The sequence below is a fragment of the Enterobacter sp. Taxon_2 genome (genome assembly GCF_058355295.1).
On record NZ_CM178024.1, the window covers coordinates 3,607,055 to 3,835,790 of the forward strand.

The 228,736-nt window shown below is 57.2% G+C and carries 210 protein-coding genes, 6 tRNA genes, 3 rRNA genes, 1 other RNA gene and 1 other annotated feature (2 of these 221 cut by a window edge); of the genes, 91 read left to right on the top strand and 129 right to left on the bottom strand.

Going from position 1 to position 228,736, the window contains the following annotated elements; all coding sequences use genetic code 11:
- The 3 genes in view from xseA to AC4IC4_RS17075 are tightly spaced (at most 58 nt apart) and all read left to right on the top strand, a layout consistent with a single transcriptional unit that may run on beyond the window.
- Positions 1–988 carry the 3' portion of an exodeoxyribonuclease VII large subunit gene (gene xseA / locus AC4IC4_RS17065; RefSeq protein ID WP_491471571.1) on the top strand. Its footprint begins 386 nt before the window's first position, so only the last 988 of its 1,374 coding nucleotides appear in the window; the start codon falls outside the window, past its left edge; the stop codon is at positions 986–988.
- A 58-nt stretch (positions 989–1,046) separates the two neighbouring features.
- Positions 1,047–2,066 carry a M4 family metallopeptidase gene (locus AC4IC4_RS17070; protein ID WP_491471572.1) on the top strand — a complete coding sequence of 340 codons (1,020 nt, stop codon included), beginning with the start codon at positions 1,047–1,049 and terminating at the stop codon, positions 2,064–2,066.
- Positions 2,067–2,417 (top strand): protealysin inhibitor emfourin, encoded by a 351-nt coding sequence (locus tag AC4IC4_RS17075; RefSeq protein WP_021241848.1) that lies wholly within the window; start codon positions 2,067–2,069, stop codon positions 2,415–2,417. It abuts the gene before it with no gap.
- On the opposite strand, the gene AC4IC4_RS17080 is transcribed toward AC4IC4_RS17075, so the two are convergent.
- The 13 genes from AC4IC4_RS17080 to AC4IC4_RS17140 all read right to left on the bottom strand — a co-directional run bounded on the left by AC4IC4_RS17080 (position 2,414) and on the right by AC4IC4_RS17140 (position 22,044).
- A complete protein-coding gene (locus tag AC4IC4_RS17080; RefSeq protein ID WP_491471573.1) occupies positions 2,414–2,635 on the bottom strand; it encodes a zinc ribbon domain-containing protein in 222 nt (73 codons plus the stop codon). The two genes, AC4IC4_RS17075 and AC4IC4_RS17080, sit on opposite strands and share 4 nt — an antisense overlap.
- A gap of 50 nt (positions 2,636–2,685) precedes the next feature.
- Positions 2,686–3,720 carry a Gfo/Idh/MocA family oxidoreductase gene (locus tag AC4IC4_RS17085; RefSeq protein WP_491471574.1) on the bottom strand — a complete coding sequence of 345 codons (1,035 nt, stop codon included), beginning with the start codon at positions 3,718–3,720 and terminating at the stop codon, positions 2,686–2,688.
- 58 nt (positions 3,721–3,778) lie between these two features.
- Positions 3,779–5,323 carry a peptide MFS transporter gene (locus AC4IC4_RS17090; protein WP_024908656.1) on the bottom strand — a complete coding sequence of 515 codons (1,545 nt, stop codon included), beginning with the start codon at positions 5,321–5,323 and terminating at the stop codon, positions 3,779–3,781.
- A 300-nt stretch (positions 5,324–5,623) separates the two neighbouring features.
- Positions 5,624–7,099, bottom strand: coding sequence for a ribosome biogenesis GTPase Der (gene der, locus AC4IC4_RS17095; RefSeq protein WP_024908655.1), 1,476 nt, complete (start codon positions 7,097–7,099; stop codon positions 5,624–5,626).
- Positions 7,100–7,211: 112 nt separating this feature from the next.
- Positions 7,212–8,390: an outer membrane protein assembly factor BamB gene (bamB, locus tag AC4IC4_RS17100; RefSeq protein ID WP_491471575.1), complete on the bottom strand. Its 1,179-nt coding sequence runs from the start codon at positions 8,388–8,390 to the stop codon at positions 7,212–7,214.
- A 10-nt stretch (positions 8,391–8,400) separates the two neighbouring features.
- Entirely contained in the window at positions 8,401–9,021 is a 621-nt protein-coding gene (locus AC4IC4_RS17105; protein ID WP_024908653.1) for a YfgM family protein, read from the bottom strand.
- A 13-nt stretch (positions 9,022–9,034) separates the two neighbouring features.
- Positions 9,035–10,309: a histidine--tRNA ligase gene (gene hisS / locus AC4IC4_RS17110; protein WP_179367089.1), complete on the bottom strand. Its 1,275-nt coding sequence runs from the start codon at positions 10,307–10,309 to the stop codon at positions 9,035–9,037.
- A gap of 80 nt (positions 10,310–10,389) precedes the next feature.
- Complete coding sequence (ispG, locus tag AC4IC4_RS17115; protein WP_023308814.1) at positions 10,390–11,508, bottom strand: flavodoxin-dependent (E)-4-hydroxy-3-methylbut-2-enyl-diphosphate synthase; 1,119 nt, start codon at positions 11,506–11,508, stop codon at positions 10,390–10,392.
- A 26-nt stretch (positions 11,509–11,534) separates the two neighbouring features.
- A complete protein-coding gene (gene rodZ / locus AC4IC4_RS17120) occupies positions 11,535–12,548 on the bottom strand; it encodes a cytoskeleton protein RodZ (protein ID WP_024908652.1) in 1,014 nt (337 codons plus the stop codon).
- 293 nt (positions 12,549–12,841) lie between these two features.
- Positions 12,842–14,008 (bottom strand): dual-specificity RNA methyltransferase RlmN, encoded by a 1,167-nt coding sequence (gene rlmN / locus AC4IC4_RS17125; RefSeq protein ID WP_014171168.1) that lies wholly within the window; start codon positions 14,006–14,008, stop codon positions 12,842–12,844.
- A gap of 169 nt (positions 14,009–14,177) precedes the next feature.
- Positions 14,178–14,609 carry a nucleoside-diphosphate kinase gene (gene ndk, locus AC4IC4_RS17130; RefSeq protein WP_003860625.1) on the bottom strand — a complete coding sequence of 144 codons (432 nt, stop codon included), beginning with the start codon at positions 14,607–14,609 and terminating at the stop codon, positions 14,178–14,180.
- Positions 14,610–14,765: 156 nt separating this feature from the next.
- Positions 14,766–17,090 carry a peptidoglycan glycosyltransferase PbpC gene (gene pbpC, locus AC4IC4_RS17135; RefSeq protein ID WP_248165381.1) on the bottom strand — a complete coding sequence of 775 codons (2,325 nt, stop codon included), beginning with the start codon at positions 17,088–17,090 and terminating at the stop codon, positions 14,766–14,768.
- Between the two features lies 1 nt (position 17,091).
- Complete coding sequence (locus AC4IC4_RS17140) at positions 17,092–22,044, bottom strand: alpha-2-macroglobulin family protein (RefSeq protein ID WP_491471576.1); 4,953 nt, start codon at positions 22,042–22,044, stop codon at positions 17,092–17,094.
- 286 nt (positions 22,045–22,330) lie between these two features.
- Between AC4IC4_RS17140 and AC4IC4_RS17145 the strand changes: the two genes are divergently transcribed.
- The 4 genes from AC4IC4_RS17145 (at position 22,331) to AC4IC4_RS17160 (ending at position 26,961) form a co-directional block, all read left to right on the top strand.
- Positions 22,331–23,875, top strand: a complete 1,545-nt coding sequence (locus AC4IC4_RS17145; protein ID WP_491471577.1) for a PTS transporter subunit EIIC — start codon at positions 22,331–22,333, stop codon at positions 23,873–23,875.
- Between the two features lie 12 nt (positions 23,876–23,887).
- On the top strand, positions 23,888–25,255 hold the full coding sequence (locus tag AC4IC4_RS17150) for a 6-phospho-alpha-glucosidase (protein ID WP_491471578.1): 1,368 nt from the start codon (positions 23,888–23,890) through the stop codon (positions 25,253–25,255).
- A 90-nt stretch (positions 25,256–25,345) separates the two neighbouring features.
- Positions 25,346–26,191, top strand: coding sequence for a 3-mercaptopyruvate sulfurtransferase (gene sseA / locus AC4IC4_RS17155; protein WP_208763167.1), 846 nt, complete (start codon positions 25,346–25,348; stop codon positions 26,189–26,191).
- A complete protein-coding gene (locus tag AC4IC4_RS17160) occupies positions 26,191–26,961 on the top strand; it encodes a MurR/RpiR family transcriptional regulator (protein ID WP_491471579.1) in 771 nt (256 codons plus the stop codon). Before sseA ends, AC4IC4_RS17160 begins: the two co-directional genes overlap by 1 nt.
- A gap of 17 nt (positions 26,962–26,978) precedes the next feature.
- On the opposite strand, the gene sseB is transcribed toward AC4IC4_RS17160, so the two are convergent.
- The 11 genes from sseB to trmJ form a co-directional block, all read right to left on the bottom strand.
- A complete protein-coding gene (gene sseB, locus AC4IC4_RS17165) occupies positions 26,979–27,755 on the bottom strand; it encodes an enhanced serine sensitivity protein SseB (protein WP_032648693.1) in 777 nt (258 codons plus the stop codon).
- A 141-nt stretch (positions 27,756–27,896) separates the two neighbouring features.
- Positions 27,897–29,183, bottom strand: coding sequence for an aminopeptidase PepB (pepB, locus tag AC4IC4_RS17170; RefSeq protein WP_491471580.1), 1,287 nt, complete (start codon positions 29,181–29,183; stop codon positions 27,897–27,899).
- A 60-nt stretch (positions 29,184–29,243) separates the two neighbouring features.
- The gene (gene iscX / locus AC4IC4_RS17175) at positions 29,244–29,444 is read right to left on the bottom strand and encodes a Fe-S cluster assembly protein IscX (protein WP_003860650.1); all 201 of its coding nucleotides are present in this window, start codon (positions 29,442–29,444) and stop codon (positions 29,244–29,246) included.
- 1 nt (position 29,445) lies between these two features.
- Positions 29,446–29,781 (bottom strand): ISC system 2Fe-2S type ferredoxin, encoded by a 336-nt coding sequence (fdx, locus tag AC4IC4_RS17180; RefSeq protein ID WP_003860652.1) that lies wholly within the window; start codon positions 29,779–29,781, stop codon positions 29,446–29,448.
- A 1-nt stretch (position 29,782) separates the two neighbouring features.
- Complete coding sequence (hscA, locus tag AC4IC4_RS17185; RefSeq protein WP_024908643.1) at positions 29,783–31,633, bottom strand: Fe-S protein assembly chaperone HscA; 1,851 nt, start codon at positions 31,631–31,633, stop codon at positions 29,783–29,785.
- A 14-nt stretch (positions 31,634–31,647) separates the two neighbouring features.
- The gene (hscB, locus tag AC4IC4_RS17190; protein ID WP_491471581.1) at positions 31,648–32,163 is read right to left on the bottom strand and encodes a co-chaperone HscB; all 516 of its coding nucleotides are present in this window, start codon (positions 32,161–32,163) and stop codon (positions 31,648–31,650) included.
- 79 nt (positions 32,164–32,242) lie between these two features.
- Positions 32,243–32,566, bottom strand: coding sequence for an iron-sulfur cluster assembly protein IscA (gene iscA / locus AC4IC4_RS17195; protein ID WP_003860659.1), 324 nt, complete (start codon positions 32,564–32,566; stop codon positions 32,243–32,245).
- Positions 32,567–32,579: 13 nt separating this feature from the next.
- Entirely contained in the window at positions 32,580–32,966 is a 387-nt protein-coding gene (gene iscU / locus AC4IC4_RS17200; protein ID WP_003860661.1) for a Fe-S cluster assembly scaffold IscU, read from the bottom strand.
- Positions 32,967–32,990: 24 nt separating this feature from the next.
- Positions 32,991–34,205, bottom strand: a complete 1,215-nt coding sequence (gene iscS / locus AC4IC4_RS17205; RefSeq protein ID WP_008502157.1) for a cysteine desulfurase — start codon at positions 34,203–34,205, stop codon at positions 32,991–32,993.
- A 119-nt stretch (positions 34,206–34,324) separates the two neighbouring features.
- Entirely contained in the window at positions 34,325–34,816 is a 492-nt protein-coding gene (gene iscR, locus AC4IC4_RS17210; protein ID WP_024908641.1) for a Fe-S cluster assembly transcriptional regulator IscR, read from the bottom strand.
- Positions 34,817–35,036: 220 nt separating this feature from the next.
- Positions 35,037–35,762 (bottom strand): tRNA (cytosine(32)/uridine(32)-2'-O)-methyltransferase TrmJ, encoded by a 726-nt coding sequence (trmJ, locus tag AC4IC4_RS17215; RefSeq protein ID WP_267215169.1) that lies wholly within the window; start codon positions 35,760–35,762, stop codon positions 35,037–35,039.
- Between the two features lie 131 nt (positions 35,763–35,893).
- Here trmJ and suhB point away from each other — a divergent pair, with 131 nt between their 5' ends.
- Positions 35,894–36,697 (top strand): inositol-1-monophosphatase, encoded by an 804-nt coding sequence (suhB, locus tag AC4IC4_RS17220; protein WP_024908639.1) that lies wholly within the window; start codon positions 35,894–35,896, stop codon positions 36,695–36,697.
- Positions 36,698–36,737: 40 nt separating this feature from the next.
- On the opposite strand, the gene AC4IC4_RS17225 is transcribed toward suhB, so the two are convergent.
- Positions 36,738–37,718, bottom strand: coding sequence for a nickel/cobalt transporter (locus AC4IC4_RS17225; RefSeq protein ID WP_032648684.1), 981 nt, complete (start codon positions 37,716–37,718; stop codon positions 36,738–36,740).
- Entirely contained in the window at positions 37,709–38,347 is a 639-nt protein-coding gene (locus AC4IC4_RS17230; RefSeq protein ID WP_491471582.1) for a DUF1007 family protein, read from the bottom strand. Before AC4IC4_RS17230 ends, AC4IC4_RS17225 begins: the two co-directional genes overlap by 10 nt.
- A 125-nt stretch (positions 38,348–38,472) precedes the next feature.
- Here AC4IC4_RS17230 and csiE point away from each other — a divergent pair, with 125 nt between their 5' ends.
- On the top strand, positions 38,473–39,750 hold the full coding sequence (gene csiE, locus AC4IC4_RS17235) for a stationary phase inducible protein CsiE (protein WP_024908636.1): 1,278 nt from the start codon (positions 38,473–38,475) through the stop codon (positions 39,748–39,750).
- Here csiE and AC4IC4_RS17240 read toward each other — a convergent pair.
- A complete protein-coding gene (locus AC4IC4_RS17240; protein WP_008502163.1) occupies positions 39,745–40,890 on the bottom strand; it encodes a 3-phenylpropionate MFS transporter in 1,146 nt (381 codons plus the stop codon). The genes csiE and AC4IC4_RS17240 overlap by 6 nt on opposite strands.
- Positions 40,891–41,062: 172 nt before the next feature.
- Here AC4IC4_RS17240 and AC4IC4_RS17245 point away from each other — a divergent pair, with 172 nt between their 5' ends.
- Positions 41,063–41,485 (top strand): DoxX family protein, encoded by a 423-nt coding sequence (locus AC4IC4_RS17245; protein ID WP_024908634.1) that lies wholly within the window; start codon positions 41,063–41,065, stop codon positions 41,483–41,485.
- Between the two features lie 54 nt (positions 41,486–41,539).
- Here the strand turns inward: AC4IC4_RS17245 and glyA are convergent, their stop codons facing one another.
- Complete coding sequence (glyA, locus tag AC4IC4_RS17250; protein ID WP_008502165.1) at positions 41,540–42,793, bottom strand: serine hydroxymethyltransferase; 1,254 nt, start codon at positions 42,791–42,793, stop codon at positions 41,540–41,542.
- Positions 42,794–43,097: 304 nt separating this feature from the next.
- Here glyA and hmpA point away from each other — a divergent pair, with 304 nt between their 5' ends.
- Complete coding sequence (hmpA, locus tag AC4IC4_RS17255) at positions 43,098–44,288, top strand: NO-inducible flavohemoprotein (RefSeq protein WP_491471583.1); 1,191 nt, start codon at positions 43,098–43,100, stop codon at positions 44,286–44,288.
- A 79-nt stretch (positions 44,289–44,367) separates the two neighbouring features.
- Here hmpA and glnB read toward each other — a convergent pair whose 3' ends face one another.
- From glnB to purL, 5 genes are all read right to left on the bottom strand, one after another.
- Positions 44,368–44,706 carry a nitrogen regulatory protein P-II gene (gene glnB / locus AC4IC4_RS17260; protein ID WP_003860685.1) on the bottom strand — a complete coding sequence of 113 codons (339 nt, stop codon included), beginning with the start codon at positions 44,704–44,706 and terminating at the stop codon, positions 44,368–44,370.
- Between the two features lie 65 nt (positions 44,707–44,771).
- Entirely contained in the window at positions 44,772–46,109 is a 1,338-nt protein-coding gene (gene glrR, locus AC4IC4_RS17265) for a two-component system response regulator GlrR (RefSeq protein ID WP_045908542.1), read from the bottom strand.
- Complete coding sequence (gene qseG, locus AC4IC4_RS17270; protein WP_491471584.1) at positions 46,096–46,833, bottom strand: two-component system QseEF-associated lipoprotein QseG; 738 nt, start codon at positions 46,831–46,833, stop codon at positions 46,096–46,098. The genes glrR and qseG overlap by 14 nt, the downstream gene beginning before the upstream one ends.
- 1 nt (position 46,834) lies before the next feature.
- Complete coding sequence (gene qseE, locus AC4IC4_RS17275; protein ID WP_024908630.1) at positions 46,835–48,262, bottom strand: two component system sensor histidine kinase QseE/GlrK; 1,428 nt, start codon at positions 48,260–48,262, stop codon at positions 46,835–46,837.
- A gap of 531 nt (positions 48,263–48,793) precedes the next feature.
- A complete protein-coding gene (gene purL / locus AC4IC4_RS17280) occupies positions 48,794–52,681 on the bottom strand; it encodes a phosphoribosylformylglycinamidine synthase (protein WP_491471585.1) in 3,888 nt (1,295 codons plus the stop codon).
- Between the two features lie 267 nt (positions 52,682–52,948).
- Here purL and mltF point away from each other — a divergent pair, with 267 nt between their 5' ends.
- A complete protein-coding gene (gene mltF / locus AC4IC4_RS17285; protein ID WP_032648672.1) occupies positions 52,949–54,499 on the top strand; it encodes a membrane-bound lytic murein transglycosylase MltF in 1,551 nt (516 codons plus the stop codon).
- On the opposite strand, the gene tadA is transcribed toward mltF, so the two are convergent.
- Genes tadA through murQ form a run of 4 tightly spaced genes read right to left on the bottom strand, consistent with a single transcriptional unit; the run spans position 54,387 to position 57,856 of the window.
- Positions 54,387–54,926: a tRNA adenosine(34) deaminase TadA gene (gene tadA / locus AC4IC4_RS17290; protein ID WP_032645359.1), complete on the bottom strand. Its 540-nt coding sequence runs from the start codon at positions 54,924–54,926 to the stop codon at positions 54,387–54,389. The two genes, mltF and tadA, sit on opposite strands and share 113 nt — an antisense overlap.
- Before the next feature lie 24 nt (positions 54,927–54,950).
- The gene (gene yfhb / locus AC4IC4_RS17295; RefSeq protein WP_024908626.1) at positions 54,951–55,586 is read right to left on the bottom strand and encodes a phosphatidylglycerophosphatase C; all 636 of its coding nucleotides are present in this window, start codon (positions 55,584–55,586) and stop codon (positions 54,951–54,953) included.
- A 3-nt stretch (positions 55,587–55,589) separates the two neighbouring features.
- Entirely contained in the window at positions 55,590–56,951 is a 1,362-nt protein-coding gene (locus AC4IC4_RS17300) for a PTS transporter subunit EIIC (protein WP_491471586.1), read from the bottom strand.
- 11 nt (positions 56,952–56,962) lie between these two features.
- The gene (murQ, locus tag AC4IC4_RS17305) at positions 56,963–57,856 is read right to left on the bottom strand and encodes an N-acetylmuramic acid 6-phosphate etherase (RefSeq protein ID WP_267217594.1); all 894 of its coding nucleotides are present in this window, start codon (positions 57,854–57,856) and stop codon (positions 56,963–56,965) included.
- Positions 57,857–57,973: 117 nt separating this feature from the next.
- Here murQ and AC4IC4_RS17310 point away from each other — a divergent pair, with 117 nt between their 5' ends.
- Both AC4IC4_RS17310 and AC4IC4_RS17315 read left to right on the top strand, forming a co-directional pair.
- Positions 57,974–58,822 carry a MurR/RpiR family transcriptional regulator gene (locus tag AC4IC4_RS17310; protein WP_023333056.1) on the top strand — a complete coding sequence of 283 codons (849 nt, stop codon included), beginning with the start codon at positions 57,974–57,976 and terminating at the stop codon, positions 58,820–58,822.
- A 46-nt stretch (positions 58,823–58,868) separates the two neighbouring features.
- Positions 58,869–59,129: a YfhL family 4Fe-4S dicluster ferredoxin gene (locus tag AC4IC4_RS17315; RefSeq protein WP_008502177.1), complete on the top strand. Its 261-nt coding sequence runs from the start codon at positions 58,869–58,871 to the stop codon at positions 59,127–59,129.
- Here AC4IC4_RS17315 and acpS read toward each other — a convergent pair.
- The 12 genes from acpS to rseD form a co-directional block, all read right to left on the bottom strand.
- Positions 59,126–59,506: a holo-ACP synthase gene (acpS, locus tag AC4IC4_RS17320; protein ID WP_008502178.1), complete on the bottom strand. Its 381-nt coding sequence runs from the start codon at positions 59,504–59,506 to the stop codon at positions 59,126–59,128. The genes AC4IC4_RS17315 and acpS overlap by 4 nt on opposite strands.
- Entirely contained in the window at positions 59,506–60,237 is a 732-nt protein-coding gene (pdxJ, locus tag AC4IC4_RS17325; RefSeq protein WP_420278592.1) for a pyridoxine 5'-phosphate synthase, read from the bottom strand. The genes acpS and pdxJ overlap by 1 nt, the downstream gene beginning before the upstream one ends.
- Positions 60,238–60,270: 33 nt before the next feature.
- A complete protein-coding gene (recO, locus tag AC4IC4_RS17330; protein ID WP_024908622.1) occupies positions 60,271–60,978 on the bottom strand; it encodes a DNA repair protein RecO in 708 nt (235 codons plus the stop codon).
- A gap of 17 nt (positions 60,979–60,995) precedes the next feature.
- A complete protein-coding gene (gene era, locus AC4IC4_RS17335; RefSeq protein ID WP_006176722.1) occupies positions 60,996–61,901 on the bottom strand; it encodes a GTPase Era in 906 nt (301 codons plus the stop codon).
- Positions 61,898–62,578 (bottom strand): ribonuclease III, encoded by a 681-nt coding sequence (rnc, locus tag AC4IC4_RS17340; protein WP_003860711.1) that lies wholly within the window; start codon positions 62,576–62,578, stop codon positions 61,898–61,900. The genes era and rnc overlap by 4 nt, the downstream gene beginning before the upstream one ends.
- 222 nt (positions 62,579–62,800) lie before the next feature.
- The gene (lepB, locus tag AC4IC4_RS17345) at positions 62,801–63,775 is read right to left on the bottom strand and encodes a signal peptidase I (protein ID WP_023308848.1); all 975 of its coding nucleotides are present in this window, start codon (positions 63,773–63,775) and stop codon (positions 62,801–62,803) included.
- 15 nt (positions 63,776–63,790) lie between these two features.
- Positions 63,791–65,590 (bottom strand): translation elongation factor 4, encoded by a 1,800-nt coding sequence (lepA, locus tag AC4IC4_RS17350; protein WP_024908619.1) that lies wholly within the window; start codon positions 65,588–65,590, stop codon positions 63,791–63,793.
- Positions 65,591–65,775: 185 nt separating this feature from the next.
- Complete coding sequence (rseC, locus tag AC4IC4_RS17355) at positions 65,776–66,252, bottom strand: SoxR-reducing system protein RseC (RefSeq protein ID WP_032653064.1); 477 nt, start codon at positions 66,250–66,252, stop codon at positions 65,776–65,778.
- Positions 66,249–67,202, bottom strand: coding sequence for a sigma-E factor regulatory protein RseB (gene rseB / locus AC4IC4_RS17360; RefSeq protein WP_023308851.1), 954 nt, complete (start codon positions 67,200–67,202; stop codon positions 66,249–66,251). Before rseB ends, rseC begins: the two co-directional genes overlap by 4 nt.
- Positions 67,202–67,852 (bottom strand): anti-sigma-E factor RseA, encoded by a 651-nt coding sequence (gene rseA / locus AC4IC4_RS17365; RefSeq protein ID WP_008502186.1) that lies wholly within the window; start codon positions 67,850–67,852, stop codon positions 67,202–67,204. Before rseA ends, rseB begins: the two co-directional genes overlap by 1 nt.
- 31 nt (positions 67,853–67,883) lie before the next feature.
- A complete protein-coding gene (gene rpoE / locus AC4IC4_RS17370) occupies positions 67,884–68,459 on the bottom strand; it encodes an RNA polymerase sigma factor RpoE (RefSeq protein ID WP_006176728.1) in 576 nt (191 codons plus the stop codon).
- Positions 68,456–68,539, bottom strand: coding sequence for a rpoE leader peptide RseD (rseD, locus tag AC4IC4_RS17375; protein ID WP_223605340.1), 84 nt, complete (start codon positions 68,537–68,539; stop codon positions 68,456–68,458). Before rseD ends, rpoE begins: the two co-directional genes overlap by 4 nt.
- A 343-nt stretch (positions 68,540–68,882) precedes the next feature.
- Here rseD and nadB point away from each other — a divergent pair, with 343 nt between their 5' ends.
- Positions 68,883–70,502 (top strand): L-aspartate oxidase, encoded by a 1,620-nt coding sequence (gene nadB / locus AC4IC4_RS17380; protein ID WP_491471587.1) that lies wholly within the window; start codon positions 68,883–68,885, stop codon positions 70,500–70,502.
- Here nadB and trmN read toward each other — a convergent pair.
- Positions 70,487–71,224 (bottom strand): tRNA(1)(Val) (adenine(37)-N(6))-methyltransferase TrmN, encoded by a 738-nt coding sequence (trmN, locus tag AC4IC4_RS17385; protein ID WP_023344703.1) that lies wholly within the window; start codon positions 71,222–71,224, stop codon positions 70,487–70,489. The two genes, nadB and trmN, sit on opposite strands and share 16 nt — an antisense overlap.
- A gap of 132 nt (positions 71,225–71,356) precedes the next feature.
- On the opposite strand from trmN, the gene srmB reads away from it, so the two are divergent.
- On the top strand, positions 71,357–72,685 hold the full coding sequence (gene srmB, locus AC4IC4_RS17390) for an ATP-dependent RNA helicase SrmB (RefSeq protein ID WP_023344704.1): 1,329 nt from the start codon (positions 71,357–71,359) through the stop codon (positions 72,683–72,685).
- A gap of 49 nt (positions 72,686–72,734) precedes the next feature.
- Here srmB and grcA read toward each other — a convergent pair whose 3' ends face one another.
- Positions 72,735–73,118 (bottom strand): autonomous glycyl radical cofactor GrcA, encoded by a 384-nt coding sequence (gene grcA / locus AC4IC4_RS17395; protein ID WP_491471588.1) that lies wholly within the window; start codon positions 73,116–73,118, stop codon positions 72,735–72,737.
- Positions 73,119–73,431: 313 nt separating this feature from the next.
- Here grcA and ung point away from each other — a divergent pair, with 313 nt between their 5' ends.
- A complete protein-coding gene (gene ung / locus AC4IC4_RS17400) occupies positions 73,432–74,121 on the top strand; it encodes a uracil-DNA glycosylase (RefSeq protein ID WP_491471589.1) in 690 nt (229 codons plus the stop codon).
- Between the two features lie 40 nt (positions 74,122–74,161).
- Here ung and AC4IC4_RS17405 read toward each other — a convergent pair whose 3' ends face one another.
- Positions 74,162–75,292: a tRNA/rRNA methyltransferase gene (locus tag AC4IC4_RS17405; RefSeq protein ID WP_024908615.1), complete on the bottom strand. Its 1,131-nt coding sequence runs from the start codon at positions 75,290–75,292 to the stop codon at positions 74,162–74,164.
- A 204-nt stretch (positions 75,293–75,496) separates the two neighbouring features.
- Here AC4IC4_RS17405 and trxC point away from each other — a divergent pair, with 204 nt between their 5' ends.
- The 5 genes from trxC (at position 75,497) to AC4IC4_RS17430 (ending at position 81,218) form a co-directional block, all read left to right on the top strand.
- Complete coding sequence (gene trxC, locus AC4IC4_RS17410; RefSeq protein ID WP_024908614.1) at positions 75,497–75,916, top strand: thioredoxin TrxC; 420 nt, start codon at positions 75,497–75,499, stop codon at positions 75,914–75,916.
- A gap of 69 nt (positions 75,917–75,985) precedes the next feature.
- Positions 75,986–76,684: a tRNA-uridine aminocarboxypropyltransferase gene (locus tag AC4IC4_RS17415; protein WP_024908613.1), complete on the top strand. Its 699-nt coding sequence runs from the start codon at positions 75,986–75,988 to the stop codon at positions 76,682–76,684.
- Between the two features lie 35 nt (positions 76,685–76,719).
- Positions 76,720–79,383, top strand: coding sequence for a bifunctional acetate--CoA ligase family protein/GNAT family N-acetyltransferase (locus AC4IC4_RS17420; protein ID WP_491471590.1), 2,664 nt, complete (start codon positions 76,720–76,722; stop codon positions 79,381–79,383).
- 110 nt (positions 79,384–79,493) lie between these two features.
- Positions 79,494–80,849, top strand: a complete 1,356-nt coding sequence (gene pssA, locus AC4IC4_RS17425; protein ID WP_491472838.1) for a CDP-diacylglycerol--serine O-phosphatidyltransferase — start codon at positions 79,494–79,496, stop codon at positions 80,847–80,849.
- A gap of 45 nt (positions 80,850–80,894) precedes the next feature.
- Positions 80,895–81,218: a YfiM family lipoprotein gene (locus AC4IC4_RS17430; protein WP_024908611.1), complete on the top strand. Its 324-nt coding sequence runs from the start codon at positions 80,895–80,897 to the stop codon at positions 81,216–81,218.
- Here AC4IC4_RS17430 and AC4IC4_RS17435 read toward each other — a convergent pair.
- From AC4IC4_RS17435 to rluD, 8 genes are all read right to left on the bottom strand, one after another.
- Positions 81,215–82,510, bottom strand: coding sequence for an MFS transporter (locus tag AC4IC4_RS17435; protein WP_024908610.1), 1,296 nt, complete (start codon positions 82,508–82,510; stop codon positions 81,215–81,217). The two genes, AC4IC4_RS17430 and AC4IC4_RS17435, sit on opposite strands and share 4 nt — an antisense overlap.
- Before the next feature lie 210 nt (positions 82,511–82,720).
- Positions 82,721–82,836 (bottom strand): 5S ribosomal RNA (gene rrf, locus AC4IC4_RS17440).
- Between the two features lie 69 nt (positions 82,837–82,905).
- Positions 82,906–85,810, bottom strand: a 23S ribosomal RNA gene (locus AC4IC4_RS17445).
- Between the two features lie 184 nt (positions 85,811–85,994).
- A tRNA-Glu gene (locus AC4IC4_RS17450) sits at positions 85,995–86,070 on the bottom strand.
- An 85-nt stretch (positions 86,071–86,155) separates the two neighbouring features.
- A 16S ribosomal RNA gene (locus AC4IC4_RS17455) occupies positions 86,156–87,695 on the bottom strand.
- The 16S, 23S and 5S rRNA genes sit together here with 1 tRNA gene alongside, the layout of an rRNA operon.
- 428 nt (positions 87,696–88,123) lie before the next feature.
- Positions 88,124–90,697, bottom strand: a complete 2,574-nt coding sequence (gene clpB, locus AC4IC4_RS17460) for an ATP-dependent chaperone ClpB (protein ID WP_491471591.1) — start codon at positions 90,695–90,697, stop codon at positions 88,124–88,126.
- 129 nt (positions 90,698–90,826) lie between these two features.
- Complete coding sequence (yfiH, locus tag AC4IC4_RS17465) at positions 90,827–91,558, bottom strand: purine nucleoside phosphorylase YfiH (RefSeq protein WP_491471592.1); 732 nt, start codon at positions 91,556–91,558, stop codon at positions 90,827–90,829.
- A complete protein-coding gene (gene rluD / locus AC4IC4_RS17470) occupies positions 91,555–92,535 on the bottom strand; it encodes a 23S rRNA pseudouridine(1911/1915/1917) synthase RluD (RefSeq protein WP_023308866.1) in 981 nt (326 codons plus the stop codon). The genes yfiH and rluD overlap by 4 nt, the downstream gene beginning before the upstream one ends.
- Positions 92,536–92,666: 131 nt before the next feature.
- Here rluD and bamD point away from each other — a divergent pair, with 131 nt between their 5' ends.
- The 4 genes from bamD (at position 92,667) to pheA (ending at position 95,441) form a co-directional block, all read left to right on the top strand.
- Positions 92,667–93,404, top strand: coding sequence for an outer membrane protein assembly factor BamD (gene bamD, locus AC4IC4_RS17475; RefSeq protein ID WP_023308867.1), 738 nt, complete (start codon positions 92,667–92,669; stop codon positions 93,402–93,404).
- A gap of 268 nt (positions 93,405–93,672) precedes the next feature.
- A complete protein-coding gene (raiA, locus tag AC4IC4_RS17480) occupies positions 93,673–94,014 on the top strand; it encodes a ribosome-associated translation inhibitor RaiA (RefSeq protein ID WP_003863162.1) in 342 nt (113 codons plus the stop codon).
- Between the two features lie 110 nt (positions 94,015–94,124).
- Positions 94,125–94,250 (top strand) — a sequence feature (Phe leader region).
- Positions 94,126–94,173 carry a pheA operon leader peptide PheL gene (gene pheL, locus AC4IC4_RS17485; RefSeq protein WP_100249759.1) on the top strand — a complete coding sequence of 16 codons (48 nt, stop codon included), beginning with the start codon at positions 94,126–94,128 and terminating at the stop codon, positions 94,171–94,173. It overlaps the preceding feature by 48 nt.
- Positions 94,251–94,280: 30 nt before the next feature.
- On the top strand, positions 94,281–95,441 hold the full coding sequence (gene pheA, locus AC4IC4_RS17490) for a bifunctional chorismate mutase/prephenate dehydratase (protein ID WP_032646893.1): 1,161 nt from the start codon (positions 94,281–94,283) through the stop codon (positions 95,439–95,441).
- On the opposite strand, the gene AC4IC4_RS17495 is transcribed toward pheA, so the two are convergent.
- The 3 genes from AC4IC4_RS17495 to aroF are packed head-to-tail and all read right to left on the bottom strand — an operon-like array spanning position 95,438 to position 98,573.
- On the bottom strand, positions 95,438–96,310 hold the full coding sequence (locus tag AC4IC4_RS17495) for an SMP-30/gluconolactonase/LRE family protein (RefSeq protein ID WP_491471593.1): 873 nt from the start codon (positions 96,308–96,310) through the stop codon (positions 95,438–95,440). The two genes, pheA and AC4IC4_RS17495, sit on opposite strands and share 4 nt — an antisense overlap.
- Positions 96,311–96,370: 60 nt before the next feature.
- Complete coding sequence (gene tyrA / locus AC4IC4_RS17500; RefSeq protein ID WP_024908344.1) at positions 96,371–97,492, bottom strand: bifunctional chorismate mutase/prephenate dehydrogenase; 1,122 nt, start codon at positions 97,490–97,492, stop codon at positions 96,371–96,373.
- 10 nt (positions 97,493–97,502) lie between these two features.
- The gene (aroF, locus tag AC4IC4_RS17505) at positions 97,503–98,573 is read right to left on the bottom strand and encodes a 3-deoxy-7-phosphoheptulonate synthase AroF (protein ID WP_491471594.1); all 1,071 of its coding nucleotides are present in this window, start codon (positions 98,571–98,573) and stop codon (positions 97,503–97,505) included.
- Positions 98,574–98,787: 214 nt separating this feature from the next.
- On the opposite strand from aroF, the gene AC4IC4_RS17510 reads away from it, so the two are divergent.
- From AC4IC4_RS17510 to AC4IC4_RS17525, 4 genes are all read left to right on the top strand, one after another.
- Positions 98,788–99,162: a DUF2799 domain-containing protein gene (locus tag AC4IC4_RS17510; protein WP_491471595.1), complete on the top strand. Its 375-nt coding sequence runs from the start codon at positions 98,788–98,790 to the stop codon at positions 99,160–99,162.
- Positions 99,163–99,300: 138 nt separating this feature from the next.
- Positions 99,301–99,852, top strand: a complete 552-nt coding sequence (yfiR, locus tag AC4IC4_RS17515) for a regulatory sequestration protein YfiR (RefSeq protein WP_193745674.1) — start codon at positions 99,301–99,303, stop codon at positions 99,850–99,852.
- On the top strand, positions 99,845–101,065 hold the full coding sequence (dgcN, locus tag AC4IC4_RS17520) for a diguanylate cyclase DgcN/YfiN (RefSeq protein WP_491471596.1): 1,221 nt from the start codon (positions 99,845–99,847) through the stop codon (positions 101,063–101,065). Before yfiR ends, dgcN begins: the two co-directional genes overlap by 8 nt.
- A gap of 12 nt (positions 101,066–101,077) precedes the next feature.
- Positions 101,078–101,563, top strand: coding sequence for an OmpA family protein (locus tag AC4IC4_RS17525; RefSeq protein ID WP_491471597.1), 486 nt, complete (start codon positions 101,078–101,080; stop codon positions 101,561–101,563).
- A 2-nt stretch (positions 101,564–101,565) separates the two neighbouring features.
- On the opposite strand, the gene AC4IC4_RS17530 is transcribed toward AC4IC4_RS17525, so the two are convergent.
- The 7 genes from AC4IC4_RS17530 to ffh all read right to left on the bottom strand — a co-directional run bounded on the left by AC4IC4_RS17530 (position 101,566) and on the right by ffh (position 106,984).
- Entirely contained in the window at positions 101,566–102,936 is a 1,371-nt protein-coding gene (locus tag AC4IC4_RS17530; protein WP_491471598.1) for a PepSY-associated TM helix domain-containing protein, read from the bottom strand.
- A 39-nt stretch (positions 102,937–102,975) separates the two neighbouring features.
- A complete protein-coding gene (locus AC4IC4_RS17535) occupies positions 102,976–103,380 on the bottom strand; it encodes a DUF2946 domain-containing protein (protein WP_024908337.1) in 405 nt (134 codons plus the stop codon).
- Positions 103,381–103,512: 132 nt separating this feature from the next.
- Positions 103,513–103,860: a 50S ribosomal protein L19 gene (gene rplS / locus AC4IC4_RS17540; RefSeq protein ID WP_002914145.1), complete on the bottom strand. Its 348-nt coding sequence runs from the start codon at positions 103,858–103,860 to the stop codon at positions 103,513–103,515.
- A 43-nt stretch (positions 103,861–103,903) separates the two neighbouring features.
- Entirely contained in the window at positions 103,904–104,671 is a 768-nt protein-coding gene (gene trmD, locus AC4IC4_RS17545) for a tRNA (guanosine(37)-N1)-methyltransferase TrmD (protein ID WP_014832949.1), read from the bottom strand.
- Between the two features lie 31 nt (positions 104,672–104,702).
- A complete protein-coding gene (gene rimM / locus AC4IC4_RS17550) occupies positions 104,703–105,242 on the bottom strand; it encodes a ribosome maturation factor RimM (protein ID WP_032645319.1) in 540 nt (179 codons plus the stop codon).
- 15 nt (positions 105,243–105,257) lie between these two features.
- Positions 105,258–105,506, bottom strand: a complete 249-nt coding sequence (rpsP, locus tag AC4IC4_RS17555; RefSeq protein WP_003863133.1) for a 30S ribosomal protein S16 — start codon at positions 105,504–105,506, stop codon at positions 105,258–105,260.
- A gap of 116 nt (positions 105,507–105,622) precedes the next feature.
- Positions 105,623–106,984 carry a signal recognition particle protein gene (ffh, locus tag AC4IC4_RS17560; protein WP_014884878.1) on the bottom strand — a complete coding sequence of 454 codons (1,362 nt, stop codon included), beginning with the start codon at positions 106,982–106,984 and terminating at the stop codon, positions 105,623–105,625.
- Positions 106,985–107,150: 166 nt separating this feature from the next.
- Between ffh and AC4IC4_RS17565 the strand changes: the two genes are divergently transcribed.
- A complete protein-coding gene (locus AC4IC4_RS17565) occupies positions 107,151–107,942 on the top strand; it encodes a cytochrome C assembly family protein (protein ID WP_032623031.1) in 792 nt (263 codons plus the stop codon).
- An 18-nt stretch (positions 107,943–107,960) separates the two neighbouring features.
- The gene (locus tag AC4IC4_RS17570) at positions 107,961–109,247 is read left to right on the top strand and encodes an HlyC/CorC family transporter (RefSeq protein ID WP_032646908.1); all 1,287 of its coding nucleotides are present in this window, start codon (positions 107,961–107,963) and stop codon (positions 109,245–109,247) included.
- A gap of 52 nt (positions 109,248–109,299) precedes the next feature.
- On the opposite strand, the gene grpE is transcribed toward AC4IC4_RS17570, so the two are convergent.
- Positions 109,300–109,893 carry a nucleotide exchange factor GrpE gene (gene grpE, locus AC4IC4_RS17575; protein ID WP_491471599.1) on the bottom strand — a complete coding sequence of 198 codons (594 nt, stop codon included), beginning with the start codon at positions 109,891–109,893 and terminating at the stop codon, positions 109,300–109,302.
- A 122-nt stretch (positions 109,894–110,015) separates the two neighbouring features.
- Here grpE and nadK point away from each other — a divergent pair, with 122 nt between their 5' ends.
- The 3 genes from nadK (at position 110,016) to bamE (ending at position 113,118) form a co-directional block, all read left to right on the top strand.
- Positions 110,016–110,894, top strand: coding sequence for an NAD(+) kinase (gene nadK / locus AC4IC4_RS17580; protein ID WP_008502500.1), 879 nt, complete (start codon positions 110,016–110,018; stop codon positions 110,892–110,894).
- 85 nt (positions 110,895–110,979) lie between these two features.
- Positions 110,980–112,641 (top strand): DNA repair protein RecN, encoded by a 1,662-nt coding sequence (recN, locus tag AC4IC4_RS17585; protein WP_491471600.1) that lies wholly within the window; start codon positions 110,980–110,982, stop codon positions 112,639–112,641.
- Positions 112,642–112,779: 138 nt separating this feature from the next.
- Positions 112,780–113,118 (top strand): outer membrane protein assembly factor BamE, encoded by a 339-nt coding sequence (bamE, locus tag AC4IC4_RS17590; RefSeq protein WP_023308883.1) that lies wholly within the window; start codon positions 112,780–112,782, stop codon positions 113,116–113,118.
- Positions 113,119–113,221: 103 nt separating this feature from the next.
- Here the strand turns inward: bamE and AC4IC4_RS17595 are convergent, their stop codons facing one another.
- Positions 113,222–113,509: an RnfH family protein gene (locus AC4IC4_RS17595; RefSeq protein WP_023308884.1), complete on the bottom strand. Its 288-nt coding sequence runs from the start codon at positions 113,507–113,509 to the stop codon at positions 113,222–113,224.
- Complete coding sequence (locus tag AC4IC4_RS17600; RefSeq protein ID WP_024908332.1) at positions 113,499–113,936, bottom strand: type II toxin-antitoxin system RatA family toxin; 438 nt, start codon at positions 113,934–113,936, stop codon at positions 113,499–113,501. The genes AC4IC4_RS17595 and AC4IC4_RS17600 overlap by 11 nt, the downstream gene beginning before the upstream one ends.
- A gap of 156 nt (positions 113,937–114,092) precedes the next feature.
- On the opposite strand from AC4IC4_RS17600, the gene smpB reads away from it, so the two are divergent.
- Together smpB and ssrA are read left to right on the top strand one after the other, a co-directional pair.
- Positions 114,093–114,575 (top strand): SsrA-binding protein SmpB, encoded by a 483-nt coding sequence (gene smpB, locus AC4IC4_RS17605; protein WP_024908331.1) that lies wholly within the window; start codon positions 114,093–114,095, stop codon positions 114,573–114,575.
- 89 nt (positions 114,576–114,664) lie between these two features.
- Positions 114,665–115,028: a transfer-messenger RNA gene (gene ssrA, locus AC4IC4_RS17610) on the top strand.
- Between the two features lie 141 nt (positions 115,029–115,169).
- On the opposite strand, the gene AC4IC4_RS17615 is transcribed toward ssrA, so the two are convergent.
- From AC4IC4_RS17615 to AC4IC4_RS17625, 3 genes are all read right to left on the bottom strand, one after another.
- Positions 115,170–116,216 (bottom strand): bifunctional transcriptional activator/DNA repair enzyme AdaA, encoded by a 1,047-nt coding sequence (locus AC4IC4_RS17615; protein WP_491471601.1) that lies wholly within the window; start codon positions 116,214–116,216, stop codon positions 115,170–115,172.
- Positions 116,200–116,976 (bottom strand): isocitrate lyase/PEP mutase family protein, encoded by a 777-nt coding sequence (locus tag AC4IC4_RS17620; RefSeq protein WP_491471602.1) that lies wholly within the window; start codon positions 116,974–116,976, stop codon positions 116,200–116,202. Before AC4IC4_RS17620 ends, AC4IC4_RS17615 begins: the two co-directional genes overlap by 17 nt.
- A 127-nt stretch (positions 116,977–117,103) precedes the next feature.
- Positions 117,104–117,901, bottom strand: a complete 798-nt coding sequence (locus tag AC4IC4_RS17625; RefSeq protein ID WP_491471603.1) for a nucleotidyltransferase domain-containing protein — start codon at positions 117,899–117,901, stop codon at positions 117,104–117,106.
- 469 nt (positions 117,902–118,370) lie between these two features.
- On the opposite strand from AC4IC4_RS17625, the gene AC4IC4_RS17630 reads away from it, so the two are divergent.
- The 3 genes from AC4IC4_RS17630 to AC4IC4_RS17640 all read left to right on the top strand — a co-directional run bounded on the left by AC4IC4_RS17630 (position 118,371) and on the right by AC4IC4_RS17640 (position 119,785).
- Positions 118,371–118,727 (top strand): hypothetical protein, encoded by a 357-nt coding sequence (locus AC4IC4_RS17630; RefSeq protein WP_008502540.1) that lies wholly within the window; start codon positions 118,371–118,373, stop codon positions 118,725–118,727.
- A gap of 87 nt (positions 118,728–118,814) precedes the next feature.
- Positions 118,815–119,159, top strand: a complete 345-nt coding sequence (locus AC4IC4_RS17635; protein ID WP_491471604.1) for a cupin domain-containing protein — start codon at positions 118,815–118,817, stop codon at positions 119,157–119,159.
- A 68-nt stretch (positions 119,160–119,227) separates the two neighbouring features.
- The gene (locus AC4IC4_RS17640) at positions 119,228–119,785 is read left to right on the top strand and encodes a YceI family protein (protein ID WP_032645317.1); all 558 of its coding nucleotides are present in this window, start codon (positions 119,228–119,230) and stop codon (positions 119,783–119,785) included.
- Here AC4IC4_RS17640 and AC4IC4_RS17645 read toward each other — a convergent pair.
- Genes AC4IC4_RS17645 through AC4IC4_RS17655 form a run of 3 tightly spaced genes read right to left on the bottom strand, consistent with a single transcriptional unit; the run spans position 119,777 to position 121,630 of the window.
- A complete protein-coding gene (locus AC4IC4_RS17645; RefSeq protein WP_473713273.1) occupies positions 119,777–120,568 on the bottom strand; it encodes an anti-sigma factor family protein in 792 nt (263 codons plus the stop codon). The two genes, AC4IC4_RS17640 and AC4IC4_RS17645, sit on opposite strands and share 9 nt — an antisense overlap.
- Entirely contained in the window at positions 120,565–121,095 is a 531-nt protein-coding gene (locus AC4IC4_RS17650; RefSeq protein WP_491471605.1) for an RNA polymerase sigma factor, read from the bottom strand. Before AC4IC4_RS17650 ends, AC4IC4_RS17645 begins: the two co-directional genes overlap by 4 nt.
- A 7-nt stretch (positions 121,096–121,102) precedes the next feature.
- Positions 121,103–121,630, bottom strand: coding sequence for a tetratricopeptide repeat protein (locus AC4IC4_RS17655; protein WP_024908319.1), 528 nt, complete (start codon positions 121,628–121,630; stop codon positions 121,103–121,105).
- 755 nt (positions 121,631–122,385) lie between these two features.
- Between AC4IC4_RS17655 and AC4IC4_RS17660 the strand changes: the two genes are divergently transcribed.
- The 4 genes from AC4IC4_RS17660 (at position 122,386) to AC4IC4_RS17675 (ending at position 137,342) form a co-directional block, all read left to right on the top strand.
- A complete protein-coding gene (locus AC4IC4_RS17660; protein WP_491471606.1) occupies positions 122,386–132,486 on the top strand; it encodes a BapA/Bap/LapF family large adhesin in 10,101 nt (3,366 codons plus the stop codon).
- An 80-nt stretch (positions 132,487–132,566) separates the two neighbouring features.
- Positions 132,567–133,970, top strand: a complete 1,404-nt coding sequence (locus AC4IC4_RS17665; protein ID WP_032647949.1) for a TolC family outer membrane protein — start codon at positions 132,567–132,569, stop codon at positions 133,968–133,970.
- Positions 133,967–136,162 carry a type I secretion system permease/ATPase gene (locus tag AC4IC4_RS17670; RefSeq protein WP_024908316.1) on the top strand — a complete coding sequence of 732 codons (2,196 nt, stop codon included), beginning with the start codon at positions 133,967–133,969 and terminating at the stop codon, positions 136,160–136,162. The genes AC4IC4_RS17665 and AC4IC4_RS17670 overlap by 4 nt, the downstream gene beginning before the upstream one ends.
- Before the next feature lie 10 nt (positions 136,163–136,172).
- Entirely contained in the window at positions 136,173–137,342 is a 1,170-nt protein-coding gene (locus tag AC4IC4_RS17675) for a beta-barrel domain-containing protein (RefSeq protein ID WP_152540067.1), read from the top strand.
- Positions 137,343–137,390: 48 nt separating this feature from the next.
- Here AC4IC4_RS17675 and AC4IC4_RS17680 read toward each other — a convergent pair whose 3' ends face one another.
- Positions 137,391–138,128 (bottom strand): AraC family transcriptional regulator, encoded by a 738-nt coding sequence (locus AC4IC4_RS17680; RefSeq protein WP_491471607.1) that lies wholly within the window; start codon positions 138,126–138,128, stop codon positions 137,391–137,393.
- Positions 138,129–138,225: 97 nt separating this feature from the next.
- On the opposite strand from AC4IC4_RS17680, the gene AC4IC4_RS17685 reads away from it, so the two are divergent.
- Entirely contained in the window at positions 138,226–138,645 is a 420-nt protein-coding gene (locus AC4IC4_RS17685; protein ID WP_491471608.1) for a nuclear transport factor 2 family protein, read from the top strand.
- Positions 138,646–138,647: 2 nt separating this feature from the next.
- Here the strand turns inward: AC4IC4_RS17685 and AC4IC4_RS17690 are convergent, their stop codons facing one another.
- Positions 138,648–139,166, bottom strand: coding sequence for a DUF6622 family protein (locus tag AC4IC4_RS17690; protein WP_491471609.1), 519 nt, complete (start codon positions 139,164–139,166; stop codon positions 138,648–138,650).
- 85 nt (positions 139,167–139,251) lie between these two features.
- Entirely contained in the window at positions 139,252–140,433 is a 1,182-nt protein-coding gene (locus AC4IC4_RS17695) for an aminotransferase-like domain-containing protein (protein ID WP_491471610.1), read from the bottom strand.
- 129 nt (positions 140,434–140,562) lie between these two features.
- Here AC4IC4_RS17695 and AC4IC4_RS17700 point away from each other — a divergent pair, with 129 nt between their 5' ends.
- Positions 140,563–140,919: a hypothetical protein gene (locus AC4IC4_RS17700; RefSeq protein ID WP_032647964.1), complete on the top strand. Its 357-nt coding sequence runs from the start codon at positions 140,563–140,565 to the stop codon at positions 140,917–140,919.
- On the opposite strand, the gene AC4IC4_RS17705 is transcribed toward AC4IC4_RS17700, so the two are convergent.
- Positions 140,912–141,805 carry a LysR substrate-binding domain-containing protein gene (locus AC4IC4_RS17705; protein ID WP_491471611.1) on the bottom strand — a complete coding sequence of 298 codons (894 nt, stop codon included), beginning with the start codon at positions 141,803–141,805 and terminating at the stop codon, positions 140,912–140,914. The genes AC4IC4_RS17700 and AC4IC4_RS17705 overlap by 8 nt on opposite strands.
- Positions 141,806–141,902: 97 nt before the next feature.
- Between AC4IC4_RS17705 and AC4IC4_RS17710 the strand changes: the two genes are divergently transcribed.
- Positions 141,903–142,505 (top strand): short chain dehydrogenase, encoded by a 603-nt coding sequence (locus AC4IC4_RS17710; protein WP_491471612.1) that lies wholly within the window; start codon positions 141,903–141,905, stop codon positions 142,503–142,505.
- On the opposite strand, the gene AC4IC4_RS17715 is transcribed toward AC4IC4_RS17710, so the two are convergent.
- The 7 genes from AC4IC4_RS17715 to AC4IC4_RS17745 all read right to left on the bottom strand — a co-directional run bounded on the left by AC4IC4_RS17715 (position 142,499) and on the right by AC4IC4_RS17745 (position 150,883).
- Positions 142,499–143,233, bottom strand: coding sequence for a class I SAM-dependent methyltransferase (locus tag AC4IC4_RS17715; RefSeq protein ID WP_491471613.1), 735 nt, complete (start codon positions 143,231–143,233; stop codon positions 142,499–142,501). The genes AC4IC4_RS17710 and AC4IC4_RS17715 overlap by 7 nt on opposite strands.
- A 55-nt stretch (positions 143,234–143,288) precedes the next feature.
- Complete coding sequence (locus tag AC4IC4_RS17720; protein ID WP_491471614.1) at positions 143,289–144,668, bottom strand: amidohydrolase family protein; 1,380 nt, start codon at positions 144,666–144,668, stop codon at positions 143,289–143,291.
- A gap of 1 nt (position 144,669) precedes the next feature.
- A complete protein-coding gene (locus AC4IC4_RS17725; protein ID WP_491471615.1) occupies positions 144,670–145,626 on the bottom strand; it encodes a carbamate kinase family protein in 957 nt (318 codons plus the stop codon).
- Entirely contained in the window at positions 145,623–147,203 is a 1,581-nt protein-coding gene (locus tag AC4IC4_RS17730; RefSeq protein ID WP_024907672.1) for a hypothetical protein, read from the bottom strand. The genes AC4IC4_RS17725 and AC4IC4_RS17730 overlap by 4 nt, the downstream gene beginning before the upstream one ends.
- Before the next feature lie 11 nt (positions 147,204–147,214).
- Positions 147,215–148,630 (bottom strand): YlbE family protein, encoded by a 1,416-nt coding sequence (locus AC4IC4_RS17735; protein ID WP_491471616.1) that lies wholly within the window; start codon positions 148,628–148,630, stop codon positions 147,215–147,217.
- A complete protein-coding gene (gene fdrA / locus AC4IC4_RS17740; RefSeq protein ID WP_491471617.1) occupies positions 148,630–150,171 on the bottom strand; it encodes an acyl-CoA synthetase FdrA in 1,542 nt (513 codons plus the stop codon). The genes AC4IC4_RS17735 and fdrA overlap by 1 nt, the downstream gene beginning before the upstream one ends.
- A gap of 106 nt (positions 150,172–150,277) precedes the next feature.
- Positions 150,278–150,883: an ankyrin repeat domain-containing protein gene (locus AC4IC4_RS17745; protein WP_491471618.1), complete on the bottom strand. Its 606-nt coding sequence runs from the start codon at positions 150,881–150,883 to the stop codon at positions 150,278–150,280.
- A 320-nt stretch (positions 150,884–151,203) separates the two neighbouring features.
- On the opposite strand from AC4IC4_RS17745, the gene AC4IC4_RS17750 reads away from it, so the two are divergent.
- The gene (locus AC4IC4_RS17750; RefSeq protein WP_025759721.1) at positions 151,204–152,133 is read left to right on the top strand and encodes a LysR substrate-binding domain-containing protein; all 930 of its coding nucleotides are present in this window, start codon (positions 151,204–151,206) and stop codon (positions 152,131–152,133) included.
- Here the strand turns inward: AC4IC4_RS17750 and AC4IC4_RS17755 are convergent.
- Positions 152,130–152,288: a YqaE/Pmp3 family membrane protein gene (locus tag AC4IC4_RS17755; protein ID WP_032645235.1), complete on the bottom strand. Its 159-nt coding sequence runs from the start codon at positions 152,286–152,288 to the stop codon at positions 152,130–152,132. The genes AC4IC4_RS17750 and AC4IC4_RS17755 overlap by 4 nt on opposite strands.
- A 181-nt stretch (positions 152,289–152,469) precedes the next feature.
- Here AC4IC4_RS17755 and AC4IC4_RS17760 point away from each other — a divergent pair, with 181 nt between their 5' ends.
- From AC4IC4_RS17760 to AC4IC4_RS17770, 3 genes are all read left to right on the top strand, one after another.
- Positions 152,470–152,769 carry an ArsR/SmtB family transcription factor gene (locus tag AC4IC4_RS17760; RefSeq protein ID WP_032647983.1) on the top strand — a complete coding sequence of 100 codons (300 nt, stop codon included), beginning with the start codon at positions 152,470–152,472 and terminating at the stop codon, positions 152,767–152,769.
- A 9-nt stretch (positions 152,770–152,778) separates the two neighbouring features.
- Positions 152,779–153,300, top strand: coding sequence for a rhodanese family protein (locus AC4IC4_RS17765; protein ID WP_491471619.1), 522 nt, complete (start codon positions 152,779–152,781; stop codon positions 153,298–153,300).
- A gap of 79 nt (positions 153,301–153,379) precedes the next feature.
- Positions 153,380–153,559: a YodC family protein gene (locus AC4IC4_RS17770; protein WP_023308920.1), complete on the top strand. Its 180-nt coding sequence runs from the start codon at positions 153,380–153,382 to the stop codon at positions 153,557–153,559.
- A 38-nt stretch (positions 153,560–153,597) separates the two neighbouring features.
- On the opposite strand, the gene stpA is transcribed toward AC4IC4_RS17770, so the two are convergent.
- Entirely contained in the window at positions 153,598–154,002 is a 405-nt protein-coding gene (gene stpA / locus AC4IC4_RS17775; protein ID WP_024907680.1) for a DNA-binding protein StpA, read from the bottom strand.
- A 494-nt stretch (positions 154,003–154,496) separates the two neighbouring features.
- On the opposite strand from stpA, the gene alaE reads away from it, so the two are divergent.
- Positions 154,497–154,946, top strand: coding sequence for an L-alanine exporter AlaE (gene alaE, locus AC4IC4_RS17780; protein ID WP_008502567.1), 450 nt, complete (start codon positions 154,497–154,499; stop codon positions 154,944–154,946).
- Between the two features lie 32 nt (positions 154,947–154,978).
- On the opposite strand, the gene AC4IC4_RS17785 is transcribed toward alaE, so the two are convergent.
- Complete coding sequence (locus AC4IC4_RS17785; RefSeq protein ID WP_024907681.1) at positions 154,979–155,323, bottom strand: DUF2002 family protein; 345 nt, start codon at positions 155,321–155,323, stop codon at positions 154,979–154,981.
- A 160-nt stretch (positions 155,324–155,483) separates the two neighbouring features.
- On the opposite strand from AC4IC4_RS17785, the gene AC4IC4_RS17790 reads away from it, so the two are divergent.
- From AC4IC4_RS17790 to leuA, 13 genes are all read left to right on the top strand, one after another.
- Positions 155,484–155,810 (top strand): ElaB/YgaM/YqjD family protein, encoded by a 327-nt coding sequence (locus tag AC4IC4_RS17790; protein WP_008502569.1) that lies wholly within the window; start codon positions 155,484–155,486, stop codon positions 155,808–155,810.
- A gap of 252 nt (positions 155,811–156,062) precedes the next feature.
- The gene (gene nrdH / locus AC4IC4_RS17795; protein WP_008502570.1) at positions 156,063–156,302 is read left to right on the top strand and encodes a glutaredoxin-like protein NrdH; all 240 of its coding nucleotides are present in this window, start codon (positions 156,063–156,065) and stop codon (positions 156,300–156,302) included.
- Positions 156,299–156,709, top strand: a complete 411-nt coding sequence (nrdI, locus tag AC4IC4_RS17800; protein ID WP_032647987.1) for a class Ib ribonucleoside-diphosphate reductase assembly flavoprotein NrdI — start codon at positions 156,299–156,301, stop codon at positions 156,707–156,709. Before nrdH ends, nrdI begins: the two co-directional genes overlap by 4 nt.
- Positions 156,682–158,826, top strand: a complete 2,145-nt coding sequence (nrdE, locus tag AC4IC4_RS17805; protein ID WP_491471620.1) for a class 1b ribonucleoside-diphosphate reductase subunit alpha — start codon at positions 156,682–156,684, stop codon at positions 158,824–158,826. Before nrdI ends, nrdE begins: the two co-directional genes overlap by 28 nt.
- A gap of 9 nt (positions 158,827–158,835) precedes the next feature.
- A complete protein-coding gene (nrdF, locus tag AC4IC4_RS17810) occupies positions 158,836–159,795 on the top strand; it encodes a class 1b ribonucleoside-diphosphate reductase subunit beta (protein WP_491471621.1) in 960 nt (319 codons plus the stop codon).
- Between the two features lie 331 nt (positions 159,796–160,126).
- The gene (gene proV, locus AC4IC4_RS17815; protein ID WP_024907685.1) at positions 160,127–161,329 is read left to right on the top strand and encodes a glycine betaine/L-proline ABC transporter ATP-binding protein ProV; all 1,203 of its coding nucleotides are present in this window, start codon (positions 160,127–160,129) and stop codon (positions 161,327–161,329) included.
- Complete coding sequence (proW, locus tag AC4IC4_RS17820; protein WP_491471622.1) at positions 161,322–162,392, top strand: glycine betaine/L-proline ABC transporter permease ProW; 1,071 nt, start codon at positions 161,322–161,324, stop codon at positions 162,390–162,392. The genes proV and proW overlap by 8 nt, the downstream gene beginning before the upstream one ends.
- Before the next feature lie 9 nt (positions 162,393–162,401).
- On the top strand, positions 162,402–163,397 hold the full coding sequence (gene proX / locus AC4IC4_RS17825) for a glycine betaine/L-proline ABC transporter substrate-binding protein ProX (RefSeq protein WP_024907687.1): 996 nt from the start codon (positions 162,402–162,404) through the stop codon (positions 163,395–163,397).
- A gap of 186 nt (positions 163,398–163,583) precedes the next feature.
- Positions 163,584–164,768 carry an MFS transporter gene (locus tag AC4IC4_RS17830; protein WP_024907688.1) on the top strand — a complete coding sequence of 395 codons (1,185 nt, stop codon included), beginning with the start codon at positions 163,584–163,586 and terminating at the stop codon, positions 164,766–164,768.
- Between the two features lie 313 nt (positions 164,769–165,081).
- Positions 165,082–165,612: a transcriptional repressor MprA gene (gene mprA, locus AC4IC4_RS17835; RefSeq protein ID WP_023333174.1), complete on the top strand. Its 531-nt coding sequence runs from the start codon at positions 165,082–165,084 to the stop codon at positions 165,610–165,612.
- A 126-nt stretch (positions 165,613–165,738) separates the two neighbouring features.
- Positions 165,739–166,911 (top strand): multidrug efflux MFS transporter periplasmic adaptor subunit EmrA, encoded by a 1,173-nt coding sequence (gene emrA / locus AC4IC4_RS17840; protein WP_029742047.1) that lies wholly within the window; start codon positions 165,739–165,741, stop codon positions 166,909–166,911.
- A 16-nt stretch (positions 166,912–166,927) separates the two neighbouring features.
- Positions 166,928–168,475 (top strand): multidrug efflux MFS transporter permease subunit EmrB, encoded by a 1,548-nt coding sequence (gene emrB, locus AC4IC4_RS17845; protein ID WP_491471623.1) that lies wholly within the window; start codon positions 166,928–166,930, stop codon positions 168,473–168,475.
- Between the two features lie 199 nt (positions 168,476–168,674).
- Entirely contained in the window at positions 168,675–170,330 is a 1,656-nt protein-coding gene (gene leuA, locus AC4IC4_RS17850) for a 2-isopropylmalate synthase (protein ID WP_491471624.1), read from the top strand.
- On the opposite strand, the gene AC4IC4_RS17855 is transcribed toward leuA, so the two are convergent.
- The 19 genes from AC4IC4_RS17855 to mltB form a co-directional block, all read right to left on the bottom strand.
- Positions 170,317–171,081 carry an AraC family transcriptional regulator gene (locus tag AC4IC4_RS17855; protein WP_491471625.1) on the bottom strand — a complete coding sequence of 255 codons (765 nt, stop codon included), beginning with the start codon at positions 171,079–171,081 and terminating at the stop codon, positions 170,317–170,319. The genes leuA and AC4IC4_RS17855 overlap by 14 nt on opposite strands.
- Before the next feature lie 64 nt (positions 171,082–171,145).
- Positions 171,146–171,661: an S-ribosylhomocysteine lyase gene (luxS, locus tag AC4IC4_RS17860; protein ID WP_024907693.1), complete on the bottom strand. Its 516-nt coding sequence runs from the start codon at positions 171,659–171,661 to the stop codon at positions 171,146–171,148.
- 153 nt (positions 171,662–171,814) lie between these two features.
- The gene (gene gshA / locus AC4IC4_RS17865) at positions 171,815–173,359 is read right to left on the bottom strand and encodes a glutamate--cysteine ligase (RefSeq protein WP_491471626.1); all 1,545 of its coding nucleotides are present in this window, start codon (positions 173,357–173,359) and stop codon (positions 171,815–171,817) included.
- 83 nt (positions 173,360–173,442) lie between these two features.
- A complete protein-coding gene (locus AC4IC4_RS17870; RefSeq protein WP_008499541.1) occupies positions 173,443–173,871 on the bottom strand; it encodes a YqaA family protein in 429 nt (142 codons plus the stop codon).
- Positions 173,868–174,434, bottom strand: a complete 567-nt coding sequence (yqaB, locus tag AC4IC4_RS17875) for a fructose-1-phosphate/6-phosphogluconate phosphatase (protein WP_473713289.1) — start codon at positions 174,432–174,434, stop codon at positions 173,868–173,870. Before yqaB ends, AC4IC4_RS17870 begins: the two co-directional genes overlap by 4 nt.
- Before the next feature lie 250 nt (positions 174,435–174,684).
- Positions 174,685–174,761 (bottom strand) — tRNA-Arg (locus tag AC4IC4_RS17880).
- A 28-nt stretch (positions 174,762–174,789) separates the two neighbouring features.
- Positions 174,790–174,866: transfer RNA gene (locus tag AC4IC4_RS17885), tRNA-Arg, on the bottom strand.
- Between the two features lie 29 nt (positions 174,867–174,895).
- Positions 174,896–174,972, bottom strand: a tRNA-Arg gene (locus tag AC4IC4_RS17890).
- A 64-nt stretch (positions 174,973–175,036) separates the two neighbouring features.
- Positions 175,037–175,113: transfer RNA gene (locus tag AC4IC4_RS17895), tRNA-Arg, on the bottom strand.
- Between the two features lie 4 nt (positions 175,114–175,117).
- Positions 175,118–175,210: transfer RNA gene (locus AC4IC4_RS17900), tRNA-Ser, on the bottom strand.
- Between the two features lie 342 nt (positions 175,211–175,552).
- Positions 175,553–175,738 carry a carbon storage regulator CsrA gene (gene csrA / locus AC4IC4_RS17905; RefSeq protein ID WP_000906486.1) on the bottom strand — a complete coding sequence of 62 codons (186 nt, stop codon included), beginning with the start codon at positions 175,736–175,738 and terminating at the stop codon, positions 175,553–175,555.
- Positions 175,739–175,979: 241 nt separating this feature from the next.
- Positions 175,980–178,607, bottom strand: a complete 2,628-nt coding sequence (gene alaS, locus AC4IC4_RS17910) for an alanine--tRNA ligase (RefSeq protein ID WP_473713290.1) — start codon at positions 178,605–178,607, stop codon at positions 175,980–175,982.
- Between the two features lie 131 nt (positions 178,608–178,738).
- On the bottom strand, positions 178,739–179,239 hold the full coding sequence (recX, locus tag AC4IC4_RS17915; RefSeq protein ID WP_032640869.1) for a recombination regulator RecX: 501 nt from the start codon (positions 179,237–179,239) through the stop codon (positions 178,739–178,741).
- Between the two features lie 68 nt (positions 179,240–179,307).
- Entirely contained in the window at positions 179,308–180,366 is a 1,059-nt protein-coding gene (gene recA, locus AC4IC4_RS17920) for a recombinase RecA (RefSeq protein WP_024907698.1), read from the bottom strand.
- An 89-nt stretch (positions 180,367–180,455) separates the two neighbouring features.
- Complete coding sequence (gene pncC, locus AC4IC4_RS17925) at positions 180,456–180,953, bottom strand: nicotinamide-nucleotide amidase (protein ID WP_024907699.1); 498 nt, start codon at positions 180,951–180,953, stop codon at positions 180,456–180,458.
- A gap of 129 nt (positions 180,954–181,082) precedes the next feature.
- Complete coding sequence (locus tag AC4IC4_RS17930) at positions 181,083–181,961, bottom strand: metal ABC transporter substrate-binding protein (protein ID WP_491471627.1); 879 nt, start codon at positions 181,959–181,961, stop codon at positions 181,083–181,085.
- 14 nt (positions 181,962–181,975) lie between these two features.
- Positions 181,976–182,836, bottom strand: a complete 861-nt coding sequence (locus tag AC4IC4_RS17935; RefSeq protein ID WP_024907701.1) for a metal ABC transporter permease — start codon at positions 182,834–182,836, stop codon at positions 181,976–181,978.
- Positions 182,833–183,486 carry a metal ABC transporter ATP-binding protein gene (locus AC4IC4_RS17940; protein WP_491471628.1) on the bottom strand — a complete coding sequence of 218 codons (654 nt, stop codon included), beginning with the start codon at positions 183,484–183,486 and terminating at the stop codon, positions 182,833–182,835. Before AC4IC4_RS17940 ends, AC4IC4_RS17935 begins: the two co-directional genes overlap by 4 nt.
- A gap of 313 nt (positions 183,487–183,799) precedes the next feature.
- The gene (gene mltB, locus AC4IC4_RS17945) at positions 183,800–184,900 is read right to left on the bottom strand and encodes a lytic murein transglycosylase B (RefSeq protein ID WP_491471629.1); all 1,101 of its coding nucleotides are present in this window, start codon (positions 184,898–184,900) and stop codon (positions 183,800–183,802) included.
- 251 nt (positions 184,901–185,151) lie between these two features.
- Between mltB and srlA the strand changes: the two genes are divergently transcribed.
- The 7 genes from srlA to gutQ all read left to right on the top strand — a co-directional run bounded on the left by srlA (position 185,152) and on the right by gutQ (position 190,088).
- Entirely contained in the window at positions 185,152–185,715 is a 564-nt protein-coding gene (gene srlA / locus AC4IC4_RS17950; protein ID WP_003862164.1) for a PTS glucitol/sorbitol transporter subunit IIC, read from the top strand.
- Positions 185,712–186,671 carry a PTS glucitol/sorbitol transporter subunit IIB gene (srlE, locus tag AC4IC4_RS17955; RefSeq protein ID WP_491471630.1) on the top strand — a complete coding sequence of 320 codons (960 nt, stop codon included), beginning with the start codon at positions 185,712–185,714 and terminating at the stop codon, positions 186,669–186,671. The genes srlA and srlE overlap by 4 nt, the downstream gene beginning before the upstream one ends.
- 12 nt (positions 186,672–186,683) lie before the next feature.
- Positions 186,684–187,046 (top strand): PTS glucitol/sorbitol transporter subunit IIA, encoded by a 363-nt coding sequence (srlB, locus tag AC4IC4_RS17960; RefSeq protein WP_095452131.1) that lies wholly within the window; start codon positions 186,684–186,686, stop codon positions 187,044–187,046.
- Between the two features lie 14 nt (positions 187,047–187,060).
- A complete protein-coding gene (gene srlD / locus AC4IC4_RS17965) occupies positions 187,061–187,840 on the top strand; it encodes a sorbitol-6-phosphate dehydrogenase (RefSeq protein WP_491471631.1) in 780 nt (259 codons plus the stop codon).
- A 93-nt stretch (positions 187,841–187,933) separates the two neighbouring features.
- Positions 187,934–188,293: a transcriptional regulator GutM gene (gene gutM / locus AC4IC4_RS17970; RefSeq protein ID WP_048029241.1), complete on the top strand. Its 360-nt coding sequence runs from the start codon at positions 187,934–187,936 to the stop codon at positions 188,291–188,293.
- A 63-nt stretch (positions 188,294–188,356) separates the two neighbouring features.
- Complete coding sequence (gene srlR / locus AC4IC4_RS17975) at positions 188,357–189,130, top strand: glucitol operon DNA-binding transcriptional repressor SrlR (RefSeq protein WP_024907708.1); 774 nt, start codon at positions 188,357–188,359, stop codon at positions 189,128–189,130.
- The gene (gene gutQ, locus AC4IC4_RS17980; protein ID WP_491471632.1) at positions 189,123–190,088 is read left to right on the top strand and encodes an arabinose-5-phosphate isomerase GutQ; all 966 of its coding nucleotides are present in this window, start codon (positions 189,123–189,125) and stop codon (positions 190,086–190,088) included. Before srlR ends, gutQ begins: the two co-directional genes overlap by 8 nt.
- Here gutQ and norR read toward each other — a convergent pair.
- Positions 190,085–191,599, bottom strand: coding sequence for a nitric oxide reductase transcriptional regulator NorR (gene norR / locus AC4IC4_RS17985; RefSeq protein ID WP_491471633.1), 1,515 nt, complete (start codon positions 191,597–191,599; stop codon positions 190,085–190,087). The two genes, gutQ and norR, sit on opposite strands and share 4 nt — an antisense overlap.
- A 186-nt stretch (positions 191,600–191,785) precedes the next feature.
- Here norR and norV point away from each other — a divergent pair, with 186 nt between their 5' ends.
- The 5 genes from norV to AC4IC4_RS18010 all read left to right on the top strand — a co-directional run bounded on the left by norV (position 191,786) and on the right by AC4IC4_RS18010 (position 198,246).
- Complete coding sequence (gene norV / locus AC4IC4_RS17990) at positions 191,786–193,234, top strand: anaerobic nitric oxide reductase flavorubredoxin (RefSeq protein ID WP_463727266.1); 1,449 nt, start codon at positions 191,786–191,788, stop codon at positions 193,232–193,234.
- Positions 193,231–194,364 (top strand): NADH:flavorubredoxin reductase NorW, encoded by a 1,134-nt coding sequence (gene norW / locus AC4IC4_RS17995; RefSeq protein WP_491471634.1) that lies wholly within the window; start codon positions 193,231–193,233, stop codon positions 194,362–194,364. The genes norV and norW overlap by 4 nt, the downstream gene beginning before the upstream one ends.
- A gap of 245 nt (positions 194,365–194,609) precedes the next feature.
- Positions 194,610–194,768 carry a hypothetical protein gene (locus AC4IC4_RS18000; protein WP_162837374.1) on the top strand — a complete coding sequence of 53 codons (159 nt, stop codon included), beginning with the start codon at positions 194,610–194,612 and terminating at the stop codon, positions 194,766–194,768.
- Positions 194,769–194,955: 187 nt separating this feature from the next.
- Positions 194,956–196,446 (top strand): N-acetylglucosamine-specific PTS transporter subunit IIBC, encoded by a 1,491-nt coding sequence (gene nagE / locus AC4IC4_RS18005; RefSeq protein ID WP_491471635.1) that lies wholly within the window; start codon positions 194,956–194,958, stop codon positions 196,444–196,446.
- 132 nt (positions 196,447–196,578) lie between these two features.
- Positions 196,579–198,246, top strand: coding sequence for an SgrR family transcriptional regulator (locus tag AC4IC4_RS18010; RefSeq protein ID WP_491471636.1), 1,668 nt, complete (start codon positions 196,579–196,581; stop codon positions 198,244–198,246).
- Here AC4IC4_RS18010 and AC4IC4_RS18015 read toward each other — a convergent pair.
- The 4 genes from AC4IC4_RS18015 to AC4IC4_RS18030 all read right to left on the bottom strand — a co-directional run bounded on the left by AC4IC4_RS18015 (position 198,219) and on the right by AC4IC4_RS18030 (position 203,158).
- Positions 198,219–199,241 carry a HoxN/HupN/NixA family nickel/cobalt transporter gene (locus tag AC4IC4_RS18015; RefSeq protein ID WP_248165739.1) on the bottom strand — a complete coding sequence of 341 codons (1,023 nt, stop codon included), beginning with the start codon at positions 199,239–199,241 and terminating at the stop codon, positions 198,219–198,221. The genes AC4IC4_RS18010 and AC4IC4_RS18015 overlap by 28 nt on opposite strands.
- On the bottom strand, positions 199,219–201,459 hold the full coding sequence (gene hypF, locus AC4IC4_RS18020) for a carbamoyltransferase HypF (protein ID WP_491471637.1): 2,241 nt from the start codon (positions 201,457–201,459) through the stop codon (positions 199,219–199,221). The genes AC4IC4_RS18015 and hypF overlap by 23 nt, the downstream gene beginning before the upstream one ends.
- A gap of 5 nt (positions 201,460–201,464) precedes the next feature.
- Entirely contained in the window at positions 201,465–202,010 is a 546-nt protein-coding gene (hydN, locus tag AC4IC4_RS18025; protein WP_029739520.1) for an electron transport protein HydN, read from the bottom strand.
- Positions 202,011–202,144: 134 nt separating this feature from the next.
- A complete protein-coding gene (locus tag AC4IC4_RS18030) occupies positions 202,145–203,158 on the bottom strand; it encodes a LacI family DNA-binding transcriptional regulator (protein ID WP_032648032.1) in 1,014 nt (337 codons plus the stop codon).
- A gap of 214 nt (positions 203,159–203,372) precedes the next feature.
- Between AC4IC4_RS18030 and ascF the strand changes: the two genes are divergently transcribed.
- Together ascF and AC4IC4_RS18040 are read left to right on the top strand one after the other, a co-directional pair.
- Entirely contained in the window at positions 203,373–204,824 is a 1,452-nt protein-coding gene (ascF, locus tag AC4IC4_RS18035) for a PTS cellobiose/arbutin/salicin transporter subunit IIBC (protein ID WP_061714559.1), read from the top strand.
- Between the two features lie 18 nt (positions 204,825–204,842).
- On the top strand, positions 204,843–206,267 hold the full coding sequence (locus AC4IC4_RS18040; protein ID WP_032648036.1) for a 6-phospho-beta-glucosidase: 1,425 nt from the start codon (positions 204,843–204,845) through the stop codon (positions 206,265–206,267).
- Positions 206,268–206,355: 88 nt separating this feature from the next.
- On the opposite strand, the gene hycI is transcribed toward AC4IC4_RS18040, so the two are convergent.
- From hycI to hycA, 9 genes are all read right to left on the bottom strand, one after another.
- The gene (gene hycI / locus AC4IC4_RS18045) at positions 206,356–206,811 is read right to left on the bottom strand and encodes a hydrogenase maturation peptidase HycI (protein WP_491471638.1); all 456 of its coding nucleotides are present in this window, start codon (positions 206,809–206,811) and stop codon (positions 206,356–206,358) included.
- Positions 206,804–207,214: a formate hydrogenlyase maturation HycH family protein gene (locus tag AC4IC4_RS18050; protein ID WP_048993001.1), complete on the bottom strand. Its 411-nt coding sequence runs from the start codon at positions 207,212–207,214 to the stop codon at positions 206,804–206,806. Before AC4IC4_RS18050 ends, hycI begins: the two co-directional genes overlap by 8 nt.
- Complete coding sequence (hycG, locus tag AC4IC4_RS18055) at positions 207,211–207,978, bottom strand: formate hydrogenlyase subunit HycG (RefSeq protein ID WP_032648040.1); 768 nt, start codon at positions 207,976–207,978, stop codon at positions 207,211–207,213. Before hycG ends, AC4IC4_RS18050 begins: the two co-directional genes overlap by 4 nt.
- A complete protein-coding gene (locus tag AC4IC4_RS18060) occupies positions 207,978–208,520 on the bottom strand; it encodes a formate hydrogenlyase complex iron-sulfur subunit (RefSeq protein WP_048993003.1) in 543 nt (180 codons plus the stop codon). Before AC4IC4_RS18060 ends, hycG begins: the two co-directional genes overlap by 1 nt.
- Positions 208,521–208,529: 9 nt before the next feature.
- Entirely contained in the window at positions 208,530–210,239 is a 1,710-nt protein-coding gene (gene hycE, locus AC4IC4_RS18065; protein WP_048993005.1) for a formate hydrogenlyase subunit HycE, read from the bottom strand.
- A 15-nt stretch (positions 210,240–210,254) separates the two neighbouring features.
- A complete protein-coding gene (locus AC4IC4_RS18070) occupies positions 210,255–211,178 on the bottom strand; it encodes a respiratory chain complex I subunit 1 family protein (protein WP_491471639.1) in 924 nt (307 codons plus the stop codon).
- A 1-nt stretch (position 211,179) separates the two neighbouring features.
- Positions 211,180–212,994 carry a formate hydrogenlyase subunit 3 gene (gene hycC, locus AC4IC4_RS18075; protein WP_491471640.1) on the bottom strand — a complete coding sequence of 605 codons (1,815 nt, stop codon included), beginning with the start codon at positions 212,992–212,994 and terminating at the stop codon, positions 211,180–211,182.
- On the bottom strand, positions 212,991–213,599 hold the full coding sequence (locus tag AC4IC4_RS18080) for a 4Fe-4S dicluster domain-containing protein (RefSeq protein WP_023308971.1): 609 nt from the start codon (positions 213,597–213,599) through the stop codon (positions 212,991–212,993). Before AC4IC4_RS18080 ends, hycC begins: the two co-directional genes overlap by 4 nt.
- A 70-nt stretch (positions 213,600–213,669) precedes the next feature.
- A complete protein-coding gene (hycA, locus tag AC4IC4_RS18085; protein WP_032648183.1) occupies positions 213,670–214,134 on the bottom strand; it encodes a formate hydrogenlyase regulator HycA in 465 nt (154 codons plus the stop codon).
- A 211-nt stretch (positions 214,135–214,345) separates the two neighbouring features.
- Here hycA and hypA point away from each other — a divergent pair, with 211 nt between their 5' ends.
- The 10 genes from hypA (at position 214,346) to AC4IC4_RS18135 (ending at position 224,273) form a co-directional block, all read left to right on the top strand.
- On the top strand, positions 214,346–214,696 hold the full coding sequence (gene hypA / locus AC4IC4_RS18090) for a hydrogenase maturation nickel metallochaperone HypA (RefSeq protein ID WP_047059961.1): 351 nt from the start codon (positions 214,346–214,348) through the stop codon (positions 214,694–214,696).
- Between the two features lie 3 nt (positions 214,697–214,699).
- Positions 214,700–215,563 (top strand): hydrogenase nickel incorporation protein HypB, encoded by an 864-nt coding sequence (hypB, locus tag AC4IC4_RS18095; RefSeq protein ID WP_491471641.1) that lies wholly within the window; start codon positions 214,700–214,702, stop codon positions 215,561–215,563.
- Entirely contained in the window at positions 215,554–215,826 is a 273-nt protein-coding gene (locus AC4IC4_RS18100; RefSeq protein ID WP_491471642.1) for a HypC/HybG/HupF family hydrogenase formation chaperone, read from the top strand. The genes hypB and AC4IC4_RS18100 overlap by 10 nt, the downstream gene beginning before the upstream one ends.
- A gap of 2 nt (positions 215,827–215,828) precedes the next feature.
- Positions 215,829–216,950, top strand: a complete 1,122-nt coding sequence (gene hypD, locus AC4IC4_RS18105; protein WP_491471643.1) for a hydrogenase formation protein HypD — start codon at positions 215,829–215,831, stop codon at positions 216,948–216,950.
- Positions 216,947–217,957, top strand: coding sequence for a hydrogenase expression/formation protein HypE (hypE, locus tag AC4IC4_RS18110; RefSeq protein WP_491471644.1), 1,011 nt, complete (start codon positions 216,947–216,949; stop codon positions 217,955–217,957). The genes hypD and hypE overlap by 4 nt, the downstream gene beginning before the upstream one ends.
- A 57-nt stretch (positions 217,958–218,014) precedes the next feature.
- Complete coding sequence (gene flhA / locus AC4IC4_RS18115) at positions 218,015–220,087, top strand: formate hydrogenlyase transcriptional activator FlhA (RefSeq protein WP_491471645.1); 2,073 nt, start codon at positions 218,015–218,017, stop codon at positions 220,085–220,087.
- A gap of 152 nt (positions 220,088–220,239) precedes the next feature.
- Entirely contained in the window at positions 220,240–221,238 is a 999-nt protein-coding gene (gene eitA / locus AC4IC4_RS18120) for a siderophore ABC transporter substrate-binding protein EitA (protein WP_032648061.1), read from the top strand.
- Positions 221,238–222,275, top strand: coding sequence for a FecCD family ABC transporter permease (locus tag AC4IC4_RS18125; RefSeq protein ID WP_491471646.1), 1,038 nt, complete (start codon positions 221,238–221,240; stop codon positions 222,273–222,275). The genes eitA and AC4IC4_RS18125 overlap by 1 nt, the downstream gene beginning before the upstream one ends.
- Complete coding sequence (gene eitC / locus AC4IC4_RS18130) at positions 222,275–223,036, top strand: siderophore ABC transporter ATP-binding protein EitC (protein ID WP_491471647.1); 762 nt, start codon at positions 222,275–222,277, stop codon at positions 223,034–223,036. The genes AC4IC4_RS18125 and eitC overlap by 1 nt, the downstream gene beginning before the upstream one ends.
- A gap of 16 nt (positions 223,037–223,052) precedes the next feature.
- Entirely contained in the window at positions 223,053–224,273 is a 1,221-nt protein-coding gene (locus AC4IC4_RS18135) for an MDR family MFS transporter (RefSeq protein ID WP_032648066.1), read from the top strand.
- Between the two features lie 5 nt (positions 224,274–224,278).
- Here the strand turns inward: AC4IC4_RS18135 and AC4IC4_RS18140 are convergent, their stop codons facing one another.
- Positions 224,279–224,623, bottom strand: a complete 345-nt coding sequence (locus AC4IC4_RS18140) for a nitrous oxide-stimulated promoter family protein (RefSeq protein ID WP_024909244.1) — start codon at positions 224,621–224,623, stop codon at positions 224,279–224,281.
- Between the two features lie 175 nt (positions 224,624–224,798).
- Here AC4IC4_RS18140 and AC4IC4_RS18145 point away from each other — a divergent pair, with 175 nt between their 5' ends.
- Positions 224,799–225,029, top strand: coding sequence for a SymE family type I addiction module toxin (locus AC4IC4_RS18145; RefSeq protein ID WP_463727273.1), 231 nt, complete (start codon positions 224,799–224,801; stop codon positions 225,027–225,029).
- A gap of 113 nt (positions 225,030–225,142) precedes the next feature.
- Complete coding sequence (mutS, locus tag AC4IC4_RS18150; protein ID WP_061714546.1) at positions 225,143–227,704, top strand: DNA mismatch repair protein MutS; 2,562 nt, start codon at positions 225,143–225,145, stop codon at positions 227,702–227,704.
- Between the two features lie 139 nt (positions 227,705–227,843).
- Here mutS and AC4IC4_RS18155 read toward each other — a convergent pair whose 3' ends face one another.
- Positions 227,844–228,065: a non-oxidative hydroxyarylic acid decarboxylases subunit D gene (locus tag AC4IC4_RS18155; RefSeq protein ID WP_003862116.1), complete on the bottom strand. Its 222-nt coding sequence runs from the start codon at positions 228,063–228,065 to the stop codon at positions 227,844–227,846.
- Positions 228,066–228,075: 10 nt separating this feature from the next.
- Positions 228,076–228,736: the 3' portion of a non-oxidative hydroxyarylic acid decarboxylases subunit C gene (locus AC4IC4_RS18160; protein ID WP_491471648.1), read on the bottom strand. It continues 767 nt past the right edge of the window; the window shows 661 of its 1,428 coding nt (coding positions 768–1,428); its start codon lies beyond the right edge, outside the window; its stop codon occupies positions 228,076–228,078.

Here is a 228,736-nt window from a genome sequence, read left to right on the forward strand (position 1 = left end):
GCAGTACAAAAAGACGCTGCCCTCGCCTGCCCACTGCGTAGGTGTCATCACCTCGAAAACCGGTGCAGCACTGCACGATATTTTGCACGTACTCAAGCGTCGCGACCCTTCCCTGCCCATCATCATTTACCCGACCGCCGTGCAGGGTGACGATGCGCCGGGCCAGATTGTGCGCGCCATTGAGCTGGCGAACGCCCGTCAGGAGTGCGACGTATTAATCGTCGGGCGCGGTGGTGGCTCGCTGGAAGACCTGTGGAGCTTTAACGACGAGCGCGTGGCGCGGGCAATCTTTGCCAGCCTTATCCCCGTGGTGAGCGCCGTCGGCCACGAAACGGACGTGACGATAGCCGATTTTGTCGCGGATCTGCGCGCGCCTACGCCGTCCGCGGCGGCGGAAGTGGTCAGCCGAAACCAGCTGGAGCTGCTGCGTCAGATTCAGAACGGCCAGCAGCGTCTTGAGATGGCGATGGACTACTTCCTTGCCAACCGTACCCGCCGCTTTACCCAGCTTCATCACCGTCTTCAGCAGCAGCACCCGCAGCTGCGTCTGGCGCGTCAGCAGACCGTGCTGGAGCGCCTGCGCCAGCGCATGAACGTGGCGGTGGACGCGCAGCTTAAGCGCGCGGTGTCGCGCCAGCAGCGCGTGACGCAGCGCCTGAACCAGCAGAACCCGCAGCCGAAAATTTATCGCGCGCAAACGCGGATCCAGCAGCTGGAGTATCGTCTGGCAGAGACTCTCCGCGCCCGACTGAGCACCACCCGCGAACGTTTTGGCAATGCGGTGACCCACCTTGAAGCGGTCAGCCCCCTCTCCACGCTGGCGCGCGGCTATAGCGTGACGACGGCGACGGACGGCAAGGTGCTCAAGCAGACCAAACAGGTAAATACCGGCGATGTGCTGACGACGCGTCTTTCCGACGGCTGGGTAGAAAGCGAAGTTAAATCAATTAAACCGGCGAAAAAGACGCGTCAGCGTAAAACCGGATAATTCTTCGCCAGTTACTTACTATACTGCTGCTATTCCCTTTTTTAATAAGGAGAGCAGCATGCCCCATCTTTATAGCGTTATTCCCCCTTATATTCTTCGTCGTATTATCGAAAGCGGTTCCGAGCCGCAGCAGCGCTGTGCCCGCCAGACCTTAACCCACGTCCAGACGCTGATGGCCCATATGCCGGGCAAACCCGCCGCGCCGCACGTGAATAAAGCCGGACAGCTGGAGCGCGATATTTACGACGCGAAGCAGACCCAGGAGCTGCCGGGTACGCAGGTGCGTTACGAAGGCCAGCCGTCGAACGGCGATGTAGCGGTGGATGAAGCTTACGATTATTTGGGTATTACCCATGATTTCTTCTGGAAAGAGTATCAGCGCAATTCGCTCGATAACAAAGGGCTTATTTTAACCGGCACCGTTCACTACGGTCGGGAATATCAGAATGCCTTCTGGAACGGTCAGCAGATGGTATTTGGCGACGGCGACGGGGAAATATTTAACCGCTTTACCATCGCCATCGACGTGGTGGCGCACGAGCTGAGCCACGGCGTGACCGAGACCGAAGCCGGGCTTATCTACTTTGAGCAGTCCGGCGCGCTGAACGAGTCGCTGTCGGACGTGTTTGGCTCCCTGGTGAAGCAGTACCATCTGAAGCAAACCGCCGATAAAGCTGACTGGCTGATTGGTGAAGGGCTGCTGGCGAAAGGGATCAACGGTAAAGGGCTGCGCTCAATGTCTGAACCCGGCACCGCCTACAACGATCCGCTGCTCGGCAAAGACCCGCAGCCTGCGCACATGAAAGATTTCATTAAAACGCGCGAGGATAACGGCGGCGTTCATCTGAACTCCGGCATCCCCAACCGGGCATTTTATCTGGCCGCGACGGCGATCGGCGGCTACGCCTGGAAAAAAGCGGGTTATGCCTGGTACGACACGGTTTGCGATCGCAATCTGGCGCAGGATGCGGATTTTGAGGCCTTCGCAAAACTGACGATCGCGCATGGAGAGAAACGCTCCGGCGGCGACGTTGGGGCGGCCATTAAACAAGCCTGGGAACAGGTGGGAGTGTTGTAAATGCAGGTTCCGGAACTGACGGATGACGCCGTGGTTGAGCTGGCCCGGGAAGGCGGCGTCGCTTATATTCCTAAGCTGAGCGGCCAGCGCACAATCGCGCTCTCCTCGCTCAATGAGGCCCAGCGCCAGCGTCTGGTGAGCATCCTGGAGCAGGCCTTTCCGCGCGGTCAGCCGCCAGGACAGGCCTCGTCACCCGGCAGCGGCGACCAGCGCTATTTCCGCATCCAGATTATCTGGACCGGGCAAAATCAGGCGCACTACGCCGATATCATCGTGCTGGTGCCGGAGCAGGAAGCGCCCGAGTCGCTGGTCGAGCTGTGGAAGAAAGGCGAAGGCTGCGTGTGCGATTAACCTTCGGCCCGAACAAACTCCACGCGTTTTTTGGAGATAAGACCGTGGCCGTTCTGGCAGAAATAATCCACCGCCCCGCAGGCTTTTAAGACCTGGAGTGGCTGATGGCACTCCGGGCAGCGGGCTTCAAGCGCAATATCCTTATTACAGCTCTCGCAGTGTGCCACCCCGTTCACGGGCTCAAGCGGTGCCTGGCAATGCGGGCAGGTAATCGTCATGGTGACTCCTTCAAAGCGTTGAGGTCTGCGATAATTTTACCACGTCGCGGTCAGTGCGAGCCACGCAGCTGTTGCTGCAAGGTCAGCAGCAGCTCAACTTCCTCGATTCGGCGGCGCGTCGTGCGGCTCACTTCGTGCGGATCCCGTTCAAACAGGCTGTTGGCGCCCAGGATCTGCTCTGCAAGACAGTGCTCGTAGATCGAGCCGGGAATTGTCCAGCATTGGCGCGTGTCGCCATCGATCATCTCCAGTACATCTTCAGCGCCGCGCCGGTCGTAACTGATGGTCCGCCCGTCACGCAACCAGAGCCGTAAGCCTTTTTGCCCGCCAGCGGGTCCCGCATATTTATTAAGCCAGATATCCACCGGCACGCCGCTGATGCGGCCCTGCAGATGCGCCTCGCCCTCCGCCGTGGTCAGGTCGCCTTTTGCGATATCGCGGCCCAGTCGGTCTTTAGCCGTCACCACCTGTAACGTCATCTCATCATTCCCGCCCAGATAACGCACCGTTTCGCGCAGCATCGCCAGCACGTGCGTGCCGATATCCAGAATCACGCCGTCCGGGTGGCGAAGCGTTCGGGTGTCCGGCTCGCCGGTGGCAAAGTTAAGCGCGATGGGTTCCCCTACGGCGTTAACTCCGCTCGGCTCCTGCAAATAGCCGTCGATTTTGACGATATCAGAGACATTGCCAACCAGCGACCGCTTCACCGTTTCGATGCGCGCCATCCAGTGATCGAGCGCCAGCACGCGGGATGCGACGTCGGGGTTTGCCAGCAGCGCGTTGAGCTTTTCGATTTGGGCAAGCGTGGCGACAATCGGTTTTTCAACCACGATGCGGGAGACCGATGAGGCGAGAGCGTGTTCAAGCACCTCAAGATGGTGCAGCGACGCCGTGGTAATAAACAGGGTATCAAGCGGCTGGGAGAGGAGTTCAGCCAGTGTGGCACAACGCGTTACCCCCTCCGGCTGTTTTACGGGCTGGATATCAAAGCCTAAACAGTGAGAGAGATTATCAAAGCATTTTCGTATTGCGGGCAGGTAAGCTGTTTCAACGACTGCGCCAAGACCCACAAACCCTAACAGCATATTCTTACCTCGTTGAGTAAATTGCCGGGGCATAACGCCGCCCCGGCAAGCTCGAGGTTTATGAGGCGTTAGCTGCCGGTTTAGTCTGCGCATTTTCCAGCATGCGGCGTACCGGAACAATGAGGACGATCAGTACCGCGGCACAAATCAGCAGCGCGACGGAGCAGCGCGCAAAGAGATCCGGCAGCATATCCAGCTGGTCGGCCTTCACGTGGCCGCCAATCAGGCCCGCCGCCAGGTTACCCAGCGCGCTCGCACAGAACCACAGCCCCATCATCTGACCGCGCATTCTCTCCGGCGCCAGCAGCGTCATGGTCGCCAGACCAATCGGGCTCAGGCACAGTTCGCCGAGCGTCAGCATCAGGATGCTGCCCACCAGCCAGAACGGCGACACGCCCGCCCCACCGTTGCTCAGCACGTTTTGTGCTGCCAGCATCATCAGGCCAAAGCCCGCTGCGGCACACAAAATACCGATAACAAACTTGGTGATGCTGCTCGGGCGAATGTTCATGCTCGCCAGCTTCGGCCACGCCCAGCTGAACACCGGTGCCAGCAGGATGATGAACAGGGCGTTGATTGACTGGAACCACACCGCCGGGATTTCAAAATCGCCGATCATGCGGTTAGTGTAGTCGTTGGCAAACAGGTTGAACGAGGTTGGTTTCTGTTCGAACGCGGACCAGAAGAACGCCGCGGAGATCAGCAGAATAAAGCAAACCAGCAGTCTGGCGCGCTCTTTACGGTTCAGGCCCGCAAAAACAAACAGATAAATGAAGTAGAGGGCAACGGACGCCGCGATCACGTAGACCAGCACGCTGGCCACCGCGACCGGGTTAATCACAATCACGCCCTGCGCAATCAGCGTTACGATCGTTGCCACGCCAGCCGCCAGCGCCAGCAGCCAAACGCCCACGCCGTTACGCTTTACCACCGGGCTGTTCCAGGTTGAGTCAAGGCCAACTTCGCCGTCATAGCGTTTCATTGCCGGAACGGCAAACACGCGGAAGATAATCAGCGCCACCAGCATCCCGATACCGCCAATGCCAAAGCCCCAGTGCCAGCCGTGGGTTTTAATCAGCCAGCCGGAAATCAGCGGCGCGATGAACGAGCCCATGTTGATACCCATATAGAACAGCGAGAAGCCGCCGTCGCGACGCGCGTCGCCTTTTTTATACAGGGTACCGACCATCACCGAAATACAGGTCTTGAACAGCCCGGAGCCGAGCACGATGAACATCAGGCCGATAAAGAACAGGTTGTTCCCCATCACCGCCGAGAGCGCAATCGACAGGTGACCGAGCGCAATCAGAATCGAACCGTACCAGACGGCTCTCTGTTGACCGAGCCAGTTATCCGCCAGCCAGCCGCCCGGCAGCGCGGCCAGGTACATGGTACCGGCAAAGATACCGACAATCGCCGAGGCGTTTTCACGCGCCAGGCCCATCCCGCCGTCATAGACGGTGGCGGCCATAAACAGGATCAGTAACGGACGAATGCCGTAAAACGAGAAACGCTCCCACATCTCGGTGAAGAACAGGGAACCGAGCGGATACGGATGGCCGAAGAACGTTCGGCTCTCTTTTTGATTAACAGTGGATTGCATAATTCTCCCGAAAGGTATGTCGTCGTGCTTGTAAACACCAGCAGGTACGCCGGCCAGTTACGTATCTGGCCGATTTTTTACGTGCGGCGAAAAGTTAGTTAACCATTTGATAACCAGGCGCTAGTTTTGTCTAGTACCGGACCCTGGACTTTAAGACGAAAATTCGACGATTGTCTACTTTCTTAGATTTAAACATGGTTAAAAGTGAATAGTGATTGACTTCACACAGGGAAAACCGGCGGTATGATTGGGCAAAAAAAAGCCCGCGATAATCGCGGGCTTTCGTGAGAGCGGCAAAGCTTATTTGCTTTTCTTAATGTGCTTAATCAGGCGCTTACGCTTACGCATCTGGTTTGGCGTCAGGGTGTTGCGCTTGTTGGCGAACGGGTTTTCCCCTTCCTTGAACTGGATACGGATAGGCGTGCCCATCACGTCCAGCGATTTACGGAAGTAGTTCATCAGATAGCGCTTGTAGGAATCTGGCAGGTCTTTTACCTGGTTGCCGTGGATCACCACGATTGGCGGGTTATAACCACCGGCGTGGGCGTATTTCAGCTTCACGCGACGGCCGCGCACCAGCGGCGGCTGATGGTCTTCTGCAGCCATGTTCATGATGCGCGTCAGCATCGCGGTGCTCTGACGACGGGTGGAGCTGTCATACGCTTCACGCACGGATTCGAACAGGTTACCGACGCCGCTACCGTGCAGCGCAGAAATAAAGTGCACGCGGGCAAAGTCGATAAAGCCCAGACGGAAGTCGAGGGTCTCTTTAACCTGCTCACGCACTTCATTGCTCAGGCCATCCCATTTGTTGACCACGATAACCAGTGAGCGCCCACTATTGAGAATAAAGCCGAGCAGAGAGAGGTCCTGATCGGAGATCCCTTCGCGTGCGTCGATGACGAGCAGCACAACGTTGGCATCTTCGATCGCCTGCAGAGTTTTGATAACGGAGAATTTTTCCACCACATCGGTGATTTTCCCGCGCTTACGTACCCCGGCGGTGTCGATGAGGACATACTCACGCTCATCGCGCTGCATAGGAATGTAAATACTGTCGCGGGTGGTGCCCGGCATGTCGTAAACGACCACGCGCTCTTCACCCAGAATACGGTTAGTAAGCGTAGACTTACCTACGTTTGGACGGCCCACGATTGCCAGCTTGATCGGCAGATCCTGCGGGTTGAAGTCGTCTTCAGGCTCTTCTTCTTCGCCCTCTTCTCCGTCTTCGAACTGCGCCCAGTATTCAGCGTCTTCGTCTACTTCTTCCGGCGGGTTCACTTCGTCAACCCACGGCAGCAGAACGGTTTCCAGCAGGCTGGTGACGCCACGGCCATGCGATGCCGCAATCGGGTAGATTTCACCCAGGCCCAGAGACCAGAAATCCGCGATGGCCTGATCGGCATCGATGCCGTCGGTTTTGTTCGCCACCAGGAAGGTCGGTTTTTCGCGTGAACGCAGGTGCTTAGCGATAGCGGAGTCCGCCGGCATCAGGCCAGCGCGAGCATCCACCATGAACAGCACCACATCCGCTTCTTCAATCGCCAGCAGCGACTGTTCCGCCATGCGGGTTTCAACGCCGTCTTCTGTGCCGTCAATACCACCGGTATCAATACAGATGAACTCGCGTCCTTCCACCTCTGCACGACCGTACTTACGGTCACGCGTCAGCCCCGGGAAATCCGCAACCAGCGCATCACGGGTGCGTGTTAAACGGTTAAAAAGAGTGGATTTTCCAACGTTAGGGCGCCCGACAAGCGCGACCACAGGTACCATGTTTGAAGCCTCATAAAATTCAAAATAACGTCGCTTTCGCGGCGTTTTTAAAAATGTCAAAACGGCTCCTGAGTGAACAGGAGCCGTTTAGTATACTACAACCGCCGGGTAATTAACGCGTGATCGCGTACAGCGTGCCGTCTTTTGCCTGAATCAGCAGCTTGCCATCGGCCACAACCGGGTCGGTCAGGAAACCAGAGCTGTCGACTTTTTGCTGTGCAACAAAGCGGCCGTTATCCGGATCGATCCAGTGCATATACCCTTCGCTATCGCCCACAACCAGGCTACCGTTGTACAACGCTGGCGAGGTCAGCAGACGGTGCAGCAGATCGCTTTGCGTCCACAGCGTTACGCCGCCTTCGGTGCTCAGGGCCAGCAGACGGTCGTTCTGGTCAACCATATAGATACGGTTACCCTCAACGATGAAATCGTTCACAGAGCCCAGCTCACGTTTCCACATGATCTGGCCGCTGCGCAGATCCAGCGCGGTCAGATTGCCGTTATAGGCCAGCGCGTAAACCACACCGTTAATGATGACCGGCGTTGTGTCTACGTCGCTCAGACGGTCAATTTCCGTTGAGCCAGTGGCCTGAGAGATACGCTGCTGCCAGATCATCTGGCCCTGCTGCATCAGCACTGCGCTCACGCGACCGTTGTCACCGCCCACAATGGCCGCACCAAATGCGGTAGCCGGAGCGGATTCGCCGCGCAGAGAGAGCGCTGGCATATCCAGGTTAACGGTCCATTTCACCAAACCGTCCGCTTCGTTCAGCGCCTGCAGCTGGCCGTTGCTGGTATGAATCAGCACCAGGCCATCACTCACCACCGGACGCGACAGGGATTCACCCGCCACGGTTGTTTGCCAGGCAATGGAGCCGTCGCTGCTGTTCAGGGCATAAACCTGCGCTTTTTCGCTGCCCACGTAGACGTGGCCACCGGCAACGGTCAGGCCGCCAGACAGCAGTGCAGGTTTACGCGAGAACCAGCCGTCTTTTTCCGCCAGGTTAACGGACCAGACTTCTTTCCCATCATCGGCGTTCACCGCTTTCACGGTACCTTTGCGGTCAGCGGCATAGACAACGCTGTCTGCATAGGCCGGATGAAGGTTGGAATAGAAATCACCAATCCCACTGCCCACGGAGACATCCCACGCGGTGGATGGGGTAAACTGGTTTTCAACCGTCGGCAGTGGGGACATTTTCACAACGTCTTCTTCGCCACTGAACAGTGAACAACCACTCAATAACGTAACAGAAAGCAGTCCTGGCAGAAGTAATTTACGCAATTGCATCGGGTCCCTCTCAGACGGACAAATTATTTATTTTCATCTGCATCATTTCGCTCAGCGCAGGTGAAGCATTGCTCTCTACGCCAGCTTGCCACGCTTTACGCGCGCCCGCTTTGTCACCTTTGCTCAGCAGTGCTTCACCGCGCAGATCGGCAACGATGGCAGCAAAGCCTTCGCCTTTGATGGTATCGAGCGTTTTCAGCGCATCGTCAGCTTTCTTCTGCTGAACCTGAATACGTGCCAGGCGCAGATTGATCACCGCTTTCAGGTTATCATCGCTGGCCGCAGCAAGGCTCTGAGAGAGCTGAGCAGCGGCTTTATCCAGTTCGTTCTTATCAACGTACTGCTGAGCCACTTCCAGCGCAGCCAGTGCACCGTAGGTGTTTTTGTTGTCAGCCGCAAATTTCTCTGCCGCCGTCAGCGTTTGCGGCTGATCGGCACGAATTGCGCTAACGGTATTTTCATAGGACAGGGACGCGCCGCGCGCGGAATCTGCCTGATGATTGTTCCAGTAACGCCAGCCCACCAGCGCACCGACACCTAAAATAACCCCAACAACCAGCGCTTTGCCGTTTTCAACAAAGAAGCGTTTAATCGCGTCGACCTGATCGTGTTCGTTCTCGTAAATTTCCACGCAGTCCTTCTCCTTAGCCCAATAGAGTGCGCAAGTGCGCCGCAACGCCGTCCTGCGTTACCGTTGTCTGCTCACCAGAGCGCAGGTCCTTCACCACCACTTCGCCGTTAGCCACTTCGGACTCGCCCAGCACCAGTGCAATACTTGCGCCCCACTTATCGGCACGAGCAAACTGTTTTTTGAAGTTGCCGCCGCCATGGTTGGTCATCAGCTTAACGCCCGGCAGCGCATCGCGCACGCGTTCGGCAAGCTGCATCGCCGCAGACTGCGTTTCCGCGCCTGAGGCCACCAGGTATATATCGACAACGGATTCTGCTTTAAATTCCGGATTAACTGCCTGAACCAGCAAAACAAGTCGCTCGAGGCCCATAGCAAAGCCCACAGCAGGCGCTGCGCGACCGCCAAGTTGCTCAACCAGACCGTCATAACGGCCGCCCGCGCATACGGTGCCCTGAGAGCCGAGGCTGGTGGTCACCCACTCAAACACGGTACGGTTGTAGTAGTCCAGACCGCGCACCAGGCGCTGATTCACGGTATAGGCGATGCCTGCCGCTTCAAGCAGCTTGCACAGGCCCGCGAAGTGTTCGCGAGATTCTTCATCCAGGTAGTCGCCCAGCGCAGGCGCATCGTTCAGCAGTGCCTGAACATCCGCGTTTTTGGAATCCAGAACGCGCAGCGGGTTGCTGTACATGCGACGTTTGCAGTCTTCGTCCAGCTTCTCTTTATGCTGTTCCAGGAACGCAACCAGCGCATCGCGGTAGTTAGCGCGAGCTTCCAGAGAACCGATAGAGTTCAGCTCAAGGGAAACGTGATCGGCGATACCGAGCGCACGCCACCAGCGGGCGGTCAGCATAATCAGTTCGGCGTCGATGTCCGGGCCCTGCAGACCAAAGACTTCCACACCCAGCTGATTGAACTGGCGATAACGACCTTTCTGAGGACGTTCGTGGCGGAACATCGGGCCGATATACCACAGGCGCTGCTCCTGATTGTACAGAAGACCATGTTCGATGCCGGCGCGTACGCAGCCCGCCGTACCTTCCGGACGCAGGGTCAGGCTGTCGCCGTTGCGGTCCTCAAAGGTGTACATCTCTTTTTCAACCACGTCGGTGACTTCACCAATCGCGCGTTTGAATAACGGGGTCTGCTCTACAATCGGCAAACGGATTTCGCTGTAACCGTAGCTGCCGAGCACCTGCTTCAGTGTGCCTTCAATGCGCTGCCAGATGGCGGTTTCGCCAGGCAGATAATCGTTCATGCCGCGGATGGCTTGAATGTTTTTTGCCACGTTTATTCTCTTTCTATATACAAAAAAAACCCAAAGAATGGGTTCAATCATACATGGGAAGCGGCACGCTTCCCATCACGTTATTTTTCAACCTGCTGAACGCTGATACGCTGTGTTTCGTCCATCATGGCGGCTTTGGCGCGGATGCGGGCTTCAAGCTGGTCGATCATGTCGCTATTATCCAGACGATCTTTACGAACGCCATCTTCATAGAGACCACTTTTCTTGTTACCGCCGGTTACGCCCAGGGTTGACACCAGTGCTTCACCCGGACCGTTTACCACACAGCCAATGATGGAAACGTCCATCGGGGTGATAATGTCTTCCAGACGTTGCTCAAGGGCATTCACCGTCCCGATCACATCAAACTCCTGACGTGAGCAGGTTGGGCAGGCAATGAAGTTGATCCCGCGCGCGCGAATACGCAGTGATTTCAGAATATCGAAACCGACTTTGATCTCTTCGACCGGATCGGCCGCCAGCGAGACGCGCAGGGTGTCACCGATCCCTTCAGAGAGCAGCAGCCCCAGACCGATCGCGGATTTTACAGAGCCGCTGCGCAGGCCGCCCGCTTCGGTGATCCCGAGGTGCAGAGGCTGGTCGATCTGCTTTGCCAGCAGGCGGTAAGATTCTACGGCAAGGAACACGTCGGACGCTTTTACGCTGACCTTGAACTGATCGAAGTTGAGACGATCGAGATGATCGACGTGGCGCATCGCGGATTCGAGCAGCGCCTGCGGCGTAGGCTCACCGTATTTTTCCTGCAGATCTTTTTCCAGGGAACCGGCGTTAACGCCAATACGGATAGGAATATTTTTATCGCGGGCGCAGTCCACAACCATGCGGATACGCTCTTCGTTACCGATGTTGCCCGGGTTAATACGCAGGCAATCGACGCCGTATTCGGCCACTTTCAGTGCGATGCGGTAGTCGAAGTGGATATCAGCCACCAGCGGAACGCTGACCTGCTGTTTGATCAGTTTGAACGCCTCAGCGGCATCCATGGTTGGGACGGAGACGCGAACAATGTCCGCGCCTACACGTTCTAATGCTTTGATTTGATTGACCGTCGCTTCCACATCGGTGGTGCGCGTGTTGGTCATCGACTGAACGGCGATAGGTGCCCCATCGCCGATTGGCACATTCCCAACGTAAATCCGTTTCGATTTTCTACGTTGAATCGGAGCCTGGTTATGCATGAAAAATCTCCCGCGTTGCCCGTCTGTTACTGTGCTGCTGATTGTTCGGCATTAACGGTAAGACGTGCAACCTGGTTAGTTCTGATAAAGCGGCTCAGGTCGACAGGTTTTCCTTGATACTGGATCTGTACCGCTGCCGGAGCGCCGATTTTAAGTTTATAAGGAGCCTGGCCGGTTAGGTTTAACGTGCCATCTTTACGCTGCAGGCCGCTGAACAGTTTTTTACCTGTCGCGTCAGTTACTTCCAGCCAGCAGTCGGCGCTGAAGTTCATCACCAGCGCGTTGGGATCGGCTGCTGTCGCCGTACCCGCCGGGCTGGTTGGCAGAGTCGCTGCGCTATTGTCTGCAGGCTGAGTAGCCGCAGGCGCGTTCGCCGCCGTATCAACATTCGCCTGAGAAGGGGCAACAACCGCGTTTTGATCCTGAGCCTGCGGCGCAGCGGTGTTAGCCGTTGCTGCCGGGGCCTGTGCTGCACCGGTCGCCGACGCGTCTGGCGCTGCGGTCTGTGGCTCGCTGGAGGACGCTGCGCCGTCGGTATTCAGCGGCACGCTCTGGCCGTTCTCACTTCCGGCCTGGTTGAGTTCGGCCGAGGATTGATCGGCCATGGTGGTGATCTCTTCCTGCTGCGCCTTGTGGTTTTGCCACCACCATGCACCGGTCAGACCGATGACCACAAACAGCACCAGCCAGGTAAAGCTCATCAGCCAGCCATCACGTTTTTTACGACGTTTCCCCAGGGAGAAGGTCTGCATCGGCGCAACTTTTGCTGCACGGACCGGCGCCTGCTTCTCCATCATTGGCAGTAATTCGTTTTCGGGGATGTGCACCAGTTTTGCGTAAGAGCGGATATAACCGCGCAAGAACGTTGAAGCCAGATCGGCAGGCGCCTTATCTTCTTCAATATCGCGAACCGTGGAAACCTTCAGGCACAAGCGTTCCGCAACGGCTTGCTGGCTGAGTCCGAGTTGTTCACGGGCGTTGCGAAGACGAACGCCAGTGGAGAGTGCTTCATGTTGGTCGTGAGTGGCTTCAGTATTCATTCGCTACAACTACTGGTACGTGAAAAATAAGGGTTCAGGCGCCGGTGAGTCACAATGCCACCCGCACCGCGAAACTTCTGGTCAGTTAACCTTGAACAGAGAGTATAAGACTGTCAGCCCGGAGATGACAGTACAGCCCTGCCCGTACGGCTAAACTGTTGTTACGTCGTTACATACTGCCCGAAAGTCGAATGAAACGCACCGTAATTATTGATCAGTCATCACGAATCTGACTGATTATTCAGTAAGGTTATGCTTCACGGCGCAGATAATGCGCCGCGAGTGCATAATAATCAAACAGCTTTAACCGCGATCGTCTCGCCCTGCATGCGTTTACGCAGGGTACGTTTAGTACGGTCAATGACATCACCTGCCAGCTGTCCGCATGCGGCATCAATGTCATCACCACGGGTTTTACGCACGATGGTGGTGAAACCATACTCCATCAGCACCTTGGAGAAACGGTCGATACGGCTGTTCGAGCTACGGCCATACGGCGCGCCCGGGAACGGGTTCCATGGGATCAGGTTGATTTTGCACGGCGTATCTTTCAGCAGTTCAGCCAGCTGATGCGCATGTTCGGTGCCGTCGTTGACGTGATCCAGCATCACGTACTCGATGGTCACGCGGCCCTGGTTGGCGTTGGATTTCTCCAGGTAGCGACGTACGGCAGCGAGGAAGGTTTCGATATTGTACTTTTTGTTGATCGGCACAATTTCGTCACGAATTTCATCGTTTGGCGCATGCAGGGAGATCGCCAGCGCAACGTCAATCATGTCGCCAAGCTTGTCCAGCGCAGGCACAACGCCTGAGGTAGACAGCGTGACGCGACGCTTGGACAGACCAAAGCCAAAGTCATCCAGCATGATTTCCATCGCCGGAACAACGTTGGTCAGGTTCAGGAGCGGCTCACCCATCCCCATCATCACCACGTTGGTGATAGGGCGCGTGCCGGTTACTTTTGCCGCGCCCACGATTTTCGCGGCACGCCAGACCTGGCCGATAATTTCTGACACGCGCAGGTTACGGTTAAAGCCTTGCTGCGCGGTTGAGCAGAATTTGCACTCCAGCGCACAGCCAACCTGGGAGGAGACGCACAGCGTCGCGCGGTCTTCTTCCGGGATGTAGACAGTTTCAACGCGCTGATCGCCGACCGCAATCGCCCATTTGATAGTGCCATCTGCGGAGCGCTGCTCTTCCACCACTTCCGGTGCGCGGATTTCAGCCACTTCTTTGAGCTTGTTGCGCAGGACCTTGTTGATGTCAGTCATGTCATCAAAATTGTCGCTGCAGTAATGGTACATCCACTTCATGACCTGATCGGCACGAAACGGCTTTTCGCCCATCTCTTTAAAGAACTCGCGCATCTGCTGACGGTTCAGATCCAGCAGGTTGATTTTTCCATTTTTATTGGGAACCGCAGGAATGGCGACTTCGGAGGTATTCACTAGTTCAGACATAATATTTTCCGGCCTCGTTGTTACACGTTATGGCCCATGGAGGGTTGAATAGAAACGCCCCGGAAAGCGGTCTGCTCGTCCGGGGCGTTGCATTGTACAAAGTCTGGCGCAGGGATGCCACGTCTGGACGCGGCATTTACGAAAATAATGTGTAAACGAAACCGTTAAATTAACGGGTACGTGGACACACTTCGCCTTCTGCGAAGAAGAAAGCGATTTCGCGTGCAGCAGATTCAACAGAGTCAGAACCGTGGGTGCCGTTCTCGGTGAAGCTGTCAGCGTAGTCAGCGCGCAGAGTACCTGCCAGCGCGTTGTCCGGGTTGGTTGCGCCCAGCAGGTCGCGGTGACGCTGTACTGCGTTTTCGCCTTCCAGCACGGATACCACGATTGGACCGGAGGTCATGAACTCCACCAGGCCGTCAAAGAATGGACGACCTTCGTGCTCTGCATAGAAGCCGCGAGCCTGCTCAACGGTCAGGTGCAGCATTTTGGTGCCAACAATTTTGAACCCTGCAGATTCAAAGCGAGCGAAGATGCTGCCAATAACGTTTTTTGCCACCGCGTTTGGTTTGATGATGGAAAAAGTACGTTCAATAGCCATGATAACCTCTGTCAATGTTCTGTTGTTTTGCATACCTGAGTATGGTGTGGCGCGGATTATAATGAGCAATAGCGCCATTGCCTATGGATTCAGGTAACATTTTTTTAAAATAAGACGAGTTTTAGCAACAGCTCACATCTGAAAGCTGTTTTCAGATCACTGCAGCGTAAAATTCACCGTCGCGACTTGCCCGGTCTCATCCATAACGAGTAACTGATAATCGCCCGACTTATCAAGCTGTAATGTGTAAACCCTTCCCTTCACACTCAGCGGTTCACCGTTCAAAAACCACCAGCGCTCACCGCTGTTGCCGGTCGCCTGAAGCGGTAGCGAAACGCGGGATTCACCCGGCAGACGTTTGATAACGGCCCCTTCGCGTACGCCTGTCAGGATGAGTGGCGCAGGTGAGTCCTGCGACAGCGGAGGACAGGTTGTTGATGAAGGCGGGATCCGTACCGCGCGACGCTCGGTTGCGGGCAGCCACGGTTCCAGCGGCAGCGGCCAGACATCCAGGACTTTTTCAGTTGCATCAGGGCAATCTGCCGCCACACGTTTACCCGTTTTATCCAGCCAGACCGGGAAACGAATGCCGCGTATGCCTTCCTGCTCCGGCAACAGCAGCGTGGGCGGTTCACCGCCTTCCAGAAGCCAGGTCGACAGGCGACGTCGACAGTTTTCACTGCCTTCCGGCAGCGGCTGGCCACCCGGCCAGCAGATCACGCCCCGCCCGACGCTCTCCGGACGCGGGTCGCGAGGCAGGCGGGCTTCGTCTACCGTTGAGCGCGACTGAAGCAGGTTATTGACCTGGTTTAATAGCGGAACCGCGCTGGCAAACCCAAACTGCCCCGCCACCGGCGTGCCGTCCGGTCGTCCGGTCCAGATGCCAATCACGTAGCGGGCATTCAAACCGATGGCCCAGGCATCACGGTAGCCGTAGCTGGTGCCGGTTTTCCATGCCAGCGGCGCAACCTGCGGTAGTGCATTATCCGGTAGCGGCTGCGCTTCATTGGCCAGAATACGGCGAATAATCCACGCCGAGCCTGGTGATAACAGCGGACGTTCAGTCAGCGGATCGCCCGGCTGCAGGCGCAGCCGTCCCGCCTTACCGTGTCGGGCAAAGGCACTGTAGGCAGCGGCGATATCTGCCAGCCGCGCGCCTGCCCCACCGAGGATCAGAGAAAGATTCGGCTGCGCCCCCGCGGGCAGGATCAGCGGCAAACCTGCGTTACTGAGCATACCGGCAAATCGTTTTGGTCCGTAGGCTTCCAGCACCTGTACCGCGGGCAGGTTGAGGGAGCGCACCAGCGCTTCACTCATACTGACCGGCCCGTGGAACCCGCTGTCAAAATTTCCGGGGCGATAATCACTGGTTTTTCTGGGAACGTCCTGAAGCAGCGAGGCGGGATGGATCAGGCCATCGTCCAGCGCCATACCGTAGATAAAGGGCTTCAACACCGATCCCGGGGATCGGATCGCATTGACCATATCCACGTGGCTAAAACGACTGTCATCGTTAATATCCACCGATCCAACCCAGCCGCGCACTTTCATATCGGTATGATCGACCACGATCATCGCCAGCGAGCTGCGTGCCGGCAGGCGGGATTTCCAGTTCATCGCCAGTTCTTCCAACTGCCGCTGCAACCCGGCATCCAGCGTGGTGACTATTTTCGTGTCGCGGCTTTTGCCGAGCATCATGCGCGCAAAGAGCGGCGCCAGCTGCGGCATCTGCCGGGGCGCCAGCCATACCGATTCTTCCCGTGATTCTTTGACCTGCTTCGCGGACCAGACGCCCTGCGTCGCCATGCGGTCGAGCACTTTATTGCGCGCCGCTTCGGCCCGTTCAGGCCAGCGATCCGGGCGTAAACGACTGGGTGCCTGCGGCAGCACCGCCAGCAGCGCCGCGTCGGAATAGCTGAGCTGCGACGGCGGCTTGCCCAGATACGTCCAGCTTGCCGCCCCGACGCCCTGCAGCGTACCGCCAAACGGCGCGCGGTTGAGATAGAGCGTCAGGATGTCGCGTTTAGAGAGGTGCCACTCCAGCTGCATCGCCCGCCAGAGCTGACGAATTTTGCCGCCAAAGGTGCGCGGATGCGGGTCCAGCAGACGTGCCACCTGCATGGTCAGCGTACTGCCGCCAGAGACGACTTTGCCAGAACTGAGATCCTGCCAGGCGGCGCGCAGGACAGAGAGCGGGTTTACGCCGGGGTGATCCCAGAACCAGCGATCTTCGTACTGGATCAGCGCCTCAAGATAACGGGGAGAGACCTCTTCGATCGTCACCGGATAGCGCCAGATCCCGTCGCTGTCCGCAAAGCGCCACAGCGGCGTGCCCTTCTCATCCACCACCACCCGGGCGGGGTTAACCTCTTTCAGAGGCAACGGCCACAGGCGGTCGGCGGCGACAATCAGCCCCCATAAAACGAGAAGCGCTCCCGCCAGCCACAGCCAGCGGGAGCGTGTCAAACGTGCCATTCGCATATTACGGAACAACAATCAGCGGGCCACTGGCCGCCCCCGTTGCCCGCCACTGCGGCACATACATAGACTCGACCATCGGCACCGGCACCTGGTAGGTTCCTGGCGTCACGGCACGGGCCAGATAGACCAGCGTGACCGGCTGACCTTCGTTTACCGGCACGGCAGCCACAAAGCGGTCATCGCGGAATTCCATATGCTGAATATCCGCCTGCTGCATCTGGCTGAGCAGGTTCTGCACTTCGCTACCGCTGTCCTGCAGGCTGGCGCTGCTGCTTGCCAGGTTCTGGTTTTCCAGCTCCAGACCCGCAGGGAGGAGATCCACCACCAGCGCGTCCGGCACGTTCTGGCTGGCTTTAACTTCCAGCCACACCAGCACCAGTTCGCCGCTCTTCAGGGAAGAAAGCGATTTACTGCTGCCATCGGTTGCCAGGATATGACGTTCAACCTGCAGCACGTTCGAGCTCGGTTGAGGGGCATAGTCAGGGTAACCGGTGCTGTCCAGACGCACCCACAGCGGTGTCGTTCCGGTATTGGTGACCTGCAGCGCGCCAAGCTGGTCGCCGTTCACGTTTTGCACCAGTGACTTATCGCCGCCTGATGCGGTCTCAGACAGAGAGGTTTTCGCCTGCCATGTACCGGACAAGGTTTGCAACGAACGTCCTGCCAGGAACAGCGCGTTGCTCTCCTGCGTTGACAGCCAGCGCTGGCTGAAGGCCTGTTCAGACAGGGTATTCAGCAGCGTATTTTGCGCATCCGGCAGCAGCTTGTACTCCTCGAGAAGAGAGAGCATCAGCGCGTTATCGCGAAGCTGGCTGCCATAATCGGCCATCCAGTTTTTGCTGTCGTTACGCGGCGTTTTAAGTGCCAGGTCCAGCGCCTGCTGGCTGCGCGGCGCATCGCCCATCAGTTTGAGCGCCATGCCCAGCTGCATCAGCGGCAGACCGGAAGCCGCCTGTCCGTGACGATCCCAGATTTCACGCAGCGCGCCCAGCGGCGCTTTCTGCTGACGTGCCAGCACCAGCGCGGCATAGGCCTGCACGGCGAACTTGCTGGCCTGAGTATCGTCGCTATAGCGAATGGACATCATGCCCGGATCCTGCAGATAGCGCAGCAGGCGGCTATTGGCGTTATTCACTGCATCTGCAGGCACGCTGTAACCCTGCTCGCCCGCACGGACCAGGAAGTCGGTCACGTAGGCCGTCAGCCAGTACTCTTCCGGACCGTTTTTATCCCACAGCGCGAAACCACCGTCTTCACGCTGCATCTGCAGCAGACGGGAGATGCCAATATCAATCGCTGCACGGCGCTTGTCATCGGTGTCGCCCTTGATGCCAAGTGCAGTAAGCTGCGCCGCGTTGGTGTAGAGCGACGGGAACAGTCCGCTGGTGGTTTGCTCCAGGCATCCGTACGGGTAGGCCTGCAGTTCACGAATATAGCGCGCCAGGTTGAGCGGTGGTTTGCCGCTCAGCAGCAGTTGCCCCTGCAGGGTGGCAGGAGAGAAACCTTTGCTATGCTGCGCCGGTGCGGTCCAGGATTCGCCGGGGTTCAGCATGGCACCGGTATTCACCGTCTGCGCCGGGAACGCCGGACGCACGCCGATTTTCCAGCTCTTTTGCTGCGGTGCGAAAGTCTCGCCCGGAAGCTGCAGACCGGTCACCTGCGCGGTCACTTCACCGTCACCATAACCGTCCAGTGCGCGCACGGGAATAAACAGCGTGCTGCGCGCCCCTGGCGGCAACTGAACCGGCTGCGGCTGCGCGCCTTCCAGCACCAGTTTGCCGGTAGAGGTCAGGGCAACGTTCAGCGTTTGCGGCTGGTCGGTCAGGTTAGTGATATCCAGCGTCAGCCGCGAGGTATCCCCGCTTGCCAGGAAGCGTGGCGTGTTCAGCTCGGTAATGACCGGCGCGGCCACAATAATTTTGCTTTCGCTGCTGCCGAAATCCTCTTCCGTCCAGGCCTGCGCCATCAGACGCAGCTCGCCGTTGAAGTCTCCAATCGGCAATGTAATCGTGCCTTCCCCGTTGGCATCCAGCGTGACCGGCTGTGCCTGCTGGGCAATAATGGTGACGTGGTTCACCGGCGGTTTTCCACCGCGCTTCAGCTCATCACCGTCACCACCAAAGCGCAGCGCTGCCAGGCGGCCCTGCCCTTCAATGACCTGGCCGTAGATATCGTAAATATCCGCGCCGTAGCGCTTCTGACCAAAGAAAGCCTGCCACGGATCCGGCGTGACGTAATCGGTAATGTTCAGCACGCCGCTGTCCACCGCCGAGACCAGAACGTTCACCTTCTGCGGGACGGCCCCCTCTTTCACGCTGGCTTTCACCTTCACCGAGAGCGTCTGGTTTGGACGCATCTTCTGCGGGTTATCAAGCGCAATATTCAGGCGGCGATTTTCGTCGCCCATAGGCAGATGCAGCAGGCCAACCGCGCGTTTCGGCGTGGCAGATTTGGATTTATCCCCAGGCCGTACCACCAGCGTACTCAGGTAGAGATCGTGACGTTTCCAGGCCTTGTCGACCGGGATAGCGAGATCCAGCCCGTTTGCCGGTACGTCGATCTCCTTCCACCACAGCGGCCCTTCGCTGGACTCGATCATCGCATAGCCCTTGCCTGCGGCTGGCGCGGCAATGTGCAGGTTGATGGTGTCGCCCGGCTGATAGGCTGGCTTATCCAGCTTCAGCGTCACGCGGTCAGGGCGCGCAGCCCCGGTGCCGTCGCTGTTATCCTGCCAGCTATACCCTGCCCAGAAGCGTACGCTGCTGACCATCTCATCAGGCGCTTTCACCTCCAGACGGTATGAACCCCACTCCACCGGGAAGGTGACTTTACCCGTTTCGTCGGCCTTGAGCGTCAACTCCTGCTCGCCTTCGACCAGGTCTTTCTGATCGAACTGAGACTGCCAGCCTTCGCTCTCAGACCAGTTCCAGAAGTAGTCACGGCGCTCGCGGATCAGGCGAACCTGCAAACCGGACACCGCTTTTTTCGCGCCGCTGGCATCGGCGTAAACGATATCGAAGCTGGCGTTGCCGTTCTCGTCAACAATCGGCTGGTTGACGGTGGTATCGGTGCGGTAGTCGTAAACGGCTTTACTGGCGAACTGAGGGCGAATACCCGGCAGCTCAGCCGCTGGCCAGATGGCCTGCTCAGCGCGACGCGTTACCGGGCGGCCGCCGGACTCCAGCAGGCTGGCCTGCAGAATCAGCTGCAGCGGAGAGTGCACTTCTTTCCACTGGCTTTCGGTAGAAACCTGTCCACGCCCCTGCTCATCCAGCGTAAGCTGCACCTCATCCAGGCTGCGGCTCAGGTTCTCCTCGGCGATATCGCCAAACTGGAAGCCCGGCAGCGCTGCCACCGCGTCACGCAGCGGACGCAGGAAGAGCTGGCCCTGCAGAGAATTACCGTTGGCCGGAGCGCCATACAGGTAATAGCCCACCACGTTAAAGTCCACGTTATCCTGCGGTGAAACCGGCGTTTTTTGTCCGCTCAGGTTGAGCGCCATGCGCTCTGGCATGAAGTCTTCGACGTGGAAGTCCCACAGGCGCTGCAGGTTATCGCCGGTGTTGGCGCGGATATGCCACATACCGGTCTGCGCCCCGCTGTCCAGCGGATAGTTAAAGCGATAGAGACCGTTCTCTGGCTTGACGACAATCGTACGAGCGACCTGTCCATCCGGACGCAGCACGTCGAGCTTCACAGGCTGATCCGGAAGTGGCTTACCGTCACTGTCGCGCAGCAGACCGTTGAGGATCACCGTTTCACCTGGGCGGTAGAGATCGCGTGGGCCAAACATAAAGAACTGCTTGCTGTAGCCCGGGCTCCCTGCGATATCAAACTCCGCCAGATCAAGAGCCGGCAGCTTGAGATCGAGCAGCGTGGTCTGGCCATCTTTACTGGCCAGGATCAGCGCGGCCTCTTTGTCGGTCTCAAGCTTTGCGTGGCCATCGCCGTCGCTTTTCGCTTCGGCAAGCGTCTGCCCTTTATCGTTCAACAGGGTAACGGTGACGCCGGACTGCGCCGCACCGTTTTCCAGGCTCTGGGTGAAGATGTCCAGGCGGTTGTGATAACGGTGAGCGGACAAGCCGATATCGCTCAGGGTAAAGAGCGTCGCGGCGTTGCTGTAGTTGTAGTGCCCGGCCTGGTTCATGACCGCGATATAAACGCCAGACTGCTGGAGAGGTTTAATATCCTTCAGGGGCAGCAGCAATTTTTCGCGCGTATTGCGCGCCGGATTAAGATCGAATCGACCGGTGTAAACCAGCTCCGCCATCTTAAGCAGGTTATCGGACTCCCAGTTGGTCAGCGAGTTGCGGTACTCCCACTGGCTGACAAGGGAAGCCAGCGATTCCGGCTTCACGCGGTAAAAGTTGACGTCAACATTGTTGACGTTGAGCGCCATCACCGGCAGACCTTCCACCACCTTACCCGGCAGCAGCGAGCCGCGGCTGGCAAAACCAACGGTGGGTTCAACGTCCCGGGTGGTCAGGGCTTTCTCATAATCAATGCCGAACGTCGCCTTGTTCAGCGCCTGCAGGCCCCGTTCAACGGTGACGACCAGGTTGCGGTTGGGCTCAAGATGGCGCAGGCGAAGCTCTTTCAGGTTAGGCGCAAGTTCCCACGCCCCGTCAACCTTGCCGCTTTTTTTATCCACGACGTGCACGGTTTTCGCGAAATCCTGATCGGGATTCAGCGGAACCGAGAATGTCAGCACCAGCGTGGCGGCACCGTCGAGCTGGACTTCTGAGGTATCCAGCAGGGTCAGCGCTTTTCCCTGACTCTGGGCGGCCAGCTTAGCCAGCGTTTCAGCAGTGGGCTTTTCGGCGGCTTTCAGTGTGGATGCGGTGGATGCCGCGGGAGCCGCAGCCTGAGATTTGTCGTCGCTGTTATCACAGCCGACAAGCGTAAACGTGGTAAGCAGCGCAAGAGAGAGCGCGGCTAAGCGAAACGGTTTCATCCTTTGTCCCTGGCCCATGGAGCCTGTTGGTCGTCGTCCGGATAAGTATTATCCGCAAGTTTCATTAATTCAAAAAGTCCAATTTTAGAATCTGGAAAGCGCCTCGCAGAATGACATCACGCCGCTACGCCGTGATGGAACCGCGATCACAGCACATAACGTCACATGTAACCTTTTACGTCATTTGTTTTTAAAACAAGAAGATAGCTGGATAAGCGCGCCTGAAGACTGCTAGTTTTATGACCATGACGCACCCCGAGTGCGCGGTTCAATAAGAGAGAAAGCCATGAAACGAGCCGTGAACGCCCTACAAAATTTCGGAAAATCATTGTACGGACCGGTACTTATCTTACCGATCGTCGGTCTGTTTATTGCCTTTGGTAACGTGCTGGGTAACGGTAATCTCGCGGAGTATCTGCCGTTTCTTGGCCATCCCCTGATTCAGCATATTGGTCAGCTTATCGCGAAATCTGCCGTGTCGGTGCTGGTGAACCTGGCGCTGGTGTTTGCCGTAGGGATCCCGATTGGTCTGGCGACGCGTGATAAAGGCTATGCCGCGCTGATTGGTCTGGTGACCTTTGTCGTATTCATCAACGCCATGAACGTCACGCTGCAACTGCAGGGCGCGCTGGCGCCAGCTGCTCAGATGAAAGCGGCCGGACAAACCATGGTGCTGGGCGTGCAGGTGCTGGAGATGGGCGTTTTTGCCGGGATCCTGACCGGTGCGCTCTCCGGCTATCTGTACAACAAATACTCCGGCGTACAGTTTAACGGCGCGATGGCGATTTACTCCGGCCACTGTTTTGTCGCTATCGTCATGCTCCCCGTCTCCATGCTGCTCGGCGTGGTGATGAGCGAACTGTGGCCGTTTGCCCAGCACGGCATTAGCACCCTGGCGCTGGCCATCAAAGGCTCCGGGCCGTTTGGCGTGGCAATCTACGGTTTCCTGGAACGCATTCTGGTCCCCACCGGACTGCACCATCTGGTTTATACGCCGTTCCTCTATACCGAGCTGGGCGGCACGCAGGAGGTGTGCGGCGCAACCTATCAGGGCGCGCGCAATATCTACTTCGCTGAGATGGCCTGTCCGGACGTGAAGCAGCTCAGCAGCACCGTGGTGTGGGATGCACGCGGCATCAGCAAGATGTTCGGCCTGCCTGCCGCCGCGCTGGCGATGTATATGACCGCAAAGCCGGAGCGTAAAGCCGTTGCGAAAGCCATTCTGATCCCGGCGGCGCTGACCTCGCTGCTGGTCGGCGTGACCGAGCCGATTGAGTTCTCCTTCCTGTTCGTCGCCCCGCTGCTGTTCGTGGTGCACGCGGTGCTGACCGGCATCGGCATGATGCTGTTCTCGCTGCTGGGCGTTCACGCCATCGGTGCCAACGGGATTATCGACTTCATCCTCTACAACCTGCCGCTCGGCACGGAGAAGTCCAACTGGCCGATGTACATCGTGGTCGGGCTGATCATGTTTGCTCTCTACTTCGTGGTGTTCCGCTTCCTGATCCTGCGCTTCAACATGAAAACGCCGGGCCGTGAAGATGAGGACCAGGAGACGCGCCTCTACAGCAAGCAGGAGTACCAGGCTAAAGGCAATAACGACGGGCTGGGCGAGTCCATCGTGGTGGGTCTGGGCGGTCGGGAAAACATTGAAGTGGTGGATAACTGCTACACCCGCTTACGCGTCACGGTGAAGGACGTCGCCATCATCGACGAGCCGCGGCTGAAGGAGACCGGCGCGAAAGGGATTATCAAACAAGGTAACAACGTTCAGGTGGTCTACGGGCTGCACGTCAAAAAAATGCGAGAAGCCGTTGAGACGTTTCTCTGAAAGGAGCTAAAGATGTTTACACCCCCATTTATCCTGTCGATTGCCGGCGGCGGTAGCACCTACACGCCGGGTATTGTGAAAAGCCTGATGGTGCGCCTCCAGGATTTCCCGCTGGCCGAAATTCGCCTTTACGATATCGACGAGGCGCGTCAGAACACCATTGCGCCCGTCGTCGAGAAGGTCATTCGCGACCACAGCCAGAGTATCAAATTTACCGTCACCAGTGACCCGGAAGTGGCCTTCAGCGGCGCGCATTTTGTCTTCGCCCAGATGCGCGTCGGCCAGTATAAAATGCGCGAGCAGGATGAGAAGATCCCGCTGCGTCACGGCGTGGTCGGCCAGGAAACGTGCGGACCCGGGGGTCTGGCGTACGGACTGCGCACGATCCTGCCGATGGTGGAGCTTATCGATCTGGTGGATCGCTACGCGCACGAGAAGGCCTGGATCGTGAACTACTCCAACCCGGCGGCGATCGTCGCGGAGGGCGTACGCCGCCTGCGCCCGAACGCGCGGGTGCTGAACATCTGTGATATGCCGGTAGCCGCGATGCGCAATATGGGGGCGATTCTGGGCGTCGAGCGCCACAAGCTCGAAGTCGACTACTTCGGCCTGAACCACTTCGGCTGGTTTACCCGCGTGCTGGTGGACGGCGAAGACAAGCTGCCCGAGCTGCGTAAGCATATCGCGAAGTTTGGCCTGCTGACGGAAGATGCGGCCAAAACCGACCCGCAGCATTCCGATCCCTCCTGGGTGAAGACCTGGCGCAACATTAAGCCGATTATGGACAACTTCCCGGAGTATCTGCCGAACCCGTATCTGCAGTATTACCTGATGCCGAACCAGATTGTGGCGCACCAGAACCCGGACTATACCCGCGCCAATGAAGTGATGGACGGGCGCGAGAAAAAGCTGTTCGCCGCCGCCGAAGAGTATCAACGCACCGGAATTTTACCGGATGCCTTCCACGTGGGCGTGCACGGCGAGTTTATCGTCGATGTCGCCCGCTCGCTGGCCTTTAACCTGCGAAGCCGCCATCTGGTGATGGTGGAAAACCGCGGCGCGATTACCAACCTGCCTTACGATGCCGTGGTGGAAGTACCCGCTTATATCACCTCCGAAGGCCCGGAACCGATTCGCGTCGGTCAGGTGCCGCTGTTCCATCAGACCCTTTTGCAACAGCAGCTCGCCTCGGAACAACTGCTGGTGGAGGCGACCATAGAAGGCAGCTATGAGAAAGCCCTGCAGGCATTCACCCTCAACCGCACCGTGCCGACCATGGAACATGCGAAAGCAATTCTGGATGAGATGATCGAGGCCAACCGCGACTACTGGCCTGCGCTGCAAAAAGCCTGGCAGGACGGCGAAACGGTGAAAAAATAGGGGCTTGCTCGCGAGTTGAACGTGGTTTGCTTGTCGGTGTCAGAAAAAACACCGACAATCCTTTTTTACGGAAAAGAATGGAGGCAACCCATGTCCACCTCATATTTTGTCGCCGCCGACTGGCTGATTGAGCACGGCGACGATCCGGAAGTTCAGATTATCGACGCGCGTATGGCCCCTCCGGGACAAGAGCATCGTGACGTGCCCGGTGAATACCGTGCCGGGCATCTGCCGGGTGCGGTATTTTTTGATATTGAAGCCCTCTCCGATCACACCTCTCCCCTGCCGCACATGCTGCCGCGCCCGGAAGCGTTTTCCGTGGCGATGCGCGAGCTGGGCATCAGCAAAGACAAACACCTCGTTGTCTATGATGAAGGTAACCTCTTCTCCGCACCGCGCGCGTGGTGGATGCTGAAGAACTTCGGTGTGGAAAAAGTGTCGATTCTGGCGGGCGGGCTGGCGGGCTGGAAGCGCGACGAGCTGCCGCTTCAGCAGGGTGACGTGACGCTGCCGGAAGGTGAATTCGACGCGACCTTTGACACCCATGTGGTAAAACGCCTGACCGACGTGCTGGTCGTGAGCCACGAAAAAACGGCGCAAATCGTCGATGCCCGTCCTGCTCCGCGCTTCAATGCCCAAGCGGATGAACCGCGTCCGGGGCTGAAGCGTGGACATATTCCGGGCGCGCTGAACGTGCCGTGGGGCGACCTGGTGTTTGAGGGCGAGCTGAAAACTACCGACGAGCTGCGCGCCATTTTTGACCGTGCTGGCGTGGATTTACATCGTCCGATTATTGCCAGCTGTGGCTCCGGTGTTACGGCCTGCGTGGTGATCCTGGCGCTCGCCACGCTCGGTGCGAACGACGTCACGCTCTACGACGGCGCCTGGAGCGAATGGGGTGCGCGAGACGATCTGCCTGTCGAACCCGCGAAATAATGGATAACCGCCTGGCCACGCTGTTAACGCGCGGGGCATCGCTGACCCGCGCGGAGTATCGCGTCCTCGCCCACCTCACGGAGCATCCGCTGCTGGTGGGCAACATCACGGTGCGAGAGCTTGCTCAGGCGACGTTTGTTTCTACCGCCACCATCATGCGGCTGTGCCAGAAGCTGGGGTTCAGCGGCTTTAGCGAGTTTATCTGGCACTGCAAGCAGCTGCTCTCCGACACGCCGCACATTGCCGTTCAGGGGCAATCGCGTCCTGAGCTCCCGGCGCTATTTAACCAGTTTATCGCCAACTATCAGCACACCTTTCAGTGGGTCACGCAGGAGAAGCGACAGCAGTTTGCCGATCTGCTGCGCCAGAAAGAGAGCTTCTTTCTCTACGGGGCTGGGTTTTCCTATCTCTTTGCGGAGTACCTGACCAAGAAGCTGCAGGTGTTGGGCAAAACGGCGTTTATCTCCGGGCCGGGGGACAGCAGGAATATTTTCCTCAGCAACGCCGCGCGCTATCAGGTGTTTATTGCCGTCTCGCGCAGTGGCGAAACGGAGCAGGTGCTGGATAAAGCGCGGATTGCCAAAAACGTCGGCATGACCATCGTCGCGTTTACCCGCGCCTCGGCCAACACGCTGGCGGAGATGGCCAACGTTCACTTTGCGCTCTATGACGAAGCGGTACACTACGCCGCCGAAGCCGCAGGGGTGACGTCGTTTGAGTCGAATCTGGTGCTGCTGATGGATTTACTGCTGCTGGAAGCAACGGGGTGACATTCACCCCGCCGTAATCAGATGATGCGGTTGGTTTTGAGATCGCGCAGGAAGCCGCCCCAGCGACGCTCGTAGAATGGGGTGATGTGCTCGGTAATAAAGTGGCTGATGCCCTTCTCACCGTTTTTCACCTGACAGATATCAATCGGCTCATCGCCCGGTAGCGTGTCGGTCGCCACGCTGCCCGCCGCCTGAACGATCTCGTCGAAATCGCCATCGGCTTCAATACCGATCAACAGCACCGGCTTTTCGTCCGCGCGCTCTTTGATGGAGCAGAGAAACGCGCGCCTGACGGGCTTGAGCGTTTTGAACAGCGTCGTCAGGGAATCAATCATCTGCGCGGGCGGCTCGGCCACCTCAGACAGCAGCAGCGTTTCGCCCCCTTCCAGCACTTCCTGGGTGCTGAGCGGGTTGCCCTCTTCACCTATCAGGTGGCTGATTTCACGCGGCGTGAACTCTTTCCCGGTCGGCAATTTAGCGTTGAGGAACAGCGTCTGGCCCAGCGTCATTTCAAACAGGGTACGCACCGGCATCACCACGAACGCCTGTTCGTCTTCAACCGCTTCCTGCAGGGCTTCCAGCGAGGTGAAGAACGGGATCACCGACGTGCCGTCGTCTTTCTCCCAGTGCAGCAGATCCAGCGCGCTGTCTTCGACAACCTGCTCACCTTCCGCCGCGGTGCCCGGCACCCAGACGGTGGATTCCAGCAGCGTGCGGAAAAAAGCCGGACGGTGGGCGGGCTCGGTCGCCGCCTGCTCCAGCAGGGTTTCTAATTCGTTTTTGGTGTCTGACATAGTTTGGCTACTTCAAAAAACGCCGGGTGGCGCTTCGCTTACCCGGCCTACAAAACCGTAGGCCCGTGCAAGCGCAGCGCCGCCGGGCAATATGATGACTCCGAAGGCGCGCGTAAGCGTAGCGCCACCCGGCTAAAAAGATTACTCAGCCGTCAGCAGGTTCGCCACGGTACGCACACCCAGACCGGTTGCGCCCGCAGACCACTGCTCAACCGCGGCTTTACGGTACGTTGCGGAGCAGTCGATGTGCAGCCAGCCTTCATGATAATTCTCAACGAAGTGAGACAGGAAGCCTGCCGCGGTGCTTGCGCCCGCAGGGTACGCCGCGCTGGCGGTATTGTTCAGCTCGGCAAAGTTGGACGGCAGCTGGCTGCGGTGGAACTCGGACAGCGGCAGACGCCAGAACGGTTCATTTTCAGCAGCGGCGCTTGCCAGCAGGCGAGCGGCCAGCTTGTCGTCGAAGCTGAACAGCGCATGGTAGTCGTTACCCAGCGCGGTTTTCGCCGCGCCGGTCAGGGTCGCCATATCGATAATCAGCTCTGGCTTCTGGGCAGACGCGTCGATCAGGCCATCGGCCAGCACCAGACGGCCTTCGGCGTCGGTGTTCATCACTTCGACGTTTTTGCCGTTGCGATAGCGAATGATGTCGCCCAGCTTGAAGGCATTACCGCTCACCATGTTGTCCGCGCAGCACAGGTACAGCTTCACCCGCTTGTTCAGACCGCGGGTAATCGCAAACGCCAGCGCGCCGGTGATGGTGGCCGCGCCGCCCATGTCGGACTTCATGGAGTCCATGAACGCGCTCTGCTTCAGGCTGTAGCCGCCGGTGTCGAAGGTGATACCTTTACCTACCAGGCAGGCAAAGACAGGAGCGTCTTTATTGCCGGTTGGGTTGTAGTCCAGCGCCAGCAGCACCGGTGGACGCTCAGAACCACGGCCCACGGTATGAATACCCATGTAGTTCTGCTCGCGCAGGTCTTCACCCTTGGTGATGCGGTAGGACATCTTGTCGCCCGCCACGCCGCACAGCAGGTCAACCGCGCGCTGCGCCAGCTGCTCAGGGCCTAACTCTTCCGCCGGGGCGTTGATGGTGTCGCGCACCCAGTCGATAATTTGCAGGCGGCTTTCCAGCTCTTTCTGACCGGCTTCGTCGAGGTTTGCCCACTCAATTTTGCGGGTGCCTTTCGGGCCTTTGTAGCCTGCCCAGAATGCCCAGCTGCGGTCGGTGTCCCAGCCTTCGCCTTCCAGGGAGACATGCTTAATGCCCAGGCCATCAATTTTACGCGCGGCGCGCTGGATCAGGCCCAAATCATCGTTGCCCGTCAGGTGCAGGGTAATACCGTCGTTGTTGATGCTGTAGCTGGCTTTCTCGCCCCAGCGCGCGTCGGCGGGCTGCGTAGAGAGCGTAATCTTCATCGCTTCGGTCATTTTATTTTTCCTTATTAGCAACTAGCAAACGGGCCGCCTGAAGGCAGCCCGTTTTGTTATTTATTCTGCTTCATCTAACCAGACTAACAGAATCGCCTCCAGAATTTTTTCATTGGATGCGTTTGGATCGTCGTCGAAATCTTCCAGATCGCAGATCCACTGATGCATGTCGGTGAATCGTACGGTCTTCGGATCGAGATCCGGGTTCGCGTCGTAGAGCGCTTCGCCGATTTCACGGCTGTCTGTCCACTTCAGTCCCATATCAATGCTCGCGTGCGTGGTTGATGGTGTAACGTGGGAATTCCACGACCAGATCTTCATCGGTCACCGCAGCCTGGCAGCTCAGGCGGCTGTCTGGCTCCAGACCCCATGCTTTATCCAGCATGTCGTCTTCGTCTTCGGTGCTCTCGGCGAGAGAGTCAAAACCTTCACGCACGATGCAGTGGCAGGTGGTGCAGGCACAGGATTTTTCACAGGCGTGTTCCACTTCGATACCTGCACGCAGGGCAACATCGAGAATGGTTTCGCCGGTCTTCGCTTCCAGAACAGCGCCATCCGGACAGAGGTCCGCATGAGGCAAAATTACAATCTTTGGCATATTAAACCTCGTCCACGGACTGGCCTTTCAGCGCGACGCGGACAGATTTGTCCATGCGGCGAGCAGCAAAGTCCTGGGTTTGTTTATCAACGTTTTTAATGGCTTCTTCTATTGCGTCAGCGTCATTGCCTTCAGCGACCACGCTTAAGCGCGCGGCCGCTTCGTCAATTACCTGACGCTCAGCGGCGCTGAGCAGCGCGGCGTCGGCAGCGAGCGCGCCGGTCAGGCTTTCCAGCACGCGTGCGGCTTCCACTTTTTGTTCCGCCAGCATACGCGCCTTCACATCCTGCTCGGCGTAGCTCATTGAGTCCTGAATCATAGAGGCGATTTCGCCATCGGTCAGGCCGTAGGACGGCTTCACCTGGATGGACGATTCCACGCCGGTGGATTTTTCCATCGCCGTGACGCTCAGCAGACCGTCGGCATCCACCTGGAAGGTAACGCGAATGTGCGCCCCGCCCGCAGGTAGCGCCGGAATTCCGCGCAGCGCAAAGCGCGCCAGAGAACGGCAGTCCTGCACCAGCTCGCGTTCGCCCTGCATTACGTGGATGGACATCGCGGTCTGGCCGTCTTTAAAGGTGGTGAACTCCTGTGCGCGCGCCACCGGAATGGTGGTGTTACGCGGGATCACTTTCTCCACCAGGCCGCCCATGGTTTCTAACCCCAGCGACAGCGGGATGACGTCCAGCAGCAGCATTTCGCTGTCCGGCTTGTTGCCGACCAGAATATCGGCCTGGATTGCGGCGCCCACGGCAACCACTTTGTCCGGGTCGATGGAAGTCAGCGGCGTGCGGCCAAAAAATTCGCCCACGCGCTCGCGCACCAGCGGCACGCGGGTCGAACCGCCTACCATGACCACTTCCAGCACCTCGTTAGCCTCAACGCCCGCATCTTTCAATGCGCGACGGCAGGCCAGCAGGGTGCGTTTCACCAGCGGGGCAATCAGATCGCTGAACTGGTCGCGGGTGATGTCACCCTGCCAGCCCGCAACGTTTACGGTAACCGTCTGCGCATCGCTCAGGGCGATTTTGGCGTCAATAGCCGCATCCAGCAGCTCGCGCTGTACGCGCGCATCGCTGCGATCGCTGATGCCCGCCTGCTCGCGAATGTAGTCCGCCAGCAGATGGTCGAAGTCATCGCCACCCAGCGCGGAATCCCCGCCGGTCGCCAGCACTTCAAATACCCCACGGCTCAGGCGCAGGATTGAAATATCAAAGGTACCGCCGCCGAGATCGTAAACCGCAATGACCCCTTCCTGACCGGAGTCGAGGCCGTAGGCAATCGCCGCCGCCGTCGGTTCGTTCAGCAGACGCAGCACATGCAGGCCCGCCAGACGCGCGGCGTCTTTGGTGCCCTGACGCTGTGCATCGTCAAAGTAGGCAGGAACGGTGATCACCACGCCGTCCAGATCGCCACCGAGCGTTGCCGTAGCGCGCTCCGCCAGCGCTTTGAGAATGTCAGCAGAAACACGAATCGGGTTCAGCAGACCGGCCGCGGTCGCGATCATCGGCAGGCCGTTTTCACTGGCCTGCAGCTGATACGGCAGATGCGGGTAGCGGGTCTGAATATCGGCCAGCGAGCGGCCCATCATGCGCTTGACGGAGCTGATGGTGTTGGCCGGATCGCGCGCGGCGTTGGCGCGGGCGTCATAGCCGACCGCGTGACCCTGCTGCTGGTAGTGGACCACGGAAGGCAGCAGATGGCGGCCCTGCTCGTCAGCCAGCGTTTCCGCCTGGCCGCTACGCACGGTCGCCACGAGGGAATTGGTGGTGCCCAGATCGATACCCACCGCCAGACGACGCTGGTGCGGTGCGGCACTTAAGCCAGGCTCACTAATTTGTAATAAGGCCATAATTGCTTCCGAAATTAAAAATCGAGCAGCTTTTCTTCGAGTTGTTCAGCACTGCTTCGCAGTTTATCGAGAAAACGGAGTTTGCGCACAGTATCTGCCGCCACGTCCCAGGTCTCGTTGTTCAGTTGCTCCACCATCTGCTGATGGCGGGTATCGAACATGCCCTTCACGCGCGTAATAAAGCTTTCCAGACGCGCTTCGTCTTTGGCCTGTTCAATCTCATCGAGCTCTTCACGAAGCTCCAGCTGCTCCATCAGAAATGCCGTGTCGCGCACGGTGTGCTGTTCGCTCGCCAGATCAAAACCGTGGAGCGAGAGCAGATACTCAGCGCGCGCCAGCGGATGGCGCAGCGTCTGCCAGGCCTGGTTGATGGTCGCAGAGTGCGATACCGCAGCCAGCTGTTCTGCCTGAGTACCGCTCGCGAATTTGTCCGGATGGTACTGACGCTGAAGATCCTGAAAGCGGATCGTCAGCGCCAGGAGATCAATCGGGTATTGAGCGGGAAGTCCGAAGAGAGTGAAGTAATCCATAACAATCTCAGGGGTAGCCTGTTATAACAAACCCCACGCGCAGCGGGTACGCCACGGTGGGGTTTCGGATGACGCGCGGTTAAACGTGGAAGCTTTCGCCGCAACCACACTCGTCTTTGACGTTCGGGTTCGTGAATTTAAACCCTTCGTTCAGGCCTTCTTTAACGAAGTCCAGCTGAGTGCCGTTGAGGAATTGCAGGCTTTTGCCATCGACCACCACCTTCACGCCCTTGTCTTCAAACACGGTGTCGTCAGACGCCGGTTCATCAACAAACTCCAGTACGTAAGCCATACCAGAACAGCCGGAGGTACGTACGCCCAGTCGCAGGCCAAAGCCTTTACCACGGTTCGCCAGAAAAGAGCTTACTCGCGCGGCAGCGCTGTCGCTAAGGGTAATCGACATACTCAAACCTCAATTATTTTGCTTCACGTTTGCTTTTGTAATCCGCAATGGCGGCTTTGATCGCGTCTTCTGCCAGAATTGAGCAGTGAATTTTCACCGGTGGCAGTTCGAGTTCTTCAGCAATATCCGTGTTCTTGATTGCCTGTGCTTCGTCCAGAGACTTGCCCTTCACCCATTCGGTGACCAGGGAGCTGGACGCGATAGCAGAACCGCAGCCGTAGGTCTTGAAACGCGCGTCTTCAATGATACCTTCATTGTTGACTTTAATCTGCAACTTCATCACGTCGCCACACGCCGGCGCACCGACCATGCCGCTACCAACAGATTCGTCGCTGTTGTCAAAAGAGCCAACGTTGCGTGGGTTTTCGTAATGATCGATGACTTTTTCGCTGTATGCCATGATTGAATTCTCCTTATGTACCGATTAGTGATGTGACCATTCAATGCTGTTCAGATCCACGCCCTGCTTGAACATTTCCCACAGTGGAGAAAGGTCGCGCAGACGGCCAATGGAGTTGCGAACCAGCTTGATGGTGTAGTCAATCTCTTCTTCGGTAGTGAAACGACCTAAAGAGAAACGGATAGAGCTGTGTGCCAGCTCGTCAGTCATACCCAGCGCGCGCAGCACGTAGGATGGCTCAAGGCTTGCAGAAGTACAGGCAGAACCGGAAGAAACGGCCAGGTCTTTCAGCGCCATAATCAGCGATTCGCCTTCAACATAGTTGAAGCTGACGTTGAGGATGTTCGGAGCGCCCTGCTCGAGATCGCCGTTCAGATACACTTCTTCCATATCTTTCACGCCGTCCCACAGACGGTTACGCAGCGTACGCAGGCGCGCCATCTCGGTTTCCATCTCTTCTTTTGCAATGCGGTAGGCTTCGCCCATGCCCACGATCTGGTGAACAGGCAGCGTACCGGAACGCATGCCGCGCTCGTGACCACCGCCGTGCATCTGTGCTTCGATGCGGATACGTGGCTTACGACGAACGTACAGCGCGCCAATCCCTTTCGGGCCATAGATTTTGTGGCCGGAGAAGGACATCAGGTCTACTTTCAGCTGGCTCAGGTCGATAGGCAGTTTGCCCACGCTCTGGGTCGCGTCTACGTGGTAGATGATACCGCGCGCGCGGCACATTTCGCCGATGGTCGCGATGTCCTGCACCACGCCGATTTCGTTGTTGACGTGCATGATGGAGACCAGAATGGTGTCATCACGCATAGCCGCTTCGAGCTCTTTCAGGTCGATGATGCCGTTGCTCTGTGGCGCCAGGTAGGTGACTTCATACCCTTCACGCTCCAGCTGACGGCAGGTGTCCAGCACGGCTTTGTGTTCGGTTTTGCTGGTGATGATGTGCTTGCCTTTTTTCTGATAAAAGTTAGCTGCACCTTTGATCGCCAGGTTGTCGGATTCGGTCGCACCGGAGGTGAAAACAATCTCACGCGGGTCGGCACCCACCAGGTCAGCAATCTGATTACGGGCGATATCAACCGCCTCTTCAGCATGCCAGCCAAAACGGTGTGAACGGGAAGCTGGGTTACCAAAGTTTCCGTCCAGGGTCAGACACTGCATCATTTTCTCGGCAACACGCGGGTCCACCGGCGTGGTTGCGGAGTAATCGAGATAAATCGGTAATTTCATTGCTCTTTAAACTCCGTACATCGCTTCAATGCAAGGAATCAGGCAACCGGCTGGATGTACGACCGAGTACACGGGGCGAGTCTTCGCCCCGGCCTGATTCTGAAATACTTATCGTTTTATTACGCGCGCAGTTTGACGTCGATAGCGTCCTGCGCGCGGGTGCTGCGTTGGGAATCCTGACTGTGCTGACGACCAGAGACATCCAGAACTTCCTGGTTATTGACCAGTTCACCCAGGGTGATGTTGTTCAGGAAGCCGGTGAGACGGTCGCTCAGATCGCGCCACAGCGCGTGGGTCAGGCATTTGTCGCCGCCCTGGCAGCCGCCTTTACCCTGGCAACGGGTCGCGTCAACGGATTCGTCAACTGCGCTAATCACTTCACCAACTGCAATACTGCCCGCGTCTTTACCCAGCAGATAACCGCCGCCTGGGCCACGAACGCTGGAAACCAGTCCATTTTTACGCAGTCTGGAGAACAGCTGTTCCAGATAAGAGAGGGAGATCCCTTGTCGTTCAGAAATATCAGCCAACGGAACCGGGCCCGCTTCGGAGTTGAGCGCAACGTCCAGCATCGCGGTCACGGCATAACGCCCTTTAGATGTCAGTCTCATGTCTTACTTAACCTCAAACTCGCCCCTGCCCGGGGTTTTTTATAGTAAAATGGGGTATTGCATAGCAGGGCCAAGTCTGACATTCCTGACTAAAATGGTCAACTATTTACTTGACTGTTTTAGTCAGGTATTTAACCTTCTGTGCCTTCATAATACAGGTGCGGCCTGATGCCCTCACCCCGCCCCTCTCCCACAGGGAGAGGGAGAAAACAAACCGGCACTACTCTTTATTCTTCTGCTCAATCGACGCCAGAATCCCGCGCAGGATGTTCAGCTCCTGGCTTTCCGGACGCGCGCGGGTAAACATACGGCGCAGCTTGTTCATTACCTGGCCCGGGTGGCCTTCACGGATAAAGCCGGTTGAGAGCAGCGTCTGCTCCAGGTGACCGTAGAAACGCTCAAGGTCGTCCACCAGCGGGTAAGCCGTCTCTTCTTTCGGCTCGACCTCTTTTTCCTGCGTTGCCAGCCACGCCATACGGACTTCATAAGCGATAACCTGCACCGCCATCGCCAGGTTCAGCGAGCTGTACTCCGGGTTTGCCGCAATCGCGACGTGATAATGGCACTTCTGCAGCTCATCGTTGGTCAGGCCAACGCGCTCGCGGCCAAACACCAGCGCAACCGGCGCCTGTTCTGCCTCCGCGACACTTTTCAGGCCGCATTCACGCGGATCGAGCATTGGCCACGGCAGCGTGCGCGAACGCGCGCTGGTACCCACAACGAGGCTGCAGCCGGCCAGCGCTTCGTCAAGGGTATCGACGATCTGGGCATTACCGATCACGTCGCTGGCCCCGGCCGCCAGCGCGATAGCCTGCGAGTCGGGTTTCACCAGCGGGTTAACCAGCCACAGGTTCGTTAAGCCCATGGTTTTCATAGCGCGGGCAACGGAGCCCATGTTGCCGGTATGCGATGTTTCGACCAGCACGATTCGAATGTTTTGCAGCATAATTTTTAATATCTGAATTCAGCGTCTGAAGAATATTCGGGCATATTATCATAAACGGGAGACATAATCCGATCCCGCTGCTATACTCTGCGCCGATTTTCCTGTTCTTTAACATCCAGTGAGAGAGACCGATGCATCCGATGCTGACCATCGCCGTGCGCGCAGCGCGCAAGGCGGGTAATGTAATTGCCAAACACTACGAAACGCCAGACTCCGTAGAAACCAGCCAGAAAGGCAGCAATGATTTCGTGACTAACGTCGATAAAGCCGCAGAAGCGATTATTATCGAAACGATCCGCAAATCTTACCCACAGCACACCATCATCACCGAAGAAAGCGGTGAACATGAAGGTACCGATCAGGATGTTCAATGGGTTATCGATCCACTGGATGGCACCACCAACTTCGTCAAACGCCTGCCACACTTCTCTGTGTCTATCGCAGTACGCATTAAAGGCCGTACTGAAGTCGCCGTTGTGTACGATCCAATGCGTAACGAACTGTTCACCGCGACCCGCGGTCAGGGCGCACAGCTGAACGGCTACCGTCTGCGCTGCAGCAACGCACGCGATCTGGACGGCACCATCCTGGCGACCGGTTTCCCGTTCAAGGCAAAACAGCACGCGACCACCTATATGAATATCCTGGGCAAACTGTTCACCGAATGCGCGGACTTCCGTCGCACCGGTTCTGCTGCGCTGGATCTGGCCTACGTTGCCACCGGCCGCGTTGACGGTTACTTCGAACTCTCACTGAAGCCATGGGATTTTGCAGCGGGCGAGCTGATCGCACGTGAAGCAGGCGCCATTGTTTGCGACTTCACCGGCGGCCATAACTATCTGTCTACCGGCAACATCGTTGCGGGTAACCCACGCGTTGTTAAAGCCATGCTGGCAAACATGCGTGATGAACTGAGCGATGCGCTGAAGCGTTAATCCCGGTAATTCCCTCTCCCTGTGGGAGAGGGAATTGAAACTAAAAAGGCCGCAATCCCCTTCCCACCGGCACCGCACTCATCCACATCGTTACCGCCGCTACCAGCAGAATCACCCCGCCCGCCAGCGCGAGCGTTGTCCAGCCAACCTGCCGCCACAGCACCGGCGTTTTATTACCGCTGAGTTTGACCGCCAGCTGACGGAAGCTGTGTACCAGCAGCGCTAAAGACGAAATGGTGAGAGAGGTTCCTGCCGCCATCGCCAGCGCGGACAGCATGCCCCAGCCGAACACGCCGATCACCTTACTGAACAGCAGCACCATGATGGCACCCGAACACGGGCGCATGCCCATAGAGAGAACAATCACCAACCGCGCGCGCCAGTCGTCACCGTTCTGTAATTGTTCCTGCGTGGGCAAATGCTGATGCCCGCAGCCGCAGTTTTCATCATGAACGTGGTGCGGCGTAAAGGTTTTGAATTTCGGCTTTTGCAGCAGCACGCGCAGCTTTTTGAGCGCCCGCCAGCAGAGGATCAGCCCCAGCAGGCCCACCAGCGCATAGCTCCCTTTTTCAAGCCAGAAGCTGCTCATGTGCAGCTGGCGCGCCGGAAGCTGCAAAAGTGAAAGCACAACAACGACCAGCGCAATCGCCACGCCGCCCTGCAGCAGCGAGGAGGCCAGCGTCAGGCCGATACTCGATTTGAGCTTTGACGGATGGGTAGCAAGCCAGGTGGTAATGACGATTTTGCCGTGCCCCGGCCCCAGGGCGTGCAGAACGCCATAGACAAAACTGAACGCCAGCAGGGAACCACCCGCTTTGGTCGGGTTCTCCGCCACCGCCTTCAGCAGACCGCTCATCTGCTGGTTGACCTCACGCTGCCAGATAATGCTTTTCATCATGACCTGCGGCCAGGCCTGCCACAGCCACAGCGCACCGCCAGTTGCTAACAGTAAAAAGAGCGCCAGCGGCCAGAGGTGCAGCCAGCGGCGCGGTTTCCGAACCGGAGAGGAGATCACTGACATTGTAACGTCACCTCCTGCGCAAACTGTTTACCCAATTCCATATCCTCGGGTGGGGCATCTTCTTTATCAAGCGAGACCGCAAAGTTCAGCGTCTCTTCGCTCGGTTTCGGGGTGTGTACGCCAATTTTGCAGCTTTTTTGCAGCGCGTCCGGCAGCCGTACGTCGCTGTCTTTGTCATAGCGCATGTCAACATAGTAGGTAGGGTCAAAGGTGGAAAAGCGGTACGTTTGCCCCGCCAGCGGCTGCGGATGCGCCAGCGGAAGCACAAACGTCAGCACCGCCTGGTGCCCGTCACGCGTCATCCCGTATTCCGTGGGTCGGTTCAGAAATTTGACCTTTTGCCCGTTGTGCCAGAACTCGGTGAAGTAGTGCTGACCGAGCACGTTGGCCATTACTTCCGCCGCCAGCTTTTTCCAGATTTCATCGCCGGGCTTCGCATTTCCCGCATCATAGAGCAGATCGGCCGAGGTGATTTCATCCATCGTCCAGCGCATTTTCAGGCCGCTCAATTGCGTGCCGTCGGTGACCAGCTCGGTTTTGAGGTCGATAAAGCTGTGAGGGTGTGCGCTGGCGGTTAAGCTGATAACCGCCAAAAATAACGCCATCGCACTTTGTTTAACTGTTTGCATCAATTCCTCACGTCAAAAATTCTGTGATGTCCCCCAGCAATCCTGAGTGAAAGGCCTGCCGGCGCGCTTTTCAGCACTCATCCTTTAGCTATTCTTATCAAACATTCACACTGGATACCCGACAGATGATGACGACGCTTGAAATTCCATCTGTGCTTTCCAGTTCGCAGCGCCGCTGCCAGGTGCTTTTAATGCTTTACCTGCCCGATGCTGCCGTCACCGCACAGAGCATAATCGCTGCCAACGGCGTGGACGACGCGATGGCACGGCAAGATATAGCCGAGACGCGCGATGAAATCCAGCGCTATCACCGGCTGGATATCGTTACGCACCACGACGGCTGCTACCGGATTGAAGGCACAGCCCTGAATCAGCGTTTATGCCTGCTGCACTGGCTGCGCCGGGCGCTGCGGCTTTGCCCGCAGTTCGTCTCGCACCAGTTTACCCCCGCATTAAAAACCGCGCTTAAACAACACGGCATTGCGCGTCCGCTTTACGACGATGCGAACCTGCGGGCGCTGATCGGCTTCTGCTCACGCAAGCTCCAGCGCCAGTTTGAATGTCGTGACGTCCAGTTTTTACAGCTCTATCTGCAATACTGTCTTATTCAGCACCAGCTCGGGAATACGCCGCAGTTTTCCCACGTTCAGCGCAGCTGGACCCAGTCGAGAGGGGAGTATTTTACGGCCCAGGAGATCGTGCGCCACTGGAGACGGCGCGTCCCGCAGGGTGCCCACGGGGATGAACAGCTGTTTCTGGCGCTGCTGTTTATGATGCTCCGCACGCCCGATCCGGTGCTTGATAAGCACCAGCAGGATCAGCGTCTACGTCGGGCCATCGTGCGCATGGTGGCCCGCTTTCGTTCCCAGACCGGGATGAACTTCAGCGACGAGCAGGGGCTGACCGATCAGCTGTATATCCATCTGGCTCAGGCGCTGGACCGTTCGCTGTTTGAGATCGGCATCGACAATAACCTGCCGGAGGAGATCCACCGCCTTTATCCCCGACTGTTACGCACCACGAAAGAGGCGCTGTTTGAGCTGGAGGCGGAATTTGGGCTACGTTTTTCCGATGAAGAGATGAGCCTCGTGGCGGTGATTTTTGGTGCCTGGCTGATGCAGGAGACTGACCTGCATGAAAAACAGGTGATCCTGCTGACGGGAGACGATAAAGCCAGCGAGGAGCGGATTGAACAGCAGCTTCGCGAGCTGACGCTGCTGCCACTCAACATTCGCTACCTGACGCTGCAGGCCTTTCAGAAAGAGGGGGCGCCGCGCGAAGCCGCGCTGGTTATCACCCCCTACCCTACGGCCCTGCCGCTGTTCTCGCCGCCGTTGATTCATGCCGTTGAGACATTGAACGCGCAGCAGCAAGAACATATTCGCGCCATGCTGGAATCATAGCGACGCGCGGGCGGCCACTTTAGGGCGAACAACGATGGCGGGCAAGGCGACCAGCGCCATCACCCAGAAGACGCCGTGCCCCAGATGCTGATAGAGGAACCCCGCAAACACCGTCATGATCGCGATACTGCCCCCCATTGCCACTGCCGAATAGACGGCCTGCAGACGAATCACGTCCCCGCCCTCGCGCGCTGCGATATAGCGCATCGCCGCCAGATGGCACACGGTAAAGGTGCCGCAGTGAAGAATTTGCGCCACAATCAGCCACGGCAGATCGGTCGTCCAGCCCATAATCCCCCAGCGCGCCACCCCACACACGGCGGAAAGCAGCAGCAGGTCACGCGCGCCAAAACGACGGAACAGTTTTTTGCTCAGGGCAAAGATAATGACTTCGGCCACCACGCCCAGCGACCATAGATAGCCCACAGCGGAAGCGGAATACCCTGCCCCCTGCCAGTAGATGGCGCTGAAGCCATAATACGCCGCATGCGCCCCCTGAAGGAGGCACACGCACGCCAGAAAACGCCAGCTCTGTGCGACCAGGCTCCGCCATGCGGGCCAGCCGGCGCTCTCCTGATGGCGGCTTTCCCCTTGCGGCATCACCGACGGTCGCAGCAGCATACCCAGCAGCATCGAGGCAATACCGATGCTCAGCAGGGCAAGAATGGCGCGATAATCGTAAAGGCTGACCAGTTTGCCCACCAGCGCCGAGCCAATCACAAAGGCGATAGAGCCCCACAGGCGCACGCGACCATAGTCCATGGTGATCTGCTTTTGCCAGGTGTTCGCCAGGGCATCCGTCAGCGGCACCAGCGGTGAGAAGAACAGGTTAAAGCCGACCATTACCACCATCAGCCAGGCAAACTGGTGGCTGACCCAGAAGCAGGCCACAAAGACCAGGGTCAACAGAGCAAGAATGCGCACGGCCTTGATCAGTAAGGAGGGATCGCTGACGCGCGGGGCAATCAGCAGGCTGCCGAGGAAACGCGCCACCAGCCCGGCCCCCAGCAGGACGCCGATGGTCTCGGGCGTCAGGCCGATACCCTTGAGCCAGACGCTCCAGAAGGGCAGAAAAATGCCGTAGCTAAAGAAATAGGTGAAATAACTGAGCGCCAGCCAGCGCGTGGAATGCAAGACCATGAATCCCTCCCGAAATCGAGGCCATAGTCTGGCGAGAATATAAAAATTAAGCAAGTAGATAGCCTGCTATAAATTAACGAAAAATTAACATCTTGTGCAGTCGCCTGGCTTATGGCAGGGAATGGAAATATGTATTACGTTTAAATTACTCCACTTGCAGAGGTTTTCTGCCATGAACTCACTACGTTATCTCGATTTCGGTCAGTCGCGTCACCTGCTGCTGTTGATCGGCCGCATCGCACTTGTCGTGCTGTTTATTATCTTTGGTTATCCAAAACTGACGGGATTTAGCGGCACCGTACAATACATGACCTCGCTGGGGACGCCGATGCCCATGCTGGCGGCCATTATTGCGGTGGTGATGGAAGTACCTGCCGCCATTCTGATCGTACTGGGCTTTTTCACCCGTCCTCTCGCGGTACTGTTTGTGTTCTACACCCTCGGAACGGCGGTAATTGGCCATCACTACTGGGATATGACCGGTGATGCGGTCGTACCGAATATGATTAACTTCTACAAGAATATCAGTATTGCTGGCGCCTTTATTTTGCTGGCGATTGTTGGTCCCGGCGCGATTTCCCTTGACCGGCGTTAAGCCATAAAAAAAGGCCGCAAGCGCGGCCTTTTTTATTTCTGCAAAGCAGAGGAATTATGCGTATACCGGGAAGCGTGCGCAGATATCCAGAACTTTACCTTTGACGCGCTCGATAACCGCTTCGTCATTGATGTTGTCCAGAACGTCACACATCCAGCCAGCCAGCTCTTTCACTTCCGCTTCTTTGAAGCCGCGGCGAGTCACGGCCGGAGAACCGATACGGATACCGGAGGTCACGAACGGGCTCTTCGGATCGTTTGGCACGCTGTTTTTGTTCACGGTGATGTTGGCGCGGCCCAGGGCAGCGTCAGCTTCTTTACCGGTCAGGTTCTTATCAACCAGATCCAGCAGGAACAGGTGGTTTTCAGTACCGCCGGATACCACTTTGTAGCCACGGTTCAGGAACACTTCCACCATCGCTTTGGCGTTCTTAGCAACCTGCTGCTGATAAACCTTGAACTCAGGCTCCATCGCTTCTTTCAGCGCTACCGCTTTTGCCGCGATAACGTGCATCAGTGGGCCACCCTGCGCGCTTGGGAACACCGCGGAGTTCAGTTTTTTGTACAGCTCTTCGTCACCGCCTTTCGCCAGGATCAGGCCACCGCGTGGACCCGCCAGGGTTTTGTGGGTGGTGGTGGTCACAACGTGAGCGTGCGGAACCGGGTTCGGGTAAACGCCTGCGGCGATCAGACCCGCAACGTGCGCCATATCAACGAACAGGTAAGCACCGATGCTGTCTGCGATTTCACGCATTTTTGCCCAGTCAACGATACCGGAGTAAGCGGAGAAGCCACCGATGATCATCTTCGGTTTGTGCTCTTTAGCCTGCTTCGCCATGTCTTCGTAGTCAATTTTACCGGACTCATCGATACCGTAAGGGATGATGTTGTACAGTTTGCCGGAGAAGTTAACCGGGGAGCCGTGAGTCAGGTGGCCGCCCTGCGCCAGGTTCATACCCAGAACGGTATCGCCCGGCTGCAGCAGCGCGGTGTAGACCGCGAAGTTAGCCTGAGAGCCAGAGTGCGGCTGCACGTTCGCGTAGTCAGCGCCAAAGAGTTCTTTCGCACGGTCGATAGCCAGCTGCTCAACGATATCAACGTACTCGCAACCGCCGTAATAGCGTTTGCCAGGGTAACCTTCAGCATATTTGTTGGTCAGCTGAGAACCCTGCGCCTGCATAACGCGCGGGCTGGTGTAGTTTTCGGAGGCGATCAGTTCGATGTGCTCTTCCTGACGTACTTTTTCCTGCTCCATAGCCTGCCACAGTTCGGCATCATAATCGGCAATGTTCATTTCACGCTTTAACATCCGCATCTCCTGACTCAGCTAACAAGTAAATTTTGGCCTGAAAAGGCAGTCCTGTTGGACGACGGGCAACAGTATAACTGATTAGTTCTGTGATAACAGGTCTTGACAAACGATTTTACGCAAACGTTTCCCTACCCGCCACGCAAGGGTTTGAGGAATAAAGCTCTCGCCCTTTCCAGCGGATTTCTTTTCAGGTTTGTGATGCATATTTTTCATCTTGCAAAGAACCATTTACAACGCAGGGGTATTTTTTATAAGATGCATTTAAAATACATCATTAAAGTGACATCAGAAGGACGCGCTCATGCTCGACGCTCAAACCATCGCTACCGTAAAAGCCACCATTCCTCTGCTGGTGGAAACCGGCCCTAAACTCACCGCCCATTTCTACGATCGCATGTTCACGCACAACCCGGAGCTCAAAGAGATATTCAACATGAGCAACCAGCGTAACGGCGATCAGCGTGAAGCGCTGTTCAACGCCATCGCGGCCTATGCCAGCAATATTGAAAACCTGGCTGCACTGCTGCCTGCGGTAGAAAAGATTGCGCAGAAACATACCAGCTTCCAGATCCAACCCGAGCAGTACAACATTGTGGGTGGCCACCTGCTGGCGACGCTGGACGAGATGTTCAACCCGGGCCAGGAGGTGCTGGACGCGTGGGGTAAAGCCTACGGCGTGCTGGCAAACGTGTTTATCAACCGTGAAGCACAGATCTACAGCGAAAACGCCAGCAAGAACGGCGGCTGGGAAGGCACGCGGGCGTTCCGCATCGTCGAGAAAACCCCGCGCAGCGCATTGATTACCTGCTTTGAGTTTGAGCCGGTGGACGGACAGCCGGTGGCCGATTACCAGCCAGGCCAGTATCTGGGCGTGTGGCTGAAGCCAGAAGGTTTCCCGCATCAGGAGATCCGCCAGTATTCTCTTACCCGCAAGCCAAACGGCAAAGGCTACCGCATTGCGGTGAAGCGTGAGGACGGCGGCCAGGTTTCCAGCTGGCTGCACAACGAAGCGAACGTGGGCGACGTGGTCCATCTGGCCGCGCCGGCGGGCGACTTCTTTATGGCCGTTGAAGCAAACACCCCGGTTACGCTGATCTCTGCGGGCGTCGGCCAAACGCCAATGCTGGCGATGCTCGATACGCTGGCAAAATCACACCACGGTGCGCAGGTAAACTGGTTCCACGCTGCGGAAAACGGCGACGTGCACGCCTTTACGGAGGAGGTGAAAACGCTCGGGGCGTCCCTGCCGCACTTCACCGCGCACACCTGGTATCGCCTGCCGACGGAGGCAGACCGCGCAGCTGCTGGCTTTGACAGCGAAGGTCTGATGAATTTAAGCCAGATGGAAGGGGCGTTTAGCGCGCCGGACATGCAGTTCTACGTCTGTGGGCCGGTGGCGTTTATGCAGTATGCCGCTCAGCAGCTGGTTGAGCTGGGCGTGAACAAAGACAGCATTCATTACGAGTGCTTCGGCCCGCATAAGGTGCTGTAATCGCCCGGCGGCGCTTCGCTTGCGCGGGCCTACGAAGAGTTTGTAGGCCGGGTAAGCGCAGCGCCACCCGGCAAGAACGTTAAATCGCGGCGTCGTCTTCTTCGCCGGTACGGATACGGATCACGCGCGCCACGTCAAAGACGAAGATTTTACCGTCGCCAATTTTGCCCGTCTGCGCGGTGCGGATGATGGTATCCACGCAGGTATCGACGATATCGTCGCTGACCACGATTTCAATTTTTACTTTCGGCAGAAAGTCGACCATGTACTCTGCGCCACGGTAAAGCTCGGTGTGGCCCTTCTGACGACCAAAACCTTTCACTTCCGTCACGGTCATCCCGGTGATGCCGACTTCCGCCAGCGCTTCACGCACATCATCCAGTTTGAAAGGTTTAATAATCGCATCAATCTTTTTCATGGTGGGTCCTTAAACTCTTGCCTGTAAGCTGCCTCGTAATCGATTGCTCACAGTACCATACGGCATTACTCTTTAAAATCGTTTGCTTCCAGCTCGTGGCGCGACAGCAGCTTGTAGAACTCGGTGCGGTTGCGTCCGGCCATGCGCGCGGCGTGGGTCACATTGCCTTTGGTGATCTGCAATAGCTTGCGCAGATAGTTGAGCTCAAACTGATTCCGCGCTTCGGCAAACGTCGGCAGCGCCGTGTTTTCCCCTTCCAGCGCCTGCTCCACCAGCGCGTCGCTGATGACCGGTGAAGAGGTCAGCGCCACGCACTGCTCAATCACATTGACCAGCTGACGCACGTTGCCCGGCCAGCTTGCGGCCATCAGCCGCTTCATTGCATCGGTGGAAAACGCGCGCACGAATGGTTTATGGCGATCGGCCGCCTGGCGCAAAAGGTGGTTCGCCAGCAGCGGAATGTCTTCCGCACGCTCCGCCAGCGCCGGGATCTTCAGGTTCACCACGTTCAGGCGGTAGTAGAGATCTTCACGAAACTCGTTGCGGGCCATCACTTTCGGCAGATCGCGGTGGGTGGCGGAAATAATTCGCACATTAATATCAATATCGCGGTTGCTGCCCAGCGGGCGAACTTTGCGCTCCTGCAGCACGCGCAGCAGCTTGACCTGCAGCGGCGCGGGCATATCGCCAATCTCGTCCAGGAACAGCGTGCCGCCTTCCGCGGCCTGGAACAGCCCTTCCCGGCTGCTTACCGCCCCGGTGAATGCCCCGCGGGCATGACCAAACAGTTCAGATTCAAGCAGCTGCTCCGGGAGCGCGCCGCAGTTAATCGCAATAAAGGCGTTCTTGCTGCGCGGGCTGGCGTTATGGATCGCCTGGGCCAGGATCTCTTTCCCGGTGCCGCTCTGGCCGTTGATGAGCACGCTGACGTCGGACTGCGCCACCATCCGGGCCTGTTCAAGCAGACGCAGCATCACGGGGCTGCGGGTGACGATAGGCTCCCGCCACGCTTCATCCCCCGCCGGGGCGGCATGTTCCAGCGCGCTGTCGATAGCCTTATACAGCGCGTCTTTGTCCACCGGCTTGGTCAGGAAGCTGAATACCCCCTGCTGCGTCGCGGCAACCGCATCCGGGATCGACCCGTGCGCGGTCAGGATAATCACCGGCATCCCCGGCTGCTGCTTCTGGATCTCCGCGAACAGCTGCAGGCCGTCCATTTCGTCCATCCGCAGGTCGCTTATCACCAGATCGATCTTCTCGCGGCTGAGGATCTTAAGCCCCTCGAGCCCGCTTTCCGCGGTCACGACGCTGTAACCTTCACTCACCAGACGCATGCCCAGCAGCTTTAACAGCCCGGGATCGTCATCCACCAGTAACAGATGGGCTGGTTTACGGCTCGTCATGCTTCACATCCTCTTGTTTCGGCGTATCGCTGTCCGGTGCCGCAGATGAACTCCCCGGCTGATATTTGCGCGACGAGAGCTGCCTTTCGATATCGGTCAGGTTTTCCAGCTTACGCGTTGTGGTATCGAGCTGCGTACGTAAATGTTGCTGCTGCTGACGCAGCGTATCAAGCTCGCTATCGGTTGACTGTTGCAGCTTGCTGTAGCGGGAGCGCTCTTCAGACAGCTGAAGCTGTAATGTCTGCCCATCGCGCCAGAGCTGGTATACCGGGCGTACCTGCACGGGAAGATTGACCACGAACGTGTCCAGTCGGGTCACGTTGGCGCGCCGTTCGACGGGGGTGATTTTCGCATCAGCCAGCAAAATGCCGCGCTTGAAAGCGTCCTGCCAGGTGTCGTCATCCAGCATCGCCGCCTTCGAGCGAGCGTCTACCGGGGCCAGACGCTGGGCGCAATCTACTCCACGCAGCCAGAACAGCGGGTTGCTTTCAACGTCATGACCTGACAGGTTCCAGATATCGTCACAGCGGGTTGAGAGGAAATCGGCCAGCTGGTTATCAGGCCATTTATCTTCTTGTTTATCGCTAATTGCACTTTGTGGCGCATGGGAAACACACCCTGCCAGAAATAAACAGGGCAGGCTCAGGCGAAGCGTGTTGCGGGAAAACACCGCGCGTACGGCGCGGGAAAAGACGTGTGACATACTCACCAGACATAGATTCATTTTATTGATTTTTCCGGCTCAGGGGCAGTTCAATACGGAAGCAAACATCCGAACGTTCATCCGTGGCAATGTTTAGCTCACCCTGCATGCGTCGTATGCAGTCCCGGGCGATGCTCAAGCCCAGACCACTGCCTTTCACCGCACCTTTCCGCTGATGACTCCCCTGGAAAAAGGGCTCGAAGATCATGGTTTTTTCGTCATCGGGGATCGGGGTGCCGGTGTTAGCGACGTCTATAAACACCCGGGAACCCTTCGTATAACTTCGGATATAAATGTTACCGGATTCAGTACCATAGTGCACCGCATTGGAATAAAGATTATCCAGCACGCTCATTAAGAGCATGGGTTCAGCGAGACAGGTCGGCGCATTTAGTTCTACACCGGTATGCATCATTTTAGCTCTTGCTGGCAAGCTATGGGCGGATATCACCATATCCACCAGCGGCTCAATCTCAACGTTTTCCAGAACGACCGCCCCGTCAGCCAGCTTGCGGTTGTAATCCAGCAGTTGCTCAATCAGCTTTTGCAGATTGCGACTGCTATTATCCAGGATCTCGACAATTTCTTTCTGTTCTGGCGTAAGGGGTCCTGCCACTTCGTCCGCCAGCAGCTCCGTCCCTTCGCGCATGCTGGCCAGCGGCGTTTTAAGCTCATGAGAGATATGGCGCAGGAACTGATGACGCTGTGATTCAAGCCACGCCAGGCGCTCGGACAGCCAGATAATGCGCTGGCCTACGGATCGCAGCTCGCGCGGACCTTTAAAGGCGACCGTATCTCCGAGCGATTTCCCTTCACCCAGGCGGTTGATCATCCGCTGAATGCCCTTCACCGGGCCGATGATCATGCGGGTAAAGAGCAGAACCAGCCCGAGGCTCACGAGGAACAGCACCAGCGCCTGCCAGCCGAAGAACTGGCCGCGCTCGGCAATCTCCTGCTGGAGCTGCTGGCCGCGAGAGAAAATCACCGTGCGCGTTGACTGCACCATCTCGGTGTTGGCGCTGGCAAAAGCTTCAAGACGCGCGGCGGCGGCGGCATCCGGGCCGCTGTTACTGCACTGTAGCTGCGCAAGATCGTTTAAATCCTGACGTAACGCCTGATAGAGCTTGTCGTCAGGCAATACGCCGGCGTGGGCGTCCAGCATTTCGCTGTAGCGCTTGCGCTGACTCTGATACACCTTTTCCAGCGTCCGATCGTCAAGCACGCAATACTGACGATAGCTACGTTCCATCTCCAGCGCGGCGTTGGTCATCGCTTCACTGCGTCTGGCGTCGATGAGCGTCGTGCGGTTGGTCAAAGCCGCCTGCGCGCTCAGCGCGTTCAGACTTTGCCACGCCTGCCAGGCAAGGATCAGCAGCGGCAGCAGGATCAGCAGGAAGGCCATCATGACAAGCTGTCGCAGGGAGCGGGGAAAAACGGGCCAGCGTTTCAACGCATTACTCTCTTAATGGGGGTTTACGCAGAGCGTAACTGAGTCTGCCCTTCAGATACAACAAAGCCGGGTAAAAACCCGGCTTTGTCATGGAATGAGGCGGTGCCTAACTCGACGTTTCGCCCTGGCCTGATAAAGCATCGCTATGATCAGTAGTTGGACGGCAGGCACCTTTTTGTGCGTCATTCGAAGTTTATGTAGCGCGTCCCGAAGGGGCTGACATAAGAAGGTGAATGAGCCACTGGTTAATATTATGCAACACCCGTGCCAGAACGCAAAACAAAATATTAACACATTGAAATATATAATTTTTACTCGTTTAACCGGTTAATTATCGGTTGAATGATTTCCAGGCTAAGTGTCGCTATTAAGCAACACCTTAACGGGAACCTTTACTGCCATATATAAATCAATAAGTTAAATGTCTCCTTTTGGAGACACTCAAACCAGAGGGTTGTCGCGATTTTGCGACAGAGACAAAAAAGCCCGGTAGCGCTCACGCTTACCGGGCCTGCAGGTGTTGCCTAAAACTTAACCCAGCTGTTTACGCGCGTTGCGGAAGATACGCATCCACGGGCTGTCCTCGCCCCAGTTTTCAGGGTGCCAGGAGTTGCTCACGGTGCGGAACACGCGTTCCGGGTGCGGCATCATGATGGTCGCACGACCGCTTTCGCTGGTCACCGCGGTAATACCGTTGGCGGAGCCGTTCGGGTTGGCCGGGTAGGTTTCCGTGACCTTGCCGAAGTTATCGACAAAGCGCAGCGCCACCAGACCTTTGCTCTCCAGCTGAGCCAGATGCGCGGCATCACGCACTTCTACCTGACCTTCGCCGTGGGAGACCGCGATTGGCATCTGTGAACCGACCATTCCCTGCAGCAGCAGAGACGGGCTTTGGGTCACTTCCACCAGGCTGAAGCGCGCTTCGAAGCGGTCAGACTGGTTACGCACAAAGCGCGGCCAGGCTTCGCTCCCCGGGATCAGTTCACGCAGGTTAGACATCATCTGACAACCGTTACACACGCCCAGCGCCAGCGTTTGCGGACGGTGGAAGAAGGTTTCGAACTCGTCGCGCACGCGGCTGTTGAACAGGATGGACTTCGCCCAGCCCTCGCCCGCGCCCAGCACGTCGCCGTAAGAGAAGCCGCCGCACGCCACCAGCGCCTGGAAATCTTCCAGACCGGTACGTCCGGCCAGCAGGTCGCTCATGTGGACATCGATAGCGTCAAAGCCCGCGCGGTGGAAGGCAGCCGCCATCTCAACGTGGGAGTTAACGCCCTGCTCGCGCAGCACGGCCACTTTCGGACGCGCGCCGGTCGCAATGTACGGCGCGGCGATGTCTTCGTTGATGTCGAAGGAGAGCTTCACGTTCAGGCCTGGATCCTGGTCATTGGCCTTCGCGTTGTGCTCCTGATCGGCACATTCCGGGTTATCACGCAGGCGCTGCATCTGCCAGGTGGTTTCCGCCCACCACATACGCAACGTGGTGCGGCTTTCGCTGAACACGGCGTGACCGTCAGCTTCAATGACGAAGCGGTCACCCTGAACGGCTTTACCCAGATAGTGCACGCAGTCTGCCAGACCGTGCTTCGCCAGAATCGCTTCAACCGCGTCGCGATCTGCCGCGCGCACCTGAATCACGGCGCCCAGCTCTTCGTTAAACAGCGCCGCCAGACGGTCTTCGCCCAGCGTTGCAATGTTGGCTTCAACCCCACAGTGGCCGGTGAAGGCCATCTCTGCCAGCGTCACCAGCAGGCCGCCGTCGGAACGGTCATGGTAGGCCAGCAGCTTACGCTGCGCTACCAGCGCCTGGATGGCGTCGTAGAAGCCTTTCAGCTGCGCCACATCGCGCACGTCGGCTGGCTTGTCGCCGAGCTGACGGTAAACCTGCGCCAGTGCGGTGGCACCCAGCGCGTTGTTGCCTTTACCCAGGTCAATCAGCAGCAGGGCGTTGTCTTCGGTGGAAAGCTGCGGCGTAACGGTATGACGCACGTCTTCCACGCGGGCAAACGCGGTAATCACCAGCGACAGCGGAGAGGTCATCTCGCGCTGCTCGTTACCTTCCTGCCAGCGGGTTTTCATCGACATGGAGTCTTTACCCACCGGAATGGTCAGGCCGAGAGCAGGACACAGCTCCTCGCCCACCGCCTTCACGGCTTCATACAGGCCTGCGTCTTCGCCAGGGTGACCGGCAGCGGCCATCCAGTTTGCGGAAAGCTTGATACGTTTGATGTCGCCAATCTGCGTCGCGGCGATGTTGGTCAGCGCTTCACCGACCGCCAGACGGGCAGAGGCCGCGAAGTCCAGCAGCGCCACCGGGGTACGTTCGCCCAGCGCCATCGCTTCGCCGTAGTAGCTGTCGAGGCTCGCGGTGGTCACGGCGCAGTTCGCCACCGGGATCTGCCACGGGCCAACCATCTGATCGCGCGATACCATACCGGTCACGGTGCGGTCGCCGATGGTCACCAGGAAGGTTTTCTCAGCGACTGCCGGCAGGTGCAGCACGCGATTAACGGCTTCAGCTACGGTAATGCCCTGGCGATCCAGCGCTTTGCCCGCCGCTTTACGGGTTGTTACGTCGCGGGTCATCTTCGGCGTTTTACCGAGCAGAACGTCGAGCGGCAGATCGATAGGCTGGTTGTCGAAATGGGTGTCGCTCAGAGTCAGGTGCTGCTCTTCGGTCGCTTCACCGATGACGGCATACGGCGCGCGCTCGCGGCGGCACAGCTCGTCAAACAGCGGAAGCTGGTCCGCGGCAACCGCCAGCACGTAGCGCTCCTGGGATTCGTTACACCAGATTTCCAGCGGGCTCATGCCCGGCTCATCGCTCAGGATATCGCGCAGGTTGAAACGACCACCGCGGCCGCCGTCGCTCACCAGCTCCGGCATGGCGTTAGACAGACCGCCCGCGCCCACGTCGTGGATGAAGAGGATCGGGTTAGCGTCGCCCAACTGCCAGCAGCGGTCGATCACTTCCTGGCAGCGACGCTCCATCTCAGGGTTGTCACGCTGCACGGAGGCGAAATCGAGATCCGCGTCAGACTGGCCGGAGGCCATAGAAGAGGCCGCTCCGCCGCCCAGACCGATATTCATCGCCGGGCCGCCGAGCACGATCAGCTTCGCGCCGACGACGATCTCGCCTTTCTGCACGTGATCGGCACGGATGTTGCCGATCCCGCCCGCCAGCATGATCGGTTTGTGGTAGCCGCGCAGCTCTTCGCCGTTGTGGCTGTCCACTTTCTCTTCATAGGTACGGAAGTAACCGTTCAGCGCCGGACGACCAAATTCGTTGTTAAACGCCGCGCCGCCCAGCGGGCCTTCGGTCATGATATCCAGCGCGGTCACAATGCGCTCTGGCTTGCCGAAATCTTCTTCCCACGGCTGTTCAAAGCCCGGGATACGCAGGTTGGAGACGGAGAAACCGACCAGACCCGCTTTTGGTTTTGCACCACGACCGGTCGCCCCTTCGTCGCGGATTTCACCGCCGGAGCCGGTCGCCGCACCCGGCCACGGGGAGATCGCGGTCGGGTGGTTGTGGGTTTCAACCTTCATCAGGATATGCGCGGGCTCCTGATGGAAGTCATAGCGCCCTGCTTCGCGATCGGCGAAGAAGCGGCCCACCTCGGAACCTTCCATCACCGCGGCGTTGTCTTTATAGGCAGACAGCACGTGGTCAGGGGTTTGCTCCATGGTGTTTTTGATCATTTTGAACAGCGACTTTGGCTGCTGTTCGCCGTCAATAATCCAGTCGGCGTTGAAAATCTTGTGGCGGCAGTGCTCAGAGTTTGCCTGCGCGAACATATAGAGTTCGATGTCGTTCGGGTTACGGTTGAGCTTAACAAACGCATCCTGCAGGTAGTCGATTTCGTCTTCTGCCAGCGCCAGGCCGAGACGCAGGTTGGCGTCAATCAGCGCCTGACGGCCCTGCCCCAGCAGGTCTACGCTCTGTACCGGCGCAGGCTGATGGTGAGAGAAAAGCTTCTGCGCGTCATCGAGAGAGGCAAATACGCTCTCCATCATGCGATCGTGCAGTTCAGCCGCAACCGCCTGCCACTGTGCTTCGCTAAGGGTAGAGGCTTCCACGTAGTACGCCACGCCGCGTTCCAGACGGTTAATCTGGCTCAGGCCACAGTTGTGGGCGATGTCGGTGGCTTTGGAAGACCAGGGGGAGATGGTGCCCGGACGAGGCGTCGCAAGGATCAGTTTGCCGGTTGGCGTATGGCTGCTCAGGCTTGGGCCATACTTGAGCAGGCGTTCCAGCTGTACGCGCTCCTCTGCATTCAGGGGGGCATTCAGGTCAGCAAAATGGACATACTCAGCGTAAATATTGCTTACCGGAAGGTCGGCCGCCTGAAAACGTGCCAGCAGTTTAGTGATACGGAAGGCAGACAGTGCAGGCGAACCACGCAGAATTTCCATCATAAGTCTCTCGTCTTCGAAGCGCCGGGGCGCTTACAGTGTGCGCAAGGGGGGAAAACGGGCGTCATTATAGAGAATCCTGAGCGCCGACGAAACCGTTTGCGTCGAAATAAAATTTGCACAGAGATTTAACAATAGATGTGACCAGTCTCTCTAATTGGTTGCCAAGTGGCGCAAGTTTACGCAAAATGCCGCTCATTCAATGGCAAACCTTATGATTAACATGGCTACAGCAGACTGAGGCAACCGGCGTCGCAGAGAATTAACTAATTGAAAAAATTAAAGATTAATTATCTGCTCATCGGCATTGTAACGTTGCTGCTGGCAGTGGCCCTCTGGCCTTCCATCCCCTGGTTCGGCAAAGCCGAAAACCGTATCGCCGCCATTCAGGAGCGGGGGGAATTGCGCGTCAGTACCCTCAACTCTCCGCTGATTTACAGCGACATCAACGGTAAAATCATTGGTCTGGATTACGAGCTGGCACAACAGTTCGCCGATTATCTTGGCGTGAAGCTTAAAATCACCGTCCGCCAGAATATCAACCAGCTGTTTGACGACCTCGATAACGACGATGCCGATATGCTTGCCGCCGGGCTGGTGTATAACAGCGAGCGCAGCAAAAACTACCAGCCAGGCCCGACCTACTACTCCGTTTCGCAGCAGCTGGTTTACCGCGTCGGGGGCCTGCGCCCGCGTTCGCTGGCCTCGATTGACGATCGGCAACTGACGATTGCGCCTGGCCACGTGGTGATTGACGATCTGCGTGAGCTCAAGGAGAAGAAATATCCCGACCTGAGCTGGACTGTGGATCCGAAACTCGGCACGACGGAGCTGCTGGAGCAGGTAAAAGACCAGAAAGTGCCCTACACCATCGCCGATTCGGTCGCGATCAGCCTGTTCCAGCGGGTGCATCCTGAAATCGCCGTGGCGCTGGACGTCACCGACGAGCAGCCTGTGACCTGGTTTAGCCAGCTTGATGACGATCAGACCTTCTCTGCCGCGATGCTTGATTTCTTCAACACCATCAATGAAGACGGTACCCTGGCGCGCCTGGAGGAGAAGTACCTCGGTCACGGTGACGACTTTGACTACGTTGACACCCGCAGCTTCCTGCGCGCGGTAGACAGCGTCCTGCCAGATCTGCAGCCGCTGTTCGAAAAATACGCCCAGGAGATTGACTGGAAACTGCTGGCGGCTATTTCGTATCAGGAATCCCACTGGGATACCCAGGCCACGTCTCCGACTGGCGTACGTGGTTTGATGATGTTAACCAAAAATACCGCGCTGAGCCTGGGCGTCAATGACCGTACCGATGCGGAACAGAGCATCAGCGGCGGCGCGCGCTACCTGCAGGATATGATGGCCAAAGTCCCGGAAACGGTGCCGGAAGAGGAGCGGATCTGGTTCGCGCTGGCGGCCTACAATATGGGCTACGCACATATGCTGGATGCGCGGGCGTTGACGGCCAAAACGAAAGGTAACCCGGACAGCTGGTCAGACGTTAAGCAGCGCCTGCCGCTGCTGAGCCAGAAGCCATGGTATAACAAGCTGACTTACGGCTACGCGCGCGGGCATGAAGCCTACGCCTACGTGGAAAATATCCGTAAATATCAAATTAGCCTGGTCGGGTATCTGCTGGAGAAAGAGAAAGAGGCAACGGAGGCCAAACAGCTGGCTCAAAGTTACCCGGTCGTGGCGCCGGACGAGCTTAATCGTCCGACAGCTTCAATTCTGCCTTTTGCTGCTTTTTCTGCTGACGGCGCATTCGAAAGAAATCGCTTAATAGCCCCGAACACTCTGGTGCAAGCACCCCGCCGATAGTCTTCACCTGGTGGTTCATCCCCGGGTGACCCAGCACGTCCATCAGCGAACCGGCCGCACCGGTTTTTTCATCCCGCGCACCGAAGACCAGAGTCCCGATCCGGCTGTGCACCATCGCGCCGGAGCACATCACGCACGGCTCCAGCGTCACATACAACGTAGTATCAAGCAGGCGATAGTTTTGCAGCACCAGACCGCCCTGGCGAAGCGCCATGATTTCGGCATGTGCAGTAGGATCGTGGCGGCCAATCGGACGGTTCCATCCTTCACCAATCACCTGGTTATTGTGGACCAGCACGGCGCCTACGGGCACTTCGCCCTCGTCCCAGGCACGCTGAGCCAGCGTCAGCGCATGGCGCATCCAGTATTCATGGTCGAGTTCAGGGTTGGACAACGGTTGATACTCCAGTCGAAAAGCGGGCGGCATTATACACGCCCATTATGGATAAGACTATTCGAGTTGCTGGAGTTCACCTGATGGCGTGACGCGCCAGCGATGCTGGCAAAAATAGAGCAGCGGGTTGTCCTGTTTACTGTCGCTGTAGCCGCTGTACAGGCGCAGCGGCGTACCGATGCGTTTCTCCAGCTGGACCACTTTTTCATGCCCCAGGCAGCGCAGGGTCAGCACCCAACCGCCGTAACCGCGGGCAACTTGCGTGGCAATAAGATTCACGCGCGGAAGCCAGGGGGTATCAAAATAGACCTGCTCCACCAGCGTCTGCGGGGAGCCGGTAATCAGCCAGATGTCGGCATCGTTCGCGTCGAGGTAGCCGGTCAGGCGCGCCTGCACCACCGGAAAGGCGGCGACGTGGCCACGGAACCAGTGCGCAAAATCCTTTTCGAGCTGTTTGAGGCGCGCTTCGCTGTGCCCAAAGGTACATCCCCACAGCAGCAGACTCATCGGCCATCGCGCCGCCCGGCCTTTCACCAGCAGCGCGATACCGATAACCGGTAAGAGCGGTAGCACGAGCAACGCATTCAGGGGCTGACGCCGCAGCAGGTAACGCATAAACGTACCAAACATATCCTGCTGATGCAGCGTTCCATCCAGGTCGAAAAAGACAACGCGACGCGCGTGATTTGCCAAACCTTACTCCTCTGGATCGTTGAAACCTAACAGCCAGGTAAACAGGAACCCGGCTATCACCGCTACTAAATAGCCTAACAGATAGAGCATCACTTTTCCGGTCACGATGGTTAATGCCAGCGGTAAACCGGAAAGCCCAAAGGTGATCACGGTGGCGACCTTCCAGTAGCTAATGAGCGCCCCGCCTACCGCGCCGCCCAGACAGGCGGCGAGGAACGGTTTACCCAGCGGCAGGGTAACGCCGAAAATCAGCGGCTCGCCAATACCGAGCAGGCCGACCGGGAGTGCGCCTTTAATCACTTTCTTCAATCGCGCGTTGCGGGTTTTCATCAGTACGGCAATCGCCGCGCCGACCTGCCCCACGCCCGCCATCGACAGGATAGGCAGCAGCGCGTTATAGCCGTGCGACTGCACCAGCTCGACGTGGATCGGCACCAGCCCCTGGTGCAGGCCGGTCAGCACCAGCGGCAGGAAGGTACCTGACAGCACCGCGCCCACTAACAGGCCGCCGCGATCAATCGCCAGCGACGCGCCGTGGGCGATGGCTTCAGAGATCCAACCGCCTAACGGCTGGAGGGCCACAATCGCTACGCTACCGGTAATCAGCGTGGTCAGCAGCGGGTTGAGGATAAGCTCAATCGAGCCGGGCAGAACCGCGCGCAGCCTTTTCTCGATCCAGCACATCAGGATGACCACCAGCAGCACGGCGATCACCCCACCGCGGCCCGGCTGGAGCGCCTCACCAAACAGCGTGATCTGCGCCAGCTGCGGGCTGGACAAGATGCCCGCCATCACGCCGCCCATGGCCAGCGATCCGCCAAACACCTTCGCGGTATTGACCCCGACGAGAATGTTCATGATGGCGAAAACAGCGCTACCGAAGATCCCGAGAATCCCCAGCAGGTTCGGATACTGCGTGGCGAAATCCCCCACAATATCCGGCCGCTTGAGAATATTGATGATCCCGGTGATCAGGCCTGAGGCAATAAACGCCGGGATCAGCGGAATGAAGACGTTTGCCAGCTGACGCAGCGCATCGCTCATCGGGGCTTTGTATTTGGCATTTGCCTGCGCTTTGGTGCGCTCCGCATCGTCAATCGACACGCTCGCGCTAACGCCCATCAGCGCCCGCATGGCATCGACAACCTGCGCCGCTTTCCCCGGCCCGACGATCAGCTGATGCTGCTGGCCCTGTTTCACGTAGCCGCTAACGCCGGACAGTTGCTTCAGGCGCGGCACGTCAAGCTGGTCGTCGTTATGCACCTCGACGCGCACGCGCGTCATGCAGTTTTCGAGACGCTGAATATTTTGTTCCCCACCGATCCCCTGCAGGATATCGCTGGCGAGCGCTGCTGTTTTGTCCATACAAGCCTCTGTTAGTTTTCTAATGCCGCCCGTAAGAAGCCGTTATGCGCATCGAGTTTGGCTCTGGCGCTTGCCGCATCCAGCCCGCTCAAGATCATCAGAATGGCCGGCTTAACATCGTGATCGGTTTGTTTGAGTACTGCTTCTGCCTCTTCACGGCCTGCGCCCGTCGCCTCCATCACCATGCGGCAGGCTCTGTCCACCAGCTTGACGTTGGTGGCCTGCATATCCACCATCAGGTTCTGATACACCTTCCCAAACTTCACCATCGCGCCGGTGGAGATCATATTGAGCACCAGCTTTTGCGCGGTCCCGGATTTCAGGCGCGTGGAGCCGGTGAGCGCTTCCGGCCCAACCACCGGAGAGATAGCGATAGCGGCCACCTGTGCAATCGGGGAGCCCGGATTACAGGAGATGGCGACCGTCGTGCAACCGGTCTGGTTAGCGTATTCCAGCCCGCCAATCACGTACGGCGTGCGCCCGGATGCCGCCAGCCCGACCACCAGATCCTTTGCCGTCAGATTCAGCGCCTTCAGGTCATCCTCGCCCAGCTGTTTGTTATCTTCCGCCCCTTCAACGGCTTTCAGCAGCGCACCGGGTCCACCGGCAATCAGCCCAACCACCAGACCATGCGGCACCCCAAAGGTTGGCGGGCATTCTGACGCGTCCAGGACCCCAAGACGCCCGCTGGTGCCCGCGCCCATGTAAATAATGCGTCCACCGGCCTTGAGGGATTCCGCCGCCGCATCGACCGCTTTCGCCACCTCGGGTAATGTCTCTTTCACAGCCTGCGCGACCAGCGTATCCTGTTGATTAAAGCGGTTAACCAGCTCCAGGGTGGAGAGCGCATCCAGATCCATGGTTTGCGGGTTACGCGTTTCAGAAACAAGTGAGCCAAGATTCATTTTTGTACCTCAAGAATTTTTAATTCATAATAATCACACTATAATGGAATATAAAATTCATTCAGGCGAGCAAAATCCGTATTTGCGCAGATAATCACATTTTCGCCAGGAGACCGTATGAACTGTTTAATTCGCATTCGCCAGCGCTACGCAGGCTTTGCCCAAAGCGACAAGAAGCTGGCGGATTTTCTGCTTTCTCAACCCGATCGCGCGCGCCATCTCAGCTCGCAGCAGCTGGCGAGTGAGGCCGGCGTGAGCCAGTCCAGCGTAGTGAAATTTGCGCAGAAGATTGGCTTTAAGGGGTTCCCCGCCCTCAAGCTGGCGATCAGTGAAGCGCTGGTCAGTAACCCCAACCCGCAGTCCATGCCGGTGCATAATCAGATCCGCGGAGACGATCCGATGCGGCTGGTCGGCGAAAAGCTGATCAAAGAGAACGTAGCGGCCATGCATGCGACGCTCGATGTGAATACGGAAGAGAAGCTGCTGGAGAGCGTGGCGATGCTGCGCGGCGCGCGGCGGATCATTCTGACCGGCATCGGCGCGTCCGGGCTTGTGGCGCGTAACTTTGGCTGGAAGCTGACAAAAATTGGGCTTAACGCCATCGTCGAGCAGGATATGCACGCCCTGTTGGCGACCGTACAGGCGATGGATCCTGACGATCTGCTGCTGGCGATCTCCTATTCCGGCGAGCGCCGCGAGATCAACATGGCCACCGATGAAGCGCTGCGCGTCGGCGGTAAAATTCTGGCGATCACCGGTTTTACGCCGAATGCCCTGCAGCAGCGGGCCACGCGCTGTTTATATACCATTGCCGAGGAGCAGGCCACGCGCAGCGCGGCTATCTCGTCCACCAGCGCACAGATGATGCTGACGGACCTGCTGTTTATGGCGCTGGTGCAGCAGGATCTGGAGCGTGCGCCCGAACGCATTCGTCACAGCGAAGAACTGGTAAAGAAACTGGTTTGACGCGTATAATGCCCGCCCAGTTTGTGTTGTTTCTGAGAATTTCCTGATGGCGCTGTTAATTACCAAAAAATGCATTAATTGCGATATGTGCGAGCCCGAATGCCCGAACCAGGCGATTTCGATGGGCGACAGCATTTATGAGATTAACAGCGACCGCTGCACGGAATGCATCGGCCACTATGAAACGCCGACCTGTCAAAAAGTGTGCCCGATCCCGAATACCATCCTGAAGGATCCGGCACACGTCGAGAGCGAAGAGCAGCTGTGGGATAAGTTTGTCCTGATGCACCACGCGGACAAGCTTTAACTTTCGATGATCACCGTCGCGCTGGCATAGTGGCGCTCATCGGCGATCGTCACGTGCACGTGATTCACCCCCAGCTTTTCTGCCAGCTTTTGCGCCTCACCCCATAAGCGCAGGCTTGGCTTACCCAGCTCATCGTTAAACACTTCAAACTGGTTGAACGCCAGACCGTTACGAATTCCGGTCCCGAAGGCTTTGGCGGCCGCCTCTTTTACCGCAAAGCGCTTTGCCAGAAAGCGCACCGGCTGCTGATGCGCTTCCCAGATGGCCCATTCGTTATCGCTCAGCACGCGTCTCGCCAGGCGATCGCCGCTACGGGCGATCACCGCTTCTATGCGGGCTATTTCAACGATATCGGTGCCTAAGCCCAGAATGGCCATTACTGACGCGCTTCCTGCATCAGGCGTTTCATTTCTGAAACCGCCTCTTTCAGGCCGCTCATCACCGCGCGGCCAATGATGGCGTGGCCGATGTTCAGCTCGTGCATTTCAGGCAGGGCGGCAATGGCTTTCACGTTGTGGTAGGTCAGGCCGTGACCGGCGTTAACCTTCAGCCCCAGGCTCGCCGCGTAGGTGGCCGCTTTAGCAATACGCTCCAGCTCTTTGGTCTGCTCGGCATCATTTTTGGCATCGGCATAGCAGCCGGTGTGGATTTCGATATACGGCGCGCCCACATCGGCTGCCGCTTTAATCTGGGTGAAATCGGCGTCAATAAACAGAGAAACCAGGATACCGGCATCCGCCAGACGTTTGCAGGCATCGCGCATTTTGTCGAGCTGACCGGCCACATCCAGCCCGCCTTCGGTGGTGACTTCCTGGCGTTTTTCCGGCACCAGGCAGCAGAAATGCGGTTGGGTCTCGCAGGCGATGGTCAGCATCTCTTCGGTGACCGCCATCTCCAGATTCATACGGGTGTCCAGCGTCTGACGCAGAATGCGCACGTCGCGGTCAGTAATGTGGCGACGGTCTTCACGCAGGTGAACGGTAATGCCGTCGGCGCCAGCCTGTTCAGCGATAAACGCCGCCTGAACCGGATCGGGATACGCCGTGCCGCGCGCATTACGCAGCGTGGCGATGTGATCGATATTGACGCCTAACAGTAATTCAGCCATGACAATCCTCGGTTTTCTTTTCGATTCTGTGGTCTAACGTTTCGGTACAAACTGCCTGAATAATTCGCGGCTCTTTAAGGGCTTGCCGCCAAGATACGGCTTGAGGGCAATCCGGGTAAAGCGTTTTGCTGCGCGCAGGGTATCCTGATCGGGAAACTCGCGCTCATACAGCGCCCGGAGCTGGCGCCCGGTAAAGGTGCTGTTGTCTATCACGATACTGGCAATGAAGCCCTTTTCTTCGCGGTAGCGGTAGGTCATGGTGTCTTCCACTTCGTCACCGCTGCCCGCACAGTGCAAAAAATCGACCCCGTACCCAAGATGGCCCAGTAGCGCCAGTTCAAAACGACGCAAGGCGGGTTCGGGCGTGCCGGTTGCGCCAGCCAGCGCCTGGATACAGTGCAGATAATCGAAGAAAAGTTCAGAGAAGCGAGTCTCATGCTCAAGAACCCGTGAGATGAGTTCGTTGATATACAGGCCGCTGTAGAGCGTGATACCAGAAAGAGGAAGCGCCAGGGAGACGGCTTCGGCACTGCGCAGGGTTTTGACTTCCCCTCGCCCGCCAAAGCGAACCAGCAGAGGCGTGAAAGGCTGTAGGGCACCTTTCAGATTAGAACGTTTGGAACGTGCGCCTTTCGCAACCAGGCGCACGCGACCCGACTCTTCCGTGAAGACGTCCAGCATCAGGCTGGTTTCGCTCCAGGGACGACTATGCAGGACAAAGGCGCGCTGCCATCCATCCATATGCTCGTCGTCTTAAGTTACTGGTCTTCGCCGTAACCGAGGCTGCGCAGAGCACGCTCATCATCGGCCCAGCCAGATTTCACTTTCACCCACAGTTCGAGGTGAACCGGCGCTTCGAACATCTCCATCATGTCCTTACGGGCTTCAATACCGATGGTTTTGATCTTGGCCCCTTTGTTGCCGATCACCATCTTCTTCTGCCCTTCGCGCTCAACGAGGATCAGGCCGTTGATGTCGTAGCCACCGCGCTCGTTGGTCTGGAAACGCTCGATCTCCACCGTCACAGAGTACGGCAGTTCAGCGCCCAGGAAACGCATCAGCTTTTCACGGATGATTTCAGACGCCATAAAGCGCTGAGAGCGATCGGTGATGTAGTCTTCCGGGAAGTGATGAATCGCTTCCGGCAGATGCTTACGCACGATGCCCGCGATGGTATCAACGTTCAGGCCGGTCTCAGCGGACAGCGGAACGATGTCGAGGAAGTTCATCTGGCTACCGAGCCACTGCAGATGCGGGAGCAGGTCGGCCTTTTCCTGCACGTTATCAACTTTGTTGACCGCGAGGATGACCGGCGTTTTGCCGTCACGCAGCTTGTTCAGCACCATCTCGTCGTCCGGCGTCCAGCGGGTGCCTTCCACAACGAAAATCACCAGCTCTACGTCGCCAATCGAGCTGCTCGCCGCCTTGTTCATCAGACGGTTGATGGCACGCTTCTCTTCCATGTGCAGGCCCGGGGTATCGACGTAGATCGCCTGATACGCGCCTTCAGTATGGATGCCGACGATGCGGTGACGCGTGGTCTGCGCCTTACGCGAGGTGATAGAAATCTTCTGCCCAAGCAGATTATTCAGCAGGGTGGATTTGCCAACGTTCGGACGTCCGACGATGGCAATAAATCCGCAATAGGTCTTTTCTTCGCTCATTCCAGCTCCAGCATTTTTAACGCCTGTTCGGCGGCAGCCTGTTCAGCCTTACGACGGCTTGAACCTGTGCCCACCACCGGTTCACTCAGGCCACTGACCTGGCAATGGATGGTAAATTCCTGATCGTGCGCTTCGCCACGAACCTGCACCACCAGATAAGATGGCAGCGGCAGATGACGACCCTGCAAATATTCCTGCAGACGCGTTTTCGGATCTTTTTGTTTATCGCCCGGGCTGATTTCGTCCAGACGGGTCTGATACCAGTTCAGGATCAGCTTTTCTACGGTCTGGATATCGCTGTCCAGGAACACACCACCAATTAATGCTTCGACCGTATCGGCAAGAATAGATTCACGACGGAAGCCGCCGCTTTTCAGTTCACCCGGTCCAAGACGCAGACATTCGCCCAGTTCAAATTCGCGCGCGATTTCCGCAAGGGTATTACCCCGAACCAGCGTGGCACGCATGCGGCTCATATCACCTTCATCCACACGCGGGAAACGATGATAAAGCGCATTCGCAATCACGAAACTTAAAATAGAGTCGCCTAAAAACTCGAGACGCTCATTATGTTTGCTGCTGGCACTGCGGTGGGTTAATGCCTGTTGCAACAACTCCTGATGATGAAAAGTGTAGCCCAGCTTCCGTTGAAGCCGATTAATTACGATGGGGTTCATGCGATACCAATAAATGAATGCGTCAAAAATGCAGCACACGAAACCGACCTGAGAAAACCAACGCGGTTTCGTGTGCCGTGGCACCCTTGCAGGGCCAACCTTAAACTTCGGGGGAATATTCTATACACAACGACAGGGGATGTCGTTAGTTCGAAGAGATTTATCGGTGAAATAATTCGTGTAGCCGCTTTAATTAGCGGCTACACGTTCATTTAGTGAGAATTAATGGATTCCGCCAATACGATTCAGGCGTACGCCGGTCGGCCATTCGCCTTCCTGCTTCTCAAAACTCATCCAGATCGCGGTCGCTTTACCCACCAGATTCGCTTCCGGCACAAAGCCCCAGTAACGGCTGTCCGCAGAATTATCGCGGTTGTCACCCATCATGAAGTAATGTCCTGGCGGTACAATCCAGCTCGCCAGCTGCTGGCCCGGCTGACGATAGTACATACCCAGCTGATCCTGCGCGATTGGCACGGTGAGGATACGGTGCGTCACATCGCCCAGCGTCTCTTTGCGCTCAACCAGACGGATGCCGTCCTCTTTGGTTTCACCTTTCGGTACCTGGAAGAATCCGCTGGTCGCTTCACCGCCGTTACGACGGGCGAAGGTCTGCACAAAATCACTTGGCTCAACGTTTGAGTAGGTGATTGGCAGCGCGTTTTCACATGCGGTACCGGAGCTGCAGCCCGGCTGAACGGTGACTTCTTTCGCAACCGGATCGTAAGTCACTTTATCACCCGGCAGACCTACTGCGCGCTTGATGTAGTCCAGGCGAGGATCTTCCGGATATTTGAACACCACGATGTCGCCACGTTTCGGATGACCGGTTTCGATCAGCGTTTTCTGGTAGATCGGGTCTTTAATGCCGTAGGCAAACTTCTCCACCAGAATAAAATCACCAATCAGCAGCGTTGGCATCATTGAACCTGATGGGATCTGGAACGGCTCGTAAATAAACGAACGTACCACCAGCACAATCGCCAGCACCGGAAATACCGAGGCACCCGTTTCCAGCCAGCCCGGTTTCGGGCCGACTTTCTTCAGGGTTTTCGCGTCAATCCCATCGCCAGTGGCTGCCTGTGCGGCAGCCTGACGTTCACGACGTTTTGGGGCGAAGATAAACTTATCCAGACACCACAGCAGACCTGTCACCAGGGTAGCAATGACCAGGATCAGGGCAAACATGTTCGCCATGCCAACTCCTTAGGGTTATTTGCCGTCTTTACCAACATGAAGGATGGCAAGGAATGCTTCCTGCGGCAGCTCGACGTTACCGACCTGCTTCATACGCTTCTTACCTTCTTTCTGCTTCTGCAGCAGCTTTTTCTTACGGCTGACGTCACCGCCATAGCACTTCGCCAGAACGTTTTTACGCAGCTGTTTCACGGTGGAACGCGCGATAATATGGTTGCCAATGGCCGCCTGAATCGCGATATCGAACTGCTGACGCGGGATCAGATCTTTCATCTTCTCAACCAGCTCGCGGCCACGGTACGGCGCATTGTCGTTGTGGGTGATCAGCGCCAGCGCATCCACACGCTCGCCGTTGATCAGCACGTCCACACGCACCATGTTGGAGGCCTGGAAGCGTTTGAAGTTGTAATCCAGCGACGCATAGCCACGGGAGGTGGACTTCAGACGATCGAAGAAGTCGAGTACCACTTCCGCCATCGGGATTTCATAGGTCAGCGCCACCTGGTTACCGTGGTAAACCATGTTGGTCTGCACGCCACGCTTCTCAATACACAGCGTAATAACGTTACCCAGGAATTCCTGCGGCAGCAGCATGTGACACTCTGCAATAGGCTCACGCAGTTCCTGAATGTTGTTCAGCGGCGGCAGCTTGGACGGGCTATCGACGTAGATCACTTCTTTCGAGGTGGTTTCAACTTCATAGACTACGGTCGGTGCCGTAGTGATCAGGTCCAGATCGTATTCACGCTCCAGACGCTCCTGAATGATCTCCATGTGCAGCAGACCGAGGAAGCCACAGCGGAAGCCGAAGCCCAGCGCCGTTGAGCTTTCTGGCTCGTAGAACAGGGACGCATCGTTCAGGCTCAGTTTACCGAGCGCATCACGGAAGTTTTCGTAGTCGTCAGAGCTAACCGGGAACAGACCCGCGTAAACCTGCGGTTTTACCTTTTTAAAGCCTGGCAGCGCTTTATCTGCCGGGTTACGCGCACCGGTCAGAGTATCGCCCACTGGCGCACCGAGGATGTCTTTGATGGCGCATACCAGCCAGCCTACCTCGCCGCATGTCAGCTCGGTACGGTCAACCTGTTTTGGCGTGAAGATGCCCAGACGGTCGGCGTTGTAGACCTGTCCGGTACTCATGACCTTGATTTTGTCGCCTTTGCGCATGGTGCCGTTTTTAATACGCACCAGGGAGACAACGCCCAGATAGTTATCGAACCAGGAGTCGATAATCAGCGCCTGCAGCGGCGCATCCGGATCGCCTTCCGGGGCCGGAATGTCACGCACCAGGCGTTCCAGCACGTCGGTCACGCCCACACCGGTTTTCGCGGAGCAGCGCACGGCATCGGTCGCGTCAATGCCGACAATATCTTCAATCTCTTCCGCAACGCGCTCAGGATCGGCGGCTGGCAGGTCGATCTTGTTCAGAACCGGCACAACTTCGAGATCCATTTCCATCGCGGTGTAGCAGTTTGCCAGGGTCTGGGCTTCTACGCCCTGCCCGGCATCCACCACCAGCAGCGCGCCTTCACAGGCCGCGAGCGAACGTGAAACCTCATAGGAGAAGTCAACGTGGCCTGGGGTGTCGATAAAGTTTAGTTGATAGGTTTCACCATCAGCCGCTTTATAATCAAGCGTAACGCTCTGCGCTTTGATGGTGATACCGCGTTCGCGTTCCAGGTCCATGGAGTCCAGAACCTGGGCTTCCATTTCACGATCAGACAGGCCACCGCAAATCTGGATAATACGGTCAGACAGCGTCGACTTACCGTGGTCAATGTGAGCAATGATCGAAAAGTTACGTATGTTCTTCATATAGTTAAATAATTATGCCTTACGAATTCCTGGAGGCCGCTGTTCTTAGCCTGACGTTTTTCAGTGCGAAAACGCAGCATTCTACACTACATCCACGCTACCTGGAAATGCACTTAGAGGCAGCTATAGCGTGAAGAAAGGACGTTTTCTGTTTTGGAACGTAAAAAATGATAAAGCCCGATGGATCACCGGGCCTCAGAAGAGAGTGTTTCAACACGAAGCTGGTCTGGCGCCAGCCCAACGCTGAGAATGACAGGCTGCCACTCCTCGCGTGCGGCGAGCGTCGGTGAGAGGCCTTTGGCGAGCCAGAATCCCCCCAGACCACCTAATGCGGCACCGCACATGGCGGCTCCGTCGGTGCCAAACAGCATCTGGAAAACGCCGCCCATAATAAACAGCCCGATCAGCGGAGAGAGATAGACCAGCATGGCGGAGCTGAGCAGACTGCCTTCCGCGATGCCCAGCTCTACCTTTTGCCCCGCCATCAGCGGCTGTTCACTTGGCACAGAAATCGTGTGCGATGTTTGCGGCCCGAGCTTATTCAGCACGCGGCTACCGCAGCCGGCGCGGGATGCACAGCTATTACATGAGGCTTTTACATCGCAGCTCACCAGCGCAATGCCGTTCTGCCACGAGACAACCGTCGCCCACTCTTTGATCATTGTGCGGCCCTGAATTTAATGCTGTCGGAAATGCGCTTCGCCGTTTGCGGAGGGAGTTCTCCCACAATGGTGATCTCTGCGTTATCGCGTACCGTTGTACTTACCGTACGACGACCGGTACGCAGCATTTGTTCGGCGCTGTTTGCCGTTGCGCGATTGATATTCACCGAGAAACTGAACAAACCATCGGAATAGAGGCGCGATTCCACCGGCGTTTCAATCGTTGGCAGCTGACGACGGCTGCTGGACACTTCGCTAAACCCTTGCGGGATCCAGGCAGGTACCCAGTTGAAATTAACGGAGTCTCCTGCCGGAACAGAAAGCAGCGGCGGCAGGCTGGCCTTAGCCAGGTTCTGCATGCTGTTACCAACCTGATTGTTCACGCTGAAGGAGATCACCCGGAACTGTTCCAGCGTTTCACCGTCACGGTCGAGGAGGTCAACACGCATGGGGAGTTTGGTTTCGGCATCAATCCAGACAATATAGCTGTAACGCGTTCCGTCCCGGGCAACAACCCGAATCACCTCGCACAGTCTGTCCGCGATACGGGTACGCCCTACCGAAATAAAATCGTAGTAAGGGGCAAGCCGTTTGAAATCGGTGTAAATGAGTGACGGCAGAGAATCAACGATATAATCGCCATTCAGCGTGAAAGGTTCCAGGCCTGGCTCGAAATAGCTGATTTCATTACCACGCTGGACAACTTCCCGACGCGGGCCATCCATCTGTAAAAGCTGGGCGAGCGGCTGGTTATCAAGACGGGCATGACGATAGCGTAACGACTCGACGCCCTGCTTATTGATGCTGATAAATGCCAACTCGTAATTGAGTGACTGGCTGGCCAGATTCATTTGCTGCAACAACGCCCCGGATGATACATCAGCCGAGGCGTTGGCAGAGAAGAACAGGCTACCCGCCATCAGAGACATGGCGAACCAAAGTTGCTTCATTACTGCGATTGCGTTCCTAAAGTTTGGTTTCCGGGCACCTGCACAGCAGCTTGCTGTGTCTGGGCCTGCTCAAACTGAAGCTGTTCAGAGTGCAGACGACGCTGCAACTCGTAATCCTGCAACATCGCATTAATGCGACGGCGCTGCTCCTGAACCTGCTGTTGCTGGCCGCCGCTGGCGGAAGCATCAGCCGGTACGCCCAGGCTTACCGGGCTGGCTTTGCCCATCATCGGCAGTGTGTTAAACACTGGCGCTTCTGGCTGCTGATTAGTTTCAGACTGAGTATTATAGTGCTGGACGCCAACGATAACTGCAAGCGATACGCATGCAGCCACACCCATTTGGGTAAGCTGGCTGGCCCACGGACGCACCTTTTGCCAGAACGGCATTTTCTGCCACTGGTGAGGTGCAGGTTGAGCTTCAGGAATCAGCGGAGTGGTCTGATGAACAGGCTCATTCTCAATCGCCGCCATGACGCGGGCTGAGATATCGAAATGGAGAACCTCGCCGGTGTCACCGCGAAGGGTGTCACGGATGAGATGGTAACTCTCCCAGGTCTCTTGCATTTCGGGAGAATGAGACAGCTCGTTGAGCAGCTCACTATCAACCGTTTCACCATCCATTAAAGCGGAAAGTTTTTCTTTCTGCATGCCTAATACCTTTTCCAGTATCCCGCTATCGTCAACGCCTGATAAGCGGTTGAACTTTATTATCAATAGCTTCTCGCGCACGGAAAATTCGTGAACGTACCGTGCCGACCGGACAATCCATGATAGCGGCTATCTCTTCATAGCTCAGACCATCAAGCTCCCGTAACGTAATTGCCATGCGTAAATCTTCCGGGAGCGACTCGATCGTGCGAAAAACGATTTGTCTCAGTTCTTCTGACAACATTAAGTTCTCAGGGTTCGAAATTTCTTTCAATGCGCCGCCACTTTCGAAGTTTTCGGCGTCGATTGCGTCCACATCACTTGAAGGCGGACGACGGCCCTGAGCGACCAGATAATTCTTTGCCGTATTGACCGCAATACGGTACAGCCAGGTATAAAAAGCACTATCTCCCCGGAAAGAATCCAGCGCGCGATAGGCCTTAATAAAAGACTCTTGCACCACATCAGGCACATCGCCTGACGGTACATAGCGGGAAACCAGGCTCGCCACCTTATGCTGGTAGCGCACCACCAGTAAGTTAAAGGCTTTCTGATCTCCCTTCTGGACCCGTTCAACCAGGACCTGGTCCGTTAACTGCTCGCTCATCCGAGGTAATGTCTCCCCAAACCTAAATTCCACGCGTTATCGAAACGCCACTCTAAAAATACCGCACTTTGAGCAAGCACCGAATTAGAGTGTCTGATCTTCAATAAGTTCCGTAACGCCTTTGTTTTTGTTCATCGCGCCGCAGACTGTTCATTTTCTCTCATTATAAGTCTGTTCACGATACGCACCACTTTCTGACAAGAAACATCTTTTTCCCGCCAGAAGAGTAACGCAACACAGGCTTTATTTCACCACAAAATCTGACGCTAACGATCTGCTTCGCAAAATAATTTCACTCATTTACCCTCCGTTTACCTCCGCTTACGCGTTTAGCCATTGCAACAGCCTATAAAAAAAACGTGCGATAAATCGCATTCGAGTGCTATTCTGACCCAACACTGTTTAGTAAATTAAACAACAATCATGAACACAACACCTGAACTTCATTGTGATGTACTGATCATCGGCAGCGGCGCTGCCGGTCTCTCTCTGGCGCTGCGCCTGGCCGAGCATCAAAACGTTATCGTTCTAAGTAAAGGACCGATAAGTGAAGGTTCCACGTTTTATGCCCAGGGTGGCATTGCCGCCGTGTTTGATGAGACAGACAGTATTGCTTCCCACGTCGACGATACGCTGATTGCCGGGGCCGGGATCGTGGATGCGCATGCCGCAGAGTTTGTCGCCAGCAATGCCCGCCACTGCGTGCAGTGGCTCATCGACCAGGGCGTATTGTTCGATACGCAGGTTCAACCCAATGGTGAAGAGAGCTACCACCTGACGCGCGAAGGCGGCCATAGCCACCGCCGCATCCTGCACGCAGCGGATGCCACCGGTAAAGAAGTGGAAACGACGCTGGTCAGTAAAGCGCTGAACCATCCTAATATTCGGGTGCTCGAGCGAAGTAACGCCGTCGACCTGATTATCTCCGACAAGATTGGCCTGCCGGGCACGCGTCGCGTGGTGGGCGCCTGGGTCTGGAACCGCAATAAAGAGAAGGTGGAAACCTGCCAGGCGAAGGCTGTGGTGCTGGCCACGGGCGGCGCCTCTAAAGTGTATCAGTACACCACGAACCCGGACATTGCCTCCGGTGACGGTATCGCGATGGCCTGGCGCGCCGGCTGCCGGGTGGCGAACCTCGAGTTTAATCAGTTTCACCCAACCGCCCTGTTCCACCCTCAGGCGCGCAACTTCCTGCTGACGGAAGCCCTGCGCGGTGAAGGTGCTTATCTGAAACGCCCTGACGGCTCCCGCTTTATGCCGGACTTTGACGCCCGGGGTGAACTGGCCCCGCGCGATATCGTTGCCCGCGCCATCGATCATGAAATGAAGCGTCTTGGCGTGGACTGCATGTATCTCGATATCAGCCATAAGCCAGCAGAGTTCATTCGTCAGCATTTCCCGATGATCTACGAAAAGCTGCTCAATCTTGGCATTGATTTAACGCGCGATCCGGTGCCGATTGTGCCAGCGGCCCACTATACCTGCGGTGGGGTCATGGTTGACGATCATGGGCGTACCGATGTGGATGGTCTGTATGCTATCGGTGAGGTCAGCTATACCGGGCTACACGGCGCGAACCGTATGGCCTCTAACTCACTGCTTGAGTGCCTGGTGTACGGCTGGTCAGCAGCGGAAGACATCGCGAAGCGCATGCCTTATGCCCGTGAAACAGAGCATCTGCCTGCCTGGGATGAAAGCCGCGTGGATAATCCGGACGAGCTGGTCGTGATCCAGCATAACTGGCATGAGCTACGGCTGTTTATGTGGGACTACGTGGGGATTGTGCGCACCACGAAACGCCTGGAGCGCGCCTTGCGCCGCATCACCATGCTGCAGCAGGAAATTGATGAGTATTATGCCAATTTCCGCGTATCCAATAACCTGCTGGAGCTGCGCAATCTGGTGCAGGTTGCCGAGCTGATCGTTCGCTGCGCGATGATGCGTAAAGAGAGCCGTGGACTGCACTATACGCTGGACTACCCGGATCAGCTTGCTGAATCCGGCCCCTCGATCCTCGCCCCTCAGGTTCACATAAACAGATAAAACGCCTGGGTCAGAGCTGTGTAATCTTCGGAATAACGCTGGTCTGGCCCACGGATCACCATTCGGTCATTAAAGCATTCCCCCTCTTTTGGCGAGAGCGCCAGCAGCACGCGGTGCGGCAGTCGTCCTTCCGTATCCGAAATATCGGTACGCAGCCGTAACGTCCAGCCGATCTCCTGCGCGATACCGATGAACGTATTGCCGGTACTCTCAGGCAGGACCACGCAGAAAAAACCTTCTTCGGAGATGAGTTCCGCCGCACTGGTGAGCAGCGCTTTATGATCGAGGGAGCCGGTATAACGCGCCTGTTCACGCTCGGGTGTCCCGCACTCAACGCCGGGCTCGTAGTAGGGAGGGTTACTGACGATCAGATCGTAACGCGCGGTTTGTTCAGGTGCCCAGGCCAGCACATCTGCGCATTCCACCTTCATTCGGGCTGCCCAGGGAGATTCGGCCATATTGTCACTCGCCTGCTCTGCGGCCTGAGCATCCAGTTCGACGGCATCGATGGTGACATGTTCTTCCGTACGCTGCGCCAGCATCAACGCCACCAGCCCGCTGCCGGTACCGATATCAAGAATACGCTTAACACCTGCGACAGGCGCCCACGCTCCCAGTAAAATACCGTCTGTACCGACTTTCATGGCACAGCGATCGTGAGCGACAAAAAATTGTTTAAACGTAAAACCATCGCGGCGCAGCTGCGCTTTGAGTTGAGACATGTCAAGGCAACCTTCTAAGTGAAACTGGAGTAGCATAGGGGAAAGCGAAGTGGCCGAAAAGCGATATCCATACAAACAGATGAAGATTACAGCCGTAACGTCTATAATCAGCGCCCCACACAGAGGTAGAACATGACTGTAACGACTTTTTCCGAACTTGAACTCGATGAAAGCCTGCTCAATGCACTTGAGAGCAAAGGCTTTACACGCCCGACCGCCATTCAGGCAGCGGCCATTCCGCCTGCGCTTGAGGGCCGCGATGTGCTCGGTTCTGCGCCAACCGGCACGGGGAAGACAGCAGCCTATCTGCTGCCTGTGTTGCAGCATCTGCTCGATTTTCCACGTAAAAAATCTGGCCCGCCGCGTATTTTAATCCTGACGCCGACGCGCGAACTGGCCATGCAGGTGGCCGATCACGCGCGTGAACTCGCGGCAAATACCCATCTGGATATCGCCACCATTACCGGCGGCGTTGCGTATATGAACCACGCCGAAGTGTTCAGCGAAAACCAGGACATCGTCGTTGCGACGACGGGCCGCCTGCTGCAGTACATTAAAGAAGAGAACTTCGACTGCCGCGCGGTTGAAACGCTGATCCTCGACGAAGCTGACCGCATGCTGGACATGGGCTTCGCACAGGATATCGAGCACATTGCCGGGGAAACACGCTGGCGTAACCAGACGATGCTGTTCTCTGCCACCCTCGAAGGGGAAGCGATCAAAGACTTCGCAGAGCGTCTGCTGGAAGATCCGGTGGAAGTGTCGGCTACGCCGTCCACCCGTGAGCGTAAGAAGATCCACCAGTGGTACTACCGCGCGGACAACCTTGAACACAAGGTCGAATTGCTGAAACACCTGCTGAAGCAGGAAGATGCGCTGCGCACAATCGTATTTGTGCGTAAGCGCGAGCGCGTGCACGAGCTGGCTGAAATGCTGCGTAACGCCGGGATCAACAACTGCTATCTTGAAGGCGAGATGGCGCAGATCAAGCGTACCGAAGGCATCAAGCGCCTGACCGATGGCCGCGTTAACGTGCTGGTTGCCACAGACGTTGCCGCTCGCGGGATCGACATCCCGGACGTCAGCCACGTCATTAACTTCGATATGCCGCGCAGCGGAGATACCTATCTGCACCGTATTGGCCGTACCGGCCGCGCGGGCCGCAAAGGTATTGCTATCTCACTGGTTGAAGCACATGACTACCTGCTGCTGCAGAAAATTGGCCGCTATGTTGACGAGCCGCTGAAAGCGCGCGTTATTGACGGCTTGCGCCCAACCACACGTGCGCCGAGTGAAAAGATGACGGGTAAACCGTCTAAGAAAGCGCTCGCGAAACGTGCTGAGAGAAAAGAGAAAGAAAAAGAGAAACCGCGCGTGAAGCAGCGCCACCGCGATACCAAAAATATTGGTAAGCGCCGTAAGCCAAGCTCTGCCGCACCAGAGACGAAAACTGAAGAGTAAAAAAAGCCGGGGAAATCCCCGGCTTTTTTATTCCCCCCTGCTGAAGCCGTTACAGGCTTTCAGTAAAGGTACGGGCGATAACGTCGCGCTGCTGTTCTGGAGTCAGTGAGTTAAAGCGAACCGCATAGCCGGACACGCGGATAGTCAGCTGCGGGTATTTTTCAGGGTGCTCAACCGCGTCCATCAGCGTTTCGCGGCGCAGTACGTTTACGTTCAGGTGCTGACCACCTTCCACGCGCACTTCCGGTTTCACTTCCATTGGAATTTCACAGTACTCTATTTCGCCCAGTTTGCTCACCGGCACGATTTCATCTTCAGCAAAACCCGCTTTCGCAACGACACAGCGCGCTTCGTTTTTCTCGCTGTCCAGCAGCCAGAAAGAATTGAGCAGATCGTCATTTGCAGCTTTAGTAATCTGGATACCTGTAATCATGTGTTGCCTCCCTAGGCTACATTAACTGATGTCGGCCTCTCGCGGCCAATTGGTAAAACCATTGTTTCTTGTGTGTATATATATCATTCACACCCCGGTGATTTATTGATTTAAATCAATAAAAACACCAACCATACAAAGAGTGTGGTTTGAATTTATTGTTTTAGATCAATTTTACAACCTTACCAATTCAACTTGTACTGCATCTTTTCAAAATAAATTTAGCCACTTAGTGCACATTTCAGCGTGTAATTTTGCTCACCGGGGTTAAACAGGTAAGCTAGTCACAGATTGAGATTCGCAGGAGAGCGAGATGACGACACCTTTAACCTGGCATGACGTGCTGGCAGAAGAAAAGCAGCAGCCTTATTTTATCAATACGCTCAGCACCGTTGCCGCTGAGCGTCAGTCCGGACAGACGGTTTACCCACCGCAGAAAGATGTGTTCAACGCCTTTCGCTACACCGAATTGAGCGATGTGAAAGTGGTCATCCTGGGCCAGGATCCCTATCACGGCCCGGGCCAGGCGCATGGGCTGGCGTTTTCCGTCCGTCCCGGCGTGGCGATCCCCCCTTCTCTGCTCAACATGTATAAAGAGCTTGAGGGAACCGTGCCCGGTTTTACCCGGCCAAACCACGGGTACCTGGAAAGCTGGGCGCGTCAGGGCGTGCTGTTACTGAATACGGTGCTTACCGTACGGGCGGGCCAGGCGCACTCGCACGCCAGCCTTGGATGGGAGACCTTTACCGATAAAGTCATCAGCCTTATCAACGAGCATCGTGAAGGGGTTGTGTTTTTACTCTGGGGATCGCATGCGCAGAAGAAAGGGGCGATTATTGACCGTCAGCGTCATCACGTGTTGAAAGCGCCGCACCCGTCACCGCTGTCTGCACATCGCGGTTTCTTTGGCAGTAATCATTTTGTTCTGGCGAATGAATGGCTGGAAAAACGTGGCGAAACGCCGATTGACTGGATGCCTGTATTACCGGCAGAGAGCGAGTAGTATTTGAATGTGCCGGGTCAGACCCGGCACATTAAGAGGCTTACGCCTTGTTCTGACGCCACCACTCGGCCAACAGCACGCCGGTCGCAACGGATACGTTCAGACTTTCCACGTTGCCTGTTCCGTCGATAGAGACGCTCAGATCCGCACTCGAGAGCGCCGCGTCAGACAGACCATCACGTTCCTGACCTAATACCAGCACCATTTTACGCGGCAGCGTCGCTTTAAACAGCGGCGTACCGGCATGGCTCGAGGTGGTCACGATGGAATAACCCGCTTTACGGAACTGCTCAAGGGCATCCAGAACGCTGTCGCCGGTGATCGGCTGTACGTGCTCGGCTCCGCCTTCCGCAGTACGAATCGCGGCACCGGATTCCAGCAGCGCGGCATCCTGCAACAGCACGCCTTTCACGCCAAAGTGCGCGCAGCTACGCATCATTGCGCCCAGGTTGTGCGGGTTACCTACATCTTCCAGCGCCAGCACGCAGTCATCGGCATCCGCCTGGCTGACCCACTGCTGCACGGTCGTGCCGTTACGTTTTTTGATCAGGAAGCAGACGCCGCCGTGGTGTTCAGTACCGGAGGCTTTGGTCAGCTCGGCATCATCCACGACGTGGTAGGCTTTACGGTTCGCGGCCATCCAGCGCAGCGCTTCTTTAAAGCGCGGAGTCACGCTCTGGATGAACCAGGCGCGGACGATACACTCAGGACGGCTCTGGAACAGCGCCTGGCAAGCGTTCTCGCCGTACACGCGGGTCTCTTCCGCACGCTGACGGCGCAGCACTTCCGGATCGATAAAGCTTTTACCGCTGATACCGCCGTGATCGGCTTTTTCCGGCGTCTCATCGCCAGGGGCGCGAGAAACGGTGCGCCACGGGGAGCCGTTATCACGCGAGAAGTCATCACGCGGACGATCGTCGCGTGGACGGTCACTGCGTGGGCGGTCGGAACGCGGACGGTCATCGCGTTTGCGATCGTCACGTTTGCGGTCATCACCGCGGTTATTTTTGTCATCGCGGGCGGGGCGACGGCCACCGTCTGCACGAGAAGACGCCGGACGCCCGCCACCTTTTCCGGTACGCGGATTTTGGGTGCGTTTATCAGAGTCATCATCACTGCGGACATACATCACTTTGACCTTGCCGCTTTTGTTTTTCATTTCGTCGTTCATGCTTTTCTCCACCAGCGCTGCGCGAAGCGCGCAGATTACCCGATGTGCCAGCGCATAGCCATAATTTCGTACAAAAGCCTGTGACTATTGTTCTCATTGAATAAAACGCATTGTTGTTTCAAACAGGCTCATTGATAATATGTAACATATTAGAAACATTATCGGCGTTCTGCCGCTGTCCCACGGCTCTATCAGAGGTTAGTTATGAATACCGTATGTGCCAACTGTCAGGCTCTTAACCGCATTCCGGACGATCGGATGGAAGATGGTGCGAAATGCGGACGTTGTGGCCATGAATTATTTGATGGCGAGGTCATTAATGCGACGGGTGCTACGCTGGACAAACTCCTCAAGGACGATCTTCCTGTCGTGATCGATTTCTGGGCGCCATGGTGCGGCCCATGCCGTAGCTTCGCGCCAATCTTCGAAGACGTGGCCGAAGAGCGCAGCGGAAAAATACGCTTCGTGAAGGTCAATACCGAAGCCGAACCCGAACTGAGCGCCCGTTTTCGTATTCGCAGCATCCCGACCATTATGATTTTCAAAAATGGTGAAGTGATCGATATGCTTAACGGTGCGGTTCCAAAAGCACCTTTTGAAAGCTGGTTAAACGAGTCGCTGTAACATTCACGGGGCACATCTTGTGCCCCGCTCCCGCCTCTGCGAAAATAGTGTTTTTCCTGCATTTCGCCCATGACTGATAACGCTGTTCTTCAATTACGCGCCGAACGCCTTGCGCGCGCCACCCGACCGTTCCTCGCCCGAGGCAACCGTATTCGCCGCTGTCAGCGCTGCCTGCTGCCGCTGAAGGTTTGTCTGTGCGAGACGCTGGCCCCGAGTACGGCGGAGAGTCGTTTTTGTCTGGTCATGTTCGATACCGAGCCGATGAAACCCAGCAATACGGGGCGTCTTATCGCCGATATTCTGCCGGATACCGCCGCGTTTCAGTGGTCCCGTACGGAGCCGCCTCAGGCCCTGCTCGATTTAGTGGCAAGCAAGGACTATCAGCCGATGGTCGTTTTCCCCGCGTCATACGCAGGTGCGGATCGCCAGGTGCTTTCAGTGCCGCCATCCGGTAAACCACCGCTGTTTATTATGCTGGACGGCACCTGGACCGAAGCGCGAAAAATGTTTCGCAAAAGCCCGTATCTCGACGCACTGCCGGTGATTTCTGTTGATCTTTCCCGCGTCTCCGCCTACCGCCTACGTGAAGCGCATGCTGACGGGCAATACTGCACCGCCGAAGTTGCCATTGCGCTTCTGGATTTGGCAGGTGATACGGCTGCAGCTGGGGCTCTTGGCAACCATTTCTCATGCTTCCGGGAGCGCTATCTGGCGGGAAAAACCGTTCATAAGGGCAGCGTCACAGCACTCGAGCCAGAAAGCGTTTAAAATCATCAGGTCGCTTGCATTCACAGGAGGCCTGCATGAGCCAGCGAGGGTTAGAAGCGCTACTTCGTCCTAAATCCATTGCCGTCATTGGCGCATCAATGAAACCGGATCGTGCTGGCTATCTGATGATGCGTAACCTGCTGGCCGGGGGGTTTAATGGCCCCGTCATGCCCGTCACGCCGGCGTATAAGGCGGTTCAGGGAGTGCTTGCATGGCCCGATGTACAGAGCCTGCCTTTCGTACCGGATCTTGCCGTACTCTGTACAAACGCGAAGCGTAATCCGGAACTGCTGGAATCGCTCGGCAAGAAAGGCTGTAAAACCTGTATTATTCTCTCGTCTCCGCCTGAACAGAAAGCCGAGCTTCTGGCCTGCGCCAGCCGCTATCAAATGCGTATTCTTGGGCCAAACAGTCTTGGCCTGCTCGCCCCCTGGCAGGGGCTGAACGCCAGTTTCTCTCCGGTTCCGATCCGCAAAGGCAAACTCGCGTTTATCTCGCAGTCGGCTGCGGTATCGAACACCATCCTTGACTGGGCGCAGCAGCGCGAAATGGGATTTTCCTATTTCATTGCCCTTGGCGACAGTCTGGATATCGACGTTGATGAGCTCCTGGATTTTCTGGCGCGCGACGGTAAAACCAGTGCGATCCTGCTTTATCTTGAGCACCTCAGCGACGCGCGTCGTTTTGTCTCGGCTTCGCGAAGCGCGTCGCGCAATAAGCCGATCCTGGTGATCAAAAGCGGACGCAGCCCTGCGGCACAGCGTCTGCTGCATTCGCATTCCGGCATGGATCCCGCCTGGGACGCCGCCATCCAGCGCGCGGGGTTGCTGCGGGTACAGGATACGCACGAGCTTTTTTCCGCCGTTGAGACCTTAAGCCATATGCGCCCGTTGCGCGGCGAGAAGTTAATGATTGTCAGTAACGGTGCCGCCCCTGCTGCACTCGCCCTGGATGAGCTGTGGCGGCGCTTCGGCAAGCTGGCAATGCTGAGTGAAGAGACGCTGCAGCGCCTGAAAGATGCGCTTCCGACCAGCGTGACGCCCGGCAATCCGCTTGATTTGCGCGATGATGCCAGCAGCGAGCGCTATATCAAGGCAATTTCCATTTTGCTGGATAGCCAGGATTTCGATGCGCTGATGATTATCCACTCCCCCAGCGCGGTCGCGCCGGGTAGCGAAAGCGCGCGCGCGCTCATTGACGCCGTGCACAACCATCCGCGAGGCAAATATGTCACCCTGCTGACCAACTGGTGCGGTGAGTTTTCTTCGCAGGAGGCTCGGCGCTTGTTCAGCGAGGCCGGGCTGCCAACCTACCGCACGCCGGAAGGCACCATCACCGCCTTTATGCATATGGTGGAATATCGCCGCAACCAGAAACAGCTGCGTGAGACGCCGGCTTTGCCGGGTAATCTGACGGCGAACACCGTCGACGTTCACCGGCTGTTGCAGCAGGCCATTGAAGAAGGTGCGACGTCGCTGGATACGCATGAGGTCCAGCCCATTCTGGGCAGCTACGGGATGCAAACCCTGCCGACCTGGATTGCCAGTGACAGCGCTGAGGCCGTGCATATTGCCGAGCAGATTGGCTATCCGGTCGCCCTGAAGCTGCGCTCCCCGGATATCCCGCATAAGTCTGATGTGCAGGGGGTGATGTTATACCTGCGTACGGCGACTGAGGTGCAGCAGGCCGCCGATGCCATTTTCGATCGGGTCAAAATGGCCTGGCCGCAGGCAAGGATCCACGGATTGCTGGTGCAAAGCATGGCCAACCGCGCAGGCGCTCAGGAATTACGGGTGGTAGTCGAACACGATCCCGTCTTCGGCCCGCTCATCATGCTGGGAGAAGGTGGCGTGGAGTGGCGTCCGGAGGAGCAGGCCGTGGTCGCATTACCGCCGCTGAACATGAACCTGGCGCGTTATCTGATCATCCAGGCGATTAAAAGTAAAAAGGTCCGTGGCCGGAGCGCGCTGCGTCCACTTGATATTGCCGGGCTAAGTCAGTTCCTGGTGCAGGTGTCTAACCTGATTGTGGATTGTGCCGAGATCCAGCGGCTGGACATTCATCCGCTGCTCGCCTCCGGCAATGAGTTTACGGCGCTGGACGTAACCCTGGATATCGCGCCCTTCGAAGGAGACAGAGAGAGCCGTCTGGCGATCCGCCCGTATCCCCTGCAGCTGGAGGAGTGGGTTGAGATGAAGAATGGGGAACGCGCCTTGTTCCGCCCTATCCTGCCGGAAGATGAGCCCCAGCTGCGGGCTTTTATCTCTCAGGTCACGAAAGAGGATCTTTACTATCGCTATTTTAGCGAAATCAACGAATTTACCCACGATGATTTAGCCAATATGACCCAGATCGACTACGATCGAGAAATGGCGTTTGTTGCCGTTCGCCGCTCCGAAAAGGGAGATGAGATCCTCGGCGTCACGCGTGCAATTTCTGACCCGGATAACGTCGATGCGGAGTTTGCGGTGCTGGTGCGCTCCGATCTTAAAGGCCTGGGTCTGGGAAGACGGCTGCTGGAAAAACTCATCAGTTATACGCGAGATCACGGATTGTTACGCCTCAATGGCATTACTATGCCTAACAATCGCGGTATGGTGACCCTGGCGCGAAAACTTGGGTTTGACGTTGATATTCAGCTGGACGAAGGTATTGTGGCTTTGTCCCTCAGTCTGACATCAGCAGACAAACGCGAGTAAGCTACTGGAAATGTTACCCACTTTGGACGGGACTGGTGGTATCATTGTCCGCTTATGTTGTTTGCATGGTACAGACAACCCTTCAATGAACAGAGAAGAAACGCACTGTGATGTTGTCAAAATTTAAGCGTAATAAACATCAACAACACCTTGCTCAACTACCGAAGATTTCTCAGTCAGTTGATGATGTAGAGTTCTTTTACGCTCCCGCTCATTTTCGGGAGACGCTTCTGGAAAAGATTGCCAGCGCCACGCGACGCATTTGCATTGTGGCGCTTTATCTTGAACAGGATGAAGGCGGGCGCGCGATCCTGAACGCGCTCTATGAAGCCAAACGTCAGCGGCCGGAACTTGATGTTCGCGTACTGGTAGACTGGCATCGCGCTCAGCGTGGCCGTATTGGCGCTGCCGCGTCAAACACCAATGCCGACTGGTATTGCCGCACAGCGCAGGAAAATCCTGGCGTTGATGTGCCTGTTTATGGCGTCCCGGTGAATACCCGTGAAGCACTCGGCGTTCTTCATTTTAAGGGGTTTATCATTGATGACTGCGTGCTTTACAGCGGCGCAAGTCTGAATGATGTTTACCTTCATCAGCTCGATAAATATCGCTACGACCGCTACCATCTGATCCGTAATCCGCAGATGGCCGATATCATGTTCAACTGGGTTGATAAAAATCTGGTCCATGGCCGCGGCGTTAATCGCCTTGACGATCCCGAGCGCCCTAAAAGCCCGGAAATCAAAAATGATGTTCGCGCCTTCCGCCAGGAGCTGCGTGATGCGGTGTATCATTTCCAGGGTGATGCGAACAACGAAGAGTTATCCGTTACCCCGCTGGTAGGGCTCGGCAAATCAAGCCTGCTGAACAAAACGATTTTCCATCTGATGCCGTGCGCGGAGCAGAAACTCACCATCTGTACGCCGTACTTCAACCTTCCTGCCGTGCTGGTGCGTAATATCATTCAGCTGCTGCGCGACGGTAAAAAAGTGGAAATCATCGTTGGTGATAAAACGGCAAACGACTTCTTCATTCCTGAAGATCAGCCGTTCAAAATCATCGGTGCTCTGCCTTATCTCTATGAGATTAACCTGCGCCGTTTCCTGAGCCGTTTACAGTATTACGTCAACACTGATCAGCTGGTTGTGCGTCTCTGGAAAGATGAAGACAACACATACCATCTGAAAGGAATGTGGGTCGACGATGAGTGGATGCTCCTGACCGGTAACAACCTGAACCCACGCGCGTGGCGACTGGATCTGGAAAACGCTATCCTGATCCATGACCCGCAGCATGAGTTAGCCGCAAAACGTGAGCGTGAGCTGGAGCTGATTCGCACCCACACGACAGTGGTTAATCATTACCGCGAACTGCAGAGCATTGCCGATTACCCGGTGAAAGTCCGCAAGCTTATCCGCCGCTTACGTCGTATCCGTATCGACCGACTTATCAGCCGTATTCTGTAATATCCAGGCCCTGCCACCCGCAGGGCTTTTTTATGGGGCCCGTTGATGCGTATTCCTCTGTTACTGAGCGTCTTCTTCCTGAGTGGCTGTAGCCATATGGCCAACGATAACTGGTCCGGACAGGATAAAGCACAGCATTTCCTCGCTTCTGCGATGTTGTCCGCAGCCGGTAATGAATATGCGCAGCATCAGGGATACAGCCGGGATCGTAGCGCGGCGATAGGGCTGATGTTCTCAGTGGGTCTTGGGGCATCAAAAGAACTGTGGGATAGCCGCCCCGCAGGGAGCGGCTGGAGCTGGAAAGATTTCGCCTGGGATGTCGCCGGCGCAACGACCGGCTATGCCGTGTGGCAGATGGCGCGCTATTAAAGTCGAATACCTTTCCCTTTCCGATGCAGCATCAGGGAAACAACAAAGGCCAGTGCACCCATTATCGTTACGTACCAGAAGAATGTCGTTTCACTTCCCCATGATTTAAGCGACAACGCAACGTACTCCGCCGATCCGCCAAATAGCGCATTAGCCACCGCATAAGAGAGCCCTACCCCTAAAGCACGTACCTGCGCTGGGAACATTTCAGCTTTCAGTATCCCGCTGATAGAGGTATAGAAACTGACAATCACCATCGCCAGCATCACCAGTGCAAACGCGGCATAGGGCGAAGTCACATGCTGAAGGGCAGACAGAATAGGTACGGTACATAATGCCGACAGCCCGCCAAAAATCAGCATCGACGTACGTCGACCGATTTTATCCGAGAGCGCACCGATAACGGGTTGTATGAGCATAAAGACAAACAGCGCAACGGTCATGACTACGCTGGCGACATTTGCGTGCATGCCGGTAGTGTTCACCAGGTACTTCTGCATATAGGTGGTGAACGTGTAGAAACTGAGAGAGCCGCCCGCAGTAAAGCCAAGCACCATCAGGAAAGCTTTGCGGTTACGCCATAACCCTTTGAATGTTCCCGCCTCCTTCAGCATCCTGACCTCTTTCTGAGAGGTTTCATCTAGCTGACGCCGTAGCCAAAGTGCAACGACCGCCAGTACAGCGCCCATTGCGAAAGGAATTCGCCATCCCCAGGCATGAAGTTGTTCGTCCGTCAGAATCTGCTGCAGGATCACCACCACAAGAATGGCCAGCAGCTGACCACCAATCAGCGTGACGTACTGGAATGAGGCGTAAAAACCTTTACGGCCCTCGAGGGCAATCTCACTCATGTAGGTCGCACTGGTACCGTATTCCCCCCCCACCGATAAACCCTGGAACAAGCGGGCCAGTAAAAGTAGCGCTGGTGCCCAGGTACCAATTGATTCATATCCCGGTAAGCAGGCGATCACCAGCGAACCAAAGCACATCATACACACCGAGATCAGCATGGAGGCCTTTCGTCCGCGACGATCCGCTATGCGACCGAACAGCCAGCCCCCGATGGGCCGCATTAGAAACCCTGCGGCGAAGACTCCTGCCGTTTGTAGCAGCTGCGTGGTGGTGTTGCCGGATGGGAAGAAAATATGTGCGAAGTAGAGTGAACAGAACGAGTAGACGTAAAAGTCGAACCATTCAACCAAATTCCCTGAAGAGGCGCTGATGATTGCCCATACCCTTCTTCGGGTATCACTGTGAGCCAGCGTCCCGTTTGATGTCATGCTTTCTGTCATTGTGATTATGCTCCTGCCATAAACTGCGGCGTATTGAGCCAGAAGACTCAACAACCTCGTAAATGAAATGTTATAATTTTGTTATAAATTACATTGAGACAGAGATCACACATTCCATTAGCAGGATAAGGGATTAGGAGAAAGGCCAGAGTGGGGAAGCACAAAGCAAAAAACCCCGCACCTTACGGTACGGGGTTCTTCTTAATTGATGCCTGGCAGTTCCCTACTCTCACATGGGGAGACCCCACACTACCATCGGCGCTACGGCGTTTCACTTCTGAGTTCGGCATGGGGTCAGGTGGGACCACCGCGCTAAAGCCGCCAGGCAAATTCTGTTAATCTGTATCAGGCTGAAAATCGTGTCTGTCTCTTCGCCAAAACACCTTCGGCGTTGTAAGGTTAAGCCTCACGGTTCATTAGTATCGGTTAGCTCAACGCATCGCTGCGCTTACACACCCGACCTATCAACGTCATAGTCTTTAACGTTCCTTCAGGAGACTTAAAGTCTCAGGGAGAACTCATCTCGGGGCAAGTTTCGTGCTTAGATGCTTTCAGCACTTATCTTTTCCGCATTTAGCTACCGGGCAGTGCCATTGGCATGACAACCCGAACACCAGTGATGCGTCCACTCCGGTCCTCTCGTACTAGGAGCAGCCCCCCTCAATTCTCCAGCGCCCACGGCAGATAGGGACCGAACTGTCTCACGACGTTCTAAACCCAGCTCGCGTACCACTTTAAATGGCGAACAGCCATACCCTTGGGACCTACTTCAGCCCCAGGATGTGATGAGCCGACATCGAGGTGCCAAACACCGCCGTCGATATGAACTCTTGGGCGGTATCAGCCTGTTATCCCCGGAGTACCTTTTATCCGTTGAGCGATGGCCCTTCCATTCAGAACCACCGGATCACTATGACCTGCTTTCGCACCTGCTCGAGCCGTCACTCTCGCAGTCAAGCTAGCTTATGCCATTGCACTAACCTCCTGATGTCCGACCAGGATTAGCTAACCTTCGTGCTCCTCCGTTACTCTTTGGGAGGAGACCGCCCCAGTCAAACTACCCACCAGACACTGTCCGCAACCCGGATTACGGGTCTACGTTAGAACACCAGCCATTAAAGGGTGGTATTTCAAGGACGGCTCCACGCAGACTGGCGTCCACGCTTCAAAGCCTCCCACCTATCCTACACATCAAGGACCAGTGTTCAGTGTCAAGCTATAGTAAAGGTTCACGGGGTCTTTCCGTCTTGCCGCGGGTACACTGCATCTTCACAGCGAGTTCAATTTCACTGAGTCTCGGGTGGAGACAGCCTGGCCATCATTACGCCATTCGTGCAGGTCGGAACTTACCCGACAAGGAATTTCGCTACCTTAGGACCGTTATAGTTACGGCCGCCGTTTACCGGGGCTTCGATCAAGAGCTTCGCGTTGCCGCTAACCCCATCAATTAACCTTCCGGCACCGGGCAGGCGTCACACCGTATACGTCCACTTTCGTGTTTGCACAGTGCTGTGTTTTTAATAAACAGTTGCAGCCAGCTGGTATCTTCGACTGATTTCAGCTCCACCCGCAGGGGCTTCACCTACATATCAGCGTGCCTTCTCCCGAAGTTACGGCACCATTTTGCCTAGTTCCTTCACCCGAGTTCTCTCAAGCGCCTTGGTATTCTCTACCTGACCACCTGTGTCGGTTTGGGGTACGATTTGATGTTACCTGATGCTTAGAGGCTTTTCCTGGAAGCAGGGCATTTGTTACTTCAGCACCGTAGTGCCTCGTCATCACACCTCAGCGTTAAAAGGTACCGGATTTACCTGGAACCTCCGCCTACATGCTTAAACCGGGACAACCGTCGCCCGGCTAACATAGCCTTCTCCGTCCCCCCTTCGCAGTAACACCAAGTACAGGAATATTAACCTGTTTCCCATCGACTACGCCTTTCGGCCTCGCCTTAGGGGTCGACTCACCCTGCCCCGATTAACGTTGGACAGGAACCCTTGGTCTTCCGGCGAGCGGGCTTTTCACCCGCTTTATCGTTACTTATGTCAGCATTCGCACTTCTGATACCTCCAGCATGCCTCACAGCACACCTTCAACGGCTTACAGAACGCTCCCCTACCCAACAACACCTAAGTGTCGCTGCCGCAGCTTCGGTGCATGGTTTAGCCCCGTTACATCTTCCGCGCAGGCCGACTCGACCAGTGAGCTATTACGCTTTCTTTAAATGATGGCTGCTTCTAAGCCAACATCCTGGCTGTCTGTGCCTTCCCACATCGTTTCCCACTTAACCATGACTTTGGGACCTTAGCTGGCGGTCTGGGTTGTTTCCCTCTTCACGACGGACGTTAGCACCCGCCGTGTGTCTCCCGTGATAACATTCTTCGGTATTCGTAGTTTGCATCGGGTTGGTAAGCCGGGATGGCCCCCTAGCCGAAACAGTGCTCTACCCCCGAAGATGAGTTCACGAGGCGCTACCTAAATAGCTTTCGGGGAGAACCAGCTATCTCCCGGTTTGATTGGCCTTTCACCCCCAGCCACAAGTCATCCGCTAATTTTTCAACATTAGTCGGTTCGGTCCTCCAGTTAGTGTTACCCAACCTTCAACCTGCCCATGGCTAGATCACCGGGTTTCGGGTCTATACCCTGCAACTTAACGCCCAGTTAAGACTCGGTTTCCCTTCGGCTCCCCTATACGGTTAACCTTGCTACAGAATATAAGTCGCTGACCCATTATACAAAAGGTACGCAGTCACACCACGAAGGTGCTCCCACTGCTTGTACGTACACGGTTTCAGGTTCTTTTTCACTCCCCTCACCGGGGTTCTTTTCGCCTTTCCCTCACGGTACTGGTTCACTATCGGTCAGTCAGGAGTATTTAGCCTTGGAGGATGGTCCCCCCATATTCAGACAGGATACCACGTGTCCCGCCCTACTCTTCGAGTTCACAACCTGTGCATTTTCGTGTACGGGACTATCACCCTGTACCGTGCGACTTTCCAGACGCTTCCACTAACACACAAGCTGATTCAGACTCTGGGCTGCTCCCCGTTCGCTCGCCGCTACTGGGGGAATCTCGGTTGATTTCTTTTCCTCGGGGTACTTAGATGTTTCAGTTCCCCCGGTTCGCCTCGTTAACCTATGTATTCAGTTAACGATAGTGTGACGAATCACACTGGGTTTCCCCATTCGGACATCGCCGGGTCAAAGGTTCATATCACCTCGCCGGCGCTTTTCGCAGATTAGCACGTCCTTCATCGCCTCTGACTGCCAGGGCATCCACCGTGTACGCTTAGTCGCTTAACCTCACAACCCGAAGATGTTTCACTTCATGATTGCGAAAATTTGAGAGACTCGAACACACCATTAAAGATGTGTCGTTTCAATTTTCAGCTTGATCCAGATTTTTAAAGAGCAAATATCTCAAACGTCACCCGAAGATGAGTTTTGAGATATTAAGGCAGGTGACTTTCACTCACGAACCAGCAAGTGGCGTCCCCTAGGGGATTCGAACCCCTGTTACCGCCGTGAAAGGGCGGTGTCCTGGGCCTCTAGACGAAGGGGACACTGAAGTCTCAATCGCAAGACGCCTTGCTATTTACTTTTCATCAGACAATCTGTGTGAGCACTGCAAAGGCAGGTTCTTTAAGGTAAGGAGGTGATCCAACCGCAGGTTCCCCTACGGTTACCTTGTTACGACTTCACCCCAGTCATGAATCACAAAGTGGTAAGCGCCCTCCCGAAGGTTAAGCTACCTACTTCTTTTGCAACCCACTCCCATGGTGTGACGGGCGGTGTGTACAAGGCCCGGGAACGTATTCACCGTAGCATTCTGATCTACGATTACTAGCGATTCCGACTTCATGGAGTCGAGTTGCAGACTCCAATCCGGACTACGACGCACTTTATGAGGTCCGCTTGCTCTCGCGAGGTCGCTTCTCTTTGTATGCGCCATTGTAGCACGTGTGTAGCCCTACTCGTAAGGGCCATGATGACTTGACGTCATCCCCACCTTCCTCCAGTTTATCACTGGCAGTCTCCTTTGAGTTCCCGGCCTAACCGCTGGCAACAAAGGATAAGGGTTGCGCTCGTTGCGGGACTTAACCCAACATTTCACAACACGAGCTGACGACAGCCATGCAGCACCTGTCTCAGAGTTCCCGAAGGCACCAATCCATCTCTGGAAAGTTCTCTGGATGTCAAGAGTAGGTAAGGTTCTTCGCGTTGCATCGAATTAAACCACATGCTCCACCGCTTGTGCGGGCCCCCGTCAATTCATTTGAGTTTTAACCTTGCGGCCGTACTCCCCAGGCGGTCGACTTAACGCGTTAGCTCCGGAAGCCACGCCTCAAGGGCACAACCTCCAAGTCGACATCGTTTACGGCGTGGACTACCAGGGTATCTAATCCTGTTTGCTCCCCACGCTTTCGCACCTGAGCGTCAGTCTTTGTCCAGGGGGCCGCCTTCGCCACCGGTATTCCTCCAGATCTCTACGCATTTCACCGCTACACCTGGAATTCTACCCCCCTCTACAAGACTCTAGCCTGCCAGTTTCGAATGCAGTTCCCAGGTTGAGCCCGGGGATTTCACATCCAACTTGACAGACCGCCTGCGTGCGCTTTACGCCCAGTAATTCCGATTAACGCTTGCACCCTCCGTATTACCGCGGCTGCTGGCACGGAGTTAGCCGGTGCTTCTTCTGCGGGTAACGTCAATCGATGAGGTTATTAACCTCACCGCCTTCCTCCCCGCTGAAAGTACTTTACAACCCGAAGGCCTTCTTCATACACGCGGCATGGCTGCATCAGGCTTGCGCCCATTGTGCAATATTCCCCACTGCTGCCTCCCGTAGGAGTCTGGACCGTGTCTCAGTTCCAGTGTGGCTGGTCATCCTCTCAGACCAGCTAGGGATCGTCGCCTAGGTGAGCCGTTACCCCACCTACTAGCTAATCCCATCTGGGCACATCTGATGGCAAGAGGCCCGAAGGTCCCCCTCTTTGGTCTTGCGACGTTATGCGGTATTAGCTACCGTTTCCAGTAGTTATCCCCCTCCATCAGGCAGTTTCCCAGACATTACTCACCCGTCCGCCGCTCGTCACCCGAGAGCAAGCTCTCTGTGCTACCGCTCGACTTGCATGTGTTAGGCCTGCCGCCAGCGTTCAATCTGAGCCATGATCAAACTCTTCAATTTAAGTTTGATGCTCGTGAATTAAACTTCGTAATGAATTACGTATGTTCACTCAGAGACTTGGTATTCATTTTTCGTCCGAGGACGTTAAGAATCCATGTCACTTTGAGTGCCCACACAGATTGTCTGATAAATTGTTAAAGAGCAGTGCCGCTTCGCTTTTCGCAGCGGCGCGGGGTGTGCATAATACGCTTTCCCGCTTCAGAGTCAAGCGTTTATTTTCGCTATTCTCTGCTGACCCGGCGGCGTGTGTGCCGTTGTTCCCTGTCAGTGGAGGCGCATTATAGGGAGTAATTCCGAACCTGCAAGGATAAAGTGAAATTTATTTACTGACTGCTCACTTTCCAGGCAAAACCGACTCCAGACCTCAATTTTCGCCTGGTTTTTAAACAAAAACGAGCCGCAAGCGGCTCGTTTTTGCGTTTTGTGACTTACTGCACTGCCACAATGCGATCGTCGTTGGCTTCCAGACGGATAACTTTGCCTGGAATCAACTCTCCGGAAAGGATCTGCTGCGCCAGCGGGTTTTCGATCTGCTGCTGGATAGCGCGTTTCAATGGACGCGCACCGTAAACCGGATCGTAACCATTCTCGCTCAGCAGCTTCAGCGCCTCGTCGGAGATGTGAATTTCATACCCACGCTCTTCCAGACGTTTGTACAGACGCTGCAGCTGGATCTGCGCAATCGACGCAATGTGTTTCTCACCCAGAGGATGGAATACCACCACTTCATCAATACGGTTGATGAACTCCGGACGGAAGTTATGGCTCACCACACCGAGCACCAAATCCTTCATATGGCTGTAGTCCAGTTCACCGAAACGTTCCTGAATCAAATCAGAACCCAGGTTCGAGGTCATAATGACAACCGTATTACGGAAGTCGACCGTTCTCCCCTGCCCGTCGGTCAGACGCCCATCATCCAGCACCTGCAACAGGATGTTGAACACATCCGGGTGTGCTTTTTCCACTTCATCCAGCAGGATGACGGAATAAGGACGACGGCGAACCGCTTCCGTCAGGTAACCGCCTTCTTCATAACCGACATATCCCGGAGGCGCACCGACCAGACGCGAGACGGAGTGTTTCTCCATAAACTCGGACATGTCGATACGCACCATCGCATCGTCGCTGTCGAACATAAAGTTAGCCAGCGCTTTACACAGCTCGGTTTTACCGACACCGGTCGGCCCCAGGAACAGGAACGAACCGATAGGACGATTAGGATCGGAAAGCCCCGCACGGCTACGGCGAATAGCGTTCGATACCGCCTCAACCGCTTCGTTTTGACCAATCACACGATTGTGGAGATCGTTCTCCATGCGCAGCAGTTTTTCACGCTCGCCTTCCAGCATGCGCGCCACCGGAATACCGGTCCAGCGAGCAAGCACTTCCGCGATTTCTGCATCCGTCACCTTATTACGTAACAGACGCATCGTTTTTCCTTCTGACTGCGTCGCTATCTCAAGCTGTTTTTCCAGCTCAGGAATTTTGCCGTACTGCAGTTCAGACATCCGCGCCAAATCGCCGACACGGCGAGCCTGCTCAATGGCAATTTTTGCCTGTTCGAGTTCAGCTTTGATGGTCTGCGTACCGGAAAGGGATGCTTTCTCGGCTTTCCACTCTTCTTCCAGCTCAGAATACTGGCGCTCTTTATCGTCCAGTTCTTCATTGAGCATATCGAGGCGTTTCTTACTGGCTTCATCAGACTCTTTCTTCAGCGCCTGCTGTTCCAGCTTGAGCTGAATGATGCGTCGGTCAAGCCGGTCCAGCTCTTCCGGTTTCGAGTCAATCTGCATACGAATGCTTGAAGCCGCTTCATCAATCAGGTCGATCGCTTTATCCGGCAGTTGACGGTCAGCGATATAACGATGCGAAAGCGTCGCCGCCGCAACGATGGCCGGGTCAGTGATCTGCACGTGGTGGTGCAGTTCATAGCGCTCTTTCAGACCACGCAGGATCGCGATGGTATCTTCAACGCTTGGTTCAGCAACAAACACTTTCTGGAAACGACGCTCAAGAGCAGCATCTTTCTCAATGTACTGACGATACTCGTCCAGCGTAGTGGCACCGACGCAGTGAAGCTCACCGCGCGCCAGCGCAGGTTTCAGCATATTCCCGGCATCCATCGCGCCGTCTGCTTTACCCGCGCCGACCATGGTGTGCAGTTCATCGATAAACAGAATGACGTTGCCTTCCTGCTTCGCCAGGTCGTTAAGCACGCCTTTCAGGCGCTCTTCGAACTCGCCGCGGTATTTCGCACCGGCCACCAGCGCGCCCATGTCCAGCGCCAGCACGCGGCGGCCCTTCAGGCCTTCCGGCACTTCACCGTTGACGATACGCTGCGCCAGCCCTTCAACAATGGCGGTTTTACCGACACCCGGTTCACCAATCAGCACCGGGTTGTTCTTGGTACGACGTTGCAGTACCTGAATCGTACGGCGAATTTCTTCATCACGGCCGATAACCGGGTCAAGTTTGCCCTGTTCAGCACGCTCGGTCAGATCGACCGTAAATTTCTTCAAAGCCTGACGTTGGTCTTCGGCTCCCTGATCGTTCACGCTTTCACCTCCGCGTATTTTCTCAATCGCCTGAGTCACATTGGCGGTGGTCGCACCGGCAGATTTCAGCAGGTCGGTCAAGGTACCGCGTGATTCAAGCGCCGCCAGAACAAACAGCTCTGACGAAATAAAGTTGTCCCCACGTTTTTGCGCCAGCTTGTCGCAAAGGTTCAGCACGCGTACCAGATCCTGCGACGGCTGAACGTCGCCGCCGGTCCCTTCGACCTGCGGCAAACGGCTCAGTGCCTGATCGATAGCGGTGCGTAACTGGCCAGCATTAATGCCAGCGGACGTTAATAAAGGACGTACCGATCCCCCTTCCTGATTCAGCAAGGCGCTCATTAAATGAAGAGGTTCGATAAATTGGTTGTCGTGCCCCAGTGCGAGGGACTGGGCATCGGCGAGAGCAAGCTGGAATTTATTAGTAAGACGATCCAGACGCATAACTCCTCCCATAACAGGTCAAATTTGCTACTGGAGATTAAATGAGGTCATCCCTCAATTATTCAAGGTTAATGACCTGAATTATGTGAAAAGAAAACGGCACGTACCGGATCGTCTTGATTCTTTAGGTTATATCAGCCAAATAAAACTTGCCATACGACCAGTGGTCTTGTCGCGGCGATAAGAGAAAAAATCACCCTTTTCGGTGAATGTGCAGCGATCGCCGCCGGAGATCTGCGTTACGCCCACGTTATTCAAACGCTGACGCGCAAGCTGGTAAATATCGGCCAGATATTTATCTCCAGAAGGCAGGAAGGCGTCCACCGCTTGCGGATCTTTATCCATAAAGGCTTCGCGGACCTCTGGACCCACTTCAAAAGCGCGAGGACCAATGGCCGGGCCAAGCCAGGCCATAATATTGGCGGGCTCATCCTTAAAGCAGGCTACGGTTTCTTCCAGCACGCCTTCACACAGTCCACGCCAGCCCGCGTGTGCTGCAGCCACCTCGGTGCCTGCACGGTTGCAGAACAGCACTGGCAGACAATCGGCGGTCATTACGGCACAAACGGTTCCCGGAGTATTGCTGTAAGAGGCATCAGCGCGTTTAGAAGCATAGGGTTCTCCCGTCAACTTCAGCACCGCCTTGCCGTGAACCTGTTCCAGCCAGACCGGCTTCGACGGCAAGTTCCCCGCAGCAAACAGACGCCTGCGGTTCTCTTCCACGTGTTCCAGGTTGTCACCACAGTGCGCACCGAGATTCAACGACTCCCACGCGCCCTGGCTAACACCGCCAGTGCGGGTTGAACTGCAGGCAGCCACGCCAGCAGGCAATGGCCACTCCGGGACAATCAGTTTGGTCATAACCAGTCCACTTGATCCTTATGTTCTTCGAAATCAGCACGCATGGCGTCAATAAGATCCACCATATCCTGAGGGATAGGCGCATGCCACTCCATCTGAATGCCGGTGATAGGATGGTAAAGACGCAACATGGTCGCGTGCAGCGCCTGACGATCGAATTTACGCAATACGCTGATGAACTCATCCGATGCACCTTTAGGCGGACGCGGACGGCCACCGTAGACCTGATCACCCACCAGCGGATGGGTAATGTGGGCCATATGCACACGGATCTGGTGAGTACGCCCGGTTTCCAGACGCAGACGCAGGCGCGTATGAATACGGAAGTGTTCCATAATGCGATAGTGCGTCACCGCCGGTTTACCCATTGGATGCACCGACATATGGGTACGCTTGGTTGGGTGACGGCTGATAGGCTCTTCTACCGTCCCGCCAGAGGTCATATGCCCAATGGCTACTGCCTCATACTCACGGGTGATTTCGCGTAGCTGCAGCGACTCCACCAGACGGGTCTGAGCAGGAACGGTCTTCGCCACCACCATCAAACCCGTGGTGTCTTTATCCAGACGGTGCACGATGCCCGCGCGCGGGACATCCGCGATCGGCGGATAGTAATGGAGAAGTGCGTTGAGTACCGTACCGTCAGGGTTCCCCGCGCCCGGATGAACAACCAGGTCGCGTGGCTTGTTGATCACCAGAATGTCATCATCTTCATAGACGATGTCCAGTGGGATATCCTGCGGCTCGAAGCGGATTTCCTCTTCGATTTCAGCATTGATGGCGACAGCTTCCCCACCTAACACTTTCTCTTTTGGTTTGTCCCAGATCTTGCCGTTTACCAGCACGCGCTGGTCAAGGATCCATTCTTTTATGCGTGAACGCGAATAATCAGGGAACAATTCGGCCAAAGCCTGATCTAAGCGTTGACCGAGCTGATTTTCGGAGACTGTTGCGGTGAGTTCTACTCGTTGTGCCATAAACTGCTTCTTCGTTTAACGTTGGGTTTTACGGCTTTGCCGTTTAATATAGTGTGCTATTGTAGCTGGTCTTAATCGGGAGCAGGAACAGAGTTTCTCCCGGACAAACATTTGAGGAAAGTCAAAACGTCATGACGCGCATGAAATATCTGGTGGCAGCGGCCACGTTGAGCCTGGCTTTGGTGGGCTGCTCCGGTTCAAATGAACAGGTCCCTGACAATCCGCCGAATGAAATCTATGCGACTGCACAACAAAAGTTGCAGGACGGTAACTGGAAACAGGCGATAACGCAACTGGAAGCGTTGGATAATCGCTATCCATTTGGTCCGTATTCGCAGCAGGTACAGTTAGATCTCATCTACGCATACTATAAAAATGCCGATCTGCCGCTGGCTCAGGCAACCATCGATCGTTTCATGCGTCTGAACCCGACTCATCCTAACATCGACTACGTGATGTACATGCGCGGTCTTACCAACATGGCGCTGGACGACAGTGCGCTGCAGGGCTTCTTCGGCGTGGATCGTTCCGACCGTGACCCACAGCATGCGCGTGATGCCTTCAATGACTTCTCCAAACTGGTGCGCGGCTATCCGAACAGTCAGTACGTGACCGACGCCACCAAGCGTCTGGTGTTCCTGAAAGATCGTCTGGCGAAATATGAATACTCCGTAGCGGAATACTATACCCGCCGTGGCGCATGGGTTGCCGTGGTTAACCGCGTAGAAGGTATGCTGCGAGATTATCCGGATACTCAGGCAACGCGCGACGGCCTGAAGCTGATGGAAAATGCTTACCGTCAGATGCAGATGACCGCTCAGGCTGAAAAAGTGGCGAAAATCATCGCCGCGAACAGCAGCAACACCTGATTTTGCCTCAATGCAAAACGGCAGCCCGAAGGCTGCCGTTTTTTTATTCGTTTCTGAGCGTCGCTGAAGCGCGTTAGCCTCAACACATCCTGTCAACTATGGCCCCAATTTATGCCTTCTACAAGGTAAATCTCACCTCTTCCTGCCCTGCCTCACAAAAAAGATTCCCTGACAAAAACCGACAAAATAACGTGATCTAAATCACACATTTTGACATTAGGTCGGGTATGCTGGAATCACCAAGACGGAAAGACAAGAGGTAAAATTTATGACAATGAACATTACCAGTAAACAAATGGAAATTACTCCGGCAATTCGCCAGCACGTCGCAGACCGTCTCGCCAAACTGGATAAATGGCAAACACATTTGATTAATCCACATATCATCCTGTCCAAGGAGCCGCAGGGTTTCATCGCTGACGCAACTATCAATACTCCAAACGGCCATCTGGTCGCCAGCGCAAAACACGAGGATATGTACACCGCTATTAACGATTTGATCAACAAGCTGGAACGGCAGCTCAATAAAGTGCAACACAAAGGTGAAGCCCGTCGCGCCGCAACATCGGTGAAAGACGCCAGCTTCGCGGAAGAAGTTGAAGAAGAGTAATCCTTTAAATTGAGTGTACCGCCAACGCGCCTTCGGGCGCGTTTTTTGTTTTTTATTGACAGGGTGAAAACAGTACGGGTACTTTAACGGTATCACTCACAGGATGACTTTATGAAACTTACGCCGTTCTTCTTCGCATTCTTTTTTACCTTCCCCTGACCGGGAGGCGTTTCGTCGTGTGATAAAGAATGCGAAGACGAACAACAAGGCCTCCCACACCGGGGGGCCTTTTTTATTGATAACGATAAAATGAGACAGGCAACACTATGACACCGGAAAACCCGTTACTGGATCTGCGCGTAAAAATCAGCGCGCTGGATGAGAAACTGCTGGCGCTGCTGGCCGAACGCCGTACTCTTGCCGTTGAAGTGGGCAAAGCCAAACTGGACTCCCATCGCCCGGTTCGTGATATCGACCGCGAGCGGGATCTGCTGGAGCGTCTGATCCAGCTCGGTAAAGCGCATCACCTCGATGCCCACTACATTACCCGGTTGTTCCAGCTCATCATCGAAGACTCCGTTCTGACCCAGCAAGCGCTACTCCAGCAGCATCTCAATAAAACCAATCCGCACTCTGCGCGTATCGCCTTCCTCGGGCCGAAGGGCTCTTATTCTCACCTGGCCGCACGTCAGTATGCCGCACGCCATTTCGAAGAGTTTATCGAGAGCGGCTGTGCGAAGTTTGCCGACATTTTTAACCAGGTCGAAACCGGCCAGGCGGATTACGCCGTGGTGCCGATTGAAAACACCAGCTCCGGCGCCATCAACGACGTCTACGACTTGCTGCAGCACACCAGCCTGTCGCTGGTCGGCGAGCTGACGATCCCTATCGATCACTGCGTGCTGGTCTCCGGCTCAACGGACCTGAACACGATCGAAACGGTCTACAGCCACCCGCAGCCGTTCCAGCAGTGCAGCCAGTTCCTGAACCGCTATCCGAACTGGAAAATTGAGTACACCGAGAGCACCTCGGCGGCGATGGAAAAAGTGGCGCAGGCGAACTCCCCCACCGTCGCGGCGCTCGGCAGCGAAGCGGGCGGCGCGCTATATGGTTTACAGGTGCTGGAACGCAACCTGGCGAACCAGACGCAAAACATTACCCGCTTCGTGGTGCTGGCCCGCAAGGCAATCAATGTGTCTGACCAGGTACCGGCCAAAACCACGCTGCTGATGGCCACCGGCCAGCAGGCCGGTGCGCTGGTTGAAGCCCTGCTGGTGCTGCGTAATCACAACCTGATCATGACGAAGCTGGAATCACGTCCGATCCACGGTAACCCGTGGGAAGAGATGTTCTACCTCGATATCCAGGCCAACCTGGAATCTGCGTCCATGCAGAAAGCCCTGCGCGAACTGGGCGAGATCACGCGTTCCATGAAAGTGCTGGGCTGCTATCCGAGCGAAAACGTCGTCCCGGTCGATCCGAGCTAACGTTCGATAAAGCGGCTTTTCTTCATCCCTGCCACACTCACCGGCAGGGTGAAGATGGCGCCGGAGAGCGGATACTTCGCCACCTCTACTGCATCCATATTTTCCCGCGTGGTGGTAATAAACAGCGTTTTCATGTCATCGCCGCCAAAGCAGACCATCGTCGGGCAACGTACCGGCATGCGGTATTCTTCCAGTTGCTCCCCTTGCGGTGAAAAACGCGCAATGCGCCAGCCGTCAAATAGCGCGCTCCAGTAGCAGCCTTCCACGTCTATCGCCGCGCCGTCCGGAATCCCTTCGCCCTCTTTAAACTGACGAAACACCTCACGCCTGCCGGGTTCGCCCTGCTCATCAAGCGGGGTACGGTAGATCACACCGTTTGGCGTGTCTGAGGTAAACATCCACTGCTTATCCGGGCTAAACGCTAAACCATTGTGACCGTGAATATCGCACTGGATCACCTTCGGCGTCAGGTCGTTGTCGATGCGCATCAGCAGGGCGCCGTTGTAATCTCCCGGTCCCCAGAACGTGCCCGCATAGAACCGGCCCTGATGGTCGGTGCCCCCATCGTTAAAACGCGCCAGCTGCGGGTTAGAGGGGTTATCGCACACCTTGCGCTGCAGAAGGCCATGCTTATCGGCAAGCCAGATGCCATTGCGCATGGCGACGATAAACCCGCCGCGCTCGCGCAGCGCGAAACAGCCCACCTCCTCGTGAAAAGAAAGCACGGTGTGTTCCGCCGTTGGCAGATGGTAGCGGTGGATCTCCCCTTCCAGAATATCGGCCCAGTAGAGCGCGTGCTCGTCGGCGCTCCACGTCGGGCATTCAGGCAAATGCCCGGTGTAATTCAACAGCAGCTGCGGTTCGGCCATGACAGTTCCCCAAAATGAAAAAAGCCAGCGATGCTGGCTTTCAGTATATACATCATCGCATTACTGGCGACTGTCATTTGCCTGGCGCAACAGCGTCCGGCTTTCACTCTGGAAACGCTGCGCGTAATCGCCAAACCAGTGCTCGACCTTGCGGAAGCTGTCGATAAACGCCTGCTTGTCTCCGTGCTCCAGCAGCGTAATGGCTTCCCCAAAGCGCTGATAGTAGCGCTTGATCAGCGCCAGGTTGTTCTCGGAGGACATAATAATGTCCGCGTACAGCTGCGGATCCTGCGCGAACAGGCGGCCGACCATCGCCAGCTCCAGACGATAGATCGGTGAGGAGAGTGCCAGCAGCTGTTCAAGCTGCACGTTCTCTTCCGCCAGATGCAGGCCGTAGGCAAACGTCGCAAAGTGGCGCAGCGCCTGAATGAACGCCATGTTCTGATCGTGCTCGACCGCGCTGATGCGGTGCAGTCGCGCCCCCCATACCTGAATCTGCTCCAGGAACCACTGATAGGCTTCCGGCTGACGACCGTCGCAGTAAACCACCACCTGCTTAGCCAGGCTGCCGCTGTCCGGGCCAAACATTGGGTGCAGGCCCAGCACCGGGCCGGTATGTGCAGCCAACATGGCCTGCAGCGGACCATTTTTGACAGAGGCCAGATCCACCAGGATGCAATCTTTCGGCAAAGGAGGCAGCTTTTCGATGATCTGCTCCGTCACGTGGATCGGCACGCTGACGATAACCATCCCGGCATCTTTCATGAGTTCCGGTGCCTGCGCCCAGTCCTCTTTTTCCAGAATGCGCACCTGATAGCCAGACAGCGTCAGCATTTTTTCAAACAGACGCCCCATCTGCCCTGCCCCGCCGACAATCACCACCGGACGCAGGGACGGGCAGAGAGTTTTAAAGCCCTTGTCGTTTTCGCTGGAATAGGACTCCCGCATCACGCGGCGCAGAACATCTTCAATCAGGTCCGGCGAAACGCCCAGCGCCTGGGCCTCTTTACGACGGGAGGCCAGCATTGAGGCTTCGCGCTCCGGGACGTAAATCGGCAGGCCGTATTTGCTTTTCACCTCACCCACTTCGGCAACCAGCGCCATGCGGCGCGCCAGCAGGTCCAGCAGCGCCTTATCCACTTCATCAATTTGATCGCGCAGTGCGGTCAATTCAGCAACCATAACTAACCTCTTAAGCCAGACGCGTCGCCAGCTGGCCGTTCAAATCTTTGTGGATCTCACGCAGCAGCGCATCGGTGGTCTCCCAGCTGATGCAGGCATCCGTCACGGAGACGCCGTGCTTCATGGCACTGCGCGGTTGTTCAGATGACTGATTGCCTTCATGGATATTGCTCTCAATCATCAGACCGATAATCGAACGGTTACCATCTTTGATCTGTGCGACCACAGATTCCGCAACCGCTGGCTGGCGACGGTAATCTTTATTCGAATTACCATGACTGCAATCTACCATCAGTGCCGGGCGCAGTCCCGCCTGCTCCATCTCTTTTTCACACTGCGCCACGTCCGCCGGACTGTAGTTCGGGGCTTTCCCGCCGCGCAGGATCACGTGACCGTCCGGGTTGCCCTGCGTTTGCAGGAGGCATACCTGTCCCGCCTGGTTAATACCGACGAAACGGTGCGGCATGGCGGCAGCGCGCATGGCGTTGATCGCCGTCGCCAGGCTGCCATCGGTACCGTTTTTAAAACCAACCGGCATCGACAGGCCCGACGCCATCTCGCGGTGGGTTTGCGATTCCGTGGTACGCGCACCAATCGCGGACCAGCTGAACAGATCGCCAAGGTATTGCGGGCTGTTCGGATCCAGCGCTTCGGTTGCCAGCGGCAGCCCCATGCTGACCAGCTCCACCAGCAGGCGACGCGCAATCTTCAGGCCTGCTTCCACATCAAACGAGCCATCCATGTGCGGATCGTTAATCAACCCTTTCCAGCCGACGGTAGTACGTGGCTTCTCAAAATAGACGCGCATCACCAGATAGAGGCTATCGCTGACCTCCTCCGCTAATGTTTTAAATCGACGAGCGTACTCAATGGCGGTTTCAGGATCGTGAATGGAGCAAGGACCACACACCACCAGCAGGCGCGGATCGCGGCCGGCGATGATATTTGAAATGGTCTGACGCGAGTGCTCAATCTGAGCCTCCTGCGCGACGCTCAGCGGAAATTCCGCTTTCAGTTGATCCGGAGTAATTAAAACCTGTTCGTCAGTGATATGTACGTTGTTCAGCGCGTCTTTTTGCATGATGGCGATCCTGTGAAGCTCGTTTGCGATAGTTGTTTTCCTCGATGAGGTGAGACCACGATACCATAAAAAGTAAACATTTCAATCCAAAATACGTACACATTAGTTTACAGAAGCCAATTTATTGCAAAAATCAGCCGATAAAAACGTAAAGTTTAAATTACAGACATATTTTCTTCAGCCAGGCTATGCTGAAGAAAAAAGGAGAATGGCTATGCGTTCAATTGCTCTTACGCTGTTGTCGCTGTTTTTAACGGGCTGCCAGATCAATCCTTACACCTTCCAGCCCGACTGGACCAGTCCATCCTGGTTTGATGCAGGTAAAGAAGACGCCATGAATGGCCTGCCGGTTAAAGATAACCAGACCCTGGCCGATAGTTTTAACGACACCCACGTTGATCGTAGCGAATATCTTCGCGGCTATGCCGATGGTCAGAAGAGAGTCTGCGAAGAAGGGTTTATTCACGCCTGGGGATTAGCGGGCAAATCTTTCCCTGCCAGCTGCGATACTGCCGAAAACGCGACAAAACTGCGTGCGTCATGGCAAAAAGGAATGGATGAAGGTATGCGTTCCAGCAGACTCAATTAAGTCTGTTTTTATCCACCGGAAAATACACAACAGTAGGATTTAGCTTAGGTTGGCCTGATGCTATTTCTGACATAATGACGGATCTGATAAACAATGGTATTCTGCCCGCAACTCTTAAGGACGTCTATTTCCGGAGCGATGTGGCGGATTCTGGTGAGAAATTCATTCTTGATCTCTTTTTTCCGACTCACTCTGGTGTTAATGCTGTTCCTTATGGTGGGCCCAACGACGGCAGGCGCACTTACGGAAACGGATAAATCGGTGCGCTCAATTGTCTCAGGCATTGTGAGCTATACGCGATGGCCGTCACTTACCGGGCAGCCTAAACTCTGCGTCTACGCCACTTCTCACTATACGCATGCCCTCAGCGGCGACGAAGGGCACAACGAGTTACCTTATACCCCCGTTATTGTACATAACGATCGGGAAGCCCTGGCCGCGACGTGCGATGCGATTTATTTCGGATCTGAATCACCGGCAAAACAACTTGAATTAATAAGTCAATATCAGGGCAGAGCGTTGCTATTAATCTCAGAGCAAAATCCGGAATGTGTAATTGGCAGTGCCTTTTGCCTGATGATCGATCGCGGCCAGGTACGGTTTTCCGTCAACCTGGATGCATTGACGCGCAGTGGCGTAAGAGTCAATCCGGATGTATTAATGCTGGCACGGAATAAGCAGCATGGATAAAGATTTCACTTTAACATCACGTCCGACGTTTAAAAGAACCTTGAGGCGAAACAGCATGATAAGCGTTATTATCACCATGACGTTAATATGGCTGTTGCTCTGTTTTGCCTCCGTCGTAACCTTAAAACAATACGCGCAAAAGAATCTCGAATTAACCGGCGCCACAATGAGCCACAGCCTGGAAGCCTCGCTGGTTTTCAACGACTCGCTGGCGGCCAGCGAAACGCTTGCCGCCCTGGGCAAACAGGGGCAGTTTGCCGTGGCCGAGGTGATTAACGCGCATAAAAAGCGGTTCGCCTACTGGTCCTGGAACCCGGAAGATAACAACGACACGCTGGGTGCACTGGTCAGCCGCTGGCTTTTCCCCGTACCGGTTGCGCAGCCCATCATGCATAACGGCTTAACGATCGGCGAAATCCGCCTTACCGCACGCGACAGTTTGATCAGCCATTTCATCTGGACGTCGTTTGCCGTACTGACCGGCTGCATTCTCTTTGCCGCCGTCGTCGCGCTCATCATAACCCAGTCTTTGCATCGTGGAATGGTCACGGCCCTGCAGAACATTACCGACGTCGTGCATGATGTACGCACGAACCGCAACTTCTCCCGTCGGGTGAAAGACGGCCGTATCGAAGAATTTCACCAGTTTGGCGAGGACTTCAACAGTCTTCTGGATGAAATGGAAGAGTGGCAGCTGAAGCTTCAGGCGAAGAACGCTCAGCTGTTGCGGACCGCCATGCACGACCCGCTTACCGGTCTTGCCAACCGCGCGGCTTTTCGTAACAGCATTGCGGCATTAATGAACGACCCTTCAGCCAGAACAAACTCGGCCCTGCTCTTCCTCGACGGTGATAATTTTAAGTTTATTAACGACACCTGGGGACACGCGGCAGGAGACTGTGTGCTGATCGAAGTCGCCAGCAGGATGATGGAGTTTGGCGACAAACGTCATCAGTCTTACCGTCTTGGCGGAGACGAATTTGCCATGGTGCTGTACGGCGTTCACTCTGAGCTTGAGGTTCAACACATTTGTGCTGCGCTTTCGCAGCAGTTTATCCGTCCGTTTGATCTTCATAACGGACAAAAAGCATCGATGTCACTCAGCATTGGCTTTGCTCTGGCGTGGGAAAATGCTTCCGTGGAAGCATTACTGGAGAGGGCTGACCGCAATATGTACCAGGTTAAAAACCAGCGTACGAAAACAATAAGTTAGAAAGGATACACTATGTTAAAACGTTACTTCGCGCCGTTAATACTGGCCTCACTGGTTCTGGCAGGCTGTCAGTCGCCGCCGGAAGGCAAATTCACTCCTGAGCAAATTGCGGCGATGAAGTCTTACGGTTTTAACGAACTGAACGGTGACTGGTCGCTTGGCATGTCGGACACCATCCTGTTTGATAAAAATGACGCGCGACTGCGTCCGGAAAGTGAAACGCAGATCCAGTCCATGGCCTCTCGCCTGGCCGAAACCGGCCTGAACCACGCGCGAATGGACGGTCACACGGATAACTACGGGGAAGAAAGCTACAACGAAGCGCTGTCGTTAAAACGCGCCAACGCCGTGGCCGACGCCTGGGCGAAGGGGGCAAATATCCCGCGCAGCAATCTCACCACGCGGGGATTAGGTCAAAAATACCCGGTTGCGAGCAACAGTACCCCGCAAGGGCGCGCTGAAAACCGCCGCGTCGCAGTGGTTATCAGCACGCCATAGGGTTATTTAGCGGATGATTCGGCGAGCGTCACCCTGGTTGCCGCTCGCCAGCGCAGCCAGTCCACCAGAACAAACAGCGCCAGACTCGCGCCCATGACCGGCAGGGCCAGCCCCAACAGTACGCTGGTTACCACCGTAACGCCTCTTCCCCATCCCGACAGCGCCAGCCAGCTCTGACAAAGCGTTTGTACCGGACTCACTGCCGATTGCGCCGGGCGACGCATCCACCACATCCGGTATCCCCAGATAATGAGCACGCACAGGGCAAGACCAAACGCCACGAGCAGCAGCTGATTCACCAGCCCAAATAAGATCCCCATATGGAAATCCACGCCCCAGCGGGTCAGTTTTGCCATTAGCGGGAAATCCTCGAATCGGGTTCTGTCCAGGATCTGCATCGAATGAGGATCAACCGCAACGGCATCGACCTGGGTCGGCCAGCTGCGATCGATTTCCGTCACGGTCCAGGCACGATCCATCGTTTTCGCCGGGCGGATCTCCAGCCTGTTGGCATCAATCCCCGCTTTACGCGCCGCGCTTAGCACTTTGTCAAACTGCGTCAAATCCATCGCCATTTCCGGCATCACCATTCCGCCGTGATGACCACGGTGTTCGGCATGTTCATCCACGATCTCATGTTGGCCGGATAGCGTCGTGTTCACCTGCGGGGTGAGCCAGTTCATCTCTGCCCGCAGCTTATCCACGTTCCCGCCAGCCCACTGGGACCAGGTCAGGCCGGTTGCGGAGAACAGCAGCATTCCACCCAGCAGAACCCAGCCCAGCGTCACGTGCACCCGACGCTGGTTCTGGAAGCGATTGTTGATCCGCCGTTTGGGTCGGGTATAAAACCACAGCGCAATACCGCCCAGCGCGGCAACCCACATCCACGAGGCCGCAAGCTCGCTGTAAAGGCGCCCAACGTCGCCCAACATCAGAGAGGTATGCAGGTAATCAATGGTCTGACGCAGGGGTAAAATCCCGCTGGTGCCGTATACCGTCAGATCTCCCAGCACCGCCAGGCTCACCGGATCGATAAAGATAGCCCGGTTCTCCGATGGCCCAAGTTTCGGGTCAGCGAACATCACGCGGGTGGTTTCGCCCTCAACCAGCCCCGGACGCACGGCGTGCAAACGTAAATCTGATCCAACGGTTTTTTCCGCCGCGGCGATTTGTTCTGCCAGAGGCTGCGGCTCGCCCGCGGAATCCGTGTGGAGCGCGTGCCGGTAGAGTGCGTTTTCCAGCTGCGGGGTCGCCACATATAGCGTCCCGGTCAGCGCGGCGAAGAAGATAAACGGGCCGACAAACATCCCGACGTAGAAATGGAGGCGACGCAGCAGGTTTCCCCATGCCGCGCGCGGAGTGCAGGTAGTCATACTTTTCCTTTTTAAGGCAAAAAGTTATCGATTTTGTTTTTAAAGGGAAAAAGCAGACTGTCGCGGCGGCGCGCGGGTATCAGGGTAAAGCCAGGGGAAGAAGTGCCAGTGGTTGACCGCCTGACGCGGCGGCTTAACGCGTAGCCTCTGCAGCACCACGCTGAGCAGGATGATGAGCGCCAGCATCACGCCAGGGACATGCGCTAACAGCACGCAGTAGCCGCACGCTTCAGCATGGTCGACAGGCATCGTGTGCGGCATATCGCCGTGATGCTCGTCCATCGACATCATGCTCATGTCATGATGCATGCCCGGCATGGCGCTCATGGGATCTTTCTGCAACGAGACGGAGATAAGCGGTGCTACCACGATCAGCAGGATCGCGAACAGCGCGGTCAATGCCGCTGCGCGTTTCCGGTCAGGCTGATGCAGTACGTTATCCACTTCCCCTCCATTCAAGAGGCAAGCATTGTAAATGATTTATGACGAAAGGGTTAACGCGAGAGGAGCGATGGGATAAAAAAAGGGCCAGCCTTTCGGCCAGCCCTTTCTAACAGGATGTCGCTTAAGCGAATCTTAGTTCAGACGCTCTTTAATACGAGCAGACTTACCAGTACGCTCACGCAGGTAGTACAGTTTAGCTTTACGTACAGCACCACGACGTTTAACAGCAATGCTGTCAACTACCGGAGAGTGAGTCTGGAAGACACGCTCAACGCCTTCGCCGTTGGAAATTTTACGAACAGTGAATGCAGAGTGCAGACCGCGGTTACGAATAGCGATAACCACGCCCTCGAATGCCTGCAGACGTTTTTTGGAACCTTCAACAACCCATACTTTCACTTCCACGGTGTCACCTGGACGGAAGGAAGGTACGTCCTGCTTCATCTGCTCTTGTTCAAGTTGCTTAATAATGTTGCTCATAATTTAATCTCTTATCCTGGGTAAACTGATATTCGGGAGCGTATTACGCATTCCCATCATGTTCATGCTGCTGGTGCGCGTGTTCAGTTTTGAACTCGGCCAGCAACTTTGCTTGCTCTTCAGTCAGAGCCAGGTTTTCCAGAAGTTCAGGTCTTCTAAGCCAGGTTCGGCCCAGCGACTGCTTCAAACGCCAGCGACGTATCTCGGCATGGTTTCCAGACAGTAACACTGCCGGTACTTCCATCCCTTCTAACACTTCAGGACGAGTATAGTGTGGACAGTCCAGCAACCCATCGGCAAAGGAATCTTCCGTTGCCGAAGCTTCATGGCCCAGAACCCCCGGAATGAACCGGGCGACGGAGTCAATCAGCGTCATTGCCGGTAACTCACCACCGCTGAGAACGTAATCGCCGATAGACCATTCTTCGTCAATCTCGGTTTGAATTACGCGCTCATCTATCCCTTCGTAGCGCCCACAGACCAGAATCAGCTTTTGATTCGTCGCCAGTTCGCTCACGCCCGCTTGATCAAGCTTGCGTCCCTGAGGTGACAGATAAATCACCTTTGCGCCTTCACCTGCCGCGGCTTTTGCTGTGTGAATGGCGTCCCGTAAGGGTTGCACCATCATTAGCATCCCCGGTCCGCCGCCGTAAGGACGATCGTCCACGGTACGGTGCCGGTCATGAGTAAAGTCACGAGGACTCCAGCTCTGGATGCTCAGCAGGCCATTCTTTACTGCCCGGCCAGTTACCCCGTAATCGGTAATCGCGCGGAACATTTCAGGAAACAGGCTAATTATGCCAATCCACATAGCGCCGTCTTTTACCGTTTATCCGGAGAATTTAAAAACCAGGATCCCAATCTACTTCAATGGTTTGAGTAGTGAGATCGACTTTCTTGATAACCTGTCCATCGAGGAACGGGACCAACCGCTCCTTGATGCCAAATGCATCTTTCAGGTTTGCCTTAATGACGAGAACGTCATTCGACCCGGTTTCCATCATATCGATGACTTTCCCCAGGCTGTAGCCTTCGGTAGTGACTACCTGGCAACCCATAAGGTCTTTCCAGTAGTAGTCGCCCTCTTCCAGCTGTGGCAACTGCGACGAATCCACGACAATTTCACAATTAGTCAGTGCATTCGCGGCATCACGATCGTCAACGCCTTTCAGCTTGATGATGATGTCCTGATTGTGGTGACGCCAGCTTTCCAGCTCGACCTCTTCCCACTTACCGCCTTTCTGGATAAACCAGGGCTGGTAATCAAAAATGCTATCAGCGTCTTCAGTGGAGGAAAACACTCTGAGCCAACCACGGATACCGTAGCAAGAACCCATTTTTCCCAATACGATCGGTTCAACAGGTACTTTATTGCTCATCATGACCACCGTGACAGATTAAGCTGCTTTGTTTGCTGCTTTGATCAGCGTAGCAACGCGATCGGAAACAGTAGCGCCCTGGCCAACCCAGTGAGCGATACGATCCAGATCCAGACGAGTTTCTTCTTCTGCGCCAGCGGCCAGTGGGTTGAAGAAACCAACGCGCTCGATGAAGCGACCGTTGCGTGCATTACGGCTGTCAGTCACAACAACCTGGTAGAACGGACGCTTTTTAGCGCCGTGACGTGCTAAACGAATAGTTACCATAACATCCTCTTGTGTGAATAAAACAACCGGGCCCCATCGAGGAACGGAGCCCGGGTGTCATATTAAAAGCCCGAAAATTTTACTCATTTTCGGGCAAAAAGCAATCTCAAAAGCGATTAACGCCCTGGAAAACCGGGAGGCATCATCCCTTTCATGCCGCGCATCATCTTCGCCATGCCGCCTTTCTTCATTTTCTTCATCATGCGCTGCATGTCGTCGAACTGTTTCAGAAGGCGGTTAACGTCCTGCACCTGCATGCCGCAACCGGCTGCGATACGGCGTTTACGGGAACCTTTGATGATATCCGGGTTAGCGCGTTCTTTGAGGGTCATCGAGTTGATGATCGCCTCCATACGCACCAGCACCTTGTCATCCATCTGCGCTTTCACGTTGTCAGGGATCTGGCCCATGCCCGGCAGTTTGCCCATCAGGCTGGCCATGCCGCCCATGTTTTTCATCTGACGCAGCTGTTCAAGGAAGTCGGTGAGATCGAAACCGTCACCTTTTTTCAGCTTGCTGGCCAGCTTCTCGGCCTGCGCGCGGTCAACCTTGCTCTCGATATCTTCGATCAGCGACAGTACGTCGCCCATGCCGAGAATACGGGAGGCAATACGGTCCGGGTGGAACGGCTCCAGCGCTTCGGTTTTCTCGCCCACGCCGAGGAATTTAATCGGCTTACCGGTGATGTGACGAATAGAGAGCGCCGCACCGCCGCGGGCGTCACCGTCCACTTTGGTCAGCACCACGCCGGTTAACGGCAGCGCTTCGTTAAACGCTTTCGCGGTATTCGCCGCATCCTGACCGGTCATGGCGTCGACAACGAACAGGGTCTCTACCGGGTTGATAGAGGCATGCACCTGCTTGATCTCGTCCATCATCGCTTCGTCGACGTGCAGACGACCGGCGGTATCCACCAGCAGCACGTCGTAGAATTTCAGCTTCGCTTCTTTCAGCGCGGCGTTAACGATGTCGACAGGCTTCTGCGCCACGTCGGACGGGAAGAAATCTACGCCGACCTGCTCGGCCAGGGTTTCCAGCTGTTTGATCGCCGCCGGGCGATAGACGTCCGCAGAGACCACCAGCACTTTCTTCTTGTGTTTTTCACGCAGGAACTTTCCCAGCTTACCGACGCTGGTGGTTTTACCCGCACCCTGCAGGCCCGCCATCAGCACCACGGCCGGTGGCTGAGCCGCCAGGTTAAGCACCTGGTTCTCTTCGCCCATCGCCGAAACCAGTTCATTACGAACGATTTTGACGAACTCCTGACCCGGGGTCAGACTCTTGTTAACTTCATGACCAACCGCCTTCTCTTTTACGCGGTTGATAAAATCACGAACAACCGGCAACGCGACGTCTGCTTCCAGCAGCGCCATGCGCACTTCGCGCAGCGTTTCCTTGATGTTCTCTTCAGTAAGGCGTCCGCGGCCGCTGATGTTGCGCAGCGTGCGCGACAAACGATCAGTTAAATTATCAAACATTGTCTCTCGCCTGAGTAGAAACGTTGGGCCGCCATGGGCGACACATACACAGAATTTTGCCGGAGTATAACATGAAGGCGCCTTTGTTGTTATGCAACGGTTGGAGCAGGCGTCACGTAACGTTATACTGCTTCTCTTTCTTATTAAGACAACTGTCGATGCCTATATGCCTGTTTTCGCACTGATCGCCCTTGTTGCCTACTCTGTCAGCCTCGCGCTGATTATTCCCGGACTGCTGCAAAAAAACAGCGGCTGGCGGCGCATGGCTATTCTCTCGGCGGTGATCGCACTGATTAGCCACGCCTTTGCGCTGGAATCACGCATCATTCCCGGCGACGGCAGCGTGCAAAACCTGAGCGTCCTCAACGTCGGCTCGCTGGTCAGCCTGATGATCTGTACGGTGATGACCATCGTCGCGTCTAAAAATCGCGGCTGGCTGCTGCTGCCGATTGTCTACACCTTCGCGCTGATCAATCTGGCCCTCGCCACCTTTATGCCTAATGAGTTTATTACGCATCTGGAGGCTACCCCGGGGATGCTGGTGCATATCGGCCTGTCGCTCTTTGCCTACGCGACGCTGATCATCGCCGCGCTTTACGCCATGCAGCTCGCCTGGATTGACTATCAGCTGAAAAACAAAAAGCTGGCGTTTAATCATGAGATGCCGCCGCTGATGGTCATTGAGCGCAAGATGTTCCACATCACCCAGGTGGGCGTGGTGCTGCTGACGCTGACGCTCTGCACGGGCCTGTTTTACATGAAGAACCTGTTCAGCGTGGAGAATATCGATAAAGCGGTGCTCTCCATCATCGCGTGGTTTGTCTATATTGTCCTGTTATGGGGCCATTATCATGAAGGCTGGCGCGGTCGTCGCGTGGTCTGGTTCAACGTCGCGGGTGCGGGCATTCTCACCCTTGCCTATTTTGGCAGCCGCTTCATACAGCAATTTGCTGGCTAAGAAACAAAGGAGTTCCCCCTGGAACACATCTCTACCACCACGCTGATCGTTACGCTGATCGTCATGGTGGTCATCTCCGCCTATTTCTCCGGCTCGGAAACCGGCATGATGACCTTAAACCGCTACCGGTTACGTCATCGTGCTAAACAGGGTAACCGCGCCGCACGTCGCGTTGAAAAACTGCTCCGCAAGCCGGATCGCCTGATAAGCCTGGTGCTCATCGGCAACAACCTCGTCAACATTCTGGCCTCTGCCCTCGGCACCATCGTCGGGATGCGCCTGTACGGCAACGCAGGGGTGGCGATTGCCACCGGCGTGCTGACGTTCGTGGTGCTGGTGTTTGCCGAAGTGCTGCCGAAAACCATCGCCGCGCTTTACCCTGAGAAAGTCGCCTACCCGAGCAGCTTCCTGCTGGCACCGCTGCAGATCCTGATGATGCCGCTGGTCTGGCTGCTGAACATGGTGACGCGCGTCCTGATGCGGATGGTGGGAATCAAAGCCGACGTCACCATCAGCAGCGCGCTCAGCAAAGAAGAGCTTCGCACCATCGTGCATGAATCCCGCTCGCAGATCTCCCGGCGCAATCAGGACATGCTCCTGTCGGTGCTGGATCTGGAAAAGGTGAGCGTGAACGACATCATGGTGCCGCGTAACGAAATCGTCGGTATCGACATCAATGACGACTGGAAAGCCATCGTTCGCCAGCTGACGCACTCCCCGCACGGGCGCATTGTGCTCTATCGCGACTCGCTGGATGACGCCATCAGCATGCTGCGCGTGCGCGAAGCCTACCGTCTGATGACCGAGAAAAAAGAGTTCACCAAAGAGGTGATGCTGCGCGCCGCCGACGAAATTTACTACGTGCCGGAAGGAACCCCCCTCAGCACGCAGCTGGTGAAATTCCAGCGTAACAAGAAGAAGGTCGGCCTGGTGGTCAACGAGTACGGCGATATCCAGGGGCTGGTGACGGTCGAAGATATTCTGGAAGAGATTGTCGGGGACTTTACCACCTCAATGTCGCCTTCCCTCGCGGAAGAGGTCACCCCGCAAAACGACGGCTCGGTGCTGATTGACGGCAGCGCGAACATTCGTGAACTCAACAAAGCATTTAACTGGCATTTACCGGAAGATGAGGCTCGGACCATTAACGGGATGATTCTGGAAGCGCTGGAAGAGATCCCGGCGGCGGGCACGCGGGTGCGCATTGAGCAGTACGATATTGATATCCTGGACGTGCAGGACAATATGATTAAGCAGGTGAAAGTCCTGCCTGTTAAACCTCTGCGCGAAAGTATCGCAGAGTAAGGCAGTAGGCCGGGTAAGGCGAACGCCGCTACCCGGCACTACGGATAGCGAATTACGCTTTCGCTTTCGCCACGGTCACCATCGCAGCGCGAATGGTACGGCCGTTCAGGGTGTAACCTTTCTGCATTACGCCCAGCACTTTACCGGCTTCCACTTCTTCGGACTCCACCATCGCAATCGCCTGGTGAACGTTTGGATCCAGCGGAACGTCGGTATCGGCAATCACTTCCACGCCAAACTTACGCACCACGTCGAGCATGGATTTCAGCGTCAGTTCGATACCTTCGATCATTGCCGCGTTGTCCAGATTCGCTTTGTCAGCCACTTCCAGGGCGCGATCGAGGCTATCGATTACCGGCAGCAGTTCGTTGACGAATTTCTCCAGCGCAAATTTATGCGCCTTCTCAACGTCCTGCTCGGTACGACGACGCAGGTTTTCCATTTCCGCCTTGATGCGCAGAACACCATCGCGTTCGCGATTCTGTGCTTCTACCAGCTGGGCTTCCAGATTCGCAATTTTTTCATCGCGCGGGTCCACCTGCTCAGCAGATGCGTCTGGCTCTACAGCCTCAACTTCATCGTGCTGTTCCGTGATAATTTCTTCAGGGGCTTGCCCCTCAGGCGTTTTCTGTTCTTTACTACTCATGAATTTCTCCGCGTTTTTCTGCATTCATCTCGCTAACTTCGCTTATTATGGGGATCAGTTTCCGGGATTCAAGGGAACAAGACAGATTGTCATCATTCATCAGGCACAAGGACCTCCAGAAAATGAATAATCATTTCAGGTGTATTGGGATCGTCGGGCATCCGCGTCACCCTACCGCACTAACGACACATGAAATGTTGTATCGCTGGTTGTGTAGCAAAGGCTATGAAGTGATGGTCGAGCAGCAGATTGCCCAGGAGCTGCAGCTGAAGAGCGTCAAAACCGGCACGCTGGCGGAAATAGGCCAACAGGCCGATCTCGCCGTGGTGGTGGGCGGCGACGGCAACATGCTCGGCGCGGCCCGCACGCTGGCGCGTTATGACATTAAGGTCATCGGCATCAACCGTGGCAATCTCGGCTTTTTAACCGACCTTGACCCGGACAATGCGCAGCAGCAGCTGGCCGACGTGCTGGAAGGCCACTATATCAGTGAAAAACGCTTTTTACTGGAAGCGCAGGTGTGCCAGCAGGACTGCCAGAAGCGCATCAGCACCGCGATTAACGAGGTGGTCCTTCACCCCGGTAAAGTGGCGCACATGATCGAGTTCGAAGTCTATATCGACGAAATCTTTGCCTTCTCCCAGCGTTCTGACGGGCTGATTATCTCCACCCCGACCGGCTCAACCGCCTACTCGCTTTCTGCCGGCGGCCCGATCCTGACGCCCTCGCTGGATGCCATTACCCTGGTGCCAATGTTCCCGCACACGCTCTCCGCCCGTCCGCTTGTCATCAACGGCGACAGCACGATCCGTCTGCGCTTCTCGCACCGCCGTAACGACCTGGAGATCAGCTGCGACAGTCAGATAGCGCTGCCGATCCAGGAAGGTGAAGATGTGCTTATTCGCCGGTGTGATTACCACCTGAATCTGATTCATCCGAAAGATTACAGCTATTTCAACACATTAAGCTCGAAGCTTGGCTGGTCAAAAAAATTGTTCTGATTCTGCATCCAGTACTTTACTGTATAAAAAACCAGTTTATACTGTATGAAAATACAGTCATGGTTTTTCATACAGGAAAACAATTATGCTGGCACAACTGACCATCAGCAACTTTGCCATTGTTCGTGAGCTTGAGATCGATTTCCACAGCGGCATGACGGCGATCACCGGGGAAACCGGTGCAGGTAAATCCATTGCCATTGATGCCCTCGGCTTGTGCCTTGGCGGCCGCGCAGAGGGCGATATGGTGCGCATGGGCGCCAACCGTGCCGACCTGTGCGCCCGTTTCTCCCTGAAAGACACCCCTGCCGCCCAGCGCTGGCTGGAGCAGAACCAGCTCGAAGATGGACGTGAGTGTTTACTCCGCCGCGTCATCAGCAGCGACGGTCGTTCCCGCGGTTTTATCAACGGCACGGCGGTTCCGCTTTCCCAGCTTCGTGAACTCGGCCAGCTGCTTATCCAGATCCACGGTCAGCATGCGCACCAGCAACTCGTCAAACCCGAACAGCAGAAAGCGCTGCTGGATGGCTATGCGGGTGAGTACGCGCTTACTCAGCTTATGGCGGAACACTATCGCCAGTGGCATCAGAGCTGCCGCGAGCTCGCCCAGCACCAGCAGCAAAGCCAGGAGCGCGCCGCACGTGCGGAGCTGCTGGCGTACCAGCTTAAAGAGCTGAACGAATTCAACCCGCAGGCGGGTGAGTTTGAGCAAATCGACGAAGAGTACAAACGCCTGGCGAACAGCGGTCACCTGCTCTCAACCAGCCAGAATGCGCTTAACCTGCTGGCGGATGGCGAAGACGTAAACCTGCAAGGACAGCTGTATAACGTCCGCCAGTTGATTACCGAACTGGTCGGCATGGACAGCAAGCTTTCAGGCGTTCTGGATATGCTGGAAGAAGCGGCTATTCAGATCTCCGAAGCCAGTGACGAACTGCGCCACTACTGTGAACGTCTGGATCTCGACCCGAACCGTCTGTTTGAGCTGGAGCAGCGTATCTCCCGTCAGATTTCACTGGCGCGCAAGCACCACGTCACGCCGGAAGAGTTGCCGGGCTACTATCAGTCTCTGCTGGAAGAGCAGCAGCAGCTTGACGATCAGGCTGACTCGCAGGAAACCCTCTCTCTGGCGGTGAACCTGCACCATGAACAGGCGCTGGCGACGGCGCAAAAGCTGCATGAAATCCGTCAGCATTACGCCCTGGAACTAAGCCAGCACATCACCGACAGCATGCACACACTGGCGATGCCGCACGGTGTATTCACCATTGATGTCCGCTTTGAAGAGAACCACCTGACGGCGGAAGGTGCGGACCGCATCGAGTTCCGCGTCACCACCAACCCGGGGCAGCCGCTGCAGGCTATCTCCAAAGTGGCCTCCGGCGGTGAACTGTCGCGTATTGCGCTGGCAATTCAGGTGATTACCGCGCGTAAAATGGAAACCCCGGCGCTGATTTTCGATGAAGTGGATGTCGGCATCAGCGGCCCAACGGCGGCGGTGGTGGGTAAACTGCTGCGCCAGCTCGGCGAATCAACGCAGGTGATGTGTGTCACCCACCTGCCGCAGGTCGCGGGCTGTGGTCATCATCACTTTATCGTCAGTAAAGAAACCGACGGTGAAATGACCGAAACACACATGAAGCCGCTGGATAAACGTGCGCGCCTGCAGGAGCTGGCACGCCTGCTCGGCGGCAGCGAAGTCACGCGTAATACGCTCGCGAACGCGAAAGAACTGCTGGCAGCATAAACTTTTTCGGGATCTCAGGGTCATACAGAACAACAAAAACGCCGCCAGACCGGTTTCAAAGTGGGGCAAGGTCTATTATCATCGGCATATTACATATGAGCCGCGTTCTGCTCGGGCCCGAAAAGGAATCAAATCACTATGCGTTGTAAAATGCTGACCGCTGCCGCTGCGGTTCTTCTGATGTTGACCGCAGGCTGTTCCACTCTGGAGAAAGTGGTTTACCGTCCTGACATCAACCAGGGGAACTACCTTACCCCTAACGATGTGTCCAAAATCCGCGTGGGGATGACACAACAGCAGGTCGCTTATACACTGGGAACCCCGATGATGTCCGATCCGTTCGGCACTAACACCTGGTTCTATGTATTCCGTCAGAAGCCGGGCCACGAAGATGCGACCCAGCAGACCCTGACGCTGACCTTCAGCAGCGCCGGTGTGTTGACCAACATCGACAACAAGCCTGCCCTGACCAAATAATCAGAAGTCAGAAATGCAAAAAGGTGCTCATTGAGCACCTTTTTTGTATTTCTTTTATCCCCTCGCCCCTTTGGGGAGAGGGTCAGGGTGAGGGGAAAACACGCTACTTACCCGCCTTCTCCGCACGCTGACGACGCAGCTCTTTCGGGTCGGCAATCAGCGGACGATAAATCTCCACCCGATCGCCCTCTTTCAGCACATCACCCAGCTTCACTGGACGGCTGTAAATCCCGACCTTATTTTTCGCCAGGTCGATATCGCTGCGAAGCTCAAGGATGCCGGACGCGCGGATAGCTGCCTCAACGGTTGCTCCCTCTTCCAGCGTCACGCGCTGCAGGTACTGTTTCTCCGGCAATGCGTACACCACTTCTACAGCTATCTTATGCGACACTGTAAACCTCTTTGGCGCGGGTGGTGAACGCCTGAACCATATTGGACGCCAGCTCTTTAAAGATGCGGCCAAACGCCAGCTCAATCAGCTTATTGGTAAATTCAAAGTCCAGCTGGAACTCGATGCGGCAGGCGTCAGCGCTCAGCGGCGTAAACTTCCAGCCTCCCATCAGGGTTTTAAACGGACCATCTACCAGATGCATCAAAATACTCTGATTGCTGGTCAGCGTATTGCGGGTGGTGAACGTCTTGCTGATCCCCGCTTTGGAGACGTCCACCGCCGCGGTCATCTGCGTCGGGCCGGACTCCAGAACGCGGCTCCCGGTGCATCCCGGAATAAATTCTGGGTAAGACTGAACATCGTTCACTAACTGATACATCTGTTCCGCGCTGTAAGGCACAAGCGCAGTACGGCTAATCTGAGGCATAGCATTTCCCATGGTCACACAACGGACAAATAATAACATTTATCACCTGTTAAAAAAACGCTAAGCCTCATCTCGTGCTAAGATAGCGCGTTAGACCTCACAGGACGCAATGAGGTGACTTTTTGAAATCAGATTACCGACGGCTTTACGACACTTATGACGAAGAAAAAAGCACATAAACCAGGCTCGGCGACCATTGCGCTCAACAAGCGTGCTCGCCACGAGTATTTCATTGAAGAAGAATTCGAAGCTGGCCTTGCGTTGCAGGGCTGGGAAGTAAAATCGCTGCGCGCCGGGAAAGCCAACATCGGCGATAGCTACGTGATCCTGAAAGATGGCGAAGCCTTCCTGTTCGGCGCGAACTTTACGCCGCTGACCGTCGCCTCCTCACACTACGTGTGTGACCCTACGCGCACCCGCAAGCTGCTGCTGAACAAGCGTGAGCTGGAATCCCTCTACGGACGCATCAACCGTGAAGGTTTCACCGTGGTCGCCCTGTCGCTGTACTGGAAAAACGCCTGGTGCAAAGTGAAAATTGGCGTCGCGAAGGGTAAAAAACAGCACGACAAACGTACTGACCTGAAAGAGCGCGAATGGCAGCTCGACAAAGCGCGCATCATGAAAAACGCAGGACGTTGATTCTGCATACTTATTGTACTATTCAATAAGTTAGCGTTCCGGGCTGGTATCCAGGAAGTGAAATCTGGTATACTCAGTTCAACACTATTGGGGCTGATTCTGGATTCGACGGGATTTGCGAAACCCAAGGTGCATGCCGAGGGGCGGTTTGCCTCGTTAAAAGCCGCAAAAAAATAGTCGCAAACGACGAAAACTACGCTTTAGCAGCTTAATAACCTGCTCTGAGCCCTCTCTCCCTAGCTTCCGCTCTTAAGACGGGGATCAAAGAGAGGTCAAACCCAAAAGAGATCGCGTGGAAGCCCTGCCTGGGGTTGAAGCGTTAAAACTAATCAGGCTAGTTCGTTAGTGGCGTGTCTGTCCGCAGCTGGCGTGCGAATGTAAAGACAAACTAAGCATGTAGTACCGAGGATGTAGAAATTTCGGACGCGGGTTCAACTCCCGCCAGCTCCACCAAAATTCTCCATCGGCGATCACCAGAGTCGACTGATGAAGTCCTGAAAGCCCGCATGGCGCAAGCCCTGCGGGCTTTTTTGTACCCTCAATATGTCCCGCGAAGTTCATAAAATTTCCCGGCGACACAGCAACATCACACCATTAAACATTATTTCTCTCATGCTCAATGAGCCATTCTTTGCGTGAAATCCCCCCTCCATAACCTGTCATCGCGCCATCTTTTCCAATTATCCTGTGACAGGGAGTCACAATCGCAATCCGGTTGGCACCGTTAGCGGCAGCGACGGCGCGCACAGCATTTGGCTTATTAAGCCGTAGTGAAATGGCCTGATAGTGTGAGGTCTGTCCATAGGGAACAGCACGCAACGCATGCCAGACGGATTGTTGAAAATCACTGCCCGGGGCATCTAAAGCGAGATCAAACTGTCGGCGCGTTCCGGCAAAATACTCGTCGATCTCTTTTACTGTCTGTCGGGTATGGTTGTTTTCGCCGGTGACGATTCTGGCGTTAAATAAACGCTGTATATCGCGGAATTCAGTTTCCAACATCCGGCGATCGGTAAACTCCAGCAGACAGACACCCAGCTCTGTCGCGCAGACAAACATCGGTCCAAGCGTCGTGGTAAACCGGTGAATGACTATCACCTGGGTTGCCTGAGTCGGCGCTGCGCCTGTAAGCCGCTTGTAGGTGTAACCAAAGCCGCTAAGGGATTCATAGCCATTGTCCAGCGCAACGTCAGTCGCCGCTCGTCCGCTTTTCAGCTCCTGCAAGGCAACGTTCACCCGCTGCATTCGCTGGAAAGCCTGAAAAGTGATGCCGTGATGTTGCAGGAACCAACGTCTTACCCGCTCCGGGCTGATGCCATGCTGACGAAGCTCCGCGTCTGCTACACGGGATTTAATATCGCGCCTGACAAGCGCAAGCGCCTGCTCAACGAATAATGGCGCGCTGTGCGCATTTTCAGCGGGCCTGCAGACCTTACAGGGACGAAAGCCAGCCGCCAGGGCAGATTTGGCATCTTTATAAAATTCGACATTTTCGCGTTTGGGCTTTCGCGCCCGGCATACCGAAATGCAGAATACGCCAGTGGTTTTGACGCCAACAAAAAACACGCCAATGTAGTCTGAAGCACGTTCAAGTAATGCCTGATACCAGATATCGCATAAATTCTTATCGGTTATTTTCATTACTAAAAAGTCCTTCAAACGTCTGACGCGCTCGGATCGCATGCATGACATCAGTCAACGTTGACTGCATCGCTGAATGAACAAAATTGCCCATTGAAATGCGGCTTGCCCCAGCCCGTTTCAGCCTGTCGAATGACGGTAGATCGGGCATACACATGACATTCAGGGGCAATCCCGTTGCCTCTGCTATGAGGCTAATGTCTTTCTCTGACGTCAGGCAGGGAACAAAAAGGCCGTCGGCACCTGCAGCTTTATAGCGTTGACCCCGTAATATCGTCTCCTGCAACGCGTCTTCATGCCCGAGCAGGTACGTGTCAGTCCGGATATTCATGAACAGACGATAATCTTCCCTTCTCAGCATATTGCACACTGCTCTCAGGTTACGGGAAAAATCAGAGGCATCGTCAAGCTGACGAACCCCGTTTATGACTCGGCTGTCTTCGAGGTTAACGCCTGCGACGCCTGTCTGAGCAAGGCGCCTCAGATTGGCTGCTATCTCTTCGGCTGAATCACCATACCCTGCTTCCATGTCAACGCTCAATGGCAGGTTGCTGACAGCCCGGATCCGGGTGACCATATAAAATAACTCATCAAACGGCATTTCCTGGCCGTCGTCATATCCCAGTGTGGACGCTATAGCTGCACTGGACGTTCCCAGTACCTGATAGCCTGCTTTTTGCGCTGCGACAGCACTGGCGGCATCCCAGACGTTGGCGATAAGAAGAGGCTCATGCTGATAGTGGCGTTCTGCAAAGTTCATATTCATATCCTCTCGATAGATTGAAAATGAATCTAAGCACTCAGTAAGAACCTCACAACCGAAATTCAGACGACCATTTTTTTAGCAAACGTCGTCTGAACTCGGGTGCGGAACAGGCCAAAATCTTTCAGGCTCGAGTTCCGGCTTTCAGCAAGGCAAGGACCGCCCAACGGGCCGCATCGTCCGCGATATTTTCCGGCAGCGCATCAGCACGCAGCGTGATATAAGCATCAACAGCCTTTCTGAGGGCCATGCTGACGGAATCACGATTGTGCATTGCCAGCGTGGAAGCCAACAGGTTATCAGGATCAATGCTGAGGCATTCGATGCGGCGAACCCCACGTTGCGGTAGATTTGCTCGACGGTACAGCATAGGTCCCAGCACTTGCTCCCGGAAGAATGCCAGCATGCCTATCGCTTCAAAGAGTTCTCCTCTTCCCAGTTTCACCACCGCGTAATGAAGCCAGATCCAGGCTCGGGACTCAAACCACTCCGGCGTCATATCAGGCCAGTTAGCGCTAAATTTTGCCAGTTGGCGCTCCAGAGCGGTGTTATCACGGGTAAATAACACCACGGGCTCCTCAACGCGCTGAGTGAGCATTTCCAGGGTGACAAATTTCAGATCGACATGAAGGAGTTCGGGACCATACAGGCAGATAAGCAGACGAGGCTCTCCCACATGTTCCCCGGTGAAAGCATGGAGCAGGTGACCCAGTGTTCCGGCGAACACAATACGCTGAGCCATGATTTCGTCATAGTAGAGAGGGTCTACTACAACGACAAAATCAAGATCGGAATATTTATCAAACCCGCCATGAACAAGCGAGCCGCCAGCGAGAAGGGAGTGAATCCGCGAATCAGCCTGAAATTTAAGCTTAAGTTGCTCTGCAAAACTTCTGTGTAAATCGGGTAACGTACTAAGCATACTTTTTCCTGTTCACAAAAAAGACAAAGCATTACAGGGTATCGCGCTGTTTATAGGCAGGCCAGATATTTTTAATCTGTGATCTCTCCACCACAATCACTACGTCCAGCCCTGACAGAGCTCATTCATCTTCTCGCTTGAGAAGCTACACTCTCCCTTTGACCAACATCAACGACACCGCCTCTCCCCCTATGGAGAATAAAAAAACACCCCCACCCAGCGCTACGGATTAGCCGCCTCAACCCGGAAGGAACTCCACCATGTACAGACCTATAACCGTCATAATATTCATTCTCCTGACGCTCGCCGCCCTCGCGGAAATAGGCGTTTTATCCTTTGGATAATCCTCAGGCGAAATCCCCCTCATCAGGGCACATTGATCTCATTACAGTTTTTTCCTAAAGCCATCCCGCTTCGCCTGTGCCATGCTGAATCACGCTCATAACCGATAACGTTAAATGAGGATATTATGAAAAAAACAATTATCGCATTATCTGCCGTTCTGCTGGCTTCCCCAGTATTTGCTGCGACCACACATGCAACTGACGATACCGTCGCTGCGGCGAACGCAAACGCCAACGAGGCGAAGCAAAAACTGCACGAAGAGCAGAATAAAGGTGAAGAGCTGAAGCTGAAACAGAAGCACGCTGCGGAAGGTAAAAGCGAAAGCTTTGGCAGCAAGGTCAGCGAAGATTCCCAGAAAGCCTGGCATAAAACCAAAGAAGGCACCGAGAAAGGGTGGGATGCCACCAAAGAAGGCGCTGAGAAAGGCTGGAACAAAACCAAAGAAGGTGCCAGCGAGCTGGAAAAGAAAGTCACTGAGTAATCCCTTCGAAAGGCCGCATACGCGGCCTTTTTTATTCCCTCCCACCCTGCTTCCTGAAGGCTAAACTTATTTCAGGAGGGCACCGTCATGAGCCACAAAGAAACCGCACCAGAAACCCAGGGCGTTACCGTTGAACTGCTTTCCATCGTCGATCTGGGCCCGGAGATCGCAGGCATGGACGGTCGACAGCTTCGCATGCGCAGGGTGACACTCGCCCCCGGCGCGGTCTTTGGTCCAGTGCACGATCATATCGATCGCCCCGGTACCGTTTTTATCCTTGAGGGGATCATCACCGATCATCGTAACGGTATCGCCACCGATTACGGTCCCGGCGTCGGGTGGCCGGAAGACCATAATACGGTCCACTGGCTGGAAAATCGGGGCCCGATCGCCGCCGTCGAAATCTCGGTGGATATCGTTAAAACACCCTGACGCACAAAAGTCGAATAGATCCCGGGGGTGACGCGTTTACTCCCTGCCCCCCTAAAAGAGATCCTGAGATGCTGCGACGCCTGGTGATAGTGCTGATTTTGTTTTGTCCGTGGGCGTTAGCTGCCCCAAAAAGCTACATTATCGACACCGACAACACCGCCATTCGGCTATCGTGGCATGCCTTCGGCGGTATCCTCTCCTGGGCGACGTTCAGCGGCGTGACGGGCGCCGTGACCCTCAACCCGGAAAACGACGTCGACGACCATATTCACGTCACCATTCCCGTAGCAACTCTGGTGGCCTCAAACAAGCTGCTTACCTGGCAGCTGAAAAGCGATATGTTTTTTGATTCTGAGCACTACCCGACTATCGAGTTCATCAGCTCTCGCGTGGTCGCCCTGGGTGACGGGCGGTTCAGGGTGTTCGGCACGCTGACCGTGCGTAACATTGCCCGCCCGGTGCTCCTGGAGGCCGTGGTGAAAGACCCGCATGCGCAAGTCCTCACCCTGGATGCCACCACGGCGATCTCGCGCGCGTCCTATGGGATGGATAAGTTTGCGCTGGTCGTGGACGATCGTATTGCCATCGCCATTGCGATTAAGACAAACGACGTGCCGTCATCCTGAAATGAGCCGCTGTAGCTGCTCCGCATTTCCCCGCAGGTGAGACGGCGGATTGCGACCAATCAGGACAAACTGGTAGCCCGCCTCCTGCCACCACGCCAGGTTCATGCTGTGCCGCTGCTCCTGGCGCAGAGAGGCCCTGGTCTTCTCGTCAACAGGAGAAATACAGAGCGCCATCGGGCCGTAGTCGGCGTTGATCCAGGCAATCTGCGCGATAGAGGTGGTTTCATAGCGCAGCATTCGCACCATCTTCAACTCTGCCCCCTGCAGGACTAGCTGCGACATGTGCAGCTTTATGCCGATATCCTGCGCGGCCCGTTCCAGCCCGCGCTGCAGGACCGGCGTTGCGCTGTCCATATCCAGCAGCGTCTCGACGCTATACAGGGACATATATTGCGCTTCGAGGTCGCGAATATGGGCATTCTCATCCGCTGGCGCGGAAGTGGGCCGCAGCAGGTAGCCCAGCCCGGAGCCGACCATCAAAAAGCTGACCGATGCGGCAATTAGCGACCGCCTGCTGACGCCAGGCGGCGTGGAGGACTGTGGTTCGGGAATAGCAGCCAGACGCGCCTGCATTGTCTCCAGAGGCGCGTCATCCAGCAGGGAGGCAAACGCCCCGGCGTAATCCTGGCTGCTTTTCATCAGCTCGTTGGTTCGCCCGGCGAGGCGTTCATCACGTTTCAACTGTTCTTCAAAATGCTGCGCGTCGGCGCGGCACATCTCGCCATCTATCCATGCCACGATAGCGTCGTCGTTATAGGGCGGTGCAAAACGGTGCGCGTTCAATAGCGTTTCTCCTTTACCGGAGGCAGTGCGTCAGCGGATCTGGCAAGCCGAGCCCGCGCCGTTGCCAGCCGGCTCATCACGGTACCGATCGGCACCTCCAGCGTGTCCGCCGCCTCCTGGTAGGTAAAGCCTTCGACATAAACCAAAAATACCGCGTTGCGCTGGGCTTCAGGCAGCGTGTTGACGCGCTGCATCACCTTAAGGTAATGCAGACGCGTCTCATCCTGTTCGCGGGTGTCCGGTGCCAGAAGCTCGTCGCTGGCCACAAATCCCTGCCCCTGACGCACGTGTCGAGCCCGAAGCTCAGAGATCCAGATGGAGTGCAGTATCGCGAACAGCCACCTGTCGATGCGTGTGCCCGGCGTATACTGGCTGCTCCTTTCAAGCGCACGCACGCAGGTGGACTGAACCAGCTCTTCAGCGACATCTCTGTTTCGCGACAGCACCAGCCCATAGCGCCAGAGACGCGACAGATGTGCGGCTAACTGTTGACGAACCTCACTGGTAGCGATGGGCTTTCCCTCCACGAGAAAATCAGGATTCCGGATGTCCGTTAATGGCGGCCTGCAGGTCACGGTACTCCTCGCAGGACTGGCCACAAATACCGGCAATGACCTTCAGCTGTTCTTTCGCGAGGTCAGGACGTCCTTTTACCATCCACGCTTCACCGAGATATTCCCGGGCTTTGGCATAATCCGGGGCGATAGCCAGCGCACGCTGATAGTAACCAATGCCTTCGTCCGTACGACCAAGTTTGCGCGTGGCGAACCCGCGATAGTTCCACGCTTCAGCCGTATTGCCATTTTTCAGCGAATCAAGCAGATTCAGCGCCGCCTGGTACTCTCCTTTCTTCGCGAGATGGTACGCATAGTTGGTTTTGTCCTGGTCGCTGAGGCTGCTGCTCTTGTCCGGCACGCATTTCTGAGTAGCGCTGTCATACACCTGTCCGGCAGGACAGTCGGGCGTTTTGCTCTCGGTACTATTATTGCCCATCGCCAGCGCCAGTGGCGACAGCAGGGAAAAAATCAGTACCGGGATCAAACGAAACGAGGTCGTATTCATATAAAGCTCCAGGGTGAGTGGGGTGTGACGTCAGTAAACGTCCGACTGATGAGTTTTATTCATTCTCCCCGTAAATTTTTTGCTGTCGCGAAATCATGCTGACGTTGTAGCCCAATGAAAATAAATCAGGTTATTCATCCTCACCTTAACGTTATTATTTCGCGTGATAGCAGAGTTTTAACCTCACATAAGAATATATTTTATAGTGCAAGTGACATAATATATCTTATATCAAAAACTTTACCCTAACTTAAATGAACATTAATCAAATCTAAACAATATCGTTTTACATTATATTAAAAACATTCCCTACCAATTATCGCAGTGCATAAACCACGCTAAGAAAAAACATTACACACTAAAATTAAAGCCATATAAAACAACTGATTGCACCAGCCTAATTATTGACAACATCAATATACCAATGCCTTCCACCTTGTTTTCGCACTTATTTTTGAAAGCTTAATTTGCACAACCCATGTTTTCTGTCTATATCAATTTTATATCCTCAAAAATAATTCCTCTATTAATTACAGGGTTTTGCAAAACATAAAACACGAATAAAACGGTTCTCTTTCATAAAAAATTAGATTCGCTCTGATGTTGCCACTCTGAATCCTGGCGGGCATCGTGCGCGCTAAAAAACGGTCAGCGCTGCGTTATAACAGCGACTGCGCCGGGGGCGCCCTTTACCTTCTGCAGAGATGGCTCGTCTTGCTCGCCGTTCATGACACATCTGCTGGAGTAATAACTAAATGAGCCAAATCTCTGTTATCTCGAAACTTACTGGCGTAGAAACGAAAATGGAAGGCACACAGGTCACGCTGAGCCATTCCTCCATCGTTGAGCTTCATGTCGAGCGAGCGAGTGTCTCCCACTTCGCGCGAAGTGGTAACGATCTGCTGGTTACGCTGCACTCCGGCGAAGTGATCACTGTAAAAAATTTCTACGTCACGGACGCGCAGGGCGTGAGCCAGCTGGTTCTGCAGGACAGCGACGGCGCGTTATGGTGGATTGAAGATCCGGCCGGGGCCGCGACGTACGAATCTATCGCGTCTACGGACGTGCTGCTTGCGGCGTCAGGAAGTGATGCCGGTGGTGCCGCCTTCTGGCCATGGGCCCTCGGCGGCATCGTCGCTGCAGGCGGTATCGCGGCTGCGGCAAGTACCGGTGGCGGTGGCGGTGGCGGAGATGGCGGTAATAACAATACCACCAACCCCAACATCCCCGTCGATCCTGCCGATCCGGACACAACCCCGCCGAATGCACCGTCCGGTATTAAGTTCTCTTCAGATGGCAAGACCGTTACCGGTACCGCCGAACCCGGCAGCACTATCACGCTGAAAGACGCGAACGGCAATGTCGTTGGCACCGGAAAAACGGGCAGCGACGGCAACTTTACCGTCTCCCTCGGAACACCGCTGACCAACGGCGAGCAGGTGACTGCCACCGCGACGGATAACGCTGGGAATACCAGCCCGGGCACAACGCTCAACGCGCCGGACATAACCGCGCCCGATGCGCCAACGATTGGTAGTGTAATCGACGATATCGCCCCGCAGACAGGGACGGTGTCCAACGGCGGCAGCACCAACGATCAGCGCCCACAGCTTACCGGCACCGGCGAGGCGGGCTCGACCGTGACGATTTATGACGGAGGAGTCGCTATTGGTACGGCAATCGTCGCCAGCAACGGCACCTGGACCTTTACCCCGTCAGTTGACCTGAGTGAAAGCACTCACCAGATTACCGTGAAGGCAACCGACGCCGCCGGCAACACCGGGCCAGCCTCACCGGTGTTTACTCTTACGGTGGATCTTACTCCGCCGGACGCCCCGACCGCGATTGTGCTGACCGACGATACAGGTCTTATCAGGGGGACCATTACGTCGGGCGCGCCTACGGATGCTTCACAGCCGCTCCTGGCGGGAACGGGCGAGCCGGGTGGAACCATCACCATTTATGATAACGGCGTGGCGATTGGCACAACGACGGTGCAGCCCAACGGTACCTGGAGCGTTACGCCAAACGCTCCGCTGCCGGACGGGACACACTCCATAACCGTCACTGAAACCGATGCGGCCGGAAACCAGAGTACGGCTTCAGAACCTATCACCTTTACTGTGGATACTACCCCGCCGTCAGCCCCTGGAAACCTCGTGGTTTCGAATGATGGCGGCACCATCAGCGGCATCGCGGAAGCAGGCAGCACGGTGACCATCCGTGAAGGCGATGTCACCCTCGGTACCGTTGTTGCCGATAGCCAGGGTAACTTCAGCCTTCCGCTGACCCCGCCGAAGCTCAATGGCGAAATCCTGACCGCTGACGCCACCGACGCGGCAGGCAACACGGGACCCGCAACCGCCGCCGCGTCACCGGATACGACCCCACCGCAGGCACCAATTATCGTGTCTGTGATTGATGACGTGCAGGCCACCACAGGCCCCGTGGGCCCGAACGGGATTACCAACGACCGGGCGCCGACCGTGAACGGAACGGGCGAGGCGGGTTCGACCATCACGATTTATAACGGCAGCGATGTCCTCGGTACGACGGTTGTTCCCTCCTCCGGCCTGTGGAGCTTTACGCCGCCCGCACCGCTAACCGATGGCACGTACGTGCTGACAGCAACGGCGACGGATCCCGCCGGTAACCCGAGCGGAATATCAACCGCGTGGACAATTAATGTCGACGGGACGGCACCTGGCGCACCGGTGATTTCACAAGTCGTCGACGATGTCCCCGGGCGTACTGGCTCGCTCGATATTAATGAGACCACCAACGACGCCACCCCGACGCTCAGCGGTACCGCCGAGCCAAACGCGACGGTCACCCTCCGCGTGGACGGTGTGGCTATCGGTACGACCGTTGCCAATGGCCTCGGCGTATGGATCTTTACGCCTTCCTCGCCGATCGGTGAGGGTCCGCACGCCCTGACCGCGGTCGCGACCGACGCGGCAGGCAACATCAGCGGTGTTTCCAACACCTGGACTCTGACAATTGACAGCGTCGCGCCTGCTGCCCCGGTTATTACCCAGGTGCTGGATGATGTGCCGGAGCGCCTCGGCGCGCTCAACCCCAACGACAGCACCAACGACACCACGCCTACGCTCAACGGCACGGCTGAACCAGGCTCGACGGTCACCATCCGCCTGGATGGCACCGTTCTTGGCACGGCCCCGGTCGACAACAACGGCGTGTGGACCTATACCCCCACCGTGCCGCTTGGGGAGGGGCCTCATACCTTTACCGTTGTCGCCACCGATGCGGCTGGCAACACCAGCCAGCCGTCAAGCGGCTTCACCCTGACCGTCGATACCACACCGCCGACGGCTGCCACCATTGCCACCGTGACCGATGATGTCGGCGGCGTTCAGGGCCCGCTCACCAGCGGCGATACCACCGACGACACCCAGCCGCTGCTGCAGGGCACCGCCCCGGCGGATGCGGTGATCACCGTCTATGACGGCACTACCCTGCTCGGCACCGCCACCCTCGACGGCAGCGGCGGCTGGAGCTTTACGCCCGTTACCCCGCTCACCGACGGCCCGCATTCCCTGACGGTTCACGCCACGGATGCCGCGGGCAATACCACTATCTCCAGCCCGTTTGTATTGACGGTGGATACCGTCGCGCCTGCCACGCCGGATATCCCGGAAATTACCGTCAATCCTGACGGGACAGCAACGCCGCTGACCCCGGGGGAAATCACCCGCGACACCACGCCGACCCTGAGCGGTACCGGCACGGCGGGCGATACCGTGACGATCTACGGCAACGGCGTCAAAATCGGTGACGCTGTCGTGGACAATACCGGCAACTGGTCCTGGACGCCGCCATCCCCGCTGCCCGGCGGCACCTATGACATCACCCTGACCGTCACCAACATGGACGGTACGGGCAACGAAAGCGCCCCGTCGCAGCCGGTTACCATCACCATTGATACCGACCCGCCGGCAACCCCTGCGGCACCGATCGTCACCGACAGCGTCACCCAGATCACCGGCCCCGTTCCCGATGGCGGCACCACCAACGATCCGCGCCCGGTGCTGAGCGGCACCGGTACGCCGAACGACGTTATCAACATCACTGACACGGTCAACGGCGGCACGCCGACTATCGTTGGCACCGTCACGGTAGACAGCAACGGCAACTGGAGCTGGCGCCCTGGCAGCGACATTGCGGAGGGCAGCCACGTCTATACCGCCACCGCCACCGATGAGGCGGGCAACGTCTCTGACCCGTCGCCAGCGATTACGATCACCGTAGATACCGTGGCGCCGGTTCCGCCAGTGATTGGCGCCGTGGGCGGCGAGCCTAACGGGGGCTACATCACGGATACCACGCCGACAGTGGGCGGAACCGGCGTTAACGGTGAGACAGTGATTGTCTACAACAACGGCGTCGAGCTGGGCCGTGTCGTGGTCGCTAACGGAGAATGGAGCCTGACGCTTCCAGTGCAAACGGACGGCCCGCTGAACATTACCGTTGCGGGCGTGGATGCGGCGGGCAACGTCAGTGCGCCGAGTGCGGTCTTTACCGTCACGCTCGATACCGCTACGCCTGAGATTCCGCAGATTAATGCCGTTTCAGACAGCCAGCTCACCAACAACGTGCTCTACACCCGCGACGGCACGCCGACCCTCACCGGGACCAGCGAACCCGGCACCACCGTTATCGTCTCCATCGACGGTACCCCGTCGGGCGTGCCGGTCACGATACAGCCGGACGGCAGCTGGAGCTGGACGGCAGGCACAACGCTGTCGGATGGCCCGCACACCTTCACCGTCTCTGCTACCGACCCTGCGGGTAACGCCTCCGGAAACTCTACGCCGCTGAGCGTGACGGTTGACACCGCCGCACCTGCCGACCCGACCAACATGTCCCTGGCACAGGAGGGGACCCCGTTGACCGGTAATGCCGAAGCGGGAACCACCGTTACCGTGAAAGACAGCGGCGGGACCGTCATTGGTACCGGCGTTGTCGCAAGCGACGGCAGCTTCTCCATTGCGCTGAGCCCGGCGCAGCTGGATCCGACCACGCTGACCGTAAGCGCTACCGATGCCGCAGGAAATGCCAGCCCTGGCGCGTCCTTTATCGTTACCGATTCACCGCTCGACCTGCCGCAGGTGCCCGTCATCACGGCGATCAACGATGACGTCGCCCCGATCACAGGCGATGTGAAAGACAAAACCACCAACGACACCACCCCTACCCTTACCGGCACGGCTCAGGCGGGGAGCCTGATCACCATCTACCTGGACGGTAGCGCGACGCCATTGACGACAGTTACTGCCGACGGCAGCGGCAACTGGAGCTATACGCCAGCCGTCCTTGGCGAGGGGCTGCACACCTTTGAGGTGACCGCGACCCTCAATGGCCTGACCAGCGGCCGCTCTCCGGCGGCCAGCGTTACCGTTGACCTCACCGCACCGGGCACGCCGACCATCGGCGCCGTGATTGACGACGTCGGCCCAGGCACCGGTCCGCTGACCAGCGGGCAGACCACCAACGACAACCAGCCGACCCTCACCGGCACCGGCGCAGCAGGCGATACCATCTCCATCTACAACAACGGCGTGCTGCTGGACAGCGTGGTGATCGGCAATACCGGCACCTGGAGCTACACCACGCCGCCTCTGGCAGAGGGGAATAACGTCCTGACCATCCGCGAGACAGACCCGGCGGGGAATCAGAGCGGTCCTTCGGCGGGCTTCACCGTCGTGGTGGACTCCGTTTCCGCCACGCCGGTCATCACCAACGTTACGGACAATGTCGGTAACGCTGCCACCACGGTGGTCAGCGGCAGCGAAACGAACGACGCCACGCCAACCCTTTCGGGGACAGCGGACGCAAACAGCGTGGTGACTATTTTCGATGGCGGCACGCAGATCGCCGTGGTGACGGCTGATAGCAACGGCGCATGGACGTTTACCCCTGACACCGCGCTCGGCGAAGGCTCGCACAGCTTCACCGTTCGGGCGACCGATCCGCAGGGCAACGTCAGCGCGGTCTCAGCCCCCTGGAGCGTGGTGGTTGACCTGACGGCACCAACGGTTCCGACGCTGGATACGGTAAACGACAACGTCCCTGGCGGCGTCACGGGCAACCTCACCAGCGGTCAGGTGACCAACGACAGCACCCCAACCATCAGCGGTACCGGGCAAGCTGGCAGCACTATTCACATCATGAATAACGGCACGCAGATTGGTACTGCGGTCGTTGACGGAAGCGGCAACTGGTCCTTTACGCCGGCCGCGCCGCTGGGCGACGGCAGCTACGCCCTTCGCGTCTATGCAACGGATGCGGCAGGCAACGCCTCGGCTAACTCATCAGTGTTCGCCTTTACCGTTGATACCACAGCCCCTGGCGTACCGGTGGTGACCAGCGTAATTGACGATGTCGCGCCCGTCACCGGGACGCTCACGTCGGGCAACACGACCAACGACGCGCGTCCGACCTTCAACGGCACGGGCGACGTGGGTGCCACAGTGCACGTGATCGTTGATGGCAGCGAAATTGGCACGGCGGTGGTGAATGCCCAGGGCAACTGGACCTTCACCCCGGGCACCGATCTGGGCGACGGGCCGCACGCAATCACCTTCAACGCCACCGACGTGGCTGGCAATACCGGCAGCACGACGACGCCGTTTAACCTGACGGTGGATACGGGCGTGCCGTCGGCGCCGGTCATTTCGACCGCGGGTGACAATGTGGGCAGCATTCAAACCCCGCTCTCTTCCGGGCAGAGCACCGACGATACCACGCCGACGCTGAACGGCACCGCGACCGCCAACGCCACGGTCACCGTTTATGAAAACGGGCAGCCGGTCGGCACCGTTCAGGCGGACGGTACCGGGGCATGGAGCTTTACGCCGTCAGCGCCGCTGGCCAGCGGCAGCCATACCTGGACCGCCACGGTCACCGATGCAGCGGGTAACGTCAGCCCGACCTCGCCGGACTTTACCCTGATTATTGATACCGCGGCACCGAACGCGCCGGTTATCAGCCAGGCGATAGACGACGTGGGCAGCATCACCGGCCCGCTCACGTCCGGGCAGACAACCGACGACACCGTACCGCGCCTTGTCGGGACCAGTGAACCGTTTGCCACCGTGAAGATCTATGAGGGAACCACGCTTGTCGGAACGGGCACCGCGGATAGCGGCGGGAACTGGAGTATCTTGCTCACCACCACGCTGGCGAGTGGTCCGCACAGCTTTACCGCGCAGGCCACGGATGCAGCAGGCAACACCAGCGTGTCCTCCACCAGCTTCAGCCTCACTGTCGATACCACGCCGCCTGCGCTGCCGGTGCTGACCAGTATCGTGGATGACGTGGGCAATGCGGCGACGCCGATTGCCAACGGCGGGATCACCAACGACGCGCAGCCAACGCTCAGCGGCACGGCAGAAGCGGGTTCCACGGTGAAAATCTTTGATAACGGCGTGCAAATCGGCAGCGTGACGGCGACCGGTGGGGCGTGGAGCTTTACGCCATCTCCGGCGCTGAGCAACGGCGCGCACAATTTAACCTTTACCGCTACCGATGCGGTAGGCAACGCCAGCGCGCCCACCGCCGGGTATGTGATTAACGTCGATACCCTCCCGCCAGCCGCGCCGGTCATCAGTTCGGTCATTGATGATGTCGGCAGCGTCACCGGGCCGGTGACCGGTACGAATCCGACCAACGACACGCGCCCAACGCTGAGCGGGACAGCCGAAGCGAATGCCACGGTGCGGATCTACGATGGCATCACGCTAGTGGGTACGGTGACCGCCGATGGCAGCGGTAACTGGACCCTGCCGCAAACTACCACCGCGCTGGCGGAAGGCACGCATAACCTCACCGCCACGGCCACCGATGCGGCGGGCAACACCAGCGTGGCGTCCGCCGTGACGACGATTATCGTCGATACGATCGCACCAACGGCACCGACCGGGACCTTCAACGCTGACGGTAGCGTCCTGACCGGGACTGCGGAAGCAGGCAGCACCGTCGCTATCCGCCTTGCGGACGGCTCGACGGTGACCGCCACTGCGGGCAGCAACGGCACCTACAGCTACACCTTCATTAACAAACAGACCGAAGGCCAGACGCTGCAGATCACCGCCACCGACGCCGCAGGCAACACCTCGCTGCCGGGCTCTGCCCTTGCGCCGGTGGTGCCGCTCTCCGCCAGCAATAACGTCGAAGAGCTGAACCTCAGCACCACGGCAACCGTGACCAACAGCCAGTACAGCGATTACGGCTTCCTGCTGGTCGGCGCCGTCGGCAACGTCCTGACGCTGCTGGGCAACGATACCGCCCAGGTGAACTTCACGGTGGGCAGCGGCGGCAGCGCGGATATCGTGGTGAACGCCAACGCCACGGGGGCGGTGCTCTCTCTGCTCAATACCCTGGAGCTGGTGGTTCAGCATTACGTCAACGGCGCCTGGACCACCGTGGTGGATACCGGCCAGCCGCAGTTTGCCGATCTGCTGACCCTCGGCGCAACCGGCGTCTCACTGAACCTGACCGGGCTGGCTGACGGCAACTATCGCGTGCTCAGCTACAACACCAACCTGCTGGCGACCGGCTCCTACACCAGCCTCGACGTGGCGGTGAAAGAGACCGGTCCGGGTACGGTCACCGGTGAAACCAGCCTCAACGGCAACGTGATCCTCGATACGGATCCAACCGCCGGCAGCGACAACGCGCCGGCAGGGACCACTATCTCCGCGGTCACTAACGCCCAGGGCGTCACCACCAGCGTGAACGCCGACGGCACGGTGATTCAGGGCCAGTACGGTACGCTGACCATTAATCGCGACGGCAGCTACACCTACAACCTGACCGACACCAGCGCCGCGGTCATTGGCCGCACGGAGAGCTTCACCTATACCATCACTCATAACGGCGTCAGCGCGTCGGCAAACCTGGTGCTGTCTCTGGGTGCCGGTACGGTAATTAACGGCATTGTGGCGGTGGACGACACGGCCTCGCTGACCTTTGACACCACCGTGAGCGAGATTAATAACGGCGCCTCGTCTCAGAACGGTTTTACCCTGGTGGGCATTAATCTCGGCAACACGCTGGGGCTTAACCTGCTGGACGACATGACCAACCCGATTATCTACAACGTGGAGGAAGGCACGACCCGCACCATGACCATCCAGGCCTCGGTGGGCGGCGTGGCGCTGGCGTCGGTGTTCGATCTGTACGTCTATAAGTTCAACAACGCGACCCAGACCTTCGAGCAGGTTCGCGTCGAATCGGGCTGGCTACGCGCCCCGCTGCTGGGGGGAACGTCACCGCAGCTGACGCTGAACCTGCCCGCCGGGGAGTATCTGTTCCTGCTGAATACCGCGTCCGGGATCGCTGTACTGACGGGTTACACCCTGAGCGTCCTGCAGGATCATGTCTACAGCGTGGCGAGTATTAGCGAAACAACCACGGGCGACGTGCTGGCGAATGACCCGGTGCCAGCGGGCACGCTGGTTACGGAAGTGAACGGCGTGGCGGTCAACAGCAGCGGCACCACCACCATTCAGGGGGAATACGGCACGCTGACCATCAATTCGTCCGGTCAGTACACCTATACCCTGAGAAGCGGCGTGGGGGCGGACCATATCAGCACGCCGGATACCTTCGTTTACACCGTTACCGCGCCTGACGGCTCGAAGGATACAGCGTCGCTCAACATCACCCCAACCGCGCAGGCGATGAATGCGGTGAACGATGTCAGCAGCACCATGGACCTCACCTCGGTGCACCACACCTCGGCGTATTCAGATACCACCGTGGGCACCGCCAGCTGGACGACGGCCCTGTTCTCGTCAACCCAGGGCAGCGGCAGTGGGACCTTCGTTGTCGACCCGAACACCGCACTGCACAACGCGTCGCTGCACTTTAACGTGGCCTCGCTGCTGGCGCTGGGCGGACTAACGGTGAACTGGTCCATCAGCGACGGCTCGGGCGTGATCCGCAGCGGCTCCTTCAGCGGCGGCTCGCTGCTGGGCGGCAGTATCGACGTTCCGTTGACCGGGCTGGATCTCAACACCGGGACCTATACGCTGAACTTTACCGGCAGCGTCCCGGGGCTCAGCGTGGGGACCATCACCATCACGCCAAGCGTGAACGGCACCACCTACTCGCTGAGTGATTTTGACGTCACAGGCAGCCACACCGTCAACGGCAACATCTTTGACGGTACCGACTCTGGCGGCGTGCTGGATCAGCTCCACTCGGTGGATACCCGTCTGAGCGTGACCGGTTACAACGGCGTGACCACCACGCTGGATCCGTATACCGGCAGCGCAACGGTGAACATCACCGGCCATTACGGCATCCTGGCGATCGGCGCTGACGGTCATTACACCTATACCCTCAACAGCGGGGTATCGCTCTCAACCATGACCTCGAAGGAGACCTTCAACTACACCCTGACCGATGCCAACGGCAACACGGACAGCGCCACGCTGACCATCAATATGGCACCTCAGTTCATCAGCTCGGAACATAACGACGCCATCACCGGTACGGCCTACGGCGATACGCTGATTTACCAGGTGCTGAACAGTACGGTGGGGAATGCCACGGCGGGTAACGTCAGCAGCGCCGGAGGCGATCACTGGACAGGGTTCTCGCTGGCGCAGGGAGACAAGATCGACATTGGCGATCTGCTGGTGGGCTGGGACGGTAATACCGCCTCGTTGGGGAATTATATCCATGTCACACAAAGCGGTAGCAACACTGTGATCTCCATCGACCGTGATGGTGCGGGGTCCACCTACACTAATACCACGCTCGTTACGCTTGATAACGTTCAGACCACCTACGACGAGCTTGTTAACCAGCAACACATCATTACCTGATAGCACCTGCAAGAGATGACCCGGGCGCAAAGCGCCCGGGCATAACAATAAAGCTTTACTTATTTTATTAGGGACATGACATGGGAATGAAGATGCCTTACTGGTGGCTATCGTGCTGCCTGATATCTGTGCCCGCTTTCTGCGCAAATCCGGCGGCAACCATCAATACCGGACAGCTTCGCGAAACGCAGGAACTCCCCTCACTCAACGGGCGCGTGGCCCCGGTAGCAGGCAACGCCGCTCCAGGTTCATTGCAGCTTGGCGAGGCCGTCAACCGCGCCGTTACCTGGCACCCGGCCATCAGCGAAGCCGTGGGCAAACTCTACCAGCAGAGCGAAGAGGTGGACGTCGCGAAATCAAAATACTATCCGCAGATTAATGCCGGCGTGGACAACGGTTATTCCCACGACGGCGATCAGAACGGCTTTACGCCGTCGCTGGTGCTTTCTCTCTCACAAATGCTCTACGACTTTGGCAAAGTAGCCAGCCAGGTGCGCGCCGAGAGCGCTGGCGTTGCCCAGCAGCAGGCCAACGTGCTGGTGAGTATCGACACCATCGCCCACGATACCGCCGTCGCCATGGTACAGGTGCAAACCTGGCAGCAGATGGTCGACACCGCCAAAGAGCAGCTTGAAGCCCTCTCTTCCATCGGCACGCTGACCCGCCAGCGTAACGACGAGGGCGCCACGTCGCTCTCTGACGTGGTGCAGACCGATGCGCGTATCGAAGGCGCTCGCGCCCAGCTGATGCAGTACCAGGCCAGCCTGGACAGCGCCCGCGCCACGCTGATGAGCTTTCTCGGCTGGAACAGCCTGAACACGATCAGCAATGACTTTCCGCAAAAGCTGGGTCGGAGCTGCGATATCGCCGAGCCGGACGACCGTCTGGTTCCCGCCGTTCTCGCTGCCTGGGCGCAGGCTAACGTCGCCCAGGCTAACCTCGACTACGCCGATGCGCAGATGACGCCAACCGTCTCACTGGAGCCGGAGGTGCGTCACTACATGAACGACCGCTATGCAGGCAGCGAAACGCGGGATCGCACCCAGTATTCCGCCTGGGTGAAAGTGCAGATGCCGCTCTATCAGGGCGGCGGCCTCACCGCCCGGCGTAACGCTGCCGGACACGCGGTGGAGGCGGCGCAGTCCACCATTCAGCGCACGCGCCTGGATGTCCGCCAGAAACTGCTGGAAGCCCGTAGCCAGGTGATGAGCCTGCAAAGCACGCTGCAAATCCAGGGCCGCCAGGAAGCCCTCAGCGCCCGCACCCGTGAGCTGTACCAGCAGCAATATCTTGACCTCGGCTCGCGCCCGCTGCTCGACGTGCTCAACGCCGAACAGGAGGTCTATCAGGCGCGCTTCACCCAGCAGCAGACCCTCGGTCAGCTGCACCAGCTGCAGCTCAACTGCCTGTATAACACCGGACAGTTGCGTCATGCGTTCGATCTTGATAACCGCACCATCCAGACCGTGGAGATCCAGCCATGAAGCAGCGTGATATCCCGCAAGGTGAAAACATGACGGATGAGGCGCTGGCGCAGTGGGCGCAGGCCTTTGGCTTTATCGCCACGCGCTACCGCGTCGCCTGCTCGCCAGGCGCGCTGATCGCAGGCGCACCGTGGCTGAAAGGCAAACCGATGGTACCCGCCCTCACCCAGCTGGCGCGTGAGGCGGGGTTGTCGTTTCAACTGCTCACCGCTGACCAGCAGTCGATCAACAGCTGGCGTCTGCCGGTGGTGGTGGCGCTGAATGACGGCCGGGTCGGCGCGATCGAGCACTTCGACGGCGACGACACGCTGGAAGTCAGCTTTTTCGGCGATGAGACCTACACCAACCGGCTGTCGATGACGGCGATGCTGCCCGCTATCCGCCACGTTATTGCCCTGCGTCCACTCGCCGCACTGAAGGACAGCCGCGTGGACGCCTATATCTCAAAATACCGGCCGGACTGGCTCTACCGCCTGGTGATGCGCGATCTCCGCCCCTACAGCTGGGTGATGCTGGCCGCGCTGTTTATCAACGTGCTCTCCCTCTCCGGCATTGTCTTTTCCATGCAGGTGTATGACCGGGTGATCCCCGCCCAGTCCTACCCGACGCTGTACGTCCTGACCATCGGGGTGCTGATTGCCACCCTGTTTGGCTTTGTGCTGCGCGTGGCGCGCGGACATATTATGGATCTGCTGGGCAAGCGCTCGGATATGCGCGTCTCGGATCGCGTATTCGGCCACGCGCTGCGGCTGCGCAACAGCGCGATCCCCCGATCCACCGGGAGCTTTATCTCACAGCTGCGCGAGCTGGAGCAGATCCGCGAGATGGTCACCTCGTCCACTATCTCGACGATTGTCGACCTGCCCTTCTTTTTACTGTTCGTGGTGGTGCTGGCGATCATCGCCCCGCAGCTGGCGTGGATCGCCCCGGTCGCGGCGGTGATCATGGTCCTGCCCGGCCTGCTGCTGCAGAAGAAGCTGGCGGAGCTGGCGAAACAGTCGGCTCATGAATCGACCCTGCGCAACGCGGTGCTGGTGGAGAGCGTGCAGGGGCTGGAGGACATCAAGCTGATGCAGGCGGAAAACCGCTTTTTGCAGCAGTGGAACAGCTATATCCAGATCACCGCCGAATCCGGCCTGCGCACCCGTGAGCTGACGCAGAACCTGATTAGCTGGGGGATGACCATCCAGAGCCTGGTTTACGCCGGAGTGATTGTGGTCGGCGCGCCGATGGTGATCGACGGCACCCTGACCACCGGCTCGGTGGTCGCCGCGTCGATGCTGGCCTCCCGCATGATCGCCCCGATGGCGACGCTGTGCGGCGTGCTGGCGCGCTGGCAGCAGGTCAAAGCGGCAAAAGAGGGGCTGGACAGCATCATGCAGCTTCCCACCGAAAACCAGCGCGAGGAGACACCGATCCGCCAGGACGTGCTGCGCGGTCACTACCTCTTCGAGCAGGCGCAGTTCCGCTATCAGCCGGACGATCCGCGTATGGCGCTGCGCATTAACCGGCTGGAGATCCGGCCGGGTGAGAAAGTGGCGATCCTCGGGCGCAACGGCGCGGGCAAATCGACCCTGCTGCAGGCCATGGCGGGCGGGATGGATCTGGCAGCCGGCGAGCTGCGGCTTGATAACTTCAGCCTGCCGCATCTCGACGTTGCCGACGTCCGGCGCAACGTCGGCTTTATGACCCAGAATGCGCGTCTGTTTTACGGCACCCTGCGCGAAAACATTACCCTCGGCATGCCGCGCGCCACCGACGAAGAGATTTTCGAGGCGCTGGAGCTGACCGGTGCGGCGGGCTTCGTGCAGAAGCTGCCCAAAGGGCTGGACTACCCGATCATGGAAAACGGCGTGGGGTTATCCGGCGGGCAGCGCCAGTCGATTCTGCTGGCGCGAATGCTCCTGCGCGATCCGAATATCGTGCTGATGGATGAACCCACCGCGTCGCTCGACGAGCACACCGAGCGGGAATTTATCCAGCGGCTGGGCGACTGGCTCGGGCACCGCACCCTGATTGTCGCTACGCATCGCGTACCGGTTCTGGAACTGGTGGAGCGTGTAGTGGTGTTGAAAGAGGGGATGCTGGTGATGGACGCGCCAAAAGCTCAGGCGCTGAACAACAGCCGTATGCAGCAACAGCAGCAGGCAGCAACCGGACGGGAGTGGAAAAATGAAAATCAGTCAGCGTGACGTGGCGGCAATGGACGATCTGGATAATGCCCTCGACTCCGAAAGCGGCTACACCGGCGCGCGTCGGATCGTGATCTTCTCGCTGCTGATGTTTGTGGTGCTGGGCGTCTGGGCGTGGTTTGGCATGCTGGATGAGGTATCAACCGGCTCGGGTAAAGTGATCCCCAGCTCGCGCGAGCAGGTTTTACAGTCGCTGGACGGGGGGATCCTCACCGAGCTGAACGTCCACGAGGGGGATCAGGTGCAGGCTGGGCAGGTGCTGGCGCGGCTTGATCCTACCCGTTCCGAGTCGAACGTCGGCGAAAGCGCGGCGCGCTACCGGGCTTCACTGGCCTCCAGCGCCCGCCTGTACGCCGAGGTGAACGATCTCCCGCTGAAGTTCCCCCCTTCGCTGGCAAAATGGCCGGATCTGATTGCCGACGAAACGCGGCTGTACAACTCCCGCCGCGCGCAGCTGGAGGATACCCAGCGGGAGCTGCGCGCCGCGTTAGATCTGGCGAATAAAGAGCTGGCCATCACCCAGCGGCTGGTCAAAACCGGCGCCGCCAGCCACGTGGAGGTGCTGCGCCTGCAGCGGCAAAAAAGCGATCTGGAGCTAAAGCTCACCGACGTGCGTTCGCAGTATTACGTCCAGGCCCGCGAGGCGCTCTCCAAGGCCAACGCGGAGGTGGATATGGTTTCGGCCATCCTCAAGGGCCGCCAGGATTCCGTCACCCGTCTGACGGTAAAATCCCCGGTGCGCGGGATCGTGAAAAACATCAAGGTCACCACCATCGGCGGGGTGATCCCGCCCAACGGCGAGCTGATGGAGATTGTGCCGGTGGACGATCACCTGCTGATCGAAACTCGCCTGTCGCCGCGCGATATCGCCTTTATCCACCCGAACCAGGAGGCGCTGGTCAAAATCACCGCCTACGATTACGCCATTTATGGCGGGCTGCACGGGGTGGTGGAGACGATTTCCCCGGATACCATTCAGGATGAGGCCAAGCCGGAGGTGTTTTACTACCGGGTGTTTATCCGCACCAGCCAGGACTACCTGGTGAATAAGGCGGGCAGGCACTTCTCGATTGTGCCGGGGATGATTGCCACGGTGGACATTAAGACCGGCGAGAAAACGGTGCTGGATTATCTGATTAAGCCGTTTAACCGGGCGAAAGAGGCGCTGAGGGAGCGGTAGTCAATCGCCGGGTGGCGGCTTCGCCTTACCCGGCCTACATTGTAAAGCTCAGCGGGACGTGGGGAGGGCATCAAACCGCAACATCGCCCACTGCCCCGGTGTTTTACCGGTCCATGCTCTGAAAACCTCAATAAATGCGCTGACGCTGCTGTAGCCGCAGGACAGCGCAATCCACCCTACCGGCTTCCCCGCCGCCAGCCACTCCATTGCCCGCATGACGCGTGCCAGCTGCCGCCAGTTAACAAAGTTCATTCCGGTCTGGGCACTAAACCGACGGTTGAACGTACGTACGCTCATCCCAGCATGAATAGCATGACTCTCGACCGTCTGGTTATCATCGACAAACTGCAGCAAATGGCTGACCACGTTCTTAAGACGCGGATCCGTCGGCACGGGCAGAGAAAAGTGAATCTGGGGCGTCAGGGCAAGCTCATCCAGTAGCAAAGTCAGCTTTCGCGGATCGTACTCACTCTCTGCACCACATAAACGGCTAAACAGTGCATGGGTCAGATCGTCGGGCTCGAACAGCGCGGGCGTATCGGGAAGCCCTGCACAGCTGGCGGGTTCAAGATAGATGGCGCAGCCTTCTATCTCACTTTCAGAAAAAGCGGCGTGCTGCTGACCTGGCGGGATCCAGCCGATGTGTCTTGCCGGTACGACCGAGCGCGCCTGCTGCGTCTCAATGACCAACAGACCCGTTGCAATGCGCCACAGCTGGCCGGTGCGATGACTATGCCACGGTGTTCGATACCCGCCGGGATGACGGAGCGTTTCAAAACTGACCATCTCATTTTGACCGAAAATCGTTATTCATCGACCTATTACAGAAACCACGTCTTCGGCTGTCAAGGATAATGGGGACTCAACCACATAAGGAGCCCGTATGAGCATTATCACGTCCCTGGTAGCCCAGCCTGACAACGCCGCGCAGCGCGAAAAGATGGCGTGCCTGTTAACCCGCTTATTCAATGGCGATATCGATCCGGCAGAGGTATTTACGCACGATTACCAGCAGTTTACGGACGGTAACGCCCTTGACTACCGGGGTTTTATTCAGCACCTGAACCACGTCCGCTCGCAGATCCGCGCGATCGCCTTTAGCGTGGCGGAGATAGCCTGTCATGACGAACTTCTGGCTGACCGGCATATCGTGACGGTCACGTATCCTGATGGTCGTCAGGCAGAGATAGAGGTTTATCTGTTTGCCACGCTGCGTGAAGGGAAAATCTGGCGGATCCATGAAGTCACGCGAGCCCTCAGCGGCGATGCTGCAGACCGCACGCTGGCACACGCGATAGAATAACGTCACTCCACCGGGCGCGGTGCGGCGCTGTTATACACCCCAACATAGCGCGCAAATTTCCCGATAAACACACCGGCAAACACGCCGCCGGAGACGATCGCCAGCGCGCTCATGGCGGGCTGCTGCATCGTCTGGGGAGAGACAGCGCTCATCACGCCCAGCACATACTTGACCCCGAACGCCAGCATCATAAACGGCAGCGCGGTGTAGTCTGCCTGGCGGAAAAGGGTGCGCGGCGCCTCTGCGCGGGTGATAACCGCCTGCTTAATCAGGAAATACCCCAACGCGGCCCCGGCGAGGATCCCCGCCGTCCACAATGCGACAGTCCCGGGGGTTAACGTGCGGTAGACCACCAGATCGTAGATATCCCAGAGAAGAAAGATAGCGGGAATGATGGCAAGCCTCTCCAGCGTAACGGTAGCGGGCCTGCGGGCTTTAATGCCTCGAGAGATGAGGAAGATAAACAGCACCCACACCCAGACGGGCGTGTGGGTAACGACACCGATCAGAAATTCAAACATGGAACTCACCATGAACGATAGCGGCCCGTGCCGCCCTGAACGCGTATTGCGCATAACGGCAGGAAAACCATTATGCGCAGCTCTTTTAGAGCGATTTTTTCAGGCGTTGAACCGCCTCTTTCAGATCTTCATCCGTTGGCGTCACAAATGACATGCGCAGCGTCGTTGGATCTGGCTCATTGCAGTAGAAAAACTCGCCGGGCACAAATACTACGCCGTTGCTTAACGTTTTTTCAAGCCAGCGCGTGGTGTTACTACCATTATTCATCTTCGCCCACAGGAACATGCCGCCCTTCGGCTTGTGGAACGACATCACGTCGCCCAGCTCGGCTTCCAGCTCGGTTGCGAACGTCTGGTATTTCTGGCGATAGGCTTCGCGGATCATTTTAATCTGATCGGCCAGACGACCGGTTTTCAGGTATTCATACGTCATCAGCTGCGACAGCGTGCTGGTGTGCAGATCGGTGGTTTGCTTAAGGTTCACTACCGCTCGCTTCAGCCATTCCGGCACCAGCACCCAGCCTACGCGAGTACCCGGCGCGAGGATTTTAGAGAAGGTCGAGGTATACACCACGTTCTCTTCATTGCCGATATCTTTGGCATGGGCGATTAACGGGCGGAAGACTTCATCGGTATAATTAATTTCGCTGTACGGATCGTCTTCAATAATCACGAAGTCATAGCGCTTCGATAATTCCACCAGCTGCTTACGGCGCGCTTCAGAAAGAGTTACCCCGCCAGGGTTGCCAAACGTCGGAACAATATAGACCGCTTTGATGGTTTTATTTGCCGCCAGCGCTTCAAGCTCATCCACCTTCATGCCGTCGCCGTCGGTGCCAACGGATTCAAAATTCGCCTGCGCCAGGCCGAAGACCTGCAGCGCAGCGAGATAGGTAGGACGCTCAACCACAACGGTGTCACCCGGGTTGATTAACGCACGCGCCAGCACGTCAAGCGATTGCTGTGAACCAGAGGTCACGACCACATCATCGGCCTTACAGGCGATACCGCGCCCCTCGCAGATGCGTTTAATTTCCTCGCGCAGTCCAGGTACGCCTTCCGTCAGGCCGTACTGGAACGCCTCGCCAAAATGCTGAGATAATACGGCATCAGCGGCAATTTTCAGCCCTTCACGATCGAACAGATCAGGGTTTGGAATACCGCCCCCCAGCGAGATCACGCCCGCCATTTTGCTGTGTTTCAATAATTCACGGATGGCAGATGATTGCAGGCCCTGCGCGCTGCTGGCGAGTTTACTCACGGACATTCTCTTGTTACCTTCTTTTTTTATGATATGACCACTCTTACTAGCACAAGTCCCCGGATTTTTCATGCGCTTCGTAGGATCTGCTCGATGTGGGCTTCTATGCCAGCACATTCTCATAAGGCATCAATAATGAAAATCATCGTAACGTTATCCTGTTTCCTGCTGAGCGGCTGTGTTGTCGGTAACATGGACTCTTCCGACTATAAATATGTTCGCTATGCTCAAACCTTCCAGAAGCCGGGGCCGGGAGGCTACACCGATAATGAGCAGCGCAAGAAAGATCTTTACTTCTGTGGCGTAGACAAAGACGCCAATCTTGATGACGGCAGCTATAACGGGGGCAGCAGCAGACCTGACCAAACACTTCAGGAAATCGTTGCCAGAAACGACAAAATATCGAATTGCATGAAGCAGAAGGGCTATACCGTCTACGGCTATGACGAGTGTGGCCCCCTCAAAGCGCCAACCGGACGTTGCCCTAATTAACGCTGACATGCCCGTTCTGCATGATGTGCGCAATAAACTGAGTGAGTTTAGGCAGCGGCCGCAAATCCTGACGCCACAGTAAATGCACCGGCCTTGGCGCGGGCGTGAACGGCTCAAGCACGCGCACCAGCCTGCCGCTTGCCAGCTCTTCCGCCACCAGCACTTCCGGTTGCAGCAACAGCCCCGCCCCAGCCCGCGCCGCCATGCGTAAGCCGTAGCCGTCGTTACATCTCAAGATCGCATCCCGCTTCCAGCGCACCTCCCCTTCCACGCCCGGCAGCCGCCACTCGTTACGCGCGGTCCACACCGTGTGAGACAGGCACAGATGATCTACCAGATCGTCTGGCGTTTGCGGCGTGCCGTGTCGCGCTAAATAATCCGGCGCGGCGCAGATCACCATGTTGTAGGGGCACAGGTATTTCGCCACCAGATCGTCATTACGAACGTCACCAATGCGAATGGCCAGATCGACGCCCTCCTCCACCAGATCGACCATCCGGTTGGTGAGATCCAGCTCAATGCGTACCTCCGGGTAGCGCTGTAAAAAGGTTGCCGTCAGCGGGGCGATCACGCATCCGCCAAACGATGTGGGTGCCGTGACGCGCAACGTTCCGGCAGGTGCAGCACGGAGCCGCTCGACTGCATTCTCAGCAATGGAGACCTGCTCCAGCACCCGCTTCGCCTCGTCGAAATAGACGCGTCCGGCCTCCGTCAGGCTCTGGCGGCGCGTGTTACGCTCCAGCAGGCGTGTGCCGAGCTGTGCTTCCAGCAGCGCAACGTACTTGCCCACCATCACCGCCGACATCTCCAGCCGTGCCGCCGCACCGGTAAAACTGCCGCTTTCCACCACGGCAATAAACGTCTCCATGCTGCGGAGCTTATCCATATTCCAAACCTCTGGTTAGCAATCATCTAACTTTAGCCCAGTTTATCCGTTTTTTGATTTGTTAAAGAATAAAGGCTCACAACAGAAGGAGTCAGCTATGAAAATCGTCATTATTGGTGCCAGCGGTACGGTCGGTCGTGCGGTAACGGAAGCGCTGAGTCGTCGCCACGAGGTCATCCGCGTCGGTCGCACGCAGGGCGACGAGCAGGTGGATATTACCTCGCAGGCGAGCGTTCAGGCGCTCTTCGAGAAAATCGGCCAGGTGGATGCGATTGTGTCCACCAGCGGTGGCCTCTACTTCGGCCCGCTCGCGACCATGAAAGACAGCGACTTTAACCAGGGGCTGCAGGATAAGTTGCTGGGGCAGGTGCGCCTGGCGCTGACCGGCCAGCACTACCTGAATGAAGGCGGCTCGATTACGTTGATAAGTGGGATCGTGGCGCATGAGCCGATTGCGCAGGGCGTGAACGCCACCACGGTGAATGCCGCGCTGGAAGGGTTTGTTCGCGCGGCAGCCTGCGAACTGCCGCGCGGGATCCGCATCAACCTGATTAGCCCGACGGTCCTCACCGAATCCGTCGAGACGTACGACGGCTTCTTCCCGGGTTTTGAAAGCGTTCCCGCCGCGACCGTGGCGCAGGCCTACCGCCGCAGCGTGGAAGGCGTGCAGAGCGGACGCGTGTATAAAGTGGGTTACTGAGCCTTACGGGCGGCGATCAGCACCAACATCGGGCGCTCCGCCTCTTCGGCCAGCGCGGGCCAGGCGTCAATCTGCGCCTGCGTTGGCCCCCACTCGTTGACCTCGCTTATCGTTAATCCAGCCCTGATGAGCGCGTTAAGCGTGGTGCCCAGCGTGCGGTGGTATTTGAGCACCCCGTCCGCCAGCCAGTTGCTGACGCGCTGGCCTTCGTCCTGATAATGGTTCACGCCCCAGAACCGCTCGCCGCTATCGTCGGTCAGCCAGCCCTGACGGGAGGCGCAGGTGTAAATGGGGTGCTCCATCGAAAAGACCAGGCTGCCGCCGGGCTTAAGCGCGCGCTGAACCTTCGCAAACAGGGTATCCAGCTCCGGCAGGTAGTGCAGCGCCAGCGAGCTGTAGACCAGATCGAGGCTGTTCTCGTTGAGCTCGAGTGATTCCAGATCGCTACGCTGATAGTGAATCCGTGCGTCGTCAGTCAGTTCAGCCGCGCGGGCGAGCATCTTTTCTGAGATATCGACCCCCGTGACGTCAGCAGCGCCCAGCTCGCGCGCGGCGCGGCAGAACCAGCCGTAGCCGCAGCCGAGATCAACAACCGATTTGCCGGTTAAATCCGGCAGCATGCTTTTTAGTGCAGGCCACTCCGGCGCGCCGTCCAGACCCTGCACCGAACGCGGAAGCTGGGCGTAGCCTTCAAAAAATGCCGGATTGTCGTAGATGTTTTGTGCCATGGCAGATCCCTCTTTAAGAATGTGCCTCCCAGTATAAAACATTGCCGGGTGGCGTTTAGCCCACCGTACCCCAGACCAGATTTCCCTTATGGAACGTTGCGGTACGCGGGGAAATACGCGCCACGGCTTCGGCGGAGCAGGAGGCGTCCACCAGCACAAAGCTGGCGTCATCCTGCGCTTTCGGCCACACGCGCTCGCCTTTGTCGTTCAGCGGCAGCACGTCGCCGGTCGCAATCCCCAGCGCGCGGGAGAGCGTCTGCTCGTTTGGGCGAATATAGAGCTGCGCATAGAGATTCGCTTTCTCCAGCATGTCCCCCAGACCGTACGGCGACCAGTGGTCGATTACGCTGTCGGTCCCCGTCATCACGAACACGCCCTTCTCGCGCAACTGCTTCAGCGGCATATGCAGGGTGCCAATCGGCACGGTGGAGGCGATGGTCACCTGCTGCGCCGCCATGCGGGTGGCGATCTCATCCACCTGCTGCTCGTTGAGCGTCGCCAGCGCGAAGGCGTGGCTGATGGTGAGTTTCCCCTTCAGCTCCGGCGTTTTTTCCACGGTTTCGACCATGTAGTTCACCGCCGCCACGCCCGCCGGGCTGGTTTCGTGCAGGTGAATGTCCACCCCTTTGTCGTAGTCCAGCGCAATCTGGAACATGGTATCGAGGGATTTCTCCATCGCGCCGTCGACGTTGGTCGGGTCCAGCCCGCCCACGTAGTGCGCCCCAGCCTGCATCGCTTCGCGCATCAGCTTTTCAGAATTCGACAGCAGCAGCCCGTGCTGCGGGAAGGCGACGATTTCGCAGTCAAAACCCGCTTTGCGGCGCGCCAGCACCGCCTGCAGGTTTTCCAGGTTTTTCAGGCCGGAAACCGGCTCAATGTTGCAGTGGCTGCGGGCGATGGTGGAGCCTTTCGACTGGATCAGGTCGATCAGCTTTTCCGCCCGCTCCTGGGTGTAGGGCTGCAGCTCGGGCAGCAGCTTCTGCTCAAGGCGGATCATGTCCTGAATCGTGGTGCCCGCCGGGCGGTTGAGCGATCGCCACGGGCCGCCGTAGAAGGTTTTATCCAGGTGGATGTGCATGTCGCGCATTGCCGGGAGCATCAGCTTGTTGCCCGCATCGTAGTGAGGCAGCGAGGCGTCGGCGTGGCGCTTGTTGTCGCGCAGGGCGACGATCTTCCCGTCCTTGATTTCCAGCGTTTTCAGCTCGGTGCGGGTGCTCGTCGCCACGCCGCCGTCGACATTAAACCCGGCCTCCAGCAGCACGTTGTCGAGGTAGTAGTGTTTTGCGGTGATGCTCATCGGTTTGCCGGTCTCGCAGGTTGGCTTTGCGGAGTCAGCAGCATACGCGACGGATCCGGTCGCGCCAAACAGCGCGCAGGCGGTGACCATTTTGCCGCTCTGGCTGATAAACTCGCGGCGGCTTTTGTTTTCACTCATCTTATCTTCCTTCATTCACAATATGGGTGCCGGTTTCTCCACGCAGCGCCGTGGGCAGGCAGTCCGGCGAGGTGATAATCACGCGTTTGCCGCCGTGGTGTAAGAATTCCAGCGAAGCGACGATTTTGGGCAGCATGCTTCCTGCCGGGAAGTGGCCTTCCTCCATATAACGCCTCATCTGCGCCACGTTAACGGTGTCCAGCGCCTGCTGGTTTGGCTTGCCGAAGTTGACGCACACCTTCTCCACGCCGGTGGTAATCACCAGCACGTCGGCGCGGATCTCGCGCGCCAGCAGCGCGGTGGAGAGATCTTTATCAATCACCGCGTCGACGCTCTGGTAATCCCCTTGTTCGCTGCGAACGACCGGGATCCCGCCGCCGCCCGCGCCGATCACGACATACCCTTTTTGGGTCAGCGTCTTAATGGCATCCGCCTCAACAATCCGCAGCGGCTGGGGTGAAGCCACCACGCGACGATATCCCCGACCCGAATCCTCAACAAAGTGCCAGTCCGGGTGCGTGCGCTGCAGCTCGTCGCGCTGTGCCTCGCTGAAGAACGCACCGATAGGTTTCGTCGGGTGCGTAAAGCCGGGATCGTTTTTATCCACCTCCACCTGCGTGACGACCGTGACCGCTTTTTGCTCCCCGCTCACGGCCAGGCAATTGTTGAGCGCCTGCTGGATCAGATAGCCGATGCCGCCCTGGGTGTCCGCCACGCAGTTTGCCAGCGGGGTCAGCGGTAGTCCTTCCCGCTCGTGGGCGATTTCGGCACGGCGCAGATCCAGCCCCACCTGAGGGCCGTTGCCGTGGGTGAGCACGATGTCATAGTCGGAGGCCAGCATTTCCAGCACCGACTCTGCCACCGCTTTAACCGCCTGCGCCTGATGTTCAACCGACTGGCTGGCGTTGTCTTTGATAATGCTGTTGCCGCCAATGGCAACGACCATAAGCTCTTTCATTTTGTTTCCTTTAGAAGGTGCGTTCTGGTGCCCTCACCCCGGCCCTCTCCCACAGGGAGAGGGGGATTAACAGAGATATCCAGCACATGCTTCACCACAAACATGCCGCCCATCATCAGATATGCGGTGACGAACATCAGCGAACTGCCTTCGGCAAAGCCCACGACCGGCGCGTGGATCACCCCGAACAGCGCCAGCAGTGCCCCGCCCGCCGCAGCCACGGCGCCGCGCAGCGGTTTGTTGATGATGGCGAAAATGGCGATACAACCCCACAGCATGCTGGCGAGCGGTGCCCCGTTCCCCAGATGGACTAATCCTTCGTAGTAGATCCCTTTGCTGTGCAGCACGTCGGTACCGATTTTGGCGGCATTCGTGCCCGCCGCACCCATCACGCTGTTCATCATGGTCAGCGCCCAGTTGGCGATCCACGGGAACAGACAGATGAAGATAACGGGCACCTCCACCTTCGGCGTTTCCCTTACCACCTGATTGGCGGTGACCACGCCGATAAACACCAGAATCGGCACGATGGCGGTCATCGGAATGATGGCGAGCATAAACGCCCCCAGCCCGAACAGCGGCACGATGAACATGGTTACGCCGGAGGCCAGCGTGTAGCCGATGCTCGCGCCCATCGCTTTCCAGCCGGGATGGCCGACGTAGACCGTCACCGGGAACGGGTTCCCCATCAGGCAACCGAGCATGGAGGCCAGACCGTTCGCCAGCATGACTTTACGCGTCGGATATTCATCCCCCGCCGCGTGGGCGCTTTCGATGTTCTCCAGATCAAAGATGTAGTTCGCCAGCCCCAGCGGCACGGCAGAGGCAAGATACGGCAGCGCGTGCGGCAGGCCCTGCAGGAAGCCCTCCACGTGCACCTGCGGCGGGTTAAAGCCGAAGGATGACATGGACGCTTTAATCGCTTCCGGGCTTTGCAGGCCGGAGATCCACGCCAGGGCCGTGCCGGCTATCAGCAGCAGCAGGCCGGTCGGGATGCGGGCGAAAATCGGCTTTTTACCGAACCAGTTAATGAAGATCAGCAGCAGCACGATAAACGACACGGTCGGCGCCTCGAACGCCTGCAGCATCGGGTTCATCGCCAGCAGCAGCAGACCCAAACCGGACAGGCACGACAGCAGCACGGTGCGTGGGATCATCTTGCGGATGGTTTCCCCTAAAAACGAGCCGCCAGCCAGGATCATCGCCTCAACAAAGCACCACACCAGGCCAATCTGGATGGCAAACTCCGCATCACCGGTCTGCTGATAAACCGGCATCAGCACCAGGAAGGTCACGGTAAAAATTGACGGCGCGCTCGGGCCGGACGGCAGCGCGGTGACGTCCGTTCGCCCGGTGGCGCGCGCCATCTGCATGCCGAACCAGGCATAGCAAATACTCGCGGTCAGCACCGCCAGCCCGAAGGCCGGCGCGATGCGTCCATAAACAATCTCCTTCGGGATGCCGACGACAAAAATGAGCAGCCCCATCATGGTCAGCAAATTGGTCAGGTTGTTGGTCATCAACCCGAAATACGCCGCCCAGTCACCTCTTTTCCACTCCAGCTTCATGTTTTTCATGGATGCTTGCCTTATAAAAAGTAGCGATCGCGGAAGGTCAACAGCGCCTTTTCAAAACAGCTAAACGGTGGGTGAACGATGCCCGCCCCAATCATGCCGATGCCCGCGTCTTTGTGGGCAATGGCGGTGTTAATCACCGGCAGAATGCCGCTGCCGGCGACTCTGGTGATGTCGATGGCGGTCGGGATCCCCATAAACGAGAGCAGCGGAATGGTGACGTTCGGGTTTTCGCCGAGGGTGATTTCGCGCATCTGACGGGAGAAGTCGATAGCTTCCTCCACCGTGCCGCCCACCAGCGCAACGATTGCAGGGGCCGTCGCCATCGCAAAACCGCCGATGCCGTAGGTTTCGGTGATGGCGCTGTCGCCGATATCCAGCCCGGAGTCTTCCGGCTTATAGCCCGCGAACATCGGGCCGATCACCTGCTGCGCCGGGCCGGTGAACCACTGCCCCGGCAGGCCGGAAATGCGCAGGCCAAACTCGTAGCCGTTGCGCGCCATGGTGGTGACCACGGTGCTGTACTCAATGCCGTGGGCGGCGTCCAGCGCGGCTTTACACATCGCCATCCACGTCGGGCCGGAGAAGTAGTCGCTGCTGGCGACAAACTCAAATACCTCGCGCTGCTGCGCCACCGGATAGCCCGCCTGGATCAGCCCCGGGGTCAGCGCCTGGATCAGCAGCGTGGTGCCCGCGTTGTTGCGGTTATGGCATTCGTCGCCCATGTGCAGCGCCTGGGCCAGCATCAGGCGCAGGTCGATTTCGCCGATAATCTTCATCGCATCGCGCAGCATCGGGCCAAGCACGTCGCGCATCCAGTTCAGGCGGTCGATCACGCTCTGGTCGTTGGCTCCCATGCGCAGGATCTTCGCCATCTGCTCGCTGAGGTTAGTGAAGGCGCGGTTGCCGTAGGTTTTGTTCTCAACGATGTGCATAAACATCGACGCGGAGGTGACGCCCGCCATCGAGCCCACGCAGTCGTGCTCGTGGCATGGCGAGAACGTAATATCCCCGGAGGCGGCAAGCCGTGTCGCGTCGTCCAGATCTTTCGCCAGCCCTTCAAACACCAGCGCCCCGGTGACCGCACCCTTCATCGCGCCGCACATGTTTTCCCAGGAGACAGGCGGACCGGCGTGCAGAATGGTGGTGCGGGTCATCCCCGGCACAACGTTAATCGCCTGGTCATAGCCCACCAGCACCGGATGGGACTGAATAATGCGCTCAAGCGCAAGCTTATTGGCGGCGGCGATTTTCTCCGCCAGCGGTTTTTTCGCCAGCTGGTCGAGCGCCTCAACGACCTGCATATTGCCCTGCCCCGGCGGCGTCCAGTCGAGCTGGGTGACGGGTACGTGCTGTTTTTTAAGATCGTCGCTGAACATCGCAATGCCGACGTTAATGACGTTCAGCGGCTGGTTGAATAAGGTGGTCATTATGCTTTCTCCCCTTTGCAGACAAATTCGCGTGCCAGTAATCCGGTGTTGGTGCTGCTGCTGGCCCAGATGACGCCTGCGTCGGTCAGCAGCTGGCACTGCTGCGCCAGCGACTGCGGATCCTGGTCGGTACCCAACACGTAGCCGAGGATTTCCAGCGGACGGTTATCGGCCTTTGCAATTGCCTGCGCCTCTTTAATGGCGTCGAGCATCACGCCGACTGGATCCTCATGCGCGCCGAAGCCCAGCACGAAGTCCATCACGATGACGCCCACCTCAGGATCGCGTGCCTCCTGCAGCAGACGGCTGATGCGGTTGGTCGGGTCGATCATCGGATGCGGCTTGCCGTTGGTGAAATCGTCGTCGCCAAAGTCGAGGAAGGTATGGGCTTTACTGACGCTGATGTCGCTCAGGCGCTTAGACGGATCCGGCTGGATGTTGCTGTAGACGTCGTCGAATTTCGCAAGCGCCGCGAACATCGCCTCGTCGCACAGGGTGCCGCCGCAGAACAGGCCGCGAATGTACTTCTGCTGCGGAGTCAGGCGGGCGCGCACCTCTTCAATCAAAGGCCAGTTGAGCGGATGCAGATCAAGGGACTCTTTTTTGATGCCGGTGAGCAGGACCGCCTTCAGGGCTGCCTCTTTGGTGCCGCGCGCAAACTGCAGGCCGTCCTCATCGGCGGGCGGTTCGCTGCGCCCGAGGAAGCAAACAACCACCGGCTTGCGGCAGGCTCTGGCGCGGGCCAGCACCTTTTCTGCCACGGCAGGCGCCGCTGGTTTGGAGATCAGCGCAATCACCTCTGTGCCCTCGTCGGCTTCGAGCATGTCGATGGCGTCGAGCATCATCAGACCGCCGATTTTCTCGCTGAGATCGCGCCCGCCGGTGCCAATCAGCTGCGACACGCCGCCGCCGAATTCGTGAATGCGCACGCTCAGCTCCTGGCTGCCGGTGCCGGATGCGCCGACGATGCCAATCGAGCCGCGGCGCACCGCGTTAGCAAAGCACAGCCCCGCGCCGTTGATGATGGCGGTGCCACAGTCCGGCCCCATCATCAGCAGCCCTTTCTGGTGCGCCAGCTGCTTCAGCGCCAGCTCGTCGTCGAGCGACACGTTATCGGAGAAGAGCATTACGTTGAGATCGTTTTCCAGCGCCTGACGCGCCTCGCGGGCGGCGAAGGTGCCGTTGACGGAAATCACCGCAAGGTTGCTGTCCGGGCGATGGGTTTTGGCACTGGCAATCGTCGCGTAGCGCGCTTCATGGGAACCTGCGCTCTCTTTACGCGTGAACAGCGCTTCAATAGCGGCCAGCGTTTCATCATTCGCCGCGTCACCTTTAATCACGATCATCAGGTCGCCGTTTTTGGCTCCCGCTAATTCCGGCGTTAATAACCCGAGGTTTTTTAATACGCCTTTATTCATCTCCGTCGCCATGGCCACAAACGCCTTGTCGACGCCCGGCAATTTATTGGCTTTGGTGGAAACGGACATTAATGACACCGAATCAAAATACGTATTCTTTTTTATAACGATTTTGGTTGGCATTGTTTTCTCCTGAATACGGATAAAAGGGGGCCGCCGTCGTGCAAAATGCACGTCGGTAAAAATACTTTTGAATTAACGGCCAGCCGGAAATGGCTGGCCGAATGCGCTATGCGCCCGCCGCCAACAGCAGGTCGGCAATCTCAGTGAAGCCTTTCTCCCGCGCCAGCTCGAGCGGGGTTTTGCCATATTTGTCGGTCATGTGCGGGTTCGCGCCGTGATCCAGCAGCAGCTTCACGATCGCCTGCTGCTTTGCGCCGCCGTCGTTTAGGATGATGGCTTCCAGCAGCGGCGTCCAGCCAACAAAGTTGGTGTGGTTGACGTTGATATCGGTTTTTTCCAGCAGCTCGCGTACGATCTCCACGTGCCCTTTTTCACTGGCTGGCGTAATGCCCACGCCGCCAAAGCGCGTCAGGCGGTCGAGATCCGGGTTCGCGGGCAATACCAGCCGCAGGAGAGTTAAATCATTCGTCAGGCAGCTAATGAGGAAAGGGTTAAAGCAGGTCTGGTCCTGTTTATCAATATCCGCTCCGGCGGCAATTAATAACTCTACGCAGGCATAATGTTTTTTCAGGCTGGCAATAATAACGGCGGTTCTTTTCTGGCGGTTGGTGGCGTTAATATCCACGCCTTTCTCCAGACAGGCTTTTAGCGCATCGCTATTGCCCTCCTCTGCCGCCAGCAGAAATTCAGTAACGAGTTCAGTTGCAGACATATTCAGACTCCTGATGTTTTTATTTCTGTTGACCTGAGAATAGCAACAGCCTGGTCATAAAAGAATCCGCTTAAAAATGATTCATCGACAGCCAATTCATTGTTGAGTTAAATTCAACAAACCGGTCAAAACGTGCGTCTGTGCAACCTTTTTCTTATGTTTATCCGCTTTTTAGCGCTCGAGACTGCATTATGCTTATGCCTGAGGAAGCCTTACACACCAGGGCTTTCAGCAAAGAGTCAGAACTGTGATCGGCTTCAAATGCGTTGTAACAACGCTGTTAAAATATGTTCAAAACTGATGACTGACGGGAGTGAGATATGAATTCCATCTTTACCGAAGAGAACCTGCTGGCCTTTACTACCGCCGCACGCTTCGGCAGCTTCAGCAAAGCCGCCGCCGAGCTGGGCGTCACCACGTCCGCCATCAGCTACACCATTAAGCGCATGGAGACCGGGCTGGACGTGGTGCTGTTTGTGCGTAACACGCGCAGCATTGAGCTGACCGAGTCCGGCTTTTACTTTTACCGTAAGGCCACCGACCTGCTTAACGACTTTCACGCCATCAAGCGCGGGATTGATACCATCTCACAAGGCATCGAGGCGCGGGTGCGCATCTGTATTAACCAGCTGTTGTATACGCCGCGCCATACCGCGCGGCTTCTGCAGGTGCTGAAAAAGCAGTTTCCCACCTGTCAGATCACCGTAACCACCGAGGTGTACAACGGCGTCTGGGACTCCATCATCAACAACCAGGCCAATATCGCCATCGGCGCACCGGACACGCTGCTCGACGGCGGCGGGATTGACTACACCGAGATAGGCGCCATCCGCTGGGTCTTTGCCATCGCGCCGGAACACCCGCTGGCCTTCGTCCCGGAACCGATAGCGGAGAGCCAGCTGCGCCTGTACCCCAACATCATGGTGGAAGATACTGCGCATACCATTAACAAGAAGGTCGGCTGGCTGCTGCACGGACAGGAAGCCATTCTGGTGCCGGACTTTAATACCAAATGCCAGTGTCAGATCCTGGGCGAAGGGATAGGTTTTTTACCGGAGTATATGGCGCGGGAAGCGGTGGAAGACGGGCTGCTGGTGACACGGCGTATCAATAACCCGCGTCAGGATTCGCGCATGCTGCTTGCCACGCAGCATGCCGCGACCGGCCAGGTCACGCGCTGGATCAAACAGCAGTTTGGCCCCCAGGGCGTGCTGACCGGGATCTACAGCGACTTACTCTGGCGTGCTTAGTTCTTACTCTGAACCCAAAAGGCATGGATAAGACCCGGGATGTAGCCCAGCAGCGTCAGAATAATGTTGATAATAAACGCCCAGCCGAAACCTTTGCCCAACAGCACGCCCAGCGGCGGCAACAGGATGGTAAAAACAATACGCCAAAAACCCATATCAAAACTCCGTGCAAGCTAATCCATTGAAAATAATAAAGAGAACTATCTCTAAGCATAGCCAGTTTACCTGTCTGCGCCAGTTCTCTCCCCTGCGTTTACCCTCTTTTACGCTTTTGACGCTGGCGTAAAGTGCACAATTACTTTAGCATTATCTTAATTAAGCAACCACTAAACTATCATGACCGAACTCGAACAGCTTCAGGCCAGCGCAGAGCAGGCCGCAAACCTTTTAAAAGCGATGAGCAACCCGCGTCGGCTGCTGATCCTCTGCACCCTGTGCGGCGCCCCCGGCACCAGCGCGGGGGAACTGGCCCGCGCGACGGGGCTAAGTCCTTCCGCCACGTCGCAGCATCTGGCGCGCATGCGTGATGAAGGTCTTATCGACAGCACCCGCGACGCGCAGCGCATTCTCTATTTCATTAAAAACGATGCGGTGCGTCAGCTCATCAGCACCCTGAAAACCCTTTATTGCCCGTAAGGAGCCGCCATGTCACTTCCCCTTATTTCACCGCACGAGGCCAGCGCCCGCATCGCTGAAGGCGCAAAACTGATTGATATCCGTGATGCCGACGAGTACGCCCGCGAGCATATTCCCGCCGCGCAGTCCGTGCCGCTGGATACCCTATCCGGCGGTCTTAACGCTCAGGCGAGGGATACGGTGATTTTTCACTGCCAGTCTGGTGCCCGCACCTCAGGCAATGCCGACCGCCTTGCGCAGGCCGCCGCGCCCGCTCAGGCATTTGTGGTCGAAGGGGGCATTCAGGGCTGGAAGCAGGCCGGGCTGCCGACCGTCGAAGACAAATCCCAGCCGCTGCCGCTGATGCGTCAGGTGCAAATTGCTGCCGGGCTGCTCATTCTCTGCGGCGTGGTGCTGGGCTATAGCGTCTCCGGCGCTTTTTTCCTGCTCAGCGGTTTTGTCGGAGCCGGGCTGGTGTTCGCCGGTGTGACGGGCTTTTGCGGTATGGCGCGACTGCTCAGGGTAATGCCCTGGAACCGGCGTACCTCATAAGCAGTAATCGGTGAAATACGCTGTACCCGGCGTCAGGCGTGGGCTAAGGTGAAGATCGCTAAAACGATGAGGAGGTAATATGTTTTCTGTCGGTGATTATGTGCAACCGCGTAAAGGCGGCCCGAAACTGAAAGTGCTCGAAGTGAACGGTGACAGCATTGTGGCGGTTCAGGCCAGCAATGAGCAAGGCGAGAAATATACTCTGAAAGCTGCCGATGTGGCGCCGTATACCGAAGAAGGCGATTTCGGCGTCTGCTGAACAGCCAGCCGGGCGGCGTGTACCGCCCGGCTCACCTGTCAGATCAGAAAATCATCCAGCGATTTACCGTTTGCCAGCGCGTTGGCAATAGGCTTCGGCGTGCGGCCCTGGCCGGTCCACGTTTTCTCTTCACCGTTCTGGTCAATAAAACGATATTTTGCTTCACGCGGCTTTCGCTTTTTCGCTGGATTACCCGTCAGCGCCCTTTCAGAGCCCAGAAGGTCAGTCGGTGAAATACCATCGGCTTTCATCAGTTCCAGCAGGGCATTAATTTTTTCCTGCTGTTCAGCACGCTGCTGCTCTAATTCCGCCAGCTCACTCCGTTTCTCTTCAGTAACGACCCTGACCTTTTCCAGCGTTTCCTCAAGAACGTCCAGGGATAATTCACGCGCCATGGCGCGCAGAGTTCGGATATTATTAAGATTCTGTAACGTCAAAGACATATTATTTGAAAACCTTCTCTTTAGGGTAAATAGATAAATCGTCGACAGAATAATTCATTTCCGCTGAAATATCTACCCGTGGGGCCGCCCTGCCAGTAGCGTAAATATGTTTAAATATCACTGCGAATATTATCTTATAACGCCTGCGGGATACGCATGGATTCAATCATCGCATCAATATAAATGGTCAACTTTAATCAAAATTTCAGCATTCTACGCCTCGCGCAAGAGGAACGATTCTCACGCTGGCGCCATAAACACCAACCATATGATTTACCTGAAAAAACAGCCAACCGAGACAGATTATAACGAACCGGATAAAAAACAATCACTTTTAGAGAATTTTGTGGACAAAAGGCGATTAAATAAAAATTAATCACTAGTTGTTAGTTCAAACGTAGAGATATACGCTATACACGTCAAACAAACCAACCTAAAGCACTAATCGCTTCAGGAAAATCGTTTCTTTTGTGTTCTTCTCAAGGAGTTCAGACATGTTCTCACCGCAATCACGCCTTCGCCATGCCGTGGCGGATACTTTCGCGATGGTTGTCTACTGTTCCGTTGTGAACATGCTGATCGAAATATTCCTCTCCGGAATGTCCTTCGAGCAGTCACTTTCTTCTCGTCTGGTGGCGATCCCGGTCAATATAATTATTGCATGGCCTTACGGCTTATACCGCGATGCCGTCATGCGTTTTGCGCGTCGTATCAGCCCCGCAGGCTGGGTGAAAAACCTGGCGGACGTCCTGGCCTATGTGACGTTCCAGTCGCCGGTTTACGTGGCCATTCTGCTGACAGTGGGTGCAGACTGGCACCAGATCGCTGCGGCGGTCAGTTCGAATATTGTGATTTCAATGCTGATGGGTGCGGTATACGGCTATTTCCTCGACTACTGCCGCCGCCTGTTTAAAGTCAGCCAGTACAGTCAGGCAAAAGCGTGATGTGAAGCGACTGGCGCACGCCAGTCGCGAATTTACTGTACGTCGCCAAACAGTCCCTTCAAAAACCGCTCCAGCGCCATGCGTGAACTGAAGCCATGCGGAATACCATAATGCTCATGCCGTTCACCGCCCAAATAGAGCGGAAATTGCTGATAGTGATCGCAGGTTTTAATATCCGAGGCAGGCTCAGCAAATGACAGACTTCTGTCTTTCAGCGTCGGGTGAATAATGAGAGCGGTACGTCCCATTCTTGCTTCACGATTAACGTAAACATAATTATCGCCACGGCGATATCCATACGCTTTTGGTGTCACCTCATCCATGGTGAATCCCTCTTTTTCAAGAACGCGCGCCACCTCATCAGGTCGTAAATACATATCTTTTCCTCGTTATCTTTTCCTGCCCGGCAACCTTACAGTATTCAGCATTAGCAGGGCTTTCAGAATAATCCATAAACTGCCGGATAACGCGTGATGCGCTTCAGATATTAAATTTCTGAACTAAACTGAACGGGAACACAAAATTACGGAGGATCGTATGTTTAACAGACCGAACCGAAACGATATTAATGACGACGCTCAGGATATTCGTAATGATGTCAGCCAATTAGCGGACACGCTCGAAGAGGTGCTGAAGTCCTGGGGAAGTGACGCGAAGGACGAAGCGGATGCCGCAAAGCGTAAGGCTCAGTCTCTGCTCCGTGAAACCCGCGCGCGCTTAAACGGCCGCACGCGTACGACACAGGCTGCCTGCGATGCGGTCAGCTGCGCAACGACCTTCGTGCGCGAGAAACCGCTCTGTACGCTCGGCACGGTAGCGGCCGTCGGTATCTTTGTGGGCGCTCTGCTTAGCCTGCGTAAATAACCCGCTCACGCACCGTTATCTGCCCCGGTGGCCAATGGCTGCCGGGGCTTTTCTTTGCCTTCTCGCCTGTAAAACCCGCATAGCCTGCCCTGCCCCGCTGTGCTCATCATCGGGACAACATCAATCTAAATTTCCCATATCTTGTATGGTTGAAACTTAAGACAACTACATCTAGTATTCCTTTTAGCAAGACACACGCAACCTGACGCGATGACTCGCGCCGTTATCTCATTTTAAATGGAAATACGAATCATGAGCATTATTATTTACACTCGTAACGATTGTGTTCAGTGCCACGCGACCAAACGGGCAATGGAAAGCCGCGGCGTGGCGTTTGAGATGGTGAATATTGACCAGCAGCCCGAGGCCGCCGATACCCTTCGCGCGCAGGGTTTCCGTCAGCTTCCGGTGGTGGTGGCCGGGGAGACCAGCTGGTCTGGCTTCCGCCCGGACATGATCAACCGCATCGCCGCGCAGGCCGCCCGGGCATGAGTGGGCTGGTGTTCTTCTCCAGCAGCTCGGAAAACACGCTCCGCTTTATTGAGCGCGTCGGGCTGCCTGCGGTGCGCATTCCGCTTAACGAGCGGGAGCGGATCCGGGTAGAGGAACCTTACATTCTGGTGGTGCCCAGCTATGGCGGAGGCGGTACGGCGGGCGCTGTGCCTCGCCAGGTGATCCGCTTTCTGAACGATCCCCATAACCGGGAGCTGATCCGCGGCGTCATTGCGGCGGGGAATCGCAATTTCGGCGATGCCTTTGGCCGCGCCGGAGATGTCATCTCTCAAAAGTGCGGCGTGCCGTATCTCTATCGCTTTGAGCTGATGGGGACGCAGCAGGACGTCGAAAACGTGCGTAAAGGAGTGAACGAATTTTGGCAACGACAACCGCAGAACGGGTAATACAGGCGACGCCGGATTACCACGCATTAAACGCCATGCTTAACCTCTATGACCGGGAGGGACGCATTCAGTTTAATAAAGACCGTGAGGCGGTGGACGCCTTTTTTGCCGCCCACGTGCGGCCCAACAGCGTGACTTTTGCAAGCCAGAATGAACGTCTCGACTATCTGGTTAACGAGGGCTACTACGACGCGCGCGTCCTCACCCGCTACGAACGCGCCTTCGTCGTGAAGCTGTTTGAACGCGCCCACGCCAGCGGTTTTCGTTTCCAGACGTTCCTTGGCGCGTGGAAATACTACACCAGCTATACCCTGAAGACCTTCGACGGTAAACGCTACTTAGAAAGCTTTGAAGATCGCGTGGTGATGGTCGCGCTGACCCTGGCACAGGGCGATGAAGCGCTGGCGGAACAGCTCACCGACGAGATCCTCTCCGGACGCTTCCAGCCCGCCACGCCAACCTTTCTTAACTGCGGCAAAGCCCAGCGCGGTGAGCTGGTATCCTGCTTCCTGCTGCGCATCGAAGACAATATGGAGTCGATTGGCCGCGCGGTGAACTCGGCGCTGCAGCTTTCCAAACGCGGCGGCGGCGTGGCGTTTCTGCTCTCTAACCTGCGTGAAGCGGGCGCGCCGATCAAGCGCATCGAAAACCAGTCCTCCGGCGTGATCCCGGTGATGAAGATGCTGGAAGATGCGTTCTCCTACGCCAACCAGCTTGGCGCGCGCCAGGGCGCGGGCGCGGTTTACCTGCACGCGCACCATCCGGACATTCTGCGTTTTCTCGATACCAAACGCGAAAACGCCGACGAAAAAATCCGTATCAAAACCCTGTCGCTGGGGGTGGTGATCCCGGATATCACCTTTAAGCTCGCCAAAGAGAATGCCGAGATGGCGCTCTTCTCGCCCTATGACATCGAGCGAATTTACGGCAAGGCCTTTGGCGACGTGGCCATCAGCGAGCTCTACGACGAACTGGTGGCCGACGATCGCATTCGCAAAAAGACCATCAACGCCCGCGATTTCTTCCAGACGCTTGCCGAAATTCAGTTTGAGTCCGGCTATCCGTACATCATGTTTGAGGATACGGTGAACCGCGTGAACCCGATTGCCGGGCGCATCAACATGAGCAACCTGTGCTCGGAGATTTTGCAGGTCAATAGCGCGTCAGCCTACGACGAAAACCTGGACTACGCGGAGATCGGCAAAGACATCTCCTGCAACCTCGGGTCGCTGAATATCGCCCACACCATGGATTCACCCGACTTTGGCCGCACGATAGAAACCGCCATTCGCGGGCTGACGGCGGTGTCGGACATGAGCCACATCCGCAGCGTGCCGTCTATTGAAGCGGGCAACGCCGCGTCGCACGCCATCGGGCTGGGGCAGATGAACCTCCACGGCTATCTGGCGAGGGAAGGCATCGCCTACGGCAGTCCGGAAGGACTGGACTTCACCAACCTCTATTTTTACACCGTCACCTGGCACGCGCTGCACACCTCAATGATGCTGGCGCGCGAGCGCGACCAGCGCTTCGCGGGCTTTGAGCAGTCCCGCTACGCCAGCGGGCAATATTTCAGCCAGTATCTGGAAGGCGACTGGCAGCCGAAAACCGAAAAAGTGCGCGAACTGTTTGCTCGCGCGGGGATTACCCTCCCGACGCGTGAGATGTGGCAGCAGCTGCGTGACGACGTGATGCGCTACGGCATCTACAACCAGAACCTGCAGGCGGTGCCGCCAACCGGTTCGATCTCCTATATCAATCACGCCACCTCGAGCATTCACCCGATCGTATCGAAAATTGAAATTCGTAAGGAAGGCAAAACCGGACGCGTTTACTACCCTGCCCCGTTTATGACCAATGAGAACCTGGCGCTCTATCAGGACGCGTATGAGATCGGGCCGGAAAAAATCATTGATACCTACGCCGAGGCGACAAAACACGTGGATCAGGGGCTGTCGCTGACGCTGTTCTTCCCGGATACCGCCACCACGCGGGATATCAACAGAGCGCAGATCTACGCCTGGAAGAAAGGCATCAAAACGCTCTACTACATTCGCCTGCGCCAGCTTGCGCTGGAAGGCACCGAAATTGAAGGCTGCGTGTCCTGCGCGCTGTAAGGAGAAAGGATGAAACTGTCACGCGTGAGTGCCGTTAACTGGAACAAAATCCAGGACGACAAAGACCTGGAGGTGTGGAACCGCCTGACCAGCAACTTCTGGCTGCCGGAAAAGGTCCCGCTCTCCAACGATATTCCGGCCTGGCAAACGCTCGGCCACGCCGAGCAGCAGCTGACGATCCGCGTTTTTACCGGCCTGACGCTGCTCGACACCATTCAAAATACCGTCGGCGCACCGGCTCTGATGAGTGACGCGCTGACGCCGCACGAAGAGGCGGTGATGTCGAACATCAGCTTTATGGAGGCGGTGCACGCTCGCTCCTACAGCTCGATTTTCTCTACCTTGTGCCAGACCAAAGACGTCGACGCTGCCTATGCCTGGAGTGAAGCGAGCGAGTCATTGCAGAGAAAAGCGGAGCTGGTGCTGACGTATTATCGGGCCGACGAGCCGCTGAAGAAGAAGATCGCCAGCGTGTTCCTGGAATCGTTCCTCTTCTATTCCGGGTTCTGGCTGCCCATGTACTGGTCGAGCCGGGGCAAGCTCACCAACACCGCCGATTTGATTCGGCTCATCATTCGTGATGAAGCGGTGCACGGGTATTACATCGGCTATAAGTATCAGAAAGGGCTGGAGAAAGTCAGCGAGGTAAAGCGCGAGGAGCTTAAAGGCTTTGCGCTCGATTTGCTGATGGATCTGTACGACAACGAGCTGAGCTATACCGAGGAACTGTACGCCGGCACTGGCTGGGAAGATGACGTGAAGGCATTCCTCTGCTACAACGCCAACAAGGCGCTGATGAACCTGGGTTATGAGGCGCTTTTCCCACCGGAGATGGCGGAGGTGAACCCGGCGATTCTGTCCGCGCTGTCACCCAACGCCGACGAAAACCACGATTTCTTCTCCGGGTCGGGTTCGTCGTACGTGATGGGCAAAGCGGTGGAAACCGAGGATGAAGACTGGGATTTTTAATGAACGTTAACGTTCGTTAATTTAATATAAACCCAACAATTTCCTCTCTAATATTTACAAAGCAACTACACTGTCATTTCTGAGTCATATTCGCCTGAATCATTCCGATCCAGGCGAAATTCCCCTATGCAGCAGCAAAAAATTGAGAAAAATTCAAAACGCTCTCAGCCCTTTATTCATGGGAAATTCAGCCGTTTCGCTTCCCTGAAAATTCACGCCATAAGCAAACCCAGGGTTGTCTCAGATTCTCAGTATGTTAGGGTTATGCCCGTTAACAATTTACCATGGTAATCATATCGACATAAACAAATAACAGGACACTCTCTATTGCATGGCAATTAAATTAGAAGTGAAAAATCTTTATAAAGTATTTGGCGAGCATCCGCAGCGCGCATTCAAATATATTGAAAAAGGCCTTACGAAAGAGCAAATTCTGGAAAAAACCGGGCTATCGCTTGGCGTTAAAGACGCCAGTCTGGCCATTGAAGAAGGCGAGATTTTTGTCATCATGGGATTATCCGGTTCGGGTAAATCCACTATGGTTCGCCTTCTCAATCGCCTGATTGAACCCACCCGCGGACAGGTACTGATTGACGGCGTGGATATCGCCAGAATATCAGACGCCGAGCTTCGCGAGGTGCGCAGAAAGAAGATCGCAATGGTGTTCCAGTCATTCGCGCTAATGCCGCACATGACGGTACTGGATAATACCGCCTTCGGCATGGAATTAGCCGGCACGCCGGCTCAGGAACGTCAGGAAAAAGCCCTTGATGCACTGCGTCAGGTCGGGCTGGAAAATTATGCGCATGCGTACCCGGATGAACTCTCCGGCGGTATGCGTCAGCGCGTGGGATTAGCCCGCGCATTAGCCATTAATCCAGATATTTTATTAATGGATGAAGCCTTCTCCGCCCTCGATCCGTTAATTCGCACCGAGATGCAGGATGAGCTGGTAAAATTACAGGCTAAACATCAGCGAACGATTGTCTTTATTTCCCACGATCTGGATGAAGCCATGCGTATTGGCGACCGTATTGCCATTATGCAAAACGGTGAAGTGGTGCAGGTCGGCACGCCGGATGAAATACTCAATAATCCGGCGAACGATTATGTCCGTACCTTCTTCCGCGGCGTGGATATTAGTCAGGTCTTTAGCGCCAAAGATATTGCCCGTCGAACGCCAAACGGCATTATTCGTAAAACGCCAGGCTTCGGCCCGCGCTCGGCGCTGAAGCTGCTGCAGGACGAAGACCGTGAATACGGTTATCTGGTTGAACGCGGCAATAAATTTGTCGGCGTTGTCTCCATCGACTCCCTGAAAACCGCGCTTGGCGAAAACCGGGGAATCGATGCGGCGTTAATTGACGCTCCGCTTGCCGTGGACGCCGAAACGCCGCTCAGCGAGTTGCTCTCTCACGTGGGTCAGGCGCCGTGCGCCGTGCCGGTCGTGGGCGAGGAACAACAGTACGTCGGCATCATTTCAAAACGGATGCTGCTGCAGGCTTTAGATCGCGAGGGGGCAAACAATGGCTGATCAATCAAACCCGTGGGGCACCACTGAAGCAGCGGACAGCGCTGCGCAATCCGCCGACGCGTGGGGTTCCACGCCAGCCCCCGCCGACGGCGGCGGCGCGACAGACTGGCTCAATAGCGCACCCGCGCCTGCGCCAGAACACTTCAACATCATGGATCCGTTCCATAAAACGCTGATCCCGCTGGACAACTGGGTGACGGAGGGGATCGACTGGGTGGTCACGCATTTCCGTCCGGTTTTCCAGGGGATCCGCATCCCGGTGGATTACATCCTGAACGGCTTCCAGCAGCTGATGCTGGGCATGCCGGCGCCGGTCGCCATTATCTTGTTCTCTCTGATCGCCTGGCAGTTTGGCAGCGCCGGGATGGGGGTCGCCACGCTGATTTCGCTGATTGCCATCGGCGCGATTGGGGCCTGGTCGCAGGCGATGATAACCCTGGCACTGGTGCTGACCGCCCTGCTCTTTTGCATTGTCATCGGCCTGCCGATGGGGATCTGGCTGGCGCGCAGCCCGCGGGCAGCGAAGATTATCCGTCCACTGCTGGATGCAATGCAGACCACCCCGGCGTTCGTCTATCTGGTGCCGATTGTCATGCTGTTCGGCATCGGCAACGTGCCGGGCGTGGTGGTGACCATTATCTTCGCCCTGCCGCCGATTATTCGTCTGACCATTCTCGGGATCAACCAGGTGCCTGCGGACCTGATCGAAGCGTCACGCTCGTTCGGTGCCAGCCCGCGCCAGATGCTGTTTAAGGTTCAGCTCCCGCTGGCCATGCCGACCATCATGGCGGGCGTTAACCAGACGCTGATGCTGGCACTCTCAATGGTGGTGATTGCCTCGATGATCGCCGTTGGCGGACTGGGCCAGATGGTGCTGCGCGGCATTGGCCGCCTCGACATGGGGCTGGCCACCGTCGGCGGCGTCGGGATCGTGATCCTCGCCATTATTCTTGACCGCCTGACCCAGGCCGTCGGTCGTGATTCACGCAGTCGCGGCAACCGTCGCTGGTATACCACCGGCCCGATCGGGTTACTCACCCGCCCTTTCACGAAATCAAAATAAGGAACAACGATGCGACATAACGTACTTTTTGCCACAGCGTTTGCCACCCTTGTCTCCACCAGCACGTTCGCGGCTGATCTGCCGGGCAAAGGCATTACCGTGCAGCCGGTGCAGAGCACCATTTCGGAAGAGAGCTTCCAGACGCTGATCGTCAGCCGCGCACTGGAGAAGCTGGGCTACACGGTCAACACGCCGAGCGAAGTGGATTACAACGTGGGCTATACCTCAATTGCTTCCGGTGACGCCACCTTCACCGCGGTGAACTGGCAGCCGCTGCACGACGATATGTATGCCGCCGCCGGTGGCGACAAGAAATTCTACCGCGAAGGCACCTTCGTGACCGGCGCGGCGCAGGGTTATCTGATCGACAAGAAAACCGCCGATAAGTACCACATCACCAATATTGAACAGCTGAAAGATCCGAAGATCGCCAAACTGTTCGACACCAACGGTGACGGCAAGGCCGACATGATGGGCTGCTCGCCGGGCTGGGGCTGTGAAGCGGTGATTAACCACCAGAACAAAGCCTTCGATCTGGCGAAAACGGTCGACGTGAGCCACGGCAACTATTCGGCGATGATGGCCGACACCATTGCCCGCTTCAAAGAGGGTAAACCGGTGATCTACTACACCTGGACGCCGTACTGGGTGAGCGACGTGCTGAAGCCGGGTAAAGACGTGGTGTGGCTGCAGGTGCCGTTCTCCTCCCTGCCGGGCGAGCAGAAAGACATTGACACCAGGCTGCCGAACGGCATGAACTACGGCTTCCCGGTGAACACCATGCATATCGTGGCGAACAAAGCCTGGGCCGAGAAAAACCCGGCAGCGGCGAAGCTGTTCTCGGTGATGAAGCTGCCGCTGGCGGACATCAACGCCCAGAACGCGATGATGCACGCGGGTAAATCCTCCGAAGCGGATGTGAAAGGCCACGTGGACGGCTGGATCAAAGCCCACCAGCAGCAGTTTGACGGCTGGGTGAAAGAGGCGCTTGCGGCGCAGAAGTAAAAACAACCCCCTGCCCCTCACCCTAACCCTCTCCCCAAAGGGGAGAGGGCCGGGATGAGGGGGCACCAGACCGCACCATCCCCCTAAACCGCACAATCCATCACCCAACAATCCCCCAACATTCACAATCATTAGCTATTATGGTTTCCGGAAAAATAATCACTCAACTAACGATTCCTGAAACTAATGACAAAAACCACTCAAGGGCTTAGCCCCGCACTCATCCTTTTAATGTCCGTGGCAACGGGTTTGGCGGTCGCCAGCAACTATTACGCGCAGCCTCTTCTCGACACCATCGCCCGCGCGTTCAATCTCTCCGCCAGCTCCGCAGGCTTTATCGTTACCGCTGCACAGCTCGGCTATGCCGCCGGACTGCTGTTCCTGGTGCCGCTAGGCGATATGTTTGAACGCCGAATGCTGATCGTGTCCATGACACTGCTGGCCGCCGGTGGGATGCTGATCACCGCCAGCAGCCAGTCGCTGACGATGATGATCGTCGGTACCGCGCTGACGGGGCTGTTCTCCGTGGTGGCGCAAATCCTGGTCCCGCTCGCCGCGACCCTCGCCTCCCCGGAAAAACGCGGCAAGGTGGTGGGTACCATCATGAGCGGCCTGCTGCTGGGGATTTTGCTGGCGCGTACCGTTGCCGGGCTGCTGGCAAGCCTCGGCGGCTGGCGCACCGTATACTGGGTAGCGAGCGTGCTGATGGTCATCATGGCGCTGGCGCTGTGGCGCGGGCTGCCAAAAGTGAAGCAGGACAACCACCTGAACTATCCTCAACTGCTGGCCTCCGTTTTCAGTCTGTTCACCCAGGATAAGCTTCTGCGCACCCGCGCCCTGCTGGGCTGTTTCACCTTCGCCAACTTCAGCATTCTGTGGACGTCGATGGCGTTTCTGCTTGCAGCGCCGCCGTTCAATTATTCCGAAGGGGTGATTGGCCTGTTCGGTCTGGCCGGTGCCGCAGGCGCACTGGGCGCGCGTCCCGCAGGCGGGCTGGCCGACAAGGGTAAATCCCACCTGACCACCTCCGCAGGGCTGATTTTACTTCTGCTCTCCTGGGCGGCAATCTGGTATGGGCACGTCTCGGTGCTGGCGCTGATCGTCGGCATCCTGGTGCTCGATCTCACCGTTCAGGGCGTTCACATCACCAATCAGACCGTCATCTATCGCGTGAAGCCAGAGGCGCGTAACCGCCTGACGGCCGGTTACATGACCAGCTACTTCATTGGCGGCGCGGCGGGTTCGCTCATTTCAGCGTCGGCGTGGCAGCATGCAGGCTGGTCGGGGGTATGTGCGATCGGGGCCATCGTCGCCACCCTTAACCTGCTAGTATGGTGGCGTGGTTACCATCGCCAGGATGCAATTCACTAAGTTTTACATTGCGTTGGCCTCTTAGGGTGTTAAGAGGCCTTTCACTCTGTTAATGTAAACGTAATCATTTATCCCAGAAATTTTAATGTGGGTGACATATTTACAATCGGCATGAATAGTTCAGACCCCCGTCCTCACATCCTCTCTTCAGCGGGTTCACACCCTACGCTTTCTGTGCTCACCGGGTCACGGACTTACCCGGCGCTTTCTGATGGTGACATTGATTTGGCGGATATAACCGCACAAATAATTCATTTACATTATTTGTCACTATCGTTACTATATCGGCTGTAATTAATGAGGTTATGCCCAAATGGATAGTTCGTTTACGCCCATTGAACAAATGCTTAAATTCCGCGCCAGTCGCCATGAGGACTTCCCGTACCAGGAAATCCTGCTGACTCGCCTGTGCATGCACATGCAGGGTAAGCTACTGGAAAACCGTAATAAAATGCTGAAAGCTCAAGGGATTAACGAGACGTTGTTTATGGCGTTGATTACGCTGGAGTCTCAGGAAAATCACAGCATTCAGCCTTCCGAACTGAGCTGCGCGCTGGGCTCTTCCCGTACCAATGCGACCCGTATTGCCGATGAACTCGAAAAGCGTGGCTGGATTGAGCGCCGTGAAAGCGACAACGATCGCCGCTGCCTGCATCTGCAACTGACCGATAAAGGTCACCAGTTCCTGCGCGAGGTGCTGCCACCTCAGCACAATTGCCTGCACAAACTCTGGTCTGTCCTCAGCACCGCCGAGCGCGACCAGCTTGAGCACATCACTCGCAAGCTGCTCACCCGTCTTGACCAGATGGATGAAGACGGCGCCGTTCTTGAGGCGCTGCGCTAACGCGACGACACGCTCACCATTCCAGATTCATAAGAAAACCGACAGGCCAGCACGTCACACTGCTGGCCTTTCTGACAACAGGTCGGCTCAGCCGATGTGAAAATAAGAAGATCGTGGAGAACTACAATGAGCGCAAATGCGGAGAGCACTACCCCGCAGCAGCCGGGCAACAAGAAAGGCAAACGTAAGAGCGCCCTTCTTCTGTTGACCTTGCTCTTTATCATTATTGCCGTGGCATATGGGATCTATTGGTTTTTAGTACTGCGTCATGCTGAAGAGACTGACGACGCGTACGTAGCAGGGAACCAGGTACAAATTATGGCGCAGGTGTCGGGCAGCGTGACGAAAGTCTGGGCTGACAATACCGACTTTGTGCAAAAAGGCGATGTGTTGGTGACCCTCGATCCAACCGACGCACAGCAGGCGTTTGAAAAAGCACAGACCGCGCTGGCCTCCAGCGTCCGTCAGACCCGCCAGCTGATGATCAACAGCAAACAGCTGCAGGCCAACATCGACGTGCAGAAAACGGCACTGGCGCAGGCGCAGAGCGACCTGAACCGCCGCGTGCCGCTCGGCACGGCTAACCTGATTGGCCGTGAAGAGCTGCAGCACGCCCGCGATGCCGTGGCCAGCGCTCAGGCACAGCTGGATGTGGCCATTCAACAGTACAACGCCAACCAGGCGATGGTGCTGGGCACCAGCCTGGAAAACCAGCCCGCCGTTCAGCAGGCGGCGACTGAAGTGCGCAACGCGTGGCTTGCCCTGCAGCGTACTAAAATCGTCAGCCCAATGACCGGCTATGTCTCCCGTCGTTCCGTCCAGCCTGGGGCCCAGATTAGCCCAACCACGCCGTTGATGGCGGTCGTGCCGGCAGACAATCTGTGGGTAGATGCCAACTTTAAAGAGACACAGCTTGCCCATATGCGTATCGGCCAGACCGCGACGGTTGTCAGCGACATCTACGGCGATGACGTGAAGTACACCGGTAAAGTGGTCGGCCTGGATATGGGGACCGGCAGCGCCTTCTCCTTGCTGCCTGCGCAAAACGCCACCGGCAACTGGATCAAAGTGGTTCAGCGTCTGCCTGTGCGTATTGAGCTGGATGCCAAACAGCTGGCGGATCACCCGCTGCGTATCGGCCTCTCTACGCTGGTGACGGTCGACACCGCCAACCGCGACGGTCAGATCCTGGCAAGCCAGGTTCGCAGTAGCCCGGCTTATGAAAGTAACGCCCGTGAAATTAGCCTCGATCCGGTCAACAAGCTGATCGATGACATCGTGAAGGCAAACGCCGGTTAATCCGAAGGTGAGCGTTATGCAACAGCAAAAGCCGCAAACACCGCTGGAAGGGGCGCAGCTGGTCATCATGACCATTGCGCTCTCTCTTGCGACATTCATGCAGGTGCTGGACTCCACCATCGCGAACGTGGCGATCCCGACCATCGCCGGTAACCTTGGCTCGTCGCTGAGCCAGGGGACCTGGGTCATTACCTCGTTTGGGGTGGCAAACGCCATCTCCATTCCGATTACCGGCTGGCTGGCAAAGCGCGTCGGTGAAGTGAAGCTGTTCCTCTGGTCGACGGTATTGTTCGTTCTTGCCTCCTGGGCGTGCGGCATGTCCAGCAGCCTGACGATGCTGATATTCTTCCGCGTTATTCAGGGGATTGTCGCCGGGCCGTTGATTCCGCTGTCGCAGAGTTTACTGCTGAACAACTACCCGCCCGCCAAACGCTCAATTGCGCTGGCGCTGTGGTCAATGACCGTGATTGTCGCCCCGATTTGCGGGCCTATCTTAGGCGGCTATATCAGCGACAACTATCACTGGGGCTGGATCTTCTTCATCAACGTACCGATTGGCGCCATCGTGGTAATGCTGACGCTCCAGACGCTGCGCGGCAGAGAAACCCGGACGGAACAGCGGCGTATCGACGCCATTGGTCTGGCATTGCTGGTGATCGGCATCGGTAGCCTGCAGGTCATGCTCGACCAGGGCAAAGAGCTGGACTGGTTCAACTCCCGGGAGATCATCATCCTGACGATTGTCGCGGTGGTGTCGCTGAGCTTCCTGATTGTCTGGGAGCTGACGGACGATAACCCGATAGTCGACCTGTCGCTGTTTAAGTCGCGAAACTTCACCATTGGCTGTCTGTGTATCAGCCTCGCCTACATGCTCTACTTCGGCGCGATTGTACTGCTGCCGCAGCTGTTGCAGGAGGTATACGGCTACACCGCAACCTGGGCAGGTTTAGCCTCGGCACCGGTTGGATTGATTCCGGTTCTGCTGTCGCCGATTATTGGCCGCTTCGCCCACAAGCTCGACATGCGCAGGCTGGTGACGTTCAGCTTTATCATGTACGCCGTGTGCTTCTACTGGCGCGCGTATACGTTCGAACCGGGAATGGACTTTGGCGCGTCCGCGTGGCCGCAGTTTATTCAGGGCTTTGCCGTGGCGTGTTTCTTTATGCCACTGACCACCATCACGCTTTCCGGTTTACCGCCTGAGCGCATGGCGGCGGCATCGAGCCTGTCGAACTTTACGCGAACGCTGGCGGGCTCGATTGGTACCTCGATCACCACCACCCTGTGGACTAACCGTGAATCGATGCACCATGCGCAGCTGACCGAAGCGGTGAACCCGTTCAACCCGAACTCCCGCGAAATGTACAACCAGCTTCAGGGAATGGGGATGACGGAGCAGCAGGCGTCAGGGTGGATTGCCCAGCAGATCACCAACCAGGGGCTGATTATCTCGGCCAACGAGATTTTCTGGATATCGGCAGGGATCTTTATCGTCCTGCTGGGGCTGGTGTGGTTTGCTAAACCACCGTTTGGCGCCGGTAGCGGCGGCGGTGGCGCGCACTAGTTCTGTGCACGGGTTGCCGGGTGGCGGCTACGCCTTACCCGGCCTACGCTTACCGGGCCACCATTCGTAGGCCCGGTAAGCGCAGCGCCACCGGGCAACAATCGCCACCGTGTCCAGAACGCGACAGCCATTGTCAGTTCCGATAAAGCAGCGCGCCTGAAATCGATTCACGATAGTGAAAAGACAACAGGAGCGCATCATGCTGAACACACCTGCCGACAAGTACCAACCCTATCCGACCCTTTCCCTGCCCGACCGCCGCTGGCCGGAGCAACGCATCACCCGCGCGCCGCGCTGGCTCTCAACCGACCTGCGAGATGGCAACCAGGCCCTTGCCGAGCCGATGGACAGCACGCGCAAGCTGCAGTTCTGGGACCTGCTGCTGGGCTGCGGATTCAAAGAGATCGAGGTCGCTTTTCCTTCCGCCTCGCAGACGGATTTCAACTTTGTTCGTCAGCTGATTGAAGAAAACCGCATCCCGGATGACGTGACGATTCAGGTGCTCACTCAGGCACGGGAAGATCTCATCCATCGCACTTTTGAATCCCTGCGCGGCGCGAAGCAGGCCACCGTCCATCTCTACAACGCCACCGCCCCGCTGTTCCGCCGCCTGGTGTTCGGCATGGAGAAAGCGCAAGTCGTCGAGCTGGCGACGCGCGCCACGCGGCTTATTCGTCAGCTGTGTGAAGAGAACCCGGACACCCGCTGGCAGTATGAATACTCCCCGGAAACCTTCTGCTTTACCGAACCAGAGTTTGCGCTGGAGATTTGTGAAGCCGTCGCGGAGATCTGGCAGCCGTGCGACGAACGGCCAATGGTGATCAACTTACCCGCCACCGTCGAAGTGAGCACGCCGAACGTCTATGCCGACCAGATCGAGTATTTCTGTCGCCACTTTAGCCGCCGCCGCGATGTCTGCATCAGCGTGCATCCGCATAATGACCGCGGTACCGGCGTCGCCTGCGCGGAGCTGGCCGTAATGGCGGGGGCTGACCGCGTGGAGGGCTGTCTGTTTGGTAACGGGGAACGTACGGGCAACGTCTGCCTGGTGACGCTGGCAATGAACCTCTACAGCCAGGGGGTTAGCCCGAATCTGGACTTTAGCGATATGAACCGGGTGGTGGAAGTGGTGGAAACCTGCAATCAGTTGCCGGTGCATCCGCGCCATCCGTGGGCAGGACGGCTGGCCTATACCGCCTTCTCCGGCTCACACCAGGACGCGATCAAAAAAGGCTTTGATGCCCGCAGGCCTGGCGATCGCTGGGAGATGCCCTACCTGCCCGTCGATCCGCAGGATATTGGCTGCACCTACGAAGCGGTGATCCGCGTGAACAGCCAGTCAGGAAAAAGCGGCAGCGCGTGGCTGATCGAACAGAACCATGGTCTGAAGTTGCCCCGCGCCCTGCAGCAGGATTTCAGCCAGCACGTGCAGCAGGAAACCGATCGTCACGGAAAAGAGATGACGCAGAATGCGCTGTGGCAGCTGTTCCGCACCCGCTACGGCCTGGTGGCCACGCCGCACTATGCGCTGCAATCCTACCGCAGCGACAGCCAGCAGGACGGCCAGCTGCGTTTGACGGCCAGCGTCGTCACACAGGGAGGAACGCGCCAGCTGGAAGGTCAGGGTAACGGTCTGCTTTCCGCCGCCGCTCAGGGCTTAAGCCGCTGGGTCACCGCCCCGTTCGTGATTAAAGATTATCACGAGCATACGTTAGGCGAACGCAGCGACAGCCGCTCGGTGGCCTACATCCGCTGCCTGTTCCAGGACGGCAGCAGTCGCTGGGGCGTGGGCATTGATAGCGACGTGGCGCGCGCCTCGCTTCAGGCGCTGTTTAACGCCGTCAGTCGTTCTTAAAGTAATCGCTGGGGGAGACGCCCATCACGCGGCGGAACATCGCCGTAAAGGCGCTGTGGCTGCCGTAGCCCAGATCCAGCGCCACACGCAATACCGGCTGGCCCTGCGCCAGCCGCACTAAGGCTTCCAGCAGGCGCGCCCTTCTCAGCCACTCTCCGTAGCTTAATCCCGTCTGCTGCTGGAAATGGCGGTTCAGGGTGCGCTCGCTCATGTTCATCATGCTCGCAGCCTGCGCGCTGCTCCAGCTTTCACCCGGGCTTTGCCGGATTTGCAGGCACAGGCGACGTAACGCCTCACTTTCCGGCTCCGGCAGGTGAAACGGCAGCACCGGCATAGTGCGGATTTCATCGAGAATGAGCTCATAGACGCGCTCATCCCGGCTTCCGGGTGAGTACGATTCAGGTAAAGCAAGGGAGACGAGGATCAGCTCGCGCAGCAGCGGCGCGATCTGCACGATCTGGCAGGTGGCCGGGAGATCGGCCCGCGCCAGCGGATCGATAAACAGCGTTCGCGCCGCCACGTTGCCGGTAATGCGCAGGGAATGCTGCGTGCCCGCCGGCAGCCAGACGCCGCGACCGGGAGGCACAACCCAACAGCCCGATGCGGTATCCACCCGAACCACACCGCTCAGGGTGTGCAGCAGCTGCGCGCAGTTGTGTTCATGCCACGGCTCGCTGTCACCATGAGCGTAATCATGAGCGAACGGAACGAGGGGACGATGGGTAAAGGAGAAGGCTGCGGTTGTGGTCAAAGGAGGCACCAACACAATGTAGGCCCGGTAAGCGAAGCGCCACCGGGCATCCACAGGCACAATACTAGATGTGCAGTTCCTGCAGTTTTTCTTTTGGCAGGGCCAGCTCTTCGTTGCTGTTCACGCGAACATCACGCTCGATGATGTGACGCGCGATCTCCTGCGCTTCTTCCAGAGAGTGCATCTGGTAGGTACCGCACTGGTAAACGTTCAGTTCAGGGATCTGGTTCTGCTCTTTCACCTTCAGCACGTCCTGCATCGCCGCTTTCCAGGCATCCGCGACGCGCTTCTCATCAGGCACGCCAATCAGGCTCATGTAGAAACCGGTACGGCAGCCCATCGGAGAGATATCGATGATCTCAACGCCGTTGCCGTTCAGGTGGTCACGCATGAAGCCGGCGAACAGGTGTTCCAGCGTATGAATGCCTTTCTCCGGCATCACTTCTTTGTTTGGCACGCAGAAACGCAGATCGAAGACGGTGATCGTGTCGCCGTGCGGGGTGTGCATGGTCTTCGCCACGCGGACTGCAGGTGCTTCCATACGGGTATGGTCGACAGTAAAGCTATCTAATAACGGCATACGTCACCTCCGATAGTGATTTTTTTTAAAATAAACTGAACTCTTCTACAGAATGCGCGTCTGAGTATATGAAAGACGCGCATTTGTTATCATCATCCCTGAATTCAGAGATGTATATTTTGGCCACAGCGATGTGGCCTTTTTCTTTTCTGCTTAAGCCTGCTTCGCCAGAAACGCCTCAAACGACTCGGTATCCGCCGCTTCAACCTCTTTCTGACGCACAACGGACGCATCGCGTTCCGCTACAAAATCCGCTTCGCTCAGCACTTCTAACGGCTCCTGGATCAGCATCTCACGGTACTCCGCCGAGAGTGAACGCCCCGTACCACCGATGCCCTGATCAATCATAGAACGCAGAATGCGCGCTGAGAACGTCAGTTCCGGATTATCAAAACATTCCACCAGCTGGTCGCAGATCAGTTGATACGCCTCTCCGCCGTCGATGCTGTCCATTGTCCGGGCAACACGCTTCAGATCGCGGAACAGATCTTTGCCGACTGTGGTCAGCGGGAACTGTGCCGTTTCGCAGCCGATACCCAGCGTCAGACCCGGTTTACGCCCTTCCAGAATCACGCGGTTCCAGTTTGTACGGGTACAGAGCAATTCGTCTGAACTCATTTCCGGCGCATCCGCCAGCACGCACCAGACCATAAACAGATCCAGGAAGCGAATCTGCTGTTCATCAACGCCAATCGGTGAGAACGGGTTGATATCCAGCGAGCGCACTTCAATGTATTCAATCCCGCCGCGCTGCAGCGCATCCGATGGGGTTTCGCCGCTGCGCGTCACGCGCTTAGGACGAATAGGCGCATACAGCTCGTTTTCAATCTGCAGCACATTGCTGTTGATTTGCAGGCGCTTGCCGTCTTTTTCGAGGCCGATTTTCTCGTACTCTTCCGACGGGGTTTTGATCGCCCGCTTCAATCCTGCCACATATTCGTGCAATTCGTTAAACGTAATACCGAGATTGCTTTGCGATTTATTGGTATAACCGAGATCGCTCAGGCGCAGAGAGGTGGCGTACGGGAGATAGTACATTCCGCAGTCGGTCTTCTCGAACGGCAGCGTGGTCGGTTTCCCCTGCAGGAAGGATGAGCAAATAGCAGGCGATGCGCCGAACAGATACGGGATCACCCAGCCGAAACGGTAGTAGTTGCGGATCAGGCGGAAGTAGCCTTCAGAAATCGCGTCTTTATCCGTTTCACCACATTTCGCCTGCCAGAAAGCCATCGGCAACGAGAAGTTGTAGTGCACGCCAGAGATGGTCTGCATCAACGCGCCGTAGCGGTTTTTCAGCCCTTCACGATAGAGCGTTTTCAGCCGGCCGATATTTGACGTGCCGTACTGCGCCAGCTCAATCTCCTGCCCCTGCTCGATATAGCACGGCATGCTGAGGGGCCACATACGTTCGTCGCCCATGTTGCGCGCGGTGTAGCGATGGATATCGCGCATGATCGTCAACATATGATCAATATCACCCTCTACTGGGGTGATGAACTCCAGCAGCGCTTCAGCGAAATCGGTTGTGATCCATTTATGTGTCAGCGCCGAGCCTAACGCCTTCGGGTGACCCGTCGTCGCTAAACTACCGTCCGCGTTAACGCGCAGCGTTTCACGCTCAAGACCACGCTGAATACCCTTCAATGCCTGAGGGTGGTTTTCCAGCCAGGCCAGCGCCTGAGATACGTCCGGGATCAAATTGACCTCCCGCCTGTCAAAGTAATGTTACTCAGCATAATTGTAATGGTTGACGATTGAAGGTCGCGTATTCATTCCACCAATTAGTGCCACCACGTCATACCCTGTAGTGTTGCCCACGCCACGAGAACATAGCGCAACGCCTTGCCAAGGCACAAAAAAAAGAGCACCGGTCCCCAGGAGATGCGCATCCATCCCGCCAGCAGACACAGTAAATCGCCTATTACAGGCATCCAGCTTAATAACAGCGTGGCAGCGCCATAGCGTTTTAGCCAGCCGACTGCCTTTTCCTGCCAGCGCGATTTTTCACGCAGCGGAAAGAAACGCCCAAGAATAACGTTAGTCAGCCCTCCAAGGCTATTACCCATTGTTGCTATTAATACAAGCAGCCAGGGCTGACTCACGCCGGACAACAGCATCGCCACCAGCACCACTTCCGAATTGCCCGGTAACAGCGTGGCGCTTAAAAAACTGCTGGCGAATAATGAGGCGAGTGACAGCGCGTCACTCACAGTAAGCGCACATCCACCGCATCCATTCCGGCATCATGCGCGGCCTGGATACCGAAATCGGCATCTTCAAACACAACACATTTTGCCGCAGGGACGCCCATTAATTCTGCGCAGAGCAGGAAGGTGTCCGGTGCGGGCTTGTGATGTTTAACATGATCGGCGGCGACCACGGCAGAAAAATAGTGGCGCAGGCCAAGATGGTTGAGTAATGCCTCTGCAATCGCGCTTTCGCTGCCCGTCCCCACCGACATCGGGCGACGCCCGTGCCACTCTTTTACCACATCAATCAGCGGCAAAGGACGTACGGTATCTAAAAGCATGGCTTTTACCGCATCGGTTTTTTCGCGTGCGAGCAGGTGCGGGTCGAGATCGGCCTGATTCAGTTCAATCACGGCCTGTGCAATACGCCAGGTTGGGGAGCCGTTGAGGGCGATCATCGCCTGAAGGTCGAAACGCATGCCGTAGCGGCCCAGGACGTCGGTCCAGGCTTGACGATGCGTGGGTTCGGTATCCAGAAGAGTACCATCCATATCGAAGATCAAACCGTCATACTGTGCGTACATCGTGCTCTCACTAACCGATTAACAAAGCATTACTTTATCGTAAATGGTGGTTTTTGTCGCTGACAGAGAGTGTGATTGCTGACGGAACGTCGAAGGAATAAACAAAGAAGGAGAAGATGGTGCATCCGGGAGGATTACTCGGCTTACGCCTCGCCCTGCGGGCCGTTGCTAAAGCAACGTTATCCTCCCTGGTGCTTGCGATTAACTCGCAGACCTTAAAACAACAGCATCGCTGTTATCCAGGAGAATATGGTGCATCCGGGAGGATTCGAACCTCCGACCGCTCGGTTCGTAGCCGAGTACTCTATCCAGCTGAGCTACGGATGCATCGGGAAATGCTTTTAGAAACAGTAAATGGTGCATCCGGGAGGATTCGAACCTCCGACCGCTCGGTTCGTAGCCGAGTACTCTATCCAGCTGAGCTACGGATGCATCAGGGTACTGCTTTCAGAAATAGTAAATGGTGCATCCGGGAGGATTCGAACCTCCGACCGCTCGGTTCGTAGCCGAGTACTCTATCCAGCTGAGCTACGGATGCATCGGGATTTACTACTGTACTGCTCGATATTCATATCACTTCTAAAGCAATATGAAGTAATAGATGGTGCATCCGGGAGGATTCGAACCTCCGACCGCTCGGTTCGTAGCCGAGTACTCTATCCAGCTGAGCTACGGATGCAAAATGGCGGTGAGGCGGGGATTCGAACCCCGGATGCAGCTTTTGACCGCATACTCCCTTAGCAGGGGAGCGCCTTCAGCCTCTCGGCCACCTCACCACACAACGCCTCTTTCGAGTGCTTCGAGTTACTCGTTAAGAGCTTCTCGTCGCTGCGTGGCGCATATATTACTTTCTGGGACTTATAAGTCAAACAATTTTCCAAAAGCTTTTATCGTTTGCACAAATCACACGCAATTCGCATGTAAAAGCCGCAAAGAGGGTGTTTTATAAGCGGATTTTGCAGGCATCTTCACAGAAAACCTATGCAGAAATGGCGGCGTAAGAGCGAGTTTAGGGTAACGGAGTGGTTAAAAAGAGAGCGTTTGAAATTAAACGGTAATGTTGAGCAGGAAAAATGACAGGAGGGTTGCGTCTCGCCCGACAGCGAGACGCGACAATATCAGTAACTGGACTGCTGGGATTTTTCAGCCTGGATACGCTGGTAGATCTCTTCACGGTGGACAGATACTTCTTTAGGAGCGTTAACACCAATACGTACCTGGTTACCCTTTACCCCTAAAACTGTCACGGTGACCTCATCCCCAATCATGAGGGTCTCACCAACTCGACGAGTCAGAATCAGCATTCTTTGCTCCTTGAAAGATTAAAAGAGTCGGGTCTCTTGTATCCCGGCATTATCCATCATATAACGCCAAAAAGTAAGCGATGACAAACACGTAAAGTGTAAGCAGTCACGGCATCACATTCTGTTAAACGTAAGTTTAGCCGATATACACAAACTCAACCTGACTTTATCGTTATCGATAGCACAGTGAACAAGACGCCATAACGTTACCGCTATGGCGTCTGCTTGTGCTTTGTAGTTATTACAGTTTCGCGCTTACCCAGCTTTCAACGCTGGCTAATGCCGCAGGAAGTGCCGCCGCATCCGTACCACCGGCTTGCGCCATGTCCGGACGACCGCCACCCTTGCCGCCCACCTGCTGAGCGACCATACCAATCAGTTCCCCTGCTTTTACGCGGTCGGTCACATCCTTAGAGACGCCCGCAATCAGAGAAACCTTACCTTCTGCCACTGTCGCCAGCACGATAACGGTCGAACCAAGCTGGTTCTTGAGATCGTCGACCATAGTACGCAGCATCTTAGGCTCAACGCCTGCCAGATCGCTGACCAGCAGTTTGACGCCCTTAATGTCTACAGCCTTGCTGGAGAGGTTTGCACTCTCCTGCGCCGCAGCCTGCTCTTTCAGCTGCTGCAGCTCTTTTTCCAGCTGACGCGTGCGATCCAGCGCAACGCGCACTTTCTCGCCCAGGTTCTGGCTATCGCCTTTCAGCAGCTGCGCGATGTCGTGCAGCTGATCGCTCTGCGCATGCAGGCTGGCAATCGCACCTTCACCGGTCACCGCTTCAATACGACGCACACCTGCCGCCGTACCCGACTCGGAAACAATGCGGAACAGGCCGATGTCACCGGTGCGCGAGGCGTGCGTACCGCCGCACAGCTCGGTAGAGAAATCGCCCATGCTCAGCACGCGAACGCGCTCGTCGTATTTCTCACCAAACAGCGCCATCGCACCTTTTTTCTTCGCGTCCTCGAGATCCATGATATGGGTCTCGATTGGCAGGTTGCGACGGATCTGCGCGTTCACCAGATCTTCCACCGCGCGGATTTCAGACGGTTTCATCGCTTCAAAATGCGAGAAGTCGAAACGCAGCACTTTGTCGTTAACCAGAGAACCTTTCTGTGCAACGTGAGTACCGAGTACGTCGCGCAGGGCAGCGTGCATCAGGTGGGTTGCAGAGTGGTTCAGACGAATGCGCGCGCGGCGAGCTTCATCCACGTTAGCCTGGACGCCCTCGCCCACTTTCAGAGAACCGGAAACCAGTTTGCCCTGGTGACCAATTGCCTGACCGTATTTCTGGGTGTCGCTGACGCTGAAGCTAAAGCCATTGCCTTTCAGTTCGCCTTTATCGCCAACCTGACCGCCGGATTCCGCATAGAATGGCGTTTTGTCCAGAATGACCACCGCATCCTGACCCGCGCTGATGCTGTCCACAGCTTTACCGTCAACAAACAGGGCGGTCACTTTGCCGGTCAGTTCCAGCGCCTCATAGCCTTTGAATTCAGACGCGCTATCAACGCGGATCATCGCGTTGTAGTCTGCACCGAAACCGCTGGATTCACGCGCGCGACGACGCTGCTCTTCCATCGCGGCTTCGAAGCCCGCTTCGTCAACTTTGATGTTGCGCTCGCGGCAAACGTCCGCCGTCAGGTCAACCGGGAAGCCGTAGGTGTCGTACAGGCGGAAAGCGGTTTCGCCATCCAGCGTGTCGCCCTTAAGTTTCGCCAGCTCTTCGTCCAGCAGCGCCAGACCGCGCTCCAGTGTACGCGCAAACTGCTCTTCTTCGGTTTTCAGAACCTGCTCTACCTGCGCCTGCTGGCGTTTCAGCTCATCACCGGCAGCACCCATTACGCCAATCAGTGGCCCAACGAGTTTATAGAAGAAGGTGTCCTTCGCGCCCAGCATGTTGCCGTGACGGATGGCACGACGAATGATACGACGCAGCACGTAGCCACGGTTTTCATTCGATGGGATAACGCCGTCGGCAATCAGGAACGCGCAAGAACGAATGTGGTCCGCGATAACGCGCAGCGATTTGTTGTTCAGATCGGTCGCGCCGGTAACGTTCGCAACGGCTTTGATCAGGGTGCTGAACAGGTCAATCTCGTAGTTGGAGTTAACGTGCTGCAGTACTGCGGCAATACGCTCCAGACCCATACCGGTATCAACGGAAGGTTTCGGCAGCGGCTCCATCGTACCGTCGGCCTGACGGTTGAACTGCATGAAGACGATGTTCCAGATCTCAATGTAGCGATCGCCGTCTTCTTCCGGGCTGCCTGGAGGGCCGCCCCAGATATGGTCGCCGTGATCGTAGAAGATCTCGGTGCACGGGCCGCAAGGACCGGTATCACCCATCTGCCAGAAGTTGTCAGACGCGTATGGTGCGCCTTTGTTATCACCGATGCGAATAATGCGCTCGCGCGGGATCCCGACTTCTTTTTCCCAGATTTCGTAGGCTTCGTCATCGGTTTCATAGACGGTAACCCACAGACGCTCTTTCGGCAGGTTGAACCAGTTTTCACCGGTCAGCAGTTCCCACGCATATTGAATGGCATCGTGTTTGAAGTAGTCGCCGAAGCTGAAGTTACCCAGCATTTCGAAGAAGGTGTGGTGACGCGCGGTGTAACCGACGTTTTCCAGGTCGTTGTGTTTACCGCCCGCACGCACGCAACGCTGTGAGGTTGTGGCGCGGGAATAATTACGCTTGTCGAGACCAAGGAACACATCCTTGAACTGGTTCATCCCGGCGTTAGTAAACAGCAGAGTCGGATCGTTGTTCGGTACCAGGGAGCTGCTGGCAACAACCTGGTGTCCCTTACTATGGAAAAAATCGAGAAACGCCTGACGGATCTCAGCGGTGCTCTTGCTCATAATTATCCTGAAATCAAGCTAACGAAATGTCGTAGCCAGCCTGTATCGGTAAACCGTTGGACAGACCAGCTACTGGAAAAAGTGGGAATAAGATAAGTTTTCTTTAGTGGGAAGTAAAATCCCGCATGCGTTCAATCGGCAAAATTACGCCAGATATCCTGAATATCTTCCATCAGAAAGCCGCGGTAGAGCAAAAAGCGCTGGATTTTGACTTTTTCTGAAAATTCACGCGGCAGCGGTTCGCCGTACTTACGAATGGCCTGCTCTTTTGCCAGCTCGCACCAGTCAATGTCGCATTCGCGCATCGCTTTTTCGATGGACTCCCGGGCTACCCCTTTCTGGTTTAGCTCCTGCCGGATGCGCGCGGGCCCATATCCTTTGCGGCCGCGGCTGGCGAGAAACCGCGAGGCAAAACGCTCGTCATCAAGATAGCGATGCTCATAGCACCAGGCGATGACGCGATCATAATCTTCCGCGGTGGCATCAATCTCTTCTGGCCCGTTTTTACTCATCACCGGTGCCGACAGCTTTCGCCGCAGCTCCTGTTCACTGTGGTCACGCACGGCCAGGATGCGCACCGCGCGATCCAGTAGGCGTGCATACGCGGGTCGACGTGTTGTCGGTTCACTCATAAAAAACCTGCTGATTCAGAAATGCAAAAAGGGCCGCATCAGCAGCCCTTCATTGTTAAACGAAAGAATTAAAAATCTTCGTTAGTTTCTTCAGCATCCGCGCTATCAACCGCGAAATCTGGCGTGGAGTCCTGGTTGTTCAGCAGAAGCTCACGTACCTTCTTCTCAATCTCTTTCGCTGCAGCCGGGTTCTCTTTCAGCCAGGAGATCGCGTTCGCTTTACCCTGACCAATCTTGTCACCGTTGTAGCTGTACCAGGCGCCCGCTTTTTCAATCAGCTTCTCTTTCACGCCCAGGTCAACCAGCTCACCGAAGAAGTTGATCCCTTCGCCGTAGAGGATCTGGAACTCGGCCTGTTTGAACGGCGCGGCAATTTTGTTCTTCACAACCTTCACGCGGGTTTCGCTACCCACCACGTTCTCGCCCTCTTTCACCGCGCCGATACGGCGGATATCCAGACGGACAGAGGCGTAGAATTTCAGTGCGTTACCACCGGTCGTGGTTTCCGGGTTACCGAACATCACACCAATTTTCATACGGATCTGGTTGATGAAGATCAGCAGCGTGTTGGACTGCTTCAGGTTACCGGCCAGCTTACGCATCGCCTGGCTCATCATACGTGCCGCGAGGCCCATGTGAGAGTCGCCGATTTCACCTTCGATTTCGGCTTTTGGCGTCAGTGCGGCAACGGAGTCGACCACGATAACGTCAACGGCACCAGAACGCGCCAGCGCGTCACAAATTTCCAGCGCCTGCTCACCGGTGTCCGGCTGAGAACACAGCAGGTTGTCGATATCTACACCCAGTTTGCGGGCATAAACAGGGTCCAGCGCGTGCTCGGCATCGATAAACGCACAGGTTTTACCTTCGCGCTGTGCCGCGGCAATCACCTGCAGCGTCAGGGTGGTTTTACCGGAGGACTCTGGCCCGTAGATTTCTACGATACGGCCCATAGGCAGACCGCCAGCGCCCAGCGCGATATCCAGAGAAAGCGAACCGGTGGAGATGGTTTCCACATCCATGGAACGGTCTTCACCCAGGCGCATGATGGAGCCTTTACCGAATTGCTTTTCGATCTGGCCCAGTGCTGCCGCCAACGCTTTCTGTTTGTTTTCGTCGATAGCCATTATTACTCCTGTCATGCCGGGAGAAGCGACTGTGCTTCACCGTGGATTTCTGTTCTGTTGGTGCAATTATACTGTATGGTCATACAGTATCAAGTGTTTTGTAGAAATTGTTGCCAGAGCGTTTTTAACGCATAAACGGTTGCCTGACGACGCACGCTTTCGCGATCGCCGCTGAAGCACTCCCGGCGGGTGATCCCTTCCCCTTTGGACGTGGCGAACCCAAACCAGACGGTGCCAACAGGCTTCACGTCGCTGCCGCCGTCCGGGCCCGCAATGCCGCTAATGGAAATCGCGTAATCGGCCCGCGCCGCTTTGAGCGCACCAATCGCCATCTCGATGACCACCGGTTCGCTGACCGCGCCGTGCTGTTCCAGCGTGGATTCGCGCACGCCAATCATCTGTGCTTTAGCTTCGTTACTGTAGGTCACAAAACCGCGTTCAAACCAGGCGGAACTGCCGGCAATATCGGTAATCGCTTTCGCCACCCAGCCGCCGGTGCAGGACTCCGCAGTGGTGATTGTCGCGCCACGCTGCTTCAGCGCAAGGCCCACTATCTCGCTAAGCTGCATCAATTCATGGTCAGTCATTCTCGCTCCAGGCATCAGAAAAACGTGCTGCACAAGATAGCACTTTCTCGTCAGATGTGGGGATGCACTTCAGGTTTTACGAGGGGGCTTCAGAAAAAAGCCGGTACGGACGCACCGGCGGTGGAAAGGTTATTTCATGCTGTCAGCGAGAGTGTTCACATTGTGGCGAAACGCCTTAACGTAGGTGTCTGCCACTCCGCCTTTTGCCGACAACGCTTCCGGATAAAGTTCGCCCCCAGGCTGCGCGCCCGTCGCCGACGCAATCTGTTTAACCAGACGCGGATCGAGCTGATTTTCCATAAACCAGGTTTTCACGCCGTCGGCTTTGATCTGATTGATAATCTCAGCAACCTGAGCCGCACTGGCCTCGCTCTCTGACGACAGCCCCTGCGGCGCCATAAACGTCACGCCGTAGGCACGGCTGAAATAGCCGAACGCGTCATGGCTGGTCAGCACCTTACGCTTCGCCGGCGGGATCTGGCTAAAGCGCGTTTTGGCCCAGCTATCCAGCTGGTTAAGCTGCGTGATATAGGGTTTACCGGAGGCTTCCAGCGCGGCTTTGTCCTGCGGATCGGCTTTCACCAGCCCGTTCAGAATATTTTGCGCATACAGCGCCCCGTTCGCCGCGCTGTTCCACGCGTGCGGATCGGTCACGGTCTTTCCATCTTCCTCAAGTGTGTGGGTTTTCACCCCGGTTGAGGCGACGACCAGCTGTCCTTTGAACCCGGAGGCTTTCACCAGACGGTCAAGCCAGCCCTCCAGCCCCAGGCCGTTCACCACCACCACATCGGCCTTGCTCAGCGCCGCGCTGTCTTTCGGCGACGGTTCGAAGGTATGCGGATCGCCGTCCGGCCCGACCAGCGTCGTCACCTTCACATGATCACCGCCCACCTCCTGGGTGATGTCCCCCAGTATCGAAAAGCTGGTGACCACATTCAGCGTTTTCGCCATCACGCCGTGCGACATCATCCCCAGCGCAAGCGCCACTACTAATCCTGTACGTTTCATCGTTTCCCCTTGCGTTAAAAATACGCCCGCAGACTGCCAGCGAGCCTGCTTCGCGTACCCAATAAAATGGAAATAAAGAACAGCGCGCTGGCGGTGAGCACAATGGATGGCCCGGCCGGTAGACTCATCGCCCAGGAGAGGCTCAGCCCCAGCCATGCGCAGAAAATACCGCTGATGCCCGCCATCAGGAGTAACGCCGGTAGCGTGCGTACCCAGCATCGTGCCGCCACGGCCGGCAGCATCATCAGCCCGACGGCCATCAGCGTGCCGAGCACCTGAAAACCGGCCACCAGGTTAAGCACCAGCAGCGCCAGAAACAGTCCGTGCAGCAAGCCGGGCAGCCAGCGGGCGTTCACCTGTAGCCAGGCGGTGTCAAACGCTTCGGTAACCAGTCCGCGATAGAACATCGCCAGTACGATAAGGGTGAACATGCACACGCCCGTGACAAACAGCGCGGCGTCGTTGTCCACAGCGAGGATGGAGCCAAACAGCAGATGCAGCAGATCGACATTCGACCCGCGAAGCGACACCAGCGTAACCCCCAGCGCCAGTGAGCCGAGATAAAACCCGGCAAAGCTGGCATCTTCCTTAAGCGGCGTGCGGCGACTGACCAGACCGGCCAGCAGCGCCACGGTAATTCCCGCGATAAAACCGCCGATACTCATCGCCAGCAGCGACATACCGCTGAGCAAATAGCCCACGGCAACACCCGGTAAAATGGCGTGAGAAAGGGCATCGCCCATCAGGCTCATCCTGCGCAGCTGAAGAAACACGCCGAGCGCGGTGGTGCTGACCGAGAGCGCCAGGCAAACCACCAGCGCGCGACGCATAAAGCCGTACTCGATAAACGGCTGAAAAAAGAGATGCCAGATCATGCCACCCTCACCCGCTCGGTTTTCCATTGAGGAACGTCAGCATCCAGCCGCAACGTCTGCGGGAAATGGCGCGACACGCGCTCGCTGTCGTGCAGTACCGCGAGCAGCGTTTGCCCCTGCATATACATCTCCAGCATCACATCCATCAGCACGTTGCAGGTGGCCTCATCGACCCCGGTAAAGGGTTCATCCAGCATCACCAGCGGCGCCTGCTGCACCAGGACGCGAGCAAACAGCATGCGCTGGAACTGGCCGCCGGAGAGCTCATCGATGGTGGATAACGCCATGGATGCCAGCCCAACGCGCTCAAGCGCACTGGCAATGCGCAGCCGCGTTTCGCGACGAAACCCGGAGAAAAGCGAAATGCCCGGCCAGCAGCCCATGCTTACGACGTCCTGGACGGTCAGCGGAAACTGCGCCTCCAGCGCGTGACGCTGTGCCAGCCAGCCGATTACCGGACGCTTACCCTGCCAGCGGAAGCCACCGCTGACGGGCGGGATAAACCCGGCGAGCGTTTTCAGTAAGGTGGATTTCCCGCAGCCGTTAGCGCCGACAATCGCGGTCATGCTTCCGCGCTCAATCGTGCCCGAGAGGGGCCGCGTAACGGGCAGGCGTTCATAACCCGCGACCAGTTCATTCATCACGATCATGGCAATGCCACCGCCCAGCGCACGGCCAGCCCGATAAAGACAACAAGCACCAGCGCCAGCAAAAGCCGAACCAGAGCAGAAAGAGAAAAAAGGGACGTTGACATCTTGATACCATATTAAATGTTATAACATAACAATAATAAAAGGCGACAGAGATGTAAATGGCAGGTGTGAAAAGGGAGTGTGGCGAAATGTTTCTGCAAAACTTCCCTCTCCCGTGAGAGAGGGTCAGCGTGAGGGCATCAGGCCGCTCCGTGCGCGCAGCCATGCCGGGTGGCGGCGTTGCCTTACCCGGCCTACCCGCCGGAGCGGCTTACTGACTAAACGGCGACGCCGCCGGAACTCGCGCCTGAGACACCGCCAGTCCCAGCTGCCACACCGCCATTGCGTAGTGGGTGCTGTGGTTATAGCGGGTAATGGTGTAGAAGTTCGGCATGCCGTACCAGTACTGATACCCTGTTCCCACGTCCAGACGCAGCAGGCTCACCTGCTCGACGTTGCCCAGCGGCTGGGTTGGCGTTAAGCCTGCCGCCGTCAGCTGTGCAACGCTGTATTTGGTTTTGAAGCCGTTTTCCAGACCAAAAGCCTCGCCGTTTGCCTGCACCGCAACCTGGCCGCCCGGCGTCCAGCCGTGCGCCTTGAAGTAGTTCGCCACGCTGCCGATGGCATCCACCGGATCCCACAGGTTGATGTGACCATCTCCGTTAAAGTCGACGGCATACTGTTTATAGGACGACGGCATAAACTGGCCGTAGCCCATCGCGCCGGCAAACGACCCTTTCAGATCGAGCGGATCGTCCTGCTCGTTGCGCGCCATCAGCAGGAAGGTTTCCAGCTCGGAAGAGAAATACTCCGCGCGGCGCGGGTAGTTAAAGGAGAGCGTCGCCAGCGCATCCAGGATGCGGGTTTTACCCATCACGCGGCCCCAGCGGGTTTCCACGCCAATAATCCCGACAATGATTTCAGGCGGTACGCCGTACACCTGCCACGCGCGGTTGAGCGCATCTTCATACTGATTCCAGAACACCACGCCGTTTTGCACGTTGTCCGGGGTAATAAACTGTTTGCGATAGCGCAGCCACGCGCCGTTTGGCCCGCTCGGCACCTGGGCCGTCGGCGCCTGCCTGTCCATCAGGCGCAGCACGTAGTCCAGACGCTTGGCCTGAGACAAAATTTCGTGCAGCTGCTGTCTGTCAAAGCCGTGTTTGCTCACCATTTTATCGATGAACTGCTCGGCCGCCGGGTTATTCGCGAAGTCGCCGCCCATCTGCATCATATTGTGCTGCGGCTCCAGCAGGAATCCTCCGGAAGGCGCGCCCGCCGTTTGCTGAACGGCTTCGGTCTTAGGTTTGCTACTACAGGCAGACAGCAGAATAAGCGCAGGCAACAGCGCTGCATAACGACGCTTGAACATGAGACATCCATTTAACGGGTTCGATAAGAACCCAGTATGGTAAAGCATCCGCAACACCTCAAGGAAGCGGTACGCACCTCCCCCACGCAAATCCGCGCTTTTTTACACCGAAAATCATTCACCACGTCAATTAACTTTCAAAATAATCCATTTTCCTTTCATTGTGAGATCTAACTAACACTTTAAAACCTTTCAAAGTGATTATTATTAGCCACAGATAGACAAAAACAAACGCCCCACAGGAGAGAAGAATGATAGAAACCATCACCCACGGCGCCGAGTGGTTCATCGGGCTGTTTCAGAAAGGCGGAGAAGTGTTCACCGGCATGGTGACCGGGATCCTGCCCCTGCTGATCAGCCTGCTGGTGATCATGAACGCGCTGATCAACTTTATCGGCCAGCAGCGTATTGAACGCTTCGCCCAGCGCTGTGCCGGGAATCCGCTGTCCCGCTACCTGATACTGCCCTTTATCGGCACCTTCGTGTTCTGCAACCCGATGACCTTAAGCCTCGGTCGCTTTATGCCAGAGAAGTACAAGCCGAGCTATTACGCCGCCGCCTCCTACAGCTGCCATTCGATGAACGGCCTGTTCCCGCACATTAACCCCGGCGAGCTGTTTGTTTACCTCGGGATCGCCAGCGGTCTCACCACGCTTGGCCTGCCGCTCGGCCCGCTGGCGGTGAGCTATCTGCTGGTCGGCCTGGTCACCAACTTCTTCCGCGGCTGGGTGACGGACCTCACCACCGCCATTTTTGAGAAAAAAATGGGCATCCAGCTTGAACAGAAAGTTCATCTTTCAGGAGCCACAGCATGAAACGGATCCGCATTGAGAAAGGCACGGGCGGCTGGGGCGGCCCGCTGGAGTTCGACGCCACCGAAGGCAAAAAGATTGTTTACATCACCGCGGGGACGCGCCCGGCGATCGTCGACAGGCTGCGCGAGCTAACCGGTTGGGAAGCGGTCGACGGCTTCAAGGAAGGGGAACCGCCGGAAGCGGAAATCGGCGTAGCGGTGATCGACTGCGGCGGCACGCTGCGCTGCGGCATCTACCCGAAGCGCCGCATTCCGACGGTGAACATTCACTCCACCGGAAAATCCGGCCCGCTGGCGCAGTACATTCTTGAAGACATTTATGTCTCAGGCGTGAAGGAGGACAACATCACGCTGGTGAATGGCAACCCCGCGCCGCAAAAAGCGGCCCCGCGCGAGTACGACACCAGCAAGAAAATCACCGAGCAGAGCGACGGCCTGCTGGCGAAGGTCGGGATGGGCATGGGTTCCGCCGTGGCGGTGCTGTTCCAGTCCGGGCGCGACACCATCGACACTGTGCTGAAGACCATTCTGCCGTTTATGGCGTTCGTCTCGGCGCTGATCGGCATCATCATGGCCTCCGGCCTGGGCGACTGGATTGCCCACGGCCTCGCCCCACTCGCCAGCCACCCGCTCGGCCTGGTGACGCTGGCGCTGATCTGCTCCTTCCCGCTGCTGTCGCCGTTCCTCGGCCCGGGCGCGGTGATTGCTCAGGTCATCGGCGTGCTGATTGGCGTGCAGATTGGTCTGGGGAACATTCCTCCGCACCTCGCCCTGCCCGCCCTGTTTGCCATTAACGCCCAGGCAGCGTGCGATTTCATCCCCGTGGGGCTGTCGCTGGCGGAAGCGCGCCAGGACACCGTGCGCGTGGGCGTGCCGTCCGTGCTGGTCAGCCGCTTCCTGACGGGCGCGCCGACGGTGCTGATTGCCTGGTTTGTCTCCGGCTTTATTTATCAATAAGAGGTTCCTGCGATGACCGTGATTTACCAGACCACCATTACCCGCATCGGCCAGAGCGCCGCCGACGCGCTGAGCGACCAGATGCTAATCACCTTCCGCGAAGGGGCGCCTGCGGATATCGAAGAGTTTTGCTTTATCCACTGCCACGGCGAGCTGAAGGGCGAGCTGAAGGCAGGAAGCCAGCTGGAGCTGGGCGAGGCGCGCTATGCCGTCACCGCCGTCGGCGACGTCGCTGAACAAAACCTGCGCGAGCTGGGCCACATCACCCTGCGTTTCGACGGCCAGCCGCAGGCGGAGTATCCCGGCACGGTTCACGTTGAGGGTCCGGTTCCGCAGGCTGTTACCCCAGGCTGCACGTTAAAATTTGTTGCGTAATTAAGGAGATAGACATGAGTCAGGTTGCCGTTGTCATTGGTGGGGGACAAACCTTAGGCGAGTTCCTCTGCCGTGGGCTTGCCGCAGAGGGTTACCGCGTGGCGGTAGTGGACATCCAGAGTGAAAAAGCCGCCCGCGTGGCGGACACCATCAACACCGAGTTTGGTGAAGGAATGGCGTACGGTTTTGGCGCCGACGCCACCAGCGAGCAGAGCGTGATGGCGCTGTCCCGCGGCGTGGACGAGATTTTTGGCCGTACCGACCTGCTGGTCTACAGCGCGGGAATTGCGAAAGCGGCCTTTATCAGCGATTTCGAGCTGGGGGATTTTGACCGCTCGCTGCAGGTCAATCTGGTGGGCTATTTCCTCTGTGCCCGCGAGTTTTCCCGTCTGATGATCCGCGACGGCATTCAGGGGCGCATCATTCAGATCAACTCTAAATCGGGGAAAGTGGGCAGCAAGCATAACTCCGGCTACAGCGCAGCGAAGTTTGGCGGCGTGGGGCTGACGCAGTCTCTGGCGCTGGATCTGGCCGAATACGGCATTACCGTTCACTCGCTGATGCTCGGCAACCTGCTGAAATCGCCGATGTTCCAGTCCCTGCTGCCGCAGTACGCCACCAAGCTCGGCATCAAGGCGGAAGAAGTGGAGCAGTACTACATCGATAAAGTGCCGCTGAAGCGCGGGTGCGATTATCAGGACGTGCTGAACATGCTGCTATTTTACGCCAGCCCGAAAGCCTCGTACTGCACCGGACAGTCGATTAACGTCACCGGTGGGCAGGTCATGTTCTGAGTTCATTCCCCGGTGGCGCTGCGCTTACCGGGGCTACAACACCACGTAGGCCGGGTAAGGCGCAGCCGCCACCCGGCAATTAAAGGAGCCGATATGGTCACCGCACTCATCACCGTTGCCACCCTCGCCTGGCTCTGCCAGATGGCGTTCGGCGGCTGGCAAATCCACCAGTTTAACCGCGCGTTTGATGCCCTGTGTCAGAAAGGTCGCGTCGGAGTCGGACGTTCCGGCGGACGCTTCAAACCGCGGGTCGTCGTGGCTATTGCGCTGGATGAAAACAATAACGTCTGCGATTCACTGCTCATGCGCGGCATGACCGTCTTTGCCCGTCCGGTGAAAATCCAGGCAATTAACGGCATTTCGTTGCAGGAATTGCAGCCTGATGTGATCTTTCCCCATGATCCACTCTGTCAGAATGCACTATCATTAGCGCTTAATCTGAAACATGGATAATTTCGTTGTGAAAGCTATAGACTTGCGAAATTATCATTTCGCAACCTAAGGAACGAAGCGCCTATGAAACCTCGTCAGCGGCAGGCGGCCATTCTCGAACATCTGCAAAAGCAGGGAAAATGTTCGGTAGAGGATCTGGCCCACTACTTTGACACCACCGGCACGACAATACGCAAGGACCTGGTATTGCTCGAAAACTCTGGCGCCGTCATTCGAACCTACGGCGGCGTGGTGCTCAATAAGGATGAAGCGGACCCGCCTATCGATCACAAAACGCTGATCAACACCCACCAAAAGGCGCTGATTGCCGAAGCGGCGGTGAAATTTATCCACGATGGCGACTCCATCATTCTGGATGCCGGCAGTACCGTCCTGCAGATGATCCCGCTGCTCAGCCGCTTTAACAACATCACGGTGATGACCAACAGCCTGCACATCGTCAACGCACTGTCGGAGAACGACTGCGAGCAGACCATCCTGATGCCCGGCGGGACCTTCCGCAAAAAATCCGCCTCATTTCACGGCCAGCTGGCGGAGAACGCCTTCGACCACTTCAGCTTTGATAAACTGTTCATGGGCACCGATGGCATCGACCTGAACGCGGGCGTTACGACGTTCAACGAGGTGTTCAGCGTCAGTAAAGCCATGTGCAACGCCGCGCGGGAAGTAATTTTGATGGCAGACTCGTCGAAGTTTGGCCGCAAAAGCCCCAACATCGTCTGTAGCCTGGAAAGCGTTGATAAGCTGATTACCGACGCGGGTATCGACCCGGCGTTCAGGAAAGCGCTGGAAGAGAAAGGCATCGACGTGATCGTAACCGGAGAAAGAGATGAGTGATTTTCTGTTAGAAACGGGCCGCCAGACGCTGATGCTGGAACTGCAGGAAGCCAGCCGCCTGCCGGAACGTCTGGGCGTGGATTTTGTCCGCGCCGCCAACACCATTATCCACTGCGAAGGCAAAGTGATCGTGGCAGGCATCGGTAAATCCGGCCATATCGGCAAAAAGATTGCTGCGACGCTCGCCAGCACCGGCACCCCGGCGTTCTTCGTGCATCCTGCAGAGGCGCTGCACGGCGATCTGGGGATGATAGAAAGCCGCGACGTAATGCTGTTTATCTCCTACTCCGGTTCGGCCAAAGAGCTGGACCTGATTATTCCGCGCCTGCAGGAAAAATCGGTCGCCCTGCTGGCGATGACCGGGAAATCCCGCTCGCCGCTGGCGCTGGCCGCCAAAGCGACGCTGGATATTTCCGTTGAGCGTGAAGCCTGTCCGATGCACCTCGCTCCGACCTCCAGCACCGTCAACACGCTGATGATGGGCGACGCGCTGGCGATGGCGGTAATGCAGGCGCGCGGCTTTAACGAAGAAGATTTCGCCCGCTCGCATCCGGCGGGCGCGCTCGGCGCACGCCTGCTCAACAAGGTTCACCACCTGATGCGCACCGACGATGCTATTCCGCAGGTCAAACTCGATACCAGCGTCATGGACGCGATGCTGGAGCTGAGCCGCACCGGCCTGGGGCTGGTAGCGGTGTGCGATGACGACGGGTACGTCAAAGGCGTGTTCACCGACGGCGACCTGCGCCGCTGGCTGGTGGGCGGCGGCAAGCTGGAAACCAAAGTGTCGGACGCTATGACACAGGGCGGGCTGACGCTGAACGCCGAGAGCCGCGCCATTGAAGCCAAAGAGGTGCTGATGAAGCGCAAAATCACCGCCGCGCCGGTGGTGGATGACGCCGGCAGACTGTGCGGTGCCATCAACCTGCAGGACTTCTATCAGGCCGGGATTATCTAACCCTTCAGTCCGAGACGCTTCGCCAGCCGGTGCAGGTTGGCGACGTCCATCTCCAGCGTCCGGGCGCACGCCGCCCAGTTACGGTTATTCTGCTCCAGCGCGCGGGTAATCATCTGACGCTGAAACGCCTCCGTGGCTTCACGCAGATTTTCATTCGCTATCCCTGGCGCCGCCTGCACGACAGCCGGTGTGGTTTCATCCTGCAGCGCAAAATGGCGCGCGTGGATCACCACTTCGTCACCCGAACGCGTCGCCCGCGCCAGCACCACCGCACGGTGGATCGCATGCTCCAGCTCGCGCACGTTGCCCGGCCAGCCGTAGCTCAACAGATGCGCCCTCGCTCCCGGGCTCAGCACCACGCGGGAAAGCCCCATCCGGAGACGGCACTGCTCGCAGAAATAGCCCGCCAGCAGCACCACGTCGTCCCCGCGCTCGCGCAGCGGCGGCACGGTAAGTGGGAACACGCTCAGGCGGTGGAACAGGTCGGCGCGGAACTGCCCGGCCAGCACCGCTTCACGCAGGTCACGGTTGGTCGCCGCCAGCACGCGAACGTCCACTCTGTGACTGCGGTCATCCCCCACGCGCTGGATGTCGCCATACTGCAACACGCGCAGCAGCTTGGCCTGTAGCGACAGCGACAGCTCGCCAATTTCATCCAGAAACAGCGTACCGTTATCGGCCATTTCAAACTTGCCGCTGCGGTTGCTGATGGCCCCGGTAAACGCTCCCTTAACGTGACCAAACAGCTCGCTTTCCGCCACGCTCTCCGGCAGCGCGGCGCAGTTGAGGTACACCAGCGGGTTAACCGCGCGCGGCGAGGCTTCGTGAATGGACTTAGCCACCAGCTCCTTACCGGTGCCGGTTTCGCCGAAGATCAGCACGTTCAAATCTGAGGCGGCAACAATCTCAATCTCTTTTTTGAGCTGCGCCATGCCCGGCGAGAGGCCAATCATCTCTGTGTGCGTTATCTGCTCAAACGCCGCCGGGCTGCCGGGAAGAATATTCTGGCTCTCCAGCTGTTCAATCAGCAGCGCGTTGTTAAGCGCCCCGGCGGCCAGCGCCGCAATGAGGCGCAACTCTTCATCGCTGAAAGTATCGAACTGGTCCGGCGACATGCCGTCGAGGGTCAGCGCCCCAATCAGGTTTTGCCCGGCAAACAGCGGCAGGCCGATACAGGCGTGCACCTTCAGGCTCTCCTGGCCGGGAATAAGCCCGTCGTACGGATCGGGCAAGTCGCTGTCCGCCGGGAAGCGCACCACGTCACCCGCGCGGGCGATAGTTTCCAGACGCGGATGGCCTTCAAGGGCAAAGCGCCGTCCGAGCACATCCTTCGCCAGGCCGTCGATCGCCAGGGGAATAAACTGCCGTCCTTCGTAGCGCAGTAGCGCCGAGGCGTCGCACGCCAGCACGTGGCGCAGCGTGGAGATCAGCCGCTGAAAGCGGTCCTGATGGCCGATACCGGTTTGCAGCTCAATGGCGATCTTCGCCAGCACGTCTACGGAAAAGCTCATGTCTGCCTCGCTGTCATTTTGACAATACATGTTGTCATAGTGACACTGTTTTGAATAGTCATAATGACTACCCATTACGGATCATAAAAATATTAATTAAGTAAAATCAATAAATTAAAAGTTGGCACGCAACTTGATATAAGCAAAACATCTTATTTGAAAATGCTGTATTACGTAGAGGTTGCTATGTCTATTCTGGTTAAAAATAACATTCATTGGGTCGGTCAACGTGACTGGGAAGTGCGCGATTTCCACGGGACGGAATACAAAACGCTGCGCGGCAGCAGCTACAACAGCTATCTCATCCGCGAAGGAAAAAACGTGCTGATCGATACCGTCGATCACAAGTTCAGCCGCGAGTTCGTGCAGAACCTGCGCAGCGAAATCGATCTCGACGCCATCGATTACATCATCATCAACCACGCGGAAGAAGATCACGCCGGGGCACTGACCGAGCTGATGTCTTACATCCCGAACACACCTATCTACTGCACCACCAACGCCATCGACTCGATCAACGGCCACCACCACCATCCGGAGTGGAACTTCCACACCGTGAAAACCGGCGACGCGCTGGATATCGGTAATGGCAAGCAGCTGATCTTCGTGGAAACCCCGATGCTGCACTGGCCGGACAGCATGATGACCTACATGACCGGTGACGCGGTGCTGTTCAGCAACGACGCCTTCGGCCAGCACTACTGCGACGAACGTTTGTTTAATGACGAAGTGGATCAGACAGAGCTGTTCGAGCAGTGCCAGCGGTACTATGCCAACATCCTGACCCCGTTCAGCCGCCTGGTCACGCCAAAAATCACCGAAATCCTCGGCTTCAACCTGCCGGTGGAGATGATTGCCACCTCCCACGGCGTGGTGTGGCGTGAGAACCCGACCCAGATCGTCGAGCTGTACCTGAAGTGGGCGGCGGACTATCAGGAAGACCGCATCACTATTTTCTACGACACCATGTCCAACAACACCCGCATGATGGCGGACGCCATTGCGCAGGGCATCAACGAAGTGGACCCGAACGTGGCGGTGAAAATCTTCAATGTGGCGCGCAGCGATAAGAATGAGGTGTTAACCAACGTGTTCCGCTCTAAGGGCGTGCTGGTGGGCACCTCCACCATGAACAACGTGATGATGCCGAAAATTGCCGGTCTGGTAGAAGAGATGACAGGCCTGCGCTTTCGCAACAAGCGCGCCAGCGCCTTTGGCTCCCACGGCTGGAGCGGCGGCGCGGTAGACCGTCTCTCCACCCGCTTACAGGATGCGGGCTTTGAGATGTCCATGAGCCTGAAGGCCAAGTGGCGCCCGGATATCGACGCCCTGGAGATCTGTCGCCAGCACGGTCGCGACATTGCCCATCAGTGGGCGCTCGCTCCGCTGCCGGAAGTGGCGGCAAAAGCACCCGAACAGCAGGAAGCCTGCGCATGTGCCGCCGCGGCAGCCGCCGATCTCGGCCCGCGCATGCAGTGCAGCGTCTGCCAGTGGATTTACGATCCTGACCTGGGCGAACCGCTGCAGGATGTTGCCCCGGGCACGCCGTGGCGCGACGTGCCGGACAATTTCCTCTGCCCGGAATGTTCCCTCGGTAAGGACGTCTTTGACGAACTGGGTACGGAGGCAAAATGAGCAACGGTATCGTCATCATCGGCTCGGGCTTTGCCGCCCGTCAGCTGGTGAAAAACATCCGCAAGCAGGATGCCAGCGTGCCGCTGACGGTGATTGCCGCCGACAGCATGGACGAGTACAACAAACCTGATTTAAGCCACGTTATTAGCCAGAATCAGCGCGCCCAAGACCTCACCCGCCAGACGGCGGGGGAGTTCGCGGAACAGTTCAACCTGCGTCTGTTTCCGTACACCTGGGTCACCGATATCGACGCCGCCGCACACGTGGTGAAAGCGAAGGAGAAAACCTGGCAGTACGACAGGCTGGTGCTGGCCACGGGAGCCTCCGCGTTTGTGCCGCCGGTTGAGGGCCGCGAGCTGATGCTCACCCTCAACAGCCAGCAGGCGTATCAGGCCAGCGAAACGGCGCTTCGCGACGCACAGCGCGTGATGATTGTCGGCGGCGGACTGATAGGCAGCGAACTGGCGATGGATTTCAGCCGGGCAGGCAAAGCCGTTACCCTGGTCGACCATGCGGCGAGCATTCTGTCGGCGCTGATGCCCGCAGAAGTAAGCAGTCGCTTACAGCATCGTCTGACTGACATGGGGGTGCATCTGCTGCTGAAATCGCAGCTGCAAAGCCTGCGCAAAACCGAAGGCGGTATTCGTGCCACGCTCGACCGCAGCCGCAGCGTTGAGGTGGATGTGGTTATCGCGGCGACGGGCCTGCGCCCGGAAACTGCGCTGGCGCATCGTGCAGGCGCCGAAACAGGCCGTGGCGTGAAGGTAAATAGCTACCTTCAAACCACGCAGCCCGATATTTACGCGTTAGGCGACTGCGCTGAAATCAACGGTCAGGTGCTGCCTTTCCTGCAGCCGATACAGCTGAGCGCCATGTATCTGGCGAAAAACCTGCTCGGCGGCAGCGCACCGCTGAAACTCCCCGCCATGCTGGTGAAGGTTAAAACGCCAGAGTTACCGTTGCATCTTGCGGGGGAGACGCAGCGCATGGATCTGAGCTGGCAGATTGCCATTGAACCTCACGGAATGGTTGCACGCGGCTCTGACGCCGAAGGTCAGGTACGCGCCTTTGTGGTTAGCGAAGATCGGATGAAGGAGGCTTTCGCTCTGCTTAAATCGCTGCCCGTGTAACCCGTAATCTCTTGCCACGCTCACTTAACCATTGGATTATATTATCCGTAGCCCCGATGTCCCGGGGCCTTTTTTTTGCGAATTCTATTCAGGACATAAATACAAATAAGATAAATCAACACCATTAATCCCTTAACCATTACATCCATCAATATTTAAATACGGAACACCTGATAAACACCAGCCTGTTTTATTCCCTGTTTTCGGCTTATCCTAAAAATAGACCCATTAGCCGGAGACATCCCATGACCACCTTTAGCAAAGAACTCAACTACCTTTCCGCCTATTTTAAACAGGCTAAAAAATCAGAACATATTTTGTTTCGCTGGCTCTACCTCAGCCCGGAGGCGCGCATAGAGCGCCTGCGAGAACTGATGATGCCGGTGAGTAAACGTGATAACTGAAGCACGACCAGTTTAAAACCGGAACAAATTAGTTACTTCATCATTGTTTATGCCGTGAACAATTCGCTGATAAAATATAATAAAAATTAATTTATTCCGCATCACATTTTTATTACAGGGACTTTCACATTAAAATAAAAGGTGTTATTTTTCGTCGTGAATTAAGTCCTTTTTGGAATCCACTCTCATGAACGCATTTAGTTATCTGCAACGTCTGGGTAAAGCCCTGATGTTGCCAATCGCCACCCTGCCCGTTGCAGCGATATTATTACGCCTCGGGCAGCCTGATGTTTTTAATATTCCGTTTATAGCCAGCGCCGGTGGCGGTATCTTTGACAGTCTACCCTTGTTGTTTGCCTTAGGGATCGCCATTGGTCTGGCAAAAGACAACGCCGGTGCTGCAGCCCTCGCAGGGGCGGTGGGTTTCCTGGTGCTTACCAAAGCCACGGCCGTCATAAACTCATCCATTAACATGTCCTTCTTCGCCGGGATCATTGCCGGTGTCGTCGCGGGTCACTGCTACAACCGTTTCTCAAACACCAAACTTCCGGACTTTCTCGCCTTCTTTGCGGGCAAACGCCTGGTGCCGATCGTAACCGGGCTTATTTGCCTGTTCATCGCCTGGATTTGCGGGTATGTCTGGCCTTCCGTGCAGCACGGTATTGATACCTTCAGCCTGTTTGTCTCCCGCAGCGGCGAACCGGGATGGTTTATTTATGGTGTCCTGAACCGCGCGCTAATCCCCTTCGGTTTGCATTATATTCTGCACTCCGTCTTCTGGTTTAGCCTCGGCGACTGTCTGAAAGTGACTTACGATGCCGCCAGCGCGGTACACAATATCTGTCTGGCCCCTGACGTGGTAAAAGGGCTGGTGGTTGGCGGTGCTGTACCGGGTATTGACGGTTCCAGCATCACGCAGATTGCAACCGACCTGACCCGTGGCGACCTTAACCGCTTCTTTGCCGGTGACCCGCATGCAGGCGTTTACATGGCCTGGGCTTACCCGATCTTTATGGGAGGCCTGCCGGGTGCTGCGCTGGCGATGTATTTCGCCGCACCGAAAGCACGTCGCGCTACCGTAGGGGGGATGCTGCTTTCCGTGGCTCTGACCGCTTTCCTGACCGGCATTACCGAGCCCATCGAGTTCTCCTTCCTGTTCCTTGCCCCTGCTCTGTATGCGCTGCATGCGGTACTGGCGGGCGTGAGCATGGTGATCACCAACAGCCTCGGCGTACTGCACGGTTTTGGTTTCTCTGCCGGGCTTATCGACTTCGTTCTCAACTGGGGACTGGCTACTAAGCCGTGGATCCTGATCCCACTGATCGTGCTGTTCTTCGCGATCTACTTTGTCGTATTCACCTTCGCGATCCGCTTCTTTAAGCTGAAAACGCCGGGCCGCGAAGACGAAGAGGCTGTAGCGGGTAATTCTGACGATCAAAGCGAAGCCATCGCACAATACATCGCGGCACTGGGTGGCAAAGACAACCTCAGGATTGTCGATGCCTGCATTACCCGCCTGCGCCTGACGCTCGTTGATAACAGCGTGCTGGATGAGCCCGTGCTGAAATCGCTGGGCGCGAAAGGTATTCTCAAAATGGGTACGCAGAATGCGCAGGTTATTCTGGGCCCGCAGGCAGAAAGCATTGCGCTAAAGATTCGGGCACAGCTTGAAATCTGACGCTGCATAATCCGGTTCCCTCTCCGCCCTGGAGGGGGAACAAAACCGGAACACTTTATCAATCCAGACCTTAATTATTCCGCAAAAAAACCTACACTCTCACCATCCACCTTTTATCCAGGGTACGTCGACATGCGCCAGCTTCAGAAAATCCGTCAGTATCAACGGCTTTATCAACACTATGGCGCAGAGCCAAAGCCGACGACTATTGCTGAAGTCGCCGAGGTGGCGCTGTGCAGTGAACGTCATGCACGTACCCTGTTGCGCCAGCTGGCGCAGAGCGGATGGTTAAGCTGGAATGCTCAGCCGGGACGGGGACATCGCGCCATCTTGCACTGCCTGACAACCACCAGCGAACTCAGCGCCCCTCTGATGCACGCCTGCCTGGAGAAGGGCGATTACCAGAGCGCGCTGCAGCTGGCTGATGGCGATCCAGCCAGCCTGCATCACATCATCACACCCTTTTTAGGCGGAAAGTGGCTTAAGCACCAGCCAACCCTGCGCATTCCCTGGTATCGTCCACTGACGTCGCTTCATCCGGCGCTTCAGCGTCGTCGCGCTGAGCAGCACATTATCTGCGCCGTACACGCGGGATTAACGCGCTACATGCCCGGTCAGCCGCATCCAGTACCTGATCTAGCCCATCACTGGGAATTCAACGAAGACAAACGCCGCTGGCGTTTTTACCTGCGCAGCGGTGCGCACTGGCACAATGGGCAAGCTATCAGCGATGAAGATATCCTCATTGCGCTGCAACAGGTATTGGCCGATCCGGCACGCAATGCAGGTCTGACTCACGTCTGCAAGGCGTTGCTTATTGCCCCCTGGTGTCTGGAGATACAGCTGACCATCCCCGATGCGATGCTGGCGCATCGTCTCGCGCACCACGTATGCCGCCTGCCACATCCACAGCAACCGGACATCGGTGCCGGGCCCTTTGCCATTGCGCACCACCATTCTCACTACCTGCGCCTGGAGCGCCAGCCCTGGTATTTTGCTGCCCATCCGCTACTGCATGCGATAGAGTTCTGGCGAACCCGTACGGAGGCGCAAAAGCCGGCGTGGATCACCGTCGGGAAAGGACAAAATGCGCAGGCAGCGGTAACGTCCACCAGCGGCGGATTCGCCTGGCTAATGGTAAACGCCAGGTTACCCGAGCCGCTTGCGGCCTGGCTACGTCAGGAAATTCAGAGCATTACTCATCAACAGTTTCTCCATCGGGATGATTTAGAAACCCAAACGGAAATACTGCCAGGCCTGACACCACCGCAATACCCGCAGGCTTCGGAAGCGATGCTTCCCGCCACGCTTTCGCTGGTTTGCTACCACACACCTGAACTGTGCGAACTGGCCGATATTCTGCGCGCGCGCCTGAAAAAGCACAGCTGCAACGTGACGGTGAAATGGAAAGATCGCGAAGAGTGGCATGGTCATAACGCGCTGGATCAGGCCGATCTTTTGTTGGGTGACTATCTGGCGGGTGAACTGCCAGGCTTTGCCCTGGTGGAGTGGTTTTTTGATGAGCCTGCGTGGGCCACGGCCTTAGGCGAGGCCACCTGGCAAGAAGAGAAGCAGAAACTGATGGGTTATTGTGAAAGTGAGGAGACCCTGAATAATCACCTGCCCTCCTTCTTTCATTCCTTGCTGGAAAGCGGCGCCTGTACGCCGCTTTTCCACTACCGCTACCGTCTTAACACCCTGGAAAACGTGCAGGACATTGTGCTGACCGCCAGCGGCTGGCTTGATTTTACCCGCGCCTGGCTACCCCCTGCTCAGGATCGCACCACCAGCGCGTCGTAGCCGCGCCAGCGGTAGTTGACCATGGAGATCAGCCAGCAGGCAACGAACAGCCCGACCACCACAAACCCGGCGTTGCCCAGGTTGTCGTTTACCGCGCCAATCAGATCCCAGACGCCGCCGCTGAGGGCAAATTTATCCATCAGCAGACCCAGCGCTTCCAGCCCGCCGATAAACAGCGCCACCACCACGGAGGTGCCGGTGATGGTCATGTTGTAATAGAGCTTGCGCTGCGGCTTGTTAAACGCCCAGCCGTAGGCACCGACCATCAACAGGTTATCGAGGGTATCCACCAGCGCCATGCCGCTGGCGAAGAGCGCCGGGAAGATCATGATTGACCACACCGACATCCCGCTGGAGGCACTGGCGGCAGAGATCCCCAGCACGCCAATCTCGGTGGCCGTGTCAAAGCCGAGGCCAAACAGGAAACCGACCAGGTACATCTGCCAGCTTTTATTGACGAGGCGGAAGGTCTTGCCAAACAGCCAGTTCATGACGCCGCCCTGGGCAGGGAGCGTGATATCGCCCTGCACGGGCCTGCCGTGTTTCAGCGCCTGAAAACTGCGCCAGACGCCGCGCAGGATCACCATATTCACCAGCGCCATCGCCAGCAGGAAGGTCGCGGAAACGGCGGTACCAATCAGGCTGCCAGTTTCGTGGAACCATTCCATGTTTTTCTGAAACGCCGTGGCGGTAGCGGCGATGGCAATGGAGGCCAGCACCACGATGGTGGAGTGGCCCAGCGAGAACCACGCCCCCACGCCGGACGGGCGTTTGCCCTGCTGCATCATCTTACGCGTCACGGTATCAATGGCGGCAATGTGGTCAGCGTCCACCGCGTGTCGCAGCCCGTAGCACCACGCCAGCAGACTTGCCGCCATCAGCGCCGTGCTGCCGCTAAAGGTGTGCCATGCCCATCCCCAGGCCAGCAGGTTTGCCATTACCAGAGCCAGCAGCAGGAGCGCGGCGCGAGGTTCATTGCGTAACAGTCGTAACATTTTTAGTCCTTTGTAAACATGACCGGGCAGCGGCGACCACCGCCTGCCCGAAGGAGATCGCTCCGTCACCTGCGGGCAGGCGCGAAGGAAAAAGAAGCGTAAAGTCAGAAAGGTAATGACGCAGGCGCGCGCGCAGCAGACGGTTGTGTAATACCCCGCCGCTGAGACAGATTGTCGACAGCGATAAGCGCCGGGCATGGAACGCAGCGAGCTCCGCCAGCCCTTTTGCCAGCGCGTCGTGAAACGCCCACGCGCGCTCGCAGGGCTCTGCCTGCCAGCTCAGCCACTGCTGCCAGAAAAGCGCGAAGTCTTCCACCGACAGCGTAACCGGGTGTTCGACGCCGTTGCACTGTGCCGCCAGCGCTTCCAGCCTGCAGGCCGCTTCACCTTCCCAGGATTGGGTTTCGATACCCAGCGCGCAGGCGACGGCATCAAACAGGCGACCGCACGACGACGCCCGCGGCGAGTTGACGCCGCGCTGGATAGCCTTCGCCAGCAGCGGCCAGTTCTGACGCTGTACCGCGCGCGTTTCCGGATAGTGCTGCCAGTCAGGGACAAACGCCAGACACTGGGCGAGCAGGTTGCGCCACGGCTGCCGCGCCGCCAGATCGCCCCCCGGCAGCGCAACGGCAGGCAGGCCACCTAAATGCGCGCACTCGAGATAGTTGACACGCAGGCACTCCCCGCCCCACAGCGCGCCGTTTTCCCCCATGCCGATCCCGTCCAGCGTCAGGGCGATAACATCTCCGCCCTCCCGCGGCCAGCCGTTTTCGGCCAGGCACGCCGCCGCGTGGGCGTGATGATGCAGCACGGTTTCAACGGGCAGCCCCTGCGCCTGCGCCCACTGGCGCGCACGGTACCCCGGATGGGCGTCGCACACCACGCGCTCAGGACAGAAGGCGTAGATGTCCTGCATCGTCGAGAGTGCGCCGCGCCACTGCGCTTCGACACCCTCGTCACCGAGATCGCCAAAATGCTGGCTCAGCACCGCCTGGTTGCCACGCACCAGGCAGAAGGTGTTTTTCATCTCCGCACCGGTGCATAACGTGGCGGGGATATTATCGAAACCCGCAGGCAACGTGATGGCATCCGGCACAAAACCGCGCGCCCGGCGCAGCATTGCGCCGTCCCGATCCACCACCGAATCGTCCATTCGTTGAAGAATATCGCGATTGTGCAGCAGGAAGCCGTCCGCGATGCCGCTGAGCTCCTCCAGCGCCTGCCGGTTGGTGATGGCAGGCGGCCTGCCGCTAAGGTTGCCGGAAGTCATCACCAGCGGTCGCTGGCAGTCCATCATCAGCAAATGCTGCAGCGGGTTCGCGGGAAGCATGATGCCCACGGAATCCAGACCGGGCGCGATACCTTCCGGGAACGCGGGCAGCCAGGCTTTTGGCGTGAGCACAATGGGTGCGGCGGGTGAGCGTAGCAGCGTCTGAACCGTCTCCGGCAGGTCATCCGCATGTGGGATCATCACCGCCAGCGGCTTCGCGGGCCGCTGCTTGCGTGACCGAAGCGTCGCGACCGCCTGCGGGTTACGCGCGTCACAGACGAGGTGAAAGCCGCCCAGCCCTTTAACCGCGACTATGCCGCCGCTTTTCAGCATCGCCACCGCTGCGCGCAGCGCAGCCTCGCGCTCAGCAGTCATGTCGCCCGCACGCCACATAAGCGCGGGCCCGCAGTCCGGGCAGGCGACCGGCTGGGCGTGAAAACGGCGGTCGGCAGGATTGCGGTACTCGGCTTCACACGGCCCACAGAGCGGGAACGGCGCCATTGCCGTGGCCGGGCGGTCGTAGGGCATGGCGCGGATAATGGTAAACCGCGGCCCGCAGTGGGTGCAGTTGATAAACGGATAGCGATAACGGCGTTCGCGTGGGTCGCACATCTCAGCCAGACACGCCGGACAGGTGGCGGCATCCGGCACAATCTGGGTGTCCATAGTCCCGGCCGCGCTGTGGCGGATGGTAAAGTCCTCCGGTACGTGCGCCCAGGTAAACGGCTGCGCTTCCACGCGGTCAATGCGTGCCAGCGGCGGGCAGTCCTGATGCAGCCTCGCGGTAAAGGCCCCCCCATTACCCGCGAGGCGCACCAGCACGCCCTCTCCGTCATTGCAGACGTCACCGGTCAACTGAAGCGCCTGCGCCAGCTGCCAGACGAAGGGACGAAACCCGACGCCCTGCACCTTGCCGCGCACGCGCAGCTGAACGCCGTTGCTGCTCATACGGTTCAGAACAGCAGCGATGACGAGGTGTCGAACGCCGCGCGACGGCGCTTTTCGGCGCTCATCTGCTCAAGCTTGTCGCGATCCACGCAGACCAGCGCGTGCGTCGGGCAGGCTTCCATACAGGCCGGGCCGGCGTCGCGGTGGTAGCACAGGTCACATTTGTTGGCTTCGGCTTTGTCCGCGCGCACGCTCAGTCCCATACCGCTGTTGCGTACCACCGGACGGACCACCACCTCCATCGCGCCGTACGGGCAGGCGACCACGCAGGTTTTGCAGCCAATGCAGCGCTCCTGCATCACGTGCACAAAGCCCTTCTCGCGTTTAATCGCCCCGTTCGGGCAGACGTTGGCGCACGGTGCGTCTTCGCACTGGCGACAGATAGCGGCGGTGGAAATATTCACGCCTTTGATGACGTGGATGCGCGGCAAAAACGTGTCAGGGGTAAGCGACGCGCAGTCCTGCTCCGCCTGATGGGAAACCACGCACGCCACTTCACAGGTACGGCAACCAATACACTTACTGGCATCGGCCATAATAAAACGGTTCATCTGCTTCTCCAGCATTACAGTTATGCCCGGAGATATTCATAAACCGTGCCAATAATTAAATTATTGATTTTATTTGGTTTTAAAAATAAAAGCGGTGCTGTCATCGTCACTTATGACGATGACAGCTGTCGACATCAGCGGTGCGGGCCGTCAATAACCGAGTCGCGCAGGACAAGCTCGCCGGAGAAAATTTGCTGATATTTAAACTCGCCGCCGTCGAGCATGAAGATCAGGCGGCTGATGGTCTCTTTGATCATCTCCGTTACCGGGATGCGTACGCTGGAAAGCGACGGCACAATGTAAGGCGCGATGGCCACGTCGTCAAAACCGATCACCGACACCGCGTCCGGTGCGGCTACGCCGCTGTCGTGCAGCTGCTTCATGGCGCCAATTGCCATGTCGTCATTACTCGCCACCAGCGCCGTAAAGCGTTCACCGCGAGCAAGCAGTTCGGACACCGCCGCCGCGCCGCTGGCGGGGTTCCACTTCCCCTGCGCAATCAGCCCCTCGCGCAGCGGAATACCGTGCTGCGCCAGCGCGTCCTTATAGCCGGAGAGACGCTCAACCCCGGTGGGAGAATCCAGCGAGCCGGTGATAAAGGCGATCTCCCGATGCCCTTTCGCAATCAGCTGTGACACCGCGTCCTGGCTGGAGGCTTTATGATCGGACCACACGCTGTGGCTGCTGTTTTTCCGCAGGCGGCGGTTGAGTACCATAATGGGCTGCTCGCACTTCTCGACGATCTCATCCATCTCTTCCACGCTCAGAAAACGCGGATAGATGATCACCGCGTCGCAGCGCATATCGAGCAAATACTGGATCGCCTCGCGCTCTTCATCCGCGCTGTGCTTGCCGTCCGCGAGGATCAGCTGCCGCCCTTTCTCTTCCGTCATGCGCGCGGCGTGAAACAGCAACTCGCTAAAGTAGACGCCGTGATAAAGGGTGTTCGTCACCACCAGGCCCAGCGTCTGGGTACGTTTGGTCGCCAGGTTGCGCGCCAGCAAATTTGGGCGATAGCCGCTCTCTTCAATGGCCTGAAAAACCCTGTCTTTGGTCTCCTGGCTGACATAGCCATTGCCCGACAGCACCCGGGACACCGTGGCTTTCGAAACGCCTGCCCGCTTCGCCACTTCAAGCATCGTGGTCATGTTGTTATTCCGTCTGCATCTGATGGAGCGCAGTGTACTGCACTGCAGAAAAATTGTCGCAGCGGTGAAATCACGCTTTGGGTTCCTGCTGGTGATCGGCGTCACGAAATAAAAAAATGGTCAAAAAGCGATCTTGTTTCATCCAAAGAAACTCATGATGATTATGTGGAACCGGTTTCCTACATTTCATACAACGATAACAGGATCACATCCGATGGCCAAAAATTACGCTGCGCTGGCGAACGACGTTGTCAGCGCGCTGGGTGGCAAAGAGAATATCGTCGCCGTCACCCACTGCATGACGCGACTTCGTTTCGTTCTGAAAGACGAAAGCCTTACCGACACCGCGCGCCTGAAAAGCATCAGCGGCGTGCTCGGCGTGGTGCGCACCGACAACCAGTGCCAGGTGATTATTGGCAATACCGTTTCACAGGCGTATCGAGAAGTGGTGAGCCTGCTGCCAACCAGCCTGCAGCCTGCCGTACCGGAAGGCCCGCAAAAGCTGACCCTGCGCCGCATTGGCGCCGGGATCCTCGACGCGCTGATCGGCACCATGTCCCCGCTGATCCCGGCGATCATCGGCGGCTCAATGGTCAAGCTGCTGGCGATGATCCTTGAGATGACCGGCGTGCTGCCCAAAGGCGCGCCGACGCTCACTATTCTGACCGTCATCGGCGACGGCGCGTTCTTCTTCCTGCCGCTGATGGTGGCGGCCTCGGCGGCGGTGAAGTTCAAAACCAACATGTCGCTGGCCATCGCCATTGCGGGCGTGCTGGTGCACCCGAGCTTTATCGAGCTGATGGCGAAAGCCGCGCAGGGCGAGCACGTCGAGTTCGCCTTTATCCCGGTGACGGCGGTGAAATACACCTACACTGTCATCCCCGCGCTGGTGATGACCTGGTGCCTGTCATACATCGAGCGCTGGGTGGATCGCATCACCCCGGCGGTAACCAAAAACTTCCTCAAGCCGATGCTGATCGTGCTGATTGCCGCCCCGCTCGCCATCGTGCTGATTGGGCCGCTGGGGATCTGGATCGGTAGCGCCATCTCCGCGCTGGTTTACACCATTCACGGCTATCTGGGCTGGCTCTCCGTGGCCATCATGGGCGCGCTGTGGCCGCTGCTGGTCATGACCGGGATGCACCGCGTGTTTACGCCAACCATCATTCAGACCATTGCCGAAACGGGCAAAGAAGGGATGGTCATGCCGTCGGAAATCGGCGCTAACCTGTCGCTCGGCGGCTCGTCACTGGCGGTGGCGTGGAAAACCAAAAACCCGGAGTTGCGCCAGACGGCACTGGCGGCGGCGGCCTCCGCTATTATGGCGGGGATCTCTGAACCGGCCCTGTACGGCGTGGCGGTGCGTCTGAAACGTCCGCTGATCGCGAGCCTGATCAGCGGCTTTATCTGCGGCGCGGTGGCGGGCATGGCCGGTCTCGCCAGCCACTCGATGGCGGCACCGGGGCTGTTTACCAGCGTACAGTTCTTCGACCCGGCGAACCCGATGACCATCGTCTGGGTGTTTGGCGTAATGGGTCTGGCAGTGGTGCTGTCGTTTGTTCTGACCCTGATACTGGGCTTTGAGGATATTCCGGTCGAAGACGACGCCGAAAAAGCGCGCGCCCTGCAGACCGCACCGGTACAGAACAACGCAGCAAAAGCATAAATTGAAAGCGAGGTAAGAATGTCTGTGTTTCCACAAGGATTTTTATGGGGCGGCGCGCTTGCCGCCAACCAGAGTGAAGGCGCTTACCGTGAGGGCGGCAAAGGGCTGACGACGGTCGATATGATCCCTCACGGCGCGAATCGCCTGGCGGTGAAGCTGGGTAAGGAAAAGCGTTTCTCGCTGCGTGACGACGAGTTCTACCCAAGCCACGAGGCGATTGATTTTTACCATCGCTATAAAGAGGACATCGCCCTGATGGCGGAGATGGGCTTTACGGTGTTCCGCACCTCGATTGCCTGGAGCCGCCTCTATCCGAACGGCGACGAGCCGCTGCCGAACAAAGAGGGTATTGCCTTCTACCGCGCGGTATTCGAAGAGTGCAAAAAGTACAACATCGAGCCGCTGGTAACGCTCTGCCACTTCGACGTGCCGATGCACCTGGTGACGGAGTACGGCTCGTGGCGCAACCGTAAGATGGTCGATTTCTTTGCCCGCTATGCCCGCACCTGCTTTGAGGAATTTAACGGGCTGGTGAAATACTGGCTGACCTTCAACGAAATCAACATCATGCTGCACAGCCCGTTCTCCGGGGCGGGGCTGGTGTTTGAGGAAGGTGAAAACGAAGATCAGGTGAAGTACCAGGCCGCGCACCACGAGCTGGTGGCGAGCGCGCTGGCGACTAAAATTGCTCACGAGGTGAACCCGGAAAACCAGGTCGGCTGCATGCTGGCGGGCGGAAATTTCTATCCGTACTCCTGCAAGCCGGAAGACGTGTGGATGGCGCTGGAGAAAGATCGCGAGAACCTGTTCTTTATCGACGTGCAGGCGCGGGGCAGCTATCCGGCCTATTCTGCCCGCGTGTTCCGCGAGAAAGGCGTGGTGATTGTGAAAGACCCGGGTGATGATCTACTTCTGAAAAACACCGTCGACTTTGTCTCGTTCAGCTATTACGCCTCGCGCTGCGCCTCGGCGGATATGAACGCGAACAATACCAATGCGGCGAACATCGTCAAATCTCTGCGCAACCCGCACATTCAGGTGAGCGAATGGGGCTGGGGCATCGACCCGCTCGGCCTGCGCATCACCATGAACATGATGTACGACCGCTACCAGAAGCCGCTGTTCCTGGTGGAAAACGGCCTGGGAGCGAAAGATGTCGTTGATGAAAACGGCGAGATTAACGACGACTACCGCATCAGCTATCTGCGCGAGCATATCCGCGCGATGGGCGACGCGATTGAGGACGGCGTGCCGCTGATGGGCTACACCACCTGGGGCTGCATCGACCTTGTCTCGGCCTCAACCGGCGAGATGAGCAAGCGCTACGGGTTTGTCTACGTTGACCGCGATGACGCCGGAAACGGCACGCTGGAGCGCAAACGCAAGAAATCGTTCTGGTGGTATAAGAAGGTGATTGCGAGTAACGGGGCGGATCTCGAATAGCCTGTTGCCCTCACCCCAGCCCTCTCCCACAGGGAGAGGGAGATGGGTTTGGTAGGCCGGGTAAGGCGAAGCCGCCACCCGGCACTGCTCAGAGCCGGGAGAAATCCCCGTCCCCAACCCATCCCGCAAGCCGCGAATACACCACCTCCACCGCCGCTTTCACCGGCGGCGTCATCGGGTAATAAAACCCGACAATGTCCGGCTGAATGCCCAAAAACAGCACCTCGCCCACGTCGTCTTTAATCTGATCGACCAGGTAGTTCAGCGGCATATTGTGGGTAGTCATCATAAACATCTCGGCGATGTCGTCCGGGTCAATCAGGCGGATCTCGCCGGGGTTGAGCCCCATATCGGTGGCATCGACGATTAACAGCCTGTCCGGGCGCAGTTCGCGAATGGCGACCACGTCGTTTTCCGGCGCGCTGCCGCCGTCAATCACCACCCAGTTGCCCTGCGGGTTTGCGGCGCACATCTCTGCCAGCAGCGGGCCCGCGCCGTCGTCACCCATCATGCTGTTGCCGACACACAGTAAAACGTCAGTCACGTAATCTCCTCACCATCAGGTAGATGGCGCTCTCCTGATGAATATCGTGCAGCATGCCGAGCAGCGTTTTGCTCCACGCCTGCTGCCCGGGGGTTTGCCTGCCGAGCGCCGCGTCAAAGGCGTTGGCGAGCATCGCAATGTGGTTCGCATCGATCACGATCTCGCCGTACTTCGGCACGCCTTCCATCTTGCGACGCGCCGTACTGCCCTCCTCCAGCGTGGCGATCCACGCCAGATATTCGGACCACGGACAGCTCAGCGCCGCCTCCAGGCAGTCGATCACCCCGAGGTGATGCCCAATCGCCAGGCTGTAATAGACCACCTGCTGCGCCGCATCCGGCGTGGCATCGTTCTCATCAATAAACTTACGGCTCAGCTGGCTGAACACCACCGTTTCACTCATCGGATACGCGCCTCTTCGACGATGCTGTTCAGGTTCGCCACGATCTCATTGAGGCGCGGATCGTTTTCCGCCTCCAGCCAGCGTGCGACCTGATGCTCGCCCTGGCTCAGCAGGCGCAGATAGTCGTCGGCAATCTGACGGCCGTAGCGGTAGCCCGCCAGCCTTCGCGCCGTGCGATCCACCTTCACCCGCAGCGGCTGCACCATATCCGGGTGCAGAATGGCCGCTGGCTGGTTGTCCAACTCGCCCGGCTCGCGCGCGTGGATTTTTTGCTCCAGCAGGCCAAGCGCCATGGCAAAGCCGTACAGCGTGGCGGCAGGCGTCGGCGGGCAGCCCGGAATGTAGACGTCCACCGGCACGATTTTGTCGGTGCCGCCCCAGACGCAGTAGAGGTCATGGAAGATGCCGCCGCTGTTGCCGCAGGCGCCGTACGAGATGCAGATTTTCGGATCAGGGGCGGACTGCCAGGCGCGCAGCGCGGGCGAGCGCATTGCGCGGGTGACGGCCCCGGTGAACAGCAGGATGTCCGCATGACGCGGGGACGGCACCACTTTGATGCCGAAGCGCTCCGCGTCAAACAGCGGCGACAGCGTAGCGAAGATCTCAATCTCGCAGCCGTTGCAGCCCCCGCAGTCCACGCGGTAGACGTAGGCCGAGCGTTTGATTTTTTTCAGCAGCGACGCCTTCATGCTGGCGATGGATTCGTCCACCGTCATCGGCACCGGAATGCCGTTAGCGTCGCGCGGGCCCAGTAGGTTTTCCATCAGCTGGCCTCTCTCATATGGCGGGTGATATCAATACGGTCGGACGGCAGCAGGCACTTCTGACGCTTGCACGCCGGGCAGGTTTCAAAGCTTTCGCGGTGATGCTCCGCACGGGCGTCGCCGTTGTGCTGCAGCAGTGCGATGGCGTAGTCGATCTCTTTTTGCACGGCGAACGGGCGTTTGCAGACGCGGCAGTTGCACAGGTCAAAGCGCGACTGCTGCAGGAAGTCTTCTTTCTTCCACACCGCCAGCTCGTACTCCTGCGACAGGCGAATGGCGACCGTCGGGCAGACCTCTTCGCAGCGGCCGCAGAAGATGCAGCGCCCAAGGTTGAACTGCCAGGCCAGCTCGCCGGTTTTGAGATCCGTTTCCACCGTTAAAGCGTTCGACGGGCAGGCGTTGACGCAGGCCGCGCAGCCGATGCACTGCTGCGGATTGTGCTCCGGCTTGCCGCGAAAGTTTTTATCCACCGGCATCGGCTCCAGCGGATAGCTGCTGGTCTGCGTGCCCGTTTTGATCACTTTTTTGATAAAGGTAAACATGGCGAGTCCTTATTTCAGCGGCGAGTTTTTACGCTCGATGCTGTAGCGCTCAAGCTCTTTGTACGGCACCACCTGGCTTTTCTTCTTGCGCACGTCCACGACGGTCATGCGGTCGGTGCAGGAGTAGCACGGGTCGAGGCTGCCGATGATCAGCGGCGCGTCAGAGACGGTGTTACCGCGCAGCATGTAGCGCAGGGTTGGCCAGTTGGCGTAGGTCGCCGCACGACAGCGCCAGCGGTAGAGCTTCTGGTTGTCACCGGTCATGCTCCAGTGGATATCGTCCCCGCGCGGCGCTTCGGCAAAGCCGAGAGCAAAGCGGTTCGGGATGTAGGTGAAGCCCTCCACCATCAGCGGGCCGCCCGGCAGGTTGTCCAGACCAAAGTCGATCATGTTCAGGGCGGTGAACACCTCGTTGATGCGCACCTTGAGCCGCGAGATGACGTCGCAGCCCTGCTCGCTGTGCACGGTCATCGGCAGCAGGCCGTAGCCGACGAACGGGTGATCGGCGCGGGTATCGCGGGCGTGGCCGCTGGCGCGCACCATCGGGCCGACGTTGCTGAAGTCGCGGGCAATTTCCGGGTCAAGGCGGCCAATGCCGACGGTGCGCTGCTCGATGTTTGGCGTGCTGAGCAGCATGTCCACCAGCTCCTGCACGTCGCGGCGCATCTGCTGCGCCAGCTGACGGGTCTGGATCATGTCGTCCTTCAGCAGGTCGCGGCGGATCCCGCCGATCAGGTTCAGGCCGTAGGTTTTACGCGCCCCGGTGAGGATCTCCGCCATCTTCATCGACGCTTCGCGCACACGGAAGAACTGCATAAACCCGGAATCAAAGCCGACAAAGTGGCAGGCCAGGCCGAGGTTCAGCAGGTGCGAGTGCAGGCGCTCCACCTCCAGCAGAATGGCGCGGATCATCTGCGCGCGCTCCGGCACCACGATCCCCATACCGTTCTCCACCGAGGTGGTGTAGGCGGTGCTGTGGGCAAAGCCGCAGATGCCGCACACGCGGTCAGAGAGGAACGTCACTTCGTTGTAGCCCATGCGGGTTTCCGCCAGCTTTTCCATGCCGCGGTGAACATAGAACAGGCGGTAGTCGGCGTCGATGATGTTTTCGCCGTCGACGAACAGGCGGAAGTGGCCCGGCTCGTCAGAGGTGACATGCAGCGGGCCGATCGGCACCACGTTGTTCTTCTTGCTGCCCAGTTCGTTGATGAATTCGTAGGTTTCGCTGTCGGTTGTCGGCGCCGGACGCTGGCGGTAGTCCATGCTGTCTTTGCGCAGCGGATAGAGCTCGTCCGGCCAGTCGTCCGGCAGCACCAGGCGGCGCTCGTCCGGCAGGCCGACCGGCACCAGGCCGTACATGTCGCGCACTTCACGCTCGCCCCAGACGGCAGCAGGCACGCGCGGCGTGACGGACGGGTATTCCGGCTTATTCGGGTCGACCTCGACGCGCACGGTGAGCCAGCATTTTTCGCCCTGCTCCATCGACATCACGTAGTACACGGCGTAGCTGCCGCAAAGCTGGCGCTCGTCGTTGCCAAACAGTACCGACAGCCAGCCGCCCTGCCGGTAGTAGAGAAACTCCACCACTTCCGGCAGATAATTCACCTTTACGGTGACGGTTACCTGGTCTTTGGTTTGCCAGGACTCCTCCAGCACCACGCCGGGGAAAGCCTGATGCAATGCGGCGAGATACTGCTGACCTTTCTTTTCTTCAGACATAAATACTCTCTTTAATCACGCCACCAGCAAGGAGACGAACGCTAAAAATGCAAAACCAAAACCGGCCCAGGTGATGCGTGACGTTTCGACAAAACGCAGGCGCGCCATACTGTTTTCAAACAGGGCAATCACCAGCACGCCGACCAGCAGCTTGAGGACGGCAACCACGACGGCCAGCAGCAGACCGCCCGCGGAGAAGTGCGTCATCTGCCCCCACGGGAAGAAGACGCCGACAAACATCTGCAGCACCACCAGCTGTTTAAGGCTGATGCCCCACTTCAGCACCGCGAAGCCGTAGCCGCTGTACTCGGTAAGCGGCCCTTCCTGCAGCTCCTGCTCGGCTTCCGCCAGATCGAACGGCAGTTTGCCCATCTCAATGAAGGTGGCGAACGCGCAGGCGCACAGCGCCAGCGCCAGCGGGATTGAGCGCGCCACTGGCCAGTGGTAAACGGTGTGGGTGATAAAGCTGATGTGGGTGGAACCCGCCACCTGCGCGGCAACCCACAGCCCCAGCAGCAGGATCGGCTCAACCAGCACGCCGAGCATCGCCTCGCGGCTGGCACCGATGCCGGTAAACGGGCTCCCGGTGTCGAGGCCCGCAATCGCAAAGAAGAAACGGGCGATGGCAAAGAGGTAGATAAGCGTAATCAGATCCCCGAGCGCAGGTAGCGGCGATCCCACCGTCACCACCGGCAGCGCGGTGGCGATGGTCAGCATGACGCCCACCATCACGAACGGCGTCAGGCGGAAGGCCCAGCCTGCGGCATCCGGCGCCACGCTCTGACGAGAAAGCAGTTTGAAGAGATCGCGGTACTCCTGCAGCACCCCAGGCCCGCGACGGTTGTGCATCCTGGCGCGCACCACACGGCTCACCCCGGAAAGCAGCGGCGCCACGGCGAACAGCACCAGCGCCTGAAGAATTGCCAGTAACAGACTCATGTCAGGCTCCTCGTGAAATCACAATGACCACCAGCACCGCCAGCTCGATGACCGCCAGACGGCGGAACAGCGCGGGCGCGGCGGCGCTCTGCCAGCCGGGTACCCAGGCCACCGGATTCAACCAGTGGCGCAGCTTCAGCACGACGGCAAAGTTCTCCTTCACCGGCATGGCGAAACCGTGGGCGGTGATAACCATCGACTGTTCGTGTTCGTAGCCGCAGGCCCACGCCGCACCGCGCGCGCGGGAGGTGAGCCTGTCGCGTTTGAAGAACAGCATCAGGACGAGCGGCAGCAGCGGTGCGCCAATCAGCAGCAGCGCGATCATAGGCTGAGAGACGGTGGTATTCGCCACGGTCAGCGGCAGCGGAATGGCGTTGCCCAGCAGCGGCAACAGCCACGGTGCGGCGACGCCGCCCGCGATGCAGCACAGCGCCAGCGCGACTACGCTCACCCCCATCATCAACGGTGCGCAGCAGGCATTTTCAGCTTCGCGGGTGCGCGGCGCGCCGAGGAAGGTCACGCCGTAGACTTTCGCCATGCACATCACCGCCAGCGCCCCGGTAATTGCCAGCCCGACCGCCAGCAGCGGGCCGAGCAAACGCGCGATAAAGAGATCGCTCTGACCGAGCGCGAAGAAGGACTGATAGATCACCCACTCCCCGGCAAAGCCGTTCAGCGGCGGCAGCGCGGCCATCGCCATCAGCCCGACCAGCATCGCCAGTGAAATTACCGGCATCTTTTTGCCAATCCCGCCCAGCTTTTCAATGTCGCGATGGCCGGTGCGAAACCAGACGCTTCCCGCGCCGAGGAACAGGGTGCTTTTAAACAGGCTGTGGTTAACGAGGTGATAAAGACCGCCGATAAAACCGGCCGCGATTAGCGCCGGATGATTGAGCGCCAGCCCGGTTACGCCCGCGCCAATACCGAGCAGGATGATGCCGATATTTTCAAGCGTGTGGTACGCCAGAAGACGCTGGATATTGTGCTCCATCAGCGCGTACAGGCCGCCGACGAACGCGGTAATCATTCCGGCGATCAGCAGCACAACGCCCCACCACAGCGGCGGTTGTCCGCCGGTCAGCGTAATCGCCAAAATTCCGAACAGACCCACTTTCATCACCACCACCGAAAACAGCGCGGCGGCGGGCGCGGAGGCATTCGCATGCGCCTGCGGCACCCAGCCGTGCAGCGGGATGATGCCAGCGAGCAGGCCAAAGCCGATAACGCCCAGCAGCCAGACGTCATTCCCCAGCGGATGCCCGTTGAGCGCAGAGAAATCCAGCGTGCCAAAGCGTTGCCACACCAGCCAGCAGGCCAGCGCCAGCAGCAGCGTCCCAAGGCGTCCCAGCGCAAACCATAATTTCCCGGAGGCGCTGCAGCCCGTCAGGAACACGCCGCACAGCGCCATGATTTCCGCCATCACCACCAGCGCGCCGAGGTTGCTGGCGATAACGGTACAGACCGCCGTCGCCATCACCAGATTGACCAGCAGGCCGTTAGCTTTAGCGTGCGGGTGGCGGTGCCAGTCGATATTGAACAGGCTGATAAACAGCCCGCACAGACCAAACGTCACCAGCCAGATGGCGTTCAGGGGCGTGATCTCAACGGTGTGCCGAATCAGCGGCATCACGGTTTCTGCGGACTGGCCGCCGAGCAGGACAACGCCGCCTGCCGCCAGCATCATCAGGCTAGCTACCGCCCCGCCAATCCCGGCGATCGCGCCGCTCAGGGTTTTATGGAATGAGAAGATAAGCGCCAGAACAGCGGCGGCAGTAAAACAGGCTACCGCGCTGGTAATCATCATTGCCGCGTTCATTTCGCCCCCTCGTTAAGCGCCTGTAGCAGAGAAAGGTCGCCAAAATCACTGTTGATGGTCAGCTCGCGTTTACGCTTGCTGGTACGGGCGATGTCGCGGATGTTAACCAGAATCAATGCCTTAGTCGGGCAGGTGCGCACGCAGGCCGGACCCTGCTCATCGAAGCTGCACAGGTCGCACTTCACCGCCACGGCGCGGATGCCGGGCACCCAGTCCAGCAGCGTGCTTACGCGTGCCGGAGCCGGTGGCGCAGGCGGGGCTTTTGGCGAGTTAGCGTTCGCCGGAATGTGCAGCGGACGGCTGCCGGAAAATTCAATCGCGCCAAACGGGCAGGCGATGCCGCACAGCTTGCAGCTTACGCACAGGCTTTCGTTCAGCTGGACAGCGCCATCAACACGGGTGATGGCATTCACTGGGCAGACACCCGCGCAGGGAGCATCTTCACAGTGATGGCAGAGCTGCGGGGCAGACTCTTTTTCATTACGCATGACGTGCAGGCGCGGCATGGACTGCAGCCCATGCAGGCGATGCGTTTCCGAACACGCCGCCTCACAGGTTCGACAGCCAATACAGACCGTCGAGTCGGCAATTACAAAACGGTTCACCGGGTCATCCTCTGGTGATAGTCATTTTTGACGAAAAACTGTCTTGTCGACACTTCTCGACACGCAAGGGTCAGGCCACGTTCGCTGAGGCATTTCCGTCCATCAGCTGCTTCAGGTTGACCGGGAGATCGCGTTCAACGGCGGCGTACAGGCCGTTATAGACCGGCGCGATTTTTTCCAGATAGTGCTCCAGCACCTGCTGGCGATCGCGGTTGCTGACGTGGCCGTCCACCATGCCGTCGGCCATCAGCTGCGCCTTCGCAATACACTGTTTTTCGCCGTCTTTTGTCTCGAGGTGGTACTCAATGGTGTGGCTGTTGAAGTTATCTGCCAGGGTCACGTTGATCGTGAAATGGCCGAACAGGACAAAGCGCATATCCCCCTGTGCCGCGCAGCTCATCGCGTGGTGAAGACGCGCTTTCGAGAGGGTAATGCCCTGAACCAGCGAGTTGCAGTAAAGGTGCCACTGGTCCTGCAGCTGCTGATGACGCTGCGCGATGTAATCCGCTTTTTCGCTGATTTCCCAAATAGTCATAGAAGGTATCCGTTTAATGGAGATAGCGGCTGTTAAGCAGATTCCATGCCAGTTTTTATCTATATGATTTTTAATGGATTTAATTACAAAACCGCTGTCAACGCCGCGGTGTCGACGTGTCATTTCGACAGCGTTGACATCGTCACGCCTTAACAAAAATCAAGCTGGCACCGTTATTGCATTCAATGGCGCAATTCACTGAGGAGGCGTCATGCACGAAATCACCCTCTGCCAGCGGGCTCTGGAACTTATCGAACAGCAGGCAGTGCAAAACCACGCGAAACGCGTTACCGGCGTCTGGCTGAAGGTCGGGGCGTTTTCCTGCGTCGAGCCAAGCGCCCTGCATTTCTGCTTTGAGCTAGTGTGCCGCGGCACGCTGGCGGAAGGCTGCGAACTGCATATTGAAGAGCAGCAGGCGGAGTGCTGGTGCGAGCAGTGTCAGCAGTACGTCACCCTGCTGTCATCAAAGGTTCAGCGCTGTCCGCAGTGTCAGAGCACCGGTCTTCGCATCGTGGCGGATGACGGCATGCAGATCCAACGTCTCGAAATCGAGAAGGAGTAAAGTATGTGTAGTACCTGCGGTTGCGCCGAAGGCAACCTGTATATAGAAGGGGATGAACATCGCCCCCATTCCGCGTTTCGCTCCGCGCCCTTTTCTCCTGCCCCACGACCTTCTGCGGCACTGACCGGTATCACCTTCGCCCCGCAACGCTCCGCTGTGGGCGATCTGCACTACGGCCACGGGGAGGCGGGCACCCACGCGCCGGGCATCAGCCAGCGCCAGATGCTGGAGGTGGAAATCAACGTGCTGGACAAAAATAATCAGATCGCCGCCCGCAACCGCGCCCGCTTTGCCACCCGCAAACAGCTGGTGCTGAATCTGGTCTCCAGCCCCGGGTCCGGCAAAACCACGCTGTTAACGGAAACGCTCAAGCGCCTGAACGGGCGCGTCTCCTGCGCGGTGATTGAAGGCGACCAGCAAACCGTTAACGACGCGGCGCGTATTCGCGAAACCGGCACCCCGGCAATCCAGGTTAATACCGGAAAAGGCTGCCACCTGGATGCGCAGATGATTGCCGACGCCGCCCCGCGTCTGCCGCTGGCGGATGACGGCATTCTGTTTATTGAAAACGTCGGCAACCTGGTCTGCCCGGCGAGCTTCGACCTGGGCGAACGGCACAAGGTGGCGGTGCTTTCGGTGACCGAAGGCGAAGACAAACCGCTGAAGTACCCGCATATGTTTGCCGCCGCGTCCGTCATGCTGCTGAACAAAGTCGACCTGCTGCCGTACCTGAATTTCGACGTGGATAAGTGCCTGGCGTATGCCCGTGAAGTGAATCCGGAGATTGAGATCCTGCTGGTCTCCGCCACGCGCGGTGACGGCATGGACAGTTGGCTACAGTGGCTGGAGAACGAGCGATGTGCATAGGCGTACCTGGGCAAATTCACGCCATCGACGGTAATCAGGCCAAAGTCGAGGTCTGCGGCATCCTGCGCGATGTCGACCTGACGCTGGTGGGCAACACAGATGAAACGGGCGCATCGCGTCTCGGCCAGTGGGTGCTGGTGCACGTGGGGTTCGCCATGAGCGTAATTAACGAAGCGGAAGCCCACGACACGCTCAACGCCCTGCAAAATATGTTCGACGTGGAGCCTGACGTGGGCGCGCTGCTGTACGGCGAGGAGCGGTAATCATGCGTTACGTTGATGAATACCGCGCGCCGGAGCAGGTGCTGCAGCTTATCGGCTACCTGAAAACGCGAGCAGCGCGGCTGGACTACACGAAAGAAAGACCGCTGCGGATCATGGAGGTGTGCGGCGGGCACACGCACGCCATCTTCAAATTTGGCCTCGACCAGCTGCTGCCGGAGAATATCGAGTTTATCCACGGCCCCGGCTGCCCGGTCTGCGTTCTGCCGATGGGGCGCATCGACAGCTGTATTGAAATTGCCAGCCAGCCCGACGTCATTTTCTGCACCTTTGGCGACGCGATGCGCGTGCCGGGGAAAAACGGCTCGCTGCTGCAGGCAAAAGCGCGCGGTGCGGACGTGCGGATCGTCTATTCGCCGATGGATGCCCTGACGCTGGCAGAGAATAATCCCGCGCGTAAGGTGGTGTTCTTTGGCCTGGGGTTTGAAACCACCATGCCCGCCACCGCCATCACGCTGCAGCAGGCAAAAGCGCGCGACGTCGATAACTTTTTCTTCTTCTGCCAGCACATTACGCTTATCCCCACCCTGCGCAGCCTGCTGGAAGAGCCGGGAAACGGCATTGACGCCTTTCTGGCACCGGGGCATGTCAGCATGGTGATTGGCACAGACGCCTACGGTTTTATCGCTGAACAGTACAATCGTCCGTTAGTGGTCGCTGGTTTCGAACCACTTGATCTACTGCAAGGTGTCACAATGCTGGTTGAGCAGAAAATAGCGGCCCTGAGTGCAGTGGAAAACCAGTACCGGCGCGTGGTGCCGGATGCGGGAAATGAACGGGCACAGCAGGCGATAGCCGACGTGTTTAGCGTTGAGGGCGACAGCGAATGGCGTGGTCTGGGGCTGATTGCCGAATCCGGCGTGCGCCTGACGTCAGCCTATCGCACATTCGACGCCGAAGCGCATTTCCGCCCGCAGCCGCAGCAGGTTTGCGACGATCCCCGGGCCCGCTGCGGCGAGGTGCTCACCGGCAAATGCAAACCGCATCAGTGCCCGTTATTTGGCAATACCTGCAACCCGCAAACGGCGTTTGGCGCGCTGATGGTCTCCTCCGAAGGGGCGTGTGCCGCGTGGTATCAGTATCGCAACCAGGAGAGTGAAGCATGAATACGGTTGAAATGGCGCACGGTAGCGGCGGACAGGCGATGCAGCAGCTGATTAACCGGCTATTTATGTCGGCCTTTAACAACCCCTGGCTCGCCGAACAGGAAGACCAGGCGCGCATTGACCTCGCCACCCTCACCGCCCAGGGCGACAGGCTGGCCTTCTCCACCGACAGCTACGTCATTGACCCGCTGTTCTTCCCGGGTGGCGATATCGGCAAGCTCGCCGTCTGCGGCACGGCCAACGATGTTGCCGTCAGCGGCGCCGTTCCGCGCTACCTCTCCTGCGGGTTTATCCTCGAAGAGGGCTTGCCGATGGAGACGCTCGCGGCAGTGGTTAACAGCATGGCGCAGACCGCGCGCGAGGCGGGGATAGCTATCGTTACAGGCGATACCAAAGTGGTGCAGCGCGGCGCGGCCGACAAGCTGTTTATCAACACCGCCGGCGTGGGGGCGATCCCCGCCGATATTCACTGGGGCGCGCAGCAGCTTAGCGTGGGCGACGTGCTGATCGTGACCGGAACGCTGGGCTGTCACGGGGCGACCATCCTGAACCTGCGTGAAGGGCTGGGGCTGGACGGGGAACTGCGCAGCGACTGCGCGGTGCTCACTCCGCTGATTCAGACGCTGCGTGCCGTACCCGGCGTCAAAGCCCTGCGGGACGCCACGCGAGGCGGCGTGAATGCCGTGGTCCACGAATTTGCAGCAAGCTGCGGGTATGGGATTGAACTCACCGAGCGCAGCCTGCCCGTTAAGCCCGCCGTTCGTGGGCTCTGCGAACTGTTGGGGCTGGACCCGCTTAACTTCGCAAACGAAGGCAAACTGGTGATTGGCGTTGAACGCGCGGCAGCGGAAGCCGTTCTTGAACAGCTGCGGGCTCATCCGTCAGGAAAAGAGGCGGCAATGATTGGTGAAGTGGTTGAGCGCAAAGGGGTGCGCCTGACCGGGCTTTATGGCGTGAAGCGCACGCTGGATCTGCCGCACGCGGAACCTTTACCCCGTATTTGCTAGAACCGCGCCAAAAGCGGTCAGCATGGATTTTTTTGCTCGTTTTTACTGGAAAGCACTATGCCGTATACACCGATGAGCGATCTTGGACAGCAGGGCCTGTTTGACATCACGCGCACACTTTTACAGCAGCCCGATCTCGGCGCGCTGAGCGATGCCCTGACACGGCTGGTCAGGCAGTCGGCGCTGGCCGACAGCGCCGCGATTGTACTGTGGCATAGCGGAACGCACCGCGCGAGCTACTACTCAACGCGTGACAATGGCAAAACGTTCGAATATGAAGACGAAACGTATCTCGCGCATGGCCCGGTGCGCCGCATTCTCTCCCGACCTGAAGTGCTGCACTGCAACTTTGAGGAGTTCCGCCAGGCGTGGCCGCGGCTCGCGGAGAGTAACCTCTATCAGCCTTTCGGGCATTACTGCATGTTGCCGCTGGCGGCAGAGGGTCAGATTTTTGGCGGCTGCGAGTTTATCCGCACCACCGGCCAGCCCTGGAGCGAGGCGGAATACGAACGCCTGCACACCTTTACCCAGATTGTGGCCGTCGTCGCTGAGCAGATCCAAAGCCGCGTCACCAATAATGTGGATTACGACCTGCTGAGCCGCGAACGCGACAACTTCCGCATTCTGGTCGCCATCACTAACGCCGTGCTGTCACGGCTCGACATGGATGAACTGGTGAGCGAAGTCTCGAAAGAGATCCACCACTATTTCAAAATCGATGCTATCAGTATCGCGCTTCGCGGCCATCGCAAGGGCAAGCTGAACATCTACTCCACGCATTACCTTGATGAAGCCAACCCGGCACACGAGCAGAGCGAAGTGGATGAAGCGGGGACCCTTTCTGAACGAGTCTTCAAAAGCAAAGAGATCCTCCTGCTCAACCTGAACGAGCAGGATCCTGTCGCGCCGTACGAGCGGATGCTGTTTAACACCTGGGGCAACAAAATTCAGACCCTGTGCCTGCTGCCGCTGATGTCCGGCAACACCATGCTGGGCGTGCTTAAGCTGGCGCAGTGTGAGGAAGGCGTGTTCACCACCGCCAACCTGAAGCTGCTGCGTCAGATCGCCGAACGTATTTCCATCGCCCTGGATAACGCCCTCGCCTATCAGGAAATTCATCGTCTGAAAGAGCGTCTGGTGGATGAGAACCTGGCCCTGACCGAACAGCTCAACAACGTGGACAGCGAGTTTGGTGAAATCATCGGGCGCAGCGACGCCATGTACAGCGTGCTCAAGCAGGTCGAGATGGTGGCGCAAAGCGACAGCACGGTGCTGATCCTGGGCGAAACCGGTACGGGTAAAGAGCTGATTGCCCGCGCTATTCACAACCTGAGCAACCGCAACAGCCGACGGATGGTGAAGATGAACTGCGCCGCGATGCCCGCAGGGCTGCTGGAAAGCGATCTGTTCGGCCACGAGCGCGGTGCATTCACCGGGGCAAGCAGCCAGCGGCTGGGCCGTTTTGAGCTGGCGGACAAAAGCTCGCTGTTCCTCGACGAAGTGGGCGATATGCCGCTGGAGCTACAGCCGAAACTGCTGCGCGTGTTGCAGGAGCAGGAGTTTGAGCGCCTGGGAAGCAACAAGCTTATCCAGACCGACGTGCGGCTGATTGCCGCCACCAACCGCGATCTGAAAAAAATGGTCGCCGACCGCGAGTTTCGCAGCGACCTTTACTATCGCCTGAACGTGTTCCCGATCTTCCTGCCGCCGCTGCGCGAGCGCCCGGAAGATATCCCCCTGCTGGTCAAAGCGTTTACCGCCAAGATCGCGCGCCGGATGGGACGAAATATCGACAGCATTCCTGCCGAGACGTTACGTACCCTTTCATCGATGGAGTGGCCCGGCAACGTGCGCGAGCTGGAAAACGTCATCGAGCGTGCGGTACTGCTGACGCGCGGCAATGTGCTGCAGCTCTCCCTGCCTGAAGTGACGCTGCCTGACGTGACCGTGCCCGCCGCCGAGACAGCGAAAGAGGGAGAGGATGAATATCAGCTCATTATGCGCGTACTCAAAGAGACCAACGGCGTGGTCGCCGGGCCAAAAGGTGCCGCCCAGCGCCTGGGGTTAAAACGCACCACCCTGCTGTCGCGCATGAAGCGACTCGGGATTGAGAAAGAGAGCCTGGCTTAACCCCCTACTCTGGCGGTGTTTTCTGGCACCGCCTTTCGTTACCCCGCGCAATTGTCCCTCATTGACACAAAATCGTTTCCTCTGTATAAAATTCCGCCTTAATAATGAGTTTCATTTGCATCAATAATAATATTAATCAAGGGTAGCGTTTCATGAAAAAGGTCATCTGCGCGTTAGGCCTGGCGGTTGCGTCGGTCAGTTCTGCTCTGGCAACCACATATCCTCTGACCATTGAAAACTGTGGCTATAAAGAGACGTTCACCAAAGCGCCGGAACGCGTCGTGGCCCTGGGACAGAACACCGTCGAAATTTTGCTCCTGCTGGGCCTGGAAGATAAGGTGAAGGCCAGCGCCTTCTGGCCTACTAAAGTGTTGCCGCAACTGGCGGAACAGAACGCAAAAATCAAAACCCTGACGGTAGAAATCCCGACGCTGGAATCCATCCTTTCGCAAAACCCTGATTTTGTTCCTGCCCAGCTTCCTCTGCTGCTTGGGCCGGAGAGTAAGGTCGCAAAGCGTGAAGATCTGGCCACTGTCGGCGTGAACAGCTATTTATCACCGGGCATGTGCGCGACCAAAAAGGCCGCCGGCGATATGTACGGCAGCCGCCAGAAGCTGTGGGATATGACCTATCTCTATAAAGAGATTGAGGATTTCGCTAAAATTTTCAACGTTGAAGATCGCGGCCAGGCCGTCATTGCGGATTTCAAAAAACGCGAGGCCGACCTGCGTAAGGAATTCAGCAAGAATAAAAAAGACCTCTCGTTTGTCTTCTGGTTCTCCAGCTCATCCCCTTCTGCGGACGCCTACGTCGGCGGTAAAAACAGCGCCTCAGGGTTCATCGCTGACGTGCTGGGCGGGCATAACGCCATCACCTCCGAGACCGAATGGCCGACCGTGGGTTGGGAAAGCATTATTGCCGCCAATCCGGATGTCATCGTGGTGTCCAGCCTGGACCGCAACCGCTGGGCGCTGGATAACGCACAAGAGAAAATCAAATTCCTGAAGAGCGATCCGGCGGTCAGCCAGCTGGACGCCGTGAAAAAAGGCCATATCGTGGTGATGGACGGTCAGGCCATGAACCCGACGATCCGCACGATTTACGGGGCTGAGCAGGTCGGCGAACAGCTCAGAAAACTGGGGCTGAACTGATGACATCCGCCGTTCTTCAGGCCCGGCAGAGCCTGGTTCTGACGACCTCGGCTTTGCTCGCCCTGGTACTGTTATTTCTGGTGATCGCCCTGAGCGTCAGCGTAGGCGAGCTGTCCATCCCGCTGGATAACGTGTTTTACGCCATCAGTAATAAAATGGGGCTTACCGAGGTTCCGCTCACTCGCATCTATGAGAGCGTCATCTGGGACTTTCGCCTGAGCCGCGCGCTGGTGGCGGCCTGCTGCGGCGCGGGGCTGGCCATCTGCGGTGCCGTATTGCAGAGCCTGCTGAAGAACGCGCTGGCGGAACCCTACGTGCTCGGCGTGTCCGCGGGCGCGTCGACCGGGGCGGTTTCTGTCGTCGTATTAGGGATCGGCACCGGTGCGGTGTCTCTCTCCGCCGGTGCCTTTGCCGGGGCGTTCGCCGCGTTTGCGTTTGTCGCGTTTCTGACGAACGGCGCGCGCGGCGGGAATGAACGGACCATTCTGGCAGGGGTCGCCGCCTCGCAGCTTTTCAACGCCATTACCGCCTACACCATCAGCACCTCCGCCAGCGCCCAGCAGGCGCGCGACGTGATGTTCTGGCTGCTGGGCAGCTTCAGCGGCGTACGCTGGCCTGAATTCCAGCTGGCGCTGGTCGTGGTGCTGATTGGATTAGCCATTTGCCTCTACTATTCCCGGGCGCTGGATGCCTTCACGTTCGGTGATGACGCCGCCGCCTCTTTAGGTATTGCCGTCCCGTGGGTGCGCCTGACGCTCTTTACCACTACCGCGCTGATTACCGCGACCATCGTCAGCATGGCGGGGTCAATCGGCTTTGTCGGGCTGGTGGTGCCGCACGTGATGCGCTTCCTGTTCGGGCCGCTGCACCGCACGCTGCTGATTGCCAGCGCGCTGGCAGGGGCGATCCTGATGGTGCTGGCAGACATTGCCTCGCGCATGCTGATTGCGCCGCAAAGCCTGCCCGTCGGGGTGGTCACCGCGCTGGTGGGCGTCCCCTTCTTTGCCGTGATTATCTACCGTTCAAGGAATAAGTGATGAGCATCTGCGCGGAAAATATTACCTGGAAGGTCGGCAAAAAGGTCATCGTTAATGACGTCTCGCTGAAGGTGTCACGGGGCGAAACGGTAGGTCTGCTTGGCCCTAACGGCTGCGGGAAATCGTCTCTTTTACGGATCCTCTCGGGGCTGCGTCGCCCGGACGCTGGCTGCGTTACCCTGGACGGGCAGGACATCTCCCGCATCGCCAAAAAGCAGCTTGCCCGCCGGGTCGCCTTCGTGGAGCAGCACGGCATGACAGATGCCAATATGCGCGTGCGCGACGTGGTGAAACTTGGGCGTATTCCACACCACTCCGCCTTTTCCAACTGGAGCAGCCACGATGACGAGACCGTCACCGCCGCTCTGCAGCGCGTGGATATGCTGGATAAAAGTGACCAGGGCTGGCTGAGCCTCTCCGGCGGCGAGCGCCAGCGCGTCCACATTGCCCGCGCGCTGGCCCAGACCCCGACGGAAATCCTGCTGGATGAACCGACCAACCACCTGGACATTCATCATCAGATGCAGCTGATGCAGTTGATCAGCGAATTACCGGTCACCAGCATAGTCGCTATCCACGATCTCAACCATGCCTCGATGTTCTGCGACACGCTGATTGTGATGCAGAAAGGACAAATTGTGGCGACGGGGACACCGCAGGACATCTTATCCGAGTCGTTGCTCTGGGATGTCTTCCGGGTTAAAACCAAAATCGAGATCTCGCCGTTCCATGGCAAAAAGCACATCCACTTTATCGTTTAGGGGCGAGTGAACAACGATGCCCCTTCGCCCCGCCACCACGCTCTGGCCGCCCGTCTTACTGGGTAGCCAGTTTGTTTTTAACATTGGCTTTTACGCCGTTGTCCCCTTCCTGGCGATATTCCTGCGCGACGATATGCTGCTCTCCGGCGGGCTGATCGGGCTGATCCTCGGCCTGCGCACGTTCTCTCAGCAGGGGATGTTTATCGTCGGTGGTGCGCTCTCGGACAGGTTTGGCGCGAAAGTCGTTATCCTGAGCGGGTGCATGATTCGCGTTGCGGGGTATTTGCTGCTGGCGTTCGGAGGCTCGCTGTGGCCGATTATTCTGGGCGCGTGCCTGACAGGCGTGGGCGGCGCGCTGTTTTCTCCGTCTATTGAGGCATTGCTGGCGAAAGCGGGCACGCACAGCGAGGCGAAAGGTAAACGAAGCCGGGCGGAGTGGTTCGCGCTCTTTGCGGTCTGCGGGGAACTCGGTGCGGTACTGGGCCCGGTTGCCGGCGCCCTGCTCACCGGCCTGGGCTTTCGCCAGGTGGCGCTGGCGGGCGCAGGGGTCTTTATCGTTGCGCTGGTGGTGCTCTACTTTTGCCTGCCCGCGTCACGCCACGCCTCTCGGACGCTGAAGCTCGTTCCCTGGTGGACGACGTTCCGCCAGCCGCGCTTTGTCGCCTTTATCATTGCCTACAGCTCGTGGCTGTTAAGCTATAACCAGCTCTATCTGGCGCTGCCGGTGGAGATCCAGCGCTCTGGCGGTAACGAGAAAGATCTCGGCCCGCTTTTTATGCTGGCCTCGTTGCTGATCGTTGCATTACAGCTGCCGCTGGCGCGTTTCGCCCGGCGCGTGGGCGCGGTGAGGCTCCTGCCGGTAGGCTTTTTGCTGCTTTCAGCCGCCTTCGCGAGCGTGGCGATGTTTGCCCCGATGACGCCGCCGGAAGGCTGGCTGCGCTTACTGCCTTCCGTCTGCCTGGTGACGCTGTTGACGCTGGGACAGATGCTGCTGGTGCCATCGGCGAAAGATCTGATCCCTCGGTTTGCGGAGGAGTCCACGCTTGGCGCGCACTACGGGGCACTCGCCACCGCCGGCGGCATTGCGGTACTGGCAGGAAACCTGGTGTTTGGCAGCCTGCTGGATCGCGCGCTGGTGCCCTCAACGCAGGCAATGTATCCCTGGCTGCTGCTGGCCCTTTTCCCACTCTGCAGCGCGCTGGCCCTGAACGTGATTTGCCGTCCGCTGAGACGCTGAACCGATCACTTTTTCGGACGGTACTTCTCCGGCAGTTCCGGTACGGGACGACGATCATCAATCAGATGACGAACGGTCAGGATAGGATGACGCCATAACATACGCGGACCTGCCCAGCGCATAACCTGCTTCATCTCTTCACGTCTGGCAGGCTGGTAGCAGTGTACCGGACACTGCTTGCAGGCAGGCTTGTCCTCACCGAAAACGCACTTATCCAGGCGCTTATCGGCATACGCGTTGAGCGCCTGATAATGCCCTTCCTCCTGAGATGCCTGCGGACACTGCTTTTCATACAACGCGATCATTTTCGCGATGGTCTCTTTTTCTCGTGAGATGCGTTTACCGGACATAACGGCCTACCGAATAATAAAGTGCATTAATAATACACTTTTAAGCACTGTATTTCAGCGGTTGCATTTCGTTTCCTGAAGCCTGATTCCAGTTTTCACCCTGCACCAACCGATAATTACTGGTATTTTATACAGGCATCAGAAATGACCTTTGTCCGTGTTGTCTGGAGACCCTATGCAAGAGCTCGCTATCAGCAAACCCTATCGCCATTTAAAAGTGGGATATTTTAGAAAGCGCCATGAAGACCGCAATACCAAGATACCAAAGCGCTACAGCGTACATGCGGCGCTGAGCTTAAAAGGTGACTGGCTTGAAAAGGCGGGGTTTACGACCCATTCCAGAGTCAGAGTGGGCGTGGAGCATGGAAAAATTGTCATTGAATTAATGTCGGAAGACGGCTCGTAAAGCCACGACATTTTTCTGCGCCGGACCTTTTTTTCATGCGACAATAGAAGGAACAAACGGCCACTGAGCCGATCAAAACGGTTTATATTCAAAGAAATGGACATCATAACTCCATGAGCACAATCGACAATTTCGACGCACATACGCCGATGATGCAGCAGTATCTGAAGCTGAAGGCACAGCATCCGGAAATCCTGCTGTTTTACCGTATGGGTGATTTTTACGAGCTGTTTTATGACGATGCTAAGCGTGCATCGCAGCTGCTCGACATCTCGTTGACCAAACGTGGCGCATCGGCAGGTGAACCCATCCCGATGGCAGGTATCCCGCACCACGCGGTAGAAAACTACCTGGCGAAACTGGTGAATCAGGGTGAGTCCGTCGCCATCTGCGAACAGATCGGCGATCCGGCAACCTCAAAAGGCCCGGTGGAACGCAAAGTCGTGCGCATCGTCACGCCTGGCACCATCAGTGATGAAGCCCTGTTACAGGAGCGCCAGGATAACCTGCTGGCAGCGCTGTGGCAGGACGGTAAAGGCTTTGGCTACGCGACGCTGGATATCAGCTCCGGACGTTTTCGTCTGAGTGAACCGGCCGACCGTGAAACGATGGCAGCCGAACTGCAGCGCACCAACCCGGCAGAATTGCTCTATGCCGAAGATTTCGCCGAAATGGCGCTGATTGAAGGTCGTCGTGGGTTGCGTCGTCGTCCGCTGTGGGAATTCGAAATTGATACCGCGCGCCAGCAGCTGAATCTTCAGTTTGGCACCCGCGATCTGATTGGCTTTGGCGTTGAAAATGCCCCGCGCGGGCTGTGTGCGGCAGGGTGTCTCCTGCAGTACGTGAAAGATACCCAGCGCACCTCCCTGCCGCATATCCGCTCTATCACCATGGAGCGCCAGCAGGACAGCATCATCATGGATGCCGCCACGCGCCGTAATCTGGAGATCACGCAGAACCTGGCGGGTGGCGTAGAAAACACGCTCGCATCGGTCCTCGACAGTACGGTAACGCCAATGGGCAGCCGCATGCTGAAACGCTGGCTGCATATGCCGATTCGCGATACCGCTACGCTGGTTTGCCGTCAGCAGACGATTGCCGCCCTGCAGGATCGCTATACCGAGCTGCAGCCGGTCCTGCGCCAGGTGGGCGATCTGGAGCGTATCCTTGCTCGTCTGGCACTGCGCACGGCACGACCACGCGACCTCGCGCGGATGCGTCATGCTTTCCAGCAGCTGCCGGAACTCCGTGCGCAGCTGAGCGACGTTGACAGCGCGCCGGTACAGAAACTCCGCGAAACCATGGGCGAATTTACCGAACTCCGCGAGCTGCTGGAGCGCGCCATTATCGATGCGCCTCCGGTACTGGTGCGTGATGGCGGCGTGATTGCCCCTGGCTACAACGAGGAACTGGACGAATGGCGCGCGCTGGCCGACGGTGCGACGGACTACCTCGACAAGCTGGAAATCCGCGAACGCGAACGTCTTGGGCTCGACACCCTGAAAGTGGGTTATAACGCGGTTCACGGTTACTATATTCAGATCAGCCGCGGGCAGAGCCATCTGGCGCCGATTCACTACGTGCGCCGCCAGACGTTGAAAAACGCCGAACGCTACATCATTCCTGAACTGAAAGAGTACGAAGACAAAGTCCTCACCTCGAAAGGTAAAGCGCTGGCGCTGGAAAAACAGCTCTACGATGAGCTGTTCGACATGCTGATGCCGCACCTGGCCGACCTGCAGCTGAGCGCCAGTGCGCTGGCGGAACTGGACGTGCTGGTGAACCTGGCAGAACGCGCGGAAACGCTGAACTACACCTGCCCGACCTTTACCGACAAACCTGGCATTCGTATCACTGAAGGTCGTCATCCGGTAGTAGAGCAGGTGCTGAATGAACCGTTCATCGCCAACCCGCTGAGCCTGTCACCGCAGAGAAGAATGCTGATCATTACCGGTCCGAACATGGGCGGTAAGAGTACCTATATGCGTCAGACGGCGCTGATTGCCCTGCTTGCCTATATCGGCAGCTACGTTCCGGCGCAAAACGTGGAGATTGGCCCCATCGACCGTATCTTTACCCGCGTCGGGGCTGCGGACGATCTGGCGAGCGGTCGCTCTACCTTCATGGTCGAGATGACCGAAACGGCAAACATTCTGCATAACGCGACGGAGCACAGCCTGGTGCTGATGGACGAAGTCGGACGCGGAACGTCAACCTATGACGGTCTGTCGCTAGCATGGGCCTGTGCGGAAAGCCTCGCGAACAAAATCAAGGCCATGACGCTGTTCGCCACCCACTACTTCGAGCTGACGCAGCTGCCGGAGAAAATGGAAGGGGTTGCGAACGTTCATCTGGATGCGCTGGAGCACGGTGATACCATAGCCTTCATGCACACGGTGCAGGATGGCGCGGCAAGCAAGAGCTATGGCCTGGCCGTCGCGGCGCTGGCAGGTGTACCGAAAGAGGTGATCAAGCGCGCGCGTCAGAAACTGCGTGAACTGGAAAGCCTGTCACCGAATGCGGCGGCGACGCAGATTGATGGTACGCAGATGTCGCTGCTGGTACCGGCGGAAGAGACATCGCCTGCCGTGGAAGCGCTGGAGAACCTCGACCCGGATTCACTGACGCCGCGTCAGGCGCTGGAGTGGATTTATCGGTTGAAGAGTCTGGTTTAGTTCTCTGCAATCTTTTGCCCGGTGGCGCTGCGCTTACCGGGCCTACGGGGTTTGTAGGCCGGGTAAGGCGAAGCCGCCACCCGGCAGAACAGACCGCACGATGTTATCGCCCGGTAAGCGCAGCGCCACCGGGCTTTTTTTACAGCAGCGGCGGGATCGTCGGCACCTGCGGTGCCTCATCAATATCCTTCTGCGTCATGCGGAACGCTTCCGGATAATGCTCACGGCTGGTACGACGCAACGGTTCAGTGTCGCGCCAGGTATACAAACAATGCTGGCACTGATAAACGGTCCAGACCCCTTTCACCGGTGACGTCGCCATCACTTCAATATGCTCATCGGCACAACGTGGACAAATCATCTTTTCCTCCTTATTGGCGTGCAGCCAGCATCGCGGTCAGTTTTTCAGCCCAGGCTTTGGTTTCAGGCAGATCCTGTACCGGCTGGCTATAGTGGCCACGGGTGTCCGGTGCGACAGGCGTAGTGGCATCGATAATCAGTTTGTCGGTAATGCCCGCCGGGCTGGATCCCGGGTCGAGTTCAAGGACCGACATGTTCGGCAGTTGCACCAAATCCCCTGCCGGGTTCACTTTCGATGACAGCGCCCACATCACCTGCGGGAGGTTGAACGGGTCGACATCCTCATCCACCACGATCACCATCTTCACGTAGCCCAGACCGTGCGGCGTGGTCATGGCACGTAAACCGACCGCGCGAGCAAAACCGCCGTAACGTTTTTTGGTGGAGATAATCGCCAGCAGACCGTGGGTGTACATCGCGTTAACCGCCTGCACTTCCGGGAATTCTGCTTTCAGCTGCTGGTAGAGCGGCACGCAGGTAGCCGGTCCCATCAGATAGTCGATCTCGGTCCACGGCATGCCAAGGTAAAGGGATTCGAAAATCGGTTTGGTGCGGTAAGAGACTTTGTCGATACGGACAACCGTCATGTTACGGCCACCGGAGTAGTGCCCGGTAAACTCGCCGAAAGGCCCTTCGATTTCACGCTTGCGGCCCTCAATCACCCCTTCCAGG

Coding starts and splice junctions, on each gene's coding strand:
- pbpC (WP_248165381.1), bottom strand. CDS start 17,090: ATGCGAATGGCACGTTTGACACGCTCCCGCTGGCTGTGGCTGGCGGGA.
- alaE (WP_008502567.1), top strand. CDS start 154,497: ATGTTCTCACCGCAATCACGCCTTCGCCATGCCGTGGCGGATACTTTC.
- hycC (WP_491471640.1), bottom strand. CDS start 212,994: ATGAACGCGGCAATGATGATTACCAGCGCGGTAGCCTGTTTTACTGCC.
- AC4IC4_RS17670 (WP_024908316.1), top strand. CDS start 133,967: ATGAAGCAGCGTGATATCCCGCAAGGTGAAAACATGACGGATGAGGCG.
- rpoE (WP_006176728.1), bottom strand. CDS start 68,459: ATGAGCGAGCAGTTAACGGACCAGGTCCTGGTTGAACGGGTCCAGAAG.
- AC4IC4_RS17715 (WP_491471613.1), bottom strand. CDS start 143,233: ATGGCACAAAACATCTACGACAATCCGGCATTTTTTGAAGGCTACGCC.
- AC4IC4_RS17230 (WP_491471582.1), bottom strand. CDS start 38,347: ATGCAAACAGTTAAACAAAGTGCGATGGCGTTATTTTTGGCGGTTATC.
- hypF (WP_491471637.1), bottom strand. CDS start 201,459: ATGAGCAGCAACGGCGTTCAGCTGCGCGTGCGCGGCAAGGTGCAGGGC.
- hycE (WP_048993005.1), bottom strand. CDS start 210,239: ATGTCTGAAGAAAAGAAAGGTCAGCAGTATCTCGCCGCATTGCATCAG.
- AC4IC4_RS17930 (WP_491471627.1), bottom strand. CDS start 181,961: ATGAAACGTACAGGATTAGTAGTGGCGCTTGCGCTGGGGATGATGTCG.
- AC4IC4_RS17070 (WP_491471572.1), top strand. CDS start 1,047: ATGCCCCATCTTTATAGCGTTATTCCCCCTTATATTCTTCGTCGTATT.
- AC4IC4_RS17630 (WP_008502540.1), top strand. CDS start 118,371: ATGAAAAAAACAATTATCGCATTATCTGCCGTTCTGCTGGCTTCCCCA.
- AC4IC4_RS17725 (WP_491471615.1), bottom strand. CDS start 145,626: ATGAAAGAGCTTATGGTCGTTGCCATTGGCGGCAACAGCATTATCAAA.
- AC4IC4_RS17690 (WP_491471609.1), bottom strand. CDS start 139,166: ATGTTTGAATTTCTGATCGGTGTCGTTACCCACACGCCCGTCTGGGTG.
- yfiR (WP_193745674.1), top strand. CDS start 99,301: ATGTGGCGGATTCTGGTGAGAAATTCATTCTTGATCTCTTTTTTCCGA.
- stpA (WP_024907680.1), bottom strand. CDS start 154,002: ATGTCTTTGACGTTACAGAATCTTAATAATATCCGAACTCTGCGCGCC.
- AC4IC4_RS17090 (WP_024908656.1), bottom strand. CDS start 5,323: ATGCAATCCACTGTTAATCAAAAAGAGAGCCGAACGTTCTTCGGCCAT.
- AC4IC4_RS17600 (WP_024908332.1), bottom strand. CDS start 113,936: ATGCCTCAGATTAGCCGTACTGCGCTTGTGCCTTACAGCGCGGAACAG.
- AC4IC4_RS17140 (WP_491471576.1), bottom strand. CDS start 22,044: ATGAAACCGTTTCGCTTAGCCGCGCTCTCTCTTGCGCTGCTTACCACG.
- iscA (WP_003860659.1), bottom strand. CDS start 32,566: ATGTCGATTACCCTTAGCGACAGCGCTGCCGCGCGAGTAAGCTCTTTT.
- recO (WP_024908622.1), bottom strand. CDS start 60,978: ATGGATGGATGGCAGCGCGCCTTTGTCCTGCATAGTCGTCCCTGGAGC.
- rimM (WP_032645319.1), bottom strand. CDS start 105,242: ATGATGAGCAATAAAGTACCTGTTGAACCGATCGTATTGGGAAAAATG.
- bamD (WP_023308867.1), top strand. CDS start 92,667: ATGACGCGCATGAAATATCTGGTGGCAGCGGCCACGTTGAGCCTGGCT.
- pheA (WP_032646893.1), top strand. CDS start 94,281: ATGACACCGGAAAACCCGTTACTGGATCTGCGCGTAAAAATCAGCGCG.
- ung (WP_491471589.1), top strand. CDS start 73,432: ATGACGACACCTTTAACCTGGCATGACGTGCTGGCAGAAGAAAAGCAG.
- mprA (WP_023333174.1), top strand. CDS start 165,082: ATGGATAGTTCGTTTACGCCCATTGAACAAATGCTTAAATTCCGCGCC.
- hypA (WP_047059961.1), top strand. CDS start 214,346: ATGCACGAAATCACCCTCTGCCAGCGGGCTCTGGAACTTATCGAACAG.
- lepB (WP_023308848.1), bottom strand. CDS start 63,775: ATGGCGAACATGTTTGCCCTGATCCTGGTCATTGCTACCCTGGTGACA.
- AC4IC4_RS18145 (WP_463727273.1), top strand. CDS start 224,799: ATGCAAGAGCTCGCTATCAGCAAACCCTATCGCCATTTAAAAGTGGGA.
- trxC (WP_024908614.1), top strand. CDS start 75,497: ATGAATACCGTATGTGCCAACTGTCAGGCTCTTAACCGCATTCCGGAC.
- AC4IC4_RS18125 (WP_491471646.1), top strand. CDS start 221,238: ATGACATCCGCCGTTCTTCAGGCCCGGCAGAGCCTGGTTCTGACGACC.
- AC4IC4_RS17420 (WP_491471590.1), top strand. CDS start 76,720: ATGAGCCAGCGAGGGTTAGAAGCGCTACTTCGTCCTAAATCCATTGCC.
- hycG (WP_032648040.1), bottom strand. CDS start 207,978: ATGGAAAACCTACTGGGCCCGCGCGACGCTAACGGCATTCCGGTGCCG.
- fdx (WP_003860652.1), bottom strand. CDS start 29,781: ATGCCAAAGATTGTAATTTTGCCTCATGCGGACCTCTGTCCGGATGGC.
- AC4IC4_RS17315 (WP_008502177.1), top strand. CDS start 58,869: ATGGCGCTGTTAATTACCAAAAAATGCATTAATTGCGATATGTGCGAG.
- AC4IC4_RS17830 (WP_024907688.1), top strand. CDS start 163,584: ATGACAAAAACCACTCAAGGGCTTAGCCCCGCACTCATCCTTTTAATG.
- glnB (WP_003860685.1), bottom strand. CDS start 44,706: ATGAAAAAGATTGATGCGATTATTAAACCTTTCAAACTGGATGATGTG.
- AC4IC4_RS17710 (WP_491471612.1), top strand. CDS start 141,903: ATGAAAATCGTCATTATTGGTGCCAGCGGTACGGTCGGTCGTGCGGTA.
- pdxJ (WP_420278592.1), bottom strand. CDS start 60,237: ATGGCTGAATTACTGTTAGGCGTCAATATCGATCACATCGCCACGCTG.
- AC4IC4_RS17785 (WP_024907681.1), bottom strand. CDS start 155,323: ATGTATTTACGACCTGATGAGGTGGCGCGCGTTCTTGAAAAAGAGGGA.
- AC4IC4_RS17310 (WP_023333056.1), top strand. CDS start 57,974: ATGAACTGTTTAATTCGCATTCGCCAGCGCTACGCAGGCTTTGCCCAA.
- hscB (WP_491471581.1), bottom strand. CDS start 32,163: ATGGATTACTTCACTCTCTTCGGACTTCCCGCTCAATACCCGATTGAT.
- era (WP_006176722.1), bottom strand. CDS start 61,901: ATGAGCGAAGAAAAGACCTATTGCGGATTTATTGCCATCGTCGGACGT.
- fdrA (WP_491471617.1), bottom strand. CDS start 150,171: ATGCCAACCAAAATCGTTATAAAAAAGAATACGTATTTTGATTCGGTG.
- nrdI (WP_032647987.1), top strand. CDS start 156,299: ATGAGTGGGCTGGTGTTCTTCTCCAGCAGCTCGGAAAACACGCTCCGC.
- flhA (WP_491471645.1), top strand. CDS start 218,015: ATGCCGTATACACCGATGAGCGATCTTGGACAGCAGGGCCTGTTTGAC.
- suhB (WP_024908639.1), top strand. CDS start 35,894: ATGCATCCGATGCTGACCATCGCCGTGCGCGCAGCGCGCAAGGCGGGT.
- AC4IC4_RS17510 (WP_491471595.1), top strand. CDS start 98,788: ATGCGTTCAATTGCTCTTACGCTGTTGTCGCTGTTTTTAACGGGCTGC.
- hscA (WP_024908643.1), bottom strand. CDS start 31,633: ATGGCCTTATTACAAATTAGTGAGCCTGGCTTAAGTGCCGCACCGCAC.
- rlmN (WP_014171168.1), bottom strand. CDS start 14,008: ATGTCTGAACTAGTGAATACCTCCGAAGTCGCCATTCCTGCGGTTCCC.
- AC4IC4_RS18135 (WP_032648066.1), top strand. CDS start 223,053: ATGCCCCTTCGCCCCGCCACCACGCTCTGGCCGCCCGTCTTACTGGGT.
- proV (WP_024907685.1), top strand. CDS start 160,127: ATGGCAATTAAATTAGAAGTGAAAAATCTTTATAAAGTATTTGGCGAG.
- recA (WP_024907698.1), bottom strand. CDS start 180,366: ATGGCTATCGACGAAAACAAACAGAAAGCGTTGGCGGCAGCACTGGGC.
- AC4IC4_RS17700 (WP_032647964.1), top strand. CDS start 140,563: ATGAAAATCATCGTAACGTTATCCTGTTTCCTGCTGAGCGGCTGTGTT.
- glyA (WP_008502165.1), bottom strand. CDS start 42,793: ATGTTAAAGCGTGAAATGAACATTGCCGATTATGATGCCGAACTGTGG.
- srlB (WP_095452131.1), top strand. CDS start 186,684: ATGACCGTGATTTACCAGACCACCATTACCCGCATCGGCCAGAGCGCC.
- leuA (WP_491471624.1), top strand. CDS start 168,675: ATGCTGAACACACCTGCCGACAAGTACCAACCCTATCCGACCCTTTCC.
- srlD (WP_491471631.1), top strand. CDS start 187,061: ATGAGTCAGGTTGCCGTTGTCATTGGTGGGGGACAAACCTTAGGCGAG.
- purL (WP_491471585.1), bottom strand. CDS start 52,681: ATGATGGAAATTCTGCGTGGTTCGCCTGCACTGTCTGCCTTCCGTATC.
- AC4IC4_RS18100 (WP_491471642.1), top strand. CDS start 215,554: ATGTGCATAGGCGTACCTGGGCAAATTCACGCCATCGACGGTAATCAG.
- rodZ (WP_024908652.1), bottom strand. CDS start 12,548: ATGAATACTGAAGCCACTCACGACCAACATGAAGCACTCTCCACTGGC.
- AC4IC4_RS17150 (WP_491471578.1), top strand. CDS start 23,888: ATGTTTACACCCCCATTTATCCTGTCGATTGCCGGCGGCGGTAGCACC.
- ndk (WP_003860625.1), bottom strand. CDS start 14,609: ATGGCTATTGAACGTACTTTTTCCATCATCAAACCAAACGCGGTGGCA.
- clpB (WP_491471591.1), bottom strand. CDS start 90,697: ATGCGTCTGGATCGTCTTACTAATAAATTCCAGCTTGCTCTCGCCGAT.
- iscR (WP_024908641.1), bottom strand. CDS start 34,816: ATGAGACTGACATCTAAAGGGCGTTATGCCGTGACCGCGATGCTGGAC.
- AC4IC4_RS17635 (WP_491471604.1), top strand. CDS start 118,815: ATGAGCCACAAAGAAACCGCACCAGAAACCCAGGGCGTTACCGTTGAA.
- AC4IC4_RS17625 (WP_491471603.1), bottom strand. CDS start 117,901: ATGCTTAGTACGTTACCCGATTTACACAGAAGTTTTGCAGAGCAACTT.
- AC4IC4_RS17075 (WP_021241848.1), top strand. CDS start 2,067: ATGCAGGTTCCGGAACTGACGGATGACGCCGTGGTTGAGCTGGCCCGG.
- AC4IC4_RS17730 (WP_024907672.1), bottom strand. CDS start 147,203: ATGAAAAACATGAAGCTGGAGTGGAAAAGAGGTGACTGGGCGGCGTAT.
- luxS (WP_024907693.1), bottom strand. CDS start 171,661: ATGCCGTTATTAGATAGCTTTACTGTCGACCATACCCGTATGGAAGCA.
- rpsP (WP_003863133.1), bottom strand. CDS start 105,506: ATGGTAACTATTCGTTTAGCACGTCACGGCGCTAAAAAGCGTCCGTTC.
- AC4IC4_RS18140 (WP_024909244.1), bottom strand. CDS start 224,623: ATGTCCGGTAAACGCATCTCACGAGAAAAAGAGACCATCGCGAAAATG.
- hypB (WP_491471641.1), top strand. CDS start 214,700: ATGTGTAGTACCTGCGGTTGCGCCGAAGGCAACCTGTATATAGAAGGG.
- rseA (WP_008502186.1), bottom strand. CDS start 67,852: ATGCAGAAAGAAAAACTTTCCGCTTTAATGGATGGTGAAACGGTTGAT.
- trmN (WP_023344703.1), bottom strand. CDS start 71,224: ATGTCTCAACTCAAAGCGCAGCTGCGCCGCGATGGTTTTACGTTTAAA.
- AC4IC4_RS18030 (WP_032648032.1), bottom strand. CDS start 203,158: ATGACCACGATGCTTGAAGTGGCGAAGCGGGCAGGCGTTTCGAAAGCC.
- proW (WP_491471622.1), top strand. CDS start 161,322: ATGGCTGATCAATCAAACCCGTGGGGCACCACTGAAGCAGCGGACAGC.
- emrB (WP_491471623.1), top strand. CDS start 166,928: ATGCAACAGCAAAAGCCGCAAACACCGCTGGAAGGGGCGCAGCTGGTC.
- hypE (WP_491471644.1), top strand. CDS start 216,947: ATGAATACGGTTGAAATGGCGCACGGTAGCGGCGGACAGGCGATGCAG.
- rseC (WP_032653064.1), bottom strand. CDS start 66,252: ATGATCAAAGAGTGGGCGACGGTTGTCTCGTGGCAGAACGGCATTGCG.
- nrdH (WP_008502570.1), top strand. CDS start 156,063: ATGAGCATTATTATTTACACTCGTAACGATTGTGTTCAGTGCCACGCG.
- pssA (WP_491472838.1), top strand. CDS start 79,494: ATGTTGTCAAAATTTAAGCGTAATAAACATCAACAACACCTTGCTCAA.
- AC4IC4_RS17415 (WP_024908613.1), top strand. CDS start 75,986: ATGACTGATAACGCTGTTCTTCAATTACGCGCCGAACGCCTTGCGCGC.
- nadB (WP_491471587.1), top strand. CDS start 68,883: ATGAACACAACACCTGAACTTCATTGTGATGTACTGATCATCGGCAGC.
- AC4IC4_RS17300 (WP_491471586.1), bottom strand. CDS start 56,951: ATGGACAAAACAGCAGCGCTCGCCAGCGATATCCTGCAGGGGATCGGT.
- recX (WP_032640869.1), bottom strand. CDS start 179,239: ATGAGTGAACCGACAACACGTCGACCCGCGTATGCACGCCTACTGGAT.
- ascF (WP_061714559.1), top strand. CDS start 203,373: ATGGCCAAAAATTACGCTGCGCTGGCGAACGACGTTGTCAGCGCGCTG.
- AC4IC4_RS17145 (WP_491471577.1), top strand. CDS start 22,331: ATGAAACGAGCCGTGAACGCCCTACAAAATTTCGGAAAATCATTGTAC.
- grcA (WP_491471588.1), bottom strand. CDS start 73,118: ATGATTACAGGTATCCAGATTACTAAAGCTGCAAATGACGATCTGCTC.
- norR (WP_491471633.1), bottom strand. CDS start 191,599: ATGAGCTTTTCCGTAGACGTGCTGGCGAAGATCGCCATTGAGCTGCAA.
- qseG (WP_491471584.1), bottom strand. CDS start 46,833: ATGAATCTATGTCTGGTGAGTATGTCACACGTCTTTTCCCGCGCCGTA.
- AC4IC4_RS18015 (WP_248165739.1), bottom strand. CDS start 199,241: ATGTTACGACTGTTACGCAATGAACCTCGCGCCGCGCTCCTGCTGCTG.
- AC4IC4_RS17085 (WP_491471574.1), bottom strand. CDS start 3,720: ATGCTGTTAGGGTTTGTGGGTCTTGGCGCAGTCGTTGAAACAGCTTAC.
- hypD (WP_491471643.1), top strand. CDS start 215,829: ATGCGTTACGTTGATGAATACCGCGCGCCGGAGCAGGTGCTGCAGCTT.
- hmpA (WP_491471583.1), top strand. CDS start 43,098: ATGCTCGACGCTCAAACCATCGCTACCGTAAAAGCCACCATTCCTCTG.
- srlA (WP_003862164.1), top strand. CDS start 185,152: ATGATAGAAACCATCACCCACGGCGCCGAGTGGTTCATCGGGCTGTTT.
- aroF (WP_491471594.1), bottom strand. CDS start 98,573: ATGCAAAAAGACGCGCTGAACAACGTACATATCACTGACGAACAGGTT.
- pepB (WP_491471580.1), bottom strand. CDS start 29,183: ATGACCGAAGCGATGAAGATTACGCTCTCTACGCAGCCCGCCGACGCG.
- bamE (WP_023308883.1), top strand. CDS start 112,780: ATGCGTTGTAAAATGCTGACCGCTGCCGCTGCGGTTCTTCTGATGTTG.
- AC4IC4_RS17745 (WP_491471618.1), bottom strand. CDS start 150,883: ATGTCTGCAACTGAACTCGTTACTGAATTTCTGCTGGCGGCAGAGGAG.
- AC4IC4_RS17935 (WP_024907701.1), bottom strand. CDS start 182,836: ATGATCTGGCATCTCTTTTTTCAGCCGTTTATCGAGTACGGCTTTATG.
- mltB (WP_491471629.1), bottom strand. CDS start 184,900: ATGTTCAAGCGTCGTTATGCAGCGCTGTTGCCTGCGCTTATTCTGCTG.
- AC4IC4_RS17080 (WP_491471573.1), bottom strand. CDS start 2,635: ATGACGATTACCTGCCCGCATTGCCAGGCACCGCTTGAGCCCGTGAAC.
- AC4IC4_RS17160 (WP_491471579.1), top strand. CDS start 26,191: ATGGATAACCGCCTGGCCACGCTGTTAACGCGCGGGGCATCGCTGACC.
- pncC (WP_024907699.1), bottom strand. CDS start 180,953: ATGACTGACCATGAATTGATGCAGCTTAGCGAGATAGTGGGCCTTGCG.
- AC4IC4_RS18060 (WP_048993003.1), bottom strand. CDS start 208,520: ATGTTTACCTTTATCAAAAAAGTGATCAAAACGGGCACGCAGACCAGC.
- AC4IC4_RS17940 (WP_491471628.1), bottom strand. CDS start 183,486: ATGATCGTGATGAATGAACTGGTCGCGGGTTATGAACGCCTGCCCGTT.
- AC4IC4_RS17685 (WP_491471608.1), top strand. CDS start 138,226: ATGAGCATTATCACGTCCCTGGTAGCCCAGCCTGACAACGCCGCGCAG.
- sseA (WP_208763167.1), top strand. CDS start 25,346: ATGTCCACCTCATATTTTGTCGCCGCCGACTGGCTGATTGAGCACGGC.
- trmD (WP_014832949.1), bottom strand. CDS start 104,671: ATGTGGATTGGCATAATTAGCCTGTTTCCTGAAATGTTCCGCGCGATT.
- AC4IC4_RS17245 (WP_024908634.1), top strand. CDS start 41,063: ATGAACTCACTACGTTATCTCGATTTCGGTCAGTCGCGTCACCTGCTG.
- AC4IC4_RS17655 (WP_024908319.1), bottom strand. CDS start 121,630: ATGAATACGACCTCGTTTCGTTTGATCCCGGTACTGATTTTTTCCCTG.
- srlE (WP_491471630.1), top strand. CDS start 185,712: ATGAAACGGATCCGCATTGAGAAAGGCACGGGCGGCTGGGGCGGCCCG.
- sseB (WP_032648693.1), bottom strand. CDS start 27,755: ATGTCAGACACCAAAAACGAATTAGAAACCCTGCTGGAGCAGGCGGCG.
- glrR (WP_045908542.1), bottom strand. CDS start 46,109: ATGACGAGCCGTAAACCAGCCCATCTGTTACTGGTGGATGACGATCCC.
- rluD (WP_023308866.1), bottom strand. CDS start 92,535: ATGGCACAACGAGTAGAACTCACCGCAACAGTCTCCGAAAATCAGCTC.
- yqaB (WP_473713289.1), bottom strand. CDS start 174,434: ATGTACGCACAGTATGACGGTTTGATCTTCGATATGGATGGTACTCTT.
- nagE (WP_491471635.1), top strand. CDS start 194,956: ATGAACGCATTTAGTTATCTGCAACGTCTGGGTAAAGCCCTGATGTTG.
- proX (WP_024907687.1), top strand. CDS start 162,402: ATGCGACATAACGTACTTTTTGCCACAGCGTTTGCCACCCTTGTCTCC.
- iscU (WP_003860661.1), bottom strand. CDS start 32,966: ATGGCATACAGCGAAAAAGTCATCGATCATTACGAAAACCCACGCAAC.
- eitC (WP_491471647.1), top strand. CDS start 222,275: ATGAGCATCTGCGCGGAAAATATTACCTGGAAGGTCGGCAAAAAGGTC.
- recN (WP_491471600.1), top strand. CDS start 110,980: ATGCTGGCACAACTGACCATCAGCAACTTTGCCATTGTTCGTGAGCTT.
- mutS (WP_061714546.1), top strand. CDS start 225,143: ATGAGCACAATCGACAATTTCGACGCACATACGCCGATGATGCAGCAG.
- acpS (WP_008502178.1), bottom strand. CDS start 59,506: ATGGCCATTCTGGGCTTAGGCACCGATATCGTTGAAATAGCCCGCATA.
- AC4IC4_RS18050 (WP_048993001.1), bottom strand. CDS start 207,214: ATGAGTGAAACGGTGGTGTTCAGCCAGCTGAGCCGTAAGTTTATTGAT.
- AC4IC4_RS17770 (WP_023308920.1), top strand. CDS start 153,380: ATGTTTTCTGTCGGTGATTATGTGCAACCGCGTAAAGGCGGCCCGAAA.
- AC4IC4_RS17495 (WP_491471593.1), bottom strand. CDS start 96,310: ATGGCCGAACCGCAGCTGCTGTTGAATTACACCGGGCATTTGCCTGAA.
- AC4IC4_RS17640 (WP_032645317.1), top strand. CDS start 119,228: ATGCTGCGACGCCTGGTGATAGTGCTGATTTTGTTTTGTCCGTGGGCG.
- alaS (WP_473713290.1), bottom strand. CDS start 178,607: ATGAGCAAGAGCACCGCTGAGATCCGTCAGGCGTTTCTCGATTTTTTC.
- AC4IC4_RS17225 (WP_032648684.1), bottom strand. CDS start 37,718: ATGTCAGTGATCTCCTCTCCGGTTCGGAAACCGCGCCGCTGGCTGCAC.
- csrA (WP_000906486.1), bottom strand. CDS start 175,738: ATGCTGATTCTGACTCGTCGAGTTGGTGAGACCCTCATGATTGGGGAT.
- AC4IC4_RS17790 (WP_008502569.1), top strand. CDS start 155,484: ATGTTTAACAGACCGAACCGAAACGATATTAATGACGACGCTCAGGAT.
- AC4IC4_RS17405 (WP_024908615.1), bottom strand. CDS start 75,292: ATGAACGACGAAATGAAAAACAAAAGCGGCAAGGTCAAAGTGATGTAT.
- rplS (WP_002914145.1), bottom strand. CDS start 103,860: ATGAGCAACATTATTAAGCAACTTGAACAAGAGCAGATGAAGCAGGAC.
- AC4IC4_RS17680 (WP_491471607.1), bottom strand. CDS start 138,128: ATGGTCAGTTTTGAAACGCTCCGTCATCCCGGCGGGTATCGAACACCG.
- nadK (WP_008502500.1), top strand. CDS start 110,016: ATGAATAATCATTTCAGGTGTATTGGGATCGTCGGGCATCCGCGTCAC.
- srmB (WP_023344704.1), top strand. CDS start 71,357: ATGACTGTAACGACTTTTTCCGAACTTGAACTCGATGAAAGCCTGCTC.
- norW (WP_491471634.1), top strand. CDS start 193,231: ATGAGCAACGGTATCGTCATCATCGGCTCGGGCTTTGCCGCCCGTCAG.
- AC4IC4_RS17675 (WP_152540067.1), top strand. CDS start 136,173: ATGGACGATCTGGATAATGCCCTCGACTCCGAAAGCGGCTACACCGGC.
- AC4IC4_RS17760 (WP_032647983.1), top strand. CDS start 152,470: ATGACCGAACTCGAACAGCTTCAGGCCAGCGCAGAGCAGGCCGCAAAC.
- AC4IC4_RS17765 (WP_491471619.1), top strand. CDS start 152,779: ATGTCACTTCCCCTTATTTCACCGCACGAGGCCAGCGCCCGCATCGCT.
- AC4IC4_RS17240 (WP_008502163.1), bottom strand. CDS start 40,890: ATGGTCTTGCATTCCACGCGCTGGCTGGCGCTCAGTTATTTCACCTAT.
- hycA (WP_032648183.1), bottom strand. CDS start 214,134: ATGACTATTTGGGAAATCAGCGAAAAAGCGGATTACATCGCGCAGCGT.
- AC4IC4_RS17750 (WP_025759721.1), top strand. CDS start 151,204: ATGAATTCCATCTTTACCGAAGAGAACCTGCTGGCCTTTACTACCGCC.
- dgcN (WP_491471596.1), top strand. CDS start 99,845: ATGGATAAAGATTTCACTTTAACATCACGTCCGACGTTTAAAAGAACC.
- bamB (WP_491471575.1), bottom strand. CDS start 8,390: ATGCAATTGCGTAAATTACTTCTGCCAGGACTGCTTTCTGTTACGTTA.
- eitA (WP_032648061.1), top strand. CDS start 220,240: ATGAAAAAGGTCATCTGCGCGTTAGGCCTGGCGGTTGCGTCGGTCAGT.
- AC4IC4_RS17620 (WP_491471602.1), bottom strand. CDS start 116,976: ATGAACTTTGCAGAACGCCACTATCAGCATGAGCCTCTTCTTATCGCC.
- AC4IC4_RS18070 (WP_491471639.1), bottom strand. CDS start 211,178: ATGAGTCTGTTACTGGCAATTCTTCAGGCGCTGGTGCTGTTCGCCGTG.
- tyrA (WP_024908344.1), bottom strand. CDS start 97,492: ATGGTTGCTGAATTGACCGCACTGCGCGATCAAATTGATGAAGTGGAT.
- emrA (WP_029742047.1), top strand. CDS start 165,739: ATGAGCGCAAATGCGGAGAGCACTACCCCGCAGCAGCCGGGCAACAAG.
- AC4IC4_RS17525 (WP_491471597.1), top strand. CDS start 101,078: ATGTTAAAACGTTACTTCGCGCCGTTAATACTGGCCTCACTGGTTCTG.
- AC4IC4_RS17435 (WP_024908610.1), bottom strand. CDS start 82,510: ATGACAGAAAGCATGACATCAAACGGGACGCTGGCTCACAGTGATACC.
- AC4IC4_RS17530 (WP_491471598.1), bottom strand. CDS start 102,936: ATGACTACCTGCACTCCGCGCGCGGCATGGGGAAACCTGCTGCGTCGC.
- murQ (WP_267217594.1), bottom strand. CDS start 57,856: ATGAATCTTGGCTCACTTGTTTCTGAAACGCGTAACCCGCAAACCATG.
- srlR (WP_024907708.1), top strand. CDS start 188,357: ATGAAACCTCGTCAGCGGCAGGCGGCCATTCTCGAACATCTGCAAAAG.
- AC4IC4_RS18040 (WP_032648036.1), top strand. CDS start 204,843: ATGTCTGTGTTTCCACAAGGATTTTTATGGGGCGGCGCGCTTGCCGCC.
- AC4IC4_RS17755 (WP_032645235.1), bottom strand. CDS start 152,288: ATGGGTTTTTGGCGTATTGTTTTTACCATCCTGTTGCCGCCGCTGGGC.
- AC4IC4_RS18010 (WP_491471636.1), top strand. CDS start 196,579: ATGCGCCAGCTTCAGAAAATCCGTCAGTATCAACGGCTTTATCAACAC.
- smpB (WP_024908331.1), top strand. CDS start 114,093: ATGACGAAGAAAAAAGCACATAAACCAGGCTCGGCGACCATTGCGCTC.
- yfiH (WP_491471592.1), bottom strand. CDS start 91,558: ATGACCAAACTGATTGTCCCGGAGTGGCCATTGCCTGCTGGCGTGGCT.
- hydN (WP_029739520.1), bottom strand. CDS start 202,010: ATGAACCGTTTTATTATGGCCGATGCCAGTAAGTGTATTGGTTGCCGT.
- AC4IC4_RS17565 (WP_032623031.1), top strand. CDS start 107,151: ATGCCTGTTTTCGCACTGATCGCCCTTGTTGCCTACTCTGTCAGCCTC.
- AC4IC4_RS17705 (WP_491471611.1), bottom strand. CDS start 141,805: ATGGATAAGCTCCGCAGCATGGAGACGTTTATTGCCGTGGTGGAAAGC.
- raiA (WP_003863162.1), top strand. CDS start 93,673: ATGACAATGAACATTACCAGTAAACAAATGGAAATTACTCCGGCAATT.
- grpE (WP_491471599.1), bottom strand. CDS start 109,893: ATGAGTAGTAAAGAACAGAAAACGCCTGAGGGGCAAGCCCCTGAAGAA.
- AC4IC4_RS17615 (WP_491471601.1), bottom strand. CDS start 116,216: ATGAAAATAACCGATAAGAATTTATGCGATATCTGGTATCAGGCATTA.
- nrdF (WP_491471621.1), top strand. CDS start 158,836: ATGAAACTGTCACGCGTGAGTGCCGTTAACTGGAACAAAATCCAGGAC.
- AC4IC4_RS18000 (WP_162837374.1), top strand. CDS start 194,610: ATGACCACCTTTAGCAAAGAACTCAACTACCTTTCCGCCTATTTTAAA.
- AC4IC4_RS17695 (WP_491471610.1), bottom strand. CDS start 140,433: ATGTCCGTGAGTAAACTCGCCAGCAGCGCGCAGGGCCTGCAATCATCT.
- csiE (WP_024908636.1), top strand. CDS start 38,473: ATGATGACGACGCTTGAAATTCCATCTGTGCTTTCCAGTTCGCAGCGC.
- AC4IC4_RS18155 (WP_003862116.1), bottom strand. CDS start 228,065: ATGATTTGTCCACGTTGTGCCGATGAGCATATTGAAGTGATGGCGACG.
- ispG (WP_023308814.1), bottom strand. CDS start 11,508: ATGCATAACCAGGCTCCGATTCAACGTAGAAAATCGAAACGGATTTAC.
- rseB (WP_023308851.1), bottom strand. CDS start 67,202: ATGAAGCAACTTTGGTTCGCCATGTCTCTGATGGCGGGTAGCCTGTTC.
- gutQ (WP_491471632.1), top strand. CDS start 189,123: ATGAGTGATTTTCTGTTAGAAACGGGCCGCCAGACGCTGATGCTGGAA.
- AC4IC4_RS17430 (WP_024908611.1), top strand. CDS start 80,895: ATGCGTATTCCTCTGTTACTGAGCGTCTTCTTCCTGAGTGGCTGTAGC.
- rnc (WP_003860711.1), bottom strand. CDS start 62,578: ATGAACCCCATCGTAATTAATCGGCTTCAACGGAAGCTGGGCTACACT.
- der (WP_024908655.1), bottom strand. CDS start 7,099: ATGGTACCTGTGGTCGCGCTTGTCGGGCGCCCTAACGTTGGAAAATCC.
- iscS (WP_008502157.1), bottom strand. CDS start 34,205: ATGAAATTACCGATTTATCTCGATTACTCCGCAACCACGCCGGTGGAC.
- tadA (WP_032645359.1), bottom strand. CDS start 54,926: ATGCCGCCCGCTTTTCGACTGGAGTATCAACCGTTGTCCAACCCTGAA.
- ffh (WP_014884878.1), bottom strand. CDS start 106,984: ATGTTTGATAATTTAACTGATCGTTTGTCGCGCACGCTGCGCAACATC.
- AC4IC4_RS17735 (WP_491471616.1), bottom strand. CDS start 148,630: ATGACCACCTTATTCAACCAGCCGCTGAACGTCATTAACGTCGGCATT.
- AC4IC4_RS17720 (WP_491471614.1), bottom strand. CDS start 144,668: ATGAGTGAAAACAAAAGCCGCCGCGAGTTTATCAGCCAGAGCGGCAAA.
- AC4IC4_RS17665 (WP_032647949.1), top strand. CDS start 132,567: ATGGGAATGAAGATGCCTTACTGGTGGCTATCGTGCTGCCTGATATCT.
- trmJ (WP_267215169.1), bottom strand. CDS start 35,762: ATGCTGCAAAACATTCGAATCGTGCTGGTCGAAACATCGCATACCGGC.
- iscX (WP_003860650.1), bottom strand. CDS start 29,444: ATGGGACTGAAGTGGACAGACAGCCGTGAAATCGGCGAAGCGCTCTAC.
- norV (WP_463727266.1), top strand. CDS start 191,786: ATGTCTATTCTGGTTAAAAATAACATTCATTGGGTCGGTCAACGTGAC.
- AC4IC4_RS17660 (WP_491471606.1), top strand. CDS start 122,386: ATGAGCCAAATCTCTGTTATCTCGAAACTTACTGGCGTAGAAACGAAA.
- gutM (WP_048029241.1), top strand. CDS start 187,934: ATGGTCACCGCACTCATCACCGTTGCCACCCTCGCCTGGCTCTGCCAG.
- lepA (WP_024908619.1), bottom strand. CDS start 65,590: ATGAAGAACATACGTAACTTTTCGATCATTGCTCACATTGACCACGGT.